The sequence below is a fragment of the Marinicella pacifica genome, from assembly GCF_014636635.1.
Classification (GTDB): Bacteria; Pseudomonadota; Gammaproteobacteria; order Xanthomonadales; family Marinicellaceae; genus Marinicella; species Marinicella pacifica.
This window is the reverse complement of record NZ_BMEO01000001.1, coordinates 57,672-288,357: the sequence shown is the minus strand read 5'-3', so window position 1 is coordinate 288,357 and position 230,686 is coordinate 57,672. Positions and strand designations below refer to the sequence as shown.

Annotated in this window: 194 protein-coding genes, 3 tRNA genes and 2 pseudogenes (2 of these 199 only partly in view); 127 read left to right on the top strand and 72 right to left on the bottom strand. The window is 44.5% G+C overall.

Going from position 1 to position 230,686, the window contains the following annotated elements; all coding sequences use genetic code 11:
• Both rpmA and cgtA read left to right on the top strand, forming a co-directional pair.
• Positions 1–214 carry the 3' portion of a 50S ribosomal protein L27 gene (gene rpmA, locus IEV16_RS01245; RefSeq protein WP_188363841.1) on the top strand. The gene continues 47 nt to the left of window position 1, outside the view, so only the last 214 of its 261 coding nucleotides appear in the window; its start codon lies off the left edge, out of view; it ends in the stop codon at positions 212–214.
• Between the two features lie 74 nt (positions 215–288).
• Positions 289–1,317, top strand: a complete 1,029-nt coding sequence (gene cgtA, locus IEV16_RS01240; protein ID WP_188363840.1) for an Obg family GTPase CgtA — start codon at positions 289–291, stop codon at positions 1,315–1,317.
• On the opposite strand, the gene gcvA is transcribed toward cgtA, so the two are convergent.
• Positions 1,301–2,233, bottom strand: a complete 933-nt coding sequence (gcvA, locus tag IEV16_RS01235) for a transcriptional regulator GcvA (protein WP_188363839.1) — start codon at positions 2,231–2,233, stop codon at positions 1,301–1,303. The two genes, cgtA and gcvA, sit on opposite strands and share 17 nt — an antisense overlap.
• A gap of 399 nt (positions 2,234–2,632) precedes the next feature.
• Between gcvA and IEV16_RS01230 the strand changes: the two genes are divergently transcribed.
• Complete coding sequence (locus tag IEV16_RS01230) at positions 2,633–3,334, top strand: 2OG-Fe(II) oxygenase (protein WP_188363838.1); 702 nt, start codon at positions 2,633–2,635, stop codon at positions 3,332–3,334.
• Positions 3,335–3,395: 61 nt separating this feature from the next.
• Positions 3,396–3,521: a type B 50S ribosomal protein L36 gene (ykgO, locus tag IEV16_RS01225; protein ID WP_188363837.1), complete on the top strand. Its 126-nt coding sequence runs from the start codon at positions 3,396–3,398 to the stop codon at positions 3,519–3,521.
• Between the two features lie 68 nt (positions 3,522–3,589).
• Here ykgO and IEV16_RS01220 read toward each other — a convergent pair whose 3' ends face one another.
• Complete coding sequence (locus IEV16_RS01220; protein WP_188363836.1) at positions 3,590–3,964, bottom strand: Mth938-like domain-containing protein; 375 nt, start codon at positions 3,962–3,964, stop codon at positions 3,590–3,592.
• 11 nt (positions 3,965–3,975) lie between these two features.
• Positions 3,976–4,278: a YhbY family RNA-binding protein gene (locus IEV16_RS01215; protein ID WP_188363835.1), complete on the bottom strand. Its 303-nt coding sequence runs from the start codon at positions 4,276–4,278 to the stop codon at positions 3,976–3,978.
• Between the two features lie 74 nt (positions 4,279–4,352).
• Between IEV16_RS01215 and IEV16_RS01210 the strand changes: the two genes are divergently transcribed.
• The 11 genes from IEV16_RS01210 (at position 4,353) to IEV16_RS01160 (ending at position 12,442) form a co-directional block, all read left to right on the top strand.
• The gene (locus tag IEV16_RS01210) at positions 4,353–4,976 is read left to right on the top strand and encodes an RlmE family RNA methyltransferase (protein WP_188363834.1); all 624 of its coding nucleotides are present in this window, start codon (positions 4,353–4,355) and stop codon (positions 4,974–4,976) included.
• Between the two features lie 15 nt (positions 4,977–4,991).
• Positions 4,992–6,926: an ATP-dependent zinc metalloprotease FtsH gene (gene ftsH / locus IEV16_RS01205; protein ID WP_188363833.1), complete on the top strand. Its 1,935-nt coding sequence runs from the start codon at positions 4,992–4,994 to the stop codon at positions 6,924–6,926.
• A gap of 6 nt (positions 6,927–6,932) precedes the next feature.
• Entirely contained in the window at positions 6,933–7,742 is an 810-nt protein-coding gene (gene folP / locus IEV16_RS01200; protein ID WP_229728204.1) for a dihydropteroate synthase, read from the top strand.
• A complete protein-coding gene (gene glmM / locus IEV16_RS01195; RefSeq protein ID WP_188363832.1) occupies positions 7,729–9,066 on the top strand; it encodes a phosphoglucosamine mutase in 1,338 nt (445 codons plus the stop codon). The genes folP and glmM overlap by 14 nt, the downstream gene beginning before the upstream one ends.
• Positions 9,063–9,500 carry a copper chaperone PCu(A)C gene (locus tag IEV16_RS01190; protein WP_188363831.1) on the top strand — a complete coding sequence of 146 codons (438 nt, stop codon included), beginning with the start codon at positions 9,063–9,065 and terminating at the stop codon, positions 9,498–9,500. Before glmM ends, IEV16_RS01190 begins: the two co-directional genes overlap by 4 nt.
• A gap of 8 nt (positions 9,501–9,508) precedes the next feature.
• A complete protein-coding gene (queA, locus tag IEV16_RS01185) occupies positions 9,509–10,540 on the top strand; it encodes a tRNA preQ1(34) S-adenosylmethionine ribosyltransferase-isomerase QueA (RefSeq protein ID WP_188363830.1) in 1,032 nt (343 codons plus the stop codon).
• Positions 10,541–10,640: 100 nt separating this feature from the next.
• Positions 10,641–10,829 carry a hypothetical protein gene (locus IEV16_RS01180; RefSeq protein ID WP_188363829.1) on the top strand — a complete coding sequence of 63 codons (189 nt, stop codon included), beginning with the start codon at positions 10,641–10,643 and terminating at the stop codon, positions 10,827–10,829.
• A gap of 139 nt (positions 10,830–10,968) precedes the next feature.
• Positions 10,969–11,130, top strand: a complete 162-nt coding sequence (locus tag IEV16_RS01175) for a hypothetical protein (protein WP_188363828.1) — start codon at positions 10,969–10,971, stop codon at positions 11,128–11,130.
• 116 nt (positions 11,131–11,246) lie between these two features.
• Positions 11,247–11,528, top strand: a complete 282-nt coding sequence (locus tag IEV16_RS01170) for a BrnT family toxin (RefSeq protein WP_188363827.1) — start codon at positions 11,247–11,249, stop codon at positions 11,526–11,528.
• Entirely contained in the window at positions 11,518–11,814 is a 297-nt protein-coding gene (locus tag IEV16_RS01165) for a CopG family antitoxin (protein WP_229728203.1), read from the top strand. Before IEV16_RS01170 ends, IEV16_RS01165 begins: the two co-directional genes overlap by 11 nt.
• Before the next feature lie 88 nt (positions 11,815–11,902).
• Positions 11,903–12,442, top strand: a complete 540-nt coding sequence (locus IEV16_RS01160) for a M23 family metallopeptidase (protein WP_188363826.1) — start codon at positions 11,903–11,905, stop codon at positions 12,440–12,442.
• Positions 12,443–12,758: 316 nt separating this feature from the next.
• Here the strand turns inward: IEV16_RS01160 and IEV16_RS01155 are convergent, their stop codons facing one another.
• The 3 genes from IEV16_RS01155 to IEV16_RS01145 are packed head-to-tail and all read right to left on the bottom strand — an operon-like array spanning position 12,759 to position 15,264.
• Positions 12,759–13,358 carry a PhnA domain-containing protein gene (locus IEV16_RS01155; protein WP_188363825.1) on the bottom strand — a complete coding sequence of 200 codons (600 nt, stop codon included), beginning with the start codon at positions 13,356–13,358 and terminating at the stop codon, positions 12,759–12,761.
• A gap of 33 nt (positions 13,359–13,391) precedes the next feature.
• Positions 13,392–15,038 carry an acyl-CoA dehydrogenase family protein gene (locus tag IEV16_RS01150; RefSeq protein ID WP_188363824.1) on the bottom strand — a complete coding sequence of 549 codons (1,647 nt, stop codon included), beginning with the start codon at positions 15,036–15,038 and terminating at the stop codon, positions 13,392–13,394.
• Between the two features lie 7 nt (positions 15,039–15,045).
• The gene (locus tag IEV16_RS01145; protein ID WP_188363823.1) at positions 15,046–15,264 is read right to left on the bottom strand and encodes a SlyX family protein; all 219 of its coding nucleotides are present in this window, start codon (positions 15,262–15,264) and stop codon (positions 15,046–15,048) included.
• Positions 15,265–15,330: 66 nt separating this feature from the next.
• On the opposite strand from IEV16_RS01145, the gene IEV16_RS01140 reads away from it, so the two are divergent.
• On the top strand, positions 15,331–15,942 hold the full coding sequence (locus tag IEV16_RS01140) for a DUF938 domain-containing protein (RefSeq protein WP_188363822.1): 612 nt from the start codon (positions 15,331–15,333) through the stop codon (positions 15,940–15,942).
• Complete coding sequence (locus IEV16_RS01135) at positions 15,926–16,921, top strand: serine/threonine dehydratase (protein ID WP_188363821.1); 996 nt, start codon at positions 15,926–15,928, stop codon at positions 16,919–16,921. The genes IEV16_RS01140 and IEV16_RS01135 overlap by 17 nt, the downstream gene beginning before the upstream one ends.
• A 121-nt stretch (positions 16,922–17,042) precedes the next feature.
• Here IEV16_RS01135 and IEV16_RS01130 read toward each other — a convergent pair whose 3' ends face one another.
• Positions 17,043–19,289 carry a bifunctional serine/threonine-protein kinase/formylglycine-generating enzyme family protein gene (locus IEV16_RS01130; protein ID WP_188363820.1) on the bottom strand — a complete coding sequence of 749 codons (2,247 nt, stop codon included), beginning with the start codon at positions 19,287–19,289 and terminating at the stop codon, positions 17,043–17,045.
• A 230-nt stretch (positions 19,290–19,519) separates the two neighbouring features.
• Between IEV16_RS01130 and IEV16_RS01125 the strand changes: the two genes are divergently transcribed.
• The gene (locus tag IEV16_RS01125; RefSeq protein WP_188363819.1) at positions 19,520–21,424 is read left to right on the top strand and encodes an ATP-binding cassette domain-containing protein; all 1,905 of its coding nucleotides are present in this window, start codon (positions 19,520–19,522) and stop codon (positions 21,422–21,424) included.
• A 56-nt stretch (positions 21,425–21,480) separates the two neighbouring features.
• Here the strand turns inward: IEV16_RS01125 and IEV16_RS01120 are convergent, their stop codons facing one another.
• Positions 21,481–21,903 carry a MarR family winged helix-turn-helix transcriptional regulator gene (locus IEV16_RS01120; protein WP_188363818.1) on the bottom strand — a complete coding sequence of 141 codons (423 nt, stop codon included), beginning with the start codon at positions 21,901–21,903 and terminating at the stop codon, positions 21,481–21,483.
• Positions 21,904–21,989: 86 nt separating this feature from the next.
• On the opposite strand from IEV16_RS01120, the gene hppD reads away from it, so the two are divergent.
• The 8 genes from hppD (at position 21,990) to IEV16_RS01080 (ending at position 34,368) form a co-directional block, all read left to right on the top strand.
• Positions 21,990–23,024 (top strand): 4-hydroxyphenylpyruvate dioxygenase, encoded by a 1,035-nt coding sequence (hppD, locus tag IEV16_RS01115; protein ID WP_188363817.1) that lies wholly within the window; start codon positions 21,990–21,992, stop codon positions 23,022–23,024.
• Complete coding sequence (locus IEV16_RS01110) at positions 23,017–24,144, top strand: homogentisate 1,2-dioxygenase (protein ID WP_188363816.1); 1,128 nt, start codon at positions 23,017–23,019, stop codon at positions 24,142–24,144. Before hppD ends, IEV16_RS01110 begins: the two co-directional genes overlap by 8 nt.
• Positions 24,141–25,127 carry a fumarylacetoacetate hydrolase family protein gene (locus IEV16_RS01105; protein WP_188363815.1) on the top strand — a complete coding sequence of 329 codons (987 nt, stop codon included), beginning with the start codon at positions 24,141–24,143 and terminating at the stop codon, positions 25,125–25,127. The genes IEV16_RS01110 and IEV16_RS01105 overlap by 4 nt, the downstream gene beginning before the upstream one ends.
• Before the next feature lie 120 nt (positions 25,128–25,247).
• Positions 25,248–27,542, top strand: coding sequence for a M36 family metallopeptidase (locus IEV16_RS01100; RefSeq protein ID WP_188363814.1), 2,295 nt, complete (start codon positions 25,248–25,250; stop codon positions 27,540–27,542).
• Between the two features lie 170 nt (positions 27,543–27,712).
• Positions 27,713–29,674, top strand: a complete 1,962-nt coding sequence (locus IEV16_RS01095; RefSeq protein WP_188363813.1) for a TonB-dependent receptor plug domain-containing protein — start codon at positions 27,713–27,715, stop codon at positions 29,672–29,674.
• A 10-nt stretch (positions 29,675–29,684) separates the two neighbouring features.
• Entirely contained in the window at positions 29,685–33,533 is a 3,849-nt protein-coding gene (gene cobN, locus IEV16_RS01090; protein WP_188363812.1) for a cobaltochelatase subunit CobN, read from the top strand.
• Entirely contained in the window at positions 33,530–34,042 is a 513-nt protein-coding gene (locus IEV16_RS01085; RefSeq protein WP_188363811.1) for a MotA/TolQ/ExbB proton channel family protein, read from the top strand. Before cobN ends, IEV16_RS01085 begins: the two co-directional genes overlap by 4 nt.
• Complete coding sequence (locus IEV16_RS01080) at positions 34,039–34,368, top strand: DUF2149 domain-containing protein (protein WP_188363810.1); 330 nt, start codon at positions 34,039–34,041, stop codon at positions 34,366–34,368. Before IEV16_RS01085 ends, IEV16_RS01080 begins: the two co-directional genes overlap by 4 nt.
• Here the strand turns inward: IEV16_RS01080 and IEV16_RS01075 are convergent.
• Entirely contained in the window at positions 34,354–34,995 is a 642-nt protein-coding gene (locus IEV16_RS01075; RefSeq protein WP_188363809.1) for a lysoplasmalogenase, read from the bottom strand. The genes IEV16_RS01080 and IEV16_RS01075 overlap by 15 nt on opposite strands.
• Positions 34,992–35,612 carry a TetR family transcriptional regulator gene (locus IEV16_RS01070; protein ID WP_188363808.1) on the bottom strand — a complete coding sequence of 207 codons (621 nt, stop codon included), beginning with the start codon at positions 35,610–35,612 and terminating at the stop codon, positions 34,992–34,994. Before IEV16_RS01070 ends, IEV16_RS01075 begins: the two co-directional genes overlap by 4 nt.
• A 226-nt stretch (positions 35,613–35,838) precedes the next feature.
• On the opposite strand from IEV16_RS01070, the gene IEV16_RS01065 reads away from it, so the two are divergent.
• Entirely contained in the window at positions 35,839–37,092 is a 1,254-nt protein-coding gene (locus IEV16_RS01065; RefSeq protein WP_188363807.1) for an efflux RND transporter periplasmic adaptor subunit, read from the top strand.
• Positions 37,093–37,094: 2 nt separating this feature from the next.
• Positions 37,095–40,238, top strand: coding sequence for an efflux RND transporter permease subunit (locus IEV16_RS01060; protein ID WP_188363806.1), 3,144 nt, complete (start codon positions 37,095–37,097; stop codon positions 40,236–40,238).
• A gap of 257 nt (positions 40,239–40,495) precedes the next feature.
• Here the strand turns inward: IEV16_RS01060 and trhO are convergent, their stop codons facing one another.
• Positions 40,496–41,497, bottom strand: a complete 1,002-nt coding sequence (trhO, locus tag IEV16_RS01055) for an oxygen-dependent tRNA uridine(34) hydroxylase TrhO (protein WP_188363805.1) — start codon at positions 41,495–41,497, stop codon at positions 40,496–40,498.
• A gap of 284 nt (positions 41,498–41,781) precedes the next feature.
• Between trhO and IEV16_RS01050 the strand changes: the two genes are divergently transcribed.
• The 12 genes from IEV16_RS01050 (at position 41,782) to hsdR (ending at position 55,020) form a co-directional block, all read left to right on the top strand.
• Complete coding sequence (locus IEV16_RS01050) at positions 41,782–42,243, top strand: hypothetical protein (RefSeq protein WP_188363804.1); 462 nt, start codon at positions 41,782–41,784, stop codon at positions 42,241–42,243.
• 74 nt (positions 42,244–42,317) lie between these two features.
• Positions 42,318–43,139: an ABC transporter permease gene (locus tag IEV16_RS01045; RefSeq protein ID WP_188363803.1), complete on the top strand. Its 822-nt coding sequence runs from the start codon at positions 42,318–42,320 to the stop codon at positions 43,137–43,139.
• On the top strand, positions 43,136–44,062 hold the full coding sequence (locus tag IEV16_RS01040; protein WP_188363802.1) for an ABC transporter ATP-binding protein: 927 nt from the start codon (positions 43,136–43,138) through the stop codon (positions 44,060–44,062). The genes IEV16_RS01045 and IEV16_RS01040 overlap by 4 nt, the downstream gene beginning before the upstream one ends.
• An 8-nt stretch (positions 44,063–44,070) precedes the next feature.
• Entirely contained in the window at positions 44,071–44,367 is a 297-nt protein-coding gene (locus tag IEV16_RS01035; RefSeq protein ID WP_188363801.1) for a hypothetical protein, read from the top strand.
• Between the two features lie 422 nt (positions 44,368–44,789).
• On the top strand, positions 44,790–46,265 hold the full coding sequence (locus IEV16_RS01030; RefSeq protein ID WP_188363800.1) for a type I restriction-modification system subunit M: 1,476 nt from the start codon (positions 44,790–44,792) through the stop codon (positions 46,263–46,265).
• Positions 46,262–47,515, top strand: coding sequence for a restriction endonuclease subunit S (locus IEV16_RS01025; RefSeq protein WP_188363799.1), 1,254 nt, complete (start codon positions 46,262–46,264; stop codon positions 47,513–47,515). Before IEV16_RS01030 ends, IEV16_RS01025 begins: the two co-directional genes overlap by 4 nt.
• Complete coding sequence (locus IEV16_RS01020; RefSeq protein WP_188363798.1) at positions 47,508–49,586, top strand: ATP-binding protein; 2,079 nt, start codon at positions 47,508–47,510, stop codon at positions 49,584–49,586. Before IEV16_RS01025 ends, IEV16_RS01020 begins: the two co-directional genes overlap by 8 nt.
• A 209-nt stretch (positions 49,587–49,795) precedes the next feature.
• Entirely contained in the window at positions 49,796–50,107 is a 312-nt protein-coding gene (locus tag IEV16_RS01015; RefSeq protein WP_188363797.1) for a type II toxin-antitoxin system MqsR family toxin, read from the top strand.
• A gap of 21 nt (positions 50,108–50,128) precedes the next feature.
• Positions 50,129–50,596, top strand: coding sequence for a type II toxin-antitoxin system MqsA family antitoxin (locus IEV16_RS01010; protein WP_188363796.1), 468 nt, complete (start codon positions 50,129–50,131; stop codon positions 50,594–50,596).
• Positions 50,597–50,705: 109 nt separating this feature from the next.
• Positions 50,706–52,175 (top strand): ATP-binding protein, encoded by a 1,470-nt coding sequence (locus IEV16_RS01005; protein WP_188363795.1) that lies wholly within the window; start codon positions 50,706–50,708, stop codon positions 52,173–52,175.
• Positions 52,176–52,216: 41 nt separating this feature from the next.
• Complete coding sequence (locus IEV16_RS01000; RefSeq protein WP_229728202.1) at positions 52,217–52,558, top strand: HTH domain-containing protein; 342 nt, start codon at positions 52,217–52,219, stop codon at positions 52,556–52,558.
• Positions 52,555–55,020 carry an EcoAI/FtnUII family type I restriction enzme subunit R gene (gene hsdR / locus IEV16_RS00995; RefSeq protein WP_188363794.1) on the top strand — a complete coding sequence of 822 codons (2,466 nt, stop codon included), beginning with the start codon at positions 52,555–52,557 and terminating at the stop codon, positions 55,018–55,020. The genes IEV16_RS01000 and hsdR overlap by 4 nt, the downstream gene beginning before the upstream one ends.
• A 139-nt stretch (positions 55,021–55,159) precedes the next feature.
• Here hsdR and IEV16_RS00990 read toward each other — a convergent pair whose 3' ends face one another.
• Positions 55,160–57,166 carry an NADPH-dependent 2,4-dienoyl-CoA reductase gene (locus IEV16_RS00990; protein WP_188363793.1) on the bottom strand — a complete coding sequence of 669 codons (2,007 nt, stop codon included), beginning with the start codon at positions 57,164–57,166 and terminating at the stop codon, positions 55,160–55,162.
• Positions 57,163–58,176, bottom strand: coding sequence for a beta-N-acetylhexosaminidase (gene nagZ / locus IEV16_RS00985; RefSeq protein ID WP_188363792.1), 1,014 nt, complete (start codon positions 58,174–58,176; stop codon positions 57,163–57,165). Before nagZ ends, IEV16_RS00990 begins: the two co-directional genes overlap by 4 nt.
• A 213-nt stretch (positions 58,177–58,389) precedes the next feature.
• Here nagZ and IEV16_RS13480 point away from each other — a divergent pair, with 213 nt between their 5' ends.
• The 5 genes from IEV16_RS13480 (at position 58,390) to IEV16_RS00960 (ending at position 65,999) form a co-directional block, all read left to right on the top strand.
• Positions 58,390–60,945: a S8 family serine peptidase gene (locus tag IEV16_RS13480; RefSeq protein ID WP_188363791.1), complete on the top strand. Its 2,556-nt coding sequence runs from the start codon at positions 58,390–58,392 to the stop codon at positions 60,943–60,945.
• 344 nt (positions 60,946–61,289) lie between these two features.
• Entirely contained in the window at positions 61,290–61,610 is a 321-nt protein-coding gene (locus IEV16_RS00975; RefSeq protein ID WP_188363790.1) for a hypothetical protein, read from the top strand.
• A gap of 27 nt (positions 61,611–61,637) precedes the next feature.
• Positions 61,638–62,642 (top strand): S8 family peptidase, encoded by a 1,005-nt coding sequence (locus IEV16_RS00970; protein ID WP_188363789.1) that lies wholly within the window; start codon positions 61,638–61,640, stop codon positions 62,640–62,642.
• A gap of 124 nt (positions 62,643–62,766) precedes the next feature.
• Complete coding sequence (locus tag IEV16_RS00965) at positions 62,767–63,270, top strand: ECF-type sigma factor (RefSeq protein WP_188363788.1); 504 nt, start codon at positions 62,767–62,769, stop codon at positions 63,268–63,270.
• Between the two features lie 20 nt (positions 63,271–63,290).
• The gene (locus tag IEV16_RS00960) at positions 63,291–65,999 is read left to right on the top strand and encodes a serine/threonine-protein kinase (protein ID WP_188363787.1); all 2,709 of its coding nucleotides are present in this window, start codon (positions 63,291–63,293) and stop codon (positions 65,997–65,999) included.
• On the opposite strand, the gene IEV16_RS00955 is transcribed toward IEV16_RS00960, so the two are convergent.
• On the bottom strand, positions 65,991–66,404 hold the full coding sequence (locus tag IEV16_RS00955; protein ID WP_188363786.1) for a SufE family protein: 414 nt from the start codon (positions 66,402–66,404) through the stop codon (positions 65,991–65,993). The two genes, IEV16_RS00960 and IEV16_RS00955, sit on opposite strands and share 9 nt — an antisense overlap.
• An 8-nt stretch (positions 66,405–66,412) precedes the next feature.
• Complete coding sequence (cysS, locus tag IEV16_RS00950) at positions 66,413–67,795, bottom strand: cysteine--tRNA ligase (protein WP_188363785.1); 1,383 nt, start codon at positions 67,793–67,795, stop codon at positions 66,413–66,415.
• A 209-nt stretch (positions 67,796–68,004) separates the two neighbouring features.
• Between cysS and IEV16_RS00945 the strand changes: the two genes are divergently transcribed.
• From IEV16_RS00945 to IEV16_RS00935, 3 genes are all read left to right on the top strand, one after another.
• A complete protein-coding gene (locus IEV16_RS00945) occupies positions 68,005–68,931 on the top strand; it encodes a chorismate transformation FkbO/Hyg5 family protein (RefSeq protein WP_188363784.1) in 927 nt (308 codons plus the stop codon).
• A gap of 92 nt (positions 68,932–69,023) precedes the next feature.
• A complete protein-coding gene (gene crp / locus IEV16_RS00940; RefSeq protein ID WP_345258780.1) occupies positions 69,024–69,770 on the top strand; it encodes a cAMP-activated global transcriptional regulator CRP in 747 nt (248 codons plus the stop codon).
• A 74-nt stretch (positions 69,771–69,844) separates the two neighbouring features.
• Positions 69,845–70,531, top strand: a complete 687-nt coding sequence (locus tag IEV16_RS00935) for a response regulator (protein ID WP_188363783.1) — start codon at positions 69,845–69,847, stop codon at positions 70,529–70,531.
• Position 70,532: 1 nt separating this feature from the next.
• Here the strand turns inward: IEV16_RS00935 and uvrA are convergent, their stop codons facing one another.
• Entirely contained in the window at positions 70,533–73,370 is a 2,838-nt protein-coding gene (uvrA, locus tag IEV16_RS00930; protein WP_188363782.1) for an excinuclease ABC subunit UvrA, read from the bottom strand.
• A gap of 221 nt (positions 73,371–73,591) precedes the next feature.
• Between uvrA and IEV16_RS00925 the strand changes: the two genes are divergently transcribed.
• The gene (locus tag IEV16_RS00925; protein ID WP_188363781.1) at positions 73,592–75,667 is read left to right on the top strand and encodes a TonB-dependent receptor plug domain-containing protein; all 2,076 of its coding nucleotides are present in this window, start codon (positions 73,592–73,594) and stop codon (positions 75,665–75,667) included.
• A 158-nt stretch (positions 75,668–75,825) separates the two neighbouring features.
• Entirely contained in the window at positions 75,826–77,862 is a 2,037-nt protein-coding gene (locus IEV16_RS00920; RefSeq protein ID WP_188363780.1) for an OPT family oligopeptide transporter, read from the top strand.
• 70 nt (positions 77,863–77,932) lie between these two features.
• On the opposite strand, the gene IEV16_RS00915 is transcribed toward IEV16_RS00920, so the two are convergent.
• A complete protein-coding gene (locus tag IEV16_RS00915; protein ID WP_188363779.1) occupies positions 77,933–78,709 on the bottom strand; it encodes an enoyl-CoA hydratase/isomerase family protein in 777 nt (258 codons plus the stop codon).
• A 181-nt stretch (positions 78,710–78,890) separates the two neighbouring features.
• Here IEV16_RS00915 and IEV16_RS00910 point away from each other — a divergent pair, with 181 nt between their 5' ends.
• From IEV16_RS00910 to IEV16_RS00880, 7 genes are all read left to right on the top strand, one after another.
• Positions 78,891–79,628, top strand: coding sequence for an FKBP-type peptidyl-prolyl cis-trans isomerase (locus tag IEV16_RS00910; RefSeq protein ID WP_188363778.1), 738 nt, complete (start codon positions 78,891–78,893; stop codon positions 79,626–79,628).
• Positions 79,629–79,646: 18 nt separating this feature from the next.
• Positions 79,647–80,288 carry an NUDIX hydrolase gene (locus IEV16_RS00905; protein ID WP_188363777.1) on the top strand — a complete coding sequence of 214 codons (642 nt, stop codon included), beginning with the start codon at positions 79,647–79,649 and terminating at the stop codon, positions 80,286–80,288.
• Positions 80,289–80,299: 11 nt separating this feature from the next.
• Positions 80,300–81,631 (top strand): tRNA (N6-isopentenyl adenosine(37)-C2)-methylthiotransferase MiaB, encoded by a 1,332-nt coding sequence (gene miaB / locus IEV16_RS00900; RefSeq protein WP_188363776.1) that lies wholly within the window; start codon positions 80,300–80,302, stop codon positions 81,629–81,631.
• Complete coding sequence (locus IEV16_RS00895; RefSeq protein ID WP_188363775.1) at positions 81,624–82,607, top strand: PhoH family protein; 984 nt, start codon at positions 81,624–81,626, stop codon at positions 82,605–82,607. Before miaB ends, IEV16_RS00895 begins: the two co-directional genes overlap by 8 nt.
• Before the next feature lie 23 nt (positions 82,608–82,630).
• A complete protein-coding gene (ybeY, locus tag IEV16_RS00890) occupies positions 82,631–83,074 on the top strand; it encodes an rRNA maturation RNase YbeY (protein ID WP_188363774.1) in 444 nt (147 codons plus the stop codon).
• A gap of 592 nt (positions 83,075–83,666) precedes the next feature.
• Complete coding sequence (locus tag IEV16_RS00885; protein ID WP_188363773.1) at positions 83,667–84,317, top strand: hypothetical protein; 651 nt, start codon at positions 83,667–83,669, stop codon at positions 84,315–84,317.
• 20 nt (positions 84,318–84,337) lie between these two features.
• Positions 84,338–85,186: a class I SAM-dependent methyltransferase gene (locus IEV16_RS00880; protein ID WP_188363772.1), complete on the top strand. Its 849-nt coding sequence runs from the start codon at positions 84,338–84,340 to the stop codon at positions 85,184–85,186.
• Between the two features lies 1 nt (position 85,187).
• Here IEV16_RS00880 and IEV16_RS00875 read toward each other — a convergent pair whose 3' ends face one another.
• The 6 genes from IEV16_RS00875 to IEV16_RS00850 form a co-directional block, all read right to left on the bottom strand.
• Positions 85,188–89,729: a glycosyltransferase gene (locus IEV16_RS00875; RefSeq protein WP_188363771.1), complete on the bottom strand. Its 4,542-nt coding sequence runs from the start codon at positions 89,727–89,729 to the stop codon at positions 85,188–85,190.
• 115 nt (positions 89,730–89,844) lie between these two features.
• Positions 89,845–90,573, bottom strand: coding sequence for a TIGR04219 family outer membrane beta-barrel protein (locus IEV16_RS00870; RefSeq protein ID WP_188363770.1), 729 nt, complete (start codon positions 90,571–90,573; stop codon positions 89,845–89,847).
• 55 nt (positions 90,574–90,628) lie between these two features.
• The gene (locus IEV16_RS00865; RefSeq protein WP_188363769.1) at positions 90,629–91,639 is read right to left on the bottom strand and encodes an alpha/beta hydrolase family protein; all 1,011 of its coding nucleotides are present in this window, start codon (positions 91,637–91,639) and stop codon (positions 90,629–90,631) included.
• Between the two features lie 39 nt (positions 91,640–91,678).
• Entirely contained in the window at positions 91,679–92,056 is a 378-nt protein-coding gene (locus IEV16_RS00860; protein WP_188363768.1) for a DUF2237 family protein, read from the bottom strand.
• Positions 92,057–92,100: 44 nt separating this feature from the next.
• The gene (locus IEV16_RS00855) at positions 92,101–93,777 is read right to left on the bottom strand and encodes a M28 family peptidase (protein ID WP_188363767.1); all 1,677 of its coding nucleotides are present in this window, start codon (positions 93,775–93,777) and stop codon (positions 92,101–92,103) included.
• Positions 93,778–93,914: 137 nt separating this feature from the next.
• Entirely contained in the window at positions 93,915–94,340 is a 426-nt protein-coding gene (locus IEV16_RS00850) for a hypothetical protein (RefSeq protein WP_188363766.1), read from the bottom strand.
• Between the two features lie 182 nt (positions 94,341–94,522).
• Here IEV16_RS00850 and IEV16_RS00845 point away from each other — a divergent pair, with 182 nt between their 5' ends.
• Positions 94,523–94,987 (top strand): hypothetical protein, encoded by a 465-nt coding sequence (locus IEV16_RS00845; protein WP_188363765.1) that lies wholly within the window; start codon positions 94,523–94,525, stop codon positions 94,985–94,987.
• Positions 94,988–95,019: 32 nt separating this feature from the next.
• Here the strand turns inward: IEV16_RS00845 and IEV16_RS00840 are convergent, their stop codons facing one another.
• The gene (locus IEV16_RS00840) at positions 95,020–96,042 is read right to left on the bottom strand and encodes a succinylglutamate desuccinylase/aspartoacylase family protein (protein ID WP_188363764.1); all 1,023 of its coding nucleotides are present in this window, start codon (positions 96,040–96,042) and stop codon (positions 95,020–95,022) included.
• A 250-nt stretch (positions 96,043–96,292) separates the two neighbouring features.
• Positions 96,293–96,553 carry a hypothetical protein gene (locus IEV16_RS00835; RefSeq protein ID WP_188363763.1) on the bottom strand — a complete coding sequence of 87 codons (261 nt, stop codon included), beginning with the start codon at positions 96,551–96,553 and terminating at the stop codon, positions 96,293–96,295.
• Positions 96,554–96,924: 371 nt separating this feature from the next.
• On the opposite strand from IEV16_RS00835, the gene IEV16_RS00830 reads away from it, so the two are divergent.
• From IEV16_RS00830 to IEV16_RS00815, 4 genes are all read left to right on the top strand, one after another.
• The gene (locus IEV16_RS00830; protein ID WP_188363762.1) at positions 96,925–97,710 is read left to right on the top strand and encodes an MBL fold metallo-hydrolase; all 786 of its coding nucleotides are present in this window, start codon (positions 96,925–96,927) and stop codon (positions 97,708–97,710) included.
• Positions 97,711–97,801: 91 nt separating this feature from the next.
• Positions 97,802–99,016, top strand: coding sequence for a winged helix-turn-helix domain-containing protein (locus IEV16_RS00825; protein ID WP_188363761.1), 1,215 nt, complete (start codon positions 97,802–97,804; stop codon positions 99,014–99,016).
• Positions 99,017–99,019: 3 nt separating this feature from the next.
• Positions 99,020–100,123 carry an alkene reductase gene (locus IEV16_RS00820; protein WP_188363760.1) on the top strand — a complete coding sequence of 368 codons (1,104 nt, stop codon included), beginning with the start codon at positions 99,020–99,022 and terminating at the stop codon, positions 100,121–100,123.
• A gap of 278 nt (positions 100,124–100,401) precedes the next feature.
• Positions 100,402–100,851: a helix-turn-helix domain-containing protein gene (locus tag IEV16_RS00815; protein ID WP_188363759.1), complete on the top strand. Its 450-nt coding sequence runs from the start codon at positions 100,402–100,404 to the stop codon at positions 100,849–100,851.
• 24 nt (positions 100,852–100,875) lie between these two features.
• On the opposite strand, the gene IEV16_RS00810 is transcribed toward IEV16_RS00815, so the two are convergent.
• On the bottom strand, positions 100,876–101,877 hold the full coding sequence (locus tag IEV16_RS00810; RefSeq protein WP_188363758.1) for an NADP-dependent oxidoreductase: 1,002 nt from the start codon (positions 101,875–101,877) through the stop codon (positions 100,876–100,878).
• A 255-nt stretch (positions 101,878–102,132) separates the two neighbouring features.
• Here IEV16_RS00810 and IEV16_RS00805 point away from each other — a divergent pair, with 255 nt between their 5' ends.
• The 3 genes from IEV16_RS00805 to IEV16_RS13470 all read left to right on the top strand — a co-directional run bounded on the left by IEV16_RS00805 (position 102,133) and on the right by IEV16_RS13470 (position 102,997).
• Positions 102,133–102,471, top strand: a complete 339-nt coding sequence (locus tag IEV16_RS00805; protein WP_188363757.1) for a GFA family protein — start codon at positions 102,133–102,135, stop codon at positions 102,469–102,471.
• 153 nt (positions 102,472–102,624) lie between these two features.
• Positions 102,625–102,795, top strand: coding sequence for a DUF3224 domain-containing protein (locus IEV16_RS13475; RefSeq protein WP_268234387.1), 171 nt, complete (start codon positions 102,625–102,627; stop codon positions 102,793–102,795).
• Positions 102,796–102,835: 40 nt separating this feature from the next.
• On the top strand, positions 102,836–102,997 hold the full coding sequence (locus IEV16_RS13470) for a DUF3224 domain-containing protein (protein ID WP_268234386.1): 162 nt from the start codon (positions 102,836–102,838) through the stop codon (positions 102,995–102,997).
• Positions 102,998–103,017: 20 nt separating this feature from the next.
• Here IEV16_RS13470 and IEV16_RS00795 read toward each other — a convergent pair whose 3' ends face one another.
• Positions 103,018–103,458 carry a DUF4279 domain-containing protein gene (locus IEV16_RS00795; protein WP_188363756.1) on the bottom strand — a complete coding sequence of 147 codons (441 nt, stop codon included), beginning with the start codon at positions 103,456–103,458 and terminating at the stop codon, positions 103,018–103,020.
• Positions 103,459–103,645: 187 nt separating this feature from the next.
• On the opposite strand from IEV16_RS00795, the gene IEV16_RS00790 reads away from it, so the two are divergent.
• The 6 genes from IEV16_RS00790 (at position 103,646) to IEV16_RS00765 (ending at position 110,553) form a co-directional block, all read left to right on the top strand.
• Positions 103,646–104,272 carry a DUF4166 domain-containing protein gene (locus tag IEV16_RS00790; protein ID WP_229728201.1) on the top strand — a complete coding sequence of 209 codons (627 nt, stop codon included), beginning with the start codon at positions 103,646–103,648 and terminating at the stop codon, positions 104,270–104,272.
• A complete protein-coding gene (locus tag IEV16_RS00785; RefSeq protein ID WP_188363755.1) occupies positions 104,262–105,368 on the top strand; it encodes a saccharopine dehydrogenase family protein in 1,107 nt (368 codons plus the stop codon). Before IEV16_RS00790 ends, IEV16_RS00785 begins: the two co-directional genes overlap by 11 nt.
• A 257-nt stretch (positions 105,369–105,625) precedes the next feature.
• Positions 105,626–107,809, top strand: coding sequence for an OsmC domain/YcaO domain-containing protein (locus tag IEV16_RS00780; protein WP_188363754.1), 2,184 nt, complete (start codon positions 105,626–105,628; stop codon positions 107,807–107,809).
• 94 nt (positions 107,810–107,903) lie between these two features.
• Positions 107,904–109,532 carry a right-handed parallel beta-helix repeat-containing protein gene (locus tag IEV16_RS00775; protein ID WP_188363753.1) on the top strand — a complete coding sequence of 543 codons (1,629 nt, stop codon included), beginning with the start codon at positions 107,904–107,906 and terminating at the stop codon, positions 109,530–109,532.
• Positions 109,533–109,564: 32 nt separating this feature from the next.
• Positions 109,565–109,957: a hypothetical protein gene (locus IEV16_RS00770; protein WP_229728200.1), complete on the top strand. Its 393-nt coding sequence runs from the start codon at positions 109,565–109,567 to the stop codon at positions 109,955–109,957.
• 158 nt (positions 109,958–110,115) lie between these two features.
• Positions 110,116–110,553 (top strand): DUF2383 domain-containing protein, encoded by a 438-nt coding sequence (locus IEV16_RS00765; RefSeq protein WP_188363752.1) that lies wholly within the window; start codon positions 110,116–110,118, stop codon positions 110,551–110,553.
• Positions 110,554–110,602: 49 nt separating this feature from the next.
• Here the strand turns inward: IEV16_RS00765 and IEV16_RS00760 are convergent, their stop codons facing one another.
• The 4 genes from IEV16_RS00760 to IEV16_RS00745 form a co-directional block, all read right to left on the bottom strand.
• A complete protein-coding gene (locus IEV16_RS00760) occupies positions 110,603–111,433 on the bottom strand; it encodes a M15 family metallopeptidase (RefSeq protein WP_229728199.1) in 831 nt (276 codons plus the stop codon).
• Between the two features lie 109 nt (positions 111,434–111,542).
• A complete protein-coding gene (locus IEV16_RS00755) occupies positions 111,543–113,924 on the bottom strand; it encodes a TonB-dependent receptor plug domain-containing protein (protein WP_188363751.1) in 2,382 nt (793 codons plus the stop codon).
• 102 nt (positions 113,925–114,026) lie between these two features.
• The gene (locus tag IEV16_RS00750) at positions 114,027–114,998 is read right to left on the bottom strand and encodes a FecR domain-containing protein (RefSeq protein WP_188363750.1); all 972 of its coding nucleotides are present in this window, start codon (positions 114,996–114,998) and stop codon (positions 114,027–114,029) included.
• Entirely contained in the window at positions 114,991–115,626 is a 636-nt protein-coding gene (locus IEV16_RS00745; protein WP_188363749.1) for an RNA polymerase sigma factor, read from the bottom strand. The genes IEV16_RS00750 and IEV16_RS00745 overlap by 8 nt, the downstream gene beginning before the upstream one ends.
• A 141-nt stretch (positions 115,627–115,767) precedes the next feature.
• Here IEV16_RS00745 and IEV16_RS00740 point away from each other — a divergent pair, with 141 nt between their 5' ends.
• The 5 genes from IEV16_RS00740 to IEV16_RS00720 are packed head-to-tail and all read left to right on the top strand — an operon-like array spanning position 115,768 to position 119,975.
• Entirely contained in the window at positions 115,768–116,493 is a 726-nt protein-coding gene (locus tag IEV16_RS00740; RefSeq protein WP_188363748.1) for a thermostable hemolysin, read from the top strand.
• Positions 116,480–117,916 carry an AMP-binding protein gene (locus IEV16_RS00735; RefSeq protein ID WP_188363747.1) on the top strand — a complete coding sequence of 479 codons (1,437 nt, stop codon included), beginning with the start codon at positions 116,480–116,482 and terminating at the stop codon, positions 117,914–117,916. The genes IEV16_RS00740 and IEV16_RS00735 overlap by 14 nt, the downstream gene beginning before the upstream one ends.
• Positions 117,873–118,523 carry an iron-containing redox enzyme family protein gene (locus tag IEV16_RS00730; protein WP_188363746.1) on the top strand — a complete coding sequence of 217 codons (651 nt, stop codon included), beginning with the start codon at positions 117,873–117,875 and terminating at the stop codon, positions 118,521–118,523. Before IEV16_RS00735 ends, IEV16_RS00730 begins: the two co-directional genes overlap by 44 nt.
• Entirely contained in the window at positions 118,520–119,344 is an 825-nt protein-coding gene (locus tag IEV16_RS00725; protein ID WP_188363745.1) for an SDR family oxidoreductase, read from the top strand. The genes IEV16_RS00730 and IEV16_RS00725 overlap by 4 nt, the downstream gene beginning before the upstream one ends.
• Positions 119,334–119,975: a tetratricopeptide repeat protein gene (locus tag IEV16_RS00720; protein ID WP_188363744.1), complete on the top strand. Its 642-nt coding sequence runs from the start codon at positions 119,334–119,336 to the stop codon at positions 119,973–119,975. The genes IEV16_RS00725 and IEV16_RS00720 overlap by 11 nt, the downstream gene beginning before the upstream one ends.
• Before the next feature lie 26 nt (positions 119,976–120,001).
• Here IEV16_RS00720 and IEV16_RS00715 read toward each other — a convergent pair whose 3' ends face one another.
• On the bottom strand, positions 120,002–121,891 hold the full coding sequence (locus IEV16_RS00715) for an LTA synthase family protein (RefSeq protein ID WP_229728197.1): 1,890 nt from the start codon (positions 121,889–121,891) through the stop codon (positions 120,002–120,004).
• A 277-nt stretch (positions 121,892–122,168) separates the two neighbouring features.
• On the opposite strand from IEV16_RS00715, the gene yajC reads away from it, so the two are divergent.
• From yajC to secF, 3 genes are read left to right on the top strand one after another with little or no spacing between them, the layout of a single operon-like run.
• The gene (gene yajC, locus IEV16_RS00710) at positions 122,169–122,498 is read left to right on the top strand and encodes a preprotein translocase subunit YajC (protein WP_188363742.1); all 330 of its coding nucleotides are present in this window, start codon (positions 122,169–122,171) and stop codon (positions 122,496–122,498) included.
• Positions 122,499–122,507: 9 nt separating this feature from the next.
• Positions 122,508–124,358 carry a protein translocase subunit SecD gene (secD, locus tag IEV16_RS00705; protein ID WP_188363741.1) on the top strand — a complete coding sequence of 617 codons (1,851 nt, stop codon included), beginning with the start codon at positions 122,508–122,510 and terminating at the stop codon, positions 124,356–124,358.
• An 11-nt stretch (positions 124,359–124,369) separates the two neighbouring features.
• Positions 124,370–125,347: a protein translocase subunit SecF gene (secF, locus tag IEV16_RS00700; RefSeq protein WP_188363740.1), complete on the top strand. Its 978-nt coding sequence runs from the start codon at positions 124,370–124,372 to the stop codon at positions 125,345–125,347.
• Positions 125,348–125,434: 87 nt separating this feature from the next.
• Here secF and IEV16_RS00695 read toward each other — a convergent pair whose 3' ends face one another.
• Complete coding sequence (locus tag IEV16_RS00695) at positions 125,435–126,226, bottom strand: inositol monophosphatase family protein (protein ID WP_188363739.1); 792 nt, start codon at positions 126,224–126,226, stop codon at positions 125,435–125,437.
• 63 nt (positions 126,227–126,289) lie between these two features.
• Between IEV16_RS00695 and IEV16_RS00690 the strand changes: the two genes are divergently transcribed.
• From IEV16_RS00690 to folD, 6 genes are all read left to right on the top strand, one after another.
• A complete protein-coding gene (locus IEV16_RS00690; RefSeq protein ID WP_188363738.1) occupies positions 126,290–127,033 on the top strand; it encodes an RNA methyltransferase in 744 nt (247 codons plus the stop codon).
• 70 nt (positions 127,034–127,103) lie between these two features.
• Positions 127,104–127,179 (top strand) — tRNA-Asn (locus IEV16_RS00685).
• A 139-nt stretch (positions 127,180–127,318) separates the two neighbouring features.
• Positions 127,319–127,954 carry a YfgM family protein gene (locus IEV16_RS00680; protein WP_188363737.1) on the top strand — a complete coding sequence of 212 codons (636 nt, stop codon included), beginning with the start codon at positions 127,319–127,321 and terminating at the stop codon, positions 127,952–127,954.
• A gap of 11 nt (positions 127,955–127,965) precedes the next feature.
• Positions 127,966–129,096, top strand: coding sequence for an outer membrane protein assembly factor BamB (gene bamB, locus IEV16_RS00675; protein WP_188363736.1), 1,131 nt, complete (start codon positions 127,966–127,968; stop codon positions 129,094–129,096).
• Between the two features lie 9 nt (positions 129,097–129,105).
• On the top strand, positions 129,106–130,479 hold the full coding sequence (der, locus tag IEV16_RS00670) for a ribosome biogenesis GTPase Der (RefSeq protein WP_188363735.1): 1,374 nt from the start codon (positions 129,106–129,108) through the stop codon (positions 130,477–130,479).
• Positions 130,480–130,521: 42 nt separating this feature from the next.
• Positions 130,522–131,391, top strand: a complete 870-nt coding sequence (gene folD / locus IEV16_RS00665; RefSeq protein ID WP_229728196.1) for a bifunctional methylenetetrahydrofolate dehydrogenase/methenyltetrahydrofolate cyclohydrolase FolD — start codon at positions 130,522–130,524, stop codon at positions 131,389–131,391.
• Here folD and IEV16_RS00660 read toward each other — a convergent pair.
• From IEV16_RS00660 to sucC, 5 genes are all read right to left on the bottom strand, one after another.
• Positions 131,380–133,686: a DUF1631 domain-containing protein gene (locus IEV16_RS00660; protein WP_188363734.1), complete on the bottom strand. Its 2,307-nt coding sequence runs from the start codon at positions 133,684–133,686 to the stop codon at positions 131,380–131,382. The two genes, folD and IEV16_RS00660, sit on opposite strands and share 12 nt — an antisense overlap.
• 96 nt (positions 133,687–133,782) lie before the next feature.
• Entirely contained in the window at positions 133,783–135,276 is a 1,494-nt protein-coding gene (locus IEV16_RS00655) for a DUF4139 domain-containing protein (protein WP_188363733.1), read from the bottom strand.
• A gap of 24 nt (positions 135,277–135,300) precedes the next feature.
• Positions 135,301–135,756: a DUF4426 domain-containing protein gene (locus IEV16_RS00650; protein ID WP_188363732.1), complete on the bottom strand. Its 456-nt coding sequence runs from the start codon at positions 135,754–135,756 to the stop codon at positions 135,301–135,303.
• Between the two features lie 161 nt (positions 135,757–135,917).
• The gene (gene sucD / locus IEV16_RS00645) at positions 135,918–136,790 is read right to left on the bottom strand and encodes a succinate--CoA ligase subunit alpha (RefSeq protein WP_188363731.1); all 873 of its coding nucleotides are present in this window, start codon (positions 136,788–136,790) and stop codon (positions 135,918–135,920) included.
• A gap of 2 nt (positions 136,791–136,792) precedes the next feature.
• A complete protein-coding gene (gene sucC / locus IEV16_RS00640; RefSeq protein WP_188363730.1) occupies positions 136,793–137,956 on the bottom strand; it encodes an ADP-forming succinate--CoA ligase subunit beta in 1,164 nt (387 codons plus the stop codon).
• 333 nt (positions 137,957–138,289) lie between these two features.
• Here sucC and pilB point away from each other — a divergent pair, with 333 nt between their 5' ends.
• The 13 genes from pilB to IEV16_RS00575 all read left to right on the top strand — a co-directional run bounded on the left by pilB (position 138,290) and on the right by IEV16_RS00575 (position 153,134).
• Positions 138,290–139,999, top strand: coding sequence for a type IV-A pilus assembly ATPase PilB (gene pilB, locus IEV16_RS00635; protein WP_188363729.1), 1,710 nt, complete (start codon positions 138,290–138,292; stop codon positions 139,997–139,999).
• A 4-nt stretch (positions 140,000–140,003) separates the two neighbouring features.
• The gene (locus tag IEV16_RS00630; RefSeq protein ID WP_188363728.1) at positions 140,004–141,227 is read left to right on the top strand and encodes a type II secretion system F family protein; all 1,224 of its coding nucleotides are present in this window, start codon (positions 140,004–140,006) and stop codon (positions 141,225–141,227) included.
• Complete coding sequence (locus IEV16_RS00625; protein ID WP_188363727.1) at positions 141,227–142,084, top strand: prepilin peptidase; 858 nt, start codon at positions 141,227–141,229, stop codon at positions 142,082–142,084. The genes IEV16_RS00630 and IEV16_RS00625 overlap by 1 nt, the downstream gene beginning before the upstream one ends.
• The gene (gene coaE, locus IEV16_RS00620) at positions 142,036–142,680 is read left to right on the top strand and encodes a dephospho-CoA kinase (protein WP_188363726.1); all 645 of its coding nucleotides are present in this window, start codon (positions 142,036–142,038) and stop codon (positions 142,678–142,680) included. The genes IEV16_RS00625 and coaE overlap by 49 nt, the downstream gene beginning before the upstream one ends.
• 150 nt (positions 142,681–142,830) lie before the next feature.
• Positions 142,831–142,907: transfer RNA gene (locus tag IEV16_RS00615), tRNA-Ile, on the top strand.
• A gap of 338 nt (positions 142,908–143,245) precedes the next feature.
• On the top strand, positions 143,246–144,304 hold the full coding sequence (pilM, locus tag IEV16_RS00610; RefSeq protein ID WP_188363725.1) for a type IV pilus assembly protein PilM: 1,059 nt from the start codon (positions 143,246–143,248) through the stop codon (positions 144,302–144,304).
• Position 144,305: 1 nt separating this feature from the next.
• Entirely contained in the window at positions 144,306–144,884 is a 579-nt protein-coding gene (locus IEV16_RS00605) for a PilN domain-containing protein (protein WP_188363724.1), read from the top strand.
• Positions 144,881–145,519, top strand: coding sequence for a type IV pilus inner membrane component PilO (locus IEV16_RS00600; protein WP_188363723.1), 639 nt, complete (start codon positions 144,881–144,883; stop codon positions 145,517–145,519). The genes IEV16_RS00605 and IEV16_RS00600 overlap by 4 nt, the downstream gene beginning before the upstream one ends.
• Positions 145,516–146,043: a pilus assembly protein PilP gene (locus IEV16_RS00595; protein WP_188363722.1), complete on the top strand. Its 528-nt coding sequence runs from the start codon at positions 145,516–145,518 to the stop codon at positions 146,041–146,043. The genes IEV16_RS00600 and IEV16_RS00595 overlap by 4 nt, the downstream gene beginning before the upstream one ends.
• 83 nt (positions 146,044–146,126) lie before the next feature.
• A complete protein-coding gene (locus IEV16_RS00590) occupies positions 146,127–148,223 on the top strand; it encodes a type IV pilus secretin PilQ (RefSeq protein WP_188363721.1) in 2,097 nt (698 codons plus the stop codon).
• Between the two features lie 237 nt (positions 148,224–148,460).
• Complete coding sequence (locus IEV16_RS00585; RefSeq protein WP_188363720.1) at positions 148,461–151,802, top strand: hypothetical protein; 3,342 nt, start codon at positions 148,461–148,463, stop codon at positions 151,800–151,802.
• Between the two features lie 150 nt (positions 151,803–151,952).
• Positions 151,953–152,558 (top strand): peroxiredoxin C, encoded by a 606-nt coding sequence (locus IEV16_RS00580; RefSeq protein WP_188363719.1) that lies wholly within the window; start codon positions 151,953–151,955, stop codon positions 152,556–152,558.
• 54 nt (positions 152,559–152,612) lie between these two features.
• On the top strand, positions 152,613–153,134 hold the full coding sequence (locus IEV16_RS00575; RefSeq protein WP_188363718.1) for a hypothetical protein: 522 nt from the start codon (positions 152,613–152,615) through the stop codon (positions 153,132–153,134).
• On the opposite strand, the gene aat is transcribed toward IEV16_RS00575, so the two are convergent.
• Together aat and trxB are read right to left on the bottom strand one after the other, a co-directional pair.
• Positions 153,116–153,784: a leucyl/phenylalanyl-tRNA--protein transferase gene (gene aat, locus IEV16_RS00570; protein WP_188363717.1), complete on the bottom strand. Its 669-nt coding sequence runs from the start codon at positions 153,782–153,784 to the stop codon at positions 153,116–153,118. The two genes, IEV16_RS00575 and aat, sit on opposite strands and share 19 nt — an antisense overlap.
• Before the next feature lie 41 nt (positions 153,785–153,825).
• Positions 153,826–154,785 carry a thioredoxin-disulfide reductase gene (gene trxB / locus IEV16_RS00565; RefSeq protein WP_188363716.1) on the bottom strand — a complete coding sequence of 320 codons (960 nt, stop codon included), beginning with the start codon at positions 154,783–154,785 and terminating at the stop codon, positions 153,826–153,828.
• A 185-nt stretch (positions 154,786–154,970) separates the two neighbouring features.
• On the opposite strand from trxB, the gene IEV16_RS00560 reads away from it, so the two are divergent.
• From IEV16_RS00560 to IEV16_RS00530, 7 genes are all read left to right on the top strand, one after another.
• Complete coding sequence (locus IEV16_RS00560; protein ID WP_188363715.1) at positions 154,971–158,630, top strand: EAL domain-containing protein; 3,660 nt, start codon at positions 154,971–154,973, stop codon at positions 158,628–158,630.
• Between the two features lie 127 nt (positions 158,631–158,757).
• On the top strand, positions 158,758–159,819 hold the full coding sequence (gene ald, locus IEV16_RS00555; protein ID WP_188363714.1) for an alanine dehydrogenase: 1,062 nt from the start codon (positions 158,758–158,760) through the stop codon (positions 159,817–159,819).
• 24 nt (positions 159,820–159,843) lie between these two features.
• Positions 159,844–162,114, top strand: a complete 2,271-nt coding sequence (locus tag IEV16_RS00550) for a DNA translocase FtsK (protein WP_229728195.1) — start codon at positions 159,844–159,846, stop codon at positions 162,112–162,114.
• A gap of 75 nt (positions 162,115–162,189) precedes the next feature.
• The gene (lolA, locus tag IEV16_RS00545) at positions 162,190–162,831 is read left to right on the top strand and encodes an outer membrane lipoprotein periplasmic chaperone LolA (protein WP_188363713.1); all 642 of its coding nucleotides are present in this window, start codon (positions 162,190–162,192) and stop codon (positions 162,829–162,831) included.
• Positions 162,832–162,833: 2 nt separating this feature from the next.
• Positions 162,834–164,096, top strand: a complete 1,263-nt coding sequence (locus tag IEV16_RS00540) for a replication-associated recombination protein A (protein WP_188363712.1) — start codon at positions 162,834–162,836, stop codon at positions 164,094–164,096.
• The gene (crcB, locus tag IEV16_RS00535; RefSeq protein ID WP_188363711.1) at positions 164,093–164,458 is read left to right on the top strand and encodes a fluoride efflux transporter CrcB; all 366 of its coding nucleotides are present in this window, start codon (positions 164,093–164,095) and stop codon (positions 164,456–164,458) included. The genes IEV16_RS00540 and crcB overlap by 4 nt, the downstream gene beginning before the upstream one ends.
• A gap of 1 nt (position 164,459) precedes the next feature.
• A tRNA-Arg gene (locus tag IEV16_RS00530) sits at positions 164,460–164,536 on the top strand.
• 328 nt (positions 164,537–164,864) lie between these two features.
• Here IEV16_RS00530 and nhaD read toward each other — a convergent pair.
• Both nhaD and IEV16_RS13510 read right to left on the bottom strand, forming a co-directional pair.
• Positions 164,865–166,262 carry a sodium:proton antiporter NhaD gene (gene nhaD, locus IEV16_RS00525; protein ID WP_188363710.1) on the bottom strand — a complete coding sequence of 466 codons (1,398 nt, stop codon included), beginning with the start codon at positions 166,260–166,262 and terminating at the stop codon, positions 164,865–164,867.
• A gap of 781 nt (positions 166,263–167,043) precedes the next feature.
• Positions 167,044–169,044 (bottom strand): S8 family peptidase, encoded by a 2,001-nt coding sequence (locus IEV16_RS13510; protein ID WP_188363709.1) that lies wholly within the window; start codon positions 169,042–169,044, stop codon positions 167,044–167,046.
• Between the two features lie 258 nt (positions 169,045–169,302).
• Here IEV16_RS13510 and IEV16_RS00515 point away from each other — a divergent pair, with 258 nt between their 5' ends.
• From IEV16_RS00515 to IEV16_RS00505, 3 genes are read left to right on the top strand one after another with little or no spacing between them, the layout of a single operon-like run.
• Positions 169,303–169,842, top strand: a complete 540-nt coding sequence (locus IEV16_RS00515; RefSeq protein WP_188363708.1) for a hypothetical protein — start codon at positions 169,303–169,305, stop codon at positions 169,840–169,842.
• Positions 169,843–169,851: 9 nt separating this feature from the next.
• Positions 169,852–170,412 carry a hypothetical protein gene (locus tag IEV16_RS00510; protein WP_188363707.1) on the top strand — a complete coding sequence of 187 codons (561 nt, stop codon included), beginning with the start codon at positions 169,852–169,854 and terminating at the stop codon, positions 170,410–170,412.
• 14 nt (positions 170,413–170,426) lie between these two features.
• Positions 170,427–170,978, top strand: a complete 552-nt coding sequence (locus tag IEV16_RS00505) for a hypothetical protein (protein ID WP_188363706.1) — start codon at positions 170,427–170,429, stop codon at positions 170,976–170,978.
• A 208-nt stretch (positions 170,979–171,186) separates the two neighbouring features.
• On the opposite strand, the gene IEV16_RS00500 is transcribed toward IEV16_RS00505, so the two are convergent.
• Positions 171,187–172,530 (bottom strand): MATE family efflux transporter, encoded by a 1,344-nt coding sequence (locus IEV16_RS00500; RefSeq protein ID WP_188363705.1) that lies wholly within the window; start codon positions 172,528–172,530, stop codon positions 171,187–171,189.
• 109 nt (positions 172,531–172,639) lie between these two features.
• On the opposite strand from IEV16_RS00500, the gene IEV16_RS00495 reads away from it, so the two are divergent.
• Positions 172,640–172,789 carry a DUF2256 domain-containing protein gene (locus tag IEV16_RS00495; protein ID WP_188363704.1) on the top strand — a complete coding sequence of 50 codons (150 nt, stop codon included), beginning with the start codon at positions 172,640–172,642 and terminating at the stop codon, positions 172,787–172,789.
• Here IEV16_RS00495 and IEV16_RS00490 read toward each other — a convergent pair.
• The 5 genes from IEV16_RS00490 to IEV16_RS00470 all read right to left on the bottom strand — a co-directional run bounded on the left by IEV16_RS00490 (position 172,762) and on the right by IEV16_RS00470 (position 178,808).
• Positions 172,762–174,075, bottom strand: coding sequence for a DASH family cryptochrome (locus tag IEV16_RS00490; RefSeq protein WP_188363703.1), 1,314 nt, complete (start codon positions 174,073–174,075; stop codon positions 172,762–172,764). The genes IEV16_RS00495 and IEV16_RS00490 overlap by 28 nt on opposite strands.
• Positions 174,076–174,210: 135 nt before the next feature.
• Complete coding sequence (locus tag IEV16_RS00485) at positions 174,211–176,364, bottom strand: endonuclease (protein WP_188363702.1); 2,154 nt, start codon at positions 176,362–176,364, stop codon at positions 174,211–174,213.
• Positions 176,365–176,509: 145 nt separating this feature from the next.
• Positions 176,510–176,998, bottom strand: coding sequence for an Hsp20 family protein (locus tag IEV16_RS00480; protein WP_188363701.1), 489 nt, complete (start codon positions 176,996–176,998; stop codon positions 176,510–176,512).
• Positions 176,999–177,122: 124 nt separating this feature from the next.
• Positions 177,123–178,001 carry a 4-hydroxybenzoate octaprenyltransferase gene (gene ubiA / locus IEV16_RS00475; RefSeq protein WP_188363998.1) on the bottom strand — a complete coding sequence of 293 codons (879 nt, stop codon included), beginning with the start codon at positions 177,999–178,001 and terminating at the stop codon, positions 177,123–177,125.
• Positions 178,002–178,391: 390 nt separating this feature from the next.
• Positions 178,392–178,808, bottom strand: coding sequence for a DUF4124 domain-containing protein (locus tag IEV16_RS00470; RefSeq protein ID WP_188363700.1), 417 nt, complete (start codon positions 178,806–178,808; stop codon positions 178,392–178,394).
• 241 nt (positions 178,809–179,049) lie between these two features.
• On the opposite strand from IEV16_RS00470, the gene IEV16_RS00465 reads away from it, so the two are divergent.
• The 3 genes from IEV16_RS00465 to IEV16_RS00455 all read left to right on the top strand — a co-directional run bounded on the left by IEV16_RS00465 (position 179,050) and on the right by IEV16_RS00455 (position 181,908).
• Positions 179,050–180,798, top strand: a complete 1,749-nt coding sequence (locus IEV16_RS00465) for a hypothetical protein (protein WP_188363699.1) — start codon at positions 179,050–179,052, stop codon at positions 180,796–180,798.
• 156 nt (positions 180,799–180,954) lie between these two features.
• Positions 180,955–181,230, top strand: coding sequence for a hypothetical protein (locus tag IEV16_RS00460; RefSeq protein ID WP_188363698.1), 276 nt, complete (start codon positions 180,955–180,957; stop codon positions 181,228–181,230).
• A 63-nt stretch (positions 181,231–181,293) separates the two neighbouring features.
• Positions 181,294–181,908, top strand: a complete 615-nt coding sequence (locus IEV16_RS00455; RefSeq protein ID WP_188363697.1) for an START domain-containing protein — start codon at positions 181,294–181,296, stop codon at positions 181,906–181,908.
• Positions 181,909–182,025: 117 nt separating this feature from the next.
• On the opposite strand, the gene IEV16_RS00450 is transcribed toward IEV16_RS00455, so the two are convergent.
• The 3 genes from IEV16_RS00450 to IEV16_RS00440 all read right to left on the bottom strand — a co-directional run bounded on the left by IEV16_RS00450 (position 182,026) and on the right by IEV16_RS00440 (position 186,883).
• Positions 182,026–183,516: a SprB repeat-containing protein gene (locus IEV16_RS00450; RefSeq protein ID WP_188363696.1), complete on the bottom strand. Its 1,491-nt coding sequence runs from the start codon at positions 183,514–183,516 to the stop codon at positions 182,026–182,028.
• 114 nt (positions 183,517–183,630) lie between these two features.
• Complete coding sequence (locus IEV16_RS00445) at positions 183,631–185,616, bottom strand: tetratricopeptide repeat protein (RefSeq protein WP_188363695.1); 1,986 nt, start codon at positions 185,614–185,616, stop codon at positions 183,631–183,633.
• Between the two features lie 13 nt (positions 185,617–185,629).
• Complete coding sequence (locus tag IEV16_RS00440; RefSeq protein ID WP_188363694.1) at positions 185,630–186,883, bottom strand: NRAMP family divalent metal transporter; 1,254 nt, start codon at positions 186,881–186,883, stop codon at positions 185,630–185,632.
• Positions 186,884–187,430: 547 nt separating this feature from the next.
• Between IEV16_RS00440 and IEV16_RS00435 the strand changes: the two genes are divergently transcribed.
• Positions 187,431–190,202, top strand: coding sequence for an InlB B-repeat-containing protein (locus IEV16_RS00435; protein WP_188363693.1), 2,772 nt, complete (start codon positions 187,431–187,433; stop codon positions 190,200–190,202).
• A gap of 176 nt (positions 190,203–190,378) precedes the next feature.
• Here the strand turns inward: IEV16_RS00435 and IEV16_RS00430 are convergent, their stop codons facing one another.
• Together IEV16_RS00430 and IEV16_RS00425 are read right to left on the bottom strand one after the other, a co-directional pair.
• On the bottom strand, positions 190,379–192,637 hold the full coding sequence (locus tag IEV16_RS00430; protein ID WP_188363692.1) for a winged helix-turn-helix transcriptional regulator: 2,259 nt from the start codon (positions 192,635–192,637) through the stop codon (positions 190,379–190,381).
• A 217-nt stretch (positions 192,638–192,854) separates the two neighbouring features.
• Positions 192,855–194,561, bottom strand: a complete 1,707-nt coding sequence (locus IEV16_RS00425; RefSeq protein WP_188363691.1) for a hypothetical protein — start codon at positions 194,559–194,561, stop codon at positions 192,855–192,857.
• A 546-nt stretch (positions 194,562–195,107) separates the two neighbouring features.
• On the opposite strand from IEV16_RS00425, the pseudogene IEV16_RS00420 reads away from it, so the two are divergent.
• Both IEV16_RS00420 and IEV16_RS00415 read left to right on the top strand, forming a co-directional pair.
• Positions 195,108–195,287 (top strand): annotated as a pseudogene (locus tag IEV16_RS00420) (tRNA (cytidine(34)-2'-O)-methyltransferase); the annotation flags it as partial.
• A gap of 637 nt (positions 195,288–195,924) precedes the next feature.
• Entirely contained in the window at positions 195,925–197,124 is a 1,200-nt protein-coding gene (locus IEV16_RS00415; RefSeq protein WP_188363690.1) for a hypothetical protein, read from the top strand.
• 41 nt (positions 197,125–197,165) lie between these two features.
• On the opposite strand, the gene IEV16_RS00410 is transcribed toward IEV16_RS00415, so the two are convergent.
• Positions 197,166–197,345 (bottom strand): hypothetical protein, encoded by a 180-nt coding sequence (locus IEV16_RS00410; protein ID WP_188363689.1) that lies wholly within the window; start codon positions 197,343–197,345, stop codon positions 197,166–197,168.
• A 37-nt stretch (positions 197,346–197,382) separates the two neighbouring features.
• Here IEV16_RS00410 and IEV16_RS00405 point away from each other — a divergent pair, with 37 nt between their 5' ends.
• From IEV16_RS00405 to IEV16_RS00395, 3 genes are all read left to right on the top strand, one after another.
• Positions 197,383–197,526, top strand: a complete 144-nt coding sequence (locus IEV16_RS00405; protein ID WP_188363688.1) for a hypothetical protein — start codon at positions 197,383–197,385, stop codon at positions 197,524–197,526.
• Positions 197,527–197,966: 440 nt separating this feature from the next.
• Positions 197,967–198,428 (top strand): tRNA (cytidine(34)-2'-O)-methyltransferase, encoded by a 462-nt coding sequence (locus tag IEV16_RS00400; protein WP_188363687.1) that lies wholly within the window; start codon positions 197,967–197,969, stop codon positions 198,426–198,428.
• Positions 198,429–198,435: 7 nt separating this feature from the next.
• On the top strand, positions 198,436–199,578 hold the full coding sequence (locus IEV16_RS00395; RefSeq protein WP_188363686.1) for a phosphatidate phosphatase App1 family protein: 1,143 nt from the start codon (positions 198,436–198,438) through the stop codon (positions 199,576–199,578).
• Here IEV16_RS00395 and uvrC read toward each other — a convergent pair.
• Both uvrC and IEV16_RS00385 read right to left on the bottom strand, forming a co-directional pair.
• Entirely contained in the window at positions 199,559–201,385 is a 1,827-nt protein-coding gene (gene uvrC / locus IEV16_RS00390; RefSeq protein ID WP_188363685.1) for an excinuclease ABC subunit UvrC, read from the bottom strand. The two genes, IEV16_RS00395 and uvrC, sit on opposite strands and share 20 nt — an antisense overlap.
• Positions 201,372–202,088, bottom strand: a complete 717-nt coding sequence (locus IEV16_RS00385) for a 3-deoxy-D-manno-octulosonic acid kinase (protein WP_188363684.1) — start codon at positions 202,086–202,088, stop codon at positions 201,372–201,374. Before IEV16_RS00385 ends, uvrC begins: the two co-directional genes overlap by 14 nt.
• Positions 202,089–202,142: 54 nt before the next feature.
• On the opposite strand from IEV16_RS00385, the gene IEV16_RS00380 reads away from it, so the two are divergent.
• Complete coding sequence (locus IEV16_RS00380; protein WP_188363683.1) at positions 202,143–203,192, top strand: glycosyltransferase family 9 protein; 1,050 nt, start codon at positions 202,143–202,145, stop codon at positions 203,190–203,192.
• Here IEV16_RS00380 and IEV16_RS00375 read toward each other — a convergent pair.
• Together IEV16_RS00375 and IEV16_RS00370 are read right to left on the bottom strand one after the other, a co-directional pair.
• Positions 203,180–203,593, bottom strand: a complete 414-nt coding sequence (locus tag IEV16_RS00375) for a Slp family lipoprotein (protein ID WP_188363682.1) — start codon at positions 203,591–203,593, stop codon at positions 203,180–203,182. The two genes, IEV16_RS00380 and IEV16_RS00375, sit on opposite strands and share 13 nt — an antisense overlap.
• A gap of 64 nt (positions 203,594–203,657) precedes the next feature.
• Complete coding sequence (locus IEV16_RS00370) at positions 203,658–203,915, bottom strand: hypothetical protein (protein ID WP_188363681.1); 258 nt, start codon at positions 203,913–203,915, stop codon at positions 203,658–203,660.
• 120 nt (positions 203,916–204,035) lie between these two features.
• On the opposite strand from IEV16_RS00370, the pseudogene recQ reads away from it, so the two are divergent.
• From recQ to IEV16_RS00360, 3 genes and pseudogenes are all read left to right on the top strand, one after another.
• A pseudogene (gene recQ, locus IEV16_RS00365) lies at positions 204,036–205,817 on the top strand (DNA helicase RecQ); the annotation flags it as partial.
• On the top strand, positions 205,806–206,150 hold the full coding sequence (locus IEV16_RS13575; protein ID WP_443093935.1) for a helix-turn-helix domain-containing protein: 345 nt from the start codon (positions 205,806–205,808) through the stop codon (positions 206,148–206,150). The pseudogene recQ and the gene IEV16_RS13575, both read left to right, overlap by 12 nt.
• A gap of 17 nt (positions 206,151–206,167) precedes the next feature.
• On the top strand, positions 206,168–207,232 hold the full coding sequence (locus IEV16_RS00360) for a 4-phosphoerythronate dehydrogenase (RefSeq protein ID WP_188363679.1): 1,065 nt from the start codon (positions 206,168–206,170) through the stop codon (positions 207,230–207,232).
• 183 nt (positions 207,233–207,415) lie between these two features.
• Here the strand turns inward: IEV16_RS00360 and IEV16_RS00355 are convergent, their stop codons facing one another.
• The 6 genes from IEV16_RS00355 to IEV16_RS00330 all read right to left on the bottom strand — a co-directional run bounded on the left by IEV16_RS00355 (position 207,416) and on the right by IEV16_RS00330 (position 214,800).
• Positions 207,416–209,248 (bottom strand): nitric oxide reductase activation protein NorD, encoded by a 1,833-nt coding sequence (locus tag IEV16_RS00355; RefSeq protein ID WP_188363678.1) that lies wholly within the window; start codon positions 209,246–209,248, stop codon positions 207,416–207,418.
• Between the two features lie 2 nt (positions 209,249–209,250).
• Entirely contained in the window at positions 209,251–210,063 is an 813-nt protein-coding gene (locus tag IEV16_RS00350) for a CbbQ/NirQ/NorQ/GpvN family protein (protein ID WP_188363677.1), read from the bottom strand.
• Positions 210,064–210,120: 57 nt separating this feature from the next.
• The gene (locus IEV16_RS00345) at positions 210,121–211,530 is read right to left on the bottom strand and encodes a cbb3-type cytochrome c oxidase subunit I (protein WP_188363676.1); all 1,410 of its coding nucleotides are present in this window, start codon (positions 211,528–211,530) and stop codon (positions 210,121–210,123) included.
• Positions 211,531–211,542: 12 nt separating this feature from the next.
• A complete protein-coding gene (locus tag IEV16_RS00340; RefSeq protein ID WP_188363675.1) occupies positions 211,543–211,977 on the bottom strand; it encodes a c-type cytochrome in 435 nt (144 codons plus the stop codon).
• A gap of 125 nt (positions 211,978–212,102) precedes the next feature.
• Complete coding sequence (locus IEV16_RS00335; RefSeq protein WP_188363674.1) at positions 212,103–213,323, bottom strand: alginate export family protein; 1,221 nt, start codon at positions 213,321–213,323, stop codon at positions 212,103–212,105.
• Between the two features lie 100 nt (positions 213,324–213,423).
• Entirely contained in the window at positions 213,424–214,800 is a 1,377-nt protein-coding gene (locus IEV16_RS00330) for an L-serine ammonia-lyase (protein ID WP_188363673.1), read from the bottom strand.
• A gap of 14 nt (positions 214,801–214,814) precedes the next feature.
• On the opposite strand from IEV16_RS00330, the gene IEV16_RS00325 reads away from it, so the two are divergent.
• Complete coding sequence (locus IEV16_RS00325; RefSeq protein ID WP_188363672.1) at positions 214,815–215,036, top strand: glutaredoxin family protein; 222 nt, start codon at positions 214,815–214,817, stop codon at positions 215,034–215,036.
• Positions 215,029–216,393, top strand: coding sequence for a DNA repair protein RadA (gene radA / locus IEV16_RS00320; RefSeq protein WP_188363671.1), 1,365 nt, complete (start codon positions 215,029–215,031; stop codon positions 216,391–216,393). Before IEV16_RS00325 ends, radA begins: the two co-directional genes overlap by 8 nt.
• Positions 216,394–216,483: 90 nt before the next feature.
• Here radA and IEV16_RS00315 read toward each other — a convergent pair whose 3' ends face one another.
• Positions 216,484–216,783: an ArsR/SmtB family transcription factor gene (locus tag IEV16_RS00315; RefSeq protein WP_188363670.1), complete on the bottom strand. Its 300-nt coding sequence runs from the start codon at positions 216,781–216,783 to the stop codon at positions 216,484–216,486.
• A 209-nt stretch (positions 216,784–216,992) separates the two neighbouring features.
• Here IEV16_RS00315 and IEV16_RS00310 point away from each other — a divergent pair, with 209 nt between their 5' ends.
• Entirely contained in the window at positions 216,993–219,848 is a 2,856-nt protein-coding gene (locus IEV16_RS00310; protein WP_188363669.1) for a M16 family metallopeptidase, read from the top strand.
• Between the two features lie 56 nt (positions 219,849–219,904).
• Here the strand turns inward: IEV16_RS00310 and IEV16_RS00305 are convergent, their stop codons facing one another.
• Both IEV16_RS00305 and IEV16_RS00300 read right to left on the bottom strand, forming a co-directional pair.
• Positions 219,905–223,123 carry an efflux RND transporter permease subunit gene (locus IEV16_RS00305; RefSeq protein ID WP_188363668.1) on the bottom strand — a complete coding sequence of 1,073 codons (3,219 nt, stop codon included), beginning with the start codon at positions 223,121–223,123 and terminating at the stop codon, positions 219,905–219,907.
• Between the two features lie 17 nt (positions 223,124–223,140).
• Complete coding sequence (locus tag IEV16_RS00300) at positions 223,141–224,151, bottom strand: efflux RND transporter periplasmic adaptor subunit (RefSeq protein ID WP_188363667.1); 1,011 nt, start codon at positions 224,149–224,151, stop codon at positions 223,141–223,143.
• Positions 224,152–224,404: 253 nt separating this feature from the next.
• Between IEV16_RS00300 and IEV16_RS00295 the strand changes: the two genes are divergently transcribed.
• A complete protein-coding gene (locus tag IEV16_RS00295; protein WP_188363666.1) occupies positions 224,405–225,487 on the top strand; it encodes an endonuclease/exonuclease/phosphatase family protein in 1,083 nt (360 codons plus the stop codon).
• Positions 225,488–225,599: 112 nt separating this feature from the next.
• Complete coding sequence (locus tag IEV16_RS00290; protein ID WP_188363665.1) at positions 225,600–228,449, top strand: sialidase family protein; 2,850 nt, start codon at positions 225,600–225,602, stop codon at positions 228,447–228,449.
• A gap of 121 nt (positions 228,450–228,570) precedes the next feature.
• On the opposite strand, the gene IEV16_RS00285 is transcribed toward IEV16_RS00290, so the two are convergent.
• The 5 genes from IEV16_RS00285 to trhP form a co-directional block, all read right to left on the bottom strand.
• On the bottom strand, positions 228,571–228,834 hold the full coding sequence (locus tag IEV16_RS00285; protein WP_188363664.1) for a hypothetical protein: 264 nt from the start codon (positions 228,832–228,834) through the stop codon (positions 228,571–228,573).
• Entirely contained in the window at positions 228,831–229,112 is a 282-nt protein-coding gene (locus IEV16_RS00280) for a hypothetical protein (protein WP_188363663.1), read from the bottom strand. Before IEV16_RS00280 ends, IEV16_RS00285 begins: the two co-directional genes overlap by 4 nt.
• A 311-nt stretch (positions 229,113–229,423) precedes the next feature.
• The gene (locus IEV16_RS13465) at positions 229,424–229,558 is read right to left on the bottom strand and encodes a hypothetical protein (RefSeq protein ID WP_268234385.1); all 135 of its coding nucleotides are present in this window, start codon (positions 229,556–229,558) and stop codon (positions 229,424–229,426) included.
• 62 nt (positions 229,559–229,620) lie between these two features.
• Positions 229,621–229,869 carry a YfhL family 4Fe-4S dicluster ferredoxin gene (locus IEV16_RS00275; protein WP_188363662.1) on the bottom strand — a complete coding sequence of 83 codons (249 nt, stop codon included), beginning with the start codon at positions 229,867–229,869 and terminating at the stop codon, positions 229,621–229,623.
• Positions 229,853–230,686, bottom strand: partial view of a prephenate-dependent tRNA uridine(34) hydroxylase TrhP gene (gene trhP, locus IEV16_RS00270; protein WP_188363661.1) — the 3' portion only. It continues 513 nt past the right edge of the window; only the last 834 of its 1,347 coding nucleotides appear in the window; the start codon falls outside the window, past its right edge; the stop codon is at positions 229,853–229,855. Before trhP ends, IEV16_RS00275 begins: the two co-directional genes overlap by 17 nt.

Here is a 230,686-nt window from a genome sequence, read left to right as displayed (position 1 = left end):
GAATCCTAAGTTTCTGGGCGTTAAAATGTATGGTGGTCAGAGTGTTTTGGCCGGTAACATTTTAGTGCGTCAGCGTGGGACAAAATTTCACGCCGGTGATAATGTTGGTGTGGGCAGAGACCACACATTATATGCCTTGAAAGACGGTGTGGTTAAATTTGCCAAAAAAGGCAAAAACTACAGACAATATGTTTCGGTTGAAACACAGAACTGAAACACGTTACAATAAATTTAAAAAGCTCACTGTTTCAGTGGGCTTTTTTTATGCCAAACATATGATGAAACACCATGAAATTTGTTGATGAAGTTGAAATAACCGTTAAAGCCGGCAATGGTGGCAGTGGTTCGGCCAGCTTTCGCCGTGAAAAGTTTATTCCGTACGGTGGTCCTGACGGCGGTGACGGCGGCCGGGGCGGTGACGTGGTTTTGATGGGCGACCGTGGATTAAACACACTGGTTGATTTCAGACACCAGCGACATTTTGAAGCTCCCAAAGGCGAATCCGGTCGTGGCCGGCAGCAGTACGGAAAAAGTGGTCAAGACATCGTTATTAAGGTGCCCACCGGTACAGAAGTCTATGATTTGGAAACCGATGAAAAGCTGGCAGACATCACACAACATGAACAAAAGTTGGTGGTGGCCAAAGGCGGAGACGGCGGCTTGGGGAACATGCATTTTAAAAGTTCAGTCAATCGCGCCCCGAAACAATTTACATCCGGTAAACCAGGCCAGCAACGTACCTTGAAGCTGGAATTGAAAGTGCTTGCTGATGTGGGCCTGCTGGGGTTTCCTAATGCCGGTAAGTCAACTTTTGTGGATGCGGTTTCACAGGCCAAACCTAAAATTGCCGATTACCCGTTCACCACCCTTTATCCGGCTTTGGGCGTGGTTAAAATTGATGCGGAAACCAGTTTTGTGGTGGCTGATATTCCCGGTGTTATTGAAGGTGCCGCAGAGGGTGCGGGTTTGGGTATTCAGTTTCTGAAACACTTACAACGAACCGGATTGCTGTTGCATTTAATTGAATTACCGGCCTATGAAGGCATGCCCAGTCCGGTGGAACAGTTTCACCAGTTGAGCGATGAACTGGTTAAATTTTCAGAACAATTGCAAGACAAAACCCGTTGGTTGGTATTTACCAAAGCGGACATAACGGTTCCTGAAGAAGCCCGTGCCATGGCTGAAGAATATGTAAAAGCCATTGGCTGGCAAGGACCTTATTACGTGATATCTTCTGTGGCACGTCAAGGCTTGGAGTCTCTGATCAAAGACATTGCAGAATACCTGTCTGAAGCTAAATTTAATTCACAGAATTAAGTCCGGTTTTTTTAAAAGTGTCCACTTCTGCCATGAGCCATTGCCGGATAATCTGTACTTTCTGGTCTTTTTCGGTGTTGCTCGGATAAACCAGATAATAGGCCATTTTTCCGGGAATTTTAATGTCAAAGGGTGCCACCAACAACCCCCGGTTTATATCATCCTGTACCAAAGGGGTGCGACCCAAACCAAATCCCTGGTGATTTTCCACCGCTTCCAGCATGGTGACCATATGACTAAAACGGGTGCCGCGCAAAGGCTCTTGTGGGTTTAAGCCGGCAGCTTTGAACCAGTCATTCCAGCTTTCGGTTGTAAAATCGTCATGGCATAATTTTGCCTTAAGCAGATCTTCGGGTTGTAACTGGCCTTTGAAAGCATCATAAAAAGCCTTGCTGCATACCGGAAATACATCTTCGTTTAATAACAATTCGCTGGTTAAACCGGGATAAGAAGCGTCATTGGTATAGCGAATGGCCACATCGCAATTGTCTTTTTTAAAATCAGCCAGCCATTCAAAAGAAGCAATGCGCACATCTAATTCTTTGTATTGTTGTTGAAAACGCCAGATTCTTTTGGACAGCCATTTGGTGGCAAAAGAGGGTAACACGGAAATGTTTAAGGTGCCTGAAGCGTCTCGATTAGTCAATTGACGTGTGGCCGATTCGATGTTTTCTAAAGCCTGACGGATGGCGATTAAATACATGCGACCTTCAAAAGTGAGTTTTAGACTGCGGTTAATGCGCTCAAACAGTTGCACGCCGGTTAGTGACTCTAATTTTTTGATTTGATGACTGATGGCTGCCTGAGTCACATTGAGTTCGTCGGCTGCTTGGGTAAAACTTAACAAACGTGCAGAAGCCTCAAAAGCTTTAATTGCACGCAGCGGTGGGATGTGTTTGTAACGTTGAGTGGCCATAATCCATTAGTATAATTTATCCAAAGCGATAATAAAAGTCAGTTGTTAATCCTCATATCGCCCTTATAATAGCCAACATGTAAAAGTATTGCATCGGTTCCGGTTTTATTTTACAGATTAGTGAAAATAATTTGAACTTTTTAAATGAATGCGGTCAAAACGGTTAAATGAATTGATTATTCACATAATATTCATTTTAACTATGTAAAATACTTTTATAGAGTTTTCATTGTTCCCTCAGAAATCGAAAGATTTCTTCAGTATGTGATCTGTTCACATACGACTTAGCTGAGGTTTTTCCTCCCTCTTCCTCAGCGAATTGATTAAGGCGCCATCCCTTGGCGCCTTTTTTTTAATCCGAATCCTTGTGCTATACTGTCGTCTTTTTTGGTTTGCACCATGTCTGATTTTATTGGAATTTTCCCCCATGCGCTGTCAAAGGCGTTTTGTCATCACTGCATCGATAAATTTTCCTCCAGCACAGAAGTCAAACAAGGTCAGACAGGCCATGGTGTGGATTTAAGCAAAAAAAACAGCCTTGATTTAATGTTGAACCAGCAAGAGGATTGGCGCCATGAGCTACAAACCATTCATCAGGCGGTGTTGGAAGGACTGATTCGCTATGTCAGGCAATGGCCGTTTGTTTTGGTGGGCGCGCTGGCATTACAAGTTCAGTCATCTGACGGGCCCAGACAAATTTCAGCAGCGGACATTCAGTCGATGAATGACGCTGAATTGGCTAATCTGATTAAGGTGGTTTTTCGTTTGGGTAATACCAATTTGCAGCATTACCGGCGTCAAAAGGGTGGTTATTTTTATTACCATTCAGAATTTTATCCACACCCCAATGACCCGGCTCAAGATTCCTTACACCGGGTGTTGTTATGGATGTTTTATTTAAACGATGTCACTGAAGGGGGCGAGACTGAATTCTACCACCAACAAAAAGCAGTACAGCCTGAACAAGGTACATTGGTGATCGCGCCGGCATTTTTTACCCACACCCACCGGGGTAACAAACCTGAGTCAAATGACAAATACATTCTGACCTCCTGGCTGATGTATCGACAGGCACAAGAATTGTATGGGCAAAACGGATAATTTCTTGAAGTTTGTCTGAATATCCGTATAATCGACACACTTTGAGTTTGAGCGGTAAATTATGAAAGTTCTGTCATCATTAAAATCAGCCAAAACGCGCGCGCGAGACTGTAAAGTGGTGCGTCGCCGCGGTAAAGTGTTTGTGATTTGTAAATCTAATCCCAAATTGAAAGCCCGCCAGAAATAACCAGTTTTGGTCGAACACATAAAAAAGCCCTCGGATTGAGGGCTTTTTTAGTTTATGGTTATTTGAAACTAATCAGCAATCAGCATTAAGCACACAACCTTTCGATCCTCAGACATCAGAATATTAAAGGTTCGGGCTGCGGCTTGATTATCCAGCACTTCAAAACCAATGTTGTTTTTTATTAACGGCGTCAGTATCTCAGTGTCCGGAAACACAATCCGCTCACCGGTGGCCAGCAAAATAACTTCCGGATTGAACTTGGCCAATCTTTTAATCAAGCGGGTATTTAAAGAAGACACGTCATTGATTTTAACTGACTCAACCGCATCATCCCAGGGAATGATGATGCTTTGCCGGTAAATCTGGTGATAAAACTCGCAATAATCAGCGGCGGCTGATTTGATGATGTTGGGGTGTTTTGTGACTGATTCTGATAAATCCATGAGGTTATCGTTTATTTGGGAAGTTCATATACCGGGTTTTTGGGATTGGCACGATAAATGGTTAAGGTTTGGCCAATACGTTGAATTTCAGTGGCTTGGGTGGTTTTGATGATTGTCTCAATCAATTGTACCCGTTGTTCGCGATCCGCTCGGATTTTTATTTTAACCAATTCGTGGTAATCCAGTGTTGTTTCCAGCTCTTTGATGATGTTCTCGGTGATGCCTTTATCGGCCACGGTGACGTAGGGTTTAAGTCCATGGGCAATGCCTTTGAGGTATTTAACCGAGTTTTTGTTCAGTGATTTGTTGGCCATTCAATGTTAAAATTCGAATCAATCCGCCATTTTAACAGCAGTCGAGACCATTTAACAGCAACCGAGCACAAGTCATGGCCAGAAGCAAAAGTTCCAATCAATGGTTACAAGAACATTTCACCGATGAATACGTCAAAAAATCCCAGCAACAGGGCTATCGGGCACGTTCGGCTTATAAGCTGATTGAAATCATTGACAAATATGATTTATTATCCGGTGTGGACTCGGTGGTGGATTTAGGCGCAGCACCCGGTGGTTGGTGTCAGGTTGTGCAGCAAAAATCCACAGATAAACTCACCATCATCGGCCTGGATTTATTGGCGATTGAGCCTATTTCGGGTGTGCACTTTATTCAGGGGGACTTTACCGATGATACGGTTTATCAGACCCTGCTGGATACCTTAAACGGGCAGAAAATAAACCTTGTTTTATCCGATATGGCCCCCAATTTAAGTGGTGTAAGCGCCACTGATCAGCCAAAAAGTATGTATTTGGCTGAACTGGCATTGGATTTTTGTCGCCAGTCACTCGAACCCGGCGGTTCCCATGTGGTCAAATTGTTTCAAGGCGAAGGCTTTGATGAACATTTAAAGTTAATGCGAGCATGTTTTCAGCGGGTGGTGATTGTTAAACCCGATTCTTCACGGGCGAGATCCCGGGAAGTTTTTGCCATCGGCATGGGCTTTAAAAATTTGTAAACGAAGAGGCATAGTTTGAATAACATTACCAAAAATTTATTATTGTGGGTCGTGGTCCTGATGGTGCTGATGAGTGTTTTCGGCAGTATGGTCGAACCACCGGCCAATAAAACAGATGTACCGTATTCTGATTTCATCAAAATGGTTCAAAACGGACAGATTGAGGAAGTCGTGATTGACCCAGAAACATCCGTTCACCGTAAAATTACTGCGGTGACCTCCAGCGGTGAGCAACTGACGGTTCAGGCCGGTGATGACCCCCATCTGGAAGACGACTTAATTCTGAACGATGTGAAATATTCAATCAAAGCGCCACAGCAGGATGGCTGGGGCTGGCGTATATTTGAGACCGTATTTCCGATTTTGTTGTTTATTGGATTGTTCTTTCTGATTATGCGACATATGCAAGGTGGTGGCGGAAAGGGCGGTGCCATGAGTTTTGGTAAATCCAAAGCGAAATTACTCAGCGAAGAAAGCGCTAAAGTCACTTTTGCCGATATGGCCGGTGCAGAAGAAGCCAAAGAAGAAGTCACCGAAGTGGTGGATTTCTTAAAAGATCCGACTAAATTTAACAAACTCGGCGGTAAAATTCCCCGTGGTATCTTGATGGTGGGTCCGCCGGGTACCGGCAAAACCTTACTGGCACGCGCCATTGCCGGAGAAGCGAAAGTACCTTTTTTCAGTATTTCGGGATCTGATTTTGTTGAAATGTTTGTCGGTGTCGGTGCCTCTCGGGTACGCGACATGTTCGAACAAGCCAAGAAAAATGCACCCTGTATTATTTTCATTGATGAAATTGATGCCGTCGGTCGCCAACGTGGAGCCGGTTTAGGTGGCGGACATGATGAACGTGAACAAACCTTAAACCAGTTATTGGTTGAAATGGACGGTTTTGAAGGCAATGACGGTGTGATTGTGATTGCAGCCACTAATCGACCCGATGTTTTGGATCCGGCTTTGTTGCGCCCCGGTCGTTTTGACCGTCAGGTGGTGGTACCGTTACCGGATATACAGGGCCGCGAAGCCATTTTAAAAGTTCACATGAAAAAAGTGCCTCTGGCCGATGATGTGAAGCCCGGCATTATCGCCCGTGGAACACCCGGTTTTTCCGGTGCGGATTTAGCTAACTTAGTCAATGAAGCGGCTTTATTTGCCGCCCGCGAAGATGCCACTGAAATCAGTATGGAGATGTTCGACAAGGCCCGCGATAAAATCATGATGGGTGCCGAACGCCGTTCAATGGTGATGAAAGAATCGGAAAAACGCAACACCGCTTACCACGAAGCCGGGCATGCCATTGTGGGTTTAATGGTGCCGGAACACGATCCGGTGTATAAAGTCACCATCATTCCGCGTGGTCGGGCGTTGGGTGTGACCATGTTTTTACCCGAAGAAGACAAGTATTCTTACAGTAAGACCGCACTGGAAAGTCAAATTTCCTCTTTATACGGCGGTCGTATCGCCGAAGAAATTATCGGCGGTCCCGATGCGGTGACCACCGGTGCTTCCAACGACATTGAACGGGCCACCGACATTGCGAAAAACATGGTAACTAAATGGGGTTTGTCCGATGCGCTTGGGCCCTTAACCTATTCGGAAGATGAAGGTGAAGTGTTCTTAGGTCGTCAAGTGACCCAGCATAAAAATATGTCTGATACAACCGCCGATAAAATTGATAAAGCGGTTCGGGATATTATTGACCGTAACTATAAGCGGGCTGAAAAAATCCTCAAAGAAAATCTGGATAAGTTACATTTGATGGCACAGGCATTGATTAAGTACGAAACCATAGACAGCAAACAGATCGCTGAAATTATGGAAGGTAAAGAGCCTTCACCACCGGTCGGGTGGCAAGCCAGTGATGATGACGAGGATGGTGGCACTAAACCGCCGAAGAAAACCACCGATCCGAAACAAACCGGGTTCGGAGATCCTGCTGAACAGACCTGATACAGCGTGAACAAGGATTTTAACATTATGGGGGTGCTCAATGTCACCCCCGATTCTTTTTCGGACGGCGGTCGATTTGTCGATCATGAAAGTGCTTTAATACACGCTGAATCCATGATTGCAGAAGGTGCTGATATCATTGATATTGGTGGTGAATCCACCCGTCCGGGAGCGGCTGACGTCTCACAACAGGAAGAAATCAACCGGGTGGTGCCGGTAATCAAAGCTTTGCGTGAACGTCACCCTGAAATACCATTGTCGATTGACAGTCGTCATTCGGAAGTGATGGCGGCTGCTTTAGATGCAGGCGCCACCTTCATTAATGACATTCACGCCTTGCAATCAGTCGGTGCCATTGAGGTTGCGGTTGAATATGATGTGCCGGTGTGTCTGATGCATATGCAAGGTACGCCGGCGACCATGCAGGACAACCCACAATACGACAATGTGGTGCAGACGGTGCTCGATTTTTTTGAGCAACGGGTGGAAGCCTGTATGCGTGCCGGTCTTGATCCCGACCGCATTATACTGGATCCAGGTATCGGTTTTGGTAAAACCGTGGCCCATAATATGCGGCTGATACAGAATATCAGCACCCTTAAGCAAATGGGTTTTCCGGTCATGATAGGCGTATCGCGTAAATCCATGTTTCAGACTTTGCTTAATCGATCGGTGGACCAGCGTCTTGCAGGCTCGCTGGCTGTGGCGCAGTTTGCCTACTTTCAGGGTGCCGATTATTTTAGGGTACATGATGTTGCGGCCACCCGTGATGTATTAACCATGAGTCATTATTTGGTTCAAAATGAAACAGATTAAAAAATTTTTCGGTACCGACGGTATCCGCGGCAAAGTCGGCGGTCCTTTGATGACCGCAGAATTTGCATTGAAACTCGGCTATGCCGTTGGCAAAGTGCTGGGTGAAAGCAAACCCGGCAAAACCATTGTTATCGGTAAAGATACCCGGGTGTCGGGTTATTTGTTTGAATCGGCGCTGGAAGCCGGTTTAGTCTCAGCCGGTATTAACACCACCTTATTCGGCCCCATGCCCACTCCGGCAGTGGCCTGGCTGACCCGAACCTTACATGCCAGTGCCGGGATTGTCATCAGTGCCTCGCACAACCCTTATTACGATAATGGTATCAAGTTTTTCAATCATCAGGGCGAGAAGTTGTCCGATGAACAGGAACTGGCCATTGAAGCCTTGCTGAATCAGCCCATGGAAATGGTGGATTCAAGTCAACTGGGTAAAGCCAACCGACTCAGTGACGTCGATGGCCGGTATATTGAGTACTGCAAAAATGCCGCCAATAATCTGATGTTGTCAGGCTATAAAATTGTACTGGATTGTGCCCATGGCGCGACTTATCAAATTGCCCCAAGGGTTTTGACTGAACTGGGTGCCGATTTGGTGGTTATCGGAAATAAGCCTGACGGATTTAACATTAATCAAGATTGCGGCAGTACCGAAGTGGCGGTACTGCAGGAAAAAGTCGTCGAAACCAAAGCCGATCTGGGCATTGCCCTGGATGGCGACGGTGATCGGCTGGTGATGGTGGATCATACCGGCAATGAAGTCAATGGAGATCAACTGATTTTCCTGGTGGCCAAACACCTGCACGCGAATAATCGCTTAAACGGTGGCGTTGTGGGTACACTGATGTCAAATCAAGGCATGGAAAAAGCACTTGCTGATTTGGGCATTCCTTTTGAACGGGCACAAGTGGGTGATCGTTATGTGCATCAGAAGCTGCATAAAAACAATTGGATATTAGGCGGTGAATCTTCAGGTCATATTTTGAATCTTGATTTGGCCACCACCGGTGATGGGATTATCAGTGCATTGATGGTTCTGAATGTGATGATGGAATCAGGTCAGAGTTTAAAAGAACTGGCCGATGAAATGCCGGTATTTCCACAGGTTATGATTAATATTCAGCACCCCGAACCCAAAGAACTGGCGGCTGATGATGCCTTAAATCAGGCTGCTGATGAAGTGGATAAAAGCTTGGGTGACCAGGGTCGGGTGCTTATCAGACCCTCGGGTACAGAACCAAAACTACGTATTATGGTGGAAGCTGTTGAACAGGATGTGGCACAACAGCATGCTGAAAATTTATCTAAAATTGCGAGAGAATTATGAAAGTAGTGTATGTATTCGTATTAAGTTTACTGATGTTGTCTGCACAAGCCTCAGATCTTGTTCCCACAGTGGATAATGCCTGGTTACGTGCCGGCCCACCCAATGCCAATATGCTCGCGGCTTACGTCACATTAAGTAATGAAAGCGAAAAAACAATTACATTGGTGGGCGCGGACAGTGAGGCCTTTGGTATGACAGAAATTCATCGGACCCTTGAAGTGGACGGTGTTTTCAAAATGCGCGAGCAAAAAGCCTTACCGATGGCGGCGGGTGAAAGCCTCACCATGGCACCCGGTGGCTTGCATATTATGCTGATGATGCCCAAACAAGCCATTGAGATCGGGCAAACTGTTGAGATTACCTTGAACTATGAAACGAACGAAGGTGAGTCATTCAATCAGACCATCCAATTCCCGGTCAAAAAAGAGCAATAAAACCCATCATGAACAAAAAGGATTTTGATTACGAGCTGCCGAAAGAACTGATTGCGCAGCAGCCGATTGCTGAGCGCAGCCAAAGTCGTCTGCTGGTGATGGATAAAGAAACCGGGGAAGTGGCTGATTGTCAATTCACAGAGATCATTGATTATCTAAAACCCGGTGATTTACTGGTCTTTAATAACACCAAAGTCATGCCGGCACGCTTACCGGGTCGAAAAAAAACCGGCGGACAAATCGAAGTCTTTATTGAACGGGTATTAAATAATCAACAAGCCAAGGCCTTACTTAAAGCCAATAAATCGGTACCCTTAGGCACTGAAATCTATTTTAATGACCAACCGGTGCTGCAAGTTACGGGTCGCCAGGGCATGTTTTTTCTGGTTGAATCGCTCGATAAGGATAGTGATATTAATACCATTATGGAACAGCATGGTGTGATGCCTTTACCGCCCTATATCCAGCGTGACAGCACCGAAACCGACAGTGTACGTTACCAGACCGTGTATGCCCAAACTGCCGGTGCTGTGGCCGCACCCACCGCCGGATTGCATTTTGACGATAAAACCTTAAACCGAATAAAAGCGCAGGGTATTAACAGTGCTTTCGTCACCTTGCATGTCGGTGCCGGCACCTTTCAGCCGGTCAAAGTTGAGCGCATCGAAGACCATAAAATGCATAAAGAATGGTTAGAACTCGATGAATCCGTTGTTAAAGCTGTGAAAGAAACCAAAGCCCAAGGCGGCCGCGTCATCGCCGTCGGCACCACCGCCGTCCGCTGCCTGGAAACCGCCGCCCAAAACGGCGAACTCAAAGCCTACTCAGGTGACACCGATATTTTTATCTACCCCGGTTATCAGTTCAAAGCCATCGACGGCCTGCTCACCAACTTTCACCTCCCCGAATCTACCTTATTAATGCTGGTATCCGCCTTGGCCGGCCGCGATAACATTATGAAAGCCTACCAACACGCCATCGAGCAAAAATATCGCTTCTTTAGTTATGGGGATGCGATGTTGATTGTTGGCAATAATTAATAAAAAGATTCAAATTTGGCTAATTAAAGTCTGCTGCACAGACACACAGAGTTCATGCTAAGATTAACAGGTATTTTATACTGCATTGAGGCTAAGTAAGATGACATCAAAAATTAATAAAGATGAGGCGCATAAAATGGTGGATCAACTACCGGCTGATTCGACATGGGGTGACTTAATGCGTGAAATATACATTCGCGAGACCATTGAAAAAGGTTTAAGTGATAGTTATGCCGGTAGAACAAAGCACGTAACAGAAATTAGAAAAAAATATGGACTGCCTGAGTGAATGTACATTGGATCGAAACGGATGAAACACATTTTTATCCTAGGTTGGGCAGAGTGAAGCGATGCCCATATTCATAGCCACAATTTAAATAAAATAACCGCCTTAATCCTAACCTTGTGATTAGTACTTTAAAGGACAAATGGGGCTGGCCGATGTTAATTCACTGGCTTTGGGTGTCATGATTTTCTTTCGGTGGCCGGAATCGGCATTGTGGTTTATCGGCCTGATGATGGACATAGAGTTGATTTTCCACGACTGGGCCTATGTGATTTTGACACTGGCGGTTAAGTCTTTGAAATAGTCTTATTTATGAATTAAATTAATTCAGTCATTCCATTTTCTATAAATCATTGGTTGTTTAATTGCGTTATATAAAAATGATGTCAAAAGGCACACATTAGGTTATAATCTATTTATATGAAGCAATTCGATTGGGACCCGAAGAAAAATCAGCAACTCATTGTAGAAAGGGAAATATCCTTCGAAGAGGTTATATTTCACCTTCAAACAGATGGTTTGCTGGATGATGTAAAACATCCTAACCAGGCCACCTATCCGCATCAGAGAATCTATGTCGTTGCTATTACCGATTACGCTTACTTAGTGCCGTACGTAGAATCAAATGAGACAATTTTTCTTAAAACAATTATCCCAAGTCGAAAAGCAACGAAACAATACCTGAGGAATAATGATGAGTAAATTAAAACTGGATAAAGACGAAAAGCAGTTACTTGATGCCTATGAGGCCGGTGATTTTGAGTCTGTGCTAACACCTACTCGAAAAAAGCAGATTCAAGACATGGCAAAGCAGACATTTAAAAAAGATAAACGTATCAATATTCGTATTTCAAGCCGTGTTCTTGATGCCATTCAAAAACGTGCCCTGGAAGAAGGTATTCCGTACCAAACATTGGTATCGAGTATTCTACATAAATATGTGTCAGGTAGCTTACATGACGTGACGGCTTCTAAACGAATGCAATAAGATTCTTATCAAGCAAATCTCTGATTCTTAAATGAAATTAAAATATACACTTGCTAGTCTGTTATTGATGAGTATTTGTCAACCCGCAATGGGCAACGGGTTCATAAAAATCCATGCGCCGTATAAAGAATCGTTCTCTTGTACTGAGCATTGGGATGGCCAGTTTAAATCGCTTGGTGATGCCCTGGGTACAGATTGTGTTATTCAGAAACTGGTTGATGTGGAAGGCAGGGTTTTTCAGCGGACTTTTAGGAATCAGGGCTTTGAAAATACCGATTGGTTTGGTTTCGGCAAAGATGTTCTGGCACCCTGTGATTGTGTTGTTGAGGCTATCCACATTAATGAAGCCACCAATAATCCCGGCATGATGATACCGGGACGAGCGAGTTCAATCACCTTTCGAAACAAAGATTATACCCGGGTTTTATTGGCTCATGTGCGAGACATACGCGTTAAAGAAGGCCAGGAGGTTAAAGCCGGTGAAATTGTCGCGAAAGTAGGTAATAATGGTTACAGCAGAAATCCACATACTCACATTGCCGCTTGGTCAGAAGACAAAATCCCGTTACAAATTCAATTTGATCAAACAACCTTAGGGATTAAGACAAGGCAAGAGATAGCGAAATAACTAATAGGTTTTTTGTTGGTTTTGTGTGGGCGGTATAACCCAAGCAAAGCATAAAAATGAACGACACTTTCGGGCTTGGCAACTGCCGCATCCTGCTAACGTTGCAGAACTAAGTCCTTTAGGCCACCGGGAAGCCCATGTTTGGTTCTCATGGTGTGGATTTTTAGACAAGCTTCGCTTTGTTTGTTGCAGAAACTCGCCTACAGGGATGTAGGTGTATCGCGCTAAATTGGACTTGATAGTGATTGAAGCACCGGCTCACCAACAGTAGGGCCCCTTAGGGCAGGTCGAGGATGTCGCAGTTGTCTGTTGTTTACTATTGTTTCTTCACAAACTCAGTGAGAATGACGATGCGTTGGCTTTCGACACGGCCTTCGATTTGGGCGGGGTTGTTGGGGACTAAGGAGATGCCTTTAACTTTGGTGCCTTGTTTGGCGGTGAAGCCGGCACCTTTGACTTTCAGGTCTTTGATTAAAAAGACATCATCACCGTCTGATAACACATCGCCGTTGCTGTCGCGGTGTTTCTCTTCGTCTTCTTCTGCGGTCGAATCACCGGTGCTGAAGCCGTCTTTGGCCCAGCTGAGTTCTTCATCGGTGAAGTAGATCATGTCGAGTAAATCTTGTGGGCCATGATTTCTTTGCAGGTGGTTTAAAACCCGCCAGGAAAGGACTTTAACAGCGGAAACTTCGCTCCAGATGCTTTCGTTCAGGCCATGCCAGTGATTAACATCCAGTGTTTCGGGGTTATTGATCTGTAACTGGCATTGTTCACAGGCATAGACATAGTCGCTGATTTCGTTGCCTTCTTTGGGTGAAACTAAGTAAGCGGACAATTTGTCTTCTGAACGACATAATTCGCATTGTTGCTTGCTGCGCTGTGCCAGTGTTTTGATTTGTTGATCTGTTATATTCATGGCGTGGATTATACGATAAATAACTCATTATTATCAGACTGGGTCAAAAGACCGGCTTAAAATGGCTTTGAAATCTATCTGCTCGGGTAACTGGCCAAAACAAAGCCCTGAACCCGAAGCCAGTCGGGCTTGGCAATACGTATCACTGACTAAATTATTGCCCATTTGAATGAGTTGTGCAGCTTGCATGGCTTTGGCCATTTTTTCCACATAAAAACGGGCTGATACCTGAGTAAAGTCATTGCCTGTTAAAGCTTGAAGCTCATCGACGGCCCGATCAAATAAAGTATGACCACCACGGGATTTATCTAATTCTTTGAGATAGGACTGATAACAATCAGGTTGTTTGTGAATGGCACGGATGACATCGAGGCACTGGACGTTGCCGCTGCCTTCCCAGATAGAATTCACCGGGGCTTCTCGATAGAGGCGCGCCAGTGGTAATTCTTCCACATAGCCGATACCACCTAAGCATTCCTGGGCTTCGCCAATGTGCATCGAGGCACGTTTACATATCCAGTATTTACCGACCGCAGTGAGTAAGCGGACTAAATCGCGTTCATGTTGTTGATCCTGGTGGTCTAAAGCGTGCGCCACCCGTGCGGTCAGTGCCAGGGCGGCTTCTGATTCCAGACATAAATCGGCAACGACATTTTGCATCAAAGGCTGGTCAATTAACAACTCACCAAAAACTTCTCGCTGCGTGATATGGTGTAAGACTTGCACGGTCGCCTGACGCATCAGCGCTGAGGAGCCAATCATGCAGTCATATCGGGTCATGGCCACCATCTCGATAATGGTGCGCACACCTTTGCCGGGTTCGCCGATTAAATGGGCTTCGGCGCCGGCAAATTCAATTTCTGCCGAGGCATTGGAGCGGTTGCCCATTTTATCTTTCAGGCGCTGAATGTGAGTATTGTTTTTCTCACCGTCATAACGCCAACGCGGCATCAGAAAGCAACTTAAGCCGGCCTCAGTTTGTGCCAGGGTTAAAAAGGCATCACTCATGGGCGCCGAGCAAAACCATTTGTGGCCAGTTAACAGATAACGTTCACCCAGTTCATCTGAACCGACATGTTTGGCTTGCGAGGTGTTGGCGCGGACATCGGTGCCGCCTTGTTTTTCGGTCATGGCCATACCAACAGTGGCGGCGTTTTTATCCGCTAAGGGAAGGTTACGACCATCGTATTGGCTGTTGAGGATTTTCGGTAACCAGTGTTTTGCCAGTGCTTTGTTGTGATTAATACTGGGCACACAGGCGAAGGTCATGGTTAGGGGACAGGCACTGCCGGCTTCGTTCTGGTTATACAGATAATTGCGGGCCATGCGCACCACATGACTGCCGGGTTGTGAGTTTTTCCACGGCAATGAGGGAATATCATAGTCACAGGCCAAAGCCATGAGTTCATGATAAGCCGGGTGATAACGGACTTCATCGATACGTCGCCCGTAAGGGTCGTGAGAATAAAATTCCGGTGTGACTTTATTGGCCACATCACCTTTTTCAATCCATTCGGCTTGTCCTAACAGGCCGCCTAATTTAACCAGGCTGTCTTGGCCCCAATCGCCGTTAAAGCGGGCACAGATTTGTTGTAAGGCGACATCACTCTGGTAACTGTTATAGTTGCAAAGCGGTTGGGGCTGGTTAATAACCTGGTGGGTGGTAAGGTCTTTATTCATAATATTCTTAATAATGGGGCGGTGTTTCGTCCTGAGGAGCGGCTTCAATGGCTTCGTGGACTTGTTTCAGCTGATCTTTTAACTGGCTATTATGTTGTTTTAACTGAGTCAGTTGTTCATTCTGACGATAAACAGTCGTGTTTAAAGAGTCCACGGTGTCTTCTAAAAAAGCCATTCTGGTCTCTAAATCTATCTGTTTTTGAATTAATTCGTCGATGTTTGACATGGTGCATGGGGTTCAACATTTAGATTGTATATAATAACATGAACGCTCAATGAGATGATTTAACCTATGTCAACAAAAGCCGCTTTTTCACCTGCCTGTGAACGTAATCGGGAACCGATATGGGCAGAACTTAAAAAGCTCATTAAATCAGATGATGGTGTGCTGTTGGAAATCGGTGCCGGCACCGGACAGCATGCGGCTTTTATGGCACCGCAGCTGACCGGCTTATTATGGTACCCGACGGATACCAGGGACAAATTAGCAGGCATTGAGCGCTGGCGGCAACAAGCAGATTGTGAACGTATTCAGTCACCCCGTGTCTTTCGGGTGGGTGACAGTGACTGGCCTGTGGAATCGGGACAGGCCGATATTGTCTATACCGCCAATACCTTTCATATTATGCCGTCTGAATTGGTGGCGAAACTTATTCAGCAGGCCGGTGAGAACATGACAAAAGAAGCCCGTTTTGTGGTCTATGGGCCGTTTAAATATGGTGGCAACTTTACCAGCGTGTCAAATCGAGATTTTGATGGGCAATTAAAAGCCACGGCAGATCATCAGGGCATACGTGATTTTGAGTGGATTGATGAACTTTTTCACCACGCCGGATTTCGATTTTTAAAGGATATCGCGATGCCGGCCAACAACCAGTTATTAGCCTATGTCAAAACCGGTTAACTATTCTGACCTTGAACAGGCACGAACAGCCATTGCTGATTATGTGATTGAAACGCCTTTGTTTCAGTCCAGGCGTCTCAATGACTGGCTGGGCCATGAAATCTTTTTTAAAGCCGAAAACTTACAGCGGGTCGGGGCCTTTAAAGCCCGCGGTGGCTGTTACGCGGTACGTTCCTTAAGGGCCAATGCGTCCAGTGTGGAACGGGTGTATGCCCGCTCTTTGGGCAACCATGCCCAGGCGGTGGCCTGGGCGGCGCGTTTATTTGATATTCCGGCCACCATTTATATGCCGAAAACAGTGTCGGCAGTGAAATTACAGGCCACAAAAGATTATGGTGCCGATGTGGTGCTTTATGATGATATCAAGGAAGTCTCCGTGGTAGAAAAAGAAGTGAATGAACGTCCCGGGCATTTCTGGATTTCGCCGTTTAACGACAAAGCGGTGATTGCCGGTCAGGGCACTGCCACCATCGAAGCCATTGAGCAAATGCCTGATGTGCCCGATGCCCTGTTTGCGCCTTGTGGCGGCGGAGGATTATTATCAGGCATGTGGATAGCCGCCAGAGAATTAGCGCCCAATGCGCAAGTCATTGGGGTGGAACCGGAAACCGCCAACGATGCCTGGCGTTCCATTCAGGCCGGAAAAATCACACCTTTGGATACACCCTCAGATTCGATTGCCGATGGGGTCAGGACCTATGAAATTGGCGACATCACCTTTGAATACTTAAAACAAATGGATGATTTTATGTTGGTCAGTGAGCAACGCATTATGTATTGGACACAATGGTTGCAGCATTTATTGAAATTACACATCGAAACCGCCAGTGCCATGTCAATGGATGCTGTTTATCAATGGTTGCAACAACAATCCTCACCCAAGAAGGTGATGGTGATGTTATCCGGTGGCAATATTGATGCCGCCATGATGCGGCGCATATGGGCGGAAGATCAGTTGCAGGAAATACCACGTCTATAAATTCTCAGCATTCGTCAGTATTGTGGAATGGTGCTTTGCATAAGCTTTTATCTTTGCATATGGTTTATTTAATGAAAACCACAAAGACACAGAGGACAGAGGTCTGATGGTAATCTTGGGATTAATCAATGGTTTTAATCAGTCGGAAACCCACATGCGAGAGGGCTTTGTTCGGATCGGCTGATTCGGTTTTTAAGGTGTCGGCTAAGTTGCCACTCATCCATGAACCACCGGCGGCGCAGTATTTTTGCTGACCGCAATCGCGCACCCATTCGGCCACATTACCGGTAACATCATGGCTGTTGGTGGCGGCACCCAAAGAATTCACCGGTGCGGTAAAGACAAAGTCATCACGACAATCACTGCGCTGATCAAATTTGGATTCATTACTGGTTTCTTCGCCGGCTATATTGCTGTTACCACAGTTTGGTTTTTTGGCCAGTTGCTGTTGTGCTGATTGCCATTGTGCCAGGGTGGGTAATTGATAGTCCGCTTTCTGGTTGTCTGACAGCCAGGCCGCATAAGCGACTGCCTGGGCTGCGGTGATACAAATAACTGGATGTTGTGCGGTCTGATCGAAGGGTGGTTTGTCCCAGGTTTTTTTGAAGAATCCGCCTTTGCCAAAATGCTCGCAGCGTTCATTAAAACCTTTGTTTTCGGCAAAAGTTTTAAATTGTTCCACCGTTGTTTCACTTTGTGCCAGCCAGAAATCACCGACACCGGTGCTGTTGGCAGCAGCCACAAATACCCAGGTATAACCGGATAAATCAGTCATGACATCACCGGTTTTGGGAATCGCTTGATACTGGGTTTCGAGTATGGTCAGAGTTTCATCATTGGGTTTAAGTATCATGGCCATGGTTAAATAATCACTCGCTTGAGGATTGCTGCGACGTTTTTTAATGGCTTGTTGAACTAAGTTATTCGCTTTATCGGTTATTTTTTCGATATCTGTTTGGTAATCGCCGGCCTTTATTGGGTATTCTTTAAAAAAATCAGTTAACGACTGGATATGGGTGATGGCGTCGCCATAAGCCTGCTGATCGAGCTTGCTGTTGATTAAACTAAAATAATACAAGCCCACTTTATGTAAGCCTTGACGGGCTGCTTGATTGTCAGGGTATTCAGCCAATATGGCGGCAAATTGACTGGCGGCATTATCATCGGCCGGCTTGGTCAAACGAAAAGATTTTAAATTTTCATTGGCTTGTGATAAACGGGCGGTTAAATTGGGTTCTTCGTCGACCGAGGATATATTTTCCGGTAAATTAATCACCGTTTCCATCAATGGAATCTCTGGCTCAGAATGTGCCACATTTTTGGCCAGTGCATCAGGTGGTGTCAAGGGTTCTTGTTTGGTGGATGGTGTGGTTGTCGATGGTTCAGTGTGAGCTTCCACCACCAAAGGTTCTGAGCTTGTTGGTTCAGGCTCATCACCCATAAACATTAAGCCTCCCACAACCAATATTGCCATGCCGGCCACCACAGAAGCCGGTACCAGGAATTTTTTATAAGCCGCCCAATTAATGGTTGTCTTTTGTTTGCTGTCCGATTGATGATCCTGGTAGCGAATCTTCATCAAATCCGCTTTTAAATCGGCCACTGATTGATAGCGATCATTGGGATTTTTAGCCAGGCACTGATCGATAATTGGCTGCCAGACACTGAGTTCTGCCGGCAGAATTGGCATCGGTTTGTTAATATGCGCCATCAAAATCGAAAAATCATTGCTGGCTGAATAAACGTGTTCACCGGTGATTTTTTCATAAATGATACAACCCAGCGAGTAAATATCACTGCGGTGATCGATGGGGCGCGACTGAATCTGCTCCGGGCTCATATAGTGGGCACTGCCGAGCAGTTGCGTTTCCTTGGTTTTGCGCTGTGATTTTTTGGTGATGGCAATCCCAAAATCGGCGATTTTGATACGTCCGAATTGGTCAAACAAGATGTTGTCCGGCTTTAAATCTCGGTGAATGACACCATGCTCATGAGCATGGCTGAGGCCATCGCAAATCTGACCCAGCAAATCAATCAGGTGCTCGGCATTGGTGCAAATAATTTCACTGAAATCACCATGGGTTAAATACGGCATGGTGAAATAAGCGAGACCCGAGGGTAGTTTTTTGGCTTCGTAGATACTGATGATGTGCGGATGATCCAGGGAGGCCACAGTTTTGGCCTCATCCACAAAACGTTCTGCCAGTAATTTATCTTCCATCACCAGTTTTTTCAGAACTTTGATGGCGACTTTACGTTGCAGGGATTGCTGCCGACCCAAATAAACAGCGGACATGCCGCCTTCACCAATCTTGTCTAAAATGGTGTGATCAGGAATATTAATATTAAGTTTTGGAACGGCTTTCATGTCTCAGACACACAATTAATTATTGTAAGAATTTATTTCAACCCAATCCGAAAAATAAATAACCATTATCGCATGAAATTTGTGACCGCTATCATAAAATTAGCTGAAAATAAGTCTTTGAAATCTGCTAACAATGAAAAACTGCCGAAAAAGGTCAGTTTTTATGCACAAGTACTTGTGTCATTTATAATTGAACCTACAATGAGACCTCATTTAATGGCTGGTGGTTTATGGCGCTGATTAATTTTGATAATGTCTTTTTGGATTTTGGTGCCAGGCCCATTTTGGACGGTGTCAACCTCAGTCTTGAGCGCGGCCAAAAATGGGCCTTAATCGGTCGAAACGGTGAAGGCAAATCATCCTTACTTAAAGTCATCAACGGAGATTTACCTGTAGACGGCGGTGAAATAAAACGCCAATCAGGTTTAAAAGTCGCCAAAATGCAACAATCAGCGGCTTCAGCGGATGCTAACGTGTCTGTGCGTGATTTTCTTTTACAGTCACTGGGTGTGGTGGGAGAACATTTGGCGGCTTATGAGCGCACCGATGATGCGGATAAAATGATGCACTTGCAGCAACAGATTGACGATGCCGGTGGCTGGGATTTATTAAACCGGCTGGATACCGTGATCACCCAGCTTCAGTTGCAAGCTGATGCCAATGTGCAGTCTTTATCCGGCGGACTTCGGCGGCGTCTGAATCTGGCCGCTGCCTTGGTGCAGTCGCCGGATATTTTATTGCTGGATGAGCCCACCAACCACCTGGACATTGACAGCATAATCTGGCTTCAGGGATTGATTAAAAGTTTGCATTGTGCGGTTGTTCTGGTGACCCACGACCGCGCTTTTTTGCGTGCGGTTGCTGATGGTGTGCTGGAACTGGATCGCGGCCATTTATATGCTTATGATTGTGATTATGACACATTTTTAAAACGTCAGACCCTGCGACTCGATCAGGAAGCCAAGGAATGGGAACGTCTGGATAAAAAACTCTCAGAAGAAGAAGTCTGGGTCAGACAAGGTATCAAAGCCCGTCGCACCCGCAGTGACAGCCGCTTGCAGGAACTCTATAAATTGCGTGATGAGCGCAAACAACGGCGCGAGAAAAAAGGCAGCACCAAAGCGGATATAAATGTGGCTGATGCCGGTGGCAAAAAGGTGGTGACCGCTTATAAGGTTGGTTTTTCTTATGGGAATCGGGTTATTTTAAATAACTTTTCCACTAAAATTCAGCGTGGAGATAAAGTGGGTATTATTGGCCCCAATGGTGTGGGTAAAACCACGCTGGTCAATATTTTATTGGGTGAACTGGAACCGGATGCCGGCTCGGTTAAACTCGGAACCGGTATTCAGGTGGCCTATTTTGATCAGTTAAAGCAGGATATTAATGACAATGACACGGTGCAGAATAACCTGCAACTGGGCACCGACTTTGTCACCATCAACGGAAAATCCAGGCATGTGATTTCCTATCTGCAGGATTTTTTGTTTTCACCGGATAAAGTGCGCGGCCCGGCCAGTGTGTTATCCGGCGGTGAGCGTTCTCGGTTAATGTTGGCCCGTTTATTTGCCCGACCGGCAAACTTACTGGTTATGGATGAGCCCACCAATGACCTGGATATGGAAACTTTGGATTTGTTACAGGAGTTGTTGCTGGATTTTCCGGGCACAGTGTTACTGATCAGTCATGACCGGGATTTTATTGATCAGGTTTGCAGTCAAACACTGGTTTTTGAAAATCCAGATAACGGTATTTATGAAATCAATGAATACATCGGTGGTTATCAGGATTATTTAAGACAACGTAAAATACCAGCTGAACAAGCGACTAAATCATCTGAAAAAGAAAGCAGGGAAAAATCTTCTGAAAAAAAACCACCTGCTGGCAAGTCCTCCAGCACCAGCAATCGCTTGCTGTTTCATGAACAAAAGGAATTAAAACAATTGCCCGGTGAAATAGACCAATTAGAAGCCGAGATTAATCAGTTGTCGGAACAAACCTGTGAACCGGATTTTTACCAAAAAGATGCCGACACCATTAAGCAAGTCACCACACGTCTGGTTGAATTGGAACAGCTGCTTGAGGAAAAATTTAATCGCTGGGATGAGCTGGAAGCGAAAAAATCCAAATCATGATGTCTTGTCAACGAAGCAATGACTTCGATATGTTCAGCCGTCTTGCTGTTTTAAGATTATTCTAAAATCCGGTTGAATTTAGCGATTAAATGACTGAGCTGTTGGCGTTCTTGTTGGCTTAATTGGCCCAATAAAAATTGTTCGTATTTAACCGCATCAGGAATCACCACAGCCATTAAATCTTCCCCACGTTCGCTGAGCCGGTTAATGGTGGCACGGGCATCGTCCGGATGCGCTTTCTGCACAATGTAATCCTTTTCATTCAGTGACTTTAAAGCGCGGCTGATGGGCACTTTGTCCATTTGGGTGTGTTCGGCGATGGTTTTGGCGGTGATATCCGAATGGTTATTGAGAATCACAAGTACCCGCCATTCGGGTACTGATATATTAAATCGGCTTTTGTAATGTTTTGCCAGGCCTTTAGATATTTTTAAGCTTAAAGCCGATAACTGATAGGGAATAAAATGTTTAAAGTCCATGGTGAATAATTATAACCAGTATTTAGTTTCAAATGTAACTAAATTGCGTTAAAATAGCTATTTAGTTATCTTAAGTGAGTACAACAATGACAGCGACCATCAACGGCTTTGGATTTATTGAATATGCGGCAGCGGACGCGGCACCTTTGCATCGGTTGTTCAGACAAATGGGCTTTAACGCCATTAAACGCCATAAAAAAAAGCCCATCACTTTATACCGACAGGGCCAATCTGATTTTTTCATCAATGAATGTGACAGTGGTTTTGCCGCTGATTTTCACGCCAAACATGGTCCCAGTGCACCGGGCTTTTCAATTATATTTGATAATAAAGAAGCCGCGCTTGAGCACAGTTTAAAAGGCGGCTCTGAGCAAATAGAAGTGCTTAATGGTCTGGATTTTCCGGCCATTAAAGGCATTGGAGATGCGGCTTTGTATTTACTGGATAAAGGCTCATATGAAGCCGTACTGGCACGGGACTTTGATGATATCCCGGGCGTCAATCAGAGTCCGACCGGCTTTGGTTTAACGTTTATTGATCATTTAACCCATAATTTGTATTTTGGAAATATGGCTCAGTGGAGTGCCTATTATGAAGATTTGTTTGATTTTCGGGAAATTCGGTACTTTGATATTAAGGGCCAAAAAACCGGTTTAGTGTCGAAAGCCATGACATCGCCCAATGGGTCGGTCAAAATCCCTTTGAATGAATCAGATGACCCTAAATCGCAAATTAATGAATATCTGGATGAATATAAAGGAGAAGGCATTCAGCACATTGCTTTATTCACAAATAATATTTATGAAACCGTTGAATCTATGCGGGCCGCCGGCGTTGAATTTTTAGAAACACCGGAAACCTATTACAGTATTATTGACCGACGGGTGCCGGAGCACAATGAAGATGTGGCCAGAATGCAGAAGAATCATATTTTGATTGATGCCGATGAGGAAACTAAAAAACAATTACTGTTACAGATTTTTACCCAAACCAACATCGGTCCGATTTTCTTTGAAATTATTCAACGTAAAGGTAATGAAGGCTTCGGTGAAGGCAACTTCCAGGCTCTGTTTGAGTCCATTGAGCTTGAACAACAAAAGAGAGGGTATTTAGATGAGTAGTCAATGGTTTAAACTCTTTAAAAAACAGGGCACAGTGGCACGTCAGGCGCATTATGATTTGCCCAAAGACAGTTATGAGCGCGAAATGGGCAAAGAAGGCTTTTTTGGCCCGGTCACCCATTTCTACCACCGTCATAAGCACACCGGCTGGAGTGATTTCGAAGGTGATAACCGACCGCGTGCGTTTGATACCAATGAATTGGATGAAACCCAAACCAGTCCCTGGCAAGCGCCGGTGCTATTGCGCAATAAAAGCACTCAGATTCGCATGATGCATATCCGCGAATCCATGACCCGTTTAGTGCGTAATGCCGACGGTGATGAACTGTTGTTTTTCCATAAAGGCACCGCTCATTTATTTTGTGATTTTGGTCATTTGGTGATTAAAGAAGGTGATTATGTGATGATTCCAAAAGGCACCATGTGGCGGCTTGAGATGGAAAATCCCTGTGAAATCCTGATGATTGAAGCCACCAACAGTCACTTTAAAGCACCTGATAAAGGCTTATTAGGCCCCAATGCCATTGTTGATACGGCGGTGTATCGCGTGCCGGAAATTGATGCGGCATTTCAGGGACAATACAGCGAAGACCGCTGGAAGGTGGTGATTAAACGGCGCAATGAGTTTAATCGGATAACCTTTCCGTTTAATCCTCTGGATGCCATCGGCTGGCAGGGTGATCTCATGCCGGTTGCGCTGAATTGGCGCGATATTTCACCGCTGATGAGTCACCGTTACCATGTACCACCCTCGGCACATACCACCTTTGTCGGTGATCGTTTTGTGGTGTGTACTTTTGTGCCACGCTTATTTGAGACGGATCCAAAAGCACTGAAAGTACCGTTTTATCACAACAACGATGATTACGATGAGGTTCTGTTTTACCATGCCGGTAACTTCTTTTCCCGGGATAACATTCATCCCGGTATGATGACGTTACATCCGGCCGGCTTGACCCATGGCCCACATCCGAAAGCCATGGAAAAAGCCTTTGAACAAGCCAATCAGATGACCGAAGAAGTGGCCGTCATGATTGACACCCGAGATCCGCTGGATGTCACCCCGGAGGCAACAGAAGTGGAATGGTCTGGTTACATCAATTCCTGGAGTGAAACATGAAATTAGCAACAATAAATAATCAAACCCGAGACGGCCAGTTGGTGGTGGTTAACCGACAAGGCACGCAAGCGGTCAAGGTGCCGCAGGTGGCCGAAACCTTACAACAAGCCCTGGATAACTGGGAACAAGCGGCACCACAATTAAATACCATCTACCAGCATTTAAATGAAGGTGGTGTTAATGATGCCTTTGATTTGGACATGAACCAAATTATGGCGCCGTTACCCCGTGGTTTACAATTTTTAGACGGCAGCGCTTACCTCGCGCATGTGGAACGGGTGCGTAAAGCCCGTGGTGCCGAGATGCCGCCGAGTTTTAAAGAAGACCCATTAATGTACCAGGCGGTCAGTGATGGTTTTTTAGCCGCCAATCAGGACATCGAAGTGGTCAGTGAGGACTACGGTATAGATTTTGAAGCCGAAGCCGCGGTGATTACATCTGATGTGCCGATGCATGTTTCACCTGAAGAAGCCGGCCAATATATTCAATTAATTTGTATTTTGAATGATGTGTCATTGCGAAATTTAATTCCCGCTGAGTTGGGTAAAGGCTTTGGTTTTCTGCAATCCAAACCCCGCACTGCTTTAAGCCCGTTTTTTGTCACGCCAGACGAACTGGGACAGGCATGGCAAGACCATAAAATCCATTTACCCATGCGCACCTGGTACAACGGTGAATGGTTTGGTGAGCCTAATTGCGGTGTCGATATGCAATTTAACTTTGCTGAATTGATTGCCCATGCCGCTAAAACACGGCCCTTAGCCGCCGGTTGCATTATCGGCTCAGGCACCATCGCTAACCATGATATGGCCAAAGGCTCCACTTGCCTCGCTGAAAAACGGGTATTGGAGGTGATTGAACACGGCGAAGCCAGCACGCCTTTTATGCGTTTTGGTGACACCGTTAAGATTCAAATCACCAACGATGAAGGCGAAGACATTTTCGGTACCATCGAACAAAAGGTGGTGAAATACGGCCAGTAAGTAGGACAACCTTGTTTTAAATCAAAAACCCGTCAAATTGGCGGGTTTTTTTATGGTTTCATGTATGGCATTGTTTTATGATGTCTCGGTTTTTTTATAATAAAAGAGAGGAGTCCCCCAATGAATTTATCTGTTCGCCATTGTGCGTTGTTTGTTTTATTGTTTGGTTTAATGTCTGTCAGTTATGGTCAATCGATGAGTTTGCAGGAATCTGTTGACTCGTCGCGTCAGTATTTAGTGCAAAATCGGCAAAGCCTGAACTTGACTGAACAAGATATCCTGGATGCCCGTATTCAGGATGCCTATGTAACCCAACATAACGGAATCACTCATTTAGTGTGGCGGCAGTACATTTACGGCATTGAAGTTAAGGCAGGGGATGTGCAAATTAACCTGACTAAAGATGGTGACGTGTTGACTATACACAATCAATTTATGTTTGATGCCCGTGCAAAAATAAACACCACTCAAGATCAAGTGAGGCCAGATCATGCGGTGCTATCGGCGGCTGATTATTTGAATATTGATACCTATTTACCGCCGGTGGCGATTCAACAAAGCCGTGGTGTTAACCAGGCGGTTGTTTTTCGCGGCGATGAGATTTCAGGGGTCGATATTCCGGTGAAGCTGGTATATCAGAAAATGCCGGATGGATCGTTAAATCTGGCCTGGGACCTGTCCATTCAGACGCCGGACAATTGGTGGAGTTTGCGGGTGGATGCGCAAACCAATCAGGTCATTGATCAGGTGAGCTGGCAAGCCCATGCTTCTTATGAAGTGTTGCCGCTGCCCTATGAAAGCCCAACCGCTGTGGGTGCAGCTTTCAGTGTGGTGACAGAACCGGCGGATTTTGTGGCATCATCCTATGGCTGGCATGACATCAATGGTGTTGTCGGTGCCGAATACACGGATACCCGAGGCAACAACGTTTTTGCACAGGAAGACCGGGATGACAATAATTCAGGTGGTTTTCGGCCGGATGGTGGCATCGGTTTAGACTTTTTATACACCTGGGACGGGCAATTAGAACCCACCGATGGTGAGAATATGGAAGCGGCGATTGTGAATTTGTTTTATTGGAATAATATTATTCATGATGTGATGTACCACTATGGTTTTGACGAAGTGGCGGGAAATTTTCAGGAAAATAATTACGGAAATGGCGGTTCAGCCGGTGATGCAGTCAATGCCGATGCATTGGATGGATCCGGTACAAATAATGCCAATTTCAGCACCCCGCCTGATGGTCAAAATCCACGTATGCAAATGTATGTGTTTACAGCCCGTGCAGGTTTAACGGTTAATTCGCCGGCCGCTATCGCCGGTTTTTACAACGCTGCAGCGGCCGGTTTTGGTGCTAGTTTAGATGGCGCCGGTATTACCGGTGATATTGAATTAGTGGATGATGGTACAGTGAATGGCAGTGAGGGTTGTAATCCACTGGTTGGATTTACACCAGGCAATATTGCTCTCATTGATCGTGGTAATTGTGAATTTGGCACCAAGGCGTTAAATGCTGAAAATGCGGGTGCCAGTGCAGTTATTGTGGCGAATAACCAGGGTGGCGATGAGGTTATCACCATGGGCGCAGGGGCACAAGGCAATCAAGTCAATATAGCGGCTGTTATGATTAGTCAGAACAATGGTGCTATTTTAAAAAATCAAGCCGGCACAGTTAATGGAACACTGGGTAAGGATGGTGTTGATCGGGACGGAGATTTTGATAATGGAATCATTATCCATGAGTATGGACATGGTATTTCTAACCGTTTAACCGGTGGGCCAAATAACACAAGTTGTTTATGGAATGCGGAGCAAATGGGCGAGGGCTGGAGTGATTTCTTTGCTTTGGTGATGACGGCTCAAGCTGGTGACCAGGCCAATGATGCACGGGCCATGGGCTATTTCGCCACCCAAAACCCCAATGGTATTCGGACTTATCCTTATTCGCGTGATATGAATATTAATCCGCATACATTTGCAGACGTTGCTGATTTTGATTTTGGCAGTGGAAACGTTTCACCACATGGTGTGGGATCTATTTGGACCGTTATGCTGTGGGATATGTATTGGAATTTGGTTGATAAGTATGGCTTTGATGCGGATATTTATCAGGGCACAGGGGGTAATAATCTGGCTTTGCAACTGGTGATTGATGGTTTGAAATTACAACCGTGCTCACCGGGTTTTGAAAGTGGACGGGACGCCATATTAGCCGCTGATACAGCCAACAACGGTGGTGCTAATCATTGTGAAATTTGGTCAGCGTTTGCCAAGCGCGGCCTGGGCGAAGGTGCTTCATCCGGGAGCAGTGGTAGCTTGGGAGACGAAGTAGAGTCATATCAGGTACCTACGGATGTTTGTGCTGCGCCGAATGATTTAATCTTTGAAAATGGTTTTGATGGGAGCAGTTGATAAATATTTCATCAAAAATCTTAAAAAAAACCCGCCTGGTGCGGGTTTTTTGTTCTTGTGTGATTTTCCACGGATCGGAATAAACGAATGAATTGATAAATATTTTAAATAATTATAGCTCACATATTGCAAATGAGAACAAATATCATTATGATTCGCATCATCTTTAAATGCGAGTTATCTTTATGCAATCCGGAGCGAAGTTACGTCCTGTCACCTGTTTTTTATGTTGTGGTTTGGCCTCGATGGTGTCCGCCAATGCGGATGTTGACGATGGTGTAATTCCACTGTCACAAATGGTGGTTACAGCCACCGGCAACCCTCACAGTACCTTAACCGCACCCGCGGCTTTAACGGTTATCGACCGGGAAGCGATTGAGGCCTCACCGGAACCGTCACTGACTTCACTTTTAAGCCGGGTGCCCGGTGTCAGTCTGGTGGGTCGGGGTGTCGGTGGCCGTAAAGTGATTAGCTTGCGGGGTATGGAGTCGCAACATGCTTTAATTTTGATTGATGGTCGGCGAATATCTGCCACCGATGATGTCATCGGGCATTCGGATTTACAGTACAACTGGTTGTCGTTGGATGCAGTGGAGCGGATTGAGGTGATTCGCGGACCAATGTCGGCTTTGTATGGATCAGAAGCACTGGGCGGTGTGATTAATATCATTACCATAAAAGGCCGAGGTGATTTCTCAGGAGCAATCAATGCTGAAGGCACATTACACACCGAAGATAATGGTGGCGGCAACCAAACTGTTGGCGCCCATATGCATGTACCGATGGGTGAAAAATTATCTTTGGATATTAATTTAGCTTATGGTAATCGCGACGATGTGATTAGTCCGATGGATTCACGTTTGTCTGATATTGAAGGTAAAAAACACACCACCGGACAAATCGGTTTTAATTGGCAGCTCACTGAATCACAACAATTGTTGGTTAACGCCATTTTTACTGATGAAGACACATGGTACCAAACCAATAGTCGGGGACAGGCACCTTTTTTTCGCAGTATGTATGATATTACGCGGCAGCAGCATACGGTGGAGTGGCAGGCTGACTTTGACGTGTGGTCCGGTCGCATCGGCTATTATCGGGCTGAGATTGATGTGGTAAACAGTAATGATCATCCTGCCATCAATGCCTATACACCGCAGTTTTTAACCGATGATGTGCTGGAAGCCGGATTTTACCGTGATTTTGGCTTGAACCGTTTAACCCTGGGGGCTGAATGGCGTGAAGAGCAATTACAGCACAGCGCCTTTATTAACAATGGTGATGAAGTGACTCACAAGGCGTTGCTGGCGCAATATGAGTGGCAACTGGTGGATGATGTGTCCTTAACGTTGGGTAATCGCTGGGATCATCACGGCTATTTTGGCAGTGAAATGAGCCCACGGGCTTATCTGGTGTGGCAGCCGGCGGATGCCTGGGCGGTTAAATTGGGTTACGGGCATGGCTTTAAAGCGCCGACCTTAAAGCAAATTTCACCAGAATACCGCTTTGACGGGCCGCATAGTTTTGTGGGTAATCCGGATTTAAACCCCGAATCCAGTGACAATCTGGAACTGGGTGTGCGTTATGAAAGCGATCAAAATACCACGGTTAGCGCCACTTTGTTTCACAATCAGGTCACCGATTTAATTGCCACTGAATGTGTTGAGAACTGCGGCGGACCTTTTGGTCGGGTTAATGAATACGTCAATGTCAATGAAGCCCGCCTTCAGGGTCTTGAGTTTGAGCTCAACATGGATTTGACTGAGCGAACCGCTTTAAACAGCAGTTATACCTACACCGATGGAGAAGACAAGGATAACAACGAAAAACTCCCTAACAGACCACGTCATCAGGCCAGTTTCGGTATAAACCAATACTGGCTGGATGATCGTCTGACCACCGGTGTGCAATGGCAATATATTGGTCAACAGTGGATTAATGAAAGTAGCGGCCAAACCGAATTACCAAGTTATCAATTGCTCAATGCCCAAATTCAATACCGTTTAAATAAACACAGTTTTTCCTTAAAACTGAATAATCTGACCAATACGGTGTTAAGTGAAGAAAGCGATGATTTTGGTTATGCCCTGTACGGACGCAATGTTCGTTTGGGCTGGCGCATGCAGTTTTAGGGAGGATTTTATGCTTCGATTGAGTCTATTTTTATGGCTGGTGGCAGGGACGCTCCAGGCGCAGACTATTCAGGTGGTGACCGATTCGATGATGCTGTCGGGTAAAAAAGAGTTGCTGCAAACATCAGCACAGAATGAAGGTTTGACCTTTCATATGGTTGAAAAGCAGGATCTGTCGCCGGATAAGTTAAATCAGGTTTTGCGGCAGGGTGATTTTGTGCTGGTGGATTTGGCGCGGTCTTTTGATATGACAGCGTTGATTCAGCAGACCGAGCCTGCCGGACAAGATTATACTAATCATCACTTTTGGTATGCTTCGGACGAAGTTCACCACAGTAATTTAAGTGCCGGACAAGCGGACTTATTACTCAGCTATTACCGCCATGGTGGGCGCCAAAATATGGCACAGTTCATGCTGGCGGTGAAGCTGATCATTGAAGACAAGACCATTGCCGGTTTAGCCGAGCCTTTGGTGTTACCGGAAGCCGGGGTCTATTATGCGGATTATCCGCAGCAGTTTACGGCGGATGCCAGTCAAATGCTGACTTTTTTAAAAACAGATGCCGAAAAACCGGTGATTGCTATTGGCTTTCATCCCCGCTATATCGAATCCACCGCCACAGAGCACATCGACGAACTGGTGAAAATTATTGAACAAAAAGGTGTTACGGCCTTACCTTTATTTTATTCTTTGGGTGATGATGTGGACTTGCCGGCGTTGGTGCCACCTGAGGTGGATGTTTTAATTCATATGCAACCGGTTTATCACAATGGTCTGGAAGATCAGCTGAATACCCTCGGAATTCCGGTGATGCAAGGTATTGGTTGGTGGGGTGACAGTATTGACAGCTGGCGCGAAGATGTGGTGGGTCTGTCTTTAAGTTCAACGCCATTGTATTTGGCGTTACCGGAACAAAACGGCTTAATCGATCCGTTGGTGATGTGGGCTGAACATGAAGGTGTGATGCACTTGATTCCTGAGCAGGTGAATGCCGCGGTGAATAAAGCGGTGGCGCTGGCCAAACTCAGAAAACAACCCAAAGCCAAACAAAAAGTGGCGGTGATGGTGTACAACTATCCGCCCGGCCAGCATAACTTTTCTGCTTCCTACCTCAATGTACCACGCAGTTTAGCGAATCTCAGTGCACAATGGCAGAAAGCCGGTTACCAAACCCAAGCCTTGACCGAACAGGCTTTTATCGATGGTTTTGCGGATGTGATTGGTGCCGGTTTCGATAAAAAACGCCGAGAACAGATGCTGTCCGAGAACAAGGCCCACTGGCTATCATTAACAGATTATCAACAATGGTACCAGCAACTGCCGGAAAAAACCCGCGCACGCATTGAAGACTACTGGGGCAAGCCTGCGGACTTTTCATTGATCAGTGAACAGTCGGGTGAAGCCGGCTTTATTGTTCCGGTGATTGAATCCGGAAATATGGTTTATTTACCGCAGCCTTCACGCGGCACCGGTGACATTGATCAAGAGAAACAACTCTACCATGACACCCGTGTGCCGGTCAGCCATGCTTATCTGGTCAGTTATTTATGGGTCCGAGACCGCTTTAATGCCGATGCCCTGATTCACTTTGGCACCCACGGTACCCAGGAATGGATGGCCGGAAAAGAGCGTGGTTTGAGCGCTACGGCTGACGATCCCTATGTGGCGATTGGCGATATTCCGATTATTTATCCCTACATCATGGATGATGTGGGTGAAGCGGTACAGGCGAAAAGACGCGGTCGGGCGGTGATGGTGAGTCATCAAACGCCGGCTTTTCGTGCATCAGGATTGCACGGTACTTTGGTGGATGCCCATGATTTGATTCATCAATGGGAAAACCTCGAACCGGGTGAAGTTAAAGCCAACACCTTAAACAGTCTGATGCAACTGGCCAAAGACGAATCACTGACTGAAAGTCTGGCCTGGACCGAGCAACAAGTCCGTGAACGCCCGGAGGATTTTATCTTCGCTTTGCATGATTATTTACATGAACTGGCGGCGCAATCTCAGCCGATTGGACTGCATACCTTTGCCACGGACAGTCCGGAGCAGCAAAAAATCAGTACCGTGATGCAAATGCTGGGACAGGCATTCATTGATAGTTTTGATTTGCCCGATAGCGATGAATTGTTGGTGCAGGATTATGAAAAACTGCAACAAACTGAACCGTATCAGTGGTTGGTTGATGTGATTTTAAACGATAAAAAAGTCAACGGTGCGCAGCAGGTTTTTGCCGAACAAGCCCGTGAGATGTTTAATAACTTACGCACCGATGGCGAATTGGCCGGCTTAACCGCCGCGCTGTCCGGGCAGCATGTTTCGCCACAGATTGGCGGTGATCCGATTCGGGTACCCGATGCCTTACCCACCGGTGGTAATCTGGTGGGTTTTGATCCGGCTAAATTGCCCAATAAAGAAGCCTGGCTGGCGGGCAAAAAGGCCGCCAAAGAACTGATTAACGATTACCATCAAAAGCACGGCGAATACCCGAATAAGTTGGCTTTTTCATTGTGGGCCGTGGAAGCCATGCGCCACGGTGGTGTGCTGGAAAGTCAGGCGTTCTATGCCATGGGCGTAGAGCCGGTGTGGGGACGCGGTGGTCGGGTCAGCGGTTATCGGGTGATTCCGTCAGCGGAATTAAAACGACCGCGGGTGGATGTGGTGTTGTCAGTGACCGGTTTATACCGTGATCAATTCCCCAATGTCATGGAAAAACTGGCCAAAGCCGCCGCTGAAGTGGCGCAATTGGACGAAGCCGATAACCAGTTATATAAAAACACCCAAACTTTATTGGCTGACCTTTTAAAACAGGACATACCGAAAGAACAGGCTGAAAATATGGCACAAACCAGGGTATTTGGCAGCCCCACCGGTGTGTATGGCACCGGCCTGGATGATGCCACGTTGGCCAGTGACACCTGGGAAAGTGATGAGAAATTGGCCAAACTCTACTTAAAACGCATGAGTCATGCCTTTGGACCCGACCCGGAACAATGGAGCCAGGGTGATGATGCTTCAGACCTGTATGCACAACAATTAAAAACCGTGGATGCGGCCTTATTGGCACGCAGTTCGAATTTATACGGCATGTTGACCACTGATGATCCATTCCAATACTTAGGCGGTATTGATCTGGCGGTGCGGCATTTAAGTGGTAAAAGTCCTGAACTCTATATTTCCAATCAACGCAAACAAGGTGAAGTGCAGTTCCAAACCGCTGATGAGTTTTTGTCTCTGGAAATGAACAGTCGGGCCTTTCATCCCGGTTGGATTAAATCATTGAAAGATGAAGGTTATGCCGGTGCCTTACATCTTCAGGACATGACCAATAACCTGTGGGGCTGGCAGTCGGTGTCGCCGGACGTGGTGAAAGATTACCAGTGGCAAAATATGCACGATATTTATGTTCAGGATAAGCTTGAATTGGATATCAATGAATGGTTTGAAGAACATGCCCCCGAAGCCCAGGTGCGGATGATGGAACGCATGATTGAAGCGGTGCGTAAAGACTTTTGGGCGGCCTCTGATGAAACCAAAAAACAACTGTTAGAAGCGTATATTGAAAAAGTCAATAAACATCAATTCACTCCGGCATCGAAAACCCTCAGTGATTTTGTTGATCAGCAGGCAGTGGGTTTTGGACTGATGCCACTTACCGCAGCCACACAACAAAACACGGCCCAATCAGAGAATGCATCAAAGGCCACCGGCCAAAGTCAGCAAGTGCAAGGCCAAAAACTGGTGAAGCAAACCGCTTCAACAGCCGCCGAAGACAAACATTACTGGTGGTTATTTTTACTCGCCGTGCCGTTCTTTATCGGCATCATTAAACAAAACAACAGGACAGCCTTATGAACATAGAAGCCATTTTATACACCTTATCAAGTTGGTTTATGGTGCCGGTCTTGGCCGCCATTGTCATCGCTTTTTTATATGCTTTGTATCAACTCGGGCAATTTTTAACTGAGGTTTGGCAACGACGTTTTGGGAAAAACTATTGTTGTCACTTGGCCAAAGTCAGTGACCAACAAAATCTGGACTCAGAACAGCTTGAACTGTTGATATTACAAGAATTGGAAGGCTTGAAAGTCACTGCCCGGGTGGCACCTTTATTGGGTCTGGTGGCCACCATGATTCCCATGGGTCCGGCACTGGCCGGTGTGTCCGCCGGTGAAATGTCGGTGGTCGGTGAACAAGTTGGCATGGCCTTTGCCGCGGTGATTGTAGCCTTGATGGCGGCTTCGGTGGCGTTTGTGATTCTCACTGTGAAACGCCGTTGGCGACTGGCCAGTCTGTTACAGATTGAAAAACAGCAAAAACAAGTGACTGAAGAGCCGGTTTACTTACAAAGGAAATCCGCATGAGCCGCCGTATTTTAGATGCCGATGATGACGATCCGATTCTCAGCATGGTGAATATCATTGATATTTTCCTGGTGATTATTGTGATTTTGTTCATTATTATTATGAATAACCCGGTGAATCCGTTAAACAGCGATGATGTCACCATTGTTAAAAATGCCGGCAAAGAGAATATGGAAATCATCATCAAGAAAGGCAAAAAAATGGAACGCTACAAATCAAGTCAGCAAATGGGCGAGGGCACCGGCATAAAAGCCGGTATTACTTATCGCATGGATGATGGCAACTTGATTTATGTGCCCGAAGGCGAGCAATCAGGCACTGAGTAGAGCTGAAAGCAAGAATAATTGACCGGCATAATAAAGCGGCAGGCCAATCAGGCGGTTGTTAAAGCCCGGTGACACAAAGCGTTGCCGGGCAACAAACAAATCGGACAGAGCAAACAACACCGCACCGGTGACAATCAGTTGTTGCATGGGATGTCGTGTTACCATGGCGGTGATGAGCATAAGGCCAATGGCGGCCAGATAAGCCGGCACGGCGGTTTTCATCAGGCCCTTAAGATGCCTGAATAACCAGACATAACAGCCGATCATGGCAGCCATCACCACCACGGCTGTTATCATCAAATCATAACGCTTAATGCCGGCATCAATAAAGGCCCAGCTGTAGGCTAAATGCGCCAGTAAAAAAGCCAATAAACTCGACAGAAACAGCTGTTTATCGCTGGTTTTAATCAACAAAATATCACCGGTAAAAGACAAGGCAAAACCCAGGGTCAATAAGATTGAGAATAGATCCCTTTGGCCATTGATTACAAGCCACAGAGCGGGTAAAAAGAAACATAAACTTGCGAGGGTTTTAAACATTCCGGCCAATGCGGATTGTTGTTTATTCTGTAACCAAAGGGTCAGGCCACAGGCCAATGTACAAAGGAATGCCCAGACAGTTATCATGCCGGATCATGCACGGCTTTTAGACCTTCGAACAGCTGATTAATGAGTGGTTTGGCATGGGCTTTTAAATCAATGATGTCGCTGTTTAAGTATTCAATCAACAGACCTTTTAAAAAACAATGAAAGGTTAAGGTCAAAATTTCCGGATCCGCATCCGGGCTGAGTTTACCCTTATCTTGCGCACGTTTAAAATAAGCCTGAAAAAGCGCCAAACTTTCTTCCTTACTGGCTTTGTGACGTGCTTTAAAAGGCGCCAATACACCGGAATAATCACAATTTAAGAACAGCCCCATAACTTGTTGCTTGGTTGGGTTTTGAGCCAACTCTAATAACAACCGGGTCATTAAATCCCGTAATTGCAAAATCGGGTGGGGCGAATCGTTCTCCAAATCGGCCAGTACATGCTCGATAAAAGGCTCATGCAGATCAGCATGTAAAGCATCGAAAATTTCAGCCTTGTTATCAAAATGCCAATACACCGCGCCCCGTGTGACACCGGCAGTTTTGGCGATGTCATTCAGGCTGGTATTAAAAAAACCCTTGTCAGAAAAGTTTTCCACAGCGGCCTGTAGAATATCCTGGCGGGTCTTTTGGGTATCTTCTTTGGTTTTACGCATTCTGGCATTGTAGCAAGAACGAATAGCTTTGAAAACATACATTCATGTATGTATAATGCGATTTTTTATCAATCCAAGCTGTTTTGACTTTATTTCGAAGTGACATGAATTAAGATAAAGGTCTTTATTTGGTTGTGTTTAATCAATGTGGCTATATGTAGATATCATTGACTAAGTCCATATCTGGGATGACTTCAAAACCCTCACAATAATAAGAGAACAATAAATGAAAAAAAGTACGTTATTCACCGGTCTGATTGTCGTTATTTTATTAATCGTTGTTGCCTGGTTATTATGGCCACAATCAGCGCCTCAAAACGGGCAGGGTATGGCCGGACCCGGTGGTTACGGTGCCCAGGGGCCGGTACCGGTAGAAACTATGCAAGTTCAACAAAAAGAAATCGAAATGACCATGGAGTTGCCGGCTCGGGTGGTGGCGTACCGCCAGTCAGAAGTCAGGCCACAGGTTTCGGGAATTATTGAAGAACGTCTGTTTGAACAAGGCAGTTTGGTTGAAAAAGGCCAAAAGCTCTACCAATTGGATGATGCCCGTTATCTGGCTAACCTAAATAGTGCCGAGGCGGATTTACAAAATGCCCGGGCTCAATTAAAAACAATCAAAACCAGGGCGCAGCGGATTCGTTCTTTAGAAGCTCAGCAGGCCGTCAGTGAGCAGGATTTAGACGATGTTGAAGCCCAGTTAGCGCAGGCTGAAGCGGCCATTGCGGTGGCGCAAGCCAATGTCGATTTACAAAAAATAAATATTGAATATGCCCAGATTAAAGCCCCCATTTCAGGTCGTATCGGCCAATCCTTCTTAACCGAAGGTGCTTTGGTGAGTTCCGGACAAGATCAACCATTGGCCATCATTACCCAGCTATCGCCGATTTATGTGGATATGCAGGTTTCCGCCGACCGCGCGCAACGGGTGATGGCGATACTCAGTCGTCAACAATTATCACACCGGGAAGATGGTGATAATGCGGGCCAAGAAACACGTTTAAAAGTCACTGTTAATCAGGGGGGCGGTCAGCAACACAGCGGTTATTTGGCGTTTTCTGATGTGGTGGTGGATGAAACCACCGGTGCCGTCACCCTACGGGCGGTGCTTGATAACGATGCAATGAATTTATTGCCCGGCATGTTTGTCACCGCGACGTTACATTTGGGTAGCCAACAGGAAATTCTGGTGCCGCAACGGGCAGCGGCACGAAATCCTTTGGGTGGACTGGATGTCTGGGTTGTGAACGCGGACAACAGTGCGGAGAAGAAAACATTTCAAAGCCAACACGCCTATCAAGACCAATGGATTGTTGCCGATGGTGTTGAAGCCGGTGAAACCATTGTGGTGGTTGGCTACCAAAAATTACAGCCCGGGGCCCAAGTCACCCCCAGTCCCTGGCAAGGCGCCAGTCAGTCCCTGCCGGCGACTCAACATCAGCAACAAGCAAATCCTAATCAGCAAGATAACCAGGAATAATTATGGCACGCTATTTTATTGAACGTCCGGTTTTTGCCTGGGTGATTGCCATCATTATTATGTTGGCCGGGGCTTTAACCATTACCAATTTACCGGTGGAACAATACCCGACGGTGGCACCGCCCACAGTGGCCATTAATGCCAGTTATCCCGGTGCTTCGGCCAAAACTGTTGAAAATGCGGTCACCCAGGTGATTGAACAACAGCTCACCGGCATTGATAATTTACGTTATTTCAGTGCCTCCAGTCAGGATGGTTCAGCCTCGCTGACCTTAACCTTTGAGCCGGGTACCGATGCCGATATTGCACAGGTGCAAACCCAAAACAAAGTGCAAGGTGCGATTACCCGTTTGCCCCAAGAAGTACAAACGCAAGGGGTAACGGTGACTAAATCCAATGATTCGTTTTTATTGGTGGTGGGCTTTTATTCCGAAGACGGTTCTGTCTCACAAGGCCAACTGGGTGATATTCTGGTGTCAAACTTTCAAGACCCGATTTCGCGTCTGAAAGGGGTCGGTAATGTCCAGGTGTTCGGCTCACAATATGCCATGCGTATCTGGTTAGATCCGGATAAACTGGTTAATTTCAGTATGACGCCCGGGGATGTGCAAAACGCCATCCGCGCGCAAAACACCGATATTTCAGCCGGTCAATTGGGTGCTTTACCGGCCATTGACGGACAACAAATCAATGCCACCGTTAAAGCCCAATCACGGTTACAGACCGTCGATGATTTTAAAAATATCATTCTGCGGGTCAATACCGACGGTTCTCAGGTCCGCTTAAGTGACGTTGCCCGGGTTGAATTGGGTTCTGAATTTTACAGCACCATTTCACGCTTCAAAGGCAAGCCGGCCTCGGGTATGGCGGTGTCTTTATCCACCGGTGCCAATGCCCTGGAAACCGCCGATTTGGTGAAAGCCAAAGTCAATGAATTAGTGCCCTATCTGCCTGAAGGTGTGGAAGTGGTGTTTCCATTTGATACCACCCCGTTTATTGAAAAATCGATTTCATCGGTGGTGATGACCATGATTGAAGCGGTGGGTTTGGTGTTTTTGGTGATGTTGCTGTTCTTGCAAAGTTTCCGCGCCACCTTAATCCCGACCATTGCCATTCCGGTGGTGTTGCTGGGTACTTTTGCTATTATGGGGGTTTTTGGCTACACCATTAATGTCTTGACCATGTTTGCCATGGTGCTGGCCATCGGTTTGTTGGTGGATGATGCCATCGTGGTGGTGGAAAACGTTGAGCGGGTGATGGAAGAAGACGGTCTGGACCCAAAAGAAGCCACCAAAAAATCCATGGACCAAATTTCCGGTGCCTTAATTGGTATTGGTGTGGTGTTATCAGCGGTATTTGTGCCGATGGCCTTTTTCCCGGGTTCCAGTGGTGCCATTTATCGTCAATTTTCGATTACCATCGTTTCGGTGATGGGACTATCGGTGCTGGTGGCACTGGTGTTGTCGCCGACCATGTGTGCCACCTTCTTAAAGCCGAAAAAACCGGAATATGACCGAACAAAAGGGTTTTTTGGCCCCTTTAATCGCGGCTTTGACTGGGTGCGAAATAAATATGAAGCCGGTACTTCGCATATGGCGCGGCGTATATTACGATTTGCGGTCATTTACGGCCTCATTATTACTGTTATGGCCTTACTGTTTACTTCCTTGCCCAAATCGTTCTTGCCGGATGAAGACCAGGGCACCATGTTTGTTCTGGTGGACACACCGGTGGGTGCATCTGCAGAACGGACCCGTGAATCGATGCAAAAAATTGAACATTATCTGTTAACTGAACAGGCCGATACGGTTGAAGGCTTCTTTACCGTGGTGGGTTTTAGTTTTTCAGGTTTAGCACAAAACGCCGGTATGGGCTTTATTCGATTAAAAGACTGGGAAGAACGCCCCGGTGATGATTTGAGTGTTTTTGCGGTAAGAGACCAAACAAATTATGCCTTCTCACAATTAAATGATGCCAGAGCCTTTGCCATTATTCCGCCACCGATTCAATCACTGGGTAACGCTTCGGGCTTTAACTTTCAGTTGGTTGATCGCGGTGGTGAAGGTCATGAAGCCTTAATGCAAGCCCGTAATCAGGTGCTGGGTGCGGCTGCGCAAAATCCAAATTTAGTGGGTGTTCGGCCGGGTGGTTTGAGTGACGTGCCACAGTTAAAAATCAACATTGACAATGAAAAAGCCGCCACCATGGGGCTGGATTTAAGCGAGATAAATCGCACCCTGCAAATTGCCTGGGGTTCCAGTTACGTCAATGATTTTCTGGATCGGGGCAAAGTCAAAAAAGTCTACATGCAGGGTGAGGCATCCAGTCGCATGGTTCCGGAAGATTTGTCGAAATGGTATGTGGCTAATAACCAAGGCCAAATGATACCTTTTGATCGTTTTTCAACCATGGAATGGGAATATGGATCGCCCAAATTAGAGCGTTTTAATGCAGTGCCGTCTATGAACATTCAAGGTCAACCGGCACCGGGTATCAGTTCTGGTGTGGCCATGGATGAAATAGAACAAATTGTGAATAATTTGCCCGGACAGTTTGGTATTGAGTGGTCTGGCTTATCCTACGAAGAACAAGAAAGTGGGGATCAAACAGCGGCACTATATGCCATCTCCGTCCTCATTGTGTTTTTATCCTTAGCAGCATTGTATGAAAGTTGGGCAGTTCCTTTGGTGGTGATTCTGGCTGTGCCTTTAGGTGTACTTGGTACTGTATTGGCGGCTAAATTATTTGGTATCCCCAATGATGTGTATTTCCAGGTGGCCTTATTGACAACGGTTGGTTTGGCTTCTAAGAACGCCATTTTGATTGTTGAATTTGCTCAGGATCTGAAGCATGAGGGCATGGGTATTATGGAAGCCGTGGCAGAATCAGCGCGTCAAAGGTTTCGACCCATTATCATGACGTCAATGGCCTTTATCTTAGGTGTTTCGCCATTGGCATTGAGTAGTGGTGCCGGTGCGGTTAGTCAAAACGCCATTGGTATCGCTGTTATTGGGGGTATGTTGGCTTCGACCATGGTGGCTATTTTGTTTATTCCCATGTTTTTTGTCGCGGTAGAAAAAGTATTTTATCGTGAAAAAATTACCCCACAAAAAATTGGTCAAGAGAAAGCCATTGATACCAAGTAAGTCATAAGTTTAGCGCATGATTGATATCATGTAGCGACACTTACCCACAGAAAGCGGTCATTATTTGGCCGCTTTTTTTTGCCCTTGTTCCCGCAAATATCAAAAGTATCCGACAGTTAGTCAGAATTAAAAACAATTTAAAAAGATTAACCACAAAGTCCACGGAGAAGACACAGAGTGCACAAAGAAATGCGTAAAATGAAGACTTAGTGTTCTTTGTGAAAACCTTTGTGGTCTTTGTGGTTAAACAAAAGACGTTAGCTGTCGATTTTATTCTGTTGCTGAGACTTGGCCGTTTGTAGGGCTGCCTTTTTCTCAGCCTGACGCTGCTTTAAGATTTGTTGGGCTTCAAGACCCAGATGTGCATCACCGCGTTGTTTCGCCAGTTGCATTTGTTTTTCGCGCATGGCAAATTGTTGGCGTTGTTCTTCCGTGGTTTTATCATAACAATGCGGACAACTCACGCCTTGTTGGTAGTGCGCTGATTGTTTATCAGCCTCAGTAATGGGATAGCGACAGGCGTAACACTGGTCGTATTGGCCTTTTTCAAGATCATGGTTAACTGCCACGCGATTGTCGAAGACAAAGCATTCACCCTGCCATTTGCTGTCTTCTTTGGGGACTTCTTCTAAGTATTTTAAAATCCCGCCTTTGAGGTGATAAACCTCTTCAAAGCCCTGTTCCTTTAAATAAGCGGTGGATTTCTCACAACGGATACCACCGGTGCAGAACATCGCGACCTTTTTATGCTTCTCAGGGTCGAGGTTTTCTCTGACATAGGCCGGAAATTCGCGGAAAGTTTCGGTTTTGGGATTCACCGCTCGCTCAAAAGTGCCGATATTGACCTCGTAATCATTACGGGTATCGATTAACGTTACCTCCGGATCCGAAATTAAATCATTCCAGTCTTTAGGTTCCACATAGGTGCCGACAACGCGCTTGGGGTCAATGCCTTGCACACCCATGGTGACGATTTCTTTTTTGAGTTTAACTTTACTGCGATAAAAAGGCATTTCATCAGTTAACGATTCCTTGCTGTCTAATTCCGCCAGACGCTTATCCTGGCGTAACCAATCAAGTACCACATCAATGCCTTCTCTGGAACCGGCGATGGTGCCGTTAATACCTTCTTCGGCCAGCAATAGGGTTCCTCTGACATGCTGCTGTTTCATCAGCGTCAGTAGGGGGTCGCGTAAGGATTCAAAATTTTCGAGGCGCACAAAATGGTAGAGTGCGCAAACCACAATCTGTTGTTTCATCGTATTAAGCTAACCTGAACGTAAATCAGGTGCTGTGTAAAAAGTCGCATTATAACAAAATTATGTTAGTGGTTGCCGATGGGGTTCCTTGATTGCAGACGTATTATTTCATCCTCATCAATTCATAGCAAAAAACCACCATCAATTTTGTGAAATATCTAACATTTTAAAATATTGCTGTCATAAAAAGGGATTTTGCTGTGTTAGAATAAATAAGACATTTTTTAATGTTTGGCCACACAGGTGGTTCACGTATTAACAATTAACTACAATGGGAGATTTCTATGAAAGTAGCAGCAGGTGTGATTTTAATTATTGCCGCGGTCTTTAATTTATTTGCGGGTTTGGCTTATTTAGGCGGTGGTGCCGCTTCAACGGGTTTTTCAAAAGCCATGAATTCAACGCATATGGAACAAACACGTTCACAAATGACTGAAGAACAACGGGCTGAAATGGATAAGGCCTCTGAAGCCATGGGCTCAGGCGGTATGGGTCTGATGGCCTTTGGTGTGTTTTTATTGGTGAGCGTGGGTATTTTAATTGCCGGTGCCGTGTTCTTATTCACTGCTAAAAAAGCCCAATTTATTATGGTTGCAGGGGGTGTGGCGATTCTCGCTGAAGTTATCGGGATATTAATCACCAGTTTTGGTATCACCAATGTGGTTGGCCTGGTGGGTGGCGCTTTGGCCATTTACTGTGCCAAAACAATGGGTGGCAATGCCAATGCACCGATTGAAACAGTTTAATTATTGGCTGATTTCATAGGTAAATTTTAAGGAGCGAGTTCATCGCTCCTTTTTCGTTTTGCGGGAAAAATTAAATGACATTACGAATCGGCACCTTAAAGAAAATTGTTTCACATGATTTGTATTATGCTTTGCGCAGTGCGCGGGGCGTTTTATTTCTGGTCTTTTTTGCGGTCTTTTGGCTGTGGATATTCACCAAATTCGGCCATGTAGATACCGGGTGGCTGAAAAGCCCTGACAGCTCCTTTATTCTGGCCTGGTTATTCGATGCCAAAACCGCCCAATCCTTGTTTACCGACCGGCATCCGGGTTTTTCGCTGTACTATTTAATCGCCATTAACACCGCGCCGTTTTTTGTTTTATTTGCGGCCAGTGACCAGACGGCCAATGACATCGGCGGACAGTATCTGCGCTTTTTATTGCCCCGCTGTTTACGCAGTGAAATATACCTGGGACGTTTTATCGGCGCGGTTTTACTGGTATGGATGGCCTACGCGGTGGTGACCTTACTGGCCATGTTGTGGGTGGTGGCGTTGAATGATGCCAAACTGACCGAGGTTTTTTTTGATGCTTTGTGGATGATTGTCTGTCTGGCTGTCTATGCCGTACCTTTTGTTGCCATGATGTCTTTATGCTCCGCTTTGGTGGGTTCAGCGGCCCTATCGGCTTTACTCGGAATCGGTTTTTATTTTATTGTCACCATTATCGTCTCGGTGATGGGTTTTCAGTCGGATCTGCTGGCGGATGTGATAGCGTATATTCTGCCCAACACCATGAAAAGTGAGTTGTTATTGTTTGAATTCGGCGCGCTGATTAAAGCGGTTGGTGTCAATGTCATTTATATGGCCGTTTACTTTTATTTAGGCTGGCTGATTTTTTCACGGAGGGATATATGAATTCAGGATTCGCCATAACAACCCGACAACTGAGTAAACAATACGGCGCGCAATTTGCCGTACAGAATTTAGATGTCGAGATTAAAAAGAACATCACCACCGGTTTAATTGGTCCCAACGGTGCCGGTAAAACCACACTGATGTCGCTGATTTGCGGTTTTATTAAACCCAGTGACGGCACAGTTAATGTATTGGGACAAGAACCCAACGCCGTGGATTTAAAAAGCCGTGTTTCGATTCTACCGCAGGATGCGCATTTTCTGAAATCACTGTCGGTTAAAGTGCAACTGACCATGCTGGCGGAATTACAGGGTTTTGCCAAACAAGCCGCCCGCAAAGAGGCCTTGCGTGTGCTGGATCTGGTGGATTTAATTGAAGCCCAGAATAAACTCCCCGAGCAAATGAGCCACGGCATGCTGAAACGCTGCGCCATTGCCCAGGCCTTAATGGGTGAACCGGAATTAATCTTACTCGATGAACCCACCGCCGGATTAGACCCAAGCACCACCGATAACATTAAAGCCGTGATTAAAAACCTGCAGAATAAAGCCACGATTATTATCAGCTCGCATAATTTATCGGTGATTGAAGACCTTTGTCACGAAGTGGTGATACTGGATAAAGGCCGCTTGCATGCGCACCGTGAAATTGATCAGATTGTGGTGAAACAACAAGCCCTGACCATAAAACTTACCGACCATCCCACGGCTGAACAACTGGTACATTTAAAAGCAGCTGATTGGGTTAAAGACATTAAAGTCGGTAAACCCGGCAGTTGCGTGATGGTGGTCTATTACGACCCGCAACAAACCGACGGCATCGAAATCAGTTTATTACAGGTACTCAAAGACATGAACATGGGCTACCGGGAATTCACCAAAGGCGAACGCCTGCAGGAATATATGACCGATAACTTTAAGTAAGGACAGGTATGGATGTCATATATTTATACGCTGATTTCCTAAAATACTTTCTGGCGCTGATTGTGGTCGGCATTAGTTTAAAATATCGTTTTGTCGATCCGGCCAAGAAAGAACCGCTCATACTGATGGGCAAGAAAGTCGGTCGCCATCAGGTCACCGGCTTCGCCACCATTGCCTTTCTCGGTGTAATCATTCAACTGGTGGCCAATACCGTCAAAGGCCTTGAAGATTTATCCTTTTTCCAAGACCCCGTCATCACCACCGGCTTCGGCGCGGCTTTTTTGATTTTGGTAACCGCTAAATGATTAAACGACGTCAGTCGTCCCGGCCACTACCTTATCCCTTATAACGTGGCACACCTCCATCCCTGGAGGCGAGCGAAGTCGAGGGACCTCCTAACGCAACCCAAAACCTAAAACACCGCGACGCCTTCGGACTTGATCCAGAGGCCCAGTTCACAACGTGAACAAATGCGAAGCATTTCAATTACTAAAATTTGTCACATACCCTTAAAACCAACGGCAGTCATTTTCGTGCTCGACACGAGAATCTCCCAAACGCCACCATAAGTCGCACACCGCAAAGCTTTAAAGAAATTTCTATTGCAAATTTTTCTACGATTGGGCAAAGTGATTAAAAAAATAAAACTGTTTAAATAGTCATTAACAATTTTAAGATTTGCTGAGAAAAGGCATTCCGAATAATTTAACATTAAAAAGGACATTCCATGTTTGAACAAACCTTTAAAAACATTGACGATATTTTATGGAAAGACTCCGGCGCTGACAGTGAGCTGGATTACATTGGGCAGACGTCCTGGATACTGTTTCTCCGATACCTTGACGAGCTGGAAAAGGACAAAGCCGATGAAGCTGAACTCAAAGGTGAAGCGTACCAATTTATTTTAGATGAAAAATACCGTTGGAGCCATTGGGCCATGCCCAAAGATGCCGATGGAAAATTAGACCATCATGTGGCGATGACCGGACCGGATTTAGTGGCTTTTGTCGATGGTCAGTTATTCCCCTATCTGGCCGGTTTTAAACAAAAGGCCGAATCAGCCGAAACCATCGAGTACAAAATTGGTGAAATTTTCTCAGAACTGAAAAATAAAATCCAAAGCGGCTATAACCTGCGTGAAATCCTGGAATACGCCGATGCCTTACCATTTCGCTCCAGCAAAGACAAACACGAACTGTCGCATCTCTACGAAACAAAAATTAAAAACATGGGTAATGCCGGGCGTAATGGCGGTCAATACTACACGCCCAGACCCTTAATTCGAGCGATGATTGAAGTTATTGATCCACAAATCGGTGAAAAAATCTATGACGGTGCCGCCGGTTCCTGTGGCTTTTTGTGTGAAGCCTATGAGTACATGTATGAACGCATGGATAAGACCACAGAAAACCTCAAAACACTTCAGGAATCGACGTTCTACGGCAAAGAGAAAAAGAACCTCGCCTATGTTATCGGCATCATGAACATGATCCTGCATGGCATCGAAGCCCCGAATATTATCCACACCAACACCCTCGGCGAAAACATCCGCGACATTCAGGAAAAAGATCGCTACCATGTGATTCTCGCCAATCCGCCGTTCGGTGGTAAGGAACGCAAAGAAGTCCAACAAAACTTCGATATTAAGACCGGCGAAACCGCCTTTCTGTTTTTACAGCATTTTATTAAAGCATTAAAAACCGGCGGTCGCGCCGCCATCGTGATTAAAAACACCTTCTTAAGCAACACCGATAATGCCGCGATTGCACTACGCAAACAGCTCCTCGAAAGCTGTCACCTCCACACCATTCTCGATATGCCCCAAGGCACCTTTCAAGGCGCCGGTGTGAAAACCGTGGTACTGTTTTTCCAAAAAGGCGAACCCACCAAAAACATCTGGTACTACCAACTCAACCCCGGCCGCAATATGGGCAAAACCAACCCATTGAACGACAAGGATATGGAAGAATTTGTCAAACTCCGCACCAAGAGCTTGTCGAAAAGTCAACCGGGCGAAGAAACTGAACAATCATGGAACATCAAAGTCGCAGACATTGACGAAACCACCCTGGATCTCAGCGTTACGAACCCCAACACCCCTGAAGAAGCGCCGCTCAGAAGTCCAGAAGAAATTTTGAGTGAAATGGAACAACTGGATGTGGAAACGCAGTCTATTTTGAAAATGATTAAAGAACTGATATGAAAGCGGGTTGGGAAATAAAGTTATTGAGTGAACTGTCTGAAGTAATAACAAAAGGAACCACTCCGACATCTGTTGGATTTAAATTTCTAGAAAAAGGAGTGAATTTTGTAAAAATTGAGTCGATATCTGAAAATGGCAAATTTATTAAAGAAAAGTTTGCTTACATATCAACAGAAGCACATAAGGCCCTTAAACGATCTAAATTAAAAGAAGGTGACATATTGTTTTCAATTGCAGGCGCTTTAGGTCGAACTGCAATAGTAACAAATGATATTTTACCTGCAAATACAAACCAAGCATTGTCAATAATTAGACTTAAAGAAAATCCTGAGTTATTAACTAATTATGTATTTTCAGCATTAACGTCTGGCTATGCTCTTGAGCAAATCAATAACTTAAAAGGAGGAGTTGCTCAACAAAACTTATCATTAGGACAAATGAAAAGTTTTCAAATCCCAATCCCACCCCTCACCGAACAAAAACAAATTGTCGCCATCTTAGACAAAGCCTTTGCCGCCATCGACCAAGCCATAGCCAATATCGAAAAAAATATCCAAAACGCCCAAGAACTGTTCCAATCCAAACTCAATGAAATTTTCAGCCAAAAAGGTGAGGGTTGGGAAGAGGAAATTTTTGATAACGTAATTTCTTCGTCTCTTATAGGTCTTGTAAGAAACAGTAAGCAGCAATCAAACGAGTTTTCATTTCGTTATTTTAAAATGAGTAATATTAAAAATGAGAATGGTATGGATGAATCAAAATTTACTTACATTGAGGCTAGCACAGATGAAGTAAATAAATACAGTTTAAAAAATGGGGATTTTCTTTTCAATACTCGGAATAGCTATGAATTAGTAGGAAAGACTTGTGTCTATAAATCCACATACAAAGCCCCGGTTCTCTTTAATAACAATATTTTAAGAGTAAAATTTAAAGACTTTTTACTTTCTGAATTTGTTGCATACGCTTTTTGTTCACCAAAGGTTAAAAGCGACCTTGAGAATATGAAATCTGGAACCACAAGTGTCGTGGGCATTTACTATAAGTCGTTAAAAAATTTGAAAATCCCAATTGCTCCTGTTCAGATTCAGAAAGAAATTGTTCATGAACTTGAGTTATTCGAGAATCAAAAAGATTGTGTAATAAATATTTTTAAAAATAAACTCGCCTCACTTGATGAATTAAAAAAATCCATTCTACAAAAAGCCTTCGCTGGGGAGCTGACTGAAAACAAGGAATATCATGCGTAGAAGACACCGACTTATATTTTTAGGGATATCTTTGATTATTTTAATAGGTGTAGGTTTTTATGCAAAAGGCAACTTTGATTTTTTACTTAATGATTTTTGGTTTACATCTGGCTTCTTATTGCTGATATTGCTTTCATTGATCGATCAACCTCATTTCTCAACAGATGCCAATGTTTTTATTAACGGAGTAGCAGGTGGCATTTCATTGTTACTGGTTGAACAAGAATTTCGTACACCCATTTTTTGGTTCTTTTTGAGCGGAGTGGGCTATTTAGCAATTTCTAGTTACTTGTTGATGTGGAACAGAAGTCAGGCCTTGCCAATGGAAAACAAACTCATTCAGTTTGTTTCGAGAATAAACAGATTGATTGGTAAGCCACAAGCATTGTTCTCAGCATTTTTTCTGTGGGGGGCATTGATTCAATTTGGAATGAGTACAAAGGGATTTAATGCTTTGCTTTTGTATTGGGTTATATTCATGATTCTAAATGTTCCTTCAATTGCATCAACTATAGATCAATTATTTGAGAGAAATACTGAATTTAACGCAGAGAATGCTATAGGTAAGATTTTCAGTGTGCAGTCAGGAAATATATACCTTGCAAAGCTTTTTAAAAAACAAAAAGTAACGCCGTTCAGCTTTGTTGAATTTAAACATAATAATGAAATTAAATTTGGTTTAGTTCTTGATCACACTGTTTTAGAAGAAGAGGAATGGTTTAAGTTCTTGTCATCAAATGAGATTAATAAATGTTTTAACAAAGATGTTTTAAAATCTAAATTTGTTAATGGTGTAGTTTATAAAAATAAAGAACAACCCAATACTGGTATTACAGAAAAACTCGTTGGTGTTGTATCTGAGAATTCCAACATAGGTTCTTTGAAATTCACTTATAACTCAAAAATTCCTGTTCAAGAAGGGCAGCTTGTAGAGGTTAATATAAATAATTGCCTTGTCTATTATCAAATTGTTGAAGGTACGACAAGAATTGACTCATTAGAAGAAAAAAATCAATCCAGTTTTATTACAGGAGAAGCTATTCAGTTGGGGTCATGGAATCATGAAAGTACTAGCTTTGATAAATTTGGCTGGGTTCCAGTTAATAATTCAACAGTCAAGTTGGCTTCCGAAATAGAAGATGTTCAGGTTGAAGACGGAGAACTGAAAATTGGACATATTCCTAATTCAAACTTTCCGGTTATATTAAGTAAGGAACTAGCGCTAACACACCATACTGCTGTCCTAGGAGTTACTGGAACTGGGAAATCCGTATTTTCAAGAAACCTAATTCGTGAATATTTAAAAGATGAAGATGTTAAAGTAATTTGTATAGATTTTACTGGTGAGTATATTGATGCGTTTAAGGATTTAAAAACTTGCAAAACTATTAATGATAATGATTCAACCCAAATATTTAATTTACTAGACGAAGTAGTAAAAGAATCAGACAAAGGATATAAAAAAGATCAAACCGTTATTGATGAATATAAAAGGGAATCAGCAAAATTATTTAAAAAGTCACTGGAGGACTTTTTAAAAGGTGATGATGTCTTATCAATTTTTGAGCTACCAGACGTATCTAATTCATGGTCAATTCTTGAATATACAAGAATATTTTTTCGGATTTTATTTTTTTTGGCAAAAAAAGAACAGTCATTTGGTAAGAAAGTTTGTATAGTTTTAGAGGAGGCACATACAATTATCCCAGAACCAACTTCGCTTGGAGTCTCTGATTTTGCATCAAAAGCTGCAGTTAACAGCATTGCTCAAATTGCATTACAGGGAAGGAAATACAACATAGGCTTGTTAGTTATTGCTCAAAGAACAGCTAATGTTTCAAAAACAGTGTTGACGCAGTGTAATACAATTATTTCTTTTCAGGAGTTTGATAAAACAAGCAGTGAATTTTTAGCTAATTACTTTGGTGAAGGAATTGCTAACACTTTACCAAACTTGAAATTCAGACAAGCGATTGCAGCTGGGAAGGCAATGAAATCAAATGTACCAATGATTTTTGAAGTTCCTGAAATAGATGAAAATTTGTATAAGAATAGTGAGAATGGAATCTGATATGCTCTCCCGAGTCAAAAAAGTCCATTCCATTAGACCCATAGCCAATATGGCATCGGTATCAATAATTGTCATTCTTATGCAAAATTCCTGTCAAAAATCTTTCTATCAATCAAAAAAACAACCTAAACCGCTTAATAGCCTAGGTTTAGCGCTAAAACCATTTGATTTTACGCAAAAAGTAACCATAATGGTTATATGGAGAGTTAATGCCACATTATGATTTAGACAAGGTCAGGGAAGCGGCTCAGCGTTTGGATATTGAATACCGCGGTTTGAAAGTTCGGTTGGATATTGCAAATTTAGGCTATGAATTGAAGGATGTGGCGGATTGTATCGAGAAATTGACAGCGAGCCATTTTCACAAAACCATAAACTATGAAGACGGTCAAATTGATGATGTGTATAAATGCATGTATCAAAAAATCAATGAAGATGAAGTATTCAATGATGAACTCTATATCAAATTGAGTTTACACGATGATTGCCTGAGCATCAGCTTGGGATCATTTCATCTTTGAGGAGAATTAAGAGGTAACAATATGAGTTATTGTAAAAAGTGTCAGTCACATGACATCAACATATTAACAAGCAAAGAAACGGTTAAATACAAAGGACAGGATATTCCTTTTAACATTGAATATTCAGTGTGTAATAACTGCAATCATGAGTTCGTTTCAAAACAACAGATCCAACGTGGTGATGATTATCTTCGTGATGCTAAAAAAGTCATCGACGGTCTGTTAACTTCCTCAGAAATCAAACAAGCCAGAGAAGAATTGGGACTGACCCAAGCGCAAGCGTCTCAGGTCTTTGGTGGTGGTGCCAATGCCTTTTCAAAATATGAGCGTAATGAAGTGACGCAAAGTAAAGCCATGGATAAGCTGATTCGTGTTTGTTTGGATTATCCTGTGGTTTTTAATGACTTAAAAGCGCAAGAAGGCCTATCAGATGTCGTGGTTGCTGATAGGACATACGAAAATAATGTTATGGAAAGAAACTTAAAATAAATAATTCTGATGAACGAAGCCCAAACCAAACACGATCTGATTGAACCTGCTTTGCGGAATGCTGGCTGGCGACTGTTAGAAGTAAATAGTCTTTGCAAGGATTGGAACCATGAATGAAAAAGAGTTACAAATAAAACGGGATTTGGTATTGGTAGAAGAAATTCTTGCAAACAACAATGAATTTACCTGTGTAGAGTTCAAACACAATAATTCGGATACCGAAATGATTGGCAAGTTGATTTCGGCATTATCAAACGCGGCTCGAATTGAACAACAGGACTTTGCTTACGTGATTTGGGGTGTTGAAGATGAAAGCAAAAACATTTTAGGTACCAAGTTTGATCCTGATACTAAAAAGGTTGGTAATCAAGTTTTCATCATGTGGCTAACTCAAAAGCTCAAACCACGGTTGGCATTTAGTTTCAGAAAAGTGAAGCACCCGGAAGGCTTACTGGTTTTGTTGGAAATTCCGGCAGTCATTAATACCCCAGTTGAATTTGATAAGATTTCTTATGTGCGTATTGGTAGCGCCACACCTCGATTGTCTGACTTTCCTGAGCACCATAAAAAATTGATTGTGAATTTGCGCCCTTACAATTGGGAAAAGGCCATCGCTAAATCTTTTGTTACTTCAGATGAGGTGCTTAAATTATTAGATTACACTTCATACTTTAAATTCACAAATCAAAATTTACCTGACAACAAGTCTGGTATTCTTGAGCGTTTAGCTGGTGATTTCTTGATAGTTAAAGATGTCGGTAGTCATTGGAATATCACCAACCTTGGCGCCATTCTTTTTGCTGAGAATTTAGATGATTTTGGTTCATCCGTTTCCCGTAAAGGGATTCGCTTTGTTTCTTATGATGGAGAAAATAAAGCAGGCACGATTAAACAACGTATTGATGGCAAAAGAGGCTATGCCAGAGCTTTTGAAGGCATTGTTTCATACATAAACGATTTATTACCAGTGAATGAACATATTGGTCAAGTTCGACGACAGTCAATGTTACTGTTTCCTGAAATTGCCATACGCGAAATTATTGCTAATGCCATTATTCACCAGGATTTCACGATAAGCGGTATGGGGCCTTTGGTCGAATTATTTGACAGTAGGTTAGAAGTTACCAATCCTGGTAAATCATTAGTTAAGCCTGATAGAATGATTGATTTACCGCCACGATCACGGAATGAGGCTTTGGCTTCCTTGATGCGTAGAATGAATTTTTGCGAAGAACAAGGTACTGGACTGGATAAGGTGGTGATTAGTATTGAGATTCATCAACTGCCACCTCCTAAGTTTCAAGAAAATGATGATTCTATGAGAGTTGTTTTATTTTCTCCTCGTAGCTTTGCTGACATGTCTGTGAATGAAAGAGTCCGTGCATGTTACCAACATGCAATCATCAGATATTTAGAAGGTAAAAAATTAAAAAATAAATCTTTATGTGGGCGTTTTGGTATTGAAAAGAAGAATGCTGCGCAAGCAACCAAAGTGATAAATAAGACTCTGGATATGAATCTAATTAAAGTGGCTGACCCTGAACATCCAAGAGGTGGATATGAACCATTTTGGGCATGATGGTTTTCTTGACTCTGTTTTGATTCTGGGTAGCATAAAACATGGCTCTAGTTTGTAACATGCTGATAAATAATGTAATATTTAACTATTACTTTCTTGACTCTGTTTTGATTGATGCCTGCTTTGAAGAGGGTGCTCTGAAGAAAACCCGGAATACATTTGGAGCAATTTCGGAACGAGTTCGGAACGAGTTCGGTATTAAAGTTGAAGAGACATTTAAATTAATAAACAAACACCCTGAATATTCAGCTGAAAAAATGGCTGAAAAATTAGGTGTCACTTCAAGAACCGTAGAAAATCATCAAGCCAAACTCAAAAAGGCCGGATATATTGAGCGAAAAGGTGATAATCTTGGTGGTCATTGGATAATTGTAAATAAATGAACGAAGCTCAAACCAAGCACGACCTGATTGAACCTGCTTTGCGTGACGCCGGCTGGGGTGTGGTTGAGGGCAGTCGTTTGGTGTTGGAGTTTCCGATTACGCAAGGGCGTTTAATAGGGCAGGGTAGAAGGGCCAAGCCTTTAATGGCTGATTATGTTTTAGAGTATAAAAACCGTCGCATTGGTGTTGTTGAAGCCAAGAAAAGGGATGTCTATTACACCGATGGTGTGGGTCAGGCCAAGGATTATGCCGAACGATTAAATATCCGCTACACCTTTGCCACCAATGGTGTGCAGATTTACAGCATTGATATGGAAGCCGGGACGGAAGGCGATGTAAAACGCTTCCCGACACCCGATGAATTATGGGAAATGACGTTTCCTTCGCCGATTGAAAATTACAAAAAAGAAATCGCGCGCTGGCGAGAGCGCTTATTTTCAGTGCCGTTTGAAGATCGGGGTGGAACGTGGCAACCACGATATTACCAAAATAATGCCATCAGCAAAGTGCTGGAAGCCATTGCCGCCAAGCAGGATAGGATTCTTATTACCTTGGCCACAGGTACAGGAAAGACCGCCATCGCTTTTCAAATCGCCTGGAAGTTATTCCATGCCAAGTGGAACTTGAAAAGAGATGCGAGTCGTCGGCCGCGTATTTTATTCCTGGCCGATAGAAACATCCTGGCTGACCAGGCGTTTAATTCATTCAATGCCTTCGACACCATCGATGAGAACATCAAGGTGCGTATCCGACCGGATGAAATTAAGAAAAGAGGCAAAGTTCCGACCAATGCCAATATCTTCTTCACCATTTTTCAGACTTTTATGACCGAAGTACAGCAAGGTCATATTATTCCGGATGAAGACTTAGAGTATCCGATGGCCGCGGAAGATCAACCGGGTTACAGTAAGCCGTCGTTTAATTTTGGCCAGTACCCGCCTGACTTTTTCGATTTAATCATTATCGATGAGTGCCATCGTGGGGGCGCTAATGATGAAAGTTCCTGGCGCGCCATTATGGAACATTTTTCACCGGCGGTTCAATTGGGATTGACTGCCACACCCAAACGTGATGTCAATGGTGATACCTATGAATATTTTGGGGAGCCGGTTTATACCTATGCCCTGAAAGAGGGCATTAATGACGGTTTCTTATCACCTTTTAGGGTCAGAGAAATTCAAACCAATTACGATGAATACACCATCACGTCAGACGATGAGATTATTCATGGTGAAGCTGAAATCGGCGATACCTTTACTTATAAAGATTACGGCCGAAAAATCATTATCGAACAAGTGGAACGCTTTCGGGTTAAGCAGTTTTTGGATTTAATTAACCAGAACCACAAGACCTTGGTGTTTTGTGCCACTCAGGTACATGCTGCATATATTCGTGACCTGATTAATCAACTGTCGAAAAGCACCAACAGCAACTATTGTCACCGCGTCACGGCGGATGATGGTGCGATGGGTGAACGGCATTTAAGGGATTTTCAGGATAATGAGAAAAATATTCCGACTATTTTAACCACCTCACAAAAACTCAGCACCGGCGTGGATGCGCCGGAAATCCGGAATATTGTGTTATTACGACCGGTGGAGTCGATGGTTGAATTTAAGCAGATTGTCGGGCGTGGTACACGGTTATTCGACGGAAAGGACTATTTCACTGTCTATGATTACACCCGCGCTCACAAACACTTTAAAGATCCGGCTTGGGACGGTCCGGCTGAAGCGCCGGATGCGGTCGATGGAGAACCCAAACCACCGTGCGATATTTGTGGGCAAAAACCCTGTGCCTGTGAAAAAGCAGAACCTGAGATGTGTGCCGAATGTGAGAATGCGCCTTGTGTCTGTGATACACCCGCAAAACAGTTGGTCAGGATAAAACTCTCCAATGGTAAAGCCTTAGAAATTGATGGCACGGTAAAAACCATGTTCTGGGACCCCGATGGGACACCGATTTCAGCCGAAGAATTTATCAACCGTTTATTTGGTGATTTACCTGCGTTATTTAAAAATGAAGAGCAATTGAGAAAATTATGGAGCAATCCCGACACCCGGCAGCAGTTACTAACTGAGCTTGAAGAAAAGGGTTACACCAAAGACCAGTTAGATGATTTAAGGCAATTGGTGCGGGGTGAAGACAGCGATTTGTTCGATGTCTTAAATTATGTCGCTTACCACAAAGATTTAGTCCCCAGAGCCGAACGCGCCAGCAGAGCACACCATAAGCTGGCTGATTACACGGATGCCCAACAAGAGTTCCTGGATTTCGTTTTGAAACAATATGTTACCAATGGCGTATACGAACTGGATAATGATAAATTACCCAGTTTACTGCAATTAAAATACCGCGCCATCCAGGATGCCAAAGCCCACCTTGGTGACCTGAGTTCAATTAGAGAGGCGTTTATCGGTTTTCAGAAAAACCTTTATAACAGTTATTCTGCTCGGTTTTAAAAATAAATATTAACCACAGAGGTCACAGAGAATACACAAAGTACGCAAAGTAAGTAAAACTAATACTTCGTGTTCTTTGTGACAACCTTTGTGGTCTTTGTGGTTAAAAATAGTTGGCTCTTTTAGTGTTGATGTTTTTTTATAAGCGCTGGCCGAGCAGGGTGCCTTGTTTGATGGCGCGTTTGGCATCGAGTTCGGCGGCCACGTCGGCACCGCCGATGATGTGGTAGTTGTCCTGTTCTTTATAGAGACCGCGGTTGGAGATTTGGCCGGCACAGATGACCACATGATCGACGTCGAGAATTTCCGGCTGGCCGTCACGTTCGATATGGAGTCCGGCGTCATCTATTTTGATGTATTGTACGCCTGTCAAAGGTTTAACCCCTTTTTTGCGGATGCTGAGGCGGTGAATCCAGCCGGTGGTTTTACCCAGGCCTTTACCGGGTTTGGTGCTTTTTCTTTGCATCAGGTAAAGGGTGCGGTAGGATTTTTCATCGTGCGCTTTGGTGACCCCGCCGGGTTGTTCGATGCTTTGATCAATACCCCATTCTTCACAGAATTCATCCACCGTCTGGGCCTGGTCGGGGTTTTCTACTGACAGGTATTCAGCCACATCAAAGCCGATTCCGCCGGCGCCGATGATGGCGACTTTCTGGCCGGCTTGTTTTTGACCGGAGAGTAATTCGCTGTAAATAATGACTTTATTGTGGTCAATACCGGGTATTTGCGGCACCCGAGGCGACACGCCGGTGGCAACCACCACTTCATCATAGTCATTGAGTTCTTTGGGTGTGACTTCATAATTCAGTTTTAACTGGACACCGTGTTCTTTCACCAAATACTGAAAATAAGCCATGGTGTGGACAAATTCCTCTTTGCCCGGGATTTCAGCGGCGTAATTAAACTGGCCACCGATTCTATCGGCTTTTTCAAATAAAGTGACCGTATGGCCGCGTTCGGCCAGGGTGGTGGCGCAGGATAAACCGGCCATGCCGGCACCGACCACCGCAATATTTTTCGGTGAGGTGGTCGGTGTCGTAACATATTCTGTTTCATAACAGGCTTTGGGGTTGACCAGACAAGTGGCACGCTGGGCCTTAAATACGTGGTCAAGACAAGCCTGGTTACAGGCGATGCAGGTGTTAATGGCTTGCTCCTGGCCGAGGCGGGCTTTTTTCACCAAGTCCGGGTCCGCCAGGAATGGTCGTGCCATGGACACCATATCGGCCTGACCGCCGGCCAGAATATTTTCAGCTACTTGTGGATCGTTAATGCGGTTGGTGGTGACCAGCGGCACAGACACATGCTCTTTAACTTTTTCCGTCACCCAGGCAAAACCGGCCCGTGGTACCATGGTGGCAATGGTGGGTATTCGGGCTTCATGCCAGCCGATACCGGTATTAATAATACTGACGCCGGCCTGTTCGATGTCTTTGGCCAGCCGAATCACTTCGTCGATGGCCAAGCCGTCTTTGACCAGTTCCAGCATGGACAGTCGGTATATCAATATAAAATCATCACCCACCGCCTGTCGCGTTTGAGTGACAATCTCGCGGGCAATGCGGGTGCGGTTTTCAAAAGATCCACCCCAGTCATCGCTTCGGTCATTAGTTCTGGGTGTAATAAACTGGTTAATGAAATACCCTTCAGAGCCCATAATTTCAACGCCGTCATAGCCTGCTTTTTGGGCCAGTTTGGCACAATTGACAAAATCCTTAATTTGCTTACGAATCTGTTTGTCGTTGAGCTTTTTGGGTTTAAAGGGTGTGATGGGTGATTTTTTGTCGGTGGCGGATACGATAAACGGATGGTATCCGTAACGTCCGGCATGCAATATTTGCATGCAGATTAAACCGCCGGCTTGATGCACCGCGTCAGTCACCAGTCGATGACGTTTAACCTGAAAACCGTATTTTAAAAAACCGGCCATTGGTGCGGTCCAGCCGGAAATATTCGGTGAAATGCCACCGGTGACAATAATACCGGCTTCACCTTCGGCCCGTTCTTTAAAATAGGCGGCCAGTTTCGGGTAGTTTTTAGCGCGGTCTTCTAATCCGGTATGCATGGAGCCCATGAGTACACGATTTTTAATGGTTTTTGAGCCAATGGTGAGTGGTTTGAATAAGTGCGGGTATTGTGTGCTCATAATTTTTGTAAGTTGTTGAAAGCATTTTTGGCTTGTTGCCAGCGTTGGTGTTCCCAGAAGGGTCGGTCTGTATTCAGTGTTGAGCGGCCTTTTAGTTTAAGCAGCCGTTTAACAGTACCCGGATAACCCGGTGCATCCCTGTGATCGATTTGGGATAAAAGTTCAGCGCATAAATCAGCTTGACACACCAGGGCTAAATCAACATGGGCTTTGCGACAAGCCAGATAGCGTTGTTTTAAATCACCGACACCGGTGGCACCGGTCATGGCCAAATCATCACTGATAATAATGCCGTTAAAATTAACTGTGTCTTTCAGGTGCTTAATCCAATGGGGTGAAAAACCGGCGGGATGATTATCGACGTCACTGTAAATGACATGGGACATCATCACAGCATCTATTTGTCCGGCGGTGATTAAGGTTCTAAAAGGCACCAGATCCAGGTTTTCAATGGCATGTTGTGGGCGTTCGTCCCGGGTGATGTGGTGGTGAGAGTCGGCTTTCACGGTGCCATGGCCCGGGTAATGTTTGGCAGTGGTTTTCATACCGGCTGTGTGCATGGAACCACAATACATGTTGGCCAGCTCAATGACTTGGTGAGGGTCCTGGCTAAAAGACCGGTCACCAATCACGTCGCTGCCGTTGTTAATATCCAATACCGGTGTAAAGCTTAAATCAATGCCAATATTAAGCAATTCTGCGGCCATCAACCAGGCATGCAGATGGGTCATTGACAGGCCTTGTTCTCGATTGCTTTGGTATCGATGGCCCAATTCACCCAAGGCCGGAAGCTGACTAAATGGTGGGCCAAAACGAATCACCCGACCGCCTTCCTGATCTACGGCGAGAATAAATTCATCACCACGAATGGCGCGGATTTGTTGCACCAGATTCTTTAATTGATGATGATTTTGATAATTTCGGGCAAAAAAAATCACACCGGCCACCAAAGGGTGGGACAGGTGTTTTTTATCTTGTTTGGTGAGTGTGGTCCCTTGTATACCAATCATTAACGTCGTCATAGGGGCATTATAACTTAATTAATTGAATATGCATCATGCGAGCAGAATGTTAAATCTGTCACAAAAAAACAAATCATTAGTTTTACTAATCGTATTGATAACATATAATCATTGCGGTTTTGGTATTGACTGAACAATAAAAATAACCAAGGGATGCCAAAACATTGTTGTTTTCTTTCAAAAAGAGGAGAGTAAAGTCCTATGATGTTTTATAAAAAAGCGACCATCCCGGCGATGGTCAGTATGGCATTGGCTGCCGCTTCGACAGCCTGGGCCCAGGATGATTTACTGTTTGATCGCCAAATTGTTAAATCCCCACTCAAAGTACAATCGAGTCAAACACACACTTATCAAGCCCAAGCCCATCCCTTAACCCAGTCCATTATTGTTAAGTTTAAATCACCTTCAAAAAACACCAAATCTGCCATCAATCAAGTGGCCGCCATGAGTCAAAAAATGGGTGTGAATTTTGAATTTAAACGCCATATGTCCGGTGAAGCTGAAGTCTGGCGGGTGGCTAACCTGAATAAATCCGGCTTTATGGATTTGCAATCTGTGGTTGAACAATTGAACGCAGACGACCGTGTTGAATATGCTGAAGTGGATGCCTGGATTGTGCCTTACCGAACACCCAATGACAGCCGTTATAACGAACAATGGCACTATAAGAATACCACAGGCGGTATGCGTTTACCCGGCGCCTGGGACGAAAGCACAGGCTCCACTGCGGTGACTGTGGCTGTTTTGGACACCGGTTATCGACCACACCCTGACTTAGTGGGTAATGTGGTGAATGAATACGACATGATATCCAGTTCATCGGTCGGTAATGACGGTAATGGCCGGGACAGCAATGCCCAGGACCCGGGTGACTGGGTAACGGCCAATCAATGTGGTGGTACCCATGATGCCCAGGACAGTTCCTGGCATGGCACCCATGTGGCCGGTACCGTGGCCGCGGTTTCTGATAATGGAACCGGTGTGGCCGGCGTGGCCTGGAATGTTAATTTAGTGCCGGTGCGTGTATTAGGCACTTGCGGCGGATCATTGTCTGATATTGCTGATGGTATTCGCTGGGCCGCCGGTTTAAATGTCAGTGGTGTGCCCGCCAACAGCAATCCGGCGGATGTGATTAATATGTCACTGGGTTCTTCCAGTCCGACCGCCTGTAGCTCGACTTATCAAAATGCCATCAATGCCGCTTATAACGCCGGTGCTACCATTGTGGTGGCCGCCGGTAATGACAATTCATCATCAGGTTATCCGCCGGCCAATTGCAGCAATGTGATTTCAGTGGCCGCCGGTGCCAATGACGGTGCCCGTGCTTATTATTCGAATTATGGATCAACCATTGATATCACCGCCCCGGGTGGTGACGGTTGTAATCCGAACACTAACAGTGAACCGACTTCTTTAAGTGATTGTGAGGGTGGTGTGTGGGACGATTCACGGATGATTTTATCCACTTATAACAGCGGCACTCAAGGTCCGGGCAGCAACAATTACGGTTGGTTGCAAGGTACGTCCATGGCGGCACCGCATGTGGCCGGATTAGCGGCTTTGATTAAATCAGTGGACGGTTCTTTGACTCCGGCCGAGGTTGAGCAAATGATTAAAGATTCAGCCGACAGTTTTGCCAGTGTTCCCGATCATCAGTGTACCACCAGTATCTGTGGTGCCGGATATGCCAATGCGACCGCGGCCCTGCAACTGGCTGCCGGTGGTGGCAACCCACCGAATCCAGGCGATACCGTCCTCACCAAAGGGGTGGCTGTGACCGGTTTATCGGCGGCCAAAAATGGTCAGTTAAGATTTACTTTGGCGGTGCCATCCGGTGCGTCTAATTTAAGCTTTAACATGAGTGGGGGCAGTGGCGATGGTGATTTATACGTCAAATTCGGCAGCGCACCGACCACCTCCAGTTATGATTGCCGACCCTGGAAATCAGGTAACAATGAAAATTGTGACTTTGCCAGTCCCCAGGCGGGTACTTATCATGTCATGATTAATGCCTATTCCGCCTTTAGCAATGTATCTCTGGTGGGTGATTATGACACCGGCAGTAATCCACCCGGTGGCGGTGCATTGACCAACGGTGTGGCTGAAACCGGTTTATCCGGTGCCGCCTCGTCTGAAACATTTTTCACCTTAGACGTGCCATCAGGCGCCAGTGATTTGAGCTTTGTTATGAGTGGTGGCAGTGGTGATGCGGATTTATACGTTAAATATGGCAGTCAACCCACCACGTCAAGCTATGATTGTCGGCCCTGGAAATCAGGTAATAATGAAACCTGCAATATCAGCACTGTGCAAGCAGGTACTTATCATGTCATGATTCGTGCTTATTCCGCTTACAGCAATGTCAGCCTGGTGGGCAGCTACACTGAAAATTCAGGCGGTGGTAACCAAAACTTTTATCAGAATGGCAACAATGTCAGTATTCCTGATAATAACGCAGGCGGTGTGACCAGTGATATCAATGTCAACCGTTCGGGTAATGCCGGTACCGTTGAGATTAAGTTTGATATTGTCCATACCTGGCGCGGTGATCTGTCGGTTAAGATTATTGCACCCAATGGTGCCTCAGCGAGCTTACATGATCGTACCAACAGTAATGACAGTACCGATAACCTGTCGAAGACGGTGAGTGTGAATGCCTCGTCTGTTTCTGCATCCGGTATCTGGAAACTGGAAGTGATTGATCATGCCGGCGGTGACACCGGTTATATCGATTCCTGGAGTATAGAGTTTCAATAACAGGTAATAGTCCATGCAATGAAAAAAGCACGTCATAAATTGGCGTGCTTTTTTATTGACTATTTTTTAACACAGATATAACATAATTAAGATTAAGGGGGGGCAATACTGAAGGGGAAAGTCTCATGTCTGTCATTAACCGCCATTTTGTATGTCGTTTCATTATATTTGTGCTATTAGCTTATTGCGGAATAACGCACGCTTCTGAGTATCTACCAGGTCATCTAAAGTCCAGTGGACAAAAAATTAATAGTACCGGCACATACCATACCAACAATCAACGCATCATTATAAAATTCAAAACACCCAGTCGGTCTGTGAACTTTGCTGAAAATCGGGTGCTGATGATGAATCAACAATTAAACACCAATTTTGAGTTTAGGCGTTTGATGTCCGGGCAGGCGGAAGTTTGGAATGTGAATGGATTTGACAGAAGTCTCTACAGTGATTTATCGGCTGTGATACAGCAATTGAATCAGGATCCTTCTGTTGAGTATGCTGAAGAAGATGTTCGGATGGTACCCCATCTGGTGCCCAATGACAGCCTATACAATCAGCAATGGCATTATAAAGACACCATCCCCGGTATGCGTTTACCCGGCGCCTGGGATGTCAGTACCGGATCGATTGCCGTTAATGTGGCGGTTTTAGACACCGGTTATTGACCCCATCCGGATTTATTGGCCAATGTGGTGAACGAATATGACATGATTAATGATTTGTTTACTGCCAATGATGGTGATTTACGTGATGGCAATGCACAAGACCCCGGTGATGCGGTCAATGCCAACGAATGTGGTTATCCTCATAATGCCAGAGACAGTTCCTGGCATGGCACCCATGTCGGTGGCACGGTAGCAGCGGTCTCCAACAATGCTATGGGTGTGACCGGTGTGGCCTGGAATGTGGGGCTTATTCCGGTGCGGGTTTTGGGAAAATGTGGTGGTTGGTCCTCTGATATTGCCGACGGTATTCGTTGGGCGGCGGGGCTCAATGTTCCGGGTGTGCCGAATAATTTATTACCGGCAGATGTGATTAATATGTCCTTGGGGTCGAGCAGTCCCGGTGCTTGCGGTAACACCTATCAAACAGCGATTGATGCCGCATTTAATGCCGGCACCACCATCGTTACCTCTGCCGGTAACAGTAATGACAATGCCAATTACCAACCCGGTAACTGTAACAATGTAATCAGCGTAGCAGCCAGTGCCAATGATGGCGCCAGAGCCTATTATTCAAATTTTGGTGCCACTGTGGATATCACGGCTCCGGGTGGTGATGGCTGTAATCCAATCAACGATAATTATCCCAGCTCATTGGCAGACTGTGAAGGTGGGATATGGGACGTCACTCGTATGGTTTTATCGACCCATAACGCAGGAACAAGCATCCCGGCAGCCGATAATTACAACTGGCTACAAGGCACTTCCATGTCATCTCCGCATGTGGCGGGTTTGGTGGCTTTGATTAAATCCGTGAACCCGAATCTCAGCCCGGCTGAGGTTGAACAAATCATTAAAAATACCGCAGAACCGTTTGCCACTGTTCCGGATCATCAATGTGACACCAATCTATGCGGCGCCGGTTATGCCAATGCGACAGCCGCCTTGCAACATACATTGGTAACATTAGGTCCGGATTTAATTTTCTCTAACGGCTTTGAATCGGATATTATATTTAAAAATGGATTTGAATAAATAACGACCCATGAAAAAGCACATTTATTAGAATGTGCTTTTTTTATGATTGATTCATATCTTTGGCACATCGTCCATTGGGTTTTGTATAATTAAAATATCTTCTCAAGAGACTACACATAAAATGCCCCAATCGCCCCCATTGGATGAACAGTTATACCGTCAATTAAGACAACTGGCCAACACCCTTATGGTTAAAGAACGCGCCGGTCATACCTTATCACCCACCGATCTGGTGCATAATGCTTACCTTAAGTTATCTGCCTATGAAGGCCAATTCGAGGATAAAAAACATTACTACCGAACCCTGGCACAACAGATGCGACGCCTGTTGATTGATTACGGCCGCTATAAAGGTGCTGCCAAAAAACATGGGGCTGTGCAGGCCTTGTATTACACCGATTCTTTGGGCGTCAGTACCGAGCCTATGGACATGCAGGTTTTAATGAAGGCGGTGGATGCGCTGGCCGACATGGATTCTCGCAGCCACGACATCACGCAACTTGTGTATTTTGCGGCGGTTCCGATCAAGGAGGTGGCAGATATAATGGATCTTTCAGTGGCCACGGTGGAACGTGATTTGAAATTTGGCCGGGCGTTTATCATTGATTTTATTTATGAACAGTAAATGTTTTGGCAAAGAATTCGATGTCTGATTTAAGTCGACAAATCAGGCAACTTTTTGACCTGTGTATTGATCTACCGACCAAAGAGCAGGTGGCTTTTATACAGGCGGCTGATTTTCCGCAAACTGTGAAACAAAAAGTGCTGCGTTTATTAAAACACCAAAACAGCGATTTAGATATTTCAGGTCAGTTATTGGATGCCGTCAAAAGCGGCTTACGCATAGAGGACTTAAAAAAAGGTGATGTGCTCAATGAATTTGAACTGATTAAACTGATTGGCCGTGGCGGACAGGGTGATGTGTGGTTGGCCAGGCGGGTGGATGGTCAATTTGAACAGCAGGTGGCGGTTAAAATCCTTAAACCGATTTACCAGCAGCGAGAAGAGCAGCGGTTTTTGGCTGAGCGATCCTTACTGTCACAACTATCTCATCCGCATATAGCCCAACTCATCAGTGGCGGGCAGTATGCTGATAAACGTCATTACATGGTTTTGGAATGGGTTGACGGCAGCGATTTATTGGCCTATGCACAACAGCATTCATTGGCTTTAAAAAAACGTTTGCGTTTGTTTATTCAGGTGTGTGAAGCGGTGGCCTATGCCCATCAGAACGGCATCATTCACCGTGACATCAAACCTTCAAACGTGATGGTGGACAAAAACGGGGTGGTTAAATTACTGGATTTTGGGGTGGCCAAAAGCAAAGATATCAACATCACCGAAACCCAACACGATCAGATGTTGACCATGGCTTATGCCAGTCCTGAACAGTTAAAAGGTGAAAAAGTGTCCACCGTCACCGATGTTTATTCATTGGGTCTGATGCTCTATGAATTGCTCACCGGTCAAAAGGCCCATGCAGTGGATAACACATCCCCGGCAGAACTTATTGACAGCATCACGTCCCAAATGCCTACTTCACCGAGTGAACGCCTTAATCAAGGTGTTCACCGTGTATTAAGCACTAAAATCGACAAGGAATTGGATTATTTGGTGCTCATGGCCCTGCGCAAAGAACCCGAACGCCGTTATCAGACGGTCAATGCCATGCTGCAGGATCTCAAGAATTATTTAGACCACAAACCCCTGATGGCTGGTGGTGACAGCTGGTGGTACCGCAGTAAAAAGTTTTTATTGAGAAATCCGGTGGCCACCACCATGGGCATATTATTGTTGGTGGCGATGGTGTTTTTGCAAGTAAGCTTGGTTGATTTTAACCGACAGGTGTCTGAACAGCGTGACCAGGCTTTATCGGCCCAGGTCGAGGCCGAACGTCAGGCTGAACTGGCCAATCAAACCCGTGATTTTTTATTAAATATATTGGAGGCGGCTTCGCCATTGGGTAACCAGGGAAAAGATATTCGTCTGGATGATGTACTTGCCATTGGTGAGAAACAAATTATTAACAGTCTGAATAATGAACCGGAAGTCAAAACGGAATTATTAAAAACGTTTGGTTCAATTCAACATAATTTAGGTCACTACCAAAATGCAATTGATTATTATCAGAATGCTTATGAATTGGCTTTAAGCCAAGATATGTTCGATCAAGCCATTTTATCGCAAGCCCAAATGGCTTTAAATGCGGCTTGGTTAAGTGAATATGAGTTGGCAAAAAAACATTTAAAAATAGGTGATGAATTGCTGCCAATGATTAATGACACCCAACAAAAAGCCTGGTATCAAATTATTAAATCAACGGTTATTACCGAAATTGGTGAGCAGGAGGCAGGGTTGACATTGGCTCAACAAGTGCTTAAAAGTGTCCAAATAGCAGACATAGAAGACCCTGAATTGTTGGGGCGTATTCACAATGAATTGGGTGTAAGTTACTCGCGTATAGATAACCTTAAATCCTATCAGCACCATCGTCAGGCTTTGCAATTAGCCCGTCAAGTTTTTGGTGACTATTATCCGAAAACCTATGATCGAATGATCAATACGGCCACCAGTTTACAACGTATAGAGCGATATCGGGAAGCCGATTTATTGTTTGCTGAGGCGCAAAAAGTCGGTCAACTCATTTACCCTGAGGGTCATCCCAGTTTAGGACGTTTTATTGCCGAACGCGCGGTGCATTTTCATGATCGAGGTGCTTTTGACCAGGCCTTGAAGTTATATCAACAAGCCCTCGATTTGACGATTCAAAACAGTGGAAAAAATTCAGAAGAATATGCGGTACGTTTAAATAATCTGGGTTATTTGTATGAAGATTTGGGTGAGTACCAAAAGGCCATCGGAATGTACCGTGAATCGATTCAGATTCGGAAAAAGCTCCTTGGTGAGGACAGTTTAAGTGTTGCCAGCGCCCGCAGTAATCTGGCTCGTGTGTTGGCGAAAGACAAACAGTTTGAACAAGCCAGTGTCATCAGTGATCTGGTGATGCCGGTTTATGAAGCCCATGAACGCGGTAATTTTTATAATGAAGTGACCTTATGGGCCATTAAAATCCACCAGTCGCATGCCAACAAATGTCAATCCGTGTTATCTGATATGCAGCCTTTTTTGCAAAAGTTGACCGAACAATCTGACGGTAGTTGGCGTCGATTAGGGGCTGAGTTCTGGTTAGGCCAGGCATTTTATCAATGTGGACGCTTTGATTTGGCCAAAACTCTTCTTGAATCGGTACTCAGAATTAATGATAAGGTTTATTTGGCCGATTCTTACGGGCATAAAATGATTCAATCCAAAGCCAAACAATTGTTGGCTGACATAGATGGGCGTTCAGTCTAAGTGAACTTGGGCTATGGATTGTATTTTTTCAATCATCGCATTGAGACCATTGCTGCGGGTTTGTGACAGGTGCGACGACAGGCCGATCAGTTCAATAAAGTCAGGTTCGGTCTCAACAATATATTGGGGTGTCTGACCAGAATAAATGGTCATCACCAGGGCAATCAGACCTGACACAATGGCGGCATCAGAATTGGCGTAGAAATGCAACAAGCCGTCTTTGTACTCATGAATCAGCCACACTTGCGATTGACAGCCGGCCAATAAGTTCTTGTCCACTTTATACTTTTTATCCAGTTCCGGCAACTCTTTGCCCAGATCAATGATGTACTGATATTTTTGTAGCCAATCATCGAATAAATCAAACGTTTCAATGATTTCTTCCTGGTTGTCCATTTCTGTCATATGTAATCTCAATTGTTCTTTAGGTGCCAACGGGTGCCGTCAGCTGAATCTTCTATTACCACGCCCATTGTATCCAATTCTGCCCGAATGTCATCAGAACGTGTCCAATCTTTGTTTTTCCGGGCGGTTTCTCGTTCCTGAATCAACTGTTCGACGGTTGATTTTAAGTCATCATCAACAGATTGTCGGTCATCAAACCATTGCTGCGGATCGGTTTGTAACAGACCCAATAAATCAGCCGAAGCCAGTAACCGGCCTTTGCGCTGTGCCAGTTGTTGAGGATCCGTGGTTTTTTGCAGGTCTTTGGCCAGTGCAATCAGTCGGGCAAAAGCTTGCGGTGTATTTAAATCGTCATTTAAAGCAGCCACCAGCTCAGCATCCGGCGGGCATTTTGCCGCTTTGATTGCATCGGTATCGATCAATATTCGATACAGCCTGTCTAAGGTTTTACGTGCCTGCGCCACACTTTTTTCAGACCAGTTCACCGATTGGCGGTAATGGGCATTGAGTAAAACCCAGCGCACCACCTCACCTTTGTGTTCCTTAAGCACATCCCGGATCAGTGCAATGTTGCCGAGTGATTTGGACATTTTCTGGTCACTCATGGTGATGAAACCATTGTGTAACCAGTATCGGGCAAACAAAGGTTCATCATTGGCACAACAACTTTGCGCGATTTCATTTTCATGGTGCGGAAAAATGAGATCCCGACCACCGCAATGGATATCAATCACTTGTCCTAAATGTTTGGCCGCCATTGCCGAACATTCAATGTGCCAGCCGGGCCGACCGCGCCCCCAGGGACTGTCCCAGCCGGGTAAATCATCTGAAGAAGGTTTCCACAGTACAAAATCACCGGGGTTTTTCTTGTAATCCGCCACATCCACGCGGGCGCCTGCAAGCATGTCATCGGGATCACGTTTGGACAAACGGCCGTATTCAGGATAAGTGGTGACATCAAACAACACATGACCTGCCTGTTCGTAGGCGTTACCCTTGTCAATCAGGGTTTGAATCATCACAATCATTTCAGCGATGTGCTCAGTGGCATGGGGTTCAATATCCGGTGGCAAAACATTCAAAGCGGCCAGATCTTGATTATAGGCTTGCGCGTATCTGCTTGAAATGGCTTGAATCGATTCTCCGCTTTGTTGAGATTGTTTGTTTATTTTATCGTCCACATCGGTGATGTTACGGGCGAAAATAACTTTTTTATACTGATGTCGCAACAGCCGTATTAACACATCAAACACCACCGCCGGACGGGCATTGCCAATGTGGGCATAGTTATAAACCGTGGGGCCGCAGAGATAAACCGTTATGCGGTTGGCATCAAGGGGCTCAAAAGGTTCTTTGTGACCGGTTAAGGTGTTTTGAAACTGCAGGACCATGAAATTTTGTGTAAAAAAGCCTTATTGTAAATCATCGTTTCAGGCATTGCACAGAGATTAAGCCGCCATTTAATGTCTCTGCAGTTTGGCATTGGTAAAGGATGCCTTTTAACAGAATCAGTCTTGTTATCATGTTCGGATTTTATCATAATAGGCGATTGCTCAATTGTCGGTGTTGATGGTCAACACCCCACCAAACAGCCTAATGCATGAATAAAAGCGATTCCCAGACACAACAACTAAGGGTCAGTACAACGTTATCTGATTATCCTTTGGTTCAATTTAGTTATATGAATCAAGCGGAAAAAGATGACACCACCGTTATTCTACCTTTTGAGGTGCTGTCGCAGTCACCCGGTTACCGGGAAATATGGCAACTACAGGCGCCGGCAACTTATGAAAAACAAAAAAACCGCCGACTGATTCAAAGCGATCAGTTTCTGGTGCTGATTTATGACAGCCAATCATCTGATTTAAGTGATGTGGTCAGTTCGGTTTATGATGATGCTTTTCAAACCGGCAGCAATACCGGTTACGGGCATTTAATTCGGGTTTGGAATTATTTTCCGGCCATCAATGACAACAAGGCGGGTATGGAAAATTACCAGCGTTTCTGTGTGGCCCGGCATGCCTTGCTGGACCGGCACAATCAGTTGGGCCGCCCCAATCCCGCGGCCACCGCCATCGGCACCCATAATCAACAATCTTGTTATGTATTTATTTTTTCAAAAACACCCGGCACAGTAATTGAAAACATCCGTCAGGTTTCGGCCTGGGAATACCCGTTGCATTATTCGCCGAAACAACCACGTTTTTCACGGGCCATGCAGTTTGGGAATTTGCTGATGTGTAGCGGTACCGCCAGTGTGGTGGGCCATGAAACCAGACACAAGGATGATCTGCGCTTACAATTTAAAGAATGTATGCGTAACATAGCCGTGCTGTTATCGGCCGCTGACATTCGAACCGATTTAACCGAAGGGTTGTTTCGTTTTTATTTGCGCGATACCGATGATGTTGACGACCTTAAACAATGTATCAAATCCGCGGGTTTAAAACACCATGTGATACTGGGTGGCGATATTTGTCGCGAAGACTTGCTGGTTGAATGTGAGGCAGTGTTTCAAAACAACTGAAAAATAAGTTATGATGTTAACTGGTGTATGTATAAATTATTTAGTGCAATTAAGCGAAATGGCCTTTCTGCCTAATGACAGAGGATTCTGACATGTCAGATGTATTTAACGAAACAGAATACGATGAACTGTATTTAAGCGAACGATTTCAGAACAGCAGTTTTTTTGAGCTCAGTGTGGAATCGATGAACCGGTTTTTATCCATGTGTCATCGCCGTAAATTTCCTAACAAAACCACCATCATCCGTCCCGGTGATTTGGCCAACACCTTGTATTATATTGTCAGCGGTTCAGTCACCATTTCTTATGAAAATGACGAGGGAAAAGAGCTGATTCTGGCTTACCTTAACAAAGGCGACTTTATTGGTGAGATGGGCTTGTTTATGAAAACTGAGCGCCGCGAAGTGATGGTCAAAGCCAAAGAAAAAACCGAAGTCGCTGAAATTGGATACATGCGTTTGGGTCAGTTGTTTCAGAATGAACTCAAAGACGATGCCAGCCATATTTTGTACGCCATCGGCACCCAGTTAACCCACCGCTTATTGCAAACCTCTCGCAAAGTCCACCGGCTGGCCTTTTTGGATGTCACCGGTCGCATTGCCAGAACCTTGTTGGATTTATGCAAGGAGCCTTCGGCGCTGTCTCACCCCGAGGGCACCCAAATTAAAGTGTCACGACAGGAAATCTCGCGGATTGTCGGTTGTTCACGGGAAATGGCGGGCCGGGTGCTTAAAGAATTACAGACGCAGGGCAGTATTGCCGTACAGGGCCACACCATTGTGATTTTACACAAGCGTGAAGATCAACCGGTGATTGACGATAAGCCGGCGGATGAATAAGATTTTGGTTTATTTGTCATAAGGTTGTCACAATATCCCTTTAATATCTCAGTTTTTTAGACCCTTGCACGTTTATGTCAAGCCAGATTCTGATTGTTGAAGATGATGAAGCCATCCGTGAAATGATGGCTTTTTCATTAACCCAGGCCGATTTTCAGGTGATTAAAGCGGACAGCGGTTTTATGGCATTGCAACAGCTTCAGCAACAGCGCCCGGATCTGGTGGTGATTGACTGGGGATTGCCTGATTTCAGCGGTCTTGAGTTATTGTCCATCATTCGACGCGATGAAGTGCTCAGAGAATTACCCTTGATCATGTTAACGGCACGGGCCGAAGAACGGGATAAAATCAAAGGTCTGGAGTACGGTGCCGACGATTATTTAATCAAACCGGTATCGGTGCAAGAACTGATAGCCCGTATCAAGGCCCATTTACGGCGGGCACGGGGTTTTCAAAAAAATCAGTCATTGAGCTACCACAGTATTCGATTGGATGTGAACGCCCATCGGGTTTGGGTGGATGATCAGCTCCTCACCATGAGCTTAACTGAATTCAAATTGCTTAAATTGTTGCTTGAAAACAGTGAAAAATTACTTTCTCGCGAGCGCATCTTAAACCATGTCTGGGGATACGATGCGCGAATTGAAGACCGCACCGTGGATGTCCATATTCTGCGTCTGCGCAAAGCGCTTAAACCATTTAACAAGGAACGCTGGATTAAAACCGTACGCGGCATTGGTTATCAACTGTTTCGTGATTAGCTTATTTCATCGCTTTTAACAGGGGTGCCAGAAAACGACCGGTATGGCTGCTTTTGTCTTTGGCTATTTTTTCAGGGCTGCCCTCGGCTATGATTTCACCCCCGCCTTGCCCGCCTTCGGGGCCTAAATCCACAATCCAGTCTGCGGTTTTAATCACATCCAAGTTGTGCTCAATGACAACGATGGTGTTGCCGTTATCACGTAAACGGTGAAGCACTTTAAGCAATTGCTTCACATCCGCAAAATGTAAACCGGTGGTCGGTTCATCTAAGATATACACCGTTTGGCCGGTGTCGCGTTTAGACAGCTCTTTGGCCAGCTTCACCCTTTGGGCTTCGCCGCCTGATAGAGTGGTGGCGTTTTGTCCCAGGGTGATGTAACTTAAACCCACATCCAGCAGGGTTTGCAGTTTGTCCGCCACTTTCGGTATGGCGCTGAAAAATTCAGCGGCGTCTTCCACCGTCATTGACAACACTTCATAGATGTTTTTGCCTTTGTATTTAACATCCAGTGTTTCGCGGTTATAGCGTTTTCCCTGGCAGGTGTCACAGGTGACATAGACGTCGGGCAGAAAATGCATTTCGACTTTGATTACACCATCACCCTGGCAGGCTTCACAGCGACCGCCTTTGACATTAAAACTAAAGCGACCGGGTTTATAGCCGCGGGTTCTTGACTCCGGTGTGGCCGCGAATAAATCCCGAATCGGACCGAATAGCTGGGTGTAAGTGGCCGGATTAGAGCGCGGTGTTCGGCCAATGGGTTTTTGGTCAATTTCGACCACTTTGTCGAATAACTCGATATTCTCAAAGTGTTCATAGGGCTGTGGCCGGTGAGAAGCCCGGTTCAGGTTATTGGCCAGTATTTTGTAGAATGTCTCGTTGATTAAGGTGGATTTACCGGAACCGGAGACACCGGTGATGCAGGTGAATAAGCCGGCTGGAATGCTGAGGTTAACATTTTTCAGGTTATTACCGCCGGCGCCCATCAGTTTAAACTGTTTGTTCTTGTCCGGTTTACGGCGTTGGGCGGGTATGTCAATTTTTTTGGCACCGATTAAATATTGTCCGGTGATGGAGTTTTTATTGTTGCAAATGTCATCAGGTGTGCCCTCGGCCACAATTTCACCGCCGTGAACCCCGGCCCCGGGGCCGATATCCACCACATGATCAGCGGTGCGAATGGCGTCTTCATCATGTTCAACCACAATCACCGTGTTGCCCAGATTTTTTAAATTAACCAGTGTTTTCAACAATTTTTCATTGTCCCGTTGGTGCAGTCCAATGGAGGGTTCATCCAGGACATACATGACACCCACCAGACCGGCACCAATCTGGCTCGCCAGCCGGATACGTTGGGCTTCGCCACCGGATAATGAATCGGCTTTGCGGTCTAACGTCAGGTAATTTAAGCCGACATTCACCAAGAAGCTTAAGCGTTCCTTGATTTCCTTGATGATTTTTTCGGCAATCTGGCCTTTTTGACCGGTTAACTTTAATTGTTCAAAATAGTCATGGGCTTTGGCAATGGACAGGGCGTTAATGGTGGGTAGATTGGTGTCTTCCACATAAACATGGCGGGCGCTTTCATTCAATCGTTGTCCTTCACACACCGGGCAGGGTTTTTTACTGACATACTTATTGAGTTCTTCGCGCACCATAGACGATTCAGTTTCCTGATAACGCCGTTTATAGTTATTGGCAATGCCTTCAAAGGGGTGGCTGCGTTGGTATTCACCTTTATCGCTGTAATAGGTGAATCTGATGGGGGTTTTGCCACTGCCATGAAACAACACCTCCTGCACTTCGTCAGACAAGTTTTTTAACGGTGTGTTTACATCAAAGTCATAGGCTTTGGCCAGCGCCTTAAGCATTTGAAAATACCAGCCGTGGCGTTTGTCCCAGCCACGGATGGCGCCTTGAGCCAGTGATAAATCCCAGTTTTGAACGATTCTTTGCGGATCAAAAAACTGACTCACCCCCAAACCGTCACATTCGGGACAGGCACCGTTGGGCGAGTTAAAAGAAAATAATCGGGGTTCCAGTTCGCTCAGGGAGTAATCACACACCGGGCAGGAGAACAGGGCGCTGAACAGTAAATCCACCGGTTCGGAATCAGCGTCATCATCAAAAGAAACCACTCTGGCCAGACCGTCACTAAGCGATAAAGCGGTTTCAAAAGATTCAGCCAGCCGCTGGGCCATGTCATCTTTGACTCGGAATCGGTCAACCACGGCTTCGATGTCATGTTTTTGTTTGGGATTGAGTTTGGGTAAATCATCAATGTTATACACTCGACCATCAATCCGTACCCGCACAAAACCACTGCCACGCAGTTGCTCAAGCAATAACAAATGTTCTCCTTTGCGGTTACGCACCACCGGTGCCAGCAGCATCAGTTTACGTTTTTCATCAAGCGCCAGCACCGTGTCCACCATTTGAGAAACTTCCTGGGCTTCCAATGAAATGGCATGTTGCGGACAACGTGGTGTTCCGATACGTGCGTACAACAATCGCAAATAGTCATATATTTCGGTGATGGTGCCCACCGTCGAGCGGGGATTATGGGAAGTGGATTTTTGTTCAATCGAAATCGCTGGCGATAAACCCTCGATGTGGTCTAAATCCGGTTTGTCCATTATCGATAAGAACTGCCGGGCATAGGCGGATAAAGATTCCACATAGCGACGCTGACCTTCAGCATAAATGGTGTCAAAAGCCAGGGAAGATTTACCGGAGCCTGAGAGGCCCGTGATGACAATAAATTGATCGCGTGGTAAATCAACGTCAATATTTTTTAAATTATGGGTTCTGACGCCGCGCAGTGAAATATATTTCATGGGTTGATGATAAGTATCCGTTGGGGGTGGTCAAAAAGGGGCTCTATTTTAGCGTAAATTAGTGATAAACAAAAATCAGCTTTGAAACATCGACAGCTTGCCAGCTTAGTTGTCAAAGTAGTGTGATTTTGTCTCGATTTCATAATATCTACGAGAATTATAGTGCTTTACTTTAATGTGTTCAGTTTCTAAAATAGCGACTTCTAAAATTTAGCAGTAATATGAAATTAATTTATTGGGTTACCAGTTTACTTAGTTTGACATTGCACGGTGCTTTTGCCGCAGAACAAAGCACGAATAATAATCAACATTTGGACGATATTGTGGTGCCCGGTATGCCCATAGATGTGCCTTCAGTCAAATTATTACCCGAACAATCGTCGGTGATGTCTGATACGTCAGAAGTCCTTAAAAAAATGCCCGGTGCCAATGTTAACCGCAATGGTTCATTAAGCGGTATTGCTCAGTATCGCGGTTTATTCGGTGATCGGGTCAATGTCGCCAACGATGGTCATCAAGTGTTGTCATCCTGCAGCAATGCCATGGATGCGCCGATGAGTCATTTACCAGCTTCCCAGGTTGATGCCGTTGTTCTCTATCGTGGCATCAGCCCGATCAGTCAGGGCATGGAAACCATCGGTGGCAGCATTAATGTTATCAGTAAAAAAATTTCAACCCAAGAATCCGGTTTAAACGGCGACCTTAATTTGGGTTACAACAGTGTTAATGACGGTGTTTTAGGTGGTATAAATTTGGCCGCCAAAAGTGGTTATCATGGCTGGCAACTGGGGGTATCCTATGAAGATGCTAATAGTTATGATTTTGCCGGTGGAACGAATTATTATTCTGGTATCGACCGTCAATTTTATAATCTGGCGTATCAATATGAAGACGAAAACCGTTTTTTTGAGATAGCCAGTAACTACAATGACACCGGTGAAACCGGCACACCGGCTTTGCCCATGGATATCACCTATGCCAAAGGTGGTGTAACATCTTTTAAATACAATCAAAATTTAACCAATAACTGGTCATTATTACTTGACGGTTCGTTTCAGGACACCGATCATTTAATGGATAATTATCGCTATCGACAACAAATGCCGGCCATGTATCGGGAATCCTTGACCACGCTGTCGCAAGCGGCCTTTTCTGTGGCTGGTCAAAAAACCATGTCACAAAGTGAGTTGATGCTGGGTTATGATTATGATGCCACCGATCATACCGCAGATATCAGCAACCCCAATAACGCCGGGTTTGCGATTAAAAATTATGACACCGAAAGACAGCGACACAGTGTGTTTGCTGAATGGCAATACAAGCTTAACCAGGCACATAGTTTGGTGCTGGGTGTTCGTGCCACCCATCATAAAAATGATGCCGCCGATGTCAGTAGTTCGGTGGCGATGATGAATAACGATATGGGCAACTTGCATCGCAGCTTACGCGATCGTTTTAATGCGGCTGACCGGTCATTAAGCGACACCAATATGGATGTGGCTTTCAACTGGAAACATGCCGTCAATGATCGCTTACAAATGGATTATGGGGTGGCGGTAAAAAATCGGGCACCCAGTTATCAGGAGTTGTATTTATGGTTGCCCTTAGAGGCCACCGCGGGTTTGGCTGATGGCCGTCAGTATTTAGGTAATCTGGAGCTTGATTCGGAAACTGCTTATCAGTTGGAGTGGGGTGTTAATTACCAACAAGGTGATTTTCAAATACAGCCCCATCTGTTTTACCATCGCATAGAGGATTATATTCAAGGCGTGCTCAATACATTAATGCCGGCACCGGCAGGCACTTTACGCTACGCCAATGTCGATGCTGAGTTGTATGGTGCAGATGTCACCTTAAGTTATCGTTTTTCCGATCGCTGGTCATTAACCCATGTCAGCAGTTATGTGCGCGGTCAGCGTCGTGATATTGATGATAATTTATACCGTATTGCACCGCTTAATGGCCGCACAGAAGTGAGCTATGAATACAAGGCATGGCAGTTGTCTGCCGAAATGGTCAATGTCGCCAAACAAGATAAAGTCGCCATGACCAATGCGGAGAAAACCACGCCGGGATATGGTTTATTAAATTTAGCCGTAGATTATAAGATGAGTCAAAATCAGCGCATTAATGCCCGAATTAATAATGTCTTCGATAAACGCCATTATGATCACACCGGAGGTTATAACCGAAATAACTTAAACTTGGATGTGGGCTTTAATCGTAACGATTTAACGGCTTATCGATTACCCGGAGAAGGTGTTGGTGTGGCGGTGACTTACTATAAGCAGTGGTGATGTATATTGCGCTAACACTAATTTAAAGTTGAATATAACCATAGCCCATTAAATCAGTGGGTTTTGTGCTTTTTGGTGCCTTAAAAACCATGCAAGCCTGAGACAATTCCAGTATGATAATGAGTTTTTAACATTTCATTGTAATTAGAGGAGGTCTTATGGCTGAAAACCAAGTTGATATACCGGTGGTACCGGCCGAGCGAAATATTGCAGAATTAACGGTAAAAGCCCTGATTTTAGGTGCTTTATTGTCCATGGTTTTGGCGGCGGCCAATGCGTATATTGGTTTGTTGGTGGGGTTGACGGTTTCAGCCAGTATCCCCGCCGCTGCTGTGTCCATGGGGTTGTTGCGCTTATTCAGGCGTTCCACCATTTTGGAAAACAATATGGTGCAGACCGCGGCCTCGGCTGGTGAATCTCTGGTGGCGGGCATTATCTTTACCATACCGGCACTGGTGATTATGAAAGCCTGGAGCGGTTATGATTATGGGCCGATGGTGGCGATTGCCGTGGTCGGCGGTATTTTGGGGGTGGCTTTTACCATTCCGTTAAGAAAAGCCTTGATTGTCGAGGCCAAATTGAAATTTCCCGAAGGGGTGGCCACCGCTGAAGTTCTGAAAACAGGCGGTATAGAAAATGACCGGTTACACGATGTTAAAGACACCGTTGCTTCGCAAGGTTTTGCCACTTTATTAAAAGCGGCATTGATTGGCGGTGTGGTGAAATTATTCGAATCGGGCATCGGTCTGCTGGCGTCAGGACTCGCCACGGTTAAGTCATTATTTAGCGGTGGTTATCTGTTTATGGCAAATATCACCCTCAGTCCGGCATTGCTGGGTGTGGGCTTTATTGTTGGTTTAAATATTGCTTTTCTGGTTTTCTTAGGTGGTGTAATCGGTACGATAATTGGTGTGCCACTGAACTGGGCGTTTAATGGTGATGCCATTATGGCGGCCACCGGTATTGACACGGCGACACCGGTCAGCGAACTGACAGCAGCCCAATGGGGACAGATTGCCGGCGAATCCTGGCAAAACAACCGCCGTATAGGTGTCGGCGCCATGATGATTGGCGGTTTGTGGTCATTAATTAGTCTGGCTAAACCTTTATGGCAGGGTGTTAAATCAAGCTTAGACGCCTACAAAAGCAGTGACAACCACCAGGGCGGCATTCCCCGCACGGAATTTGACACACCGATTCATTATGTGGGATTGGTGGTTCTGTTGGCCATTGTGCCGGTCTTTTTTATCTTTAAAACAGCCTTAGGTGATTATCCGGATGCCGTGATGATTGCCTCCATTATGACTTTTTTGATGCTGGTTTTTGGTTTTATTTTCGCTTCAGTGGCCGGTTATATGGCAGGTTTGGTGGGCTCATCCAATAACCCGATTTCCGGTGTCACCATTGCCACTGTCATTGTGTCGGCTTTGATTTTGTTTCAAATCATGGGCAACGAAGGTCCAGCAGCCACCTTAGGGCCGATTGCGGTGATTTTCCTGGCCGGTTTAATCTGTTCGGCAGCGGCGATTGCCGGGGATAATATGCAGGATTTAAAATGTGGACATGTGGTCGGGGCGACACCCTGGCGGCAACAGATTTTTCAGGTGGTGGGTGTGGTGGCCGCTGCCCTGGTGATTCCTTTTGTATTGAATGTACTGGATCAGGGTTACGGCATCGGCCGTCCATCACCTTTAAATCCCGATGCGCAGCCCTTGGCAGCGCCGCAAGCCGGATTAATGGAGGCCCTGGCCAGCGGTATTTTTGGCGGTGGCATAGAGTGGACTTTTATTTTTATTGGTTTTGCTTTGGCAGTGGCGCTAATTATTCTGGATAAAATCCAGGAAAAACGTGGTTCTGATTTTCGCTTTCCGGTACTGGCTGTGGCGGTGGGTGTTTATCTGCCGCTGGGGCTTTCAGTGCCCATCTTTATCGGTGGTTTGCTGTCGTATTATCTCCAGAAGAAAGCCATAAAACTACCCAAAGAAGCCCGTGGCCGCAAAAATGCCACAGGTTTATTGCTGGCATCGGGTTTAATTACCGGTGAAGCTTTAATGGGTGTTCTGGTGGCGGTGGCGGCTGTGATGTTCCAGGGTCAGGTGCCGTTTATGCAAGGTTTTGCCTGGGCCGGCTGGCTCGGTGTGGCGACCTTTGTTGCGGTGATTATTTACACTTACCGCAAGGTAAATCAGAGCTGACCTAACGATAATGCAGAAAAAAAGCCCGATGCGAGTCGGGCTTTTTTTAGGATTGAATTATTGATTTACGTTATTGGCCGGTGAATTTAGCCTGACGTTTTTCTAAAAAGGCTGCGGTGCCTTCGTTTTTGTCTTCTGATGAACAACACACACCAAAAGCTTTGACTTCATAATCCAGCGCTTCGGACATGCCGCATTCGAGACCACGGTTAATGCTGTCAATAATCATGCGCAAAGCAATGGGTGCCGAATTGACCAGTTGTTCCGCCACTTTATGTACGGTTTTCATCAATTCGCCTTGTGGAACAACCAGGTTAACCAGGCCCATTTGTTCGGCTTGATCGGCTGACACCATGTCACCGAGCAGGTTCATTTCCATGGCTTTGCCTTTGCCCACCAGACGGGTCAGGCGTTGGGTGCCGCCGAAACCCGGAATGACACCAAGCTTGATTTCAGGCTGCCCAAAGCGGGCGTTGTCACTGGCGATGCGCAAATGACAAGCCATGGCCAGTTCACAACCGCCGCCCAGTGCAAAGCCATTAACAGCCGCGATCACCGGTTTGCCGCAGTTTTCGATGGCATTAAACACTTGCTGGCCATATTGGGCAAATTGCATACCGGTGATGGCATTTGTTTTGGCCAGTTCATTGATATCCGCGCCTGCCACAAAGGCTTTTTCACCGCTTCCTGTGATAATAATCACACGCACGTCTTCGTTTTGTGCCGCTTCTTCGGCGGCTTGTTTTAATTGACTTAGGGTCTCCTGGTTAAGCGCATTGAGCTTATCGGGACGGTTCAAGGTGATGGTGAAAATATGCTTGTTCAGTTCAGTCAGTACGTTTGCCATGGCTCCTCTTGAATAGATGAAAAAGCAAATTATACCAAGCTTCACCGAAATTAGAACGTCAAGTGCCGATAAAAACTTTGTTTAAATAAACCCTGAATCGGAACTTATTAATCCCGGGCCTGTCTTGTTTTACAACTATTCGTGGCGTAAAATACGCCGCTTAATCAATCTGAGGTACGGAATGAAACAATTACTCACAGTGACATTACTCATCATGTCTTTAGCGGTTTTTGCTCAAAATGAGGCAAGCCAGAAAGAATTGCCTAAAAGTGCAGATATCACGTTTGACAAAAACATGACTTCCTACGCGGTGGGTTATCGCATGGGCTTACAAATGGCGGGACGCAAATCCAGTGATTTTGAGTTGAATATTGATCAGGCTGTGGCCGGTTTAAAAGATGCGGCCGCTGAAAAAGATCCGAGCTTTGAGCGTGAAAAAATGGCGGAAGAGTTCGCTAAGTATCAGCGTAAACTTCAGTTGTTCCAGGCTGAACAATACAAGAAAATTGCTGATGACAACAAAAAGCGCAGTGACGAGTTTTTGGCTCAGAACCGGAAGAAAACCGGCATTAAAGAACTGGCTTCGGGCATTCAGTACCGTGTCATCGAGGAAGGTTCCGGCAAAAATGCTTCTCTGGATGACACCGTCGTGGTGCATTACTCAGGCAAGTTAATCGGTAACGATAATTTTGATAACTACCAAGAATTTGACAGCACTTATGACCGCGGTCAACCCTTAGAAATGGACATGTCTAAAGTGGGTATGAAAGGCTGGAAAGAAATCATACCGATGATGCAAAAAGGAGACAAATGGCAAGTCTTTTTACCCCCTGAAATGGCTTACGGCCAACAAGGACAAGGGCCTATCGGTCCCAATGAAGTACTGGTCTTTGATGTTCATTTGGTTGACATTAAATAAGCCTTTTGACACAATTATATGACCAAAGGCAAGTGTAAAAACTTGCCTTTTTTGCTTAAGTCAAACAAAACATTGGATTCTCAGTTTAAACAGCATATACAAAAACACCTTAATCAACAATTGATTGCCAAAGATGTTTGGTTCGGTTCGGCTTTGAACAGCGAGCGGGCCGCGGCGGTGTTGTTTCCTTTTTACTGGCGGGATGGTGAGCCTTGGGTTTTGTTAACTCAGCGCCACAGTCAGCTTAAACACCACTCTGGACAGGTGAGTTTTCCAGGCGGTGCCTATGAAAACCAAGACAAAAACATCCGGCACACCGCTTTGCGGGAAACCGAAGAAGAAATCGGCGTGCCCAGGTCGCGTATTGACTTATGGGGTTTTTTGGACAGTGTTGAGTCCATCAGTGGTTTTTACGTGACGCCGTTTGTCGGTGAAATCAAACAAGCTGATCATCTGAACTTGTGTGAAGATGAGGTGGAGAGAACATTTGGCGTACCCTTTGCTTATTTTCAAGCGCCTCAAAACAGAATTAATCACCGCATTAAAACCGGCGACGGGGTCAAAGAATATGCGGAATTTACGTATAATGGTGACGTGATTTGGGGTTTAACCGCCCAAATCATAGTACAATTGGTCAATCGACTGAAACCCAAAACATAATCTAAATCAAGATGAGTGGAAAAGTATTTATCAAAACCCACGGCTGTCAGATGAATGAATATGATTCTGACAAAATGCGCGATGTGCTTATGGCTAATCGCGGTATGACCGTGACCGACAACGAAGAAGACGCAGATGTGATTTTAATCAATACCTGCTCAATACGTGAAAAAGCACAGGAAAAAGTTTTTTCACAATTAGGACGTTGGCGAAAATTAAAAGACAAAAAACCTGAGCTGGTCATTGGAGTCGCCGGTTGTGTGGCGTCTCAGGAAGGTGAAGCGATTATTAAACGGGCACCGTTTGTGGATTTGGTGTTCGGCCCGCAAACCATTCACCGGTTACCACAATTATTGGATGAACGTCAGGCTCAAAACAAGCCGCAGGTGGATATCAGTTTTCCTGAAATTGAAAAATTCGACAATTTGCCCGAGCCACGTAAAGAAGGACCCACTGCGTTTGTCTCGATAATGGAAGGTTGCAGTAAATATTGCAGTTTCTGTGTGGTGCCTTATACCCGTGGCGAAGAAATTTCCAGACCGTTGGACAGTGTACTGGAAGAAATCATGAAATTGGCCGAGCAGGGTGTGAAAGAAGTGAATCTGCTGGGTCAGAATGTCAATGCTTACCGCGGCCTGTCTCACACCGGCGACGTGGTTGATCTGGCTTTGTTGATTCATTATGTGGCCGCCATTGATGGTATTGAGCGGATTCGTTTTACCACTTCTCATCCAACAGAGTTTTCTGATGGTTTAATTGAAGCGTACCGAGATGTCCCTGAACTGGTGAATTACCTGCATTTGCCGGTACAAAGTGGTTCAGACCGGGTGTTGTCGATGATGAAGCGTAACCACACCGCCCTCGAATACAAACAAAAAATCCGCAAACTGCGGGAAGTGCGGCCCGATATTTCTTTATCTTCTGATTTTATTGTCGGCTTTCCCGGTGAAACGGCCAAAGACTTTGAAGACACCATGAAGTTAATTGAAGACATTGGTTTTGATCAATCCTTCAGTTTTATCTATTCAGCGCGTCCCGGCACGCCGGCGGCTTCCCTGCCGGATAATACGCCCCTGGACGAGAAAAAAGAACGCCTGCAGCGCTTACAAGCCACCATCAATGATATGGCTGCTAAAATTTCACAAAATATGGTCGGCACCACCGAAAAAGTGCTGGTGGAAGGCACCTCTAAATGGTCTGATGAAGAGCTGTCCGGTAAGACAGAAAATAACCGGGTGGTGAACTTCGCCGGACCAAAACGTCTGATTGGGCAGTTGGTGGATGTCAACATCACCGAAGCATTACGAAACTCATTACGAGGCCGTGTACATATTAATGACTGAACAACCAAAGCAACCGAACAACACAAACGAAGCACCCGATAACAACAGTGTCCGTAAACTTAATTTTCCTGATATTAATAATGGCAGTTTGATTAATCTTTATGGTTTACATGACAGCCATTTAAAAATGCTGGCGAAGCACACCGGTACAGACATCAAAGCCCGCGGCCAGAATTTTCAGATTTCAGGCGAGGAAGCACAGGTGAATCAAGCCGTGCAAATGCTGAACCTATTGGCCAAAGAAGCCAGAAAAGAAGCCCTGAATCCGGAAATTGTGCACGTCATTCTGGCCGGTAACGCCACCAAACCGGATTACCAGCCACAAGATGTCGCCATTCGTACCAAAGCCGGCGTGATTACCGGACGTTCTGATAACCAAAAAGCCTATCTGCATAACATCGTCACCCATGACATCAACTTTGGTATTGGTCCCGCCGGTACCGGTAAAACTTATCTGGCGGTGGCTTGTGCGGTAGAAGCCTTTGTTACCGATCGGGTGCGCCGTTTGGTGCTGGTCAGACCGGCGGTAGAAGCCGGCGAACGGCTGGGATTTTTGCCCGGAGATCTCAGCGAAAAGGTCGATCCTTATTTACGCCCATTGTACGATGCCCTGTACGATATGCTGGGGCATAATAAAGTCGAAAAAATGCTCGAGAAAAACGAAATTGAAGTCGCGCCGCTGGCTTTTATGCGTGGTCGAACCTTAAACGATGCCTTTGTGATTCTGGATGAAGCACAAAACACCACGATTGAGCAAATGAAAATGTTCCTTACCCGCACCGGCTTTAACACCACCGTGGTGGTGACCGGAGACATCACCCAGATTGATCTGCGCCCCGGCGAGCAATCCGGTTTAAAACATGCCATGAATATTCTGCAAGATATTAAAGGCATCAGTTTTTCCTGGTTTAAATCCAAAGACGTGGTGCGTCATTCACTGGTGCAAAAAATCGTTGACGCCTACGATAATCAATAATGATTATGAATCCAATCGTGTGAATGATACAACTTGATCTTATCAACGAAGATAATCTGCCTGTACCTGATGCTGACCAGTTCCAAAACTGGCTGAATCAGATCGCCAAAAAACTCAATATCAGCGGCGAAGTCTGTATCAAAATAGTTGATAAAACCGAAAGCCGGGACCTTAACAGCACTTACCGCCAAAAAGACAAACCCACCAACGTCCTGTCTTTCCCGTCAGAAATTCCCGATTTTGTCGACTCAAACCACCTTGGCGATCTTGCCATCTGCGCGCCCGTTGTTGAAGAAGAAGCCTTAGAACAAAACAAATCCATCAACAATCACTGGGCCCACCTCACCATCCACGGCTGCCTGCACCTGTTAGGCTACGACCACATCGAAGACACCGAAGCCGAAGCCATGGAAGCCCTGGAAATTGAATTACTGGCTGAGTTGGGCATAGAAAACCCGTACATCTAACTAAATCACGATGTATTCGGGCTTGATTCGGATACCCAAAATCGCTATCTAGTCCACTCGATCGCGATACTCATACTTCTTCGTAGGCTAATTTACGAAGCTAACAAACGTGAAGCTTTTCAAGCGGCATATTATGATCTGTTGCAAAGGAAGCGAATAAACGAGGAGCAGATATCAGTGTGGACTTTATAAGCACTAAACTCCTTTGGAGTTTAAGCTGTGGTTTGTTTGTTGACAATTTAAATTCTACACATACAAGATAATTAAAAAATCAGGTTGGTAATCGAATTTAAAAGGTGTGTTCTTGGGACTTACGCTTCCGCTCACGGCCTTAACGGACATTCCGTCACGCTTATTCGCCTGCGGCGAAACCGCATGACTTCATTTACCTGGCCTAACCGGCTCGGCGGGTCGTGCTGCTCAGCAGCACTCCTTTGTGAAAACGTGCACACATCTGATTATTGAGTCTATTAATAATTGTGTTTTTCTCACAGTTTATATAATATATCTGACTTTTATTATAAAAGTTGAAGCTGTTGCCTTAGCTAAAAAACGCAACTCAGAAACTGCTTCGCACCAAGAGGAACAATCAATGAAAAAAGTAATCACCACCATGAGTGCCATAACAATTGCGGCACAGTTTAATGGTGCTCAAGCAGAACAGACTGAACAGTCACAACCGGTTTATAATGATTTGCAAGTAGATTATGCCGGTGAAAATAATTTTCAAGGCAGTGGTTTTCTTGATTTGACCGTAGGGAAAACAGTTGAACTTATAGCAGATAATGATGCCAGTGGCACAGTGACGACAGGTGATACATTGGCCTATCGTATTGAAGTTAGTAATAACGAAAGTTTTGGCGTAAATAATGTTTATTTATATGATTACTTGGAGACTAAACTCAGCTTAAACGTAGGTAGTGTTTTGACCAGTGATGGTACTGTCGTCTATGGAAATAATCAGAATGATAATGAATGGCAGATAGAAGTGGATATTGATTTTATCCCAGGAGGATATTATGCTGTCGTTGAATTTGAAGCTGAAGTGGTTAATCTGAACCCTGGGCATAATGTGATTTACAATGAAGCAGTGGTATATGGTATTCCCGGTTCGCCTTACTTTTCTGATGATCCTACCACCAGTGAACCGGATGACCCGACCTTAATTGATGCTTATGGCGCTTACCCGGATTTAATTTTTGATGATGGCTTTGAAGGGTCAGCCAGTGGTGGTTTCTTTTAATTACACTGTCTTTAATTGCCATGGAACGCTATACCACGGAACATCTATTTCATCAGTGGTACGAACACTGGCATCGCTATTTCTGGGTTTTACCGCTGATAAAAGATCTGCAGCTTGCTGATTTGGCCTGTGGTGAAGGTTACGGCGCCGCTTTATTGGCACAACATGCGAAACATGTTACTGCCTTGGATATCGATGCGGCCACCATTCAAAAGGCCCAACAAAAATATCCTCAAGATAACATTCGCTTTGTTTGTGCTGATGTCTTGAATACCGGCTTGGCTGCGAATCAATTAGACTGCATAACATCGTTCGAAACCCTGGAGCACCTGGCGGAGCATGAAGCTTTGTTGTTTGAGTTTAAACGGTTATTAAAACAAGATGGGGTTTTGATTATATCCACGCCTGATACCGATGTTTATAATCCAGAAGACAAGCATAACCACCATCATGTTAAAGAACTGGATCGCGTTGAGTTTCAAGGTTTATTATCCAGGCACTTCGCGCACAGTGCGTTATTTGGTCAACAATTACAGTTGGCGTCAGTAATTAAACCAATTGATAACCAAGCAGAAAGTGTTACTTTACAAGCTAAATGGGTTCAACAAGGTAAAGAGTTTACCGCTCATAAGGATATTACTAAACCTCAGTACTTACTGGCTATTGCAACGGATTGTGAGCAAAATCTTGAGAAATTCAAACATCTTGGTGGCAGTTGCTTCAATGACAGTGAGAATAGTTTGTATAAGCATCACGAACAGCAATTACAGCGATTACAGTCTGTCGATAAAAGAATGCCTGAATTAGAGCAGCAAGTTCAACGGCAAGCCACCATCATTAATCATCTTAAAGCCCGATTAGGTTTGTGATTTAAAGTTTAAATACAGCTTTCCATCGATCCAATTTACGCTCTAAAATATGGTTATTAATGACCCAATCGGACATGTTTTTGCCATGTTTCTGGATTTTAGACGGCGCCTGGCACAGTGACTCAATACAGTTAATCCATTCATCAGGTTCATTGTTTAATTGAATCGCCGGACTTGAATGATAAGGGGTCACGTTAGAGCAAATGACAGCCAGCCCTAAAGCACCATATTCCAATAATTTCAAATTACTTTTGGCATGATTAAAGGGGTTGTCCAACAGCGGTGCGATACCGATATCTAATTTTATTGAAGGTAAGACCTGGTGGTATTGAGCAAAAGCCACTGGCGGATGATATTCAATCCAGTCAGAATTAACCTGAGTTGGTTTATCACCAAAGAAGACCCATTGGATTTGGTCTTTGGTGGCTTCAATAACAGGTGTCAGCCAGGCCAAATCAGCCTGGTGTTGTCCCGCGCCTGCCCAGCCAATTCTTAATCTGTGCTGAGGCCGAGGCTTTGCTGTGTGAATCGGCCAAATTTGTTCAGAAATGTTGTTTGGAATGACTGTTATGTCAGCATGTAAATCCCGGTATTCAGTGGCCAGATACTCGGTGCTGACAATCACCCGATCCGCCAGTTTAAAGGCGGTTTTAAGTCTGCTATTGATGTCTTTGGGGATTTTCTCAGCCATTGGGTTATATTTTGGAATTTGGGTCAACAAATCATCCAGGCTTAAAATAATGGGGCATTCTAATTGCTGCTTAAATTGTTTTATATGTGCCAACTGAACATCTGAAAAACAATGGTGCAACAATAAACAGTCGGCTTGCATCTTGTTAATTTCATAAGGAGTCGGGAATAGTTGAGCCTGATTTTCAGGCAGAAATAAAACACTGGCCTCACCGGCCGCAGCAAGGGCTGATAAGGGTGATTTTACCCGATAGAAACCACTGGCCCATGAATCGTGGGCATAAGCGATGATTCTGGGTCGATTTTTGGGTGTTTTAAAGGTACCAAAATTGACATCCAGCTGGTTATTTCTTCTGTTACTGAAAGCGGCGGAGTAGATGTTAGGTGGCTTGAATTGTTGAGACTTTTTTATGATGTCCTTTCTTTCTGATTCCAGAGATGCGCCGGCTACATTTGTGGCGTGGCTTGGTAAGCCGGATTTGAGCAGTCCCGGCACCTTAGCTAAAGCCATCCGGTAATCATGTTGATTCAATAATTGTGACAATAAGAATGTAGAATAGTGGTTTAAGTCCGGCAATTGGTCCTGGATGGTCAGCCAGGCACGGCGTGTAATTAATAGGCAATCTTCATCCAGTAAATTATGTTCAATGGGGTGATTATCTGGATGGAATGTGGTGTCTGCGACCACACCTTTACCATAAAAGAATAATCCGCCACCTAATTTGTTGCCAATTAAATGGTGTTTGTTTCGGCTTTTTGCAGCTGCCGGAGATACCGCATCCAAGCTAAATTCAATGCATGCATTCAATAAGTGATTGAGACACCATAAATCATTGAAGATGACATTATCATTTAATAATAGTAGCTGTTCAGCGCCTGATGATTCCAGATGCTGTTTAATCAGGCTTGGTTTTTGCTTTGTATCAGCTAAGGGGTAAACCACGACATCATCAGATTCCACAGTTTTCAGTGCATCACTAAAAAGTATTATTGTGCATGTAAATAAACCATTTTGTGCCCGTAAATTCTGTATTAAAGGTTTAATTTTATCGGCAGGCCTGGTACTTTTAATCACCAGCAAAATATGTGATGAGCGTATGCATGATTCAGAGGGGGAGTCTAATCGCTTCCAGTTTTCCACCCAAAGCTGATCTGCTAAGGCGTAACTGTAATGAGGAAAATAATGGATGGCTGACAGACCGGATAATTCAATGGTACGTTGCAGCCAGGTTTGCAGCCATGTCATGGTATGGTTTAGATTTTGAACTGCTTTCCACACATCATCATGGGTTAAGGCCGGATTAATCAGCATAGCACCGACAGCTTGGTTGTTGGCGCGATGATTCAACCAGGAAAATTGCTGTTGGAAATGGGGTGCATACACATGTTCACGTTGATTGATTAAGGCAAAGTCTGCTAAACCAACCGCTGTTTGTGTCTGCTTGAAAGCCGTCAGCCAATTGCCCATATTATCATTGATAACTGTGCCGGCCAGTAGTATCAGTATCGGTGTGTTCTGAGTCTTTTCTTTATAAGATAACTGCTTAATATCAATCAATTTCGGTGATGATAGATAGTGCTTAAGACTGTCTTGACTACGTTCAATGTGTGTTAATTGTTCACCAATAATACACACCCGTAAGCCGGCATCGGGGGTGTTCCAATCGGGTTCCGCTTCCAGTGTATGCGGCGCATCTAACCACTGAGCCATATTTTGATAGGCACTGTTTTTAGGTGGATTTAATAAATTATCCGTGCTTGCAGCAAGAGGTCGGATGGACGCAGCGGTCACACTGGTATAGATGGCCTGCAACTGTTTTAAGTCACTTGCCTGGCTTGTGTTCTCAAAGGTGATTTCCGGTAGAAATTCTGGTTCGTGCTGATGCTTGATAAAGTATTTGATTTTTGCCGCTAAGTCATCGGCATTGCCGGCCTCGAATAACAAGCCGTTATTATGATGCACGCGTTCTTGAAAAGCACCAATCTTTGGTGCAATGACCGGGATACCTGCCTGTAGGGCTTCGGATAAAGTAATGCTGTAAGATTCCGGAAATATTGAGCACAGTACCACCAGATCAATATTTTCTAACAATTTAGGTAAATCAGATGACTTAAACGCGCCGCTGCATTGGATCCCTTGTTGTTCAATGGTGGTTTTAAAAGTTTGTTCCACACCTCCAATGATGTGCCAATGAAGCGATGGCTGGTGGGTGAACTGACGTTGGGCTTCAAGATACACATACGCACCTTTAAAAGCGGTGAAATGTCCCAAATAGGCAATATGGATGGATTTTGAGCCAATCTTTCTTGCTGAGGTATTGGGGGTTAAGAAGCAAGGTGCAAGTACCCGGTTTTTGCCGATGGTTTTCAAAAAGCGTTGTTGATACTGTTCTTTGAGATAATGGCTGGAATAATAATTTTGTAGACTTCCGGCGAGAATGGCATCCCAGATTTCGATCCGTTGGTGCATATAATCAGATTGTGGGATTTGGTTAAATCTGGTTTTTTGTTGGATACATTGTTGGCAGAGTTGGGCAGTGGCCGACATATGATTTCGACCACAAAAGCGGTCTTTCCCGCCCTCAGCCCTGAGCATACTGTATATTTGGCACAAGCCAAAATGATCATGAAAATAAAGCACATAGGGGACATCATGCTGCCGGCAGATCAGTGGCCAAAGCATTGAACCGATGCCAACCAGCGAATGAAAATGAACCACGTCATATTGTCCGAAAAGTAGCAAATTAGCAAAATTCAAATCCAGCGTGGTATTGAATAAATCTGATCGATGGGTATAAATAAATCCTTGTGCCCGGGTTGGTTGTAATTCAATAAGATTTATCTCTGTGCCGAGTTGGGCTTGGACCATGGCTTTGTTTTGAGGGTCTTTGAAAGCGCCAGTCAAAACATCGTGTTGACTGTCTTTGCTTAGTTTTCGTAGCAATTGAAGCGTAAACAGCTCAACCCCGCCTTTATTCTCAAGACCATGGACCACATGCAGTACTTTTATTTTATGGTCAGTTTTCTTGATGAATTGGTCAATATGCCTGACAAGACTTCGCTGGATAAAAGCTTGAATTTCCGCGTTATAACCGGGCCAGCGTAATTCCAGTAGTTTTTGATGTTGTTGTTTAAGTTCAGTGGCGGTTTGATCAAAACTCTGTGAGCCCTGATGATAAACAAAAGCCGCAGGCGCAGCGGCGATATGATAGCCGGCCAATCTGATGCGCATAGAATAATCACACTCTTCACCATAGCCGGGCGCATAATAGGCATCAAAACCGCCTAATTGTTGAATAATTTTACGTTTGATCAACAGACAAAAACCAACCGCTGTTGGGATGTCAAACCACAGGCCGTTTAAAGATTGAAGTTGCTTATGTTGCCGGTGATTTTTTAAGCTCAAAATAGTGGCATCATCAGACAAGGGGCAGACAGCCCCGATGCGTTCATCTGCGGCGATGGTTTGCATTTCAGTCAACCAATTAGCCGTCACACGAGTATCAGAATTGAGCAACACAACATCATGTGAGCTGTTGGCCATGGCTTGATTGACATTGGCGAGATAACCCATATTTTTATTATGGTGTGTTACTTTTATATGTGCATATTGTTGTTCAACTGCATTTAAGTAGGGTTTGACCCTGGCATCGGTGCTGGCATCGTTATAGATATAAACGGGGAATCTATAATCGGTATGCGCTAATACGCTTTTGATACATTCTTGCAATGCTTCATAGCCATTATACACAGTAATGATGATATCAATATGAGTAGAAGCAACTGCATTATCAGCAATTGTGTTGAGACCGGTGTGTTGCTTAATTTGAGTTAAATGTGACTTCCAGTTCATGTGGCTGATTATAGTGTCGCTTAAAATAAAATGAAGATAAAAGTCACAATTTAAGCCTGAATATTACAACAGGCTTTAATCTGTCAAAAAGACGTTATGAGTGAATTCAGCTTAATTAGAAATGCACATTCACACCCAGGAAAAACCCCTCTAAACGCTGATCGTAGAGTAAATTGACATTATCGCTTACGTCAAAATCTACATCCAATACCCGAAAGCCGAGGGTGGCGCCAAGTCCCATTTTGGTTTCATAGTTCAGGCCCATTTCAAGGTCGGTGACATCGTTACTGCCTAAACTGAGTGCTTGAAGACTGCCATAAGCGGATAGGCCGGTAAATGGTAAGTCAAACTGGCCTTTGGCATAGAGTAAAGGAATCCATTCATCGATTTTTATGCGATTCTGAACCATGGCCTGAACATGGATGGGTTGATAGCCGTCAAAATATTTAACACTCGCGCCAACATCTAAATTAATCCAGTTATCAAGCAACTCATAATACAAAATTAATTCGTTATGACTTAAATCAACAGCGGTTCTCGCTTGTACGGTTTGGGGGTTGCCATCCACACCAAGTATTTCCATGGTTCCAGAGGCCTCACCCGTGAGGGTGTTGTGCTGGATTTTAGCATTGGGTATAAATGGAACGGGATGTTCCAAGGCAACGTAAAATATATTGCCTTTCTCAGAATTTTTTTCATCAGTAAAATTGACTTGAATACCATCCGCCAAATCATGTTGCCAGTAATTGTAACCGGCGTAAAGCCCAAGGATGGTGTCGGCTTTAACGTTTGTTAATCCTGTGATCAGTAATAGACAAGTAATCAAGGTTTGCGTTATTTTCATGGCTTTATTTCTTTATAGATTAATTGGTTGATTTTTTTAGCTAATTGAATAGGGTTTATAAGTGATCACGAAACCATTTGACCAGTTCTTTGTTTGCCCGAGTTTTATTTTTTGAAAGTGTGTGATTATCACCTTCAAATAAAACAAGTTTATGTGGAATGTCGTGCTTTTCCAAGGCCACAGCTAATTCTTTAGAGTGGCTTACATCGACACGCGTATCATTGGTTCCATGCATTAATAAAACAGGAACATGAGTTGGCAACTCATCGACCCATTTTAAGACGGAGCGTTTTTCTAATTCAGCCACTTTATCTTGTTCATAATTTGGAATCCGTGCTTTATATACCCGTTCCATTTTCGGTCGCTCTTTAAGCCCTTTTAATAAATCAGAATTTCCTGCAATGGTGGCAACGGCTTTGATATTTTTCGATTTTTTCAAAATCAAAAATGTTTGCATACCACCACGGCTGGCTCCATACATACCGATTCTTTCTGGATCAGCTGACTCAATATCGGGGATGAATTCTAATAAGGATATAACATCCTCAACATCAGCACCGCCAAACTCATCACCCACCGTTGATTGTGGCATAAATGTACCTCGATACTGGCTGCCAATTATAATGAAGCCTTCAGCAGCGATTGGAAATAGGTTACGCATCATGGAAGCAAAAACAACACCACCAAAATTTTCATTACCACCCCGGTTATAAATAAGAACCGGGAGTTTATTTTGAGTCGATTTCGGTTTAATAACATAGCCATTCACTAAATGGCCGTTCACAGTGTATTGAAAGTTTCGACAGGCTAATGTGGCTTTATACTGATTAAATTGTTCTTTGCCAAACATTGAATCAAGAGAAGCCATGAATTTTTTAAGTTGTTCTTCTGATTTTATTTTTCTGGCATTTTTTTCTTTTATGGATGTGCGCCATTTATCATAGTCAGAGAATGTACCACCAAAACAATTCCATTGATGTTTTATTTGATCGCTTTTAATTATTTCTTCTGCGTGAATAGACATTGAAAGCAGAAATAAGATAATTATTGTAATCGTTTTAGGCATAAAGACTCCTTTTTAATATTTTCATATTTTTAAATCAGCTTATTGCACATCAAGGGCAAATTCCTTAAGTATTTTAATATCCACCACTTCCATGGTTCGAAAGTGGGTGCTTCGTGTATAGACTTTGGGTGCCTTGCCGGCTTTATAGGCGTGCAGCCAGCGGGTGGCGCATAAGCACCAGCGGTCGCCGGCTTTTAATCCGGGAAAATCAAATTCTGGATTGGGCGTGGTGAGGTCATTGCCTTGCAGTTTGGAAAACTGCAGAAATTCGTCGGTTAATTGCACGCATACCGTGTGGATGCCCATGTCTTCTTGCGAAGTGTTACAGCAACCATCACGGAAAAAACCGGTCAAGGGGTCAGTGCCGCAAATCTCCAGTGGTTCACCATAGACATTTAAGCTTTCATATTTCGTCATATTAATGGTCTCATTTTTGTTTTCTCACAAAGCGTGCTGAAGCTTTAGTGGGTGTTGTTCAGCTGCTTATCACGGATTTCTTTGAATTCCGTGCCTTCATTCCAAGCAGGCCAGTCGTTACTATTAATAATGTCTAAACCGGTGAGGAAATACAGCCTGAGGTCTTCGACTGCACCATTAAGGTCCCAGCTTTGATTGTATTCATCGGACGGTGCATGGTAGTGCTCGGCGGTGTATTCGGCTTCTTTTTGTCGCCCATAGCTTTCACCTTTTTCTTTGTGATTGATGCCGTTGTTGGGGTACAGCATCGGTACCCCGTATTTAGCCAGTTCGAAATGATCGGAGCGGTAATAATAGCCATTTTGGGGCATCGAATCGGGTCTCAGAACTCGGCCCTGGTTTTTCGCGTTTTGCGCCAAATAATCATCGAGCTCGCTCATACCGTAACCAACCACAGTTACATCATGGGTTGGCCCGAAATTATTCAGGCCATCCATATTGAGTCCGGCCACGGTTTTCTCGAGCGGGAAAACAGGGTGGGCGGCATAATAAGCCGAACCAAGTAAACCTTGTTCTTCGGCGGTGACCGCCATAAACACAACACTGCGTTTGGGTGGTTCCGGTAAATTGGCATAGGCTTTGGCCAGTTCAATCAGTCCGCCGGTGCCAGTGGCATTATCCAAAGCACCGTTATAAATATTATCGCCGGGTAGATTTGGATCCATACCCAAATGATCCCAGTGTGCCATGTAGATAAAAACTTCATCCGGTGATTCAGTGCCTTCAATCATGGCCACCACATTTTGTGAGTTCAGTTGTTCCACTTTGTTTTTGATGGTTGCCGAGGCACTTAAATTCATGGGTATGGCTTTAAAACCCCGGGTTTGGGCGGCGGCATACATGTCCTCTAAATCTAAACCTGATTGATTAAACAATTTTTGTGCGGTGTCTTTGGTCACCCAGCCTTCAACCAAAGCCAAATCATCGCCTTTATTCTGTCTGACCATATCAAACTGCGGACCGGTCCAGCTGGATGCCACGGTTGACCAGGGATAAGCAGCTGGTTTGGTGTCATGAATAATAATGGCTGCGGCGGCACCCTGACGGGCGGCTTCGTCGTATTTATAATCCCAGCGACCGTAATAGGTCATGCTGTTGCCGTTAAATAAGGCTTCGTCCTGGGTGGCATAGCCCGGGTCATTGACCAGCATCACCACGGTTTTACCGGTGACATCAATATTGGCATAGTCATTCCAGTTTTGCTCCGGGGCATAAATACCATAACCGACAAACACCAGCTCACTGTCATCAATAGAAACGGAATCAGTTTGATGACGGGTCCAGATAACCTGTTGCTTGGCGTAGTCTAAGGTTATATCCTGACCTGACTGGCTTTGGATGGTTAACGATGGTTTGTTCACGGCTTCAACCGAAGTCAAAGGTACCGCCTGGGTGTAGTTGTCACCATTGCCGGGTTTTAGACCGGCGTCTTTAAATGCTTTAATCAAATAATCAACCGTTAATTCTTCACCCCGTGTGCCGGGTCCGCGGCCCTCGAATTTATCAGAAGCCAGGGTTTTAACGTGCTTAGTTAAGGCCTCAACTGAGATGGCCTCGATACCGGCTTGTTCTTCTTGAGTCAGCGATGAGTTATCTTGTTTAACAGACTCATGACTACAAGCCATCAGCGCTAAAGGCAGTAAAAAAAGACTCTTTTTCATGTTATGTGTGCTCCTGAATGATCTGAAATTATCTTAAGGTGATGGCCTAAACTAATCAAGAATAATACGTGTTTATCAGATAATTAAAAAAAACGGGCTCGAAGCAAGCGGTAGAGGTTCAATTTGTGGAAAAACTGTTATTGAGGTAACTCTATAATAAGTTTTTTCACATCAGCTAAAAATTTCTTTCTTATGTGAAAATACCGGCCGTGAGAAGTGGGTTTGTTATTGTTGAATTGAGATGGCATGTTATGTTCAGAATCAAAAAATACAATTGAAACCTCATCATCCGGTATGGGCAAAGGTTGACCTGTGCCACAAGAGAGGTTTGTTACATAGGAATATGTTGGAATGACTTTTCCTTTAAATGTAAGTTCGCCTTTAAGCACTTCCTCTACTTTAATAAATTGATTCGTGTGTTCACTAAAAACATCACCGATAACAATCAATTCAGAACTCTTTACATACTTCGGCAACATCAGCCTTGAGTGTTCTTCAGAACCATTGACGATAACCGCTTGGGCTGAAAAGCTGATAATTAATAGCATTAAAATTCTGTACATGGATGCTATGGCAAAAGGATTAAAGTTAAGTTCAATTATTCAACTTGTTGGGGTCGTCGGCTTTAGCCGACTTTTATGACGGCTAAAGACAATTTGATTAAATTTGTGAATCTCAGGTATAACGCAAAGAATAGCCCCATTAATCATGGTAATATCTTGATTATTAATCATATGAAATCATAATGAAAAACAAAAAGTCAGTTTTTATTGTTCAAATAATAGCCATCATAACAGCAGCCATCGCGCTGTTTTCGCTGCCGGGTTTGGTCAGGGTTATTTGGATGGAATTGGGTTATTCCCCACGCAGTGATGCCATGTCTGAAATGTATGTTTTGAATTTTTTGTGGATGATGTGGTTTGTTCTGCTACTTATTTTAAAAATCGTCACTGCTTATGGCCTGTTCCGAATTCGGGCTTGGGCATGGAAATTAGCCATGATCGTATTTTCTGCTGAATTTCTCAGTCGACTTTACGGCATATTGTCTATACCCGGTGAACCGCCTACTCTAAATCACAGTGAAGGGGGCATAATTGAATCTTTTAGTAGCTGGCCAATCTATATTCACGCAGTAATACCACTTATTTTTATAATTGTGCTTTTTCAGAAACCCATTAAAAAACGATTTAGTAAGACCGACACAATTTAATCAAATAACCCTGTCTTATTTTAGTTCATTCCTTACTCATAACGATCCTGCATATGTTCAATACTGGCTTCGACTTTTTTGGGTTTGTTGAAGTAAGCGATGTGGTAAACGGCTTCGCCTTCTTGTACCAGGGGAATATTTTGTTTGCCGATAATAATACCGTCGGCATGGCTCAGGATTTTGGATGAGACATCGCCTAAAGGCTTTTTAATTTCTGCCAGCACATCCTGTTCATACACCCGATCACCCAGTTGTTTTTTATGAATCACAAAGCCACTGTCTGAGGCCCGTACCCAGCCGCTGTTTCTGGCCACAAAAGGTTCAACCGGTGGTTTTTTGGACTTACGTTTGGGCAGCATATTGAGGTGTCTTAAAACATTCATAATGCCTTTAACGCCCACCTTAATCGACAACTCATCGAAACGCAGGGCCTGGCCTGCCTCATACAATAACATCGGGATGCCGTGTTCATCGGCACACTGACGCAAAGAACCATCTCTTAAATTTGAATTGATTAAAACCGGTACGGCGAAGGCTTTGGCCATTTCACAGGTCACCGGATCATCTAAATTAGCCCTGATTTGCGGTAAGTTGCTGCGGTGAATGGCACCGGTGTGCAAATCGATGCCAAAATCACATTTTAAAACCACTTCCTGCATAAATAAATAGGCTATGCGTCCGGCCAGAGAGCCTTTGGCCGAGCCGGGGAAACAGCGGTTTAAATCTCTGCGATCAGGTAAATAACGACTCTGATTCAAGACCCCAAAGGCATTGACAATCGGTACCGCAATTAGAGTACCGCGTAATGCATTGATGGAGCGACTGTTAATTAAACGGCTAATAATTTCAATACCATTGAGCTCATCGCCATGGATGGCGCCACTGACAAAGATGGTTGGTCCCGGTTTTTTACCACGTTTTACATAAATGGGAATCGACATGTTGGTATCGGTGTATAAACGCACCGTGGGTAATGCGATTTTTTTGGTTTCGCCCGCTTGTATTCTGTGACCACCAATAAGGAGATCGTCTTTCGTGTTGTCGTTTTGCTTCATAGCTTGAATTTGTCCGTGGGGGTTGCACAAATTTTGGTATGTGTTTTGTGGATTATAAAGTTTATTGAATACCTTATGTGAGAGGTATTTATTTTATCACCGTATTGAGTCTGGTAAGTGCTATTTTTGCTCACCTTGAAATTCGCATAAAGCACCTTTCAAGGGGTGTTTTGAATACACCAAACATAATATCCAAATATTATTAAAATATTGAGACGAATGCTTAGATGAGATGAATTAATTCTCTGATTTATGGAATGGTTATGGCGTCTTCGTTTCTGAAATTTAACAACCAATGATAAATATCATGGCCGGCGCTTAAATCATAGGTTCGGCGCCAGGAATTGTGACCGACACCCGGGTATATAACCATGCTGATATCTTCCAGGGGTGCCGGGCAGGCGAGGATATTATTAATGGGGTTAATGGTGCCACTGGCACCAACAGTACCATCTTTGTCACCATGAAAAGCCCACAAGGGTGTGTTCTTGGGACTTACGCTTCCGCTCACGGCCTTAACGGACATTCCGTCACGCTTATTCGCCTGCGGCGAAACCGCATGACTTCATTTACCTGGCCTAACCGGCTCGGCGGGTCGTGCTGCTCAGCAGCACTCCTCAGTATTTTTCCAAACCACAGCCAACATTGTTAAAAACCGCCTTGTTTCGATCTGTGTGTTGGTGCTTTTGGCGAGGTGGTTTCAACTGTTAATGCTGCTTATTACCCGCTGGAATTAACTGTAAATCAGACATTTCGAAACTATTTAACAGTATATCGTCTCAATTTTGGTAAGCTATTCCATATTAAGCTTAACTATAACTAATGTTTAACTGAATCGGTTTACTCATTACATTCAAAACATCAAATCACAATCAAACCAACATGAAAGTCCACCATTTAACCGGCTATATCCAGTCTATATATCTCGTTGAATACCCACATGGCTTATTACTGCTCGATGGTTGCTGTCGGGCTGATGTCACCATGTTGAGTGAATTTATAGAGCAAGACCTGCAACGTCCTCTGTCGGATTTAAAAACCCTGATCGTCACCCATATGCATCCGGATCATGCCGGTGCTGCGCATAAATTACGCCAATTAACAGGCTGTGTGATTGTTTCTGCTGATAAACCCCAGCAATGGTACCGTGGTTTTAATGGATTGCTAATGCATTGGATCGATATGGCGTTGACTGTTTTTGTGGCGCGAAAGCTTAAAAAGCCCTGGAAGAACGTCTTCTATAGTCGAAAGCTCAAACCCGATGTGAAAGCCAAAGAAGGTAATCAAGTGCCCCATTTCCCAGACTGGGTATTGTTGGAAACCCCCGGTCACACCGATCGTGATTTATCGGTTCTGCACAAAGAAGAAAACCGGGTGTATGTAGCCGATTTAATGATTAAACTTAAGCGCGGATTTATCGCGCCTTTTCCGGTGTTTCACCCCAATCAATACCGCCAATCCTTACGCAGAATTAAACAGCTTACACCAACTAAAATCATGTTGGCTCATGGCGGTATGTTGCAAATGCAAGACGTGGATTTTAATCACATGATGAATGAAATGATTGAACAGGCACCCAAATTACCGCGCACACCGTTAAGGGCTTCGCTGCTTAAAATTAAAAGGGTTATGGGTAAAATCGACACAGACAAAGACAATAAACTTTAATTCAATTTTTGATTCGATTTCTTGGGCATAAAATTATGGTTACATTGTATTATGGTCTTGATAATCACAATCATAATAGTCAAATACCTCTATGATTAAAATTAAACGCTCGCAAGAACTGGCGAAGTTACGTCGACTGGCTCTGGCTGGTCAGGGTTTATTACACAGACAGCCCTTTGGTCAGGGCTTGTCTGGCGTGCGCAATGCCATTGAACATTTAGGTTATGTCCAGATTGACACCATATCGGTTGTCGAGCGTGCGCATCATCATGTTTTGCAGACGCGGGTACCGGGCTTTAAACCGGATATGCTGAATCAACTGTTGCTGGATGGTGATATATTTGAATATTGGTCACACGCCGCGGCTTTTCTGCCGATGGTTGATTTTCGTTTTTCCTTACCCTATAAGCAGGCCATTAAAAGCGGGCAAACCCATTGGTACAAAAGTCCGGATAAAAAACGCATGGCAGAACTGCTCGATCGGATACGCATCGATGGGCCATTACGTTCCCGGGACTTAGACTCAAAGCGCACGACAGCTAAAGGCTGGTGGGACTGGAAACCAGCGAAAAAAGCCCTGGAGCAATTGTATATGCAAGGGGATTTAATGGTCTGTGGTCGCGAGGGGTTTCAAAAAGTCTATGATTTAACGGAACGGGTTATACCTTCAGGTGTGAACACAAGTCAGCCAAGCACGGAAGAATTTGCCCAGCACCTAATCGAGCAGCAATTACGCTGCCATGGTTTGGTTTCTTTAAAAGGCATCACGTATTTACGCCGAAATAAGGCGCTGAAAAAAGCAGTGGAAACTTTACTTAATGAAGGTTTAGCGCAAGGCCAACTTGAGCAGATTAAAATAAATTCTGGTGAAGGGTTTTTCATAGAAGCTGGTGCACTCGAAAAACATCTACCCAGAGTCAGCAATCGATTAAAAATACTCTCGCCTTTTGATAATGCCGTAATCCAACGCGACCGCCTTAAAGCCTTATTTAATTTTGATTATAAAATTGAATGCTATGTCCCGGAAGCTAAACGTGAATATGGATATTTTTGCCTGCCATTACTCTTTAGAGACGAATTTATCGGCCGTATAGATTGTAAAGTCCATCGTAAAACCCAACATTTAGAGATTAAATATGTGCATTTTGAACGACACAATTCTGATGAAGTTTTGGTTGTTTCGGCTTTTATCGATGCTATTAAATCATTCTGTCAATTTCAACAATGCAATCGTGTGACTTTGAACCAGGTTAAACCGAAGTATCTCACTCAACGATTACGCGATTCACTTAAACAAATGGAGTAAGTCATGGATAACAAACAACCCCTTTTAACAGAATATCCACTCGGTGATATCACACTAAACAATCGGGTGGTCATGGCGCCTTTAACCCGAAGCCGGGCCGATAATTCGGGTAAGGTGCCGAATGATCTGATGGTTGAGTATTATAGTCAGCGGGCGTCAGCCGGTTTGATTATTTCAGAAGGCTCGCAGATTTCAGAGCGGGCGGTTGGCTATATTAATACGCCCGGCATTCACACTGATAAACAAGTGGCGGGTTGGCAAAAAGTAACGGATGCGGTTCATGCCAAAGGCGGTAAAATATTTTGCCAGTTGTGGCATGTGGGGCGGATGTCGCATCCGGATTTTCATGGCGGTGAGTTGCCGCTGTCCGCATCTGCCGTTAACCCAAATTCCCAGTCTTTTACGCCGGATGGTTTTAAAGACACGGTGACACCGAAAGCCATGGCCATCGATGAAATTAAGAAGACCATCAAAGATTATGGCCGGGCGGCTAAAAATGCCATGGCGGCCGGTTTTGATGGCGTTGAGATTCATTCTTCTAATGGTTATCTGCTGCATCAGTTTTTTAGTCGAACGTCCAATCACAGAACCGATGAATACGGTGGTTCAAAAGAAAACAGGGCGAAAATCCTGTTTGAGGTGATTGATGAGATTAAGAAGCACATGCCTGAAGGTCGTATTGGATTACGTCTTAACCCGTCATTGCATGGTATTTTTGGGATGACGCTCGATAAAGAGAGCATCCCGACTTTTGATTATGTCGTCGATAAACTCAATGACTACGATTTGGCTTATCTGCACCTGTCAGAACCTTTTAACGATGTCAGTGATGTGCCGCACGCTGAACCGAATATTGCCGAGCATTATCGTCCACTTTATAAAGGCACTTTAATGATCAATGCAGGATTTAACCAAGAACGCGGAAATCAGGTGATTGCCGATGGTCTGGCTGATTTGGTGGCCTTTGGTAAATTGTTTATCTCCAATCCTGATCTGGTCGAGCGCTTTGAAGCAAACGCTGAAATCGCACGCTGGGATGAGGATACGTTTTATACCACTGGAGCCAAAGGTTATACGGATTATCCTGTGCTTGAAAAATCTGAATAAAAAGTTTTCATTGCAACCAAGCTATGTTCTTTGATTTACAGCGCATCTATGAAGATATTCGGTGTAAAAAGTGATTGTAGCCGCGACCCTCGCGGTCGCCCTGTACGGCAATACAAATTTACCAACGCTTGGTTTGAAAAGAAGCTAAATTCTGTTGCGGGTAAGGCAGGGCAAGCCTTGACGGCTCGGTGACGCATAAATGGCGTCAAACTTTGCAGGTGTTCATGTTTTAATTTGTCGTCTAAAATATTGAACATCATCTGATTATGAATAATGAAATGAACATCGACATCGAAAAACTTAAAAAACAACGCCAACAGAAAGGCTGGACTCAGCAACATTTAGCTGATATCAGTGGTCTCAGTTTAAGAACTGTTCAGCGTGCTGAATCAGTCGGTCGTGTTTCTGTTGACACCATTAGTGCGCTGTCATCAGTATTTGTTGTTGAGCGTTCGTATTGGACAGCTGAATCATTTTCTAAAAAAGAGAAACAGGAAATAATTAATAAGGGCTGGCGGATTGCGCTATTATCTATAGGATTAGCCCAGATTATTTCACTGTTTCTGGTGTGGCTTTTTGTTGGATCAATAAACAGCCTGTGGCTAAAAATGATTTTAGCCACTTGGCTTGTCGTGGGTTTCTGCTATTTTGTGGTTCGTTTAACGGCTCAACAACACGGTCTTGATTCATACCGGGCATTTAAAACAATGCGAGATAAGTTGCATTAAAAAACAGTACGGGTTAATCGCTGGTTAAACCTTCACCACCATTTTGCCTTTGTTTTTACCTTTAAACAGGTCTAAAAAGGCCTGGGGGATGCTGTCAAAACCTTCGCGGATGGTTTCAGTGTATTTTAGTTTGTCTTGTTGTAACCATTCGGCCAGTTGCCGGATGCCTTCGGCGTGTCTGTCGACGTAGTCAAAAATAATAAAGCCCTGCATGGAGGCGCTGTTTTTGACCAGGAAAGGTTGCGGGCTGATGCCTTTCGGGGCTTCGGTGTTGTTATAAACCGCAATGGCACCACAGTTTATGGTTCTGGAGAACTTGTTGATGTTAAATAACACGGCGTCAGAAATTTCACCGCCGACATTATCAAAATAGACATCGACACCGTCGGGACAGGCTTGACCAATGGCTTTCACCATGTTGTCGGTGGTGTTGTAGTTAATACCGGCATCAAAACCAAAATCTGATGTCAGCATCTCGATTTTCTCATCGCTGCCGGCAATACCAACCACCCGTAAGCCCAGTATTTTGCCAATTTGACCAACAACACTGCCAACAGCACCGGCTGCACCGGAAACCAGCAGGGTTTCACCTTTTTTCGGTTTGCCAATATCAGTGAGACCAAAATAAGCGGTTAAACCGGTCATGCCTAAAATGCCCAAATAGGCAGATAGGGGTGCCTTGTCAGGATCAACTTTTATCAGACCGTCGGTTTTTAAAACCTGAGTTTCTTTCCAGGGCATCATACCGGAGACAAAATCACCGGCTTTAAAATCATCATGGTTAGATTCGATGACTTCTGCAATGATTCCTGATGCCATAGGTTTCCCGATCTGAAAAGGTTCAATATAAGAGGGTGCATCGCTCATTCGGCCTCTTAAATAGGGATCGACCGAAACATAGCGGGTGCTCAATAAAACCTCGCCATCTTTTAATTTAGGCACTTCTGAGGTGGCAAATTCAAAGTCTGACATGGTCGGCTTGCCAACCGGTCTGCTTTTTAAATTAATTGTTTTTGTGGTTTGCATGGTTTCTCCTTTACGCATTATTATTTTTGAATTAAAGATAACAGCCCTAAATATTATCCACGGAACGTGACAAACCTTCTGTATGGTTTTAAATAATAGAAAGGACAGTTTTGTTATTTATCATTATAAGCTTTTGCTTGTGAAGTTTAAGTAAATCGAGTTGAGTGATTAAGGAATATTTACTGATAATGATAATTTATGACAACAATCGTGCTTAAATAGGATTGTAAATTTCTTTCAATGCGAGAATAAGTGATGAAAATAAGCTGTCACTGTGGCAATGTTGTTATTGATGTTGACAAACCAACTGAAGTGACACAATGTAACTGTTCAATTTGCAGTCGCTATATGAGTTTATGGGGCTATTACCCACCTAATGAGCCGCTGATTACTATTGGTGCAGACGGCATCGATTCGTATTCCTGGGGTGATAAAGAATTGGAATTTATGCGCTGTGCCAGCTGTGGTTGTGTTACTCACTATGAAACAATACCTGAATTAGAAAAACAAAAAACTGCGATTAATTTTGGTCTCGCTCGGGAGAAGGTTGCTGATGTTCCTATTCGGTATTTTAATGGCGCAGAAGAACTGTAGTTCTTCAACTAAGTAACCAATACTGCCGAGATTTTTTTAGCAATACTGAATGAATTAATGGGTGTATCAATGAATAAGGTTATTAAGTCTTATATCACTTTAATAACCCTATCAAATAATATAGGTTGCGATTATGAGACATTGGAGAAAAATATGAAAATTACCGGAATATTTACCGTAAAATTAAATCCTTTGGATTTTTACGCGGATGCCAAGCCGGGTCTGAATTTAGGTCGGATGTCAATGGTCAAAACATTTTACAGAGAGCTTAACGCCACCAGTCAAGGCGAAATGCTCAGCGCCATGACCATATGTGGCAATTGAGCTTGTTGTAGGTACTTTATCAGGCAAATAGGGCGGCTTTGTGTTGCAGCATTTTGGAACAATGGACAAGGGCAAAGGCCAGCTTATTCTTGAAGTTACTCCTGATTCGGGATTTGATGAACTCACCGGGATATCCGGAACCATGGAAATCAACATTGAGGATGGTCAGCATTATTATGTGTTTGATTATGAGTTGCCGTGATTGGTGTTTTGTTTCTCAATTTAGTCAATAAAAACGCCGATTGTGTCAGCTTTATAGAGGTCAAAGCTTACTTCAGTTTCGGTCATACTCAAAAAGTTAATAGTTCTTTTATTAAGCCCGAAATAAGGTGTTGAAAAGTCAGGGTTGATATCGATGTAAATTACGAATTGTAAATGGGTTTCTAAATTCAGTGTTTTCTTTAGTCGGTTAATTGTCTCAATTTTAGGCTCAAAAATATCAACCAACTGATTTAGATAAATCTCTAAGTTAATGTCACTTCCTGCTTCAATCTTGTATTTCCAAGAAGTCGATTTAGGAACTGGACTTTTTTTAATCATTACCGAAGTTGGTTGGATGTCTAATTCAGTGGAAATGATTTCAGTGTCAAATACATCACCATCAAATGATAGATAGAGGTAATTATTACATTCTGTTCCACTATAGGTTAATTTTTCGTACATCAGTTTTTTGGTGCTTGAATACAAAATATATTACGACAATTAAATAATGTTTTGTGAAAGAAGCTTGATTTATTGTGAGATTATTATTAACAGTTTTCATATATATAGCCGTTCTAAAAAAGTTGATGAGAAGAGTCAAATTAAGATGTTATATGATAAAATAGTTAATCTCTTTTAGGGGCATTTTGTGCAAAAACATAACACCATTAAATGGAGTTTGGGTCGAGATTGGCACCGCTTGCACCCGAATGTTCAAAAACGCTTTAATCGTTTGCCTACAGAAGATAATCCGATTCTCTATGAAGGTGTGATGGAGCGGGTAGAGTGTTCAAAAGCGGGGCAGTTGTTTGCTTTTTTGACCAAAGTGATTGGCAACCCGTTAAGTCCACATCAAGGCACAGATATCAAGATGTCAGTGCAGCTGACCAGTTCAGCCGATAAGCCCGGTGTTCATTGGAAAAGAACCTATTACTTTCCCGGCAAAGCACCCTTTAGCGTGACCTCCACCAAAAAAGATGATCGCGGTAAAATGATGGAAATGGTGGGTGGTGGCTTTGGCATGTTTTTGGACGTCTATGCTGAAAATGGCGAATTACATTTTAAAAGTACCCGTTATTTCTGGAAGTTTATGCGTTGGTATCTCCCTTTGCCCCACTGGTTGAGTCCCGGTAAAACCCATGTGATTCACCAGGATTTAGGTCACGGCAATTTTCGTTTTACTATCACCATGGATCACCCGGTGTTAAAACGGACTTTTTATCAAACCGGTATTTTTTGTGAAGTCAGCAATCAGGAACAAGCCAATGACGGCTAAGATTCTGGTACTGGGTGGCTATGGCACTTTCGGGAGTCGTATCAGCCGTGCTTTGTGCCTAAAGGGGCATCATGTCATTATCAATGGCCGCAATAAGGAAAAAGCCGAAAAACTCAAAGCTGAGATTCTCAGCGACAAAGCCGATGCACGGATAGAGGTGGCGTGCTTTGATGTGTTTACTGAATTATATGAGCAAATAAATCACTTAAAACCTTCGTTGGTTATTCACACTTGTGGGTCTTTTCAGGGTCAAGACACGTTAATCGCTGAGACGGTTATTAAGGCCGGTGTTCATTATATTGACCTGGCCGATGGCCGAGATTATGTGCAAGATATGTTAAAGCTAGATGCGCTGGCAAAATCCAAGCATGTGATCGTCATTACAGCCGCCAGCACGGTGCCGACTTTATCGTCTGCTGTTTTAAAACACCTTCAACAACAGCATGATATTAAATTATTCCAATCTGTCAAAATGGGCATTTCACCGGGTCAAAAAACAGACCGTGGTCTGGCCACCAGTGAAGCAGTGTTATCATATATTGGTAAGCCTTTAACACCTTGGCGAGGTAGCGACAAGACAAAATACGGCTGGCAAGAAACTTATCTGCAAAAATACCCCGGTATCAGAAATCGCCTGATGGGCAATTGCGAAGCCGCTGATTTGGATGTATTGCCTGTTTATTTTGACATTGGAGAACTGCAATTTTCAGCCGGAATGGAAAGCAAACTACTGCATACAGGAATTTGGTTGAGCTCATGGCTGGTGCGATTGGGTGTGACTCTAAATTTAGATAAGCATGCCGGTTTCTGGTTAAAGGTCAGCCGTTGGTTTAATTTTTTAGGTACTGAAGACGGCGGTATGCATGTTGAGATTAATGCGGTCAACAACAAGAATCAAAGCATCCATAAAACCTGGTTTATCATTGCTAAAAACAACGATGGTCCACAGATCCCCTGTGTTCCGGCGATTGTGATGACTGAGAAAATTTTGACTGGCGAAATTAAACCGGGTGTCCAACCTTGTATCGACATAGTTAGCCTGAATGAATACCTGCATGAATTAACACCTTATGCTGTTGAGACATTTGAGTTTTGAGTTGCGAAACATTATAAACTCAATAAATTAGTGAACACACCCCTCAATCCCCTCTCAAGAGGGGAGGTGAATCGGTCAGTTTTTGTTAAAGATACTAATCAAGGAGGAAGCTAATTCCCCTCTTGAGAGGGGGGCAGGGGTGTGTTCTTTCAGTTTATCGTCATTTAAAAATAAAAACAGATTTTACGCTTTCGAGTATCATCTTTTATCACAGGTTATAATGCGGTGATTTAATTGACCGCATTGGATAAACCGCCATGGAAATCAAAGTTAATTTTCTCGATAACCTGCGTCAGGAAGCCATTTTTGATGATTTTAAGGTGATTACCGACCAGCCGATTCGTTACAAGGGTGATGGTTCGGCACCGGGGCCGTTTGATTATTTCTTGGCATCATCTGCATTATGTGCGGCGTATTTCGTGCGGATTTATTGCAACAGCCGGGATATTCCAACGGAAAATATCCGTTTATCGCAGAATAATATCGTTGATCCCGAAGACCGCTATAACCAGATTTTTAAAATTCAGGTGGAGCTGCCCGAGGATATTTCTGAAAAAGATCGACGCGGCATTTTGCGTTCCATTGATCGATGTACGGTGAAAAAAGTGGTACAAACCGGGCCAGAGTTTCAGGTTGAGATTGTCGAGAATCTGGATGCCGAAAGTGGGGCTTTGCTGATGGCGGATGTCGATCAGGGTTCACAAACATTTATCGAAGGCAAGGATTTACCGCTGGAGGAAACCATTGCCAGAACCTCGAAACTGATTGAGGATTTGGGGATTAAAATCGAAATCGGGTCCTGGCGTAATATTGTGCCGAATGTCTGGTCGCTGCATTTACGGGATGCCGCATCACCCTTGTGTTTTACCAATGGCAAAGGCGCAACCAAAGAAAGCGCCTTGTGTTCGGCTTTGGGTGAGTTTGTGGAGCGTATGAATTGTGGTTTTTTCTACAATGACTATTATTTCGGTAAAGCGATTGCGAACAGTGATTTCGTCCATTACCCGAATGAGCAATGGTTTGCGCTGACGGAAGATGACGCGTTACCGGATGGCATTCTGGATGATTATTGTCTGGACATTTACAACCCCGATGGCGAATTGCGTGGTTCGCATTTAATCGACACCAATTCAGGCCGGGTTGATCGGGGCATTTGCTGTATTCCTTATCAGCGACAATCAGACGGTAAAACGGTTTATTTTCCTTCAAATCTAATTGAGAACCTGTATGTCAGTAATGGCATGAGTTCGGGTAATACGCTGGCAGAAGCCAAAGTGCAGGCCTTATCGGAAATTATCGAGCGAGCGGTTAAAAAGAAAATCATTCAGGAAGAAATTGCCTTACCGGATGTGTCGGAAGATGTCCTGGCGAAGTATCCGAAGATTGTTGCCGGTATTGAAGCCCTGGCTGAACAGGGCTTTCCGGTGGTGGTTAAAGACGCGTCTTTGGGCGGGCGATTTCCGGTGATGAATGTGACCCTGATGAACCCGAAAACCGGTGGTGCGTATGCCTGTTTTGGCGCGCATCCGAGTTTTGAGGTGGCGTTGGAACGGACCCTGACGGAATTACTGCAAGGCCGGAGTTTTCAGGGGCTGGATGATATGCCGAGGCCGACCTTCAACAGTCTGGCGGTCACTGAGCCGGAGAATTCGGTGGATCATTTTATTGATTCCACTGGCATCGTCTCCTGGCGCTTTTTCAGTAACCAAGCGGATTATGAATTTAATGCGTGGGATTTTTCAGACAGCACCGAAGCCGAAAGTGATTTCCTGATGGGCTTGTTCGAAAACATGGACTTAGAAGTCTATATGGCGGTGTTTGATGAGCTGGGTTCTCAGGTTTGCCGGATTCTGGTGCCAGGGTATTCGGAAATTTATCCGGTGGAAGATTTAATCTGGGATAACACCAATATGGCGCTGGATTTTCGCGAAGATATCCTCAATATCCACCGCTTATCTGATGATGAATTGAGCGATCTTGTAAATCGTTTAGAGGACAGTCAGCTGGACAATTACATGGATATTAAAACCCTGATTGGTATTGAATTTGATGAAAATACCGTCTGGGGACAACTGACCATCTTAGAATTGAAAATACTGATTTATCTGGTGTTAAAAGACTATGAAGAAGCGCTTGATTTGGTGCAGGCGTTTTTGCAATATAATGATAATACGGTTGAACGGGAATTGTTTTATTTCGCCATGGAGGCGGTTCTGGAAATTACTTTAGATGATTCATTGGAGATTGATGATTTTATCGAGAATCTGAAGCGTATGTTTGGTGCGGAAACCACAGCGGCCGTGGTTGGCTCAATCACCGGTGAAGTTAGATTTCATGGTTTAACACAAACCAGTATGCGGTTAGAAGGCCTGAACCGGCATCTGAATTTAATTGATTTTATCCAAAAAGTGCACGGCGCACGGGCTCAAGCCACGAAATAAAGCCCATATGGCGTGTTAATGAATTGTGAGGCGGGTCACAAGTCAGGTGCCATACATCAATTACATTAAGGCTTTAACTTATGGACTGAATACCATGAAAAAAACATCATTGCTTTACTTGCTTGTGTTGTCTATCCCGGTATTTGCCAGCGAATATTTTATCTCACCCGATGGCAATGATGCCAATCCCGGAACCATCAGTCAGCCCTGGCAAAGCCTTTCTCATGGGCTCAATCAACTGATGGATGGTGATATCCTTACACTGCGTGGTGGCGTCTATCGATTATTTGACGAAACCAATCTGAGCACCATCAACACACCGAATTTAACCGTGCAGGGCTATGCGGGAGAAACCGTTAAGATCCTGGGTTCCTACAGCACCGCTCATGATACCTGGCAGGCTTATGACAGTAATATTTGGCGTATTCCGGCCGATCAACTGAATAGTGACCCCAAAGGCATGTTTAACGGTCATCAGCGCGTTGAGCATCAAAGTGATTTAGATGGCGGACGCAATCATGACCATGTTTATAATTTAGTGGAACCTAACCACTGGACCAAAGCGGATGTTAACGGTAACCAGTGTTTTGAGGATAACACGGGCTGTTATATATACCTGTACCCGAAAACCGGCGAAACACCCAATGATGAAGTATATGAGTTATCTCAGCGTGGTTTGCCCCGGGTGGCGGGTAATGGTGACTATTTCACCTTACGGGATGTCGAAATTTACTATACTCAGAGCAGTCCGATGTTTTTTGAGGGTGCGGATTTTGTAACTTTGGAAGACAATGTCTTCGGTCATATTTCAAACGGTAATGATAATTCCTATGCGGTGCGTATCTGGGACTCTGAAGGCAGTGTGGTGCGCAGAAACCGTATTTTTGATTCGGTCTATTGGGGTGGTACCTCAAACAGTAAAGGGGTGAGCTTTATGGTCACCAAGCCGGGCGAGCCCAATGTCGTTGAATACAATGAAATCTATGATATTCCGGGGCGTTCTGCCGTCGGTACCAAAGGGGGCACATCCAATTTAATTGTCCGTTATAACTACATTCATCATGTCTACAATGCCTTTGAGCCTGGCAGTTTTCGCTGTGTCTGGTCATCAACCAATAATGATGGTTGTCAGGAAACTGATGTTGAATATCGGCCGGCCGGTGATTGGCGCATCTATGGCAACATCATCACAGACACCGAAGTGGGTCTGCGTCTGACGGCTTATGATGAGGATAATGATAATAACTGGCTGTATAACAATGTGTTTTATAACGTTCAGTCGGCCGTTAATATCGGCTGGGACGGCACTTTCGGTACGGTGATTGCCAATAATATTTTCATCAATAACGAAGTCGGCATTTACCTGCAAAGTGGTGGCACCACAACCACGGTGAACGATTATTTAGACCAGTTTAATTCACATCATAATCTGTATTTTAATAACAGCCATGCGGACATCCACCTAAGGCCCAACTGGGGTGGCAATTTCTACAGTGGCACACCTTATGACTTGTTTGCTTTTAAATCGGCATTTAATCAGGCTGAATTACAATCAATCAGCGTAGACCCACACTTTATCAATACCACAGACTTCTACTTATCGGAGAATAGCCCGGCCATAGACGCCGGCGACGGTGCCTACTGGAATACGTCTGCGGTTCATATGGGCGCGCATCCGTTTACGGCTTTATCTGATGTGATATTTTTGGATGGTTTTGAGTGACTGTGAAAAGTCTCTATAAATAGAAATTATCATTGTTTTTAACCCTGGCCAAAGTGTTTACTGTCTGGATAATTATTTTGGTGATGGCTATTATGAATGGGACGTTTCGTGAGTCGGTACTGATTCCGAAGATAGGTATAAGATCCGGATTTTTTATAAGCGGTCTGATACTTTCTGTATTGATTTTAATCGTGACTTATTTAACATTGCCCTGGTTAAACATTCACCGAAATAGTGAGCTGATAGTGGTCGGCTGTGGCTGGTTGTTTCTTACTCTAATGTTTGAATTCTCTTTTGGCCTGTTCCGCGGTTTGTCATTTCAAAAGATTTTTGAAGCTTATACATTTAAAGACGGTAATATTTGGCCAGTGGTCTTGTTGGTGACGGCGTTAGCGCCTTTGATGGCGGGGTGGATGCGTGGTTAATTGTTCATATTGCTAATTGGTAAGTACTTTTTATCGCTTTGGATTTACATTGGGTTAATAACAATTTTACATTGGCTTTACATCTTCTGGTTATATTTAATATAACCTGATAATCAGGTCATTTAAATACCTTTTTAACTATGTATAAGGAGAATAATATGAACAACGATAATAATATAGAGGTACTTCAAGACGTGACAGCTAAACTCATTGATAGCTGTGAAGGTTATCAAATGTGTGCTGACATTGTTGAAGATAACATGACCTTAAAAAATGAATTTTTACAACGCAAAAATAACCGAAATATACTGGTCAATGACTTTAAAGCCAAGATTGCCAGCTTAGGTGGCGAGGTTAAAGATTCCGGTTCTGCGGCGGGTGCTTTACACCGAGGTTATACCAATTTTGTCAATATCTTCAAAGATGATGAAGAAGCGGCTGTGGATGCCTTGGATGATGGTGAAGAATATTTAGCCGAATTCATTGAGAAAAAACGCAAAGAGGATGGTTTAACAGCTGATACCCTCACGCTTTTAAATAAAGCCCATGCTTCAGCCAAGGCCGGAGAGCGATTTGCAGATTTTTTAGATGATTAAATAAGTTGTTTAAAAGGATTTTTCACAATGCCGGGTATTCAATGGTCGATTACCCGGTTTTTTTATGTGCATAACACCAGTGCCAGGGCTCTGCAATGATGCCGTGTGGATTGTTTTCGGGGTAGCTTTCGTAAAACCCATAAGTCTCCGCATTTTCTTTTAACCAGGCATAGGCTTTTGTATCAGCAAAGCCAGCTTCTAAAACCGGCTGATCTCCATCAGTGGTGAGATCCAAAGCACAGCCCGTGTGATGTTCACTGTGGCCCGGCGGCGTATTGACGTTAAGTATATCGGCAATTGTCTGACCCTGGTCTAATTTTTTCTGGATCAGTTCTGCTTGATAATTTAATGAACGGTATGCCGAAACCGGTATTAATTGAATACCGTCAGCCTGTGCCGCTTGTTGTAGCTTTTGCCAGGCTTGATAAGCTGTGGGGTGCAGTTTAATGGGGCGATTGAAAAAATCCATGCCGGCATCCACAATTTGAGTCGCTGTCGGATATTTGGGCGCGCGGATATGCTGTGTGTCGATGCCTAGTTTAGCATTGAGTATTTGGTATAAATCCGGGTATTGCAGGGTTTCTGGCGTGACCTCAAAATGGTCTTCAACCTGGACAAAACCCATGTTTTTCAGGTACAAACGGGCGTGGGGTAAATCTGTTTTGGCTTTAACGGCTTGGCTGTTGAGGGCTTTGATCAATCCGTAACCGGACTCGGTAGCAACTCCCAAATGCAATGACTTGGGTTTTAAGATGATATTAAACCAATTGTTATGAAAAAATATTTTACCCAGAAGATCATGACTATTTTGATCACAAATAGACCAGCAGTTTTTATGGGTGGGTTGTAGGTTTAATCTTGGGGTTGTGATGGTGAACATGAAAATGTTTTTATTTATTATAGGATGATTTTAAACTCAGCCGGTTGTGATAACAAGTTTGAATCGATACAAATGTCAGCCATACAGGCTTTTAAATAAATAAAAATAACTACCAGGTTAATGATAACTGGATATTCGGGATAACAGGCATGGCAGATTTGGTGTCTGCGACAAATCGGTTTTCAACCCGTGTGTATGTTGTGCAGCAAGGGTTATTGATATCAAGGGCATTCTGGACTTGAATCAATAAATCCCACCGCCCATAAGGTCTTAGCCATTGCCGATTGAGCTGTAAGTCGATTTGAAAGAAATCCGGCCACTGGCGTGTGTTTCGTTCACTAATCGTTAGTGTATCTTGGTCATAAAGCAATTCAGTGCGTGGCCAGCCACTATGATATTGGGCAGAGGCTGTTAATCGCCAGGATCCAAAAGCATGACTGATGCCGGCTTTCAGGCTGTGGCGTTGTTGCCAGCTCCGCGCAATGTAAGTGTCGTTAATTTCATCACGAACTTCAGCCAGGGCATAGGCCAATGTCCATTGGCTTTGGTTGATTGAGCCACTGAACGATAATTCAAGACCGCCGGATTGGGCATCGGTTGGCGTGATCCGTTTATAATCGGTATATAATTCCGGAATCAAATGATAGTCACTGAACAAGTTTTCGTAATACGCCAATGTTCGACTGTATTTTTTGATATAGGCTTCGCCTCGAAACAGCCATTTGTTGGGTAACTGTCGTCGGTAATCAATCACCAGTAAATCGGCTGATGAGGCCGCTTGATAGGTCGGATTAGCGTCTGATAATAAAAGCTCATCCAGGCGTTGAGCTTGTTGGTGCCGGCCCAGGCCAAAGCGCCACTGGCTTTTTGGGTTGGTATGAAAAACCATGTTAATGCGGGGACTGATGCCCTGATGAGGTAACCAGCGGGATTGTTCATTGTAGAGACCGAGGTCGGTGACCCAGCGATCACTGATTTGCCACCTGAGGTTGATGAAATAAGACCAGAACAAGCCGTCAGTTTGACTCTGGAATTCCTGTTCTTGTGTCTGTGGCGTATTTAAAATGTCAGCCCAGTTCGGATCATGTTGAACCCAGCGCTGTGAAGTAATATCTGCTTCAGCATCTTGCAAAGTGATACCAAAGTCAAGATTAAATTCCGGCGCTAATCGCCATTGGTGTTGCCAACTCAGTTGCAGATATTGGGTGAGTATATCTTCGCTGAGACGACCGTTTGAAAGCTGATCCATGACTTGACCCTGGCGTTGGTCATGGTGGCGACTGTAGGCCAGTTGCCAATTGGATTGATGTGCTGCCAGGTTATCATACTGCCATTTAAGCCAGACATACTGATCATGATAAGCGGCTTTTGCCTGTTCATTCGTTTGGTTAACACTGAGCTCGTCACGGGATATGAGCAGATGTTGGGAAGTTTGCCATCGGGGTGAGGTTTGCTGGCTGAGTTTAAGGTAAGCATCTTCATATTCCGGATGAATATTTAGGTGTGATATGAGATTTTGTTTTAATAAGTAACCCCCTGATCGCACGCCGGCTAAAATATCCGTCAACTCGTTTGACCACCATTGCGTATGGCTAAAATCCAAGAGTCCAATTTGACTGATGCGATTATAGTCTCTGTCTTTATGGTCACTTTCAACAGCCATGACAGCACTAAGTCGGCCACCATATCGAGCGGGAAAAACACCGGCATAATGGCTGACTGAAGTCACCAGATTGGGGTTAATGGTGGATAACATCGAAGCGAAATCTTTGAAATGATAGGGACTGCGTAAAATCATGCCATCCAGTTCAATCAGAGTTTCGTTCAACATACCACCGCGAACATGGCTGCGGCCGTCCAGACCGGTATGGGTGTGCGAAGCCAAACCCCGGGCTGATTGCAATGGGTCGTGGTTAAACGCATGGGGTTGGGTGAGGTCACTGGTATCCATAACATACCCGGGCATTTTATTTTTATCATAATACAATAAGCTGGTTGATACTTTTAAATCACTCAATGCCAGGGGTTCGGGTGTAAGTTGAAAAGTTATGACCTTTTTTTGGATATCAGCTGCTGAAATAATCTGTTGTTTGGTTTCGTATTGTGGTGCATTTATCTGTAGCTGGCCGGGGGTCAATTGTTGCCGAGATAAAATGATCACGCCAGTACGGGTATCAAAATAGTCACCTTGGGATGTGGTGATGGTAAAGGAATTTATACGCGAGTTGTTTTTAATGTTCTCAGCTTTCAACAATATCGGGTTAAGTATAGCCTGCTGTTTGTGTTGAATGATCCAAATACCTGAATCAACAGCTTTTAACTGCAAGTCTAATTCAAACAGGTTCTCACGAAAGGCTGTGAAAGTACTATCAGGAAGGAACAAGGTGTGTTGTAACTGCTGATCTGAGACATGATCGCTGCTAAAAAATAGGGCATATCCATTATCGTTAAAATAGGTCACCCAATTGGCCAGCGTTTTGGGGTTTGCCATTGCCATTTGACTGACTAACAATAAAAACAGAAACAGATATTTAAGTGGTTTCGTGTGGCCCGGTTTCAATCTCTAAGGCTGTTATAAGCAGAATCCTATATATTACTTTTCGTGGGTACTGATTTGCAAGCGACCTTGATGAATTTGATAATGATAGTCAGTGGTGGCAAAAACAGTATTTAAGGCCATATCAACGGTCATGTTGTTAATTGTGCCCTGTAAAGAAACGTTTTTGGCCTTTTCTTTTAAACCTTGCCAGTTAACAGTTAAATCTGCTTTTTGGCTTATCCAGACAACGAAGTCGTGCAAAGATTGACCATTCAATGAATAGGGTTGTTCGGTTTTAAAAGTCCAGGACCACAAGGGGTGGTTATGACTTGAAAAAATTTGTACGGGTTCAGCCCCTGATGGGCTAATGGATATTAACTCATTGTGTTTGATGGTGTGTTTTTCTTGATGGTTGTTAATACTAACCTCGCCGGTCTTGACGGCCACTTGTAATTCATTCGGTTGGTGGTTAACAACATACTGTGTGCCCACATGGCTGACTGTACCCAGATTTGTTGAAATAACAAAAGGTTTGGCCGATGGCGTGACATCGGTGTTGTGAAAAAGTTGTCCGGCTAATAAGTCTATGCGTTGCTCGTTTTGCCAGGTGATACGGGTGTTGGGAGCCTGTCGCAACTCACTGCCATCATTTAAATGCCAGACAAGATAACTTTCATCTGAGCTTTGGATGACATCACCCGGTTTCAGCCGGGTGTCTGGTGTCATGGGTTGTGGTTTGTTCGGATCTTGTTCGAACATAATGGTGCCGTGAATATCAACTTGTTGGTACATCGGTGAGAACTGATTATTGTCACTGTCAATATTCATAAATAAAACCAGGGCAAACACCATAACAGTAGATGCGGCAACCGCAGCAGTCCAGGCATAGCGTTGTCGACTTTGTTTTTTGAGGTTGTTTTGCCAATGGGCCATAACATGCTGCCTGGCTGCTTGTTGTTTTTCAGCATCAGGCATGGTGCGCTGTTTTAATTGCTTTAAAATATTGTCTGCTTGGTCTTTATTCATATTCGTACTCCCAGTTTGACGGGTATAAATGGTCTAAACTGTCTGTTTTTAACAATGCCGTAAAGGCCTGTTGAAATGATTGCCGCGCTCTGGCTAAAGCAGATTGAATGGCTATCATGGTGGTGTTCGCTTTTTGTGCCATTTCTTCAACGCTGAGTTCATCAACGTATTTCCATGTCAATAAATCACCATAGTTGTTGGGTAAATGATCAAGCACCTCTTCAATCAGTTGCTGTAATTCTTGATTATGCATTTGTAATTCCGGTTGTGTCTGTCCGCCATCGGCAACATTTAATAACACCTCCCGAATCGAAGGATGTTCTGCCATCGGCACGACATGGCGACGCCGTCTGTTCTGTTTACTGAAATGGGCGTAAATAAAGCTGCGTGCAATTTGGCACATCCAGGTAAATAAAGCCGCTTCCGCACGGTAATCCTGTAAATTATCGAGTGCCTTACACAAAGTTTCCTGAGCCAAATCCATGGCCAAATCATGATCGCCATCGACACGCCCCAGGATGAAGCGAAATAGCTTGCTGTGATAACTGTCAAAAAAAGTATTAAAGGCCTGTGTTTGACCCTTTAATAATTGTTTGACGAGTTGTTTGTCTTGTTTATGACGTCCCATAAAAGATCAGTTTTAACGTTTGTTTAACGCTTAGAGTCAGTGACTTTGGAAAAACAATCGCGATATGTGAATTTTTTTTTAAATATTCGATTGATTGGCTCAGATAGTTTGCTCTAAGTACTAAAATAACCGTGAGTAAGCATGACAAAACCAATTTTAACCTCATTATATGTCGAATACCCGGGTGCGGGTGGAAATGCCGCACATCATTTACAAACCCAAAAGACAAATGGTCAGTTAAATAGTCACCGAAATGCACCAAAGGGGCGATGCACAATCCAAAGCACCTATATCCGGTTGGTCCAAAAAAGTGTGTCGCAACGACAGACGATCGAACAATTTATTCAGCAGCAATATAAACAACATTTTGATGCTGAGATTCATCATTTTTTTCCGGTTCTTATCAGTGTTTACCGTTCATCTAATGATGCGTTGATTGGTACGGTCGGAATTCGCTATGCCGATCATGATGATTTATTTTCAGAACAATACCTGACTCAGCCGGTGGAGCAATTACTTAAGGCGCAAACCGGTGAGACTATCGAACGGTCATCAGTGATTGAATTGGGGCATTTTGCTCTGGCTCACCGCCGATTTCTGGTGCCGGTGGTGCGTGCGATTGCTCAATTTATTGGACAATTACAAGTTGATTGGACGGTTTATACCTTGTCTCAGCCGATGGTTAAAGCGGTCAATCGATTAAACATTCCAACCCAATTCTTAGGATTTGCCTGCGCTGAACAGTTGCGTGATCAAAATAATCAATGGGGACAATACTATCGTCTTAAACCGGCTGTTTATTGTTCTCCCACAACCACCGCCATTGAGGCCATGCAATACAGCCGAGCTAAAAATGTTGCGCATTAATCAAGGGATAGATTTTAATCCGCAGTGTGTGGCCATTCACAGCGATAATAATCCCGAATGGCTGACAGTGGATCAATGGGCAACCGCAAAGCAATGTGTGATTGTTCCGGTTCCGCATTTTTTCACAGCCACTCAAATTGCCGGAATGGTTGATCAAGCCGGTGTTGACAGTGTCTTTTGTCAAGCAGAGGCACTTCCATTGTGGCTTTCTCTGGGTTTTCAACAAGTGGCTGTTTTTGGGGCGTTGACTGTGCTCGCCAGAACCCCGCCGATTGAGGTGAACTTACCAAAAAACACCCATAAGATCACTTTTACTTCAGGATCGACAGCACAGCCCAAAGGGGTCCGTTTGAGCTTGTCACACTTATTGACAGTCGGGCAATCACTGGCTCGCGCAACTGAACACCTGGGATTAAAAAAGCATTTGAGTGCGCTTCCTTACAGCATTCTGTTGGAAAACATGGCTGCTGTGTATGCCAATCAGTTTGCCAATAAGGGACAAGGTTTGGATATTGTCTCTGTTCCTATGGCGGAAGTTGGATTACAGGGTTCGGGGCATTTTCAGCCGGAGAAATTAGTAGAAGCATTGATTAAGCATCAAGCCGATAGCCTGATTATGATGCCTGCGATGCTAAAAGCTTTGCTTCAATATCTTTCCAATCACCCAAACAATCTGAGTTCAGTCAAATTTATGGCTGTCGGTGGGGCTGTCTGCCCGCCGGCTCTGATAAGACAAGCCCATGAGATGGGGTTACCTGTTTTTCAGGGTTATGGTATCAGTGAATGCGGTTCAGTCATTTGCTTAAACAAAGAGCTGTCAGAAGACGGTTCGGTGGGACGCCCATTGTCGCATGCCCGGTTAAGCCTGGATGACAACAGCCAGATAATTTATCGTGGCCCCCGGTTTTTGGGTTATCTGGGTGACACGACTCAAGATCCTGATGATAAGTATGAGCAAAGCTGTTATGCCACGGGAGATACCGGCGTGATTGATCAACAAGGGCGGTTAACCATCCTGGGACGATTAACTCACTTAATTGTGAATGGTTTTGGTCGAAATATCTCACCGGAATGGATTGAAGCTGAGTTGTTGGCTTTAGCTGCCATTCAACAAGTCATGGTGGTTGGAGATGGCCAGGCCTTTTTAACAGCGCTGTGTGTTTCTGAGTATGATGAAGAGACACTCTTCCAATTGATACAACCAATCAATTCACAATTACCCGATTACGCCAGGATTCAGGCTGTTATCTGTGTTGCGCCTTTCAACGAAGCCAACGGCACACTAACCGCCACCGGAAAATTAATTCGCCAGGAAATCTATCAACAACATTTACCCCAACTGGAGCAAATTTATGACAAGTACACCTCAGCCAGCCAATATGGAAACTCACTTCTCACTGCTATGCCGTCAAACGGACGTTGAAAAAAACAAACTGTGGAAACTACCTGTGATTGAACAGGCCTTAGCCGGCAAGTTAGGATTAAATACATACATCGCTTTTCTGACCCGCGCCTATCATCATGTTAAGCATACTGTCCCCTTACTAATGCAGGCCGGCGCCCGTTTTTCGCAACAAGACGAGTGGTTACGGCGCGCCATGGCAGAATATATTGAAGAAGAATTGGGTCACGAAGAGTGGATTCTTAATGACATCGCTGTTTGTGGCGGTGATGCCGAATCGGTACTAAAATCAACGCCCAGCTTTGCGGTTGAAATGATGGTCTGTTATGCCTATGACTCGATTAACCGAATTGACCCCTTGTGCTTCTTAGGTATGGTACATGTTCTGGAGGGCACATCAGTGGCCTTAGCTACTCGGGCGGCTAATAGCCTCAAATCATCACTGAACTTGCCCAACAAAGCCTTCAGTTATCTGATATCCCACGGTGATTTAGATCAGGGGCATCAAAAATTCTTTGAAGATTTAATTAACCGTTTGAGTGCTGATCAATTGCAAGTTGTCATTGAATCTTGTCACAGGTTTTATCGCCTTTATCGGCAGGTCTTTGAGGAGTTACCATGCCAATGAGTCAACAAGACAAACAATTGTGGTCAGAATCAACCGTGGTCATCACCGGTGCCACCGGAGGCTTGGGACGGGCCTTGGTGGAACGCTTAAATGCGGCCGGTGCTGAGCTTATTTTACAGGGCAGAAATGAATCAATTTTAGCGCAGATGATTGATGATCTTGATAAACCGTCAGGTTTTGTATGTGGTGATTTAACTGATCCGGCGGTATTGGCAAACCTTCAGGAGTCAGCTGAACAAGCCACGGGAAGGCATCGCGTTTTAATCAATAATGCTGCGATGAATAAACCGGGATTTCTCAGGCATCAGCCTGATCTGGCGTTAATCAAAACCATCGAAGTTAATTTGACCGTGCCAATCCTGCTCAGTCGTCATTTACTGCCCTGGTTAAGTGGCGGAGAACAGGGTCGTATCGTCAATATTGGCTCATCTTTTGGCGGAATTGGTTATCCGGGATTTAGCAGTTATTGTGCCGCCAAGTTTGGTTTATTGGGGTTTTCTCAGGCCTTACACAGAGAATTATGCGAAGAGGACATTGCTGTCCATTATTTAGCGCCCCGGGCCATGAATACGCAAATAAACACGGCTTCTGTTAAGGCCATGAATAAACAGCTTAAAAACAAGGATGATAAACCGGAAGACATTGCTGCTGCCATTATTCGGGCCATTGAAAAGAATCAGCAACAACGCTTTTTTGGCTGGCCGGAAAAACTATTTGTCAAAATAAACAGCCTATTGCCGGGTTTTGTCAGTCGCTCTATCAATCGGGATTTACCCGTTATTCAACAACACTTAAATCAGGAGAATTCTCATGAAATTTAGTCTATTTATTATGGTTTTATTGTCACTCACATTTTCTGCCATGGCAGCCATGACTGATGACGTTAAACTTATTCAATCCCGTTGGGCTGAGGTTAATTATATGCCTGACGGTGATACCAAAGAAAAGGCTTTTGAGCAGCTGGTTGAACAAGCCAATCAAACCGTTCTGATTAATCATAATTTACCTGAAGCTTTGGTATGGCAAGGAATTGTTTATTCATCTTATGCCGGCGCCAAAGGCGGCCTTGGGGCGCTGGGCTTGGCTAAAAAAGCCAGAAAAGCGTATGAAGCTGCCATCGAAATGGATGGCTCGGTCTTAAACGGCAGTGCCTATACTTCTCTGGGTGTTTTGTACTACAAAGTACCCGGTTGGCCTTTGGGTTTTGGTAATGATAAAAAAGCCGAGCATTATTTGCAGAAAGGTCTGGCTTTAAATTCGGATGGGATTGATGCCAATTATTTTTATGCTGAATATTTATATGAAGAAACAGACCGTTTAAATCAGGCTTTGGATTATCTGCATAAGGCAGAACAAGCCAAAGATCGCCCGGATCGACCCAAAGCCGATACCGGACGCAGACATGAAATCATTGAATTGAAAAAACGTATTGAAGAAGATCTGAAAGATTAAGCAAGTCAGTATCTATTTAACTGGGCTTACGGTAAGCGATAAGCTTGTTGATCGTATGCCCAACTGGCAAACAGGGCATGGGCCAGCGGGACTTCAACATCGATGGGCTCCATTGGCTCACCTAAGTTATCTTTTTTATTGGTAAAACCAACATGTTGGGACTCGGGCCGCAAAATGGTCACAAAATCATCAGTCATATAGGCCTGGTTCTTGCCGTATTGCATGAGGGCCCGACCGGGCATATCTAAGGGCTTTTGAGTTAAATCGTATCCTATCATTGGATTAGGAGTATCTATACCCAATAAACTCATGAGTGTTGGTGCCAGGTCTATTTGGCTGACCAGCCTGTTGTCTTTAAAGGCTTTGATGTCGTCTGAAATAATCATGCCGGGGATATGAAAGTTTGAAACTGGCACCAATTGTGCGCCTTGCGCCCGGGCATCGTGGTCAGCCACCACCATAATGACTGAAGATTTAAAGTAACCGTTTTGTTGTAGTTTTGTCAGGAACTGATTAACCGCAAAATCAGCATACCGGACGGCATTGTTAACGGTTTGTTTGGGTTCTTCGTAGTGCTCAATTTTACCGTCTGGGAATTCAAACGGGGTGTGATTGCTCGAGGTAAATATTAAGGTAAATGTGGGTTGATTACGGTTTTGTTGAAGATAATCATAGGCTTCATTGAAAAGATCTTCGTCAGAAACACCCCAATTACCCTTAAATTCATAGGAATTGTAGTCATTTTGATCAATAACATGTTGAAAGCCATTACCCAGGAAAAACCCACGCATATTATCAAAGTGCGACTCTCCACCATAAATAAATGCAGTTTTGTATCCCGCGTTGCTTAATAATTCAGCGATGGAAAAGAAACCTTGTTGGGCTTTGGGTAATTTCAAAACCGCACGGGCCGGTGACGGCAAAAAGCCGGTGGTAATGGCCTCCAGACCGCGCGCAGAACGTGTGCCAGTGGCATATAAGCGCTCAAACCACCAGCTTTTTTCCGCCCACTGATCTAAATATTGGGTAACGGGTCGACCGCCTAAAGACGCCACAAATTGGGCACCCAAGCTTTCTTCCACCACAATAATCAGGTTTTTGCTATTTTGGGGAATTGGACTTGGGGCTTTATGCAGACTGGGGATTTGTGGGTTGCGGATTAATTTGTCCGGGTCTATTTGGTTCTGAATAATGTGCAGCATGTCATCGCTGGGCATATCACCATATATTCCTGCTGCTGCGGCTTCATGCCGCATTTGATAGACATCATAAAGCACTTGATACAATGAATTGAGTGGCAGGGTGTTGACCAGCCGATCCTGACTAAATGACACCATCGCCGGATTGATGGGACGATGTTGTAAGCCAGAGCGAATACCGAGCACAAAAACGGGTACCAAGAACAGCAAAAAGGCCAAACCTGACCAGCTGGTGTGCGACTTGAATTCTGTGTTTTGTTTAAACATACGGTATAAAAACCAACTGAATAAAGCGGTAGAACCCATTGTCACAAGCGTTGACAGTAAATAACCATTGACCAACATACCAAAAACTTCGTTAGGGCTGACAAGGTATTCAATAAATAAACGATCCGGTCGGGTATCGTATTCCATGATAAAGGTGGGTGTGGCCAATTCAAAAAACACCATAATTATGAGTGTTATCGGATAATAATTTCTCACAACCCGGTTATAAATTCGACCTGAGGTTCTAAATACTTGCACCATCAAAAGGCCTAAAAGTGGAATAACTGCCAGCTGAAGTAACAGACTGATATCTATCCGTAAGCCGCCAGTTAAGATTGGCCACCATTGGCTTAAAGATGCAAGTCGGTCAGATTGCCACCAGGTGAGCATGATTCTGGAACAGCTTAAAAAGAATAAGCCCAAAAGCAAATAGAGGGCCAAATTTTTCATGTGGTGTTTTAAATATGAATTGTGCATCAGTGAGTCTTACAACAAATATGAAAAGACTTAGAGCACAACAGTTGACTCAATCAATCGGAAAAAGTGAATTTAATGTCGCCAATAAAAATTCAGAATTCAGGATGTCCAGGTACTTTAAATAATCGTTATTGGCTATTAAATGAAAACAATCTATGGTTGAGACTTGAAAAAAAATCGGCCGAGGCTTATATGAGTTGCTGACGGTGCTATAATAGCGCGCTTTTAGTTTAACCAGACGAGCTTAACTATGAATTTTTTCATTTCTGATGCCATGGCCCAATCAGGTGGCCAGGCCGGCAGCCCCATGACTTCCTTTATTTTTATTGGTGTGTTTTTTGTGATTATGTATTTTATGCTGATCAGACCGCAGCAAAAACGCATGAAAGCGCACAATGAAATGGTATCCAATCTGGCGGTGGGTGATGAAATTATCACCAACGGCGGTACTTTGGGTTCAGTGGTTAAGATGGATGATAATTTTATCACGGTGGAAATTGCTGCCGATACCCACATTCATGTACAGCGAAACGCCGTGTCAAAAGTGCTGCCCAAAGGCACCATTAAATCAATTAAATAAGGATTTTTTATGAATCGATATCCACTGTGGAAATACATTTTGGTGCTGGTGGTCGTGGCTTTGGGCAGTTTATACGCCTTGCCCAATATTTACGGCCAAAGCCCGATTGTACAAGTCAAACCCGAAGATCAAAGCGACCTGCAGGTTGCCACCATTGACATCATTAAAGATACGCTTGAAGAAAAACAAATTGGTTTTGATTCTGTGTTTCAAGACAATGGTTCAGCCATTGTTAAATTTAATGATTTGGACAATCAGCGTAAAGCACAGGATGTCTTAAAAGACGAACTGCCGGGATTTGATACGGCCATGAATCTCAAGCCCAATGTGCCTGATTGGCTGTCAGCCTTAGGCGGTCGGGCAATGAATTTGGGTTTGGATTTACGTGGTGGTGTACATTTCTTATTAGAAGTGGATATGAAAGAGGCGGCTGATAATAAAAAGAAACAATTACGTTCTGATATCACCGCCACTTTAATTAAAGAAAAAATACCTAAAAAAGGTATTCGCTGGCAGGATAACCGTCTGGTCGTTGAATTTCGCGATGAAGTGGCTGCCGAAAAAGCGCTAAAAAGTGTAAAAAAAGATTTTGATGAGCTTAGTTTTGAGTTAGAAACGGATGGCGATGAGCCCCGTTTGGTTGCTTTGCTGACAGAGCAGTCAATTCGTGATATTAAAGAAAATGCACTCACGCAGAACCTCACCACCTTGCGTTCCCGTGTCAATGAAATTGGCGTGGCAGAACCGATTATCCAACGTCAGGGTCAAGACCGTATTGTGGTGCAGTTACCGGGTATTCAGGATACCACCCGGGCAAAAAATATTTTAGATGCCACGGCGACTTTGGAGTATCGAGCCACCGATATGGAAAATAATGCCGTTGCGGCACATCAGTCGGGTCGTACGCCGATTGGCTCATCACTGTTTTATGATCGCGAAGGTCGGCCAGTGTTATTAAAAGACCGTGTGATTGTTACCGGTAATCAGTTGGTTGACGCCAATGCCACTTTCGATCAGCAGTCCGGTACCCCAGCGGTATCTGTGGTGATTAACAGTGTCGGTGCCAAACGGATGCTGGAATTTACCAAAAACAATGTTGGTAATAATATGGCCGTGGTGTTCAAAGAGCGCATTCCTTTGGGGAAAAACGATGAAGGCGTGATGCAGTATAAAAGTAAAGAAGAAGTGATTAGTAATGCCCGCATCAATGGCGTATTTTCTAATCGCTTTCAGACCACCGGTTTAGATTCTCAAAAAGAAGCCTCCGAGCTGGCCTTATTATTACGCGCCGGTGCTTTGGCGGCTCCGGTTCAGATTGTTGAAGAACGCACCATTGGACCCTCACTGGGTCAGGATAACATCGATAAAGGTGTTAAATCAGTACAGATTGGTTTAGTCCTGGTGGTCATCTTTATGCTGATTTATTACAAAATGTTTGGCGTTATTGCCAACATTGCCCTGACCATTAATGTGGTCTTGATGGTGGCCTGCTTGTCTCTGTTCGGGGCGACGTTAACTTTACCGGGTATTGCCGGTATTGTACTAACCGTGGGTATGGCGGTGGATGCCAACGTACTTATTTTTGAACGGATTAAAGAAGAATTACGGGATGGATCATCGGTACAAAGCAGTATCAAATCCGGTTATGGTAAAGCCTTTTCGACCATTGCTGATGCCAATGTCACCACGTTTATTGCGGCGGTTGTGTTGTTTGCTTTTGGTACCGGGCCGATTAAGGGCTTTGCAGTGACTTTATCGATTGGTATTCTAACTTCCATGTTTACCGCGATTATCGTGTCCAGAGCCATCGTTAATTTAATTTACGGGCGTCAAAAGCGTCTTAAATCCATTGCCATATAAGGGATCTGATTATGAATATATTTGGAAATACCAATTACGACATTACCGGCAAAAGAAAGATTGCGATGCTGTTTTCGTCGATTTTAATTATCACCGCCATTGTGGCTATTTTTATTCGCGGTTTTAATTTCGGCCTTGATTTTACCGGTGGCACCGTGATTGTGGTTCATTTTGATGAAGCGGTGGAATTGGAAGATGTCAGAACGCAATTATCAGATGCCAATTATGGTGATGCGGTGGTGAAAAACTTTGGCTCCAGCCGGGACATTGAAATCACCTTGCCACCGATTGAAGAATTCACCGAAACAGCCACTGAGTCACCCGATAGTCCACAAACCGGTACAGATGAAGCCAAACTCAGTAATGTTATTCTCGATATATTACAAGAATATGATGCCAGTGCCCGTATTTCCAAAGCGGATTTTGTGGGCTCACAGGTGGGTGATGAGCTGGTGGAAAAAGGTTCTCTGGCCTTGTTGTACGCCATTTTCGGTATTTTGATTTATGTTACCATTCGCTTTGAGTGGCGATTTTCCCTGGGTGCCATTGCGGCATTGGTACATGATGTGATTATTGTCTCCGGGGTGTTTGCTATCTGGCAGGTTGAGTTTGATTTAACGGTGTTGGCAGCGCTTCTGGCGGTGATTGGTTATTCCCTGAATGATACCATTGTGGTGTTTGACCGAATACGGGAAAACTTTCTGTCCGGACGAAAAGCGGACACTGAAACCATTATTAACACCTCCATTAATCAAACCCTGGCCAGAACCGTGGTCACATCGTTAACCACCATGCTGGTGTTGTTTGCCTTGTATTTCTTTGGTGGTGATTTGATTAATTCTTTTGCCTTTGCCTTAATTGTTGGTGTGATGGTTGGTACCTATTCATCCATATTTGTCGCATCAACAGCAACCATGGCTCTTGGAGTCAGCCGTGAAGATTTAATTCCGGTGGCAAAAGAAGGGGGTAACTTAGATCACATTCCTTAATCAATAAAATAAAGAGACCTCTGCATAAGGTTAATAAAAAACCCAAGCTGTTATGGCTTGGGTTTTTTTGTGCCGTTATGGTTAGAATTATCTGCGTTGAAAGTTTGGATTAATCTGTTGACTGAGCTGGGCGGATAATTTCAGGTTGGCGGCCAGTAGGTGACCGTTTTTATCAGGGTTTTGTTTTAGGCTGAAGTCACTGCATTGACCACCGGCTTCTGTCATAAAAAGCTGACCCACCATGGTTGTGATTTTAGCGGCATCGGCTTGCCAGAAGCCGTCCAGACGGCCTGCGGCCACCCAGGCTAGGTCTAAAATATCACAGCCAAGCAGGCGACTTCCTGCGACCTGCTTGTTGATATTTCTTAACGATAAGCCGTGAGCAGCTGTTAAAGAATCGTTCTCAGGCAGATTTGTGGCAATAATGGCTGCCGCCAGTTCCTTGTTTTGGTCGATACGTAATCGTTTATTATTTAAAAAAGCGCCTTTTCCGCGACTGGCTGTGAAACTATCACCTGTCAGTGGTTGAAAAACCATGGCGTGTTGTAATTTGTCCTGCTCTGTTAAAACCAGTCCAATGGCACAGTGCGGAATATCATAAAGAAAATTAGCGGTGCCGGCCAGCGGCTCAATATGCCAGGTTCTTATCCCATCCTGGCGGTCGCTGAGCAGGCCGTTTTCTGAGCGGACAACATCATCCGGATAGGCCCGTTTTAAGGTATAAAACAAGTCATTTAAACTAACCTCTACCGCCTTGTCCACATAATCGTTTTGTAGTTTTTTCTGGACGGACAATAATTCATTTTGAAAAATGATTTGTTCAATGGATTTGGACGCCTTCAAAGCGGCCTTATGGGCAATGTTGAGTTCCGGGGACATGGTATTGATGTTACATGGGCAAGTGCGTATGATAGCAAACTTCTATTTAAAAGGCATCTGTTCATGCACAGACTGACACGAATAAATACAGTGTTGATCGGCACCACCCATCCGGGCAACATCGGTGCCGCTGCACGGGCCCTTAAAGTGATGGGTCTTGATCGCTTATCACTGGTAAGTCCTGAAAATTACCCTTCACCGGAGGCCAGAGCGCGGGCATCCGGTGCCGATGATGTGTTGAGTGCATCCAGGATTTGCCTGGATTTGGATGAAGCCATTGGAGATGCCCAGTGGGTGTTTGGGACCAGTTCTCGCAGTCGAGGTATGAATATTCCCATGCTGGATATGCATGAAGCGGCGAAAAAGATGATAGCAGCTGCCGGGCAAGGACAATCGGTGGCCATGCTGTTTGGTAAAGAACGCTATGGTCTGACCAATGAGGAAATGCAACGCTGCCATTATTTGGTCAAATATCCGGCCAATCCCCAATACCCGTCATTAAATTTAGCGGCGGCTGTACAACTGGCAGCCTATGAAATACGGGTGGCATGTCTAAATGAAGGTGATAGGACAGAAATGACGTCAGATTTAGTCACCCGACCGGAGATCTGTGACGCCGGAAAAATGCAGAGCTTTTATCAGCATTTGTTTTCAACCATGCAAGAAATCGGTTTTTTACATGCCAAGAACAAGGTTTCCATGACTGAGAAATTTCGTATGATGTTTAACCGTATGAACATCGAAACCCATGAAATGGATATGTTACGCGGCTTTCTCAGTGCAGTGAATAAGAACCTGAAAAAATGACAATATTAAACTTGACACTTGCCTTGTTCAAGGTAAAATGCGCAGTTCTTGTTGAGGCAAGATGGAATATTCCCCGGTAGCTCAGTTGGTAGAGCGGGTGACTGTTAATCACTAGGTCGGCGGTTCAAGCCCGTCCCGGGGAGCCAAATACTCAAAAAGTCGCACAGGTTGCGGCTTTTTTTTTGCCCTATATAATTTATTCACAGACTTTTACGTGGATGTAATTTGTTGACATTTCAGTTAAAATGTCCTGCTTTTATAAAAATCGATTAACAGGAAGACACTATGGCGCTTGAAGAATACGATGATTATGAACAAGAACAAATCATCAAAGATTGGCTTCGTCAAAATTGGTTCACCATATTTGCCGGTATTGTACTGGGTATTGGCGGCTTATGGGGGTATGCGAAATGGCAAAATGCACAACAGACACAAAACAATCATGCGGCTGCAGAATACCAGAAATTGATTCAGGTGATTGAAAATCAAACGCCTGAGGATGCGGCGGAGGTGTTGCAACGTTATGATGATGAATATGGTGTCAACTATTATGCCATCAAAGCCCATATGACCCTCGCTACTCGCTGGCTGGAAAAAGGTGATATTAACCAAGCCATCGAACAGTATCAGACAGCACTCAAAGCCAAACCCGGTAAGCCGATGGCTGAAATGATTCGATTGCGATTGGCACGTTTGTTCGTGGATAACGGCCAGTACGAATCCGCACAAGAACAGCTTTCTCTGGTTCAGTCACAGGCCTATGAAACCATGGTTGAAGAAATAAAAGGGGATATCTTTGTGGCAGAAAACAAACTGAAAAAAGCGCAGGACGCATACCAACTGGCCTTGTTAAGTGGTGAAGGCTATTCCGGTAAGGCCTTACTGGAAATGAAATTGTCTGACGTTAAAGTTGACGAATAAGTGAGGTGACCATGCGACTGCTATCTTTCGTTCTGATTATTTTTTTAAGCGCCTGCGGAAATAAAAAAGATGAGCTCAAACCCACAGAATTGGCTGATTTGTCCATGTCCGGTTCGTTTCAATTATTGTGGCAAAAAAAACTCAACGCCAAAGGCGATTCTTACGGGTATCAGTTGCGGCCGGCACCGCTCAAAAATGCCTTATTTACAGCTGATATCAATGGCGGTGTTTACCGATATCAGGCTGATAACGGACAAAGCCAATGGCAAACCAATGTAAACCACAGCATCAGTGCCGGACCCGGCGTCAGTGAAACCCTTGTGGTGGTCGCCGGACCCGATGGTCAGGTGACCGCACTGGATGCTGACAGCGGTTCGCAGTTGTGGCAAATAACGGTGAGTTCAGAAGTGCTCAGTCCGCCGGTGATTGACCGTAACCGTGTGATTATTCGTTCTATGGACGGCCGAATTTATGGCCTCGGCGTGAACAATGGTGAGCGGCAATGGCTGTTTAGCAGCGAAGTGCCCAATTTAACCTTGCGTGGTACAGGTACACCCTTATCCAAAGGCGGACGTTTATATGTGGGCATGGATAATGGTGATGTGGTGGCTTTAAACATGGATGACGGCGATGTGTTATGGCAGCAAAATGTCATCAATAATCAGGGTAAAACCGAAATAGATCGCTTGTCGGACATTGATGGTGATATGGGTGTTGTCGCCACCGACTTATATGTCAGCAGTGCTGCCAATAAAACGCTGGCGGTGGCCACTGAATCAGGACAGCTTTTGTGGCGCAATGATTACGGCAGCAGTACCGGTGTGACCGTATCGCGGCGTTTTATTTACCTGACTGATCAGGCGTCTGTGGTTCGGCAAATTGACCGTTCTAACGGTGAACCCGGTTGGTCAGTGACTGATTTTAAATACCGCGAACTGACCCGCCCTGTGTTTTATCTCGGGCATTTGGTGGCAGGTGATTTGGCCGGCTATGTTCATATTCTTGATGCATTTACCGGAAAAGTGTTAAACCGCAAACAATTAGGCAAAGAAGGGTTTTATGGCTCACCGGTTGTGGAAGGCAGTGTGATTTATACCTATAACAAAGATGGTACCTTGTCGGCCCTTCGCTACAACGAATAAACAATTGATATGTCTCTGGTTGTTACCATCATCGGTCGCCCCAATGTGGGTAAATCAACCCTCTTTAATACCTTAACCGAACGCCGCGATGCTTTGGTTGCTGACTTGCCGGGTTTAACCCGGGACCGACAGTATGGTGAAATCACCATACAAGATATGACCGCCACGCTGGTGGATACCGGTGGTATGCTGGGTGATGAAGGTGATCTGACAACACTTATGGACGAGCAAATTATGCAAGCGGTTGAAGAGGCTGATTTGTTGTTGTTTGTGGTCAGTGCCAAAGAAGGCCTGGTGGGAGATGATGAAAACATACTCAATCGGGTCCGGACTTACCAAAAACCCATCTGGTTGCTGGTGAATAAAGCTGAAAGTAAAGATCCGGATGTGGCCAAAGCTGAATTCTATCAACTGGGCATTGAAACCCTATATGCCCTGAGTACAGCCCATCGACGCGGTATCACAGAATTACAAAACGATCTGGCCGATTTTTTAAAAAAACATCCCAAACCCAGCCCCGAATGGCAGGATTTCGGGCCAAAATTAGCCGTCATCGGACGTCCTAATGTGGGTAAATCAACCCTGGTAAACCGACTGCTGGGTGAGAACCGGGTGTTGGCCTATGATCTGCCCGGCACCACACGCGACAGCATTTATTTGCCGCTTAGATGGGATGATGCGCGATATACCCTTATTGATACGGCGGGTGTCAGGCGACGGGCCAAAATTGGCGAAGGTGTTGAAAAGTTCAGTATTATTAAAACCATTGATGCCATCAAGGCGTCTCAGGTTTGTTTGTTACTGATTGATGCCACTGAAAACATCACTGATCAGGATTTACATTTGATTGGCCTGGCGGTGTATCATGCCAAACCGGTTTTACTGGTGATCAACAAATGGGATCATTTAAGTGAAACCCACAAGCAGCAGGTCAAGAACCGTCTTGATCATAAGTTACAGGCTTTTCAATGGTTGCCCCGGGTTTATACCTCGGCATTGCACGGCTCAGGTTTACGTCATGTCATGGAGCGGGTGGCTTTGTTAATTGAACGTGCCAATATGCCGTTAACCGCCAACCAGCTCACCAATGTCTTAAATGAAGCCTACAAAGCGCACCAGCCACCGTTGGTACAAGGATTAAGTTCTCAGCTTAAATACGCCCACAGTGGTGGTCATCACCCGATGCGAATTGTGATTCATGGTAAACGGGTGGATAAATTGCCAGACGCCTATAAACGCTATTTAGAGAACACATTTCGCGATGCTTTTGATTTAAAAGGTATCCCTTTGGTTTTGCAATTTAAATCCGGTCGCAACCCCTACGCCAATAAAAACAAAAACAAGCCCGCGTTTCCTTCAAGACGCGGTAAAAATTATCACTGAATCTGTCATTTACTGTTGGCGATGTTAAAATAGCCGCTTTTAATGCCGAATCAAGCCATGTCCCATTCAGCCCAAATTTTAGACGGCAAAAAAGTCTCAAAGGCTTTGCAAAGTAGTTTGTCATTACAGATTAAAAAGCGGGTTGATGCGGGATTTGATGCCCCCGGATTGGCGGTGGTGCTGGTTGGTAATGACGAGGCTTCAGCGGTCTATGTGAACAATAAAATAAAAGCCTGTGAACGCACCGGTATTCGGTCGAAATCTTACCACTTGCCGCGACAAACATCTGCGGTGGCTTTATATAATTTGATTGATGAATTAAACGAAAATCCCCAGGTGCACGGCATTTTGGTGCAATTACCGTTGCCGGAACATATTGATGAAACCGAAGTCACCAATCGCATAAACCCCAAAAAAGACGTGGATGGTTTTCATGCCGTCAATGTAGGGCATCTGGCTTTGCGTCAACCGGGTTTGCGCCCTTGTACACCCCGTGGTGTGATTACTTTGTTACATCACTATCACATTGACCCCAAAGGACATCATTGTGTGATTGTGGGGGCTTCCAATATTGTGGGACGACCCTTGTTGCTGGAGATGTTGTTTGCCGGCGCCACCGTCACCAGTTGCCATCGTTTCACCCGAAATCTTGAACAACATGTGGCACAAGCAGACATTCTGTGTGTGGCGGTGGGTAATCCCAATGTCGTGAACGCCGAATGGATTAAACCGGGGGCGATTGTGATTGATATAGGAATTAACCGCATGACAGATGGTTCATTGGCGGGAGATATTGATTATAAGGTGGCATGTCAAAAAGCGGGGTGGATTACTCCGGTTCCAGGCGGTATCGGCCCGATGACAGTGGCGACATTAATGCAAAATACTTTTGAAGCCAGCTTATTGAGCTGATTCGTTGTGTTCTTCAGAGGGGGTGTCTGAAGTCTTTTTCTCTACTTTGTCGGCAATGGCGGTCATGGCTCGGTCAAACAGCGGCACCTGGTCCAGCTTAACCGCGTTACCTGTTCGAAAATCATCGGCAATTTCATCCACGCTTTTATCGGTAACTTTGATGCCCCGTGCATTGACAAATAAGCGTTTATGGCTGATGGGGCTGATCCAGGACAATTTGGCGCGGATGTTACCGTCCTGATCGGCATCCACAAACTCAATCCAGTCGCCCACTGAAAGATCTTGGGCTTTTTGATAATAATCATCTTCAATGTGTTCAACCTGACGGTCCTGGTCATTGATTTTTTTGTTGGCAATAAAATGCACAATTTCAGGTTGCTCATCCTGGTCTTCCTTAATGCGAAAAGCTTCCTGCGGCAGAACAAACTCGTGATCCTGGTCGCTAACCTGTTCCAGACCGTTTATTTGTAGCAATAACCGGTATAAGTCGGCGGTTTTTTGTTTGACATTGCGTTCATCAAAGGCCACCAGCCGTAAACCGTTGCTCAAAAAATCACAGACATGGCTGACCTGGGCTTTGGTGGCCTGTTTTTTCTTATCTTTTACGGAAACAAAAATAAGCTTATCCACAAACTTGACATAGGGCTCAATCACGTCAGGTTCTTCATGGTGGCGTAAATGGATGAGGGTGAGAACATTGGCCCAGGGTGTTAACAATAAATCAGTGACCTGTTTGGGTAACTGATATTTTTTCATTTTTGTTTCCAGAATTTCAGCAGTTTTGGCTTTGGCGCTGAAAATGCGCTCTTCACCCAGTGCTTTTTCAAAAGTACGTTTTTCAATCACCTGGGTTTTCTTTTTATTCTTGGCATCAAATGCCTGAAATGACTCAATCAAAGCGGGAAAATCAATGTCGTCTTGCTGGTGTTCTAAAACATGTTGCACGATGCTTTCTACTTTGTTAATGAACACATTATTGCGGTCACTCTCCTCGGTCCAACCAATTGATGCTTTCGCCAGCACATCCAGTAGCTTGCGGGCATTATTATTTTTATTGGAAAACAAACGGCGGTCTTTTAAAGCGATGTGCAGGTAGGGAATTTGCAACCGTGACAACAAAACCTGAATTGGGGCCGGTAAATTGCGGTCCTCCACCAAAAACTCAAACAACATGCTGATGAGGTCAATGGTGTCCTCATCGGTTTTGTTGACATTGCGTTGTTGGCCATCATCCACATCCAGTTCCTGAATGCGTTTAATCAGCACTTCTTTAATTTGTTTCGGGCTCAAGGCCGAACCACCGGCATTCATTTGCTGCAACTCCTGAGATTGCAGTAAGCTTAAAGCAGAATTCACCACATTGGCATCATACACAGCCACCGGTGTAATCTGATCCTGGTGTCGTTCATTTAAAGCCGACAGTATAGTTTGGTAGGTCTGATCATCAATGGGCGCCTGTTGCCGATAGCCCTGCGGTTGTGGGTTTTGGCTGGTTTGTTGACCACTGTCATGGGATATGGGCTGTTGAGCGCCGGTTATTTCCGGTTGACGATAATACGGTGCGTTGCTTTGCTGACCCGGTAAGGTAAACTTAATATCAGGGTATATACCTTGTTTAATTAAATACTGATTTATGTCTTCATAAGGTTTGCCCAAATTTTCAATTAAACTGCGTTCATACAGTTTAATAATAATCAGCAGGGTGTTGGTTTCAATCGGCAGTAAATCCAGTGGAGCCGAAAAAGCATGAACTATCACATGGGGTGAAATCGGAATTTGACTGAGTTTTAAATCACTGCCACCGGCCAGTAAGGTGAAGCGTTTTTCTAAGGCATACAACTGATTGTGGAAATAGGTGTTGGATTTTTCAATGAGGTTGGTGACCGCCAGTTTTTTATCCAGCTCCTTTTCTTCTACGAGCGACAAGCCATCGGTGTTAAGCGTATCGGTGTCTTTGCTGTTGTCTTTGATGTAGTCAAATTCACCTTTTTTAAATTGTTTAAATGCGTATTGAATGTTATCAGAAAATTTGCGCACCATCAGTTCTTTCTTTTTACGCACCGTCCGCATGGCTTCAAAGTACTGGGTTTGCATGTCATTGGTTTCGGCTTTTTCAGCCATATCAAACAAGGTGTCATCCAACTTGTCATAATATTTTTGAATGCTGGGTTTTAATCCGGTGATAAATATTTTATGGATTTTGGGTAAAATTTGCCCAAGGTTGGCTTCAGGGTTTTGAAAGTTGACGATTTTATCGTTATTTGATGTGTGTTTGTTGTCTTTGTTATCGTTCATAATTGCTTGTCACCATGACTTATGTTTATAAGTTTAGGCGCCATTGAATCAATGTAATGTGAAAACACTCACAGTTTTCAACAAATGTTGAAAATATTAATTGTTCATATCAGGCCAATTGTACACCACGGTGTATTTGACGGTTATTTCTCCTTCAGCCGGAACTGATACATTAAATTCAATACTGTTGGCATTAATTTTGTTGTGTTTGTGGCTTTGTTCTGAAATCGACCAATTTGTCCAGCGATACAGGTGTTCTCGAACGGTAACCTGTTCGGGAATTTTTTTGCCGTTAGTGAGTTTAATTTCGAAGCTTTCCTGGGCTTGGTTTTTTCCACGGGTGAAATTTGTTTGGCGCCGTTCGCCGTTGACATCAAAAGAATTTCCCAAAGTCAATGCCACCGTTTGCTTGTTGGCGGTGTGGTCGATTTGATCAGCTCCGATAAAGGTTAAACGGCCCTCTGAATCAGACTGATTGACACGTACGCGACCGGCCGGTAAGGGCATCCCCAACTTATTTTTATCGCTGTTTTTGAACTGTATCTGGGCCACAACCGGTGTTTCCTTTTGGTTGACGTAGACAAGATAATCGGCATTCGTCACGGGTCTGGAACGGTTGAAATGTTGATTGTTGAAAGGGTCAAAAACCAATGTGCGCTCGCACTGAATATCTGTGATGGGATTAAAAAGTTGGATTTGCTTGGTTGAATTTTGGGGCAATGTAACCGCGCGCGGCAGCGCGTATTGGTGGTACTCAAACACACTTTCTTCCTGAAAGCCTGCGTCTTTTTCCATAAAGCTGGCTTGAGGCATTTGGCGGTATTCCACTTGGGTTGTGCCGCCCCGATTGACATCTCCGGCCACCAGTTTAAGCCCGTAATCATGAAAACTTTTTCCTGATTGGTTAATAATTGAGACCCATGCGTTGAGGTTAAATTGACAGTCTTTATTGCGGTCTAATTCCAGAATATAATCCGCCCACCAGGTCATGCCGGCGGTTTGGTAGCTGACGGCCACCAACTGCTCTTTGGCAGTTTTGGAGTCCAGCAGCCAGACTAACGTGGGTTTAGTGAGCAAACCACCGGGTAATTCCGGAAAGCTGATTTCAGACCAATCACGCAGCGTGATGAGTGATCCGTCGTCTTTTTGTAAGATTAATCCACCTTCGGTGCTGAGTAATTGGCCCTTAACCCGACTGGGTTCGCCGCCTTTGTCATAACTAACTGCAATGGTTTTGTCGATGTATTTTTGTAACAGGCTGTCACTGCCGACCAAATCATACTGGTAGTTTTGATCTAAAATAACGGCGGCGCCGGGATTATCCGGGGTGTTGAATGTTACCGTGGTGGGATCAATGTGTACGCTCACATCGTCATAAGCCAGTTCAAATCGGCCTTTTTTAAAAGCCATGATTTTGTGCTGTTTAACCACCCCAAAACCGGGTATTTGTTGAGGGTGAATGTGTTGGTTTTGGTTGATGTTGTAACCCACCGTGGATGAATAAATCGTGAGGCTGTCGTTATTTTCGGCCAGTGCATTATCAACCACCGCAGCGACTAGAAATAAACACCCAAGATACAATAATCGCATAGTAATGTCTTTAAATTATGTGAATTAATCAGTGAAGAACTCGCGGGTAAATTTAACCTGAAATACGGTATCAGAACCCGTGGGTTTGGCTTCAATGGAAAAATTAACGTTCTCTTCATTGTTTAAAGCAAAGGTACCCAAATAATAAATCGCTTCATCCTGTTCTTTGATCTTTATCAGTTTGATGTCTTTGCTCTGATGCACGAGGTTTTTGGCTTCAATGGTGATATCGGCTTCCACGGCTTTGGGTTCTTCGCCGCTTTTATCCATCACTGAAATACTTAAAATTCCGCGGTTTTTAGAGCGTGTAATCTGATAAGTGTTGGCGATTTCCTTTGATAAAAAAGTTGAAGGAAACGTGTTGTAATGCAGTTCATAATCACCTTGAATCACCACTTGTTCAGCTTGCAGTAAGCCATTACAAGCCAATAGAACGGTAATAATAAGTGAACGATTGAGTAGCTTTTTGATTGACATCATTTATTCTCCGATAAGATTAAGAACACCCAATTATCTTATCATGGAAGTTGTTAAAACTTCACTAAATCAATGTGTTAAGACGGAATAAATTTATCCTGGTTATTTTCAAAAAAAAAACCCGCACACCATGTGTGCGGGTTCAAATTTACGATGCCGGTGTTTTAAGCCAGCAGGTTTTTGATGGTTTCGCCCAAAAAGGTGGGTGATTTAACCGTGGTCACACCGGCCGCTTCCAGTGCTTCATATTTGGCTTGAGCGGTGCCTTTGCCACCGGCCACAATGGCACCGGCATGACCCATACGTTTGCCTTCAGGCGCGGTGACGCCGGCAATGTAAGAAACAACCGGTTTGCTGACATGGTCTTTGATATATTCAGCGGCATCTTCCTCAGCAGATCCACCAATTTCACCCACCATAATGATGCCATCGGTCTGGTCATCTTCCTGAAATAACTTCAGACAATCAATGAAGTTGGTGCCCTGAATGGGATCACCGCCGATACCGATACAGGTGGATTGGCCTAAACCGGCCTGGGTGGTCTGGTGAACCGCTTCATAAGTAAGCGTGCCTGATCGCGAGACAATACCGATGCGGCCGGGTTGATGAATCGGACCGGGCATAATGCCGATTTTACATTCTCCGGGCGTAATCACACCGGGACAGTTGGGGCCGATCATGAAAACATCCGGATGTTGATCAAGCACGGCACGTACCCGCATCATATCCAATACCGGAATACCTTCAGTGATGGTCACAATCAACTGAATACCGGCGTCAATGGCTTCCAAAATGGCATCAGCGGCAAATGGCGGTGGCACAAAAATCACCGAGGCATTGGCGCCGGTTTCATTAACACCGTCAGCTACGGTGTTAAACACCGGGCGATCTAAATGTTTGGTGCCGCCTTTTCCGGGGGTGACCCCGCCCACCAGGTTGGTGCCGTATTCGATGGCTTGTTGACTGTGGAATGTACCTTGAGAACCGGTGAATCCCTGAACGATTAATTTAGTGTCTTTATTAACCAATACACTCATGCTTATGCTCCTACCGCTTCGACAGCCTTGTTGGCTGCGTCGTCTAAATCACTGGCAGCGATGACGGCCAGTCCGCTGTCTTCTAAAAGTTTTTTGCCGGCTTCGACATTGGTGCCTTCCAGTCGCACCACAATGGGAACCTCAACACCCACTTCTTTAATCGCAGTAATGATGCCGTCGGCAATCAAATCACAGCGCACGATACCACCAAAAATATTGACCAGGATGGATTTTACATTGGGGTCAGATAAAATGATTTTAAACGCAATGGTGACCCGTTCGGCTGTGGCACCACCGCCCACATCCAGGAAGTTTGCCGGTTCGCCGCCTTTGAGTTTAATCACGTCCATGGTGGCCATGGCCAGACCGGCACCGTTAACCATACAGGCAATGTCGCCATCCAGTTTGATGTAATTCAGCTCATGTTCGTGGGCTTTGGCTTCAGCTGGATCTTCCTGACTTTTGTCGCGTAATTTTGCCAGTTCTTTTTGGCGATATTCGGCGTTGTCATCGGAATTGATTTTGGCATCCAGAGCCACCACATTCTGGTTGTCATCAATGATGAGAGGATTGATTTCAATAAGAGATAAATCCAGATCGTGAAACATTTTATGCATTTGCATCATGATATGGGTGAGCTGAAACACTTGTTTTTTGGTCAGACCCATGGCAAAACCGATTTTGCGACAGGCATAAGGCCACAAGGTTTCGGTGTTATCCACAGTTAAGGTGTGGATTTTCTCAGGATGGGTTTTGGCCACTTCCTCAATTTCCACACCGCCTTCAGCTGAAGCCACAAAGGACAGGCATTTGTTGGCTCGATCAACCAATAAACTTAAGTACAGTTCGTTTTCAATATTGGCCGCTTCGGTGATTAAAACTTCATTCACCGGCAAGGCCATGCCGCCGGTTTGATAGGTTTTAATTTCCATTCCCAGCATATCGCCGGCATATTGTTTTACCTCATCCAGGGACTTGGCAAATTTAACACCGCCAGCTTTGCCGCGACCACCAGCATGAACTTGGGCTTTAACCATCCATTGATGGGTGTCCATGGCTTTGGCCACCGCAACAGCATCGTCAGCGGATTTGACGGCTGTGCCTTTTGGCACCGGAATGTCATATTGGGCAAAGAGGTCTTTTGCCTGATATTCGTGGAAATTCATAAATTATATCCTGCGTTATTGTTTAGAAATGACGGCATATTTTAACGGAAACCGGGAGACATTTGGGGCTAAAATTGAAGTTTCCTGAATGTAAAAAAAGATACACAGCGGGTCCGGAGATTGAATTTGGTTTGTTTATGTGAAAGCGTTCTCATTGTTTCTGAAAAAGAGCCATTAAACTGGCGCTTCTAAGGACGTCATGTGTCATTGAAATGACGGCCAGTGTAAATTGTTTGCTTATTTTCTTAAAACATGGCGCTAAATAGTTGTCATTGATTAATAATTTCAGGTAAAGTATTAAGCCTATGAATATTAAACAATCACCTTGAAAAGATGAATACTGCCACTTCTAAATCCATGGTTAGTGGGGCGCTCAGGCGCTTGGTGCAAGCGGAACTTTTGACCATGGAGGTCGCCGTGGAAGCCAATGATGCGGCCAAAAAGAAAAAAATTCCATTGTTCACTTATTTGGTGGATAACCAGTTGGTTCAGGCCGAAGAACTGGCTGACGCTGCATCCAAAGAGTATGGTGTCCCTTACCTTGATCTGACATCTTTTGACTTATCGGATGCGCCCAAAGGCATTGTTTCTGAAAATCTGATTGAAAAGCATCAGGTCATCCCGTTGTTTTTACGCGGTAAGAGAATCTTTATCGGCCTGGCTGACCCCACCAATTCTCGGGCACAGGATGAGGTGCGGTTTCACACCAATCTGACCGTTGAGCCGATTTTGGTGCGTCAGGATTTGCTGTCGCCGAGTATTGATGAATTACTGAAAGATTCCTCATCCATGATGGATGAATTTGATGAGGAAGGACTGGATAATTTAGAGTTTGAGGACAAAATAGAAGAAGAGGATGATGATGAGCCCAGTGATCGCTCAGATTCTCCGGCGGTTAAACTTATCAATAAGGTATTGCTTGATGCGATTAAACGTGGTGCTTCAGATATTCACTTTGAACCTTATGAAAAAAATTACCGTGTGCGTTACCGCATTGATGGAATGTTAACCACCATGATAAAACCACCGAAAAGTATCTCAAACCAGGTGGCTTCGCGGTTAAAAGTATTGGCCCATTTGGATATTGCTGAAAAACGGGTGCCGCAAGACGGTCGGGTTAAATTAAATTTAGGTAAAGGCAAATCCATTGATTTTCGTCTGAGCACCTGTCCAACTTTGTTTGGTGAAAAAGTGGTGATGCGGGTGTTGGATGCTTCGGCGGCTCAGATGGGGATCGATAAACTGGGTTACGAAGAAGATCAGAAAAAATTATTTTTGGAGGCCATTGTTAAGCCATACGGCATGGTGCTGGTCACCGGCCCCACCGGAAGCGGTAAAACGGTTTCGCTGTACACCGCATTAAATATTCTTAACACCGATGGTCGCAATATTTCAACCGCTGAGGATCCTGTGGAAATTAGGGTTAACGGCATCAATCAGGTGCAACAAAATGCCAAAAAAGGCATGACCTTTTCCGCCGCCTTGCGTTCTTTCCTGCGACAAGACCCGGACGTGATTATGGTGGGTGAGATTCGTGACCTGGAAACCGCTGAAATTGCGATTAAAGCGGCCCAAACGGGTCACATGGTGTTGTCAACGCTTCACACCAACAGTGCGCCGGACACCATTGCACGCTTATCGAATATGGGTGTGGCGCCGTTTAATATTGTGTCGGCGGTGTCATTGGTCATTGCCCAGCGCTTGGCGCGACGATTGTGCGAAAACTGCAAAAAACCGACGGAACTTCCACGTGAAACGCTTTTAGATGCAGGTTTTACAGATGAAGATTTAGACAGTGCGCAGATTTTTGACCCGGTGGGTTGTCCCAAATGCAATGAGGGTTATAAGGGTCGGGTGGGTATTTATGAAGTGATGCCGATGACTGAAAACATTAAAAAAATTATTCTTGCTGGTGGAAATTCTATGGACATCGCCGAGCAGGCGGGCAAGGATGGTGTGGCTAATTTAAGAAAATCGGCTTTGGTGAAGGTTAAAGACGGCATCACAGATTTGGTGGAAGCCAATCGAGTAACAGTGGATTAAAATCATGGCAAAAGTAAAAAAATTAGATGAATTACAGACCTTTGAGTGGGTTGGATTAAATAAAACCGGTAAAAAACTGAAAGGTGAACAAAAAGCCAAGTCAACTACATTGGCTAAAAATGAATTGCGACGACAGGGTATTCAAGTCAAGAAGATATACAAAAAACGAAAATCCTTGTTCGGCAGCGGCAAATCTATTAAAGCGCAAGATATTGCTTTGTTTTCGCGCCAGTTGGCGACCATGATGGAATCCGGCGTACCAATGGTGCAAGCCTTTGAAATCATTGAAGGTGGTCAGTCTAATCCACGCATGGCTAAATTAGTGGGTGAGGTTAAAACCGAAATTCAATCAGGTTCATCCTTGTCAGAGTCTCTGGGCAAACATCCGGTTTATTTTGATGAATTGTACTGTAACCTGGTGGCGGCCGGTGAAAAAGCCGGTGTTTTGGATGAATTGCTCGATACCATTGCCACCTATAAAGAACGTACCGAAGAAATTAAAGGTAAAATTAAAAAAGCCATGTTTTATCCGGCTGCGGTTTTGTTCGTGGCCATCGGTGTAACCATTTTGCTGCTGGTTAAAGTGGTGCCCCAGTTTCAGGATATGTTCACCAGTTTTGGGGCTGATTTACCCGGTTTAACCTTAATGGTTGTGGGTGCCTCGCATTGGATGCAGGCCAACTGGTGGAAATTTGTTTTGATTATCGGTGGTCTGATCGGCGGATTTATTTATTTTAAAAAACGCTCGCTCAAATTTGCCCATTTTTTGGATCGCCTGGCACTTAAGATTCCGATTGTGGGCGGCATTTTATATGATGCCGCGGTGGCGCGTTTTTCCAGAACTTTATCCACCACGTTTGCCGCCGGTGTGCCTTTGGTGGAAGGTCTGCAAACGGTCTCCGGTGCGGTGGGAAATGTGGTGTTTCGCGATGCGGTACTGGAAATTAAAGAAGATGTCTCCACCGGTCACCAGTTACAACTGGCGATGAGCCAGACCAATGTGTTCCCACATATGGTGATTCAAATGGCTTCCATTGGTGAAGAATCCGGTAACCTGGATCAGATGCTGGCGAAAGTGGCGGATTATTATGAACAGGAAGTGTCCAATGCGGTAGATGCCCTAAGCAGTTTATTGGAACCCATTATTATGGTGTTGGTGGGCGGTTTGGTTGGTGTCATGGTGGTGGCCATGTATTTGCCCATCTTTAAAATGGCTTCTGTTTTTTAATGTTAGATGCAATCGCGCAAGCACTGATTGAGCATAACTATCTTTTTATGGCATCGGCTCTGGTGGCCGGTCTGGTGGTGGGTAGTTTCCTGAATGTGGTGATTTATCGTTTACCGCCAATTTTACAGTATGGCTGGCGAAAAGATTGCGCCGAATTAAATGAACAGCCTTTTAAGCAAAAAGCCCCGCCCGGAATCGCTTTTGAGCGTTCTCATTGTCCCCACTGTCAAAAGCAATTGCCCGCCTGGCAGAACATTCCGGTTTTTAGTTATTTGTTTTTAAGGGGACGCTGTTATTATTGCCGTAAGCCGATTGCCTTTCGCTACCCGCTAGTGGAATCATTAACCGGAATATTGACCGGATTTCTGGCGTATCATTTCGGTCTCGGTTGGCCTTTTTTGGCGGCATCCGTTTTGGTGTTTTTTCTAATTGTTATCGCTTTTATTGATTTAGATACTTTTCTGATTCCGGATCAGCTGAGTTTGAGTTTGTTATGGCTTGGTCTGTTTTTCAGTTTATTTGAGGTGTTTGTTACCCCTGAACAGGCCATCATAGGGGCTTTGGCAGGCTACCTATGTTTGTGGTTGTTGTTTCATGTGTTCAAATTATTGACAGGAAAAGAAGGCATGGGCTACGGAGATTTTAAATTACTTGCAGCCGGTGGTGCGTGGCTGGGGGCTGAGATGTTGATTATGGTTCTGATTCTGGCCTCAGTCAGTGGTTTGGTTTTTGCCATTATGCAAAAAATACTCAAGAAAGAGGAAGTCAGGATTCCTTTTGGGCCCTATTTGTCGCTGGGTATTTTTCTGTGTCTGATTTATGGAAATACATTGCTCAACTGGTATTTGCCTGTATGAATAAAAAGGTGGTGGTTTTAACAGGAGGTATCGCTTCCGGCAAATCACAGACCGCCAATTACTTTGCTGATTTGGGGTGTCATATCATAGATGCTGATCAGGTGGCTCGCGAAGTGGTTCACAAAGGCACATCGGGTTGGCAGGCGCTCAGTGATCGCTTTGGTCAAAAAATCTTGCATCCCAACGGCCAGATTGATCGCCAAAAACTCAGAAAAATGGTTTTTAATGACCGCAATGCACTGGCTGATTTAAATGACATTACGCACCCTTTAATTCAAGAACGGTTGATGTCGATGATTGAACAGTCCTCGGGTTTATTGGTGATGGTGGTGATACCGTTGTTATCAGAAGACAGTCAGATTGAATACAGCCATCGGGTCTTGGTGGTGGATGTGCCTGAGCAGATGCAACTTCGGCGTTTACAGGCAAGAGACGACATTGATTTAATACTGGCACAAAAAATGATGGCCGCACAAATCAGTCGAACTGAACGACTCAAACTTGCCGATGACATTATACCCAACCGGGGCACACTGTCTGAATTAAAGCGGGCTGTGAAGTTGATATTTGACTTTTATGTTTACGCATTTAAGTGAGGGCATTTGTGCAGATCGAAGCGGCCAGGCGCTGTGCTGTATGAGCCGGGAGCAAAACAACAACACCTGAGCAGATTACTTATCTGCCCAAAAAAACAAGATTATATATTAATCCATCGTCAGCTTTCGGTTATAATGCCACTCCCCTCAGGGCCCGTAGCTCAGTTGGTTAGAGCAGTGGACTCATAATCCATTGGTCGTAGGTTCAAATCCTACCGGGCCCACCATTTCAAAAACATGCCTTCATAGCGACCTAAAAATTAAATAATGACGTTTGCTGAAGTATGGGTTTTTGATTAACAACTGGTTAAAAATACCTAAAAAAAGCATGGTTCTTGACACAAAATTTGTTGTCAACAGTAAAATAATCATGTTATAAATATAAATATGTCTTGATTTTTCAGTGGTTTAAAGGTTATTCTTGCAATGGCTTCTTAAAAAAAGTAAAGTAAGTTAAGAAAATGTGAAAGCTGCCACAAAAAAAGACCTATGAACATGGTCAGATAGGCGGCACATGAAAAACGCATTTTAGCTGTACATTTTATCGGTAAAGAGAGAGATTATTTTGCAATTATTAGGTCGTAAAAAAGTTCAATTAGTTGGCGTTGACCTCAGTTCTTCTGCGGTTAAAGTGTTACAACTATCAGGTAACCAGGATAATATTAAGGTTGAACGCTATACGGTTGAGCCGTTGCCTGCCAATGCAGTTGCTGATAACAGCATTGCCGAAGTGGATTTGGTGTCTGCAGCCATCAACAAAGCATTCAATCGGGCCGGAATCAAAAACATTGGCGCAGCAACTGCCGTTTCCGGTTCAGCGGTCATCACCAAGATTATTCAAATGCCTTCAGAGTTAACTGAAGAAGAGCTGGAAATACAACTGGAACAGGACGCCACTCAATATATTCCCTATCCCATAGAAGAAGTGAGCCTTGATTTTTGTGTTTTGGGTCCGGTGGAAAATAACCCTGAGTTAAATAATGTGCTGATTGCCAGTTCGCGCTCTGAAAACGTCGATATATTAATTGAAGCGTTTGGCGGTGCAGGAATACCGCTTGAGGTGGTGGATGTTGAAGCTTTTGCCGTGGAACGGTGCTTTAACGAAATCAAAGGCAAATACGGCATAGAAGAGGATGAGGTGGTGGCCTTGTTCGATATTGGCGCCAGCACCACCATTATGCATGCGATGCACAAAAGTACCGGTATTTACAGCCGTGAACAGTCCTTTGGCGGCAGTCAACTGACCGAGGAAATCATGCAGCGCTACGGTTTATCCTATGAAGAAGCCGGTCTGGCAAAACGGCAGGGCGGTTTGCCGGAAAGTTATGAGTCCGAAGTATTACAGGGGTTTAAGGACACGGTGGTCCAGCAAGTGAGCCGTGCTTTACAGTTTTTCTTTTCGGCCACAGAGTTTGGAAATGTTGACCGGATTTTATTGGGTGGTGGCTGTGCGGCCATTGCCGATTTGGATATTTTAGTGGAAGAACAGATTGGAGTGCCCACCGCCATTGTGGACTCGGTGGCCACGTTTAATGTCTCTTCAAAGGTTAAAAAGGAAGCCTTGGAGGCCGATTCACCAGCCATGATGACTGTGGTTGGCTTGGCAATGAGGACTTTTGACTGATATGGTAAAAATTAACTTACTTCCCTGGCGCGAAGAGCGACGTCAACAGCTCACCAAAGAGTTCTACATCATGCTGGGCATCTCTGCGGCGGTGGCATTATTATTGTTTATATTGGCTTTTTATTATTACAATCAAAGTTTAGAGTTTCAAAATAAAAGGAATTCATTTTTGACCGCAGAAATCAAAAAATTAGACGACAAGATTGCTGAAATAAAAGAGCTGGAAAGCAAAAAAGCCGGTTTAATTGCGCGTCAACAGGTTATTGAGGAACTCCAGGCCAGCCGAACGCAAATGGTTCATCTGTTTGATGAGATGGTTAAAACCATTCCAAACGGCGTGTTTTTGGAAAAAATCACCCAGCAAGGCAAAGTGATTACCTTAGAAGGCTACTCACAGTCACATTCTCGGGTTTCTGATTATATGAGAAAGCTCGAAAAATCCGAGTGGTTTGCTGATGTTGAACTGGAATACATTAAAGCAGACACCACCTTGGTTTCCCACGAACAAAAGTTTAAGTTAAGCGTTAAACTGGTCAATCCAAACCTAAAAGATGACTCTGTTGAGGAGGTACAGTCATGAGTTTATATGATGACTTACAAAGTTTAGACACGAGTAATCCGGGCGGTTGGCCCAAACACATTAAGTTGGGCGCTGTGTTATTACTGGCAGTGGCTATTTTAGCCATAGGTTATTGGTTCTGGATTAAACCCAAACAAGAGAGTTTAAAAAGTTTACAACGAACAGAGGTGGATTTAAAAAACACTTATGCTGCCAAGTACCAAAAAGCGGCTCAGCTGCCGGCCTATAAGAATCAGCTCGAAGAAATGGAAGTTATTTTACAATCCATGTTGCGACAGTTGCCCAGCAAAAATGAAATGTCTGATTTGATTGTAGATGTTTCACAAACTGCTCTGGCCAGCGGCATTGAAAATGAGCTTTTTGAACCCGGTGCAGAAACCTTAAAAGGCTTTTACGCTGAAAAACCCATCACCCTAAGGATGAAAGGCAACTACCATCAGTTTGGTAATTTTGTCAGTGGTGTGGCGTCTTTGCCCAGAGTGGTGATTTTGACCATGCATGATATTTCTCTTAAACCCATTGGTGAAGCCACCCAGGGTGGTCGACTCATTTTAGAAGGCACTGCCAAAACCTATCGCTATCTGGATGACAATGAAATTCAGAGTCAAGAAGAAGCTGCTGGAGGTGCCCAATGAAACTGATTGGTGTTTTAATGATGATGTTACTGTTATCAGCCTGTCAAAACAGCTTACAGGATTTAACCGATTTTATGGAACGACAAAAAGAAAAACCGGTAAAACCGATTGAACCTTTACCCGAAATATCCCCGCAAATTGTTTTTGAATACCATGAGAATGGTTTAAGAGACCCTTTTAGCAACGATCTTGAAGTGGACAGGGATGCTGAAAACGAATCACAAATGGCTAAAGTGGAAGATGGCCAGGGGCCGGATTTAACGCGGCGCAAAGAGTACCTCGAATCCTACCCTTTAGACAGTCTTGTGATGGTGGGTACATACCAGCAAATGGATGATTACTGGGCTTTGGTTGAAGACCCTGATGGAACGATTCACCGGGTTTCAGTGGGTCATCATTTGGGTCATAATTATGGCGAAGTGGTCGCCATAACGGACAGTGAAATCCAGATTAAAGAATGGATAAACGATGGATTAGGGGCATGGCGTGAACAATCTGCAGCTATTGCTTTAAAAGAAGAGTAATTGAGAGTAATTTTATGAATATGCGAATTTTTAACTCAACCGCTACAAAATTAAATCTGATAGGATTAATTTTGTGTTTTCTTATGAGCCAGGTCAATGCCCAATCAACCATTGAGAATGTGACGCTCAATTCAGGTGAGAATGGTGCGGTAAAAATAAATTTTGAATTCAGTGGGCCAGTGACAGAACCCAAAATATTTAGTACCAATTTACCACCGCGTCTGGCCCTGGATTTTGAAAACACCCGCAATAACAGCAACATGGAAAGTCAAAGTATCGGTATCGGACAGGCCAAGGGCATTCGGGTGGTTTCCGCAGGTAACAAAACCCGGGCTGTTATTGATCTCACAGGTCTTGCTGAACATGCCATCACAAGCCAGGGTAATTCAGTGACTGTCACCATTTTGCCAAATCAACGTTCTGTCGTTCAGGCTAATCAACAAGCTGTCACAGTCAATGACATTGATTTTCGTCGGGGTGAAGATGGACAAGCGGTTGTTCAGGTGGGTTTAAGTGATCCCAATGCCATCATCAATATTTCAGAAAACATGGACAAAGTCGTGATTGAGGTGGCCAATGCCAGTTTAGATGAATCTCTGGATGTGAAGATGGATGTTATTGATTTTGCCACACCGGTCAAATATGTAGATGCCAGACAACGTGGCGGTGATGTTAAGATTGAATTAGAGGCCAAGGGTGCTTTTGATAAAATGTCTTATCAGACCGGTCAACAATATACTGTGGAAATTTCAGAGAAAAAAGCCGAGGTAGAAAACAAATCCAGATTATTAGACGAAGAGATTGAATACAACGGACACCTGGTTTCTTTTAATTTTCAGGACATTCCGGTACGTTCATTGTTACAGTTAATTGCAGATGCTTCACAATTAAACATTGTGGTTGCTGACAGTGTTCAGGGTAATGTCACCTTGCGATTGAACAATGTGCCATGGGATCAGGCCCTTGATATTGTATTGCGCAGTAAGCAATTAGACCAAAGACGCCGTGGTGATGTGATTTGGGTGGCTCCTGCTGCGGAAATTGCGGAACTTGAACAGAAAAAACTGGAAGCCCACAGCAAAAAACAAGAATTGGAGCCATTGGACAATATTTTTATTCAAGTCAATTATGCCAAAGCAGAAGATTTGGCTAACTTAATTAACGGTGAAGCCGGCGGCCAGGGCGCTGGTGGTGGCGGTACCAATAAATTATTATCAGATCGCGGCTCAGTGACTTTTGATGAACGAACCAACACCTTACTGGTAACGGATGTGCCTGATCGTTTACGCGTTATCCAAAACCTGGTCGATACGTTAGACCGTTCAGTGCAGCAGGTTCAGATTGAATCAAGAATTGTGGTGGCCTCGGAAAAATTTGGTGATGAACTCGGGGTGCGTTTTGGCGTGACCGGGTCCCATGAAGATCGTTACGGAAACATTATCAGCACCGGTGGCAGTGCAGCGGCCTTAGATCGCATGAATAACGCGGCTTTAATAAATCGTTATAATTCATCCAGTGGTTCTGGGTTACCCACGGTAACACCGGATGATGAGTCATCCTCGCCGATTGCCGGTCCACCCATCGGTGAGCGCTTAAATGTTAATTTACCGGCTGCTGCTTCATCAGCAGGTCGTTGGGCGATGAGTATTCTGGCGGCGGATTATTTGTTGGATTTGGAATTATCTGCCCTTGAAACTGAAGATCGTGGTGAAGTGATTTCATCACCGCGGGTGATTACGGCCAATCAGACGCAGGCTGTGATTAAACAAGGTGTCCAGATACCGTATGAAGAAGCGACATCAAGTGGTGCCACCTCAATTCAATTTAAAGAAGCCACACTGTCATTAGAAGTGACACCGCTGATTACACCGGATGAGCGGGTTGACCTGACCTTAAATGTTAAACAGGATGCCATTGGTCAGGAAGTCTCCACCGCACTCGGCGGCAGTGTGCCTTCGATTGACACCCGAGCTGTTCAAACACGGGTGCTCGTGAGTAATGGGCAGACGGTTGTTTTGGGTGGTATTTATGAGCAAGTAAGAAGAACCACGCGTTCTAAAGTACCGGTATTGGGTGATATACCGGGATTAGGGGCTTTATTCAGAAATAAAGCAATCCAAGATGAAAAGGCAGAGCTGTTAATATTTGTTACGCCGACCATCATCAAAGAAAGTTTATAATTTAAAAATAATAGGTTAATTATGTTTAGATACACGAAACAATTTTTACTTCTCGCGTGGTTCGCATTTGTATTAAGCGCCTGTGGTGGAAGCAGCAATAGTGGTGGGACGTCAACAGGACCGGCCACAAAAAATTTAAAAATTAGTTTTACTCCAATTAAACAGAGTATTCCGGCTAATCAAAATAACTTTCCAGTATCCACTGAATCTCCATTTATTACGCAGTTAAATGTAAGAGTGGTTTATGATAATGGCACAGCGATTCCTGATGGTACAGAAGTTCAACTAAGAACATCAAATGTTCAAATCGCCCCAATTTCAACATTAGATGATCCAGAAACCACGGATGTCAATGAATTTACAACCATGTTCGGATCGATTTTTACTGAATCAGCTGGCGGTAATGCAACATTTTTCATCCATGGTGGTGTTGAACCAGGAACAGTGACTTTAACTGCCTCTGCTGTTGATCCTCAAACTAATCGTACATCGAATGCATCTTTCCAATATACCATTACAGATGCACCTCCTTCAGTTCAAAGATTATCGATTCAAGCTGAAACAACGACATTACCCGCCAATGGCTTAGGATTAACAGCACCTCAAGCGTTTGGTTCGATATATATGACAGAAGCTGAAATTACTTTTAGAGACCCCCTTGGTAATTTCGTGAATCCCGGTGGTGAAGATTCAAGTGTCGCCGTGTCGATTAACCCAGTTACTGTGGCTTCATTTTCAACACTTGATGATCCAGAAACTGAAGATATTAATGAAATATATGCGCTAATGGGTAGCGCACCAGTCGATATGGTCGCCGGTAAAGGCACCATTTTTATATGGGCAGATTCACCGGGTACAGCAATAATTACAGTGACTGCATTAGACCCCTATTCAGGTCAACAAATTAGTGAACAGTTGCAAATAGAAGTAACACCATCCACAACAAGCCCATTTGATCGTGTTAACATTAATGCACAAACAACTCGATTACCTTCTAATGACCTAAACCTTAATCCGGACCAGGCGTTTGGTACTGAGTACATGACTGAAGTTATACTTAATTACAAAGACGCATTAGGTAACCAGGTGAATCCAAATCTACAAGGTCAACCTGTTTTTGATGTTTCCCTCAATCCTGTGACAGTCGCTGCTTTTTCTACCTTAGATGATCCGAGCACTGCTGATGTTGATGAATCACTTATTCTTGTTAATTCAGCTTTAGTTGAAGCCAGTTCCGGTAAAGCCACGATTTTTGTGTGGGCTAAAGAACCGGGGATTGCCACGTTGACAGTTTCGGCAGTTGATCCTTTTACAGGGCAAGAATTTACATCTGAAATCGTATTCGAAGTCTATCCTTCAGGGGTTGAACCTATTGAAAGATTATCAATTGAATCGTTAAAAACGACTTTACCAGCTAATATATTTAATCTAACAGCTGAACAAGCTTTGGGTACCGTATACATGACTGAAGCTGAAATTAGCTTTAGAGATCCATTAGGTAACTATGCCAATCCCGGCCTGGAAGAAAACTTTGTCAGTGTATCGATAAACCCTGTTATGGTGGCTTCATTTTCGACATTAGATGATCCTGAAACAGAAGATGTTAATGAGGTTCTCGTAAAAATGGGAAGTGGTCCGGTCGATATGGTTGCCGGTAAAGGCACGATATTCTTATGGGCTGGTGACGAAGGCACTGCGCATGTAACTGTTAGTGCATATGATCCTTTTACTGATCAGATGATTACCGAGCAATTAGAAATAACAGTCAGATCATCTAATACTGATTTACCGGATTCTATCAGTATTTTAGAGTCGGGTGCTAATTACATTAATGGCTCTGGCGGTTCTCAATCACAAACCGTTCAAATTCATGTGACAGATGCTGAGAGTCCAATTATTGATCCAAACATGTTTAATAATGTTATGGTTGATATTACGACGGATGGGCCAAATAGTGGAGAGTCTATTTCAGGCATTGATGTTAATGGCAACCAAGTGCAGGGACAATCCATTAAAATTGATACCAGCAATGGTGTGGCATCACTAAAACTTAATAGCGGTGATCAGCCGAATACGGTCATAATGACTGCGACAACAGATCGTGCAGATAATAATGTGGATAATGGTTTACAGGACCCGATCACAGCCACCAAGAGTTTTGTGATCAGTGATGGTGTCTTATTCGGACTGGATATTACCCAACCCAATCTGGGCAGTTTATTTATCAACCGGGTTGATAACGGTGTTGTCAATGAAGATGGGATTGGTAATCTGGATGGCAGTTATTCATTAACCATCAGTGCCATAGCCACCGATAAGGGTGGAAATCCGGCCTTGCCCCAAACCATCCAGTTTGGCCTGATTGACAGTCCTTTGGTGGGTTTCCCGAATGAAGGACCAGGAGAATTTGTCATCAGTGGAAATGATGGTGATCCGCAAGAAGGCGGAAAACAATTCTTTGCACCAACCGGTGAGTTTCTGACCGCTGCCGGTGGGGTGCAACCGGGTGATACACTGCTGGTACAGGGTGAAGAAATTTTAGGCAATGAAGATTTAGAAAGTGCCAAAACCGTTCAGTCAGTTCAGTCTGAACATCAGTTAACCATTGTAGAGCGATTTAATTACAATGATTTAACCGGCACCATTGTGAATGACCTGGATATCTTTCCTTACATGATTGGCCGCGCGGTCGATGGAAATATTAATGCCACCGCCACGGTGGATGAAAATGGTGTGGCCAGTACGGAAATAAACTATCCTGTGTCAAAACTGGGTAAACTGGCGGCTGTTTATGCCAAGGGTTTTGGTGCGAATCACAATGGTCATGTCCGTGAAGTAACAGATGTTGAGAGAATTATATACCCGGGTGCTGCCGGCGTTCCGGGCACTGAGCTGGAACCTATTTTAGTGGCTTCACCCAATATTATTCCGGCCAATCAGCCTTCACCCATTTCAGTGTGTTTTTATGATGCGGCCCGTCACCCCATTCAGGGCGCCACAATTACCTGGGCCTATGTAGGTGGTAATGGCACCGGTATCATAGACGGCATGACCGGCTCCGGTACCATGCAAAACAGAACCGGTGCTGATGGTTGTGCTTACGGTATAGCAGAAGCCAATGGTGTGGTAACTGCCAGCAATGACTTCGGCTTTATTTTCAGCTCAGGCGGTACCTCTTGTTTGACAGAAGACAATCAAACCGGTGTTTGTATAGCCATTGCTGATCCGGGCGCCACTTATCTGACGGCAACTCCAAATGCATACTATACAAGTGGACGACACATCAGTCGATTATTCTTGTTTGATGGCGCAGGTCAAGGTATACCGAATGTTGCTTTGGTTGGAACATGTCAATCAACGGGTGGCAGTATATCGATTAATGGTCAAATTGATCCCACCGATGCCGATGGTGAAACCCTTGTTGAAATACTTGCCGCTTTAGATGGTGTTAATGAATTTTACACCGGATCTTGCACCATTTCACCGCCGTCCGGTCAACCTTCAGTAACCATTACGGTGCGCGGTAATGATGTGTGTCTCGGACCCACGTCACCCAAGCCTCCGGGTTGTGGACCGTAATAACATCGGCTAAGACAATCAAACCCCGGATTTAATCCGGGGTTTTTTGTTGAAAAAAGATAAATCAAACCCATATCACACTGTAAATATTGTTAGCATCTGATGCTATACCGGTGTCAGGTTTGTTTTTAAATTTTTATGGAGTTAATTATGGGCGTATTAGTTGGCAGAAAAGCACCCAATTTAAAAGGTGCCGCGGTCTTGGGTGATGGCACCATCGTAGATGATTATAATTTTAAAAAAGCCACTGAAGGTCAAGTTAAGGTTGTTTTTTTCTATCCATTGGATTTTACCTTCGTTTGTCCATCAGAACTCATCGCTTTTGACAAACGCATGGATGAATTTAAAAAGCGTGGTGTCGAGGTGGTTGCGATTTCGATTGATTCTCAGTTCACCCATAATGCCTGGCGCAATACCCCCATAAATAAAGGTGGTATCGGACCGGTCAAATACACCATGTTTGCGGATGTCACTCACAAGGCATGTCGTGATTATGATGTGGAAACACCGGATGGTGCCGTGGCTTTTCGCGGTTCATTTTTGATTGATAAGAATAATGTTGTGCGCCATCAGGTGGTTAATGATTTACCTCTGGGCCGTAATGTGGATGAAATGTTGCGTATGGTCGATGCTTTGGCGTTTCATGAAGAACACGGTGAAGTCTGCCCGGCCGGTTGGCAGGAAGGTCAAAAGGGAATGAAAGACTCGCCTGAAGGTGTGGCAGAATACCTGTCATCCGAAGCTGATAACTTGTAATTTTTTTCAAAAAAGGGCCTAACGTCAGTACGTTGGCCCTTTTTTTGTGTGTTTATGAAACCCATTGATGAATCCGGTATTAATCATCTGTTCCATCACATCCTCTCAACTTTATATCACATCCAGCCTGCCGATCAGTGGTCTGTAATCCCAAAAAACTGGTGTTTGACCACAGCCAAGACCAAATACGGCATGGCAGATCATCAGGGAATCATTCATATCAACCAGAACTTTGTGGCGACCGGGTTCTGGGATTTATTAGAAGCCGTATTAAGACATGAGTTTGCCCATTTATGTGTGGGCTTATCACAAAGTCATAACCGCCGTTTTAAACAATGCGAAAAACTATTTAAGGGATATTTCAATGCCGACGCCAGACGACAAGCCACAGCCTATGGTTCAAGAATACATTATAACTATCGGTTAATGGCTGAGCTGGTTGACGGGCAATGTTTGGAAATCAAAAAAACCCATCGCAAACACCACAAATACACTAACTACCCACATCAGAACCGTGTTACCTATTTTTACCAACAACAAAGAATCAAACGATTTTATTATGTTTCAGAAAAATGATTTGTTGTTAAGGCACGTATAAAGGTATTTCTGGGAATTAAGTGTGCGCCCATGGCGGCTAAATGAGTATTGTAAATTTGACAGTCCAAATACTGAATATGTTGACTGTTCAAATAAGCACATAAGCCCACCATGGCAAATTTTGAGCCATTGGTATCGTTGGAAAACATGGATTCACCGCAATAAACATGCTGGGTTTTCACGCCGTATAAACCACCAACCACTTGTGCATTGGTTTCTACCTCAATGCAAAAAGCGTGTCCGGCTTTGAACATGTTTATATACGCTTCGATCATCTCGTCGTGAATCCAGCGCCCGGCTTGTTGACGTTTAATGAAGGCACATTGTTTAATCACTTCCTCAAAATGGCGGTTGAAAAAAAATTGAGGTTTATTCTGACGCATGGCTTTGGCCAGACTGCGGCTGATATGAATGGCCTGTGGAGGTAATACCATGCGAAAGGCCGGTGACCACCACAAGATGGGCTCATTTTCATTGTACCAGGGAAAGATACCTTTTTGGTAAGCATCAAGCAATCTACTGACAGACAAGTCACCGCCCATACACAGTAGGCCGTCCAGCTCATCCAAAGCCTGATCAACAGGTGGAAATTCTCCACAATGAACCAAGTCAGGCAAATAGATTGGCATGCGCGCTCAATTCACAATTCAGGGTAAACCATGGGCCAGCCTTATTTTTGAGCGTCTAAAGCGTCAATATATTTTTCTGCATCCAGAGCGGCCATACAACCGGTACCGGCGGATGTGATGGCTTGACGGTACACATGGTCCATGACATCACCGGCTGCAAATACACCCGGAACGGAAGTTTGGGTGGCATTGCCTTGTTGACCGGATTGAACCGTAATATAACCGCCAATCATATCCAGTTGACCGGTAAAGATTTGGGTGTTTGGTGAATGGCCAATGGCGATAAAAACACCTTGCACATCCAGCGTTTGCAAGGCTTCATTGTTAACATTTTTAATGCGTAAACCGTTGACACCACTGTCATCACCGACCACTTCATCAACCACATGATCCCACATCAATTCAACATTGCCATTTTTTGCTTTTTCGAATAAACGGTCTTGTAAAATTTTTTCAGAGCGCAATTCATCACGGCGGTGAACCAGATAAACTTTTGAAGCGATATTGGATAGATACAATGCCTCTTCTACGGCCGTATTGCCACCGCCGACCACCGCCACCGGCTGATCCCGATAGAAAAAGCCGTCACAGGTGGCACAGGCTGATACGCCTTTACCTTTAAATTTCTCTTCGGATTCAAGGCCCAAATACTTGGCACTGGCACCGGTGGCAATGATCAGGCTGTCACAGGTGTATGTGCCTTGATCTCCACTCAGGCTAAACGGTTTTTGTTGTAAGTCAACGCTGTTAATATAATCAAAAATAATTTCTGTGTTAAATTTTTCAGCATGTTTCAACATACGGGCCATCAATTCGGGACCTTGTAAATCACCCGGATCGCCGGGCCAGTTTTCTACCTCGGTGGTGGTCATGAGCTGACCGCCTTGTTCAAGCCCGGTGATTAAAACCGGTTGTAAATTGGCCCGTGCGGCATATACCGCGGCAGAATATCCGGCAGGGCCGGAACCTAAAATAATGACTTTGTGGTGTTGATGACTCATGATTAAGTATTCGGTAAATGGTTTATTATAGTGATTGCTAAGTTATTGTAAATGATTATAAATTGGATACATTAATCGATTTATTTAATCGAGAAATAGGTATAATTATATTATTCTGAGAAAACGATCAATAATAACAACAACATGTTCGTCGAATCATTTAAAAATCAAATAAGTGAATCTGGATGCGCATCATTGAAGTCCGGATTGTGTCAATGATGTCCTGCAAATTCCGATTACGCACTTATTTCTTATACAGCTGTATACTGTTTTATAGCAATGTATTGTTCGCTGAGCAAGATGTTAATTTACAACTGCGATGGGCATCCAGTTTTCAATTTGCCGGTTTTTATGCCGCCCAATCGCAAAATTTTTATCAACAACACGATATTCGTGTCTCCATACAATCCGGTTTTAACACCTACGAAGAGCTGATATCCCCCATTGAAGAGGTGCTGACCGGTCGGGCTGATTTTGGGGTTGATGATTTACAATTGCTCAATACCATTGATAATGGCGGTCAGTTGGTTGTTTTGGCACCAATTATGCAAAAATCAGCCACGGCTCTGGTCACAAAACGTGGCAATCCTGTGGTTAAAATTCATGATTTAATTGGTAAAACCATTAAAGCACCAGATAATGATCATCTGCTCAATGAATTAAAGGTTTTACTGGGTGCCCATAAAATCAGTTTGGATCAAGTGCATTTTGTTCATGGTCCAATCAAAGTTAAAGATTTAAATGCGCCGGAGGTGGATGTTTTATTAACCTATGGTTTGAATGCTGAATACTATGCCCAAAACAATAATCTATCGGTCTCAGTCACTTATTTATCAGCGTTAGGCAGCCTGTTCTATGGCAATGTTTTGTTCACCCATCGCGCTACACTTGACCAGCATCCACAATTGGTCAAAGATTTTTTGCAAGCAAGTATCGACGGTTGGCATTATGCCTTAAATCATGAACAAGAGATTATTGCAGAGCTCAGTGATTTGCCGAATCATCTTGTGCCAGATACAGAACGAGATCTTTATAACAGGCTATATGCCATAGCAATGAAGGATTATATGCGGTGGCCTGATGTGGCTGTCGGCGAATCTTCTCTGTCCCGCTGGCACCAGATATTCAGTGATTTATATAATAATGGTTTATTAAAGGGAGGTTGGAATATTGATGATTATTTATATTCCCCCCAAATTAATATCGGCCAATGGGGGCTGTACCTTCTCATTTTGAGCACTGTGGTTATATTGGTGTTTATCATTGTCCGGTTTAATGCCTTACATGAATATCGACATGTTTTCCTGATTGGTTTAGTCATTATTTTATTATTGTATGTTTTGATTGAACACAACATCAGCCAGAGTCATGAACAGTCCAAGCGATATAAAGCCCTACAAACGGCTCAGAATTTAAACACCATGCTGGGTAACTTTCTCAACAACGATGTTATCCTGGTTAAAAATCTGGCGGCCTATATCGCCATCAATCCTGATCTTGACAGACAGGAGTTTAAGGCCTTTTGTACTGAAATATTTGAACAAGGAGAGGCATTAATCAATTTAGCCGCGGCCCCTGATTTAATTATTGAAATGATTTATCCCCTGGCCGGAAACGAACCGGCACTGGGTGTTGATTATCGTCAGGTGCCTTCACAAAGAGACTTGGTTTTTCGGGCTTTAAGAGAGCATAAAACCGTTTTCAGCAATCCCACGCAACTTATACAAGGTGGTCGGGGTGTTTTTGTCCGACAAGGTGTTTTTACTTCCGATACCAAGCAACCCTGGGGTGTTGCTTCAGCAGTTATTGATATTAATACAATTTTCGAAAAAGCCGGCGTATATAAAGTGGCCTCAGAATTTAATTTGGTCATAGAAACAAAGGATATCAATGACAAAAAATACATTGTTCATGGTAACCCTTACTACATTAGTCATGAGTCTGCCCTGGCAGTGCCGATAAATATTATTGATAACCAATGGAAGTTGTATATCAGTCCTGTTTCAGGCTGGTCACTCAGCGCGCATCATTTGTGGTTATTACGACTCATGGCCTCCGTGTTATTGATGACGTGGTTCTTTCGTGTTCGATTTTTGCTGAAAAGAAAACAAGTCAGGACATTGATTCAGGAAGAAGTTAAGACCCATGAGACTTTATTGCATGAAGTCGGTACCGTGGCAAAAATTGCTGCCTGGCGTATCAACGATAAAGGTGATATTTTACAATGGACTGCCAAAGGTAATGATATTCTGGGGCAATATGTACCCCACAAAATAGCCCATGTGGATGACTTTTGGGAATTATTTAATAACGAATTGACAGAATCTTTTAAGAAAGACATCATGCAGGCGGCTTTATCCGGCGAGGGTTTTGATGTGGAGGTGCCTTATATCGATGATAAAGGTCGCAAGCGGTGGTTACGCGTGGTATCAGATCAAACCATTGAAACCAAAAACGGACAAGAGATTATTGGCGCCATTCAAGATATAACAGATTACAAAGAGATTAGTGAGTTAATTCAGTATCAGGCCACCCATGACAGCTTAACTGATTTGTATAATCGTTCAGCTTTTATCCATCAAACAAGAATTTGTCTGCAGCAAGCCGAAAAAAATCATGCCATGGCAGCCCTTATTTTTATTGACCTGGATAATTTTAAGAATATTAATGACAGCCTGGGTCATGGTTATGGCGATAAAGTATTGGCTGAATTTTCACGTATTATTACAAAAATGAGCGATCCGCATGAAATTGCCGGACGGTACAGTGGTGATGAGTTCGTGATTTTAACGTACCACACCTCTTACAGTTTATTAAAAGAAAAGGTCAATTCTCTACTGCAACATTTTAACCAACCTTTATTTATCGAGGGGCAGTCTATTTTTATCAGTGCTTCCATCGGCGTTGCCGTTTATCCCGATCACGCAAACACTGCTTCAAAACTTATGGTGTATGCTGACTTGGCCATGTATGAAGCTAAAAAAAGGGGGAAAAATAACGCCTGTATATTTAATGTGGAAATGCAAAAGCAGGCACAACAACAATTGCATTTAAAACATGCCCTGCAATATCATTTAGAAACTGAGAGTATAGAAGTTTACTATCAACCCATTATTAATACCGATAACCACGAGGTGATTAAAATTGAAGCTCTTATGAGATGCCCTGATCCGGCAGGCGGTTACTATAATACCGAAGAGTTAATCAAACTATGTGAAGAAACAAGCACCATATTTGATGTTGATATTGCGGTGTTAAAGCAGGTTAGTGAAGACATCGAATCCATAAAAGGAGAATGTCACCATGCAACATTGGGTATCAGTTTGAATGTGTCGCCCAATATTTTTACCTGTCAAACGCATTTGTTTAACGAATGGTTGTTTTGGCTATATGAATTAGCCGGTAAAACAAACGTCACTCTGGAAATCACTGAACGGGCATTATTGAATAAAAACAGTAACACCATGTCCATGTTTAAAGATTTTAAGAAGCGAGGTATTGAAATTGCAATTGATGATTTTGGCGTGGGGTATTCATCATTAATCAGTCTCGTGGATTTCCCGGTTTCAGTCATTAAAATTGACCGTTCATTTGTGGAAAAATTATCAGACAAAGACAGTCAATTTCAATTACTGATTCATTCAATTGTAAGCTTAGCCAATAAATTGAATTTAGAAGTCATTGCAGAAGGGGTGGAAACGGCGTATCAGGTGCAACAATTAAATCAATATGGCTGTCATAAGTTGCAGGGCTATTATTTTTCCAAAGCCCTGAATAAACAAGCCATCATTGAATTTATCAATAAGCCGGGTTTCGACAATACGCCTCGCTTATCACAGGAATAACGGCTTTTAAATGACAAGTGAGGTTGGTTTTTAGTATCATAGCCGACGAATTAAACGCAGACAGCGTTTGCACCCGGTGCCATAATTATATGGTGTTATATAGACATATTAATGAGGAATTTATGCTATGAGAATTGGCATACCCAAAGAGATTAAGACCCTGGAAGGCCGTGTGGCCCTTGTCCCAGATGCCGTATTGGACTTAATTAAAGCCGGTCATGAATTACATGTGCAAAGTGATGCCGGTTCCCTGAGTGGTTTTACGGATCAGGATTATGAAGCCATCGGCGCCATAATTGAACCGGATGCAGAACATCTGTACGGACACTGTGAAATGATTGTCAAAGTCAAAGAACCGGTGGCCGATGATATTCAATACCTGCGTGAAGACCATTTACTGTTTTGTTATTTACACCTGGCTGCAGAACCCGAGCTGACCGCTTCTTTGTTGGACATCGGATTAACTGGTGTGGCGTTTGAAACCGTTGAATTAGAAGACGGTTCATTACCACTGCTGGCCCCCATGAGTATTATTGCCGGAAAGATATCAACCCAAGTGGGTACCCATCTGTTGCACCGACCTGCCGGTGGTAAAGGCGTGTTATTGGGCGGACTGGCATCCACTGAACGCGGCAATGTGGTTGTTCTGGGCGGTGGTGCCGCCGGCGGCCATGCCGCATCATTGGCGGCCGCATCCGGTGCCAATGTGGTTGTTTTTGATAAACGTCAGGATCGCTTGTCTCAAATGATGGCATTGGGTTCCAATGTGACTGCTTTATATCCCTACCAGCAACTGGTGGCTGATACTGTGGCCAACGCTGATCTGGTGGTGGGTGCGGTCTTGATCCCCGGTGCCAAAGCACCACATGTGGTGTCAGAAGAGATGATAAAAATGATGGAGCCGGGTTCTGTGGTCGCCGATATCTCGATTGACCAGGGCGGTTGTATTGAAACCTCAAAAGCGACCACCTGGAATGAACCAACCTTTGAAAAACATGGTGTGGTACATTTTAGTGTGACCAATATGCCCGGCGCAGTGCCCAGAACCGCCACCTACGCCATTTCAGCCGCAATCTTGCCCTATGTGCAACGATTGGCGACCGCTGACTGGTATCAGGTTGAAGCTTTGCAACGTGGTGTGAATGTTAAAGCAGGTCAGATTATTCACCCGGCACTCAAAGCATTGTGATTTTTAACCAGACTACTGACTGAAGTGAATGCTGTTTCTAAACATACCCGCAACAGAATAAAAGAAAGTTTAATTTTTATTCTGTTGCCGGTGGCCGGTTATTTATTGCTGGCACTGTTCAGTTACAATCCTTCTGATCCCGGTTCCTTTGCTTCCACAGACAGTGATCAAATAGCCAATTTAGGTGGTTTAACCGGCGCCTATGTGGCAGATTTTACTTTGCATTTCCTGGGGTATTTTGCTTATTTTATCCCACTTGGATTAATCTATTTGGCGTGGCGAATTTTTCATCGAACCGACAACGGGGATTTAACCTGGTTAGATGCCACAGTAAAAATTTTTGGGTTTTTAGCGGCCTTACTGGCAGGTTGCGGATTATCAGATATGTATGCCGGCACCGGAGGACTACCTTTTTCCGGCGGTGGTATTGTGGGCGATTTGGTGGGGCGTTCTGTGCTTGCGGGTTTTGGTGTGATAGGAACCACCTTACTGTTGTCGGCGGTATTTCTGGCCGGGGTCACCCTGTTCACCGGTTTATCCTGGCTGAAATTAACTGATGCCGTAGGTCGTGCCACCTTGCGTTTCATGCGGTGGTTGTTCAATCAATGGCAACGGTTTATGGACTGGCGGGCCGGGCGAGCCGCTAAAACTGAACGTGAAGTGCGCCGTCAACAAGATGCAGATTTACAACAAAAACGACAGCCGATTGTTATTGAGCAAACTGAACATGAACCGAAACCCAGTAAACGTGCAGCGAAAGATAAACAGCTCAGTTTATTTCACAGTTTGCCGGCTGGCAAACTGCCGCCATTGTCGTTATTAGATGATCCGCCGGAACAAACCTTTGGTTATTCAAATGATGAATTAAAGGTCTTGTCTCGACAATTAGAGCACAAACTGGCTGATTTTAAAGTCAATGCAGAAGTCGTGGGGGTGTATCCCGGTCCGGTGATAACCCGCTTTGAAGTCAACCCCGAAGCGGGTACTAAAGCGAGTAAAATCACCGGGTTGGCCAAAGACCTGGCCCGCGGCTTGTCGGTTTCAAGTGTGCGTATTGTCGATGTGATTCCGGGCAAACCATATATTGGTATTGAAATCCCCAACAGTAACCGGGAAATCGTTTACCTAAGTGAAATTTTACGTTCGGTTAATTTTGACAAATCACGCTCAGCACTCACCATTGGGCTGGGCAAAAGTATCGGCGGTAACCCGGTGATTGTGGATATCTCTAAAATGCCGCATCTACTGGTGGCCGGAACCACCGGCTCCGGTAAGTCGGTGGCGGTTAATTCAATGATCATCAGTTTGTTGTATAAAGCCAGCCCAGAACAGGTCCGGATGCTCATGGTGGATCCAAAAATGCTTGAATTATCGATATATGAAGGTATTCCTCACCTACTGGCTCCGGTGGTCACCGATATGAAAGAAGCGGCCAATGGTTTGCGCTGGTGTGTGGCCGAAATGGAACGCCGCTATAAACTCATGGCAGCATTGGGTGTGCGTAATCTGGCCGGATATAACCGTAAAGTGCAAAAAGCCATTGATAAAGGCGAACCCCTCAAAGATCCATTGGCCGAAGAGGGCATTGGTTCAGATAACCCAGAAACATTAACAGCCCTGCCATTTATTGTGGTGGTGATTGATGAATTTGCCGATATGATGATGATTGTCGGTAAGAAAGTGGAAGAACTGATTGCCCGTCTGGCACAAAAAGCCCGGGCGGCGGGTGTGCATTTGCTGTTGGCCACCCAACGGCCTTCGGTGGATGTGATTACCGGACTGATTAAAGCCAATATTCCCACCCGCATGGCTTTTCAGGTGTCTTCTAAAATTGATTCCAGAACCATTTTAGATCAGGGCGGGGCCGAGCAATTACTGGGTCACGGGGATATGCTTTATTTACCGCCGGGATCCAGTCAGCCCGAAAGGGTTCACGGTGCTTTTGTGGATGACCACGAAGTGCATTCGGTGGTTAATTATCTAACCACCCATTATGAAGCCAATTATCAGGAAGGCATCTTGGATAATTTGCAAATGACCGAAGATGGTCAGATCATGGGTGAAACCGGTTTGCCCGAGGCCCCCGAATCGGATGTGGATGAACTCTATGATAAGGCTGTGTTTGTGGTCACAGAATCTCGCAAAGCTTCTATTTCCTATGTGCAAAGGCGATTGCGTGTGGGTTATAACCGCGCTGCCACCATTGTTGAACAAATGGAAGAAGCCGGTGTGGTCTCCGCCCCGGCTCATAACGGGGCCCGCGAAGTTCTGGCACCACCGCCGATAAAAGATTAAACTTTCCACGCGTTGATTTAAGGCAGGTTCAGCCATCGTTTTATATAATAACCTGTGTTTTTGAGGAGTTTACTGATGAAAAAAATTCTAATCGCCACCGTGTTATTGCTTATCATGAATCTGTCAGTCGCGCAAAAGCCGGTCAATCGTGACAATGACAACCGGGCCAATCAGATATTATCTGAACTCAGAACGGGGCTTTCTGCACTGCAGGCCGAATTCACGCAGTATGAACTTGGTGGTGATGGTCAAAGAATTGATGAGAACACCGGAACAGTTTGGATGCAGGCGCCGGATTATTTTAAATGGCATTATCAGTCACCTTTTGAACAACTGATTGTGGCCGATGGTGATAAGGTGTGGGTGTATGATGAAGATTTGCAACAAGTCACGGTTAAGCCTCAGAAAAACAACCTCAATCCGATTTATGTCATTATTAATGAAGAACTGTCCGCGCGTTTTTATGATATCACTTTTGATGGTGACAAGAACGGCTTAAACTGGGTCAGATTAACGCCCAAAGAGTCATCTGATGAAGTCAAAAGTGTCTTGTTGGGGATAGGCAAGAATCAGTTGCGCCGAATCCACGTTAACAATCAATTGGATCAGACCTTGGTGTTTGAATTCGCTGATTTAAAGCGCAATCCCGATTTACCTCCGGATACCTTTGAATTTATCCCGCCCGAAGGCGTGGATGTGGTGCAAGCCATCGACTGAACATGGTCGTTGTTAAACACCAACCACTGGCGGATAAACTCAGACCCAAAAAGCTGGAAGATGTATTCGGACAGCAACATCTGGTGGCACCGAAAAAGCCTTTACATCGGTTGCTGTCTAATAACTCGCTGCACTCCATGGTGTTTTGGGGGCCGCCCGGTACCGGTAAGACCACTTTGGCACAAATTATTACCGATAGCTTGGATGCTGAATTTATTCAAATTTCAGCCGTTTTATCCGGTGTCAAAGACATTCGTGGTGCCATTGAACAGGCCAAAGCCAATTTGCCGAACATAACCGTGCTGTTTGTGGATGAAATTCACCGTTTTAATAAATCCCAGCAAGACGCCTTTTTGCCCCATCTGGAAAACGGATTAATCACTTTAATCGGTGCCACCACCGAAAACCCGTCATTTGCACTGAATAATGCACTGCTGTCACGACTTAAAGTGTATATTTTAAAATCCCTGGATGATGACAGCGCCGCAGAATTACTGGACAAGGGTGTACAATCCTTTGATCCGCCTATGGCCTTAACAGATGAGCAACAACAGGCCCTGATTGCAGCGGCTGACGGTGATGGCAGAAAGCTGTTGAATTTAGTGGAAATTCTCCAGGATTACAGCAGTGGCGGCGTTGTAGAAGATGAAGATGTGGCACTGGTCACCACCGGCCAAACCCGCCGCTTTGATCGTCAAGGCGATGTATTCTACGATCAAATATCGGCCTTACATAAATCTGTGCGTAGCTCCAATCCGGATGCGGCATTATACTGGCTGGCGAGAATGCTCGATGGTGGTTGTGATCCTTTATATATTGCGCGTCGGGTGTTACGGATGGCGAGCGAAGATATCGGTAATGCCGATCCCAGAGCTTTAAGCCTGTGTTTAACGGCCTGGCAAACCTTTGAACGCCTCGGCAGCCCCGAAGGCGAACTGGCTTTAGCCCAGGCGGTGGCTTATTTAGCCAGTTGTGCCAAAAGCAACGCCATCTATACTGCTTTTAAAGCCGCTCAAAAAGACGTTCGTCAATACGGCTCTTTAGATGTTCCTATGCATTTACGCAACGCGCCGACTCAATTGATGAAGGACAACGATTTTGGTAAAGGTTATCAATATGATCATGATTACGAAGGTGGTATCGCCTACAGCCAAACCGGTTTTCCTGATAAAATCGGTGAGCAAGTTTATTACCAGCCGGCCAACCGGGGTTTAGAACAAAAAATCGCCGAAAAATTGAAACACATACGTCAACAACGCTCATGATTAAATCCTTCTTAGCCGTCATGTTGGGAGGCGCATTCGGCGCATTGGGTCGCTTCGGCCTGAATATCCTGTTTAAGCAATCCGGTCTGGCATTATTCTGGGCCACCCTCAGTGCCAATGTCTTGGGTTGCTTCGTCATGGGTTGGGTGTATCAATGGTTTAGTCAACAAGCCCATATCTCGGAAAACCTACAACTCTTTATCATGGTCGGTGTTCTGGGTGCCTTAACCACCTGGTCAACATTTTCCATGGAAACGGTGGTGATGATGGAACAAGGCGAATTATTCAAAGCGTTCGGTTACACTTTAATGACTGTCACAGCTTGTTTTACCGCCTTTTGGATAGGCATGAAATTCAATTAATGCGCTCGTAGCTCAGTCGGATAGAGCAATTGCCTCCTAAGCGATAGGTCACAGGTTCGAATCCTGTCGAGCGCACCATTTAATGTAAATTTGATGGTTGTTGACGATTGTAATTTGAGACCTCTGCATAAGTCGTGAATTAAGTAAAAATGTCTGAAATCCTGAATTTCTGCGTCAGAATAATTCATCCGGAATGAATTATCACGGTAGCCCCGAAGGGGTGAAGCGCAGGGAAGCGCTGAATAAAACTGAGCAATAGCTTTACGGCCTTGTCTTTTTTTATTCTTAGACTTCTTGCCTTCGGCAAACCGCCTAAGAAACAAAAAGGGCCTATTACTTGCGTTTCCTTCCTTGAACTTCAGAATTTCAATCATTTTTTCAATAACCCAGACTTATGCAGAGGTCTCTATCCATTAATTAAAAAATGCACATAAATACCGGCAACATAACCCAGGGCAATCACCGGTGTCCATTTTAAATGACTGAAAAAAGTGTAATGACCTCGGGCCTGACCCATTAAAGCGACACCGGCGGCTGAACCGATGGACAACAGACTACCGCCAACCCCGGCGGTGAGTGTCACCAACAACCATTGGAACTCCGACATCTCAGGGTTCATGGTGAGTACCGCAAACATCACCGGAATATTGTCAATAATGGCAGAAATCACACCAACGGCTGTGTTGGCGATGGTGGGCCCGAAGTTGCCGTAAAAGAAATCTGATACAAACACCAAATAACCTAAAAAGCCCAAGGCACCCACGCACATAATCACGCCATAAAAGAAAAACAACGTGTCCCATTCAGAACGGGCAATCATATCAAAGACATTAAATTCTTCCTTTTGTTGTGCTTTGTCTTTGACCACATCGCTGTAATACAGGTATTTTTTACGGACTTTTTTGGTCACAAAGTAAGCGTATATTTTTAAATAACCCAGGCCGAACATCATGCCGTAAACAGGCGGTAGTCCCAAGAAACTGTGAAAGCTTACCGCCGTTACAATGGTGGCCAGAAACAAAAACACCATACCAATGCCACCGGTTCTGATGGATGTGATGGATTCTGTTTCTGCCCCGGGCTTATCTTTAGATATTGAAAAACTCATGATAATGGCCGGTACCAAAAAGTTAACCAGCGATGGCAGGAACAGTTTAAAAAAGTCCTGAAAGGGAATGAGACCGCTTTGCCATACCATCAAGGTGGTGATGTCGCCAAAAGGACTGAATGCACCACCGGCATTGGCCGCCACCACAATATTAATACAGCTTAAAGCGATAAACTGCGGGTGATCTTTGCCCACCGCCAAAATAACCGCACACATAATTAAAGAAGTGGTTAAGTTATCGGCCACCGGTGACAACATAAAAGCGAGTGAACCGGTGAGCCAGAACAGCTGCCGGTAACTGAACCCTTTGGACGTCAGCCAATCACGCAGTGCTTTAAACACACCGCGTTCGGCAATGGCATTGATATAGGTCATTGCCACCAGCAGGAAAAAGAATAGTTCAGCGTATTCCAGAAAGTCATGATGAATCGCTTGTTCCACCCAATCATCGTGACCCGCCTGTAATTGTGACCAGGCAATAATAATCCAGATAATACCCGCCGCCAGCAAAACCGGTTTGGATTTGCTCAAATGAATCTTTTCTTCCAGAATAACAAAGGTGTAAGCAATCCCAAAAATTGCCAGTACCAGATAACCCACCCAATGTTGGGTTAAATTAAGGATATGGGGGTCTTTTTGAGCGTAACTGACGACAGGCAGCAATAAAATTAAAATGCCCACAATCATTTTTATCATATGATGGCTTTGGGTTAAGAAGCCCGGTGAGTTTAATGCAGTTTCATATCTTTCATCGCGTTGGTCTTTAAAGTATGTGCCCATAGTGGTTTAAATGGCCAAAACGCCATTTTACTGCGACAGTATCAATATAAAAAGTATTAATATTTATTGTAAAACCACGCTGTCTTTAGACCACTTACAGTGGCTTGTATTATGGTAAAACCGGCATTCAAGACAGATTGGTTGATAAGCTGGTTTTGCTTTCTAAGCGCAAAATTATCAGAAAATAATCAAGAATAATCAGAGAATTGAGTTATTTAGGCCTTTTATCAGGAATACACAACGGTGTGGGCACATTTGGGTTCGCAGATAGAAGCCACCACGAATCGTGGGTTTTCAGGGCATGAACATTTTATTCGGCACATCCCTGAGCCTCACCACTTCGGGGCTACGTGGAAAAACATTCCTGATGTTTTTTTGTCAGAATATTCTTTGGGCTGATTAACTGTTCCGACAGCTGAAAAATTCATCTGGAATGAAGTTTTATACAAGCCCTTATGAAAGAGGGTGGGTATCAAGGATGATACGCATAATATCCCGCCGATTTAAAGCCTTTAAATTTACGCATTACGGCACAATGCAAGCGTTTCTTTTTGCAGTGCAAAAACCGGACGCACTTTAATCAACCTTAAGCATAAATCTTAAATGAGTGTCATTCGGTATTAATTAACCTTTATAAACAGTCATAAAAAAGGGAGGCCGATGGCCTCCCTTTAGTCTGACATCAATGAACGATTATTTAGTCGTTAAATTGAATGCTCCATGAATCAATGTAACCACCATCCTGATTGGCATGGTCAGTCACTTCGAGGCGCCATTGGCCTTGTGATTCGAGGGTGCCGCCGTTGAGATTTACATTCAGGAGTAAATTATCACCGCTGTCCGATGGGTTGTTTCTGGCGTGAACGGTACCGCTGGCACCGGTTGGTGTGAATATCTTCACAGACAAGTCACCACGGTAGGTGTGCTTAATGTCTGCTTTGACGGTGATGCTGCCAATACCACCGGAGCGGCTCACGTTAATGTAAGAGTTAACCACGCTGGGGGCACCGGATGAAATGGTGACATTGGAGGTGTTCTGGAAGAAGTTGCTACCACCGCCACCGCCGGCTGTATAGCTTCCCACCAGACTGACATTTGAATATGAACTGTAACCTCTTAACATCACATGATAAGTGCCGGCCTGAACATTGCTGATGTTACAGGTTTCGTTGTTACCCGAGCGGTATGGGCGACAATCATAGGATGATGTGGTGGGTTTGCTACCAAATTTAACATACATGTCAGCGTCTCCGGAACCACCACTCATGACAAAGCTTAAGTTAGAAGCGCCGGCGGGTACTTGTAAGGTGAAAAAGGTTTGTGAACCTGAGGCGCCGGATAAACCGGTTTTTGCGACACCGTTGGATAAGGTGCCATCAATCGGTCCGGGTCCGGGGCCGCCACCGGTGTCACTGAAATTATTTAACAGTAAATTCGGCGAACCGGATCGTGCGTCGGTGACTTTATTGGGTATGGCCGCGTTTTCAATCGCTGACTCAACCTGTGAAGGTGTTGCATTGGGGAATTCGTCCAAATACAGGGCAGCCACACCCGCCACATGCGGTGAGGCCATGGAGGTGCCACTGATGGTGTTGGTGGCTGAATTGCTGGTTGACCAAGTGGATGTAATGGAAGAACCCGGTGCATAAATATCTAAACATGAGCCATAATTCGAGAATGAAGATCGGGAATCAGAACTTGTGGTTGAACCAACGGTTATGGCACTGGCGGCTCTGGCCGGCGAGTAAGAACAGGCGTTACTGTTGTCATTACCGGCGGCGACCACCATGGTGATGCCTTGAGAAACGGCTGAATTGACTGCGTTGTCCAAAGCAGAGCTGGCGCCACCGCCTAAGCTCATGTTGGCCACGGCGGGTTTAATGTGGTTGGCCGCCACCCAGTCAACACCACCGATGACACCAGAGTTGGAACCCGAGCCGTCACAGCCAAGCACCCTGACGGCATAAATAGTGGCATCTTTGGCGACACCGTAGGTGGTGGAGCCAATGGTTCCGGCGACATGGGTGCCGTGACCCTGGCAATCATTGGTGCCATTGCCATCGTTAATGGCGGTGTAACCGGATCGTCCCCGGTTACCAAATTGATTGTGGGTAATTCTGACGCCGGTATCAATGACGTAGGCATTCACACCGCTACCGTCGTAGTCGTAATTGTAAGAATTATCCAAAGGTAAGTTGGCCTGATCAATACGATCCAAGCCCCAGGTGGCGTTGTTTTGCGTGGCGCCAATACTGACAATCTGATCGGCTTCAATATAATCAACCCGAGGGTCTTTTAACAGCGCTTCAACATGGTTGATGGATTCGGATTGAACCACAAATCCATGGATGGCCGAGGAGTAGGTTTGTTTCAGAGAGCCTCTGGCCTGGGTGGCCAGCGACACACCCATGTCCTGAACCACGGCGGCACGGGCTTGGGCTAATGTAAAGTTTCTGTCAACCCGGCGAGCGGCAGATTCAGTTACCACATCATTTTTCAGAACCACGATGTATTGATTGGGAATACGCTTGCTTGAATGAATGCCCTGAATCTGTGAAACGGCTGAATGAGCGTTGTCACTGACTTGAGCCACACCGGTCTGACAAACGGCGGCCAGGGTAATGGCGGCCAAAGACTGTTTGATTGCGTTGCTTAACATTATTTTTGGTGAACACGCACCAAAATCTAATTTTTTCATATTAGAAATTTCTCCTCTCTATTTAACATTTGGACTGATGAATCAATCCGGCTATCCACCTTTGTGTGTTTTTATCATTATTGGTGGTGACTAAAATGGTGGTCACTTCCATTGAAGCCGCTATTATTTATTCTCAGAAACAAGATTAATTATGTGATGAAGTTAACAAATTTACAACCATTATCGCAGGTGTTAAAAAATTTGTCCTGTCGCCACCGTTAATGTCGTTAACTTAGATACTCAATAGGAGAAAATAACATGAAAATTAAACATACGCGATTGTGTATGCTGGGATTGACGGTGATTGCCGGGTGGTTCGCCTCTGTTAATGCCGGTGAAAAATCTTTTGATAACGGCCGGTATTATTTAAGGGTGGGGGCTTTGGGCGCTTCTCCCGAGTTGTCCAGTTATCAACACAGTCTGGATCCGGCGACACGTTGTGTTTATCACAGTGGTTCAGAGGCGACGGCTTCTTATGTGGTGAACCTGCATATGCCGGATGGTCATAAAATCATCGGGCTTAATTATGATTTTTACGACAGTGATGCAGCTGGTTACACCGCCGCAAAAATCATTCGTTCCGATGGTACCATCGCCGGTAGCAGCTATGTTGTCGCTGTGCTGTCACAGGGGTCGTATTTTGGATACAGCAGTGAGTATGAAGAATTGCTGACGCCTCACATCATCGATAACAGTCGCTATCAGTATGTGATGCAGTTTTATCGCATCAATCCGACGGCGCAGGATGATGACTTACAAATGTGTCAGGCCCGCGTTGTTTTGGAACCGGGTCCATAGGAGAAATAAATGAATACTATCATTAAACAAGCAGTTCGACTCATTGTCATGATTTTAATCAGCTTGCAACTAAGTGCTGAAGAAAAAGCCATGATTGATGAAAACAGGCCTTTTGGCGGTACTTCAATACGCTATATCAGTTCATCTGCTGCCGGCATGTATCCGACGGATCCCGGTTATACTTATCAAGGTAATTATTTATCGGGCTGCCGATACAGCAACAGCGGATTACTTGAATTGGTGGAAAATATTGATATTCCGGACGGTTCGCGGATTATTTCTGTCACTGCGATGGGTGAAGACATGAGCAGCGGCTGGTTCGGATACACCCTACAAGTGGATGGCCAGGATATTGCTAACCAGGCCTCATCGGGTACTTTAGCCTACAATTTAATGACCATTGGGGAATACATCGATTTTCATATGCCCTATTTTAGTTACCAGCAACAAAAAGTCACCATGACCCTGAGCCAATTAGGTTCAAGTATCAAAATATGCGGTTATCGCATTGGTTATCTGCCGCCGGATGTGGCTGATGATGTGATTTTTGTTAATAACTTTTACCGCTAAAGCAGGAGATGACAATGCATACCATTCAATTAAAATTAATCTCTTCACTCATCTGGATAATGGCCATGACTGTTCATGCACAAAGCCCAGATGGCACAAAAACATATGGTGATCCGCTGGACGGTCGCTATTTATTAACCTACACGCCCGAAGGCGTGGTGCCGAGTCACAGTCAGACCGCTTTCCAAAAAGGTACGGGCAATTGTTATTACCGGTCTTTGTCTGTCCCGGGTTCACTGGTCATCCCTTTACAGCTACCCGATGATCACCGTATTCAGGGGATTCGTTATGAGTACATTGATCAGGTTGTTAACAGCAGTGAATATGTCGAGATGAGTCTGTACACCTTTGATCATTTTGGTTTGTTTGTGAATGAAGTCACTGTGCAGTCATCCGGCTATCTGGGCCTTGATTCTCAGTTTGTCGCAATAACACCGGCCATTGAGGTTAATAATGCATTATATTCTTATGCCATTGAGCTCACTGACAGTGGTAATTTTCCGGTGAACACGGATTTACAGCATTGTTCTGTGTCGTTGTCTATGAGCTCGGTGCCCGCGCCTTGAGTCCGGTTTAAAAAATCACCCGGAATAAGTCAGGTTATGACCGGGTGTTATTTTGATGAGAGACATTAACTATATAATGATGATGTTGATTTCATTAAACCTGTGCCCATCAGACAGGAAACTTTATAAAGGTTTGGCTGCTATAGAATCTGAAAAAAATAGTAGACAATCCCCTGATTTATGCGTAAAGAAGTGGTTGTAGCAGATATTATAAGCCCCTATGGCGGGATAAATGTTTTAATCGCCCTTGGGTGTAAACAAGTGCCATCACGGCACTGAACAGTACAATGCTGACAATCGCCCAGAAAATACTGTGTAAACCCTGGTTCATAACCTTGATCAGTAAATAAAAAACCATGGTGGGAACAATAATTTGTCGAAGCAGGCCGATGATCAGAGGAAAAATCGGTTGTTTGATGGCCTGTAAAGAGGCGTTAGAACAAAACAGCACGGTGTAGCCGATAAAAGCAAAGGCATCCACCCGTAGATAATAAACACCCACAGCAATGATTTCCGGATCATCGGTGAACTGATCCATCATGAGCGGTGATAAAAATAACATAACCGGAATGGCAAACAGCGAAACCAGTAAGGCCAGTTTTAATGATTTGTGATAAATTTCAATAACCCGTTCATAATGCCCGGCACCAAAATTCTGACCCACCAGCGCCATCACCGAAGCATTCAGACCCAGGGCCGGTAACAGCAAGAGTTGTTCTAAACGAATACCAACGGAATAACCGGCCACAGGGTTATCGCCAAACTGTGAAATAAAATAAATGGTTATGTAACCCCCGATGATAATGGTGAGCATATTCATACTGGCAGGCATGATTTGGGCCAGTAATTGTTTCCAGCGATTAAAATCATAACTTGGTTTCGTCAGGTCTTCGGTTTCTGCCTTAAGTTCTTTCCACAGATAAGCCGCGGAACCGAGTTTAATCAATACCGTGGACCAGGCTAAACCCGCCACACCAAAATCGAACACATAAATAAACAGCGGATTAAGCAACCAATTTGCAAAAAATCCCGCAATCAGTACATTTCGGTATGCAGTGGTGTTGCCGTGAGCAATCAGTGCCCCGGCAAAGGCACTGGTGAGATTAAAAAAAACATTACCAAAGAGTATGACCGAGGTGTAATCCCAAGCTTTGTCGATGATGCTTTTATCCCCGCTTAAAAAATGTAGCAAGTCCTGAGCGAATATCCATCCGAGCCCCAAAATCAGCAACGACAAAAACCAGGTGATCCCATGGGAGCAATTAATCCAGTCGCGGACTTTTTCAGGTTGTCGGGTACCCAGGTCAGCCGCCACCATGGCGGAGGTACCGCTTTGTAAACCCATGCCGAGGGCCAAAAATGCGGCAAACACAATACTGGCAATGGAAAGCCCGGAAAGGGCCTCATCGGAAATTTGTCCGGCAAACCAGTTATCCGTTAAATTGTACAGGGTGTTAAACAACATGCCCAGGGCGGCAGGAATGCCGATGCGTATCATATGTTTATAAATGGCACCCCGGGTTAAATCACGGTTTTCAGATATGGGTCTCATGGCGGTTATATAAAAGGTTGTGAGGCGTGTAACGTATTTTTGTCAAACAGGCTGCCGGGAGGCATATTCTGCTATACAATGATGAATTGGTAAGAAAAACACAACAATCATGCACAAAAAAACCCATCTGCCAGAAAAAACCTGCCCGGTCTGCGGTCTCAGATTTAGCTGGCGAAAAAAATGGCGCAACTGCTGGGATGGGGTGGTTTATTGCAGTGAGCGCTGTCGCCGTCATAAATCTGTCCGGGATAGAATGTGATGCCAGCTTATCGGGGGTGGTGCTTGCTTTTTGTGTGACCAATCATCGATAAAGACGTGGTCAGGATCATGGATCTTTTGTTGTTTTTCAACATTAAAGTGTCGGCCGCCCCGTGGATCGGCACCAACACCGGCGATATACTGCCAGTTGCCCCAGTTTGAGGCAACATCATAATCGATTAAATGGCGCTCAAAATAGGCGGCACCGGACTGCCACGGCTGGCGTAAATCGTGGATTAAGTAGCTGGCGGCAATTTGTCGTCCGCGGTTACTCATATAGCCTGAGTGGTTCAGTTGTTGCATGCAGGCATTGACCAGGCGTGATTGAGTTTCACCACGACACCATTTGTTGAAGATAGATTTATCCATAGTGGGCGAGGTCCGAGTTGTATTTGTACTGTGAAATAAACGAACACCTTGTTTGCGTGCATTGTAGTAAAAAAAATCTCGCCACAACAGTTCAAAATAAATCCAATAGGTGGACTCATTGCTTCCTTGAGCAATCTCATAACGGCGTAATTGATCCATGATTTGATTGGGTGACACACAGCCAAGCGCCAGCCACGGTGAGAATTTGGTTGAATTTTTCCAGCCGTACAGACGGTTGCGCACCTGTTTATAGTTACCGGGCAGTTGAGTTGAAAAGTAGTGATTTAAATGTGCCTGAGCGGCCACTTCTCCTCCCTTAAAGAGTGTTTTTAAGCGCTTGTTGGTTAAGCTAAAAAGTCGGGCGTTGTCCTGAAGCTTCACAGTGATGGGCTTCGGCCAACATGTTGGGGTTGCCAGTGGCTGTGCGAAAGACTGGCTTTCAATCTGCCGTCTGAATGGTGTGAAATGAGACGGTAAATCATTGCTTTTAAATGGTAAATCAGCAGGCTTAAACAGGGGTAAAGTGGATTGTGTGTGCATGGTTATACCGGGCGTTAGTTTTTGAATCAGTTGGTGTTCCTGCTGTTCATCGTAGCCGGCTGTTTCTCCAAAGTAGAGGGTGTCAATACGATATTTAGGAATGAGTTTCTGCAATACCTGGTGGACAGAATCTGATTGAATCAACAGTTGATGTCCATAGGCGGCAAGCTGTCGCCTGAGATCCTCTAACGATTCGATTAAAAACTGCCAGCGCAGAGAGCCCATTGCACTGTTTTTGAGCCAGGCTGAAGTGAACAGGCGTTTTGGCAGGCAGTATAAAAACGCAATGGCTTCACTGCGTGTGCAGGCATGGTGCAGCAAAGCATGATCACTGATTCTTAAATTGCGATCAAAAATAAACAGGCTGTTTTGTGACACCCAAAGGACTCAATTAAAGTTTCCTTACTATAGCTTTAATCAGATGAAAAGGGCATGAAAAAGGGCGCCTGCATAAGCGCCCTGAGTGGTATTTCACAAATAGCCATGCCCCTAATTCATGGCTGGAGGCAGGATTTATTCAAAACCATTTTTAAAGATTAAATCATCTGCCACAGTGGTACATTGACCGCCGTTGATAAAGATACATTCAACCCATTCGGGGTGGTCAATAAATGGATTGCGGTTACCTTGGTAGGAATAGACCCGCTCGTTGCGTTCCAGTTCATAACTGTCCACCGGATCCTGGTTGTGCCACTGAATCAGGGTGGACAGTAGACCCATATAGGGATCGCCGGTTTGAATTAACCCCGCGTTATCTGTGAGTTGCAAATCCACTTCGCCACTGACATCACCTGCATAACGCACATCCATATAGAACATGGCACGGGCGATATCGCCTTTGCGGAAATCCCAGACTTCATAGGAATTACTGTCGTATTTATTGTTGATGCCCGGACCACCCTGGCCATGATTGGCGGTGGTGACGTCATTGGTACAACCACTGTCGCAGTTATCAAAATATAGATTGCCACGATTGCCGTTATAACCCACATCTGACATCATCAGGTGATGGGCATCTGTTCGGGCGGTGTTGTCTGATCCCAATGCACCGGAACTAAAGCCGTAAGACTGCGGCCAGGTGTGTTCGCGATTATAGGGCTGTTGTCCACCACCATTATAGGTGTATGAATTATTTTTATAAATCATCCACACTTTACTCGGATCAGTCGGGTCTTCATCGGCGAAAGATAAGACTTCCCATGTGTCATCAATTCCGTCATTGGAATATGGAAAACTGGTGTGGTCGTCGATAATTTCATGCAATGAATTACGCAATGTCGTGGCATTGGTATCATCTGCGGTGGCGTAATAATCACCGATTGGGCAAAGGTTGTTTAATAACCCCGGTGTTGGATCGACTGCCTGATAGGTACTGCTGTTTAATGAACCGCCGGACGCATTGGGACAACGCGCCATACTTTGATTGGTCGCATCGGCGTTTTCGTTTTCGTTGATTTGAGGTTCACCGTTATTTATGAGTGCCAATAAACCGGCATCATCAGCCTGGCCGGAATCATAAACCAGGGCATCCATAATATCGGTTGATGTTATGCCATCGCCAATTGTAAATTGACTGGCATCGGCATAATAAATGGCCACGGCATCAGGGCCGTCTTGTAAGCTGCCTGCAGGCAGGACAATATCCGGGGATAAACCGGCATCGCCAATTAACAAATAGCCATCGGCGGATAGCTGATAACCGGATAAGTCATAGACATCATAAATTTGATCTGTAGCACCATCGTACATCACTAAAGTAATGCCGCTGGTGCTCACATTGGCGGGACCGGTTAATTCAATAAATTCAGCTGAACCCACCGCATCGACTTCATTGATGATAATTTGTGGTGCCGGTGGATTGCCTGCGGCGGCATTGGGTGTTGGCGTGTCTTCAAAAAAAGTGTTATTGGTGTCCTCAGAGGTCTCATCATGACCGCTGATGCCGTTTCCACCGGTTTTAGTTTCATTGCCTTCGTTCATATCACTGCGTTGCCAGGACATGCCGCTGGCATGAGAACTGGCGCTGACCACCGCTTGACTGGTTATGTCGGTATCATCTAAATAACTTGTTGGCGTACCATCGGCATCGGGTCCGTCAATCGAAATGCCGGTTTTACTGACCGCTTCGTTTTTATCACCCCACAGAACATAGTCTAAATCTTGCATCAGGTCACTTTGACCATCCCAATGCAATAGAACCACCACTTCGCCACCACCGGATAAGCCACTACTTAAGCCATCGATAGAACCGATTCGCGCCTCTAACATATCAGGTACTGCATTGGTATTCGCAATCTCATAAGTGGGGTCAACGCCGTATAAATTATTAAAATCAACCGCACCATTCAGTGCTATTGTTTGATAAGCACCGGGCGCAATACTGGCACCGGCCGGAAAACGTGCATAAAAATCCGCAAAACCGCCGCCACCGCCGCCACCGGATACCAACTGGTAATAATATGTCCCACCACCACCGGGATAAGTGGCATCGGTGAGGTAAACATCGGTTAAATCAATAACATTGCCACCTTTGTTATGAATCTCGATAAATTCACCTTCTGTGGGTGTAATGGCGATTTCAGAGATTAATAAATCAGATAAATTGGCGTGGGCTGCTAAAGCCCACAAACTGAGTAAAACAGTCAATATGCGTGTATGTTTTTTCATTGCTCTTCTTTATAAGTAGGGAGCAAGTATTTTATGTCAAAATATATTTCATTTTGGTGAATATATCACAAAAATAAAATACCTAACGCACAAAAAAGCCCGGATCACGACCCGGGCTTTTAGTTTTACTTAAACCTAAATTCGTTTAGGCGATTTGTTTTTTATCGTCTTTCACCGCTTCAGGTTTTTGCTCAATGGTTTGACGTCCACGGCCATTACTGATTTCTATGGTACGTGGTTTCATCGCTTCAGGAATTTCACGTTCAAGCTCGATGTGCAGTAAGCCGTTATCCATGCTGGCGCCTTTCACGCGCACATGGTCAGCCAACTGGAAGCGACGCTCAAACGCCCGTGTGGCGATACCACGATGGATGAAGTTTTTATTCTTCTCATCTTCTTCAGTCTCAATCTTACCGCTGACAGTCAGGGTGTTTTGTTCTGAAGTAATGTCTAAATCCTGCTCGCTAAAACCGGCCAGCGCCAATGTAATGCGATAGTTATTTTCATCCAGGTGCTCAATGTTGTATGGCGGATAACTTGGGGTCTGGTCAATGCGATTAGCCTGATCCAAAAGTTGCGCCATACGGTCAAAACCGATTGAAGTACGGAATAAAGGGGTTAAATCAAAATTCATAGCATATTCTCCTAATAAGCAATACGTTATTTATAATAGTGACTTGCCTGTTGGCCAAGTCGGTTAAATGGTTCGATGCCGACCTCGGCCACCGAACTCATAAGCTATGTAGGTTTGATTTGGTTTATTTCAAGAGGAAATCAGCAAAAATTCCGGCAAATAAGGTCATACCAACCCAATTATTATGCAAAAAGGCCTTAAAGCAGCGTTCTTCATTACGTCCGGCGATTAATAATTGTTGATAAGCGAATAACCAGACGATAATAATTACCCCCAGATAGTACAGTCCGCCCATGTCGGTTTGTTGGCCAAACAGGTAAAAGGCGAACACCGTGAATAATTGAATGATGCCGATAATTACCCGGTCTAAATCACCGAACAGAATGGCGGTGGATTTAATGCCGATTTTTAAGTCATCTTTGCGATCGACCATGGCATAAATGGTGTCATAGGCGATGGTCCACAGGATATTCGCGACGAATAATAACCAGGCTGCTTTTGGCACCGTCCCGGTCATTTGCGCATAGACCATGGGAATGGGGAAAGAAAACGCAACGCCCAAATAAGCCTGCGGTAAATAGGTATAACGTTTCATCAGCGGATAGGTCATGGCGATTACGGCCGCTGCCAGCGCCAGATAAAAAGTCAGTAAATTAAGGAATAACAGCAGTGAAGCGGAAAGGGCGAGTAGAACAAAGAACAGTATCCAGGCCTGCTTCACCGAGACTTCGCTAATGGCCAAAGGCCGCTGTCGGGTGCGACTGACATGACCGTCGTACTTACGATCAGCAATGTCGTTTATGACACAGCCTGCTGAGCGCATTAAAAACACACCCAGGGTAAAAATCAACCACAAAGAAAATGGCGGCATACCTTCAGCGGCACTCCATAAAGCCCACCAGGCCGGCCACAGTAACAACAGGGTGCCAATCGGCCGGTCCGCGCGCATTAAGCGCAGGTAAGGCAAGGCCTGCGGCCAGTGTTTCTCAATCAGTTTAAGCATGGCGTTATTGTAAACCAATGCCTCAATGAGTTCATAAGATTTTGTTCTCTCCACCGTCTTCCTCGGGCACCGACCCGAGGATCTTAAGTAAATCAACCAAGCCAAACAATAACCACAAAGGTCACAGTGGTTTTCACAGAGGGCACGAAGCCGTTTATTTGTTTTTCAAGATTCGCACTCAAAGACGCTGGTTACCGATCTGCGTCGGTATGGCGGTGCGTTGCTTCGCATTGGCACCTTAGGAGTGCTGCTGAGCTGCACGACCCGCCGAGCCGGTTAGGCCAGGTAAATGAAGTCACGCGGTTTTGCGTAGCAAGGACGACTCCAGGGATGGAGGTGTACTGCGTGAGCTGGGAGCGGAAAAGCGTAAGTCCCAAGAACACACCTTATTTAACGGCAGTACTTTCTCACAGCTTGTTGGGCGCTTTTAATGATGCTTGCGCGTTTGGTGTCATCTAAATAGATTTTTTCACCGGTTTCTCGGTCAATGCGGCTCATGCGGACTTGTTGTTGGTATCTGTTGACGATGTGTTTGGCATCTAAGCAACGTTCCCGGTTTTCTTGCGCCAGTTTTTTGGCTTTCTGCTTTTTCTCACGGCGTTGTTCTAAATAGCTTTTTTCTTCAGGCTCATCAGATGTTTCAGATTCAGCATGTGCTCGTATCGGTTCTACCGGGACGTCGGGTTGTTTTGTGCTGATGTCTAATTCCTCTGTTTGGTTATTTTCAGGTTTTTCGGTGGAATAATGAATACTGCCGTTCTCATCAGTCCATTTATAGTATTTTTGCTTGGCGGTTGCCGTATTCATAAGAAGCATCGTTATGATGAGTAATGAAAATTTCATCTTTAAGTCTCAATATAAGTGAAAAAGAAAAGGTTTTTATATGAAAAACACGCTGAATAGTAAGAATTTTAAATTTATTTTATTTTTTATGTCATGAATTTTCCACTCAATACGAATTAATTATAGAGCCATACAACGCGTTGGACTTAATACAGCTATTAATTGTATGGGCGCGATGTGTTTTTTCGTTTAAAAGGAGTATTTTATGCGTGTTTTAATCATATTTTTATTGTTACTTGTAAATACGGTTGTACATTCACAATCAGTCACAGTGACAGTGGGTTCTGATGGTGCCTGTGATTATTCGACAATAACAGCAGCCAGTTTTAATGCGCCGATTGCTGATGAATTGGTTATCAGAGTGGCCAAAAACCACACAATGTCATCGATACAGATTTTGGATGACCGCTCCACCTCAATTTATGGCGGGTACGATAATTGTTCTGACACCTCATTGGATGGCAGAACAGTGATAGATGGCAGTGGCTTTACCGGACCTATATTTGTGCTATCAGAAGCCATTGGTGTCGGTAGTGCCGGCAGAACAAATTTATACTTATGGAATTTGGAAATTAGTGGTGGCAATTCAAACACCGGCGGAGGGGGAATTTCGTTAACCGGAAGCTGGTATGTGAGTTTATGGAATGTATATATGCACGATAATATTAGTAATCAGGATGGCGGTGCCATTTACGCCAAAGCGTCAACCAATGCATCAGCCATTGGTCCAAATATTAATATCAGAGGGAATTCAATTTTATCCAATAATTCGGCTGATAATGGTGGTGCCATTGCCTGTGATGGTCTTGGCAATGACGCGCTCACGGGTGTGTTTGTATGGGATACACAATTGGCTTTTAATCAGGCCAGTCAAAATGGTGGCGCTGTTTTTGTCACCAATGGGTGTCAGTTTTCACTGTACGAAGGTGGTTTGTTTCAAGGTGTTCTGCTAAATGATGCGGCTTCATTTGGTGGCGGTATCTATGGTTCAAATAATGCTTTGGTTAGGATCCAAAGTAACAATTTTGATAAAGAGGCCGCAATGGTGGTATCAAACACAGCCAGCAATGGTGGTGGGATTGGTGTGAGTAGCGGCTCTCTGTTATTGCTTCAGGACGCTGTGATTAGCAACAATACTGCGACATCGACCGGTGGCGGCATTCGTGCCAATAATGCGCATGTGATGATTCATCGGGTCAAGCCCGGTGCTCAGTGTCATTCAGAAGTGCGTTGTTCGCAAATCAGCGGCAATTCAGCCACCGGAACCAGTGCCAGTTTTTCAGGCGGCGGTGCCATCGCCACCTTTGGCGGCACCCTGGAAATCACCGGAACTTATATCGAAAATAACAGCGCTAATTACGGCAGTGCCATCCGTGCTCGTTTTATGCCGATGGATGGATTTAATACACCGATGACCCTCGTGGGTAATATCTTTTCGGGTAACTCAGATGCCCCCCAGGTGGTTTATCTTGATGAGACTTCGGCAGATATCGCTTTTTCGACTTTTGTGGATAATGAGGACATGGCACGGGTGATTGAATTGGCCTATCCGACAACGTCAACTGACCCTCATGTAGTCAATATTTCAGGATCTATTTTTGATCAGGCCGGTAGTACGGTTGAATCGGCAGAACTCACAACATTCGGTGTCTTACCTAATGGCGATTGCAACCGCAATGAAGTGAACTCGACAGGAGATTTAATTGGTGAGCCGCGTTCAACCACAACAGCGGTGACTTTTGTGAACCGGGCCGGGGGTGATTACCGGCTTGTTGATAACACAGCCATGGTGGATTATTGTGACGGTAGCTTTTTAGGCCTGGATTCAAACTTTTCTGCCAATGGTCTGCCGAGACCTGTTGAAAGCAGCAAAACCAATGTTTACGGCAGCTATGATTTAGGTGGGCTTGAGCGGTATGATTCTGACTTGATATTTAAAAATGGCTTTGATTGATGTTTAGAATACCAGGGAAAGTGGCTTAGGTGCTTACCCTGGCTGGCTTGATTCTCTGTTTTTGATCCTTCTATACAGATTGTTTGTGATGGTGATTCTCATTGGCCTCAATAATCAGGTATACTGAATAATTCATCACTTGATTTAAAAAAAACAATGAAAAAGAACGCAGACCGATCTCCGAAAATTAAAGCCCTGAATACCCTCTGTGCCAGTGTATTACTGGGTTCTTTAATTTATATACTGGTGTCTGGTGTACATATGGCTGCTTTGGCTATGGTGGTTACCTCTGCTGTAGGACTTGCGACACCGGTGGTGTTAAGTGGTGAAGGTTTTATGGACATCATAACCGGTCTTTTTGAGGCTGTGTTTGAAGGGATTGCCGTGATTTTCGAAGGTATTGCTGAAATTATCTCCGGTTTTTTCAGTTAATTCATTTTTAAAGTGATGCCGCGTTATAGACACGTATCACTGCTGTTAATCTGCTTCATTGCTGTGGCAGATGCGATCACTGTATGGTCATTGATTGAAGATAAAGCGGGTGTCCAGGTTTTTTCCCGTGAGGAACCGGGGCAGGATTTAAAACGGTTTAAAGCCCAAACCCGAGTTGATGACCCGGCGGATACTATTTTAGCGGCCTTACAGGACACTAAAGCCTGCCCTGAATGGGTGCATAACTGTGTTTCAAATAAGATGGTCGAGATGATCGATGTAAAAACCCGGATTTATCACACCACCGTTAACGCGCCTTTGTGGTTTAAACACCGCGATTTTTATCAACAAGCCCATGTGGTCTATGAACCCAAAGAACGGGTATTCACCATTTCATTTCAGTCGCGACCGGATTACGCACCAGAAAGTAATCAGGCAGTGCGCATTCATGATGTCGAAATGACATGGACTTTAAAAGCGGTCGGTCAGAGAGAAACCGAGGTGACTTATGAAGTTTATATTGATCCCAGATTGCCTTTTAAATCAATTAATCACGCCATGATTAAAAGGTCCATGTATAAAACGTTGCAAGGTCTTGCGGAAATTGTTCAAAGTCCAAAGTATAAAGGCACAACTTATACAGAAGCGGAGTTGGAGATGCTGTCTGAAGTTGAATAGTCATTAATTTGGGTTGATAAGTATGGTATCCGGTTAGTTAATGGTACGATTATGACTTGGATACAAAAAAGCCACAATCGGTTAAGGGTTGTGGCTTTTTTCATTTAAGAAAACGTTTTAGTGACTAAAACGTCTTCTTAGAGTTAATAAAACAATCATTATGGAAAGAAAGATCAGCGACCATGTGGCGTTAGATGGAACAGCCGTGGGCGGTAATGAACCTGTTACACCCACCACTGCAGCAGCAGGAGAAGCAGTGGCGCCATTATCATCAGTAACAGTCACTGTGTAAGAACCGGCGGTTAATCCGTTGATGGTTGCGGTTGTTCCGCCGTTACTCCAAAGGTAGCTGTAGGGTGGCACACCACCACTGGCAGAAACTGTGGCTGATCCGTCCGCGGCACCCGGGACACTCTCGTCAACCACATTGGTGATGGTTGCTGTTAATGGTGTTGGTTCGGTGATGGTGACCGAAGTCGCGTCAGTGCCGCCATTGTTATCGGTCACAGTGACTGAATAGACACCGGCAATGAGGTTGGTTGCGGTGGCTGTGGTTTGTCCGTCACTCCAGGCATAAGTATAAGGTGGCACACCGCCGGAGCCGGAAGCAGTGGCCTGGCCGTCATTGCCGCCATTAACAGAGACATTGTTATCAACCACTGCGGTTGCGACCACGGCAGTGGGTTCGGTGATGGTGACCGAAGCCGCGTCATTGCCGCCGTTGTTATCGGTCACAGTGACTGAATAGACACCGGCAATCAGGTTGGTTGCGGTGGCTGTGGTTTGTCCGTCACTCCAGGCATAAGTATAAGGTGGCACACCACCTGAGCCGGAAGCAGTGGCCTGGCCGTCATTACCGCCGTTGATTGAGACATTATTATCGACCACCGCAGTGGCTACTACAGGTGTGGCTGTTGGGTTGCTGGAAATATTAATGTCATCGACACCAATAAATTCATCAGAACCTGAGGCATTGGTGGTCATAACACGCAGTTGAACTACAGCCTGATTGTTGGCCGCTACCGGTAAGGTCACATCAATTGGAAATGTGGCCGTAGAAAGATTCGGACCGGTGGACGCGTCTGCCACATAACCACCGGGTAAATTGGTCCAAGTACCGGAAGAGCCCACACGGTAGTGCAGACCCACCTGCTGAACTGAATCGTTGTTTGATCCATCAACGTCACGCAATAAATATTGAACGCGAATATCTTGTCGTCCAGTGGTGTTTAAATATATTTGTAAATACGGCGCATCTGCCGTGCCCGATCCTTGAAAAGCGACCACCGGGTTGGCCAGGGTGTCAAATTCAGCAACACCACCTGAATTTAAGGTGTCTGGATTGGTTTCATTGGCAAATACGTCGAAGGTGCCGGGATCATCGGCGGTTAATACCGTTTGTGGATCAACATTATTACCGCTGACTAAGCCACCACCCTGAAAGCCTTCGATACTTGGAACTCCCGACCAATCATCGTTGCTGGTAATCAAACTGGGATTAGACCAATCTTGTAAGAATGGGCCGGATGACAAGTCATGAGGCGTGTTATTGGCCGAGGCCATTGAGGCTGTTAATAAAGTAACCGCCAGCAAGTAACTTTTTTTCAAAATAGTATTCCCAAATTTTTATTGTTGGTTAAATTATCAGGGTTTTATTATTGAGTCAATTAAACAGAAGTATAAAGTTGAAAAAAAGATCGGGTTATTGTCAATGCAATTGACTTATTGTGAGCGAGCTGACAATAAATTGTCTATTTTTGACTGATATATATCGGCTTGTTGATTGTTGCCGGTTTCCAAACTGGCAGACTTCATCGCCTGCCATAGGCGCATTAAATTCTCTGAGTCTTGAGGGTCAGTCAGGATTTCTGCTTGTTTGAAATCATTTAAAGCCAGTTTGGGTTGTCCTGATTGACCATAGGCCACACCCCGGAAAAAAAAGTATTGCGCAGATGTGTGTGTATTCAGTATGGCTGTAAACATCTCAATGGCTTGTGAGTAATTGCCTTGTTGACTGAGTGTAATGGCTTGTTGGGTTATTTCCTGAAGTTGTTTTTGGGTTTTTGCGAGTTTACGATGGGCTTGTACACGGGATAGATTATCTCTGGCTGCGGTAAAGTTCGGCTTTAATTTGAGGGCGTGAAGATAGGCGTCAATGGCGTCATTGGTTTGACCAAGATAATGTAATGCGTTGCCTTTTAATAAATACGCTTGTGCATAAGTGGGGTGTATGCGAATGGCTCGATTAAGGTAAATGAGGGCACGTTCAAGTTGTTGTATTGCCTTTTCAGGATTTTTAGTTCTTGTTGATTGAGATTGTGCAATCAGCGCTCCGGCCAGTGCGTTGTTTAATTTGGCGGAATTGCTGGATTTGACGATATCAGCCTCAAACAGGGTTAAATTGTCATGCCAGACGCGCGATCGCTGCAGCGTTTGCCAACTTGCCGCTAGTATAACCAACACAGCAACAGCGCTGACAACAGTCCTAACAGCTTGGTTTGCTTGTGTTTTTTTGCTTAGAACAACATAAGCCCAGGCCATTAATAAACAAATCCCTAAAGAAGGAATGTACAAAAAACGTTCTGCCATCAGTGTGCCGATTGTGAATGGTATATTGGAGAACAGAGCCAGTGAAATGCCATAAACAGTCCAGGCAAAAGCAGGCAGTTGTCGCTTGTATAAACCCCACAATGTGTAAGTCACTAATGCCAAATAAAGAAACAATGGTAATAAAGATTGCCATTGACAAAAACCGGTCACTGGAATCGCATGAGGATAATAGTCATGGGTTAGCTGAATGGGTAAAAAGACTTTATATAAATACAGGCCCAACGAGTGTAGTATGGTTCCATATTTGTCAGAGGTAGATAAAGGTTGCCAGCTGCCTTGATGCCATTGTAAAAACGGATTATTCATCAACTCAGGTAAAGTTTGAATGTCCGATGATGATTGAGTAATCACGCCACGAATCAAAAGATATAGTGCAACGGCCACAATCATGGGTAAAATTTGTTTAAAAGCAGTCCATTGTTTCTTGTTTTGAAAAAACCATAAACTTAATCCTGATAAGGGAACGATTAAGATGGCAGATTCTTTGGCCATGAGAGCCAAAAACATGAAAAAAAATATTGAAATGAAATAGTTTATTGAAGAAGTTGGTGAAGATTTCAATACAAAAAGCCAAGCAATTAATGCCAATAACAGTGACAAAATATCATCCAGACCTTTTATGTTATTCACGACTTCAGTGTGAATGGGGTGCACGGCAAATAATACGGCTGTATAGAAGGCCAATCGTTGATGTTGATTTGGTTTAAATTTTTTATTGCATAATTGAACAGTGATTTTGTAGATTGTTACCACCGTTGCGGCAAATGCCAGCACATTGAGCAAATGAAATACCCAGGGGGATTGGGTAACTGACCAAATAATTGCAAACAGCATTAAGGTCAGAGGCCGATACCGTCCTCCATGAACAAACTGACTGGTATTTTCGCTCTGAAAAAAACCGGCGAAAGTGTCTTGCGTTAAGATGGACCAGAAATCCATCTGCTGTACAAATCGATTTCCGGTTAACACCACAGCATCATCCAAAGCAAATTGATGGCCTAAACTTAATGCGTAGATTAAACAAGTACCAATAAACAGTAAAAAACCATTGCGTTTAATGCGTTGCTCGTTTGTTAATTGCAAAGAAATTAAGGCCATTTACGTAGAATGATTACAAAAATCGCCAGCCTAAAAAGAACAAACTGAACAGGGTTAACATCAACAGACATAGCAGGGTATAGAGTTTAAACCAGCCTCGTGGTTTTTGGTCGTCCGGGACATCAGCACCCGTGATCACTTTATAGTTTAACCAGGCGTATAAAGGCGCACTGACAAAAGACACGGTGGTGACAAAATCAAGCAACGCTTTAATATCAGCGGTAAAAAAACGAATAATCCACCAACTGCCGACAGCCAAAATAATTAAGGTGATGAGATAAGTTTTATTGGCTTTGGCATCTGCTATCGCGTTATTTTGCCGGCTTATAAGTCGCCTGGCTCGCTTCCAAACCCGGGGAAAACCATCGGACACCGCAAAAGTCGTGGAAAACAAGGCCAGAAAAGTCACGATGGCCATTAACAGCCAACTCCAGTCACCCAAAGCCAGGCTGTAAAGACCGACCAGCTGCCCCGCAAAATCCGCCGCTGATTGGGCAAAGCCCTGGCCTTGACCAAACATCAGTAGGGCGCCCAGCCAGAGAAAAATAACAGCCAGAATAAAACTCACACAATAACCGATATTGAAATCAGTTGCGGCATTTTTGGCGGCTTCATGACCCGGCTTATCAATTCGTAATGTGGTCCAAATAGAATGCCAGACGGAAATCTCAATGGACGTTGGCATCCAACCAATCAGAGCCACAATAAAAGCGATGCTGGCAGCAGATGTTAAGGAAATAACAGGTGCTTTACCCGATGGTGTAAATCCCAGTCGATGAACCGCTGCGAACCAGGCAATGACACTTAAGACCGCTAACAAGAACATCATCCATTTAAGTAAAGTGCTCAACGCCCTGTAATGGCCAATGATTAAAACCGCACACACAATTGTCAGAATCAAAGCAGCCCATTGCGATAATGACAAGACATCACCAAATAAATTCATGGCCAAGGCCGCGGTCACAATAGTCACCCCGGATTGAATGAAAAACATGGTGATGAAAGTCAGCAGTAAAAACAAATAAAAGGCCCATTGTCCGATATTTTTATACCCATCCAATAGACTGTTTCCCGTTAAGGCGGCATATTTCGGGCCAAACAGAAAGAACGGGTATTTTGTAACATGAGCCAGCAAGATAAAACCGAGTAAGGCAAAACCAAAATCAGCGCCCGCCCGCGTCGCCTGGACAATATGTGAAACACCAATACTGGTGGCCGCCCAGACAATACCCGGACCTAACAGTGCAAATAGTTTTGAAACCCTCATTTTTATTGTAGATTTAATTTGAGAGACCTTTGCTCGATTCGTGAACAAAGATAAAAAGTTTAAAAATGTGCCACTCTGCGTTGAAAAACTTGCCAATAACGGCGTATTGGACTGCATTTTCCGCCTTGATTGCCACATTTTTAATCCCTTTTCTCAATTGCCCAGAATCGAGCAAAGGTCTCTTTGATTATAAATTAATCGGTCTTGCTTAAATTTGCAAATATTTTGGTTGATAGTGTAGGTGTCCCCGGAAACCATAATAAATGATTGAATTGTCTTAAAATATAGGTTGATGGATAACCTCATCTCAGGGACCAGCCAATGACGCAACCATCATCCAGTCGGTTAATGCATAAAACACGGAAGTATCAACTGACAAAAAATCTTCTGATTGTGAGGTCTTAACAGGGTTATTAAGGAAAAATTCAGAACATTTTCAGACCATTTTCAAGCCCTAAAAGAATCAATTCACTAAACTTCTGAACATACTGTAAGCCCTAAAGAACAATTTTACTAGGGCCTGCACTCAACCAATCAGGAGAGAATTATGCCTTACAAATTTATTATAATGTTGTTTTTGATGATAATCAGCCACAAACAAGTTAACGCTCAAGCCTTACATTGGCTCAGTCAACCCAACGGCCAATTGGGCGCAGAGCTAAATGGTGACGTCTATTCCGCAAAAACCTCTGCCAATGGTCGCTTTATCGCTTTTGTCAGCGCCGCATCTAACATCGTTGCCGGGGATAACAACCAAATAATTGATTTGTTTGTTTATGACAGCTTGAACAACACCACCCGCAGAGCCACAAAAACCGCCACTGGCGAGATTCCGGCAGATTACTTTACAATTTTAGAATTTTCCAAACCAACATCAGATGGACAGTGGGTGGCGTTTACTGCACTTGTGGAGCCTCCGGGTGGTGGACTTTATACAAGACCGATGTACCTTAAAAACTTAAATACCGGAGCTCTGGAGGTTGCCAGTTTTGACAGTGTGGCTGGCGCCTTTAATGTGTCTGGCTCGGTACACCTTGCAGATGATGCCGGTTCGTTAACCTTCACCACTTCAGAAAATTTAGACCCTCTGCACACTGATTCCAGACAAAATTTGTATCGAAAAAACTTAAGCACCAACCAATATACTTTACTCAGTAAATCATTTGATAACACTGCTGGTGTCAATTATTCCATCAATAGTTTTTCAGTTTCAGCCAATAACAGATACATTGCATTCGCGAGTCGAGCCACTAATTTAACCGCCGATACGGTGGTTGGCAACAATGGTTATTTATATGACAATGTCAGTGGCACACTTCAGGTGTTCACAGTAAAACCCAACGGCCAAGTCACAACCGACGTCCAGTCTAGAGGTCCTTCCTCAATTTCAGTCAGTAACCAGGGTCAGGTGGCTCATGTAAGCAGACAAACTGATTTGGTGAGTAATGACAACAACGGTCAAAGTGATTTGTTTTTGTTCAATGGCAGTCAGAACATTCGTCTTAACTTAGATGAGAATGGCCAAGAAATAACCGACCCGAATGTCAATTCAGTGATAATCAGTGCCGATGGTACGCGCGTGATTTTTTCCGATACAAGCGCCCTTTTGCCCGGTGACACCAATGGTATACAGGATGTGTACACGTATGAAGTCGGTAGCGCGCAAATCAGTCGGTTAATCACTACCCCGGTGAATACCAGCTCTATACTAACACCCAATAACCAGTCACAGGATTTATCAGCCAATGGTCAAAAACTGTTGCTGAGATCCAGTGCAGATTTAACCAACAGCCCAAATTACAGTTATCGCGCTACGTTGTTTGAATACGACTTTACCAACCAACAAATCCAACACCTCAATCCGGTTGTTTTCAACCCCAATACAATAACCACCAATGTCCATCAGCCTAAAATAAGCGCTGACCAACAATCGGTTATCTATTCATCCGCAACCCGAAATCTAACCACCCAAGTGGACAATGATTCAAATTTGGATTTGTTCTTATTGGACAGAAACAGTGACCAGCACCTTAAAATTGGTAAAAATTTATCTCAAATACCCTACAGCATATCGCCATCGGGTGAGTTCATCACTTTTACTTCGAACTTTTTTCAGCCCAACGGTACGGTTGATCTGGGTGAACATCATGTGTTTTTATACAACCGCAATAACCAACAATATACCCAAATCGCAACGGGTTCCAATCCCAGCGTCAACGATGCCGGCATGGTGGTATTCAGCAGCAACTACAGCTTAACAGCCAATGACAACAACGACTCTGACGATATATATTTATTTGACCCGAGTAACAACAGCCTGTCATTGGTCAGCACCAACCCAACAGGCATCGCTGGTAACGGTGATTCTTATTATGCACAAATCAGCGGATCAAGCAGTGATCAATGGATTGTTTTTGTTTCACGAGCCAGTGATTTAGTAGCTGCAGATACCAACTCAACTTACGATATATTCATGCGTTCCTGGCCCGGTGGTTCGGTGTTTCGAGTCAGCCAAAGACCTACTTTAGAAGAGGCCAATAGTTTTTCCATTTCACCGGCCATCAGCTACGATGGATCTGTGGTGTCATTTACAACTTTAGCCAGTAACTTAACCAATGACGACTACACCAATAGCGTCGGCCATACGCAGGTATTGGCTTACGATCGTGACACCCAATGGCTCGAATTGGTTTCACAAGACAGTAATGGCGACCCCATCTCATCTTCTGCATCAGATAACAGCACATCGACTTCAGGGCGATACATTGCTTATACCACCGCCTCGGCAGTTCTGGCTGAAGATAACGATAATTATAATGATATCTACTTGTATGATCGCGACCTCAGTACCACTGTGCTGATTTCTAAAAACACCAGTAACCAGCAATCAGACAATGTATTCACCAACGGTGATGTGGTTGAAGACTTATTAAGCACACCACCTTTGCTCGGTTTGGCATTTAACGGTGGTGGCGATTTAACCGGTGTTGATGCCCATCCCAATCACACAGAAGCTTTTCTTTACCAACAAGGCGGCCCCAATGTTGAGCTCAATATAACCGTTACCGGGATGGGGATTGTCAATGGCAGCTTAGGCATCAGCTGTTTCAGTAACTGTTCGTTTCATTATCCCCTGGGAACTGAGTTGAATTTAATCGCCAGTCCTGACTCGGGTTTCTTGTTCGATAAGTGGCAAAGTAGTCGGGGGCAATGCACTGATAACAGCAATCCTTGCCAATTGACCATGAATCGTGACAAAAATATTTACGCCATCTTTATCGATGAAAATGATGTCATTTTTAAAGATGGTTTTGAATAACGGTATTAGAAAATTAGTCAAATCCGCTACGGGCAGTGGCGGATTTGAGCCTTGTCACAAGGTCTGGTCTCTACAAATAGATTTACATATTGTTGTGCAGTTAATAGGATTTAAATATTGAGCCTATCAACCAGACACCAAGAAAGCCGATTAAAATGCTTTTGATCTTGATGCGGTTAATTTGACAGAGATTTCAGGTACTGCTCATCAGCGGCTTGCCAAAATTCATGTGCTTGTGCTTTGCTGGATTCTGCCAGGTTCAGAGCTTGTTGTTTGTGACCCAATCCATAGAGGATTTTTGATTTTAATAAAAGGTAAGGATAGTCGAGGGGTTTGTTTGGGTTTTTATCTATAGCCGTTATAATCTTTTGCGCGGCTTCATAATCACCGGACTTAATGTAATGGCGCAACAATTCATTGTTAATTTCATGGATGGTCTCCATGTCATCGGTGGCCAAAGCAGAGGCCTTATTTTCGTTTAAAAGTTGTAAGGCTTTTTCATCTTTATCTTGTAGGAAATAGAGCCGTGCCTGCTGAAAGTTTAAGCGCGGTTGTAAGCGATTTTCACCACTTTTATCTATGTGCTCTTGAATTTGATCAATGTAATTCTGGGCCCGGGTTGGTTGTTCTTGATCAAGTGCAAGATCCAGGCCAAATAATTTGTGTTTAAAGAGGCCACGGGTGAAATTTTCTTCGGTTGACAGTTTTAAATAATCATCCAAACCGGCTTCTGCCTGGGCCCATTGTTTACGTGCCCGTGATATTTCAATTTCAAATTGTTTGGCTGCCATTAACATGGCGAAATAATCGATATCCATCGCAATTTGTTTCATTTCCAACATATGGGTCCAGGCTTCGTCGAACTGACCACTGACCATTAATGTATAAATCAACTCATTTAAAGTCGCGCCGACACCAAGGGGATAATTAGCATGTCGATATATATTGATGGATTGCTTAAGAAAGTAGGTGGCGTTGTCATAGTCAGACTCATGGTTGGCAATGCGAGCCAGGAGAATATTGACTATGGCTGACCCCATGAGATCAGACAAATCATTGTATTGTTTAAAGGCTTTATTCGCGAGTTCACGGGCTTCAGCCGTGCGTCCTATTTGCAGTAGAATGCTGCCTTTTTTATGGAGTACGTCAGCCATGAATTTTGGATCTGAGTGATCTTGCAAAGCGATAAGAATATCATCCAGCTGTGTTAATGCTTGTTCATACTTTAATTCACTGGCCAGTGAAAAGCTGAGGTTGTATTTGACCGCCAGAATCTTTTTAGGGTTTTGTTGCCCGTAATTGGCTATTAAGTGTTGATAGGTTTCTATGGCTTTTTGGTATTCTCCTGCTGTGTCCAGTATATCAGCCCGCAGCATTTCTGCTGATAATTGAACTTTTGAGTAGTGTGGCATGTTTTTCAGGCGATCCAGGATTTCAACGGCTTGTTGGTTGTCGCCTTTTCTTGATTGGATATCAGCCAATTGGAGTTGGGCCAATATAAATTCGGGCTCCTGGTCTTTGGCCAGTTTGGTATAATTTAAGGCTTGTTCCAGTTCGCCTTTATCTAAACTATCTAAGCCCCGCATATACAATTCTAAAACATGTGAGTCTTCGGGTAAAAGGTATTCAAATTCGTTGTTGGTATCTCGTAAACTGCTGTTGGAAACCAGCCACTTGTTAGCTTTAGTCAATAAGGTTGTTAATTCTTTATCCTGAAATGTTTCCGATACATCACCTTGTTTCTTACTGATTTTTACGGTAAGGGTGTAACCAGTATCGTTCTCTGATACTTCAGTCAACACCACTTCAAGATTTGGATTAATACGCCAATAATTAGAAATATACTCACTCTGGGATAATTGGTCCGGTTTACTGTCATTGTCGATTAAATGGTTGTACTGACTGTTTGAAAACAGCTGATTAAATAATTGTCGGCTGCTTAAATTTAACCAATCGGAGTTGTTATTATTGTTCAGTATCAGAATAGGTGGCTGATTATTGGCTTTGGTTTCCGATAAAATATGGCTCCCGTAGTAGCCGGTAGAAAAAATAACAAGTAAACCGGCAATGACCAGGAATAGCGATTTAGATTTGTTAATTTTAGAATGGATGTCGGTTGATGATGTGTCTATTTTTTGAACCGGAGCAGTGAATTCCAGGCCTTTTCCAAAGACTGTTTTTATGATAACTCGGTCATCGTATTTGGCCAGGGATTTACGGATTTTCGATAGAGACTGATCGATGGAGTTTTCTGTGACCATTTTGTCCTGCCAGATATTATCAATTAACTGGTCTTTGGTAACAACTTGGTTCTGGTGCTCTACAAAATACAACAGCACTTGATAGTTGATTTTAGTAATTTCTATTTCAGTTTTAGAATGGAAAAGCGTTTGGCGATCAGTGTCTAAAATAAAATCGTAAAATTGTAACTTCATGCTTTATGACATATATTTTTATGGTTGAAATGAGCTGGGTTATCAGCGCTTTTATAAGCCATTTTAGCACGGGTTGTATTCTATATAGTCAGCTTGTGAGCCGATAAATCAAAATAATTATTGGCAAGGACTCTACATTTAAAAAGTAATATGAAGATTGTTGGCCATAAAACCCGGATACCTCATGCACCCGGGTTAAATCCGTTAAACATAGACTTTATTCAAATCCATCTTTAAAAATAATGTCATTAATAAGTCCGTAAACTTGTTTTGACATGGCGGTGGTTTGACCGGCCCATGTGTTGGGAATTATGTCGTTACTTTGACTGGTGCTGGTGGTTCTGATGCCAAAACCTGGCGGCAGTGGAGCAGGTAATGTAAATGTGAAGTCACCGTTATTATCTGCAATGGTTGAACCTAAATGAACCAAGCCTTCTTCATTGGCATCGCCATCATCCAGATAAAAATCAATGATACAGTTTGGGCACGGGCTGGGGTTTCCAAACACATTACTGGGGTGATTGCCGCCGGCGATTTGAGTGCCGGAAATACTGGTGATTTCTGCCGGTTCGAAAGTTTTAATATCAGTGGCAAGCATGGGTCCAATCTCATAATACTTTTCCGGTCCGTTAATGACTAAATTACGTCTCACCGTGTTACCACCATCACGAAATGAAGCGTTGCTGGTATCCGTCCAAAGAATTGCGCCTTTGGTGTTTTCAAAGCCATTTCGGGCTGAGTCAATAATATTGTCAATCACCAGATGTCCGTTGTTTTGCGGATTGCTGATATCAGTTCGAGTAGAAAATTTAATGCCCTGGCCACAAACACCCTGACTAATACCGGTGGTGTTTTGACCAATGATATTATTTTCGATGGTATGTAAGGCCCCAAACACCGTGAGCGCCTCAGGTGGCGTATCATTGGTGCTGCGAATATTTTGTAAACCAACAATCGTATTATCCTGAATGACTAAGCCGGTACCTGCGGCCGAAATACCGGCACCACCAAACCATTCAGTGGGCTCTAAAGGCGGGTTCACCGGATTAAACGGCGACACAAAAGCCCGGCATTTTAAATGCTCAGGCACAATGGGTATTGAACCGGTAATATTGGTACCAATCCAGTTTCCGATCACTGAAACGCCCGTGGTGGCACTGTTAATTTCCACCGCAAAAGTCGATGCGCCGGTTATGATGTTATTCTCCACAGTTAAATTATCGGCTTTATGGGTACTTAATATGCCATGGTTGCCGGCCAGGTAATTGGCATCATTGGCCAGATCAGCAAATGCCATGTCTAAACCATCAGGTGTCAATCCCCACACATTATTCTGAAAAGTCATATTCGCTTCGTTGGCCATAACACTCATGCCACCAAAAAAGCCCATGTTCTCAATCGTCACATCACTAATTTCTATTTCTAAAGTGGCGTCGCTTTGCACCATGATTTTTGGCATTTCATTGAAATGTTGCACATCCACCGGTAGTCCCTGCAGGAAAATAGGGCCATCCACGTCAGTAATGGACTGGGGGTATAACCCAAAATCACTGGTCGAAGCACCATCGGCTATCGGTAATATCCATTGGCCATTGTTAAACTGGCTGTCATCGGCATCGGCATTGGTGCCGTTGAGACCGGTAAATACGATGGTTATGGGTGTGCATCCACTACAAAATGCATCATCAGAAATGGCACCGGCTTCTCGTAAAGCCCGCCTTAACGTACATTTTCCGGCACCGGATCCGGTGTTATCCGGGAAGAATAAACCACCTTGCGTATAGGAACAGGTATGTTGATTATTATTCGGTTCTTCATCCAAAGCCCAGTCGACCACAATCGTTGTTTGAGCAAAACCGGTTGGGATTAACAAAAACATCGTTAAAACCGCGGCAGTTAATTTAAGACCATTCATTATTTTCAAAATCGACTCCTCTTTTTAATATAGTTAAACAAAGCATAAAAGCTGCATTGATGGTCTGGATTTTAAAAGAGGGGATTTTTTTATACCTGAAATTCCCCTGAAAATTATCTGAAATTTATCTTTGAATGTCTTGAGGGCTGTCATACCGAGACAAAAGTATTTAAATTTGGATTCATGAAAGACGAATTATTTGAAAAATGGACAAAGATTTAATGGTTCTTGATGGCCGTTTATCTAATAGCGGGGGTGTCATTAGCGTTTATTTTTGGTGATGACCATTCTTTAGAATATGTAATCGTTCTGATTGGGTACGGAATCATTTCAATTGGTTTTTGGGGTTAATTCTCTATGTTATTTTATCTATTCCCATTTTTTTGTATATTAAAATTAAGCACAGTAACAATTGATTTATCTGTTTTGTTGGGCTTCTCAAACTCAGCCCAACCTACCTGAAATTTGAGATTGAACTGGGGTTGTTGCCCTTAATGTTTGTTTATCTTCTTATCTCCGCCTACAATAACTTCTTTCAATAATTACATTCGTCTTATGCTTCATTTAGCCTTTTACGAACCGGAGATTCCGCCGAATACGGGGAATATTATTCGTTTGTGTGCCAATACCGGGGTGCAGTTGCATTTGATTCATCCGTTGGGTTTTGCGATGGAGACTAAAGCCTTGCGACGCGCAGGTTTGGATTATCGTGAGTGGGCTCAGGTTCATGAGCATAAGATGTAGCAAAAAGTATCATCAGAAATTGCGGCGGCTTATCTCAGGGCACGTCTTAATATGCATTTGTCTGTACCGGAACCACTGTTATCCGGGAACAATAATCCGCCTTGTGCAAAAGAACAGCAGTTTTGATAGATTCTTCATCTAAAGCCCAGTCCATCACAATGGTGGTTTGAGCGAATGAAGCGGACATTAACAAGCACAAAGTAAAGACCAGGACGACTGTTATAAGACCGTTTAATATGTTCAAAATTGATTCCTCTTTTTTAGTTGATTGAACAAATGAGTGAAAGCTCAAATGTTAGTCCTGAATTTTAAAGGTCAGCGATTTTTTATCCCTGGAAATATTCTGAAAAATACATGAAACTTATTTTCATCATGTATAAAGTCAGTCAAGTTGAGTAATGAGTCGTAAGCGATAAGCATATTTCATGATATTTTCAGGATATTTTCAGGTCTAAATGAGCCGCCCTTGACATAATGTCATTTGTTTTTACATTAATAGAGGACAGAACAAATGAAATATTGTTACATTATTGTGCTTATGGTCTGTAGTACACCCTTATGGTCACAGGGTAATTCGCCAGCACTGGTGTCAGGGCAAAAAGTTCAATTAAAAAAAATGGCTAGAGACATGGAGCAAATTCGAAAGTCTATTGTTGCTACAGGACCATCGGAATTTCAAAACCCGGATATTGTTCAGGCGCGGCAAAAACGTTTTAAACAATTTACTGAAGCGCTTAATCGATATCCGCAGGTGAATGAACCTGAGGTGCAAGCCGCCAGGAATGCGTATTTCGCTTTGCAAAAAGCACTTAAGGCAGAGTTCAAAAGAGCCAGTGATCAACGCCAACAATTAGGTGATGTCCAGGCGAGGATGCGAAAATTACAACAGAATTTCGATCAATACCCCGTACCAGAACCCATGACACCTCCTTTTAGCGCTCAGGAAGTGAAAGACTGGGTTAAACAAGCCAGCGAAGCCAGAACAGTGGGTGAGCATAATTTAAAAGAATTAAATGCAATAGCTCCTCTGGCTTATTTACCCAATAACCCCGGCGTACCTCAAAGTGGCGCGCCTTTTGATGCCGATGATTTAAAGCGAATGCAACGCAACGCGGTTCATTGGCAAGAGTCCGTGCAAAAAAATTACCATAGCACAGCTGATACAACTAACAATCTATTACAACAAAAGCTCAACGAAATTAAGGGACGTTGGCAAGAAGATCCAACCGGTGATAAAAAGTGGGTGTTTCTTAAAGAGGACCAGGTTGAACAAGCTGCGGCGTTATTCGCGGAAACCAAAGCCCTGGCTCAGTCATCCTTGTATCTCGCACAAGCCTTACAGCAGGATCAAAGCCTCGCTACACAAGCTTTAGCTGCCATTAACCAGGCAGAAAAAACTTATCAGTCTAAGGCAGAAATGGCATTGAACGCATCCAGATTACCTGAACCGGCGACCGAGGATGATGATTTAACAGAATTGGCTGAAGAGATTCTGGAAAAACCACGCTATCAATTTGGTTCCTATGGTCCGATTGTCTTAACCACAGATAAAATTATTGAACGAGAAAGTAAGAGTAGCGAAATTGACATTGATGATGTTGATATCGCCAGTAATGGAGATGTTAAATTATCCGGCACAGAAACCACTTGGACCTATCGATGGCAGGAATTTAAATTTGCCACCCCGTTGAAAGACCCGGACGGTCGTTGGTATATATGGTGGATTACGGCCAAAAAATATTCATCGGGATCGTCCATCACACCTATCGGAGAATGGGTGGCTGGCACATCCACCAAAGGCAACCCCATACTTCCTGATAATTTTTAACCATTGAGTCAGATGTATGTATGAGACCAGGGAAGGTCTGCCTATTTTTTATTATAGATAAATATGGCTATTTGATAAGCCGCTTTCAGGTGGATAACGTCACAGATATTCTGGGCGATAAGTTCAATGCCGGTGGCGGTAACACCCCCAATCGCACCCAATACCGGGTTGTGGCTGACCCTATGGGTAATGAGATTAACCAGGCGTGGTTTAATCTGCATTTTTCAGATCACAACTTTAAACTGGGACGACAAAGAATTGTCTTTGATAATCAACGCTTTATTGGGGGTGTGGCCTGGCGGCAAAAACGAACAAACCTTCGACGCGGCCCGTGCAGATTTTGAGTTAGACGGCAGTCATTTACAGCTGGTCTATGTGAATCGGGTTAACCGAATTTGGTGACGATGTCGCGGCCGGTGATCATGACAACAAAACACGACTGGCTAACTGGTCTAAAATCTGGAATGGCCAACATAAACCGGTTTTGTTCTATTGCGACATTGATAATGAAGATGTGCCAGGATTCTAAACGAAAACCACCGGTGTGGCTTTTGATTCATTCTTAGAACTTGAAAAGGGTTTGTTAAGTATTGGTCTGGTTTATGCGAAACAAACTGATGGTGCCAATAATTCGTTTAATTTTGAGTTATGATTCGTATTTACCCTCGTTCCCACGCTAGAGCATGGGAACGAGATAAAACAGGTAGTGTTCAAGTTGGGCTGCGCTTTGCTTAGCCCAACCTACTAAAATATGAAATTTAAACAGTTGATGTTGGTTTTAACTATTTGTGAAATCAGCTATCTCCGCATACAATAAAATCTTTGTTTTTCACATACCGTTTATGCTGCATTTAGCCCTGTATGAACCTGAAATCCCGCCGAATACGGGGAATATTATTCGATTGTGTGCGAATACCGGGGTGCAGTTGCATTTGATTCATCCGTTGGGTTTTGAGATGGAGACAAAGGCGCTCAGGCGAGCGGGTCTGGATTATTATGAGTGGGCGCAAGTTGTTGAGCATAAGAACTTTAATTCTTTTATGCAAGACACTGATTTTCATTGTATTTATGCCTTAACCACCAAGGCAACGGATTATTCCCATCAGGTCACGTATGCGGATAATGATTGTCTGTTATTGGGGCCGGAGACGCGGGGCTTGCCGGAAGAGGTGAGGGGACATGATTTGATTTACCCGGTGCGGATTCCGATGAAAGCGGACAGCCGGAGTTTAAATTTATCCAATACCGCGGCGATTGTGGTGTATCAAGCTTTAGCGCAGCTGGGTTTTCCGGATTTGATGTAATCAAAAGATGATGTTTGTACGATGTGCCGTTTCGTTGATATTATTACTGACATTCCTGTCGGCAGCAGCCGCTAATAACAAAACAGAGAAACAAACCATGCGTGATCAGGAACATGTGACCTTTTACCCCAGTTACGGTTATTTAGATGATGACCAGTGGCGAATTCCATTGCGGGTCTGGGTGCATGAGCATGACGGTTGGTTTGGCCGGCAATTATCAAAATTGTCTAAACGGGTGGTGCGCAATAAAGCCGGCTTAGAGCAATTAAGTGTTGACCAGCAGGCCATGTTTCGCATGCGTTTTAAGGATTTCGTGGCAGACAGTGAGTCATTTGAGGCGGTACATATTCGTTTTGATGGTGATCCTGAGAGTGAAATTATGCGTTTACAGTCAGTAGAGGGGGATAAACGCACCGATTTTAATGGTTTGTTATTGGCTGAATTAACCCTGTCACAAGAACGGGCGAAGACTTTATTGGCGGCGCAGCAATCGAACAACGGCTGGTTAACTTTTGAGGCAGTGGGCAAAGACCATGTGGGGGCAGGCCGAATTCAATTGATTAAACCGGTGGGTCATTCAGTGATATCCGATATCGACGACACCCTGAAAATTACCGAAATCACCGAAGGTGAGGCGGTGGTGATGATGAATACTTTTTTTAAGCCGTTTCAGCCGGTGCCGCAGATGCAGGCTTTGTTTAAAACCTTCGATGAAGGCACCGCTTTTCATTATGTCAGTGGCGGGCCGTGGCAGATGTTTCAGCCTTTATCTGAATTTTTATTTAGCGATATAGTCGGCTTTCCTCACGGCAGTGTGCATATGAAAAATGTGCGTTTACATTTGCTTGAAGGTGAAACTTACGGTGATTTCTATCGACTTATTAAACTTGGTTCCAAGGCATCCGAGAAGCAAAAAATTCGCCAAATCACCGAAATATTTTCACATTTCCCTCAACGGATGTTTACCTTAATCGGTGATTCCGGTGAGCATGACCCTGAAGTGTTTGCGCATATCCGGGAACAGTTTCCGGATCAGGTGAAAACCATATTTATCCGTGATGTGCTCAACGATGCTGAAAATAATGCTGATCGATTTAAAGGGATGGAAGTCATTGAGGCAGAGAGCGTACTTATTGATGCAGATGGCTAAAGACTTCTTGTGCCAGTTTTTCGCTGATGCCGGGGACTTTCTGGATGTCATCGATACCGGCCTGTTTGAGGCCCTGAAGGCCCCCAAAGTGTTTCAATAATTGATTGCGTCTGGCCTGGCCGATGCCGGGTATGTTTTCCAACAATGATGTATTTCGTGATTTTTTAAAAGCTTTGCGATGGCTTTTAATGGCAAATCGATGGGCTTCATCACGAATATGTTGCATCATTAAAGACAATAAACCATGCGGCTCGGGGCTTATAAATTCATGACGTTCGGGCAGATAAATGCGTTCATTGCCGGCGGTGCGGTTTTCATCTTTGGTCACACCGATAATGCGGACGCTTTCGAGATTCTGTTCTTTTAATATCTTTACCGCCTGATTGACCTGACCTTTACCGCCGTCGATAATAAATGCATCAGGCAGTGGAATATCGCGTTTTTTTAGGCTGTCGAGGCGTTTTTCAATCACCTGCGACATGGCGGCGTAATCATCACCGCCCTGAATACCGGAAATAATGTATTGGCGATACATTTTTTTATCCGCGCCTTGTGCATCGAACACCACGCAAGAAGCCCGGGTGTGCTCACCCATTTGATGAGAAATGTCAAAACATTCAATGCGTTCGGGCATTGTCTTAAAGCCCAGTTCAGTGACCCATAAATCCCATTTTTTCTGCCAGCTGGCGTATTTATTGACTTGTACCTGCAGGGCGTTGTGCATATTTTCAGTGGTTTGTTTTAGCAGTTTTAACTGCTGACCGCGGGGTTTGGCGGTGATAAAGACTTTTTTGCCTTTAAGGACACTGAGTAATTCCGCCAGATCGTTTTTATCGCTGGGTTCAATATTGCAGATTAGGCGATTGGGCAGTATGTCCTCGTCATAATACTGGCTGATAAAGTCGTGTAATAAATCGGGCAGAGTGATGTCTTTCGGGGTGTTGGGAAAATGGTTGCGGTTACCCAGAAACTGGCCATTGCGCACGGTGCCGACCGTGACGATATAAAGACCGGCTTCCTGTCCGACTGACAGGACGTCAATCTGATCGGTGAGACCGGTTTCCACTGCCTGATGTGATTGGATGCTGCGGATGGCCTTGATCTGGTCGCGTATCTCGGCGGCCAGTTCGTAGCTCATATCCGCTGAAGCCTGTTCCATTTCTTTAACCAGACTGTCCACCACCTGTGATGATTTACCTTCAATAAAGTCGATGGTGTATTTAATTTGTTTTTGGTAGTCTTTCTTTGAAACCAAACCGACACAGGGTGCGGTGCAGCGGTTAATCTGATGTTGCAAACAAGGCCGTGAGCGGTTACTGTAAAAGCTGTTGGTGCATTGCCGGACTTTAAAGACTTTTTGCAGGAAATTCAGGGCATAACGCACCGACGGTGAACTCGGGTAAGGGCCAAAATACCGGCCTTTGCGTTTCTTTTTACCCCGCGCATAGGTGATGCGGGGAAATTCATCGGCATCGGTTGAAATATAAATATACGGATAGCTTTTACCGTCTTTGAGCAGAATATTGTATTTCGGGGTGTGTTTTTTAATCAGCTGGTTTTCCAGGATTAAGGCATCGCCCTCGGATTGTGTGATGTGGTAACGCATGTCGGCGATTTGCCGCACCAGGGCCATGGTTTTGTTGTCTTTGGCACTGCCGTTAAAATAACTGCTGACCCGGTTTTTTAAGATGCGTGCTTTGCCGACATAGATAATCTGCCCCGTGCTGTCCAGCATCTGATAGACGCCGGGAGAGGTGGGCAATTCAGCGATAAATTTTTTGGCGTCGAAAGGCTTATTTCGAGACATTTTGCATGGCATCCCGGTGACCACTGAGCAGGGCTTGCCAGTGTTTCTTGAAGTCCTGTTCACAACGGCTGTCAGTTTCTTTTTCAATAGACCTTTTTAAACGGGCCAGGTTACTTTGGGGCCAATGTTTACGGTTTTTTTTGATTTCACCTTTATCGAAATCAATCAGATATATTGAATCCTGATGAATCAACAGATTGTGTACATTGAGATCTGCATGATAAATACCGGCGGCATGAAATCGGCCAATCACGGTGCCCACCTGTTGCCACAAAGTGGGGTCCGATTGTGTCAGTTTCTCGGCAAAAGTGAACTGGTGGGTGATGTATTGGGTGATTAAGTCATTGGTGTAAAACAAGCCGAATCTCTGAATCTGTACGGCCACCGGTTTTGGGCAGGGTAAACCCAATTTTTCCATGTGCAACAATAAGTTAAATTCTCGCACGGCGCGGGTACTGTTAAAACCTGACCAGAGGTATTTGTCGCGACTGATTTTGGCATATAAGCCGCCCCGGTAATAATGTTTTAGCACCCATTTGCCGTCATCAGATTTGATGATCCAGACAGAACCGCGACCGGCATAAGTTCCGAGTAAGCGTCCCTGGTTGGCCCAGTGTTGGGCACTGAACCAGTTTTCTGTCGGCTCTGATTGGGTTTCGGGATGAACCAGAAAACGCCGTTTGTTTTTTTTGCTTTGATGCAAAGTGTTGAGTTTAAAATTCAGTGATAGAATAGGTCATTTTAAATGATTTGAAGCATGACAACAAACCCAACGGTTCGCTCCATCTGTTTATTACGGCTGTCCGCCATCGGTGATGTCACCCATATGATTCCGGTGGTGAAAAGTTTGCAGGCCGGATTGCCGGGTGTATCCATCACCTGGGTGATTGGTCGATTAGAGTACCGATTACTGCAGGGACTGCCGGGGGTTGATTTTATCGTTTTTGATAAAAATCACATGCTGACAAGTCTGTCTCAATTAAGGCGTTCTCTGCGGAGACAGCGCTTTGATGTGTTGTTACAGATGCAGCTGTCCTTTCGTGCCAATATGATTTCTCGGTTTATTCCGGCACGGCGACGAATTGGTTATGACAAAACACGGCATAAGGAATTGCACGGCTGGGTGGTGAATGAGATGGTGGCGGCATTGCCTCAATACCACGTGTTGGATGGTTTTATGCAATTTGTTTATCACCTGGGTTGTGAGCCGGTGATGGACTGGACTTTGCCGATTGAACAAACAGACCGCGACTGGGCGACCCGTCATATTCAGCCACAGCAAAAGAACATTCTCATCAGTCCCTGTTCCAGCCATCCACTCAGAAACTGGTCAACACAACGTTACGCGGCATTGATCGATGCGATTAAACAACGATACGATGCACATGTTATTTTGACCGCCAGCCCGTCGTACAAGGAAAAATCTTTTGTGGCAGAGATTGTTGCCCAATGCCAATCTCCAGTTTTAAACCTGGCCGGTCAGGACACGTTAAAACAGTTATGGTCGTTACTGAGCCTGGTTGATTTGGTGATTTCGCCGGATTCGGGGCCGTTGCATATGGCCGGCGCGGTGGGCACATCGGTGATTGGCTTAATGGCTGCCAGCAACCCAGAACGTTCCGGCAGTTATCAGTTTCCACAATTGACGGTCAATAAATACCCCGAAGCTTGCCGGCAATTTCTCAATAAACCGGTGGATCAGGTGACATGGGGCACCAAAACGGAATTGCCCGGTGTCATGGAGTTAATTACTGTGGACGATGTGATGCATCGAGTCACGCAAGTGTTCGATAATCACCACAAGTAAATTACATCCGCATCCACCAGGGGATAGTTATAATCCAGTTCATCGATTTTTTTCACCACCAGGCGTTTAACCCGGCCGGTAACGGTAACAGCTCTGTTTGTGAAATATTTAGGTTCTAAAAACTTTGGTTTACAGGCAATAAAACGGCCCAGATCGACGCGGTTTTGATAGGACGGCCGGGCGTATTGATTCGGTACCTTGGCCATCACGGTTAAACAACTATGATCAGGTTTATTTTCAACATCAATCACAATACCGGTCCAACGTATTTTTAAGTCTGTGACGGGCGTTTTCTGGTATTGCTGTGGCGGCATGGTGCTGTAATCGCCACGCAATGGCTTGGGCGGCTGTGCACAAGCGGTTAATATCAGGGTCAAAACAACCGGTAAAATTTTTAACATGATTTTGGCAAAATTAAAAACCATTATAACCAGCTTGATTAAACAGAGGCTGAATTAAATGCACTCAGGGAGCGATTAAATGACTGTAAATCACCACTAAACTGACAAAAAATGCCAGTACAAGCATCAAACCCACACATTCTGCCACCACCCGTGCCATCAGATGACTCCAGGCCGGATGTTTGATGATGTAATGAATTACGTAGCTCATCAATAAACCCGTCAATATAAAAACAATCAGCATGGGTTTAATCATCAATATGGCCAGCGTGGTCGACATAATCATGAGTCCGGTGCGGTAAAAACGATTCAATAAAGTCATGATAAATACACATTCTGTTGATGAGCTTGTATTAAAAAGCACAGTTGTCTCAAAAAGTGAGAATGGCTGTTTATTTTTGGGGCTTGCGTAAGTAGTAAGTATTAAACTAAAATAATAGAGATGAACAGAGCAAAAAAAATACTTAAAGAAACCTTCGGTTACAGTGACTTCCGTCATCATCAATCGGAAATTGTGGCTTCTATTCTAAAAGGGGAAGATGCCCTGGTGTTGATGCCCACCGGCGGCGGCAAGTCTTTGTGCTATCAAATTCCATCCATTGTTCGTGATGGTGTGGGTGTGGTGATTTCGCCCTTAATCGCATTGATGGAAGATCAGGTCAATGCCCTGAAATTATTGGGAGTCAGTGCTGCTTATATTAATTCAACGTTATCTGCTTCAGAGGTTGAATCCATTGAACAGCAGGCCCGTTGCGGCGACTTGGACTTGTTGTATTTGTCGCCGGAACGCTTATCCAATGAAGACATGCAGGCTTTTTTGAAAACCATTGATATTGCATTGTTTGCCATTGACGAAGCGCATTGTGTGTCACAATGGGGTCATGATTTCAGGCCTGAGTATCAGAACCTGTCTGTTTTGAGCCAACAATTTCCCGATGTACCACGGGTGGCGCTGACCGCCACCGCAGATGAACGGGTACGGGATGAAATCGTTCAAGAACTTGATTTACAAAAAGCACGTCAGTTTATTTCCAGCTTTGACCGACCCAACATCCGTTATGCCATTGAAGAACAGGACCGAGGCAAGCAACAGCTTTGGGATTTTATCAGCCAAAACCACAGCGATGACGCCGGCATTGTTTATTGCCTGTCACGGCGTAAGGTGGAATCGGTGGCTGAATTTTTGACTGCTCAGGGTCGCACGGCTTTGCCCTACCATGCCGGTCTGTCGGCCAAAGTCAGGGCCAAAAACCAAAATCGGTTTCTTATTGAGGAGGGCGTGATTATCGTTGCCACCATCGCTTTCGGCATGGGGATTGATAAACCTGATGTCCGCTTTGTGGCCCACTTCAGTATGCCTAAAAACATCGAATCCTATTATCAGGAAACCGGCCGTGCCGGCCGTGACGGTCGTCCCGCCAATGCCTGGATGGCCTATAACTACAAGGATGTGGTGATGCAACGTCAGTTTATCCGGGATTCTGAAGCCGGCGATGACTATAAGAATGTGCTGCACAATAAATTGGATGCGCTGGTGGATTTGTGTGAACAACTGGAATGCCGGCGCATCACCTTGTTACGCTATTTTGGCGAGGAATTGGCCGAACCCTGCGGTAATTGTGATAATTGTCTGAATCCGCCTGAAAAAATTGATGCCAGTACCGAAGCCCAGATGGCGTTGTCGGCGATTTATCGCACCGAACAGCGCTTTGGGATGATGTATTTGATTGATGTTTTAATCGGCAATAAAAATGAAGAACGGATTAAACAGTTTAAACACCATCAATTAAACGTTTACGGTATCGGTAAAAATCATCCCAAGACCTGGTGGCGGCGGTTGTACCGACAACTCATTAGCCTTGGTTATATTGAAGTGGATGATGAATTTGGCGCACTTAAATTAACTGAAAAAGCCAAACCCATTTTAAAAGGCGAAGAACCCTTTTATTTGCGTGATGTGGTCAAAGCCAAAAACAAAACTGCCCAAAACGATAACCTGGAACTGGGGCGTCATGACACTGTGTTGTGGAATGCTTTACGCCAATTGCGTACTGATTTGGCCGCAGAACATGGGGTGCCGCCCTATGTGATTTTTAGTGATGCCTCCTTATTAGAAATGGTTCGAAAACGCCCGGTTGAAGGTGAAAAATTTATGTATATTTCCGGTGTCGGTGAATACAAACTGGCCAAATACGGTGAGGCTTTTCTGAAAGTGATTAAAGACAACCCCTTGCCTGAAAAGCTGGATAACCGACTCGAAGATGAGGTCAATGTCACGCTGGATCATTTTCTGGAACTGGAATCAGTGGATGCAGTGGCCGAAACCCTGGATTTAAACACCAAAACCGTTTATTCGCACTTAGCTCAGGCCATTGCCGCCGGTTTAGTGGACCGTAAAGCGGTGACCGAACTGGATGACAATGAAATTGATTACATTGAAGAAACCGCTGAAATGACCGGTTACATCGAAGACAAAAAGCTCAAACCGGTTTATGACGCCTTAGATGGTTTGTACGAATATGGTGTGCTTCGTTGTGTGCTGGCTGAGCTTGAATAATTCAGGGTCTTAAATCCATGCCTGCTTCTGTGCGCATTCTTGCGGATGAAAATATTCCGGGCTTGCCCCATGCTTTCGGTGAAGATGTGACTGTTCAAAAGATGCCCGGCCGTGATATACAACGTTCTGATCTTAGTGCAGTGGATGCTTTATTGCTGCGCTCTGTGACCCGTGTTAATGAAGATTTGCTCAAGGGCACATCGGTTAAATTTGTCGGCACCGCCACCATCGGACTGGATCATATCGATTTAGATTATCTAAACGCATCAAATATTGGCTTTGCCTATGCGCCAGGCAGTAATGCCCAATCAGTGGTCGAATATGTTTTGGCTGCCATCGCCTTTTGGTTGCAACGGACAAATCGTACTTTTAAGGGTTTAAAGGTGGGTATTGTTGGCGTTGGCCGAATTGGTGGTTTATTACAGAAATATTTGCAGCAAATGGGCGTTCATTGTCTGTTGTGTGATCCACCGCGACAGGCTCAGGAACCCAATGAGACTTATTATTCCTTACAGTCTATGAGTGAGGCTGATGTCATCAGCTTTCATGTGCCGTTAACGCAGCGTGGTCCCTGGCCAACAAGACATCTGATCGATGTGGCCTTTTTAAATGCATTGTCTGCAGATCAGCTGCTGATTAATACGGCACGCGGTGATATTCTGGATAATCAGATGGCCTTATATTATGTTCAAAACACCGCAAGTCCGGTTAATTTGGTTTTAGACGTTTGGCAGAACGAGCCGATGATTAATGCACAACTTGTACAGCACTGTCTGCTGGCGACGCCCCACATTGCCGGTTACGCGATTGAGGGTAAATGGCGGGCCACTGCGATGCTGTGCCAGGCCCTGTCCGATTATTTTCAAGTGCCTTTCAAACGAACAGCGTTAGACAGAAATATACGGGTTAATGACCCCTGGCAACCACAATCGAATGAAAACAAGGTGTCTAAGTTGCTGTCTTATTATGACATCAGTCAGGATGATCAGGCGCTCAGAAATGAAATTAAAAATTTGCCCCAATCATTTGATAAACTGAGAAAAAATTATCCCACCCGACACGAATTTTTAGCGTCTGTTTAACCAGAAATATTTTTAGTGAAATATCCTCTTTGCTCTGCGGTTAGCATATTTATTAACCTCAAAGATCACAAAGGGCGCTAAGCAATCATATTTTTCCTTTGTGAACTTTGTGGTTATTTTTAATTATAAACCCTGTTGTTCCCAATCCGGTATTTTTGCCTATAATTTTAAGGTGGGCTTAAATCAATGGGTTAACTGGTAAAACAGCATGGGCAGTTTTTTGGGCAGTTCTTCGATGTGTTTTATATGGAGAAAAGATTGGCCGCCGAAAATATAAGCCAAATAATCATGGGGCTCGATGTCGATGGAGATGCAAAAGGGTACCAGACCTTCTTTGCGGGCGGCATTGACCGCATGTTTGGTGTCTTCCATACCATAACGGCCTTCATACTGGTCTAAATCATTGGGCTTGCCGTCGGTTAAAATTAACAACAGTTTTTGGCCGGTTTTTTGTGCTGTGAGTTGCCCGGTGGCATAACGAATGGCGGCACCCATGCGGGTGTAGAAATTGGGTTTAATGGCATAAATCCGGTTACGTACGGTGTCATCGTAACGGTCATCAAAGCCTTTGAGTTCATAATAACGTACATGACTGCGCAATTTAGAGGCAAAGCCGGTGATGGAGAAGCGTTCACCCGCAGCACTGAGACATTCGCCAAAAATATACAGTGATTCACGAATCACATCAATTACTTTACGGTCACCGGAAACAAAGGCATCGGTGGACAACGATAAATCAGCCAGTAACAGCGTCGATAAATCACGGTTGGTTTGATGTAGTTGCCGGTAGAGGTTGGGGTCAGTGGTGCCTTTTCCCATTGAACGTTGCACACTGAAGTCAAGAAAGCTGTTCAAATCAGCTTCATCCCCTTGTTCCTGGCGATCCAGCCATTTACGTTGTGGTTTAAGTGATTCGAATTGGCGTTTCAGCATTTTGGCCTGTTTGCGGGTTTCTTCCCGCCATTGTGCCGGTTCGGTGATATTCAGTGCCATGGTTTGTAGGGCGCATTGCTTTTCGATGAGTTGTTCTTTTTTATAATGCCATTCGGGCAACAAAATACCTTCAGTCAACACCACATCATCGTATTCGGCAGAGGGCAAATCCAAATCGAGCTTCACTTTACTGGCGGTTTTGCCGCTGCTGACGGTGATTTTGTCTAAATCATCGGCAACGCTTTGTAAGTCCTCGTCATCGGTGTCTTCTTCAGAGCGATCCAGGTTTAAAAATTCAGACCAGGTAAATAAACTTTCTAAGCGAAAGGCGATCAGGCCATCGCCCTGATCACGGTCATCCATTTGCTCGGCCTTGTATTTTTTATCACCAAGGTTTTTAGCGGCTAACTTTTGTTCTTGTTCTTGATCACCTTGATGGTCCTGATCGCGGCGTTCTGCCACAGTATTAATTGGTGATGGATAAAGCCATAACATCACAGGTAAAGGCTGCACATCGTGGCCGACCTCGACGTCGTTATCACACCAGGGATCGGCAATGACTTTTTGCAAGGCACGTTCAACCGGTTGTAATTTTTTCGGTAAAGAACTTATTTTTGGTCGATGCTGTAATTGTAAGCGTGACAGTGTTTTGTATCGGCTGCGTAAACCAGGCCAATTGTTGAGTATTTGCTGGCTTAAATATTGGTTGTGTTTTATCCAGTGATGCTTGTGCGGTGTGTGGTTCAGGCTGGCCAGTGCTGTAAGCCAGTAATACAAGGCTTCGTTAGCTTTTTTGGAAGGAAAACAATCGATTTGATGCGGTAAAAAGAAAAACTCATTATGGAAATGAGGCAGGGCCTGTTTAACACCGGAGCCGGCCATTTTTTGCAAAAAAGTTCGGTGACCGTCATGAATATAATCCGAGGTCTCGGCCAGGCTTAAGCCCGGATCACCACCCAGCGCGCGAAAGAATACCGCCAGACGCTTGCCTAAATCATTTAATGACACCGCCGCCTCACGATAGCGGATGGTACTTTTATTGGTAATGTAATGGTGCCATTTGACACCAACCCATTCTTCCATTGTCAGTCATCGCCCAGTTGTGCGTTCATGACCTGCATCAGGGCTTCTACCACTTCGATGTCATCACTTAAAGGTTCGGCAATGGCTGCCCGACAGGCTTCAGATACTGGAATACCACTTTTAATTAAGGTGGCGGCATAAATTAACAGTCGGGTTGAGGCTGATTCTTCCAAATCGTGGTCTTTCAATTGCCGGATATGACTGGCCAGCCGCGCCAGTAATTTGGCTAATTCCAAATCAACACCGGCTTCTTTGGCGACAATTTGGGCTTCCATGTCCTTATCGGGATAATCAAAGCTCATCGACATAAACCGTTGTTTGGTGGACGGTTTCATGCCTTTAAGCAGATTTTGATAACCGGGATTGTATGACACCACCAGCATAAATTCAGGTGGCGCGTGTAACAACTCACCGGTACGGTCAATCGGTAAAATCCGCCGGTCATCGGTCAAAGGGTGCATCACAACAATGCTGTCTTTGCGAGCTTCCACCACCTCATCGAGATAACAAATCGCACCTTCGCGAACAGCACGGGTTAATGGGCCGTCCTGCCAGTAGGTTTCGCCGTCACCAATCAGGTGTCGCCCGATGAGATCAGAAGCGGTTAAGTCTTCATGGCAGGCCACGGTGTAAAGTTTGCGACCCAGTTTTTCCGCCATATGCTGCACGAAACGGGTTTTACCACAACCGGTGGGACCTTTCAGCAGGACCGGTAACTGGTTATTCCAGGCGGATTCAAACAGGGCCACTTCATTGTTTTGTTGTTGATAGTAGCTGAGTGAATCGGAATGTTTGAGTGGGCTGGTATTAGACATAATTTACTGTAAATAAAAAAGGGCAGCCCAAAAGGGCCACCCTATTATTAAGTGCTATCAAGAATTGATGGCGGGATTTTTATGACTGACATCAATGTGTTGATCCGACTCACCTTTGATTAAGAAGCTCGACAGATACACAATCAGGCCAATCAGGAAGACAACTCCGGACGCTTCACGCAACCAGTAGAAGAACTCCAGTTTGTCTTGCACAATCATATAAGGCAAAGGCTGATCGCCCATACGTTGCAGATAAACCTGAACAATACCGGCAGCGGTCAGGAACAGGGTAATAAATACCATCGAGATGGTCATTAACCAGAACGACCACATTTCGACCACCTGGGCTTTGTTTGAGTTGGCCACGCGACCACGCAATTTGGGCATGGCATAGGAAATCATGCACAACACCACCATCACATAAGCACCATAGAAAGCCATGTGGCCATGGGCCGCGGTAATCTGAGTGCCGTGAGTAAAGTAATTAACCGGTGCCAAAGTGTGTAAAAAGCCCCAGACACCTGCACCTAAGAATGCCATCACACCGGTTCCTAAGGCCCAAAGCACGGCCACACGGTTGGCATGGATACGACGTCGTTTATTCACCATGTTAAAGGCAAACAGAGTCATCAGGAAGAATGGTATGGGTTCTAGGGCGCCAAATATGGAACCTAACCACAACCAATAGCCGGGCGTACCAATAAAGAAGTAGTGGTGACCGGTACCGATAATGCCGGTGATTAGCGCCATGGCAACAATGATGTAAACCCATTTGTCGATGACTTCACGATCCACACCGGTGGTTTTAATCAGGACAAAGGCCAGTAAGGAAGCCAGAATCAATTCCCAGACACCTTCTACCCATAAATGAACAACCCACCACCAGTAAAATTTGTCCAGTACCAGATTTTCAGGGTTCACAAAAGCAAACAAAAATAACAAGGCCAGACCCACCAGACCGGTGAGCAAGACCACATTAATCACGGTTTTGCGTCCCGAGATAACGGTCATGCCAATATTGTACAAAAAGCCTAAGCAAACAATAACGATACCTATTTTACCGATGGTTGGTTGTTCTAAAAACTCCCGACCCATAGTCGGCAAGAAGGCATTTCCGCTTAATTCAGCGAGACGTTGATAGGGTAGTAACAGGTAGCTTAAGACGATTAATGCGCCTGAAATAAAGAACACCCAAAATAAGATTTTGGCGAGTTTAACCGAGTGCAGTTCGCGTTGGGATTCTTCGGGCACCAGGTAGTAAGCACCACCCATAAAGCCGAATAACAGCCACACAATCAACAGATTGGTGTGCACCATGCGGGCAATATTAAAGGGAATATACGGAAACAAAAAGTCACCGATGACATATTGTAAGCCAAGAATGACGCCAAATATGATTTGACCCACAAACAAGGCGATGGCTGCGTTAAAGTACAGTTTTGACACTGCTTGAGATTGATATTTCATAGTTTAACTCCGTTATCCTTGAATGTTGGGTGGCCAGTTTTGGGCTTCAATACCGTTGACGTATTTCAGGAATTGAGCCAGGGCTTCCAACTCTTCATCGGTGAAATTAAATTGTGGCATGGAGCGGCGACCGGGAATACCATTGGCAGGGCGACTCATAATAAAAGCTTTGATGGCGTCCGTGCTTTGACCGAAACGGTCATACACATTGGCCAGTTCCGGCGCAAAGTAGGCGCCTTCACCCAACAAGGTGTGACAGCCGACACAATTGTTTTCCTCCCACAGGCGTTTGCCGTGTGCCACGACTTCGGTGATGTTTTCACTGTTATCAGTTGATGGTATTCTTTTGTGTGTGTCAAAAGTCAATACCAGGAACAACAGAATGAAAAACAGTGAGCCACCGTAATAAATGTTTCTGGCAACACTTTTGGTAAATAACTCTTTCATAAGGTTCTCTTTTTTCGTTGACAAAGAACCCCGCCAATTATATGGCGGGGCGCTGACTAAAGCGTGGGCATTTTAATTATTAAGGTTAAATGATTCATTGATCTGGGTCAATGTTCTGTCCGAAATTATAAACTATAACTGAACATCAGCCACACTTTTTGGGTGTCTTGGCTGTGCTGATCGGCCGAATAATCCGCGGCTTTTAACAGCAGACCGGCTTTTTCACCGAGTTTTCTGGACAGGGACACATCAAATTCAGAACCCAGTTGGCCCGAACCGGCTTCAGAATCAAACTGATGGTACTTGGCTTGCCAACCCCAACCGTTGAGACTGCCTTTAACACCAATAAAAGTATCAACAATGCCTTTATCCGGCGTGGCTAAAAACTGGTCCGCCCAGCCGTTAAAAGCATGCAATGTGGCCAGCGGTGTTCTAAAAGAGGCACCACTTTTTGTGTCACTGCCTTCGAGGATTTCATGTCCGGCGAAAAATTCACCGTTTCTAAAAGTCATCGCCACATCAAAACGCCAATAATCAGCATCATAATTGACCGGATTATTGTCCGCATCCGATTGGCTGGCGTATTCAAGGCCTAATTTCAGTTTTTGTGCACCCACATCAAAATGGGTGTTGTAGCCAATGCCGACAGTGTTGGTTGAAAAAGCAGGTGCATCATCATTTTCGATGCCGTAATAATAGGCTTTGATGTGATGTTTATCGCCCCAGGATTTGTTCCAGTTGGCCAGCAAAGTCTGGTTGTCGTGGTCACCGGCGGGCACGTCTTCGCCAAATATACGGTTGACGTGATCCACATAAGCCAAGAACAGACGGCTGTCGGCCACATCAAAATCAAAGGACAACGCATCGTAAGTTTGTTCATTCTGCCGCCAGCCAACACCACCGACAAAACGCTGGTTGTCCAGTAAAATTCGCTGACGGCCTAATTTTGTTGACGCCTTATCATTAAACTGAAAACTGACCCAAGCCTGATTAATTTCGGTGCCGGTGGGATCAGCCACCACCGGATATTGGGTTCTGTCCGGGGTGTTACCGGCGCCGGCATTGTAATGATCCCCCCAAATTTCAGTGACATCATCCACTTCAATAAAAAAACGCCAGCCGCTGTAATCAGCCGTTTTATAATTTAAGCGGGTACGTAATGTTGATGCGTTGGCATCTTTGGCAAAGTTTTCTTGATCCACCATTTCATAGCGGTAGCGAAATGACAAGGACGCTTCGCCTTTATTGGCTTGTTCTGTATCGGCTGCGTGTAACACCAACGGTGTTGCGGTTAAGGTGGCTGCCATCATGGCGGAGGCCAGGGCAGTTTTTTTAAAGTTTATCATGGGCATAACCTTGTGGTTAAAAAATCATGTTGAATTGTAAAAAATTCCATGCCATGGGGCATTGATATACGTCAATTGCCGGTTTTAAACCTGAAACTCATCAGCATTCAATAATATTCACTGCCAGACCGCCGCGTGAGGTTTCTTTGTAACTGTCTTTCATGTCATCGCCGGTGGCTTTCATGGTTTTAATCACTTTGTCCAGCGATACATAATGGTTGCCTTCATTGCGGTCGGCCATGCGCACCGCATTGATGGCTTTCACACTGCCCATGGCGTTGCGTTCGATACAGGGGATTTGCACCAAACCGCCAATGGGATCACAGGTTAAACCAAGGTTATGTTCCATCGCAATTTCGGCGGCATTTTCAATTTCATCCGGCGTCAGTCCACAGGCCGCCGCGAGGCCGGCCGCTGCCATGGAGCTGGCCACACCCACTTCACCCTGACAACCAACTTCAGCCCCGGATATAGAGGCTTTGGTTTTATATAAAATACCCACAGCGGCGGCGGTCAACAGGAAATGGCGCACCCCTTGTTGATCGGCGCCATCAATATAATTTAAATAATAATTAATCACGGCGGGAATAATGCCGGCAGCCCCGTTGGTGGGCGCGGTGACCACGCGACCGCCGGCGGCATTTTCCTCACTCACTGCCAGGGCATACACATTAACCCAGTCAATCACGGTTAACGGGTCAGCCAGATCTTTGGCGGATTTTTTGTTCAGTTCAGCAAATATCTTGGGTGCACGTCGAGGTAAGTTTAAACCACCGGGCAGGGTGCCGGTGGTGTTAAAACCACGTTGCATACACTGTTCCATGGCCTGCCAGATGGTGTCGAGTTGCCTGTCAATGTCTTCACGGCTGCGCCAGGCCTGTTCATTGGCGTACATAATATCGGCGATGGTCATGTTGTGTCTGTGGCACAAAGTAATCAGCTCATCACCACTTTCAAATTTATAAGACAGTGGCGTATCGTCTTCCATGATGTGTTGCTCTTGCATGTGATTATGAGCCAACACAAAACCGCCACCCACTGAGTAATAGGCCTTTTGTTTTAAGGCCTCGCCGGCTTCGTTATAGGCTGTAAATTGCATGCCGTTGGAATGCAACGGTAATTTTTTGCGTTTATGGAATTTTAAGTGGTCTTTATCACTGAATTTGAGCGTCAAAGCTCCATTGATAATAACCCCACTGTCCTTCGTCTGTGACAGCATCGCAGGAATTTTGTCCGGATCGACGCTGTCAGGCTGTTCACCCATCAGGCCTAAAATAATGGCCTTGTCAGTGCCGTGACCACGGCCGGTGTGACTCAATGAGCCATACAGTTCGGTGGTGATGTGGCGGGTTTTATCAGCCAGATCATGATTGTGCAAATATTGGGTGAATAAGTGGGCAGCCCGCATGGGACCCACGGTGTGTGAACTGGAGGGACCGATACCAATTTTAAACAAGTCAAAAATACTAACAGCCATGATAAACTAACGCCATGAAAAAACTGACATTATATAGCAGATTGGAATGTCCTTTGTGCGAGTTTGCCGAACAGATGCTGCATGACGAAGGCATCTGCTATGAATTCATTGATATTGATGAATCACCCGATCTCATTAAGCGGTATCATGTCAAGGTGCCCGTATTAACCAATGGTCAAAAAGAGTTAGCGTGGCCATTTGATACCTCAGCGATTCAGGAATTGGCTGATGGCTAAAGAAAAATCACAATTTGTCTGTAACCAATGTGGTCATGTGACCAATAAATGGGCCGGTCAGTGTAGTGCCTGTCGCCAGTGGAACTGTATCGATGAAGTGAAAGTACAATCGGTGAAAAGCAGCAGCCAATCGAACCGTTTCAGTAATTATTCCGGTGATAAAAAAATCCAAAAATTGGGTCAGGTCAGCACCGAGCAGCAAACCCGTACGCCGACCGACATCAAGGAACTGGATCGTGTTTTGGGCGGTGGTTTGGTGCCGGGTTCGGTGATTTTATTAGGCGGTGACCCGGGTATCGGTAAATCCACCTTATTATTACAGGTCACAGCGCACATTACCCAAAGCATCAACCCTTTGTACGTTACCGGTGAAGAATCTTTGGCGCAGATTGCCATGCGCGCCCAACGGCTGGGTTTGCCGGTGGATAACCTGTCCTGTATGGCAGAAACGTCACTGGAAACCATTATGGATTCCGTGCTCAAACAAAAACCTGACCTGGTGGTGATTGATTCAATCCAAACCCTGTTCAGCGAAGCGCTTACATCCATACCCGGTTCAGTTTCTCAGGTCAAAGAAACCGCCGCACAACTGGTGCGACTGGCCAAACAGCATAAAATTACGGTGATTCTGGTGGGTCATGTGACCAAAGAAGGCAGTATCGCCGGGCCGCGAATTTTAGAACATATGGTGGACACGGTGCTGTATTTTGAAAGTGATGGCAACAGCCGGTTTCGGGTTTTGCGGGCCTTAAAAAACCGTTTTGGGGCAGTCAATGAAATCGGGGTATTTGCCATGACAGAACGGGGCGTCAGAGAAGTGGACAACCCTTCGGCCATCTTTTTAAGCGAACACAAAGCCGAAAAACCCGGTTCGGTGGTGATGGTGACCCGTGAGGGTACACGGCCGTTGCTGGTGGAAATTCAGGCGCTGGTGGATCAGAGTCCCTTGGGTAATCCGCGGCGATTATCGGTGGGTCTGGAACACAACCGACTGGCCATGTTATTGGCCGTATTGCACCGCATGTGTGGTTTGTCGATTCATGACCATGATGTGTTTCTCAATGCCGTGGGTGGTATTAAAATCACTGAAACCGCTGCTGATTTGGCTATTTTGATGGCCATTGTGTCCAGTTTTAAAAACCGCTTTTTACCTCGAGGCACGGTAATTTTTGGCGAAGTGGGCCTAACCGGTGAAATTCGGCCTGTTCAAAACGGTGAAGATCGACTAAAAGAGGCCGCCCAGCATGGTTTTAAAACGGCCATCATACCCAAAGCCAATGCCGGTCAATGGACCCGGGCGTTGCCAATGAAAGTCATCACTGTGACGGAAGTGAATCAGGTGATAGAATTGATTTAAGGCTTAGTGGGATGGTGAGATGGTGAAGAGATCCCCTCAACCAAATGGTGTCGGGGAATTCCCCCAAATAATGCCAAATGGTGTGTGTTTTTAATTGCCTGAACCGCAATAGAGTTTATGTAATAGGTGAATAACCTGAACGGCTTTGCTGTCGGCCAGAGAGTACAAAATGGTTTGTGATTGACGCTTGGTTTTAACCAGATTCGCTTTGCGTAATTGAGCCAAATGTTGCGATAAGGCTGATTGGGATAAACCCGGTAAATGTTCATTCAGTGCGCCCACAGACAATTCATTCTCATGCAATAAGCACAAAATCATTAACCGCTGTTTATTGGATATGAGCTTGAGCAAGCCCGAAGCCGATTCTGCATGATCGACCATCTCATTCATAGATTTTGTCATGGTTTTTATACCTTAGATTAAATAGCGTGTTTATTTTGCCTGAAAAAAATAAATTTGACAAACATTTGTTATTTAGAATTTAGGTTCATTATCATGATGTTGCTTAAAAATGCACATGGATGGATGACTTTTTACACAGGATAACTAAATCGTTTCTGGTATAGTCGTACGATATTTTATCTCCACAAGAGGCTTCTATGTCACGATCCAAATATTCAGTGATTCTATTAATCGCTCTGTTAACAGCCTGCAGTCAACCGCAGCAGCTTAAAACGGTTGCTCAGGTTGAGACCCCTGATTCGGCGTTCAATCTTGACCTGAGTTATCAAACGTTTACTTTGGACAATGGTTTAGAGGTGATTGTGCATGAAGACCATTCGGATCCGATTGTGGCGGTGGCCACCATTGTGCATGTGGGCTCAAATCGAGAAAAGGCCGGCCGTACCGGTTTTGCGCATTTCTTTGAGCATATGTCATTTAATAATTCTGAGAATGTACCGATGGGCGCTAACCGTAAAATGATTCCAGAGCTTGGCGGTACCCGTAACGGCGGCACCTGGTCAGATGGCACCATGTATTATGAAGTGGTGCCCAAAGATGCCTTTGAAAAACTGATGTGGATTGATTCCGATCGCTTCGGTTACATGATTAACACGGTTAAGCAGGGCACGTTGGAGCGGGAAAAACAAGTGGTTAAAAATGAAAAACGTCAGCGGGTGGATAACCGGCCCTATGGGCATACCTCGCACGTTATAAAGAAGGCCTTGTTTCCAACGTCTCATCCCTATAACTGGACGGTAATCGGTGATTTAGAGGATTTGCAAAATGCCACCCTGGCTGATGTGCGTGAATTTTATGATCAATACTACACCCCGGGAAATGCCACTTTGGTAATTGCCGGTGACATTGAATTTGAGGCGGCGAAAGCCTCGGTTGAAAAATGGTTTGGTGAAATTCCGGCCGGCCAAGCGGTCGATCCGATGCCAGCCATGCCGGTGAGTTTAGAAAATAGTCAGCGGTTATATCATGAAGATAACTTTGCGCAATTGCCCGAATTAAGGCTGACTTTTCCGACAGTCGAACAATACCATCCAGATGCCTATGCCTTAGATGCCCTCGGCGAAGTGTTAGCCAGAGGCCAGCAATCGCCCTTATTTTCACGTTTAGTTAAGGGTTCACAATTAGCCGCGGAAGTCTCTGCCTATAACCGTTCGGAGGAACTGGCCGGTACCTTTACGGTCCGGGTTCGTGGTCATGAAGGTGTGGATTTAGATCAGGCTTACCAGGAATTACAACAGGCTTTAATGGACTTTGAAGCCAAGGGTGTGCGCGCGACTGATTTGCAAAAAATTAAAGCCCGACAGGAAACCGACTTTTATAACGGCATTTCCAGTGTCCTTAATAAAGCCTTTCAACTGGGTATTTATAATGAATATGCCGGCGATCCTGAGTTTTATAAACAGGATATTGCCAACATTAAAGCCGTCACCGCTGATGATGTTATGCGTGTTTATCATCAATACATTAAGAACAAACCGGCGATTATGACCAGCTTTGTGCCCAAGGGTCATCCTGAACTGGCATTGATTGATTCAAAAAAAGCGGATGTGGTCGAAGAGAACATTGTGGCCGGTCAAGAGCCCGAATTTACCGAAGAAGATGCCGATGATTTCCCCAGAACAGCGACAAAACATGACCGTTCTGAACCCCCAATAGGAGAATTGCCGGCACTCATATCACCGGCTATCTGGGAGGCAAAAACGGACCAGGGTATTTCGGTGGCCGGAATTGTGCACGATGAAGTGCCGTTGGTGAATTTCACTTTACGCATTCAAGGCGGCCAAATGCTGGACTCAGCGGGTAAGAACGGCACGGCAAACTTAGTGGCTCAAATGCTGGAGGAGGGCACCCAAGATAAAACAGCGGCTGAATTTGAAGATGCGATCGGTTTATTGGGATCGGGCATTAATGTATCAGCGGGCACCACCGCCATCACCATTTCAGGTAATAGTTTAGCTCGAAATTTTGGTAAAACCATGGATTTGGTCACCGAAATGCTGTTACAACCGCGTTTTGATGCCGACGATTTTGAGCGTATTAAAAACAATACTCTCACAGATATTACGGCGGCTTACGGTAACCCGAACAGCATTGCACAGAAAGTCTTTTTCCGCAAACTCTATGGTACAGATCATGTGGCCGGCCAACCATCGATCGGTACATTGGATTCAGTGAATAACATTGAGCTTGATGATATTAAGGAATGGTATCAGCAGAATTTATCAACTCAGTTGATACAATTTAATGTGGTCGGTGCCATCGACTCGAGCACTGCATTAACTGCTTTGCAAAGCCTGGATCAGAACTTGCCACACACAGAAATTGAATTAACATACCGGCCGGCCGAATCACCGAGCACAACCCCGCAACTTTACTTTATCGATGTGCCTGATGCCAAACAATCGGTCTTGATTGTCGGCAAGCAATTGCCGGCCGGTACTGATTTTAAAGCCATCGAAATTGTCAATAATCGATTGGGTTCAGGTTCAAGTGCCCGGCTCACGCAAATGCTGCGTATCACCAAAGGCTATACCTATGGTGCCTATTCTTATCCGATACGTTCAGAATTCTATCCCGGTGCTTTTGTGGCTTCAACCCAGGTGCGCAGTAATGTGACGCTTGAATCCTTAGACATTCTTAAAGACCTGATTGGCCATTATGCGGATACATTTACTGAAGATGATTTAGCCGTCACCAAGAATATACTCAGCAAAGGCAACACCCGGCGTTTTGAAACCCTGGGGCAATTGCTAAATGCGCTCAATGAGGTAACCCGGTTCGATTTAGGTCATGACTTTCTGGAACAAGAACAGGCACTGTTAGAGGGCATGACATTATCGGATGCGAAAGATTATATTAATCAATACATCGATGAACAGGACATGATTTATGTGGTGGTAGGTGACGGTAAAACCCAGTTAGATCGCCTGAAAGAACTGGGCTATGGCGAACCGGTTGTTTTGGATCGTGATGGTCAGATATTAGATTATTAAATCAATCCTGAAAAAAGCCGGGATTGACTATTTCAAGAAACATTAAAAGCACTCAGTTATGGCTGAGTGCTTTTATTATCCTGTCTTGATTGATACCAGTACAACAGCACCGGGATAACCACCAGCGTTAATAAGGTTGAGATAAAAATACCGAAGATCAGCGATACCGCCAGGCCGTTAAAAATGGGATCGTCAAGGATAAAGAAGGCGCCCATCATGGCCGCTAAGGCGGTCAGAATAATGGGTTTGGCACGGACTTCAGCGGATTGAATCACGGCAGTTTTTAAATCGCTACCGGCAGCCAGCTGAATATGGACAAAATCCACCAGCAAGATTGAATTCCTGACAATAATACCGGCCAGGGCAATCATGCCAATCATGGAAGTGGCGGTGAATTGCGCGCCGAGCAACCAGTGACCGGGCAATATGCCTATAATGGTTAAGGGAATTGGTGCCATAATAATCAAAGGCACAAAGTAGGAATGAAAGTGCGCCACAATCAGCAAAAAGATTAAAATCAACCCCACCGAATAGGCAATACCCATATCGCGGAAGGTTTCATAGGTGATCTGCCATTCGCCATCCCATTTGATGTACGTGCTGTCCGTTATCAGGGGCTGGTCGATAAAATACTGATCGATTTCAGGGTACTGATCTTCAATCAGCTTTTTCGCCCCGAACATACCATACAGTGGTGAATCGGCACCGCCGGCGATATCGGCAGTGACCATGGTCATGGGCCGCAGGTCTTTGTGTTGAATTGATTTTTCAATCACAGTATCGACCACCGTGACCAATTCGCCCAATTGAATAAAATCTCCTCGCTGGGTTTTAATCGGCACGGTCATCAGCTGATTCAAATCATTTTGCTTGTTACGATCAATTTCAAGACGTATCGGTTGCGCATATTTATTATGTTGGTTATGTAAAAAACTCATGTCCATACCGGCCAGTGCAGTGTTGACGGTGGTGGTGATTTGCTGTTGCGAGACACCGGCCTGCATGGCTTTGGGTAAATCAATCTCAAGCACTTGTTTAGGGGCATCATATTCCACGGTGGTGTCGATATCGACCATATGATCAACGGCCTCAAAAAGTTGTGCGATGTTTTTTGTGTCAGCAATTTGTTGCGGGTAATGATCACCATATATTTCGGCCACTAAAGGTGAAATCACCGGCGGCCCGGGCGGTACTTCAACGAGTTTCAAAGAGGCATCATATTTATCAGCAATGCGATCAACGACTTCACGCATTTGCAGAGCGATTTCATGACTTTGTTGACTGCGTTCATGCTTGTCAGTCAGCATAATTTGAATATCACCGAGATGAGTTCCCTGTCGCAGAAAATATTGTCTGACCAGACCATTAAAATTGATGGGTGATGAAATGCCGGTGTAAGCGACTGCGTGTTTAACATCTTCGAACGCGTTTAATTCAGAAACCAGTTCAACCATCAGCTGGTTAGTGCTTTCCAGGGTGGTGCCTTCTTTCATATCAACTATAATCTGCAATTCAGATTTATCGTCAAAGGGCAGCATTTTTAATATAACGTGTTGAAAGGGGACCAATAAAATAGAAATGACCAATAAAGCCACCACAGAACCAATCAATAGATAACGGGGTGTTCGACCATTTTTTTGTTTAAGAAAGATCGGCAATATACGTTGGAAGATGGATGTTTTTTGTGGTTTTTTATCATGCGCCGGTTTGGTTTCACTATGGTCTTTGCCAATAAACTTGCCATAGAGCCAGGGGGTGATGATTAAGGCGATTAATAAGGACAACAGCATACCCATACTGGCATTAATCGGTATCGGGCTCATATACGGGCCCATTAAACCGCTGACAAAGGCCATTGGCATCAAGGCCGCAATCACCGTAAATGTGGCTAAAATGGTCGGGCCGCCGACTTCATCGACTGCCGGGGGGATGATGTCACTGAGTTTGTCTTTGTTATTTTTGCTGCGGCGATGAATGTTTTCAACCACCACCACCGCATCGTCCACCAAAATACCGATGGAGAAAATAAGCGCAAAAAGGGAGACCCGATTAAGGGTGAAGCCATACGCCCAGGATGCGAATAAGGTGATGGCCAAGGTTATACTCACCGCTAAACCCACCACCAAAGCCTGACGCCAGCCCATGGCAATCAACATCAGAATTATCACTGAAATGGTGGCAAAAATAAGCTTTTTAATCAGCTGATTGGCTTTATCGTTGGCGGTTTGGCCGTAATCTCGGGTGATTTCGACATGCACATCTTGTGGGATGCGACTTTGTTTTAATTGCTCTATGGCGGCCATAACCGATTGGGTGATTTGACCGGCATTGCTGCCGGGTTTTTTACCCACAGCTATGGTAACGGCCGGCGAATAATGAGGTGCAACACCGTCACCCCAGGCATGACCGGCATCAATCCAGGTATAAGATTCCGGTGAATCCGCGCCGTCATAAATTCGGGCAATGTCTTGTAGATAAACGGGCTTACCTTGTTCCGTGACTTTGATAATCAGATTTTCAAGGTCGTCGATGTGATTAAATGAATAGCCGGTTTGGACTTGAATCAACTGATTGCCTTCAATTCGTTCTGCCAGTGGTAAACTGTAATTACTGGCTTGTAAAGCCTGAGTAATATCCGTAAAGCCCACTTGATAATTCAACATATCAACCGGATCCATTTCAACATGGACAATACGCTGATCGCCACCAAAGCTGCGAATGATTCGGGTCTCAGGAATACGTTTGAGTTGATTCTCAAGACTGTGTGCCACTTCCAGTAAATCACGGTGGGTTTTATCGGTGTCATCGCTCCATAATGTGGCGGTCAACACCGGTACATCATCAATTCCCAACGGTTTGATGATGGGTGTGGTGGCGCCTAAGTTACGGGGCAGCCAATCGCTGTTGGACTGCACCTGATTATAAAGCCGAACAATGGCATCGTTTCTTTTTATTCCAACTTTAAAACGAACCGTAATAATCGACAATCCGGGTCGAGAAATTGAATATATATGCTTGATATCAGACAATTCGTCCAAGACCTGCTCAGCGGGATTGGTAATCAATTGTTCCACTTCTTTGGCGGTGGCACCGGGCAGGCCGATCATCACATTGGCAAAGGTGACATCAATTTGCGGCTCTTCCTCACGCGGTGTAATCACCACGGCAAAAGCACCTAATAAAACCAAAACCAAAGCGATTAACGGCGTTAATTGATTGTTCTGAAAGCTTTTTGCCAGTAAGCCTGAGATCGACAGCTTATCTTGCTTGTTCATGAACTGAATGCCCCCAATTATCGGTTAGATGGTTGCTGTGTAACAGCCACGTTTAAGGGGTTGGCGGCAATGGTGTCACCGGACGCTAAACCTGATATGACTTCGGTCATCTGATTGCTTTGTTGACCTGTGCGAATTTGCCTGGGTAATTGCTGGTCGCCGTGTTTAACATAAACCAAAGACAGTTCACCACGCCGGACGATGGCCTGAGTGGGAATCATCAGGCGCTCTTGCTGACCGGTTTTAAAATGAACTTTAAGCGACATGCCCGGAAATAAGCCCGGCGTTTTCGGCGGTAAGTTGACCCGCATTTGAAAGGTTTTACTAACCGGATCGGCATAGGGGAACAGGATTAAATCACGGCTTTCGACTCGGGAGCCGTCAGGTAATTCAACCTGGGCGCGACCCTGTTCGTTAATGCGATCGGCCATTGATTCAGGGATATGGGTGACCACCCGTAAATGATCTAAAGACAAACCTGACATCAGAGGTGTGCCGACATTGACCGCTTCACCTTGTTCCACATGCCGTTCGGTGACAATGCCGTCAAAGGGGGCTTTAATTAGTGTATATTCCAGCTGTGTCCGGGCCGTTTCCAGGGCCGCCTGTTGGGTTTTAACGGCTGCAACAGCGGTGTTTTTCTGGCTTTCAGCGCGGTCGAATTCGCTTTGTGAAATCAGTTTCTTTTCAAAAATATTTTTCGCGCGCTTAAAGCTGGCCAGTGCCTGTTTTTCTGTGGCTTTGGCGGCCTCAAGATTAGCCTGAGCCCGTTCAACGGCTTGTTTTTGTTCCTGATTGGTGAACTCAATAATAACGATGTCGGCGGTCACATAGTCGTCCACATCCACATGGATTTTCGCCACCCGACCACTGGTCTGAGCCGAAACAGTGGCCTGCTGAATCGCCTCGATGCGGCCCTGAAAGGTTCTGTAAACGGGTTCCTCGGTGGCTTTTACCGTATACCACGTTGTATCGGCTGTAACAAGGTAAGGGCTGATTAATAAAATAAAGCTAATTATAATTTTCATAGAGTGATGGTTTTTTGGTCACATGTCGAGCAAAACGCTAATGTATTTGATAAAGCTAATATAACATCAAATCCCGATAGTTCAAGCATTAATTCAAAATATCTATGCTTTACCGGCTGAAGTTTAATAAGTGATTGTTATTCATTTTAGCTGAAAAGACCGATGTCGGTTGTATAAAATGACAAAAATAGCCCTGTTTATCATAAACATAATGGCTTTATCTCTATAATGACAAGATTTAGCAATCATTAGTATGCCATTTTTAGACAGTCAGATATATTTAACGATCATCACGGCCATCATCTGTGTATTTGCGGTGATGCCATTTATCGAACGCCGCATCTGGTGGATTCGGGCTTTTGATTTTGTCCGTATTCAAGGCTTTATTTTGGCTATATTGTTAGTGCTTAGCGCACCTTTTTTTCTGGGTGTTTTAACCACTGTGGACTATGTGATGTTGGCCTTGATTGCCGCATGTCTCGTCTTACAGGCATATTATTTGTTCCCATACACCCGCTGGCATACAAAAGAAGTGGCTGATTTTAATGAAACAGATTGTCAGTCACGCTTCACCTTAATGCTTAGCAATGTGTTGATGAAAAATGATCATTATTCAGCATTGGTGGATTTGGTTAATAAACAGCAACCGGATGTCCTGGTTTGTATGGAAACCAACCAGGCTTGGCATGAGGCACTACAGGAACTGACCTCAGATTACCCCCATCGAATCAGCCAGCCCAATGAACGCATGTACGGCATGCACGTCTTCTCTAAATTCCCTTTAAGCGATGTCCAGGTTAATCATCTTGTACAGGATTTTGTGCCTTCAGTGCATGCCTGTATAGATATTGACGGCAATCAGGTATTGGCTCATTTTATGCACCCGGCACCCCCGAGTCCCTCTGAAAACGAAGAATCCACCGAACGCGATGCCGAATTACTGGCGCTGGCCCGGAAACTCAAAGATATGACTGAGCCGTTACTTATGGCCGGCGATTTAAATGATGTGCCCTGGTCAAAACCACTGCGTGCTTTTAAACGCATCAGCGGTTTGCTTGATGTTCGCGTGGGGCGGTGTTATTTAAATACTTTTCATGCATCGCTGCCATTTTTGCGCTGGCCTCTGGACCATGTTTTTGTGAGCCGTCATTTTCACTTGAAATCACTGAAGCGTCACCGTCTGATCGGTTCAGATCATTTTTCTGTGACGGTCGAATTGGTCTTAATCACCGATAAATCTCTGTCAAATAAGAGAAAATCAAATTTTAAGGATAAGCAATATGCGGATGAAGTGATGCATGAGCAAAATATTTCAAAAGAGGATGTGCCCGCTTAATAACCAAGACTTACTTCACAAAACCGATAAAAAAATTATTGTAAGATTGTATTCAGGCAAAAAAAAAGTTTACTATTTTTTGAAAATTACCCTGTTAAGAGAGAGGAATTCTATGAAAATTATTTTGAGCGTTGTCCTTTTGTGGATGACATCTTTATCCGTCCATGCGGAAATCAGACAAGAATTAGGTGTTGATCAGCGGGTTGATTATGCCGCTTTGGCAAAACTCGGTCCCTGGGATGACCGCAATTATCAGTTGACCCAGGAAGATTTGGCTATTTTGCCTGAAAACGATCATTATGTCAGAAATGTGCCGGCCTTTTTTAAAGTGAAAGCCCGTCAGGCCAACCCCCATATCACTGAGTTCTACCCACGGGAACTGTACCATGCGTTTTTAATCCATTATGGCGGATTGTTGGTGGATGGGGTTTGGTATAAAGAAGGTTTGGGAAAATACTACCATCCATATACTTTAGACGGTAAACCGGATGATCCACGCAAAGGCGCGGTGGTCAATCCCACCGGTGAGGTGGTGCTACAAACCGGTGGTAATGAAGTGACCGTCGAATTTAATCCTTATAATAACATGCAAGCGGTCGCCGGTGCCAATGCCAATGGCGGTCAGGAAATGTATTACACAACAGATGGTGGCGCCACCTGGTTTGCTTCTCAGGTTAATCCCAGTTCCTGTTGTGATCCGACGGTTGACTGGTCAACCCTGGATGTCAGCCCCCAAAGGGTTTATCAGGCAGATTTAGGCAGTTGTGGTTTTGGGGGTTGTAATATTCGCAGCTCTTATTCAGAAGATGGCGGCCAGACCTGGGTGCCGATGATCATGGTGGATGGAGATCAATCCAATGACAAAGAATTTATTCACGTAGATCGTTCACCCACTTCACCGCATAAAGACAATGTATATATCACTTACCACAAAGGCAATGTAATGCGTTTTGCGCGATCAACGGATTACGGCACAACTTGGAGCACACCCATTAATGTGGGTGTTGATAGGGGTATCGGGTCTGATATCACCACCGATTCTGCCGGTAACATTTATTACTTCTATCCGGGTCTTGACAGTGATAATAACAATCAGGCTGAGCTCAATATGTTGAAATCGACCGATGGAGGTGCCAGTTTTCAAGCCCCGGTGGTGGTGTCACCGATTCGTGGTCGCTTTGACTTTCCGATACCGGCCATGGAATCTCGTGAAGCATTTATTTACGCCTCTGCGGACATTGACACCAACAATGATCATTTGTACGTGGCCATCACTGATGAAACCAGTGACAGTGTTGGCTATGGCACCGGTTCAGCCAATAACAACCACGCAGAAATCCGCGTGTTTAAATCCACTGACGGTGGTGCCAACTGGACAGAATTGCCAAAACCGCACCCCACATCAGATAAATTAACAGTGGATCGCTTTCATCCCTGGATTAAAGTCGGTGAAAATGGTGTTGTTCATATTGGTTTTTACGATACCCGACATTCCAATGCCCGAAGCGGCGTGGATTTTTATTACAATGTCTCCACCGATGGGGGTGCTTCCTGGTTAGCCCAGGGTGCACAACGTTATTCAACCCAAACGTCAAGTAATGTGAATAACGGCCAAGAATGGGGTGATTATAACGGCCTCTCCGTGGTGTTGGATAAGATGGCCATGACCTGGACCGATAACCGCGCCAGTTCGGTGGATGCCATGGTGGGCTATGGTAACAACGCCAATGCTGAACCGACTTTTAATGTTTCTGCCACGCCGCCCCAATTGGCTGTGTGTGCCGGAGATACGGGTAATTTGTCATCCCTGTCCGTCACTGAGGTACTTGGTTATACAGGTACAGTCACGTTAAGTGTGGATTCCGCACCTGCTTATGTGAACAACACCTCATTTAGTGTTAATGCGCAGGTACCGCCATTTTCTTCAGATTTCACTTTTGATGTGGATAACAGCGGTTCCACCGGTGCTGGTACCATCACGCTATTAGCCAGCGGTAATGACGGTGTTAATGTGACCGATAAAAATCTTGATTTAACTGTAAATTATTCTGCAGCAAGTGCCACCGGTAGTAACCTGTTGTCCCCGGTCAATGGGGCCACCAATGTTTCCAAAAAACCAACGTTTACCTGGGACAGTGATGCCAATGCGGTTGACTATTTGATTGAAATTTCCACGGATTCATCTTTCACCACGGTCAACATATCTGAAACCTTAACCGGCACCAGTTATACCCCAAGTGTTGATTTACAAACCAGTACAGACTATTACTGGCGTGTAACGGCGCAAAGCCCCTGTGGTAACGCTGTCAGCGCGGTGAATAATTTCCAAACCGAAATAGCGCCCGGAGATTGCCCCATTGGCATGCAGCAAACAGACATCTATCATTTTGATTTTAACAATGATCTGATATTTATGGATGGCTTTGACGGCGCAGTTGTACCGCCACCTGCCTGGACCATTGAAACAGCGGTCGGATTGGCAAACTGGTCATTAGAGCCTGTGGGTGATGGCGGCAGTATGGCTTATCAGGCCGATGATATTGCTAATATCAATGACAGTTCTTTGGTGTCTCCTTTGTTATCTCTGCCTACAGGTATGGGGCCACTCACATTGCGATTCTGGAACACCCAGACAATTGAAGACAGAAGTGGCGGTTGTTATGATTCGGCCATTTTGGAAGTCTCGGTGAATGGCGGTGCCTTTACCCAGGTACCTGATACCGATATCATCAATAATAACTACGATGGCCCGGTCAGCGGCTCTTACAATAATCCATTACCCGGCGGCACACTGGCCTGGTGTGGTGATCCGATGGCGGCCACTGTTTTTAACGTTGATGTCGATAATTATGCCGGCAGTGACATTAAACTGGGCTTCCGCATAACCTCTGACTCGTCAGCCGGACGCCCTGAAGGTTGGGTGGTCGATAACGTCAGAATAACCGGTTGTACAGCACCTTAAAAAAACCGGAAAAGTAAAATTAAAAAGGGCATCAAAAAGGTGCCCTTTTTTATCACCAACTTTTCGTGGTTGATTTGGTGGATATCCACACGCTCAGTCCAACCTATCGTTATGATTAAATTTATTCTGATGTATTTATCTTAGTTTGAAGCCAGTCTTTCATCAGGGTTTTGATCTGTGTTTGGTATTTCAGGCCTTGCTGTTCGCATTGGAACCGGAAAGCGTTTAGCAGTGGGATGGGGACTTTAAGGCTGATAAGTTTGCTGGGTTGTGGGTTATGGCCATGGAGTTGACGGAAATCCTCCAGGAAACGGGCGATTTCATCGGTGGTCATTTTTTGACCTCTGGCCAGAGATTCAGAGCTGTGGATTTGTAGGGCTTTCATAATTGTTTCAGTGCTTTGATGTCTTCTAAATCCTGAGGCCGGGCTGATTGTTGCTTCATTTTTATCAAATCTTTTTTGTTTAACAGTTGAACTGTGCCGGTATTGAGTGTCTTAGTCATGGTTTTCTTGTTGCTTAAGTCAAATGTGATAATTAGATCCACTTGTTTGCTCAGGTCTTTGGGGTGGTAAAAATGCCAGGCAACCAGTTGCCGATTTTTAATGTATTCGTCTCTAAAATGGAATAATTGTTCGGCATCGACGGGTAATTGAGAAACCAATCCCAGTTTGTGTAAGCATTGCTCGACGGCTTTAAGCTGTTTTAGTGTAGTGTTTTGAACTAATATGCCCTATGAGTGAATCATAAAATAGTCAGCTACAAGGCTTGTTTTCGCAGTAATAGTTGGTCTTATTGCCAGGAAACATAACGCCGTAGATGGCTGTTTTAGGGTTCACCCTTCGGGAGACCGCCACAAGCCTCATTGCTGCGTTATTGTTCTTGATAAGGACTAAGGCCATTATCTGCAAACGATGCCTTGTTATGAGACTTGTGGCGGTCTCTCATAGAGAATATTAGTTCAAAATACTACATTTATTCCCACTCAATCACAAAATTAATATCCACCGTGCCACGCTCAGCACCATATAACGCGACGGCATAGCCACCCAACAGCGCATAGCGTACCTGATGTTCTTCCAGAGAATGGCATAATTGAGTTATAAGCATAGATAAAATATATACCGTATATACTTTATCTTGCAATGATGTTAATTGGCTTTTTTGCGTGCTTATAGATGATACAGTGTTTTGAATTTTTTCAAGAGCTCTTGCGGGCTTTCTTTATGCGCCGTGTCAGTGATAATACAGTCGATGGGGCAAACGTCGATGCATTGGGGGTCATCGTAATGGCCGACGCATTCTGTGCATTTATCCGGGTCGATTTCATAGATGCTTTCGCCGTAATAAATTGCTTCGTTGGGACAGGCGGGTTCGCACATATCACAGTTGATACAATCTTGTTCAATCAGTAAGGCCATGGGTCTCTGGCGTTTCAGTTGTTGTGTCGGGATGGCTTGTTACAGCGGGTAAAAAACGCATTAATAAACCCATATTCACATCAATGCTTTGATCCATGGGAATGGTCACCAGATGCCCGGATCCTTTGGCATCTGTGATGGTTTCACCGTCTTGATTGTGCATGGTTTCTAAGGTGAATGTCAGGTTGCCGGCGGGTGTCATTAATTCAAGTCGATCACCGGTCAAAAATTTGTTTTTAACGGCAATTTGTACCTGATCACCTTGTCGGCCAATGATTTCACCGACAAATTGCTGAGAATGGCTGATGGAGTGGCCGCGTTCATAATTCTGCGCGTCCTGCGGCCGGTGACGTTGTAAAAAGCCTTCAGTATAGCCGCGATTCGCCAGATGCGATAGGGCTTCATTGAGGTCCGGATTAAATGGTCGACCGGCCTCCGCATCATCAATCGCCTGGCGATAAACCTGGGCGGTGCGGGCACAATAATAATGAGATTTGGTGCGGCCTTCGATTTTGAGTGAATGAATGCCCATCTTAACCAGACGTTCCACATGCGCCACTGCCCGTAAATCTTTGGAATTCATGATGTAGGTGCCGTGTTCATCTTCAAAAGTCGGCAGGTAATCATCCGGCCGGCCTTTTTCCTGTAGTAGCACAATGTCTTTACTGGGTTTGGGTGTTTGTGCGACCACATCACCGGTGGCGGTTTCAGTGGCCGGGTGCACGGCGTATTGCCAGCGACAGGCATTGGTGCAGGTGCCCTGGTTGGGGTCACGTTTATTAATGTAGCCCGATAACAGGCAACGTCCTGAATAGGC

What these genes read in the sequence shown, in the direction of transcription:
- trhO (WP_188363805.1), bottom strand. Translation starts at nt 41,497, where the DNA reads ATGAAACAACAGATTGTGGTTTGCGCACTCTACCATTTTGTGCGCCTC.
- miaB (WP_188363776.1), top strand. Translation starts at nt 80,300, where the DNA reads ATGAGTGGAAAAGTATTTATCAAAACCCACGGCTGTCAGATGAATGAA.
- lolA (WP_188363713.1), top strand. Translation starts at nt 162,190, where the DNA reads ATGAAAAAAATTCTAATCGCCACCGTGTTATTGCTTATCATGAATCTG.
- IEV16_RS01125 (WP_188363819.1), top strand. Translation starts at nt 19,520, where the DNA reads ATGGCGCTGATTAATTTTGATAATGTCTTTTTGGATTTTGGTGCCAGG.
- IEV16_RS00510 (WP_188363707.1), top strand. Translation starts at nt 169,852, where the DNA reads ATGAATACTATCATTAAACAAGCAGTTCGACTCATTGTCATGATTTTA.
- IEV16_RS00745 (WP_188363749.1), bottom strand. Translation starts at nt 115,626, where the DNA reads ATGGGACGTCATAAACAAGACAAACAACTCGTCAAACAATTATTAAAG.
- IEV16_RS00605 (WP_188363724.1), top strand. Translation starts at nt 144,306, where the DNA reads ATGGTAAAAATTAACTTACTTCCCTGGCGCGAAGAGCGACGTCAACAG.
- IEV16_RS00495 (WP_188363704.1), top strand. Translation starts at nt 172,640, where the DNA reads ATGCACAAAAAAACCCATCTGCCAGAAAAAACCTGCCCGGTCTGCGGT.
- IEV16_RS00285 (WP_188363664.1), bottom strand. Translation starts at nt 228,834, where the DNA reads ATGAAAGCCCTACAAATCCACAGCTCTGAATCTCTGGCCAGAGGTCAA.
- IEV16_RS00960 (WP_188363787.1), top strand. Translation starts at nt 63,291, where the DNA reads ATGTCTGATTTAAGTCGACAAATCAGGCAACTTTTTGACCTGTGTATT.
- IEV16_RS00435 (WP_188363693.1), top strand. Translation starts at nt 187,431, where the DNA reads ATGCCTTACAAATTTATTATAATGTTGTTTTTGATGATAATCAGCCAC.
- IEV16_RS00595 (WP_188363722.1), top strand. Translation starts at nt 145,516, where the DNA reads ATGAAACTGATTGGTGTTTTAATGATGATGTTACTGTTATCAGCCTGT.
- IEV16_RS01065 (WP_188363807.1), top strand. Translation starts at nt 35,839, where the DNA reads ATGAAAAAAAGTACGTTATTCACCGGTCTGATTGTCGTTATTTTATTA.
- IEV16_RS01025 (WP_188363799.1), top strand. Translation starts at nt 46,262, where the DNA reads ATGAAAGCGGGTTGGGAAATAAAGTTATTGAGTGAACTGTCTGAAGTA.
- IEV16_RS00690 (WP_188363738.1), top strand. Translation starts at nt 126,290, where the DNA reads ATGCACAGACTGACACGAATAAATACAGTGTTGATCGGCACCACCCAT.
- IEV16_RS01180 (WP_188363829.1), top strand. Translation starts at nt 10,641, where the DNA reads ATGACATCAAAAATTAATAAAGATGAGGCGCATAAAATGGTGGATCAA.
- IEV16_RS00945 (WP_188363784.1), top strand. Translation starts at nt 68,005, where the DNA reads ATGAATAAAAGCGATTCCCAGACACAACAACTAAGGGTCAGTACAACG.
- IEV16_RS00865 (WP_188363769.1), bottom strand. Translation starts at nt 91,639, where the DNA reads ATGCCTAAAACGATTACAATAATTATCTTATTTCTGCTTTCAATGTCT.
- IEV16_RS00460 (WP_188363698.1), top strand. Translation starts at nt 180,955, where the DNA reads ATGAAAAAGAACGCAGACCGATCTCCGAAAATTAAAGCCCTGAATACC.
- IEV16_RS00895 (WP_188363775.1), top strand. Translation starts at nt 81,624, where the DNA reads ATGACTGAACAACCAAAGCAACCGAACAACACAAACGAAGCACCCGAT.
- IEV16_RS00275 (WP_188363662.1), bottom strand. Translation starts at nt 229,869, where the DNA reads ATGGCCTTACTGATTGAACAAGATTGTATCAACTGTGATATGTGCGAA.
- IEV16_RS00650 (WP_188363732.1), bottom strand. Translation starts at nt 135,756, where the DNA reads ATGATGTCAATCAAAAAGCTACTCAATCGTTCACTTATTATTACCGTT.
- IEV16_RS00905 (WP_188363777.1), top strand. Translation starts at nt 79,647, where the DNA reads ATGACCAAAGGCAAGTGTAAAAACTTGCCTTTTTTGCTTAAGTCAAAC.
- IEV16_RS01020 (WP_188363798.1), top strand. Translation starts at nt 47,508, where the DNA reads ATGCGTAGAAGACACCGACTTATATTTTTAGGGATATCTTTGATTATT.
- IEV16_RS00920 (WP_188363780.1), top strand. Translation starts at nt 75,826, where the DNA reads ATGGCTGAAAACCAAGTTGATATACCGGTGGTACCGGCCGAGCGAAAT.
- IEV16_RS00410 (WP_188363689.1), bottom strand. Translation starts at nt 197,345, where the DNA reads ATGCAGATTAAACCACGCCTGGTTAATCTCATTACCCATAGGGTCAGC.
- IEV16_RS13465 (WP_268234385.1), bottom strand. Translation starts at nt 229,558, where the DNA reads ATGCTTATAACTCAATTATGCCATTCTCTGGAAGAACATCAGGTACGC.
- IEV16_RS00465 (WP_188363699.1), top strand. Translation starts at nt 179,050, where the DNA reads ATGCGTGTTTTAATCATATTTTTATTGTTACTTGTAAATACGGTTGTA.
- IEV16_RS00395 (WP_188363686.1), top strand. Translation starts at nt 198,436, where the DNA reads ATGATGTTTGTACGATGTGCCGTTTCGTTGATATTATTACTGACATTC.
- IEV16_RS00915 (WP_188363779.1), bottom strand. Translation starts at nt 78,709, where the DNA reads ATGGCAAACGTACTGACTGAACTGAACAAGCATATTTTCACCATCACC.
- IEV16_RS00290 (WP_188363665.1), top strand. Translation starts at nt 225,600, where the DNA reads ATGAAAATTATTTTGAGCGTTGTCCTTTTGTGGATGACATCTTTATCC.
- IEV16_RS00660 (WP_188363734.1), bottom strand. Translation starts at nt 133,686, where the DNA reads ATGAACGATAACAAAGACAACAAACACACATCAAATAACGATAAAATC.
- crp (WP_345258780.1), top strand. Translation starts at nt 69,024, where the DNA reads ATGTCAGATGTATTTAACGAAACAGAATACGATGAACTGTATTTAAGC.
- sucD (WP_188363731.1), bottom strand. Translation starts at nt 136,790, where the DNA reads ATGAGTGTATTGGTTAATAAAGACACTAAATTAATCGTTCAGGGATTC.
- der (WP_188363735.1), top strand. Translation starts at nt 129,106, where the DNA reads ATGTCTCTGGTTGTTACCATCATCGGTCGCCCCAATGTGGGTAAATCA.
- IEV16_RS01135 (WP_188363821.1), top strand. Translation starts at nt 15,926, where the DNA reads ATGTCAAAACCGGTTAACTATTCTGACCTTGAACAGGCACGAACAGCC.
- IEV16_RS00330 (WP_188363673.1), bottom strand. Translation starts at nt 214,800, where the DNA reads ATGGCTGTTAGTATTTTTGACTTGTTTAAAATTGGTATCGGTCCCTCC.
- IEV16_RS00480 (WP_188363701.1), bottom strand. Translation starts at nt 176,998, where the DNA reads ATGAATTTTGATTTAACCCCTTTATTCCGTACTTCAATCGGTTTTGAC.
- IEV16_RS01190 (WP_188363831.1), top strand. Translation starts at nt 9,063, where the DNA reads ATGAAAGTAGTGTATGTATTCGTATTAAGTTTACTGATGTTGTCTGCA.
- IEV16_RS01050 (WP_188363804.1), top strand. Translation starts at nt 41,782, where the DNA reads ATGAAAGTAGCAGCAGGTGTGATTTTAATTATTGCCGCGGTCTTTAAT.
- IEV16_RS01130 (WP_188363820.1), bottom strand. Translation starts at nt 19,289, where the DNA reads ATGAAAGCCGTTCCAAAACTTAATATTAATATTCCTGATCACACCATT.
- IEV16_RS00740 (WP_188363748.1), top strand. Translation starts at nt 115,768, where the DNA reads ATGACAAAACCAATTTTAACCTCATTATATGTCGAATACCCGGGTGCG.
- IEV16_RS01120 (WP_188363818.1), bottom strand. Translation starts at nt 21,903, where the DNA reads ATGGACTTTAAACATTTTATTCCCTATCAGTTATCGGCTTTAAGCTTA.
- glmM (WP_188363832.1), top strand. Translation starts at nt 7,729, where the DNA reads ATGAAACAGATTAAAAAATTTTTCGGTACCGACGGTATCCGCGGCAAA.
- IEV16_RS00630 (WP_188363728.1), top strand. Translation starts at nt 140,004, where the DNA reads ATGGCAAAAGTAAAAAAATTAGATGAATTACAGACCTTTGAGTGGGTT.
- folD (WP_229728196.1), top strand. Translation starts at nt 130,522, where the DNA reads ATGCCGAATCAAGCCATGTCCCATTCAGCCCAAATTTTAGACGGCAAA.
- IEV16_RS00720 (WP_188363744.1), top strand. Translation starts at nt 119,334, where the DNA reads ATGAAATTTAGTCTATTTATTATGGTTTTATTGTCACTCACATTTTCT.
- IEV16_RS01015 (WP_188363797.1), top strand. Translation starts at nt 49,796, where the DNA reads ATGCCACATTATGATTTAGACAAGGTCAGGGAAGCGGCTCAGCGTTTG.
- IEV16_RS00315 (WP_188363670.1), bottom strand. Translation starts at nt 216,783, where the DNA reads ATGAATGAGATGGTCGATCATGCAGAATCGGCTTCGGGCTTGCTCAAG.
- IEV16_RS01085 (WP_188363811.1), top strand. Translation starts at nt 33,530, where the DNA reads ATGAACATAGAAGCCATTTTATACACCTTATCAAGTTGGTTTATGGTG.
- hsdR (WP_188363794.1), top strand. Translation starts at nt 52,555, where the DNA reads ATGAACGAAGCTCAAACCAAGCACGACCTGATTGAACCTGCTTTGCGT.
- IEV16_RS01140 (WP_188363822.1), top strand. Translation starts at nt 15,331, where the DNA reads ATGTCAACAAAAGCCGCTTTTTCACCTGCCTGTGAACGTAATCGGGAA.
- IEV16_RS00335 (WP_188363674.1), bottom strand. Translation starts at nt 213,323, where the DNA reads ATGATAAACTTTAAAAAAACTGCCCTGGCCTCCGCCATGATGGCAGCC.
- IEV16_RS00430 (WP_188363692.1), bottom strand. Translation starts at nt 192,637, where the DNA reads ATGAAGTTACAATTTTACGATTTTATTTTAGACACTGATCGCCAAACG.
- cobN (WP_188363812.1), top strand. Translation starts at nt 29,685, where the DNA reads ATGCTTCGATTGAGTCTATTTTTATGGCTGGTGGCAGGGACGCTCCAG.
- IEV16_RS01215 (WP_188363835.1), bottom strand. Translation starts at nt 4,278, where the DNA reads ATGGCCAACAAATCACTGAACAAAAACTCGGTTAAATACCTCAAAGGC.
- IEV16_RS00730 (WP_188363746.1), top strand. Translation starts at nt 117,873, where the DNA reads ATGGAAACTCACTTCTCACTGCTATGCCGTCAAACGGACGTTGAAAAA.
- IEV16_RS00400 (WP_188363687.1), top strand. Translation starts at nt 197,967, where the DNA reads ATGCTGCATTTAGCCCTGTATGAACCTGAAATCCCGCCGAATACGGGG.
- IEV16_RS13480 (WP_188363791.1), top strand. Translation starts at nt 58,390, where the DNA reads ATGATGTTTTATAAAAAAGCGACCATCCCGGCGATGGTCAGTATGGCA.
- IEV16_RS00775 (WP_188363753.1), top strand. Translation starts at nt 107,904, where the DNA reads ATGAAAAAAACATCATTGCTTTACTTGCTTGTGTTGTCTATCCCGGTA.
- IEV16_RS00780 (WP_188363754.1), top strand. Translation starts at nt 105,626, where the DNA reads ATGGAAATCAAAGTTAATTTTCTCGATAACCTGCGTCAGGAAGCCATT.
- IEV16_RS00825 (WP_188363761.1), top strand. Translation starts at nt 97,802, where the DNA reads ATGATTAAAATTAAACGCTCGCAAGAACTGGCGAAGTTACGTCGACTG.
- IEV16_RS00845 (WP_188363765.1), top strand. Translation starts at nt 94,523, where the DNA reads ATGAAAAACAAAAAGTCAGTTTTTATTGTTCAAATAATAGCCATCATA.
- IEV16_RS01030 (WP_188363800.1), top strand. Translation starts at nt 44,790, where the DNA reads ATGTTTGAACAAACCTTTAAAAACATTGACGATATTTTATGGAAAGAC.
- IEV16_RS01220 (WP_188363836.1), bottom strand. Translation starts at nt 3,964, where the DNA reads ATGGATTTATCAGAATCAGTCACAAAACACCCCAACATCATCAAATCA.
- ykgO (WP_188363837.1), top strand. Translation starts at nt 3,396, where the DNA reads ATGAAAGTTCTGTCATCATTAAAATCAGCCAAAACGCGCGCGCGAGAC.
- uvrA (WP_188363782.1), bottom strand. Translation starts at nt 73,370, where the DNA reads ATGAAATATATTTCACTGCGCGGCGTCAGAACCCATAATTTAAAAAAT.
- IEV16_RS00600 (WP_188363723.1), top strand. Translation starts at nt 144,881, where the DNA reads ATGAGTTTATATGATGACTTACAAAGTTTAGACACGAGTAATCCGGGC.
- gcvA (WP_188363839.1), bottom strand. Translation starts at nt 2,233, where the DNA reads ATGGCCACTCAACGTTACAAACACATCCCACCGCTGCGTGCAATTAAA.
- nhaD (WP_188363710.1), bottom strand. Translation starts at nt 166,262, where the DNA reads ATGATAAAAATGATTGTGGGCATTTTAATTTTATTGCTGCCTGTCGTC.
- ubiA (WP_188363998.1), bottom strand. Translation starts at nt 178,001, where the DNA reads ATGCTTAAACTGATTGAGAAACACTGGCCGCAGGCCTTGCCTTACCTG.
- IEV16_RS00485 (WP_188363702.1), bottom strand. Translation starts at nt 176,364, where the DNA reads ATGAAAAAACATACACGCATATTGACTGTTTTACTCAGTTTGTGGGCT.
- IEV16_RS00755 (WP_188363751.1), bottom strand. Translation starts at nt 113,924, where the DNA reads ATGGCAAACCCCAAAACGCTGGCCAATTGGGTGACCTATTTTAACGAT.
- IEV16_RS00355 (WP_188363678.1), bottom strand. Translation starts at nt 209,248, where the DNA reads ATGGAAGAATGGGTTGGTGTCAAATGGCACCATTACATTACCAATAAA.
- IEV16_RS01095 (WP_188363813.1), top strand. Translation starts at nt 27,713, where the DNA reads ATGCGAGTTATCTTTATGCAATCCGGAGCGAAGTTACGTCCTGTCACC.
- IEV16_RS00880 (WP_188363772.1), top strand. Translation starts at nt 84,338, where the DNA reads ATGGAACGCTATACCACGGAACATCTATTTCATCAGTGGTACGAACAC.
- IEV16_RS00445 (WP_188363695.1), bottom strand. Translation starts at nt 185,616, where the DNA reads ATGGCCTTAATTTCTTTGCAATTAACAAACGAGCAACGCATTAAACGC.
- IEV16_RS00810 (WP_188363758.1), bottom strand. Translation starts at nt 101,877, where the DNA reads ATGCAAACCACAAAAACAATTAATTTAAAAAGCAGACCGGTTGGCAAG.
- IEV16_RS00885 (WP_188363773.1), top strand. Translation starts at nt 83,667, where the DNA reads ATGAAAAAAGTAATCACCACCATGAGTGCCATAACAATTGCGGCACAG.
- IEV16_RS01005 (WP_188363795.1), top strand. Translation starts at nt 50,706, where the DNA reads ATGAATGAAAAAGAGTTACAAATAAAACGGGATTTGGTATTGGTAGAA.
- IEV16_RS00735 (WP_188363747.1), top strand. Translation starts at nt 116,480, where the DNA reads ATGTTGCGCATTAATCAAGGGATAGATTTTAATCCGCAGTGTGTGGCC.
- IEV16_RS00785 (WP_188363755.1), top strand. Translation starts at nt 104,262, where the DNA reads ATGACGGCTAAGATTCTGGTACTGGGTGGCTATGGCACTTTCGGGAGT.
- IEV16_RS00300 (WP_188363667.1), bottom strand. Translation starts at nt 224,151, where the DNA reads ATGAAAATTATAATTAGCTTTATTTTATTAATCAGCCCTTACCTTGTT.
- IEV16_RS00440 (WP_188363694.1), bottom strand. Translation starts at nt 186,883, where the DNA reads ATGAGGGTTTCAAAACTATTTGCACTGTTAGGTCCGGGTATTGTCTGG.
- yajC (WP_188363742.1), top strand. Translation starts at nt 122,169, where the DNA reads ATGAATTTTTTCATTTCTGATGCCATGGCCCAATCAGGTGGCCAGGCC.
- hppD (WP_188363817.1), top strand. Translation starts at nt 21,990, where the DNA reads ATGACAGCGACCATCAACGGCTTTGGATTTATTGAATATGCGGCAGCG.
- IEV16_RS01145 (WP_188363823.1), bottom strand. Translation starts at nt 15,264, where the DNA reads ATGTCAAACATCGACGAATTAATTCAAAAACAGATAGATTTAGAGACC.
- IEV16_RS00765 (WP_188363752.1), top strand. Translation starts at nt 110,116, where the DNA reads ATGAACAACGATAATAATATAGAGGTACTTCAAGACGTGACAGCTAAA.
- radA (WP_188363671.1), top strand. Translation starts at nt 215,029, where the DNA reads ATGGCTAAAGAAAAATCACAATTTGTCTGTAACCAATGTGGTCATGTG.
- IEV16_RS00805 (WP_188363757.1), top strand. Translation starts at nt 102,133, where the DNA reads ATGAAAATAAGCTGTCACTGTGGCAATGTTGTTATTGATGTTGACAAA.
- IEV16_RS01165 (WP_229728203.1), top strand. Translation starts at nt 11,518, where the DNA reads ATGATGAGTAAATTAAAACTGGATAAAGACGAAAAGCAGTTACTTGAT.
- trxB (WP_188363716.1), bottom strand. Translation starts at nt 154,785, where the DNA reads ATGAGTCATCAACACCACAAAGTCATTATTTTAGGTTCCGGCCCTGCC.
- IEV16_RS13510 (WP_188363709.1), bottom strand. Translation starts at nt 169,044, where the DNA reads ATGAAAAAATTAGATTTTGGTGCGTGTTCACCAAAAATAATGTTAAGC.
- ald (WP_188363714.1), top strand. Translation starts at nt 158,758, where the DNA reads ATGAGAATTGGCATACCCAAAGAGATTAAGACCCTGGAAGGCCGTGTG.
- IEV16_RS00935 (WP_188363783.1), top strand. Translation starts at nt 69,845, where the DNA reads ATGTCAAGCCAGATTCTGATTGTTGAAGATGATGAAGCCATCCGTGAA.
- IEV16_RS00470 (WP_188363700.1), bottom strand. Translation starts at nt 178,808, where the DNA reads ATGAATACGGCAACCGCCAAGCAAAAATACTATAAATGGACTGATGAG.
- IEV16_RS00925 (WP_188363781.1), top strand. Translation starts at nt 73,592, where the DNA reads ATGAAATTAATTTATTGGGTTACCAGTTTACTTAGTTTGACATTGCAC.
- IEV16_RS00305 (WP_188363668.1), bottom strand. Translation starts at nt 223,123, where the DNA reads ATGAACAAGCAAGATAAGCTGTCGATCTCAGGCTTACTGGCAAAAAGC.
- IEV16_RS13475 (WP_268234387.1), top strand. Translation starts at nt 102,625, where the DNA reads ATGAAAATTACCGGAATATTTACCGTAAAATTAAATCCTTTGGATTTT.
- IEV16_RS00310 (WP_188363669.1), top strand. Translation starts at nt 216,993, where the DNA reads ATGTCACGATCCAAATATTCAGTGATTCTATTAATCGCTCTGTTAACA.
- IEV16_RS00360 (WP_188363679.1), top strand. Translation starts at nt 206,168, where the DNA reads ATGCCTGCTTCTGTGCGCATTCTTGCGGATGAAAATATTCCGGGCTTG.
- secF (WP_188363740.1), top strand. Translation starts at nt 124,370, where the DNA reads ATGAATATATTTGGAAATACCAATTACGACATTACCGGCAAAAGAAAG.
- IEV16_RS01010 (WP_188363796.1), top strand. Translation starts at nt 50,129, where the DNA reads ATGAGTTATTGTAAAAAGTGTCAGTCACATGACATCAACATATTAACA.
- IEV16_RS00725 (WP_188363745.1), top strand. Translation starts at nt 118,520, where the DNA reads ATGAGTCAACAAGACAAACAATTGTGGTCAGAATCAACCGTGGTCATC.
- IEV16_RS00850 (WP_188363766.1), bottom strand. Translation starts at nt 94,340, where the DNA reads ATGTACAGAATTTTAATGCTATTAATTATCAGCTTTTCAGCCCAAGCG.
- IEV16_RS00975 (WP_188363790.1), top strand. Translation starts at nt 61,290, where the DNA reads ATGATGAATCAACAATTAAACACCAATTTTGAGTTTAGGCGTTTGATG.
- nagZ (WP_188363792.1), bottom strand. Translation starts at nt 58,176, where the DNA reads ATGATTGGTATACAAGGGACCACACTCACCAAACAAGATAAAAAACAC.
- IEV16_RS00345 (WP_188363676.1), bottom strand. Translation starts at nt 211,530, where the DNA reads ATGAAATATCAATCTCAAGCAGTGTCAAAACTGTACTTTAACGCAGCC.
- IEV16_RS00990 (WP_188363793.1), bottom strand. Translation starts at nt 57,166, where the DNA reads ATGAGCACACAATACCCGCACTTATTCAAACCACTCACCATTGGCTCA.
- IEV16_RS00855 (WP_188363767.1), bottom strand. Translation starts at nt 93,777, where the DNA reads ATGAAAAAGAGTCTTTTTTTACTGCCTTTAGCGCTGATGGCTTGTAGT.
- IEV16_RS00860 (WP_188363768.1), bottom strand. Translation starts at nt 92,056, where the DNA reads ATGACGAAATATGAAAGCTTAAATGTCTATGGTGAACCACTGGAGATT.
- uvrC (WP_188363685.1), bottom strand. Translation starts at nt 201,385, where the DNA reads ATGTCTCGAAATAAGCCTTTCGACGCCAAAAAATTTATCGCTGAATTG.
- IEV16_RS01080 (WP_188363810.1), top strand. Translation starts at nt 34,039, where the DNA reads ATGAGCCGCCGTATTTTAGATGCCGATGATGACGATCCGATTCTCAGC.
- IEV16_RS00875 (WP_188363771.1), bottom strand. Translation starts at nt 89,729, where the DNA reads ATGAACTGGAAGTCACATTTAACTCAAATTAAGCAACACACCGGTCTC.
- IEV16_RS01175 (WP_188363828.1), top strand. Translation starts at nt 10,969, where the DNA reads ATGGGGCTGGCCGATGTTAATTCACTGGCTTTGGGTGTCATGATTTTC.
- IEV16_RS01210 (WP_188363834.1), top strand. Translation starts at nt 4,353, where the DNA reads ATGGCCAGAAGCAAAAGTTCCAATCAATGGTTACAAGAACATTTCACC.
- IEV16_RS01160 (WP_188363826.1), top strand. Translation starts at nt 11,903, where the DNA reads ATGGGCAACGGGTTCATAAAAATCCATGCGCCGTATAAAGAATCGTTC.
- IEV16_RS00840 (WP_188363764.1), bottom strand. Translation starts at nt 96,042, where the DNA reads ATGAAGCAAAACGACAACACGAAAGACGATCTCCTTATTGGTGGTCAC.
- IEV16_RS01045 (WP_188363803.1), top strand. Translation starts at nt 42,318, where the DNA reads ATGACATTACGAATCGGCACCTTAAAGAAAATTGTTTCACATGATTTG.
- IEV16_RS00910 (WP_188363778.1), top strand. Translation starts at nt 78,891, where the DNA reads ATGAAACAATTACTCACAGTGACATTACTCATCATGTCTTTAGCGGTT.
- crcB (WP_188363711.1), top strand. Translation starts at nt 164,093, where the DNA reads ATGATTAAATCCTTCTTAGCCGTCATGTTGGGAGGCGCATTCGGCGCA.
- IEV16_RS00625 (WP_188363727.1), top strand. Translation starts at nt 141,227, where the DNA reads ATGTTAGATGCAATCGCGCAAGCACTGATTGAGCATAACTATCTTTTT.
- aat (WP_188363717.1), bottom strand. Translation starts at nt 153,784, where the DNA reads ATGCCAATCTATTTGCCTGACTTGGTTCATTGTGGAGAATTTCCACCT.
- IEV16_RS01105 (WP_188363815.1), top strand. Translation starts at nt 24,141, where the DNA reads ATGAAATTAGCAACAATAAATAATCAAACCCGAGACGGCCAGTTGGTG.
- IEV16_RS01155 (WP_188363825.1), bottom strand. Translation starts at nt 13,358, where the DNA reads ATGAATATAACAGATCAACAAATCAAAACACTGGCACAGCGCAGCAAG.
- IEV16_RS00870 (WP_188363770.1), bottom strand. Translation starts at nt 90,573, where the DNA reads ATGAAAATAACGCAAACCTTGATTACTTGTCTATTACTGATCACAGGA.
- IEV16_RS01040 (WP_188363802.1), top strand. Translation starts at nt 43,136, where the DNA reads ATGAATTCAGGATTCGCCATAACAACCCGACAACTGAGTAAACAATAC.
- IEV16_RS00560 (WP_188363715.1), top strand. Translation starts at nt 154,971, where the DNA reads ATGCGCATCATTGAAGTCCGGATTGTGTCAATGATGTCCTGCAAATTC.
- secD (WP_188363741.1), top strand. Translation starts at nt 122,508, where the DNA reads ATGAATCGATATCCACTGTGGAAATACATTTTGGTGCTGGTGGTCGTG.
- ybeY (WP_188363774.1), top strand. Translation starts at nt 82,631, where the DNA reads ATGATACAACTTGATCTTATCAACGAAGATAATCTGCCTGTACCTGAT.
- IEV16_RS00715 (WP_229728197.1), bottom strand. Translation starts at nt 121,891, where the DNA reads ATGAAAAATTTGGCCCTCTATTTGCTTTTGGGCTTATTCTTTTTAAGC.
- IEV16_RS00500 (WP_188363705.1), bottom strand. Translation starts at nt 172,530, where the DNA reads ATGAGACCCATATCTGAAAACCGTGATTTAACCCGGGGTGCCATTTAT.
- IEV16_RS00380 (WP_188363683.1), top strand. Translation starts at nt 202,143, where the DNA reads ATGACAACAAACCCAACGGTTCGCTCCATCTGTTTATTACGGCTGTCC.
- IEV16_RS00820 (WP_188363760.1), top strand. Translation starts at nt 99,020, where the DNA reads ATGGATAACAAACAACCCCTTTTAACAGAATATCCACTCGGTGATATC.
- IEV16_RS00955 (WP_188363786.1), bottom strand. Translation starts at nt 66,404, where the DNA reads ATGACAGAAATGGACAACCAGGAAGAAATCATTGAAACGTTTGATTTA.
- IEV16_RS01060 (WP_188363806.1), top strand. Translation starts at nt 37,095, where the DNA reads ATGGCACGCTATTTTATTGAACGTCCGGTTTTTGCCTGGGTGATTGCC.
- IEV16_RS01035 (WP_188363801.1), top strand. Translation starts at nt 44,071, where the DNA reads ATGGATGTCATATATTTATACGCTGATTTCCTAAAATACTTTCTGGCG.
- IEV16_RS00965 (WP_188363788.1), top strand. Translation starts at nt 62,767, where the DNA reads ATGCCCCAATCGCCCCCATTGGATGAACAGTTATACCGTCAATTAAGA.
- IEV16_RS00815 (WP_188363759.1), top strand. Translation starts at nt 100,402, where the DNA reads ATGAACATCGACATCGAAAAACTTAAAAAACAACGCCAACAGAAAGGC.
- IEV16_RS00750 (WP_188363750.1), bottom strand. Translation starts at nt 114,998, where the DNA reads ATGAATAAAGACCAAGCAGACAATATTTTAAAGCAATTAAAACAGCGC.
- IEV16_RS00370 (WP_188363681.1), bottom strand. Translation starts at nt 203,915, where the DNA reads ATGACTTTATTGAATCGTTTTTACCGCACCGGACTCATGATTATGTCG.
- IEV16_RS01170 (WP_188363827.1), top strand. Translation starts at nt 11,247, where the DNA reads ATGAAGCAATTCGATTGGGACCCGAAGAAAAATCAGCAACTCATTGTA.
- IEV16_RS00325 (WP_188363672.1), top strand. Translation starts at nt 214,815, where the DNA reads ATGAAAAAACTGACATTATATAGCAGATTGGAATGTCCTTTGTGCGAG.
- IEV16_RS00830 (WP_188363762.1), top strand. Translation starts at nt 96,925, where the DNA reads ATGAAAGTCCACCATTTAACCGGCTATATCCAGTCTATATATCTCGTT.
- IEV16_RS00590 (WP_188363721.1), top strand. Translation starts at nt 146,127, where the DNA reads ATGAGCCAGGTCAATGCCCAATCAACCATTGAGAATGTGACGCTCAAT.
- bamB (WP_188363736.1), top strand. Translation starts at nt 127,966, where the DNA reads ATGCGACTGCTATCTTTCGTTCTGATTATTTTTTTAAGCGCCTGCGGA.
- IEV16_RS01150 (WP_188363824.1), bottom strand. Translation starts at nt 15,038, where the DNA reads ATGAATAAAGACCTTACCACCCACCAGGTTATTAACCAGCCCCAACCG.
- IEV16_RS00415 (WP_188363690.1), top strand. Translation starts at nt 195,925, where the DNA reads ATGGAGCAAATTCGAAAGTCTATTGTTGCTACAGGACCATCGGAATTT.
- queA (WP_188363830.1), top strand. Translation starts at nt 9,509, where the DNA reads ATGAACAAAAAGGATTTTGATTACGAGCTGCCGAAAGAACTGATTGCG.
- IEV16_RS00340 (WP_188363675.1), bottom strand. Translation starts at nt 211,977, where the DNA reads ATGAAAGAGTTATTTACCAAAAGTGTTGCCAGAAACATTTATTACGGT.
- IEV16_RS01070 (WP_188363808.1), bottom strand. Translation starts at nt 35,612, where the DNA reads ATGCGTAAAACCAAAGAAGATACCCAAAAGACCCGCCAGGATATTCTA.
- IEV16_RS01000 (WP_229728202.1), top strand. Translation starts at nt 52,217, where the DNA reads ATGGCTCTAGTTTGTAACATGCTGATAAATAATGTAATATTTAACTAT.
- IEV16_RS00375 (WP_188363682.1), bottom strand. Translation starts at nt 203,593, where the DNA reads ATGTTAAAAATTTTACCGGTTGTTTTGACCCTGATATTAACCGCTTGT.
- IEV16_RS00680 (WP_188363737.1), top strand. Translation starts at nt 127,319, where the DNA reads ATGGCGCTTGAAGAATACGATGATTATGAACAAGAACAAATCATCAAA.
- IEV16_RS01230 (WP_188363838.1), top strand. Translation starts at nt 2,633, where the DNA reads ATGTCTGATTTTATTGGAATTTTCCCCCATGCGCTGTCAAAGGCGTTT.
- sucC (WP_188363730.1), bottom strand. Translation starts at nt 137,956, where the DNA reads ATGAATTTCCACGAATATCAGGCAAAAGACCTCTTTGCCCAATATGAC.
- IEV16_RS00540 (WP_188363712.1), top strand. Translation starts at nt 162,834, where the DNA reads ATGGTCGTTGTTAAACACCAACCACTGGCGGATAAACTCAGACCCAAA.
- IEV16_RS01110 (WP_188363816.1), top strand. Translation starts at nt 23,017, where the DNA reads ATGAGTAGTCAATGGTTTAAACTCTTTAAAAAACAGGGCACAGTGGCA.
- IEV16_RS00575 (WP_188363718.1), top strand. Translation starts at nt 152,613, where the DNA reads ATGAAACCCATTGATGAATCCGGTATTAATCATCTGTTCCATCACATC.
- cgtA (WP_188363840.1), top strand. Translation starts at nt 289, where the DNA reads ATGAAATTTGTTGATGAAGTTGAAATAACCGTTAAAGCCGGCAATGGT.
- IEV16_RS00515 (WP_188363708.1), top strand. Translation starts at nt 169,303, where the DNA reads ATGAAAATTAAACATACGCGATTGTGTATGCTGGGATTGACGGTGATT.
- IEV16_RS01075 (WP_188363809.1), bottom strand. Translation starts at nt 34,995, where the DNA reads ATGATAACTGTCTGGGCATTCCTTTGTACATTGGCCTGTGGCCTGACC.
- IEV16_RS01100 (WP_188363814.1), top strand. Translation starts at nt 25,248, where the DNA reads ATGAATTTATCTGTTCGCCATTGTGCGTTGTTTGTTTTATTGTTTGGT.
- pilB (WP_188363729.1), top strand. Translation starts at nt 138,290, where the DNA reads ATGAATACTGCCACTTCTAAATCCATGGTTAGTGGGGCGCTCAGGCGC.
- IEV16_RS00350 (WP_188363677.1), bottom strand. Translation starts at nt 210,063, where the DNA reads ATGTCTAATACCAGCCCACTCAAACATTCCGATTCACTCAGCTACTAT.
- IEV16_RS00655 (WP_188363733.1), bottom strand. Translation starts at nt 135,276, where the DNA reads ATGCGATTATTGTATCTTGGGTGTTTATTTCTAGTCGCTGCGGTGGTT.
- cysS (WP_188363785.1), bottom strand. Translation starts at nt 67,795, where the DNA reads ATGGTCCTGCAGTTTCAAAACACCTTAACCGGTCACAAAGAACCTTTT.
- IEV16_RS00760 (WP_229728199.1), bottom strand. Translation starts at nt 111,433, where the DNA reads ATGTTCACCATCACAACCCCAAGATTAAACCTACAACCCACCCATAAA.
- IEV16_RS00505 (WP_188363706.1), top strand. Translation starts at nt 170,427, where the DNA reads ATGCATACCATTCAATTAAAATTAATCTCTTCACTCATCTGGATAATG.
- IEV16_RS00295 (WP_188363666.1), top strand. Translation starts at nt 224,405, where the DNA reads ATGCCATTTTTAGACAGTCAGATATATTTAACGATCATCACGGCCATC.
- IEV16_RS00795 (WP_188363756.1), bottom strand. Translation starts at nt 103,458, where the DNA reads ATGTACGAAAAATTAACCTATAGTGGAACAGAATGTAATAATTACCTC.
- IEV16_RS00695 (WP_188363739.1), bottom strand. Translation starts at nt 126,226, where the DNA reads ATGTCCCCGGAACTCAACATTGCCCATAAGGCCGCTTTGAAGGCGTCC.
- IEV16_RS00580 (WP_188363719.1), top strand. Translation starts at nt 151,953, where the DNA reads ATGGGCGTATTAGTTGGCAGAAAAGCACCCAATTTAAAAGGTGCCGCG.